The sequence below is a fragment of the Nostocoides vanveenii genome, assembly GCF_039531165.1.
Lineage (GTDB): Bacteria > Actinomycetota > Actinomycetes > Actinomycetales > Dermatophilaceae > Nostocoides_A > Nostocoides_A vanveenii.
On record NZ_BAAAPN010000057.1, the window covers coordinates 1 to 224,883 of the forward strand.

A 224,883-nucleotide genomic window follows, 5' to 3' on the forward strand; every position below is an offset into this window, starting at 1 on the left:
CAGACGTCGCTGCGACGTCATACACGCCATGCTCCGCAACCGCCAGCCCTACCAGCCCCGCACCGCCGCTGCCGCTTGACACCGAACATAGGGACACCCCCCGCCATACAGCAATCCGGCGACGCCGGTCGGGGCGAGCTTGGTGGCGAGCAGGCCGATGCCGAGCGTGCCGACGATGCCGACGACGAGGTGGACGCCGACGACGTCCAGGGAATCGTCATACCCGAACCGGTATTTCAGGCCGACCGCCCAGCAACAGATCGCCCCGGCGACCGCGCCCATGAGCATGGCTCCGATGGGCGAGAGCGAGCCGCACGAGGGCGTGATCGCGACCAACCCACCGACGAGGCCAGACGCTGCACCGAAGGAGGTCAGCACGCCGTCGCGGAGGCGCTCGACGATGAGCCAGCCGGCGACGCCCGTCGCGCCGGCCAAGCAGGGTGGTAGCGAAGACGATCACGGCCGTATGCCCCGCAGCGAGCGCCGAGCCGGCATTGAAGCCGAACCACCCGAACCACAGCAGGCCGGCGCCGAGCATGACATAGGGCAAATTGTGCGGACGCATCGGATCCTTGCCGAATCCGACGCGTTGCCCCAGCACGACGACTAACGCCAAACCCGATGCGCCGGAACAAATCTCGACCGCTGTGCCGCCGGCGAAGTCGAGGACGCCGATGCGGTTGGCGAGCCAGCCTCCGACGTGCCCGTCATGCGAGATGTCGAAGACCCAGTGGGCGACGGGCGCGTCGACGAGCACTGTCCACGCCCCGACATAGATCAGCCACGAGGTGAACTTTGCGCGGTCCGCGATGGCGCCGGAGATCAGCGCACCGGTGATCACACAGAAGAGGCCCTGGAAGACCGCGAACAGGGTGGTCGGATAGGTGTGGCCTTGGTCGGCCGCCTCGGTCAGTAGGCGGCTCAGGCCGGCGTACTGCGTCGGGTTGCCGATCAGGCCCTGTCCGGTGTCGTCGTCGAGGGCGAGCGAGTAGCCGAAGAGGGTCCAGATCACGAGGATGACGACGTGCGCAGCCAGGCGGTGTCGCCGGAGTCGATGGTCGGCGACGCGGCGAGCGGCATGGCGTGGGCAATGAGCGCGGTCACGAAGGCGGAGCGTATGCCGCCCGCCCCCTTCTGCGGCAGCCCTGTCTCATCCCGAGTGGCTGGGGATCACAGGGACGCGGCCAGGCGGGTGCCCTGGTCGATGGCCCGCTTGGCGTCGAGCTCGGCCGCGACATCGGCACCGCCGATCAGGTGGGTGGAGACGCCCGCATCGAGCAGAGCGTCCAGCAGCGTGCGCTCGGACTCCTGCCCGGTGCAGAGCACGACATTGTCGACGTCGATCACGTGCTCGGTCTCGCCGATCCGGAAATGCAGACCCGCGTCGTCGACGCGGTCGTAGGTCACGCCGCCGACGAAGCGGACGCCACGGTTCTTCAGCTCCGTACGGTGGATCCAGCCCGTCGTCTTGCCCAGACCGGCGCCGAGCTTGCTGTCCTTGCGCTGCATCAGCGTCACCTCGCGGGGCGGAGTCTCCCGCACGGGTTCGGCCAGTCCGCCGGGGGTTCGGTGCTCAGGGTCGATGCCCCAGACCCGCAGGAAGTCTTCGACGTCGGTGGGGTCGGCGCCGCTGTCGGTGAGGAACTCGGCGACGTCGAAGCCGATGCCGCCTGCGCCGAGGACAGCCACGCGTTGTCCCACGGGCGCCTTGTCCCGCAGCACGTCCAGGTAGCCCAAGACCTTGGGATGATCGAGTCCGTCGATCTCGGGGATCCGGGGCGTCACACCGGTGGCCAGGATCACCTCGTCGTATGCCGCGTCCACCAGCTCAGCCACGCCGACCCGGGTGCCGATGCGCACGTCGACGCCGTGCCGGTCGAGCTCGTGCGCGAAGTAGCGCATGGTCTCGTCGAACTCCTGCTTGCCGGGGATCTCGCGAGCGACAGTGAGTTGTCCGCCGATCCGGTCGGCGGCCTCGTAGAGCGTGACGGCGTGTCCGCGGCTGGCTGCCGTGCTGGCGGCGGCGAGGCCGGCCGGGCCGGAGCCGACGACGGCGATCGGCTTGGGCGTCGTCGTCGGCGCGATCACTAGGTCGGTCTCGTGGCAGGCGCGTGGGTTGACCAGGCAGGAGGTCAGCTTCATCGCGAAGGTGTGGTCGAGGCAGGCCTGGTTGCAGCCGATGCAGGTGTTGATCGCCTCGGGGGTTCCGGCGGCTGCCTTGGCGACGAAATCGGCGTCGGCGAGGAAGGGCCGCGCCATCGAGACGAGATCGGCATACCCTTGGGCGAGAAGGGATTCGGCCTTCTCGGGGGTGTTGATGCGGTTGCTGGTGACGAGCGGGATCGAGACCGAGCCCATCAGCTTCTTGGTCACCCAGGCATACGCGCCCCGGGGCACCATGGTCGCGATGGTGGGGATGCGGGCCTCGTGCCAGCCGATGCCGGTATTGAGGATCGTCGCGCCGGCGTCCTGGATCGCGCGGGCGAGTTCGACGACCTCGTCGAAGGTCGATCCCTCGGGCACCAGATCGAGCATCGAGAGCCGGTAGATGATGATGAAATCGGTGCCGACGGCCTCGCGGACGCGTCGGACGATCTCGACCGGAAAGCGCATCCGGTTGGCGTAGCTGCCGCCCCACCGGTCGGTGCGCTTGTTGGTCTGACGGGCGATGAACTCGTTGATCAGGTAACCCTCGGACCCCATGATCTCCACGCCGTCGTAGCCCGCGTCCTTTGCCAGCCGCGCGCAACGGACGTAGTCCTCGATGGTCCGCTCGACGTCCTCGTCGGAGAGCTCGCGGGGCGGGAAGGGGCTGATCGGCGCCTGTATCGGGCTCGGGGCCACAAGGTCGGGGTGATAGGCATAACGTCCGAAATGGAGGATCTGCATCGCGATCCGGCCGCCGGCCTCGTGGACGGCATCGGTGATCAGCCGGTGCTGCGCGGCCTGTTCGTCGTCGACCAGCAGCGCGCCGCCGGGGTAGGGCCGGGCCTCGTCATTGGGGGCGATGCCTCCGGTCACGATCAGGCCCACGCCGCCGCGCGCGCGGTCGGCATAGAAGGCCGCCATCCGCTCGAAGCCGTTCGGGGCCTCCTCGAGGCCGACGTGCATCGAACCCATGATCACCCGGTTGGGCAAGGTGGTGAAGCCGAGATCGAGCGGGGCGAGCAGGTGCGGGTACGCGGTGCTCATGCACCCTCCAATAGTAAACGAATTGATTAGGTATGCCGTTGACTGTACGCAGCGTCGTGCTCGCCGGTCCAGAGGCGTCAGGGGTGACGTCGATGACGTCGAGCACGGCCTTAGCTCAGGCGCTCGATGATCATCGCCATGCCCTGGCCGCCCCCGACGCACATTGTCTCTAGCCCGATCTGCTTGTCGTGGAAGGCGAGCGAATTGACCAGGGTCGAGGTGATCCGCGCTCCGGTCATCCCGAAGGGGTGACCGACGGCGATCGCGCCGCCGTTGACATTGAGCTTCTCCATCGGGATGCCGAGTTCGCGGGCGGAGCCGATCACTTGGACGGCGAAGGCCTCGTTGATCTCGGCGAGGTCGATATCGCCGATCGTCATCCCCGCCTGAGCCAGCACCCGGCGGGTGGCCTCGATCGGTCCGAGACCCATGATCTCGGGGGAGAGGCCCGAGACCGCCGTGGCGACGACGCGCGCCAACGGCGTCACCCCCAGTTCCTTGGCGCGCGAGTCGGACATGACGATCACGGCGGCGGCGCCGTCGTTGAGCGGGCAGGCGTTGCCGGCGGTGATCGTGCCGTCGGGCCGGAAGACGGGCTGCAGTTGCGCAACCTTCTCGAGGGTCACGCCGGGGCGGGGTCCGTCGTCGGCGCTGACGACGGTGCCGTCGGGGAGAGTGACCGGGACGATGTCGGTGGCCCAGAAGCCGTTGGCGATCGCCTCCTCGGCGAGATTCTGGCTGCGCACCCCGAACTCGTCCTGCTCCTGGCGGGTGATGCCGGTGAGCTGGGCGACATTCTCGGCCGTCTGCCCCATGGCGATGTAGACGTCCGGAAGGTCACCGGTTTGCCGGGGATCGGTCCATTCGGGGGCTCCGCCCTGGGCGCGCTTGCGGGTGCGATCGATCGCGGCGGCGAAGTGCGGGTTCTGGGCGGCGGCGTTGAGGTCAGCGCCGCCAGCAGCGAACCGGCTGACGGTCTCGACGCCCGCCGAGATGAAGGCCTGGCCTTCGCCGGCCTTGATCGCGTGGAAGGCCATGCGGGTCGTCTGCAGGCTGGAGGAGCAATAGCGGTTGACGGTGACGCCGGGGAGGGTGTCGTAGCCCGCGAGCGCCGCGACGACGCGGGCCATATTGAAGCCGCCCTCACCGGCCGGGTTGCCGGTTCCGAGCATCAGGTCGTCGAGGGTCGCGGGGTCGAGCGCCGGCACCTTCGCGAGGGCGGCTTGGACCATCTGCACGGTCAGGTCGTCCGGCCGCATGCCGACCAGGGATCCCTTCATGGCGCGCCCGATCGGGGAGCGGGCGACGGCGACGATGACGGCTTCGGGCATGGCAAATACTCCTTCGGACGGGCCTGGCCCTAACCCTCGCACGCCCGGCCCCACGGCATACGGCCCCCCACCTGTGAGGTGGGCGACGTCGAAGACAGCAATCCGGTGCGTCAGGATGGGGAGCGTGACGGAACGGCCGAGCGGCCCACTGGCGGGCCTGCGCGTGGTGGAACTTGCGGGGATCGGTCCGGGCCCCCACGCGTGCATGGTGCTTGCGGACCTGGGCGCCGACGTCGTGCGCATCGAACGCCGAGGTGGAGCCCCGGACGCCTTCGGTGACCGGCCCGACATCCTGCTCCGCGGCCGACGCTCGATTTCGGCAGACTTGAAGGACCCCGACGACATCGCCATGGTCGGGGCGCTGATGGCCGTGGCAGACGTGGTGGTCGAGGGCTTTCGCCCGGGCGTGACCGAGCGTCTCGGCCTCGGACCGGACGCCGCGCTCGCCGCGAACCCGCGATTGGTGTATGCCCGCATCACCGGCTGGGGACAGGACGGCCCCCGTGCGCTGTCGGCTGGGCACGACCTCAACTACATCGCGCTGACCGGGGCCTTGGCCGCCATCGCGCGACCGGGCCAGCCGTCCACGGTGCCGCTGAATCTCGTGGGCGACTTCGGCGGCGGCTCGCTCTATTGCGTCGTCGGCATCCTGGCGGCCCTGTGGGAGCGCGAACGCTCCGGGGCCGGACAGGTCATCGACGCGGCCATGGTCGACGGCGCCTCCTCCCTGATGCAGATGGTCTGGTCGATGCGCGGCATCGGGATGTGGACCGATCGGCCCGCCGTGAATCTCCTGGACGGTGGGGCGCCCTTCTACGACGTCTACGTATGCCGTGGCGGTGGTCAGCTCGCGGTCGCCGCGCTCGAGCCGGCGTTCTACGCGCTCCTGCTCGACGGCCTGGCGCTCGACCCGAAAAGCCTTCCGGCACAGTATGACCCGGACGGCTGGCCGGCCATCCGCGCGGCACTCACCGAACGGATAGCCAGCCGCACTCGCGACGAATGGGCCTCGGTGTTCGCATTCACGGATGCCTGCGTCACGCCCGTGCTCTCCCTCGCCGAAGCCGCCCAGGATGCCCACTTGGCCGCGCGCGGCACTCTGGTCGACGTCGACGGGACGGTCCAGGCGGCCGCGGCGCCGCGGTTCTCGCGTACCCCGGCACGCGCCCCGCAGCCCCCTGGCCGCGCCGACAGCCACCGGGCCGACGTGCTTCGTGACTGGCTGGCTGCACCAGGCAACTGACCGGGCCCGCTTTGGCGACCTGCCCGCTCAGGTGAGGTCGAGCGCCAGCGCGAGCTGATCGGCCCAGGCCGTGACGATGCCGCTCCGGCGCCGCGAGTCGTCGGTCAGGACGTCGGCCAGGGCGAGGCCCCGCGCCAGGTCCAGGGTGGCTTGGATCAGGCGTCGGACTTCGGGATCCCGGTCGTCGACGCCGAGCAGCCGGACCGCGCGGGCGTGCGCCTCCTTGCCGAAACGCCGCTCCAAGGGGACCACGACGGCCCGCAGCGCCGGATCTGCGGTCGTCGCGGTCCAGACCTGCAGGGCCGCGCGGAAGAGATCGCCGCCGACCAGCTCGACCAGCTGCGCGACAACAGCGCGGACCCTCTTCATGCCCGATTCCCCGGGATCGGGGAGGGCGTCGACTGCCGCGATGCGTGCTGCGAACATGTGCTCCAGGGCCGCGACGACGAGGTCCTCGCGGGTCGGGAAATGATGCTGAACGGCGCCCCGGCTGATCCCGGCCTCGGCCGCGACCAGCGCGACCGTCGTCGCCTCCCAACCACGGCTCGTCAGAACCGCGACCGTCGTGGTGAGCAGCCGCTGTCGCGTCTGCCGGCTGCGGTCCTGCTTCGGCTCGGTCACGCGGGCTCAGTCCGCCGCCGGCGAGGCGTCGTGGAGGTCGGCCAGGACGACCAGGGTGACGCCTTGCTCGACCTGGTCACCGACCGCGACCCGCAACTGCGTGACGATGCCGGCGGCAGGTGCGCGGACTGGTTGTTCCATCTTCATGGCCTCGAGCCACATCAGCGGATCTCCGGCTCCGACGCGGTCGCCCATCGAAACGGCCACGCGCACAACGGATCCGGGCATCGGCGCGGTGAGCGCCCCGGCCGGAGCCTGACTGCTCGGGTCGACGAAGCGCGGCACGCGGCGCAGGGTAATCGAGCCGTCCGGGCCGTCGATCGCCACTCGCGCGTCATCGCCCTCACCGAACCGGGCGACGCGCCAGGTGCGTTGGACGCCGTCGACATCCAATCTCACCGCATCGGGGCCGTCATCGATCAGCAGCAACCCATCGATACCCGCGGGGAGAGCGCCGAGTTCGAGGCCGTCGCGGCCGAAGCGATAATGCACATCGATCGACCTTTCGCCCACGGGATACGTGCGGGTGCGATAGCCGACAGGCACATTCCGGAAGCCGCTGCGCGCCTGACCGACCCGCCCGTATGCCGCGTCGGCCACCGCGGCGATCACCGCGCCGAGCGCGGGGTCGAGGCCCTGGCCGAGGAGGAGCTGATCGGGCGGATTGTCTTGATAGAAGGCGGTATCGGCGCGGCCGGCGAGGAAGTCGGCGTGGGTGAGGCTGGCCACGAGCAGGTCGCGGTTGGTGGTGACCCCGTGGACACGCGCCGTCCGCAAGACGCCCGCCAGCGCGCGCGCCGCGTCCCCGCGGCGCGGTGCGACGGCGATCACCTTGGCCAGCATGGCGTCGTACTGCGTGCCGATCACGCTGCCCGACTCGACCCCGGCGTCGAGGCGGATGCCGTTGTCGAGCAGTCCGAAGCTCGCCCCCACACCGGGCACCTCGAATCTCCCCAATCGGCCGGCCTGGGGTTGCCACGCGGCCGACGGGTCCTCGGCATAAAGGCGGTGGACGCGCTCCCGGGACGTGCCGGCGTTCCCAGCCCAAACCTTCCGGCAATGGTGGGCGCAGCGCGAGGAGCGGAAGCCATGAGCGAGTCGCTGCCCGACGCCGGTGCGCGGGCCACGATCCTTGGCCGGCTCCGCGAGGCGTTGCCGGCCGCTCCCGCGCCCGTTCCCGCGACCGGGACGTATCGACAGACGGCCCAATGGGATTCGCAGCAGCGCGCTGAGTTGCTTGTGGATCGATTGCTCGACGACAAGGCCGAGGTCGTCAGGTGCGGCCCGAGCCAGCACGAGATGGGCGTGGCGGTGATGACGGTCCTCCACCGGCACGGCGCCGGCCGGGTCGTCGCGCCGCCCGCGGTCGTCGACGCGCTGCTGGCCTTCGCCGATGTCGACGTCGTCCCGGACTCGCCCGGCCTGACTGCCCGCGACCTCGATGCGGTCGATGCCGTCGTCACCGGATGTGCGCTGGCCATCGCCGACACCGGTGTCATCGTCCTGGACGGCGACCGGTGGTGCGGCCGGCGCGCGATCACGCTCGTGCCGGACCTCCACGTGTGCGTCGTGCGACTCGACCACGTCGTCGGCCTGGTGCCCGAGGCGATCGCCCGGCTGGATCCGACCCGGCCGCAGACCTGGATCGCCGGCCCCAGCGCGACGAGCGACATCGAGCTCGACCGGGTCGAGGGCGTGCACGGCCCGCGAACTCTGGTCGTCGTGCTGGCCGGCTGAGGCGGCCCGCCAGCCTCCCAGCGGCCCCCATGCGCCAGCCGTCAGCGCGCCATCAGGCCGCTGCCGAGGACTTCGGTGATCGCGTGCACGAGGGCTTCGGTCTTTCGGGCGGACATCACGGTCCCGGTATAGAGGCCGTCGAGGGCGAGGATGACCCCGCCGTGCACCGCCGCCCAGGCGGTCAGGGCATAGGGCTCGCTCGGGCCGGGCGCGATGATCCCGGCTTCTTGACAGCGGACGACCGCCCGCTCGATGACCGCGTATGCCGTTCGGGTCGCCTCCACGATCGACGCATCCTGGCGCATCTCGGGGCGATTCATCAGCCGGAACAACTCGTGGTGGTTGAGCGCGAATCGCGCGTACGCCATGCCGGTGCGCCGGAACTGCTCGAGCGCGTCCAGTCCCTTGGTCGATGCGGCCCGCTCCAGCGCCACGGTCAACTTCTCGAAGCCCAGCACTGCCATGGCCTCGATGAGCGCCGCCTTGTCGGCGAAGTGATGATAGGGCGCCGCATGACTCACCCCCGCGCGCCTTGCGACCTCGCGCATGGTGACCGCGTCCGGCCCGCCCCCTTTCAACAGACCTAGTCCCGCGTCCAGCAGGGCACGACGGAGGTCGCCGTGGTGATACGGGCTGTCGGCTGCTGGCATACGGCAATCCTAGGGGCGCGCCCGGCGGTCGAGCTATAACTTGACGCTGTCAGGATTGGTGATCTAACTTGTCACTGTCTAGATTGGTTGCATACGCAGGGGATTGAAGAGCGATGGACACCAACGACTTCGACGTCATCGTTATCGGCTCGGGCATCGGCGGTCTCACCGCTGCCTCACTGCTGGCCCAACTCGCGGGCAAGCGCGTCCTGGTGCTGGAGCGGCATTTCCGGCTCGGTGGTTTCACGCATGAGTTCCAGCGCCGGGGCTATCGCTGGGACGTCGGTCTGCACTATGTCGGCGGCATGGGCCGGGGCATGCGGGAGCGCGCCCTTATTGGACATGGTCACCGGCGGCCGGGTCGACTGGTCATCGATGCCCGCCAACTTCGACCACTTCCACTACCCCGGCTTCGACTTCGCCGTGCCCAACGACCCGGCGCAGTATCGGCAGCGCCTGGGCGAGCGCTTCCCCTCCGAACGCGACGCCATCGCGACCTACTTCCGGGATGTCCGTGGAGCCGCCGATTGGTACGGCCTCGAGACATGGAGTTGGTCGGCGCGCGCAGGGGTCCGCGCGAGCCTGGCCGCCGGTCGCCCGCGCGCTCGGCGACTGGCCCTGATGACCACCGGCGACTATCTGAACACCCACTTCCGCGACCCCAAGTTGCGCGCGCTGCTCGCCTCGCAGTGGGGTGACTACGGACTGCCGCCCGCACACAGCGCCTTCGGCAGCCACGCCCTGATCGTCCACCACTACCGGCACGGGGCGTGGTTCCCGGTCGGCGGCTCCGAAGCACTCGCCGAAGCCGCCCGCGAGGAGATCGAGGCCCACGGCGGCTCCTGCCGGATCAACCACGAGGTCACCGAGGTTGTCATCGAGAACGGTCGTGCGGTCGGTGTGCGGGCGCACGTCAAGGTGGGTCGCGGCGGTCGCGACGAGGTCTTCCGAGCGCCACTGGTGGTCTCCGATGCGGGGGCGCAAACGACATACGCCTCGCTTCTGCCGGATGGTGTCGCTGACAGCATGCGAGCGGCGGCCGCCGCGTCCGAGTCCTCGATGACGGCCCTGACGCCTTACCAGGGACTCACCGGCGATCCGGCCAGGTTGGGTTTCCAGGGGGAGAACCACTGACTCTTCACCACCTGGGACCACCAGGAGATCGCCGATCGTTGGGCCGAGGCGCTCGACGGGCGGCGGCTCGGGGCCTATCTGTCGTTCCCGTCGATGAAGGATCCGACGGCCACGCGGCATACGGCCGAAATCATCACCTTCGCGCGCGCCGACGGGTTCGCGCCGTGGGCCGGCACCGAATGGATGCGCCGTGGCGAGACGTATGCCGAGATGAAGGCCCGCGTGGCGGCCGGCCTGCTCGACGTGGTCGAGCAGCGCTGGCCGGGTTTCGGCGCCCTCGTCGACGTCCAGGAGGTCTCGACGCCGTTGACCGTGGAGAGCTTCACCGGGCACCGCGCGCGCGGGATCTACGGGTTGGCATCGACACCGGATCGGCTGCGGCGCAGGCTCACTCCGGCAAAGACGCCCGTCCCGGGGCTGCTGCTCGCCGGTGCCGACGCCTGCGCGCTCGGCGTCATGGGCGCCGTCATGGGTGGCGTCTTCGCGGCCGGTGCCGCCTTGGGGCCGGCCGGCTTCCCGCGCATCATGGGGGCCGCCTCCAAACGGGCGAGCCAGGCCCAGTCGACCCGATAGGCGCGACAAACCCCTCGTTCGCACGGGAAGACTTCTCGTGCGAACGAGGGGTTTGTCGCATAGGCCGGGAAAGCTGTCCGGCCCGATGCCACCCCGAGGCATCGGGCGGTGTCTTAGACGAAGACGGAGAGCGCCAGCACGCTGAGCAGCCCGACCACCGAGATGACGGTCTCCATGACCGACCACGACTTGATGGTCTCCCCGACGGTTAGGCCGAAATACTCCTTGACCAGCCAGAAGCCGGCGTCGTTGACGTGGCTGAAGAACAGCGAGCCGGCGCCGATGGCCAGGACGAGCAGGGCCAGCATCGGCTTGTCGAGGGTCGTGGTGAACTCCGAGACGATGCCGGCGGCAGTGATCGTCGCGACCGTGGCCGACCCAGTGGCCAGGCGGATGCCGACGGCGACCAGCCAGCCGAGCAGGAGGGGCGAGAGGCCGGAGCCCTGGGCGAGGTCACCGATCACCCGGCCCACACCGGCATCGACGAGCATCTGTTTGAAACCACCGCCTGCGGCCACGATGAGCAGGATCCCGGCGATGGGCGGCAGCGAGGCGCCGATGGTCTTCTCGATCGCCTCCTTGCTCCGGCCGATGCCGAACCCGAGGAACCACATCGAGACGAGCACTGCGAGCAGCAGTGCAACGGCCGGGGTGCCGAGGAACTCCAGGAAGGTGCGCAGACCATTGCCGTCCTCGAGGGTGATCTCGGCGACGGCGCGGGCCAGCATGAGCAGGACGGGCAAGGTGATGGAGATGACGGCGGGGCCGAAGCCGGGGCGCTTGGTGATGGGCTGGCCGGGCTCGGAGTCGACCGGACCACTTCCGCCGACCGCCAGAGCAGAGGCGTGCTTGGGAACCCACTGATCGACGAAGCGCGCGAGCAGCGGACCCGCGATGACCAGCGTCGGGACGGCGACGACGAGACCGAAGATCAAAACCGTCCCCATGTCGGCGCCGAGGGCGTCGATGGCGACGAGCGGACCGGGGTGGGGCGGGACGAAGCCGTGCAGGATGGAAAGGCCGGCCAGCGCGGGGATGCCCACCTTCATCAGGGACATGTCGAGCTTGCGGGCCACCAAGATGACGACGGGCACCAGCAGCACCACGCCGACTTCGAAGAAGAGCGGGATGCCGAGGATGAAGGCGATTCCGGCCATTACCCAGGGCAGGCGTGCCTCGCTCACCCCGTTGATGAGTTTGTCGACGATGGATTCCGAGCCGCCCGAATCCTGCAGCAGCTTGCCGATCATCGCGCCGAGGGCGACGAGCAGGCCCACCGATCCGGTGGTCTTGCCGAAGCCGGTCGTGAAGCTGGTGACGATGTCGGCCGGAGCAACAGCAGCCACGCCGCCCATCACCGCGGCACCGATGATCAGGGCAAGGAAGGGATGCCATTTCGCCCAGCTGATCAGCAGCACGACGGCGGCGATGCCGGCCAGGGCGGCGGCGATGAGTTGGCCGTCGCCGGCCGAGGTCAGCGAGGGGGCGTCCTCGGCGGCGAAGCGGCCGAGCGCGGTCAAGGTCGTGGTCATTTGGCCTCTCCGATCCGGGGGGTGGTCAGGATGACGGCGGGTGCGCCGAGATGGGTGGCTACCGCCGCGACGATGTCGTCGACGGGCAGGTCGAAGTCGATGGTGACGCCGCTCTCGTCGGCCTCCAGCGGCTCCAGGGTGGCGAACTGGCTGTCCACCAGCGCGACCGGCATGAAGTGCCCGGGCCGGCCGGCAACGCGACGCGCGACGACCTCGCGATCGCCGTGGAGGTGGACGAACTCCACCTCGTCGTTCCCCTCGCGGAGCAGGTCGCGATAGTTGCGCTTGAGCGCGGAACAGGCGAGCACCGCGCCGGTCTCGTGATGACCGCGCAGCCACTGCGCGAGCGCGGACAACCACGGCGCACGGTCCTGGTCGTCCAAGGGGATGCCGGCGGACATCTTGGCGATATTGGCCTCCGGGTGGAAGTCGTCCGCGTCCGCGTAAGGGACCTTCAGACGCTGGGCGAGGGCGGCGCCGACCGTCGTCTTGCCGCAGCCCGAGACGCCCATGACCACGACGAGCGCCGCGGGTCCGGGGCTTGCTGGGGGTGAGTTCGTCATTGAGTGCTCCATGTGCAACGGATGCCTCTTCGCATCCGATTGAGAGGATTCGCGTAAAACAACCTACGAATCAAATCGCTTGGCCAAATAAGTATGCTTTATGAGACGCGAAGGCTGGAGTGATCGGCGAAGTGAGGGAGGATGACCGTATGACCGCTGTCCTACCCCCACCCCTTACCCCCGGTGCCGAACGCCCCGAGGGTGAGCCGGCCGACTTGCACTCGGCTGTCGTCAACCGCCTGGGTGAGGACATCGTCAGCGGTCGATTGGAGTCCGGCGCCGTCCTGTCCTCGGAGCAGTTGGAGACGCGCTACGGCGCCTCCCGATCGGTCATGCGCGAGGCCATCCGCGTCCTGGAGCAACTCGGGATGGCCGCGAGCCGGCGCCGCGTGGGCGTCACTATCGCCTCGCGCGAGATGTGGAAGGTCTTCGACCCGCTGGTCATCCGATGGCGGCTCGGCTCGGCCGAACGGGACAACCAACTGCGCTCGCTCTCGGAGTTGCGCCGGGGGTTCGAGCCGGTCGCCGCGGAACTGGCCGCTCAGCGCGCGACGCCCGACCAGTGCGCGACCCTGACGGGGGCGGTCATGGAGATGGTGCGTCACGGCAAGGCCGGCGACCTGCGCGCCTATCTCGCCGCCGACGTCGTCTTCCATTCGACCTTGATGAAGGCGTCCGGCAACGAGATGATCGCCGCTCTCGACGGTGTGGTCGCCGAGGTGCTCACCGGCCGCACCGAACACGACCTGATGCCCGCGCAGCCGCGAACCGAGGCGATCCGCCTCCATGCGGATGTGGCAACGGCCGTGGTCTCAGGCGATCCTGAGGCTGCCCGCGCCGCCATGGAGGCGATCATCGCCGAGGCCGCCCACGCGATCGCCCTGCAACTCGACCTCCTGCCGTCGACGCCCACGAGCACTTCTTCGTAGAAGACACGATTCCTGGCGGGGGATTCCGAAGCAAAGTGCGCCAACGGCATACGTAATCCGTCGTGGAATAGCCAATGCGTGTCCGAATGCGCAACAATGGGTGCCACCCACTAACAGGCACGTGCCCCGCCGGAGGACGGCCGGGCAAGGAGGCAGCACCATCATGACCGCGTCCACCACCTGGCCCCAGCCCGACCCGGCCACCCGCCGCTGGCTGCCCGAGACCTCGACCCCGCTCGACCAGGCGCGGGTGGCGAGCCTGCTCGCCGCGGAATGGGAGCGCTTCACCGCCTCCACGGCCGCATCGGGCGCCCACAACGAGCAGGCAAGCAAGTCGCTCCCGCTCGGCGTTACCTCCTCCTTCCAACACTGGGACCCCTACCCCATCTCGATCGCCTCCGCCCGCGGCGCGTGGCTGACCGATGTCGACGGCCGCCGCCTGCTCGATCTGTCGATGGGCTTCGGTGCAATGCTCGTCGGTCACCTCAACCCGGTCGTGATCGAGGAGGTCCAGAAGGCCCTGACCGACGTCGGCACCTTGTTCGTGACGCCCTCGCCCACCGCGACCGAGGTTGCCGAGCGCTTCCAGCGCCGCTTTGGGCTGGACATGCTGCGCTTCACCAACTCCGGCACCGAGTCCTTGATGTATGCCGTTCGCGCCGCCCGCGCGTTCACCGGCCGCAAGGCGATCATCAAGATCGAGGGCGGCTACCACGGCGGGTATGACGCGCTGCAGGTCTCGGTCAAGCCGGGCCTGGACGAGATCGGCCCGGCGGACGCCCCGACGCCGCAGGTGCCCTTCGACGTCGAGGCCGGAACGGTCTATGTCGTCCCCTACAACGACCTGGACCGGCTGACCGCGATCCTCGACGCCTATGGCAGCGAGATCGCCGCGATGGTGCTCGAGCCGGTGCTGGAGAACATCGCCATCGTCGTCCCGGACGAGGGCTACCTCGCCGGCGTCCGCGCGGCCTGTGACGCCCACGGCGTCGTCCTGATCTTCGACGAGGTCAAGACCGGCCTGACCGCCGGGTATGCCGGCGCCAGCCAGCGCCTGGGCATCAAGCCCGACCTGGTCACCCTGGCCAAGAGCATCGGCGGTGGCTTCCCGCTGGCCGCGTTCGGCGGGCGCAAGGAGGTCATGGAGGTCGTCGTCGACGGCCGGATGGCGCACTTCGGCACCTACAACGGCAACCCGCTGGTGATGGCGGCCGCCAAGGCCGTTGACGAGATCTGCACCCACGAGGCCCTCGACGCCGCGGAGAAGATCAACATCGGCACCCTCGATGCGGTGGACGAGATCATCGCGGAGTTCAAGCTGCCGGCCCACACCGTGGCGTTGGGGGTCAAGGGCTGCATCACCTGGTCACCGACTCCGGTGCGCAACTATCGCGACTACAAGGCCACCGACTTCCAGGTCGCCGAGCTGTCCTGGCTCTGGGGTGTCAACCGCGGCATCCTAACCCCGCCCGGACTGGACGAGCAGTGGCTGGTCTCGCTCGCGCACACCCAGGCCGAGATGGACGTGCTCGTCAGCGACTTCCGCGCGCTGGCCGAGGCCCTGCGCGCCTGACCCGTCGCGTGTACACTCCAACCCCGTCGCCCGGACCCGCTCGACGGGGGAGAGGCATGGGAGCGAGCGGTAGCATCCGGAGCCCTGAGTGGGGCCCCTGATCAACGCGGCACGCCCCGGAGCGAGAGCCTGCTCACGGTCCTGATCGCCTTCGGTGCCAACCCGTTGATTGCCGGCGCCAAAACCGTCGTAGCCGCGATGACCGGCTCGGCGTCGATGCTCGCCGAGGCAGCGCACTCCTGGGTCGACACCGGCAACGAGATTTTCCTGCTCATCGGCACCCGGCGCGCGGCCAAGCCGCCGGACCCCGGACACCCCCTCGGGTATGGCGGGTCGGCTATATCTGGTCGATGTTCGCCGCCTTCGGCCTCTTCGCGGTTGGGGCGGCCGTCTCGGTCTGGCATGGCATCGCCACGCTGCGGTCGCCCGGGACGGAGGAAGCGGCATACGGCTGGGCGTATGCCGTTCTCGCGCTTTCCGCTGTCCTGGAAGGGATTTTGTTCACAGGCGCTGCATCAAGCGCGCACGGGTGCGGGGAAGCGGCGGGTGCACCCGCTGCGTTATGTCCGGCTGACGTCGGATTCGATGCTGCGCGCGGTCTTCGCCGAGGACCTGTCCGCGCTCATCGGGATCGTGCTCGCGGGTCTCGGCATCGGCCTGCACCATCTGACCGGCAACCCGAGATGGGATGCGATCGGCTCGATCGCCGTCGGCGTCCTCCTCGGCGTCGTCGCGGTCTTCCTGATCGGGCGCAATATGGACTTCCTCACCGGCGAGGCCGCGACGCCGCTCAGCCGCAACCGCGCCCTGGAGGCGTTGCTATCGCGCCCCGTCATCGAGCGGGGCAGCTTCCTCCACCTCGAATGGGTGGGTGCCAATATCGTCTTCATGGTCGCCAGCGTCGACCTCGTCGGCAATGACCCGGAGGACGTCGTCGCCGAGAATCTGCAGGCGGTGGAGGACGCCCTCAACGCGCGCCCGGAGATCGCCCAGGCCGTGCTGAGCCTGACCCGGCCCGGCGACGCGACCGACCTGCGACCCGGCCCGCTCCCGGCCTGGTATCTCGACTAGGCGGCACGCCGATGAGACCACGGGCTACAGACTCGCTAATCTCGACTCGCCCCCACCCCCCGAAGGAAGCGCTCCCGCTATGCCGATGATCGACGTCTACGCCACCGCCGGAACCTTTGCCGACACCATCTCGCTGGCGGCCGATGTGGCGGCCGCGGTGATGGATGTCGAGCAGGTGCCCAATATTCCGATGTTCCGCAAGAACACGGCGGCGTTCGTCCACGAGTTGCCGGCGGGCTCGATCGCCAATGTCGACGGCGACAGCAACTACGTCCGCGTGCAGGTGCTCACCAACGCCGGCGCCCTTGACCGGGACAAGCAGGTCGCCGTGGGCGAGCGGCTCACCGCGATCATCGCGGCTGCAGCCGGTGCCGACAGCCTGGCCCAGCGCACCTGGGTGCTGCTCACCGAAGCGCCCGAGGGCGGCTGGGGACTGTGGGGGCACGCTCATACGAACGCGGAGCTCGTCACGGCGGCGCGCGCCGAGATCGCCCGCCAGAGCGGTGCCTGACCCATGCCCAAGCCGTATGCCGTGACCCGCACCACCGAGATCGCCGCACCGTGTGCGGCGATCCTGGCTCTCCTGACCGACTTCCACCAGTGGCGCACGTGGTCGCCCTGGGAGGATCTCGACCCGGCGATGCAGCGCAGCTACAGCGGCTCCGCGAGCGGGGTGGGCGCGGCCTACGCTTGGGAGGGCAACAAGAAGGCGGGCAAGGGGACGATGGCGATCACCGGCGTCACCGACGACCGGGTCGATGTGGCGCTGCACTTCGACAAGCCCTTCCCGGCGGACAATCGCATCGTCTTCACGCTCGCGCCGACCGGGCCGGAGCGCACGCGGGTCACCTGGTCGATGTACGGCGAGATGGGCCTGATGATGCGGATCTTCGCGCTGGTCAAGTCCATGGACTCCCTTGTCGGGCCGGACTTCGAGAAGGGGCTGGCCCGGCTCAAGTCCGCGGCCGAGGCCTGACTCACAGCACGGCGGTCATCCCGCCGTCGACAAAGATCGTCTGGCCGTTGACGAAGTCCGAGGCCGGGCTGGCCAGCCACAACAGGGTGCCCGTGAGGTCCTCGACCCGGCCCCAGCGGCCGGCCGGCGTTCGTGCCTGAACCCACGACGTGAAGTCCTCGTCCGCCACCAGCGCCGAGGTCAGTTCGGTCGCGAAATACCCGGGTGCGATGGCGTTGACGCAGATGCCGGCGGTTGCCAGGTCGGCGCACATGCCCTTGACGAGCATGCGCACGGCACCCTTGCTGGCGCTGTAGGGAGCGATGCCGGGGCGGGCGAGCTCGGACTGGACCGAGGCGATGACGATGACCTTGCCGCGGCCCCGCTCGATCATGCCGCGGGCCGCTTCACGGGTGACCAGGAAGACGCTGCGCACATTGGTCGTCATCACCGCGTCGAAATCCGCGGTCGCGAAATCGGTCAGCGGGGCGCGGCGTTGCATACCGGCGTTGTTGACGAGAATGTCGATCCGCCCGACCCGAGCCAGGCCGTCACGCACCTGGTCCTCGTCGGTGACGTCGAAGGCGGCGATGCGCACCGGCCCCGGCCCGGCATCGGCCAACTCCTCGCGCGTGCGTTCCAGCGCCTGCGCGGTGCGCGCGTTGAGGATGACGTCGGCGCCGGCCTCGACGAGGGCCCGGGCCAGCGCCTTGCCGATGCCCTTGCTCGAGCCGGTGACCAGGGCGCGCGCGCCGGTGATGTCGAAGGGGGAGGTGGCCATGGCGGTCATCGTCCCACCCGGCGGACCGTCGGGGGCGGGGAAGGGGAAAGCGGTGGCAGTCCGAGGCCCGGCCGCCGTAGCGTGAGCAGGTGGCATCGACGCGGGCACTGCTGTGGAAGGACCAGCGCTTTGTCGCCCTGCTGACCGCTCGCACCCTGTCGATGCTGGCGCTCGCGTTTGCGCCGGTCGCGCTTGCCTTCGGCGTGCTCGACCTGCCCGGCGCTACGGCGACCACCCTGTCGGTCGTTTTGGCGGCGGAGTCGATCGCCCTCGTGCTCTTCACGCTGATCGGCGGGGTGATCGCCGACCGCTATCCCCGCGACCGCGTTCTCCAGGGCGCCGAGTGGACCAATGCGCTCCTGCACGTCGCCCTCGGTGTGATGTTCCTGACCGGGCACGCTCCCCTCTGGGGCTTGGTCACCATGACCTTCCTCGCCGGCACCGCCGGGGCCCTCGTCTGGCCGGCCATCACCGGCATCATTCCGCAGGTGGTGCCAGCCCACTCGCTGCAGGACGGCAATGCCCTGATCGGCCTGGGCGGAAACGTCGCCCGCGTCGCGGGGCTGGTCAGCGGCGGCATCGTCGTCGTGGCAATCGGTGGCGGATGGGCCCTGGTCGGCGCGGGCGCGGCCTTCGCGCTGGCCGGCGCGTTCATCACCCGCCTGCACCTGCCCCCGGTGATTGCCGATCAGCCTGCCGCAGCCTCGGTCCTGACCGAACTGCGCGAGGGCTGGGTCGAGTTCCGCTCGCGGACGTGGCTGTGGGTGTGCGTCCTGCAGTTCTCGGCCTTCGTCATGGTCTGGCAGGCCGGGCATCTCGTCCTGGGACCGGTCGTTGCCAAGCAGGCGCTCGGCGGGGCCGGAGCCTGGTCGACGATCCTGACCGTCGAGTCCTTCGGGCTGATCCTCGGTGGCCTGGTGGCGATGCGCTGGCGCCCGAGGTTCCCGATCCGGATGGTGGTGCTGCTCAGCTTCCTCGGGGCGCCTCCGTATCTCTTGCTGGGCTTGCACGCGCCACTGGCGGCGATCGCCATTGGGAGCTTCGGCCTGGGGTTCGCGTTCGAACTGCTGACCATCCTGTGGCAGACGACCATGCAGACCGAGATCCCGCCGGAGGCCCTCTCGCGGGTCAGTTCCTACGACGCGCTCGGCTCGCTCGCGCTCGGCCCGTTAGGCATCATCCTCGCAGGCCCGGCGGCAGACGCCTTCGGCGCGCATCATGTGCTGATCGTCTGCGCCGCCGTCATGGTGGCCACGAGTGCCGTGGCCTTGTCCGTGCCCGGGATCCGCAACCTGCGTGCCCGGCCGTATGCCGCCGACGCCCCGCTCGCACCTGACTCACCGGCCGATGTGGGTCCGGCCGTCAGCCTGCCGTACTGATAACCGGGTCGGGCACCCGGTCGAGAAGGTGCAGGATCGTGCGGTAATGCTCGACGACCGAGCCGCCGAGGTCGTGCACAGCCGCGCGCGCCTCGGCCACCTCGTCGGCGCTCCAGTCGCTGAAGGTCAGGAAGAGCGCGGCGATCTGGTCGGCCGTCAACCGGATCGACCAGGGCCACTCCCACGAGTCGTGCGCGGCGAAGTGGCCGGTGGCGACGAGTTCACGCATGGTCGGCCGGATGCCGCGGACATCCGCGTCGGTGTTGAGGTGCGCGGCTCGCCGGGAGGCGATCTCGTGCAGCCGGCGGCGAAAGGGTGTGGCCACCGAGGCGTCCCCGAAGGTGGTGCGCCACACCGCAAGCCGGCCACGCGGCCGCAGGGCGCGATGCAACTGCGGCAAGGTCGTGGTCAGGTCGACCCAATGCATCGCGGTCGCGGCGAGCACGGCGTCGAAGGCGCAGGCAGGCAGGTCCAGGTCCTCGATGCGGCCCGCGACCACATTGGCCTGCGGGACGCGCTCGGCGAGCAGGCCGGCAAGGCGGGGGCCGGGCTCGACCGCGGTGACGCGGCAGCCGGCGCCGACAAGGGTCGCGGTCGCCTCGCCCGTGCCCGCGCCGATCTCGAGCACCGCCTTGTCCTTGCCGATCACCTCGAACTTCCGCAGCGTCTCGAAGACGATCGCCGGATAGTCGGGGCGAGCCCCGGCATACGCCGCAGCCATCGCTTCGAAATGGCTGGGATTTCCCCCATGACTGGTGTGCTCACCCTGCCCCGTCATGGAGTTCAGCCTACGAACCAGTGGTAGGCCCGCGTGGTTAGGTTGTCCTGACCCCCGGCTCCGCCCCGCGCGCACGCGCTCGACGGCGCCGTCGACCGAGAAGTGGAGAGACGCCCATGGCGAGCACGACGACCGAGGCAAGCGGGCGGCATACGGCTGACTCCCACGACCGGATCCGCGTGGTCGGCGCCCGCGAGAACAATCTCAAGAACGTCAGCTTGGAGTTGCCCAAGCGGCGCCTGAGCGTCTTCACCGGGGTGTCCGGGTCAGGCAAGAGCTCGCTCGTCTTCGCCACCATCGCCGCAGAGTCTCAGCGGATGATCAACGAGACCTATTCGACCTTTGTCCAGGGGTTCATGCCCACGCTCGCGCGGCCGGACGTCGACCTGCTCGAAGGCCTGACGACGGCGATCATCGTCGACCAGGAGCGGATGGGCGCCAACATCCGATCGACGGTCGGCACGGTCACCGATGTCAATGCCATGTTGCGGATCCTGTTCTCCCGCTTGGGCATCCCGCACATCGGTAGCTCGAAGGCCTTCAGCTTCAATGTTGCGTCGATCTCGGGGGCGGGCGCGGTCACGATGACCAAGGGCGGGATGGAGGTCAAGGAGCGCCGCGAGTTCATCATCCAGGGCGGCATGTGCGCGCGGTGCGAGGGCGTGGGCAAGGTTTCCGATTTCGACCTCACCGCCCTCTACGATGCGTCGCAGTCACTGCGCGAGGGCGCGCTGACGATCCCGGGCTATTCGATGGACGGATGGTACGGCCGGATCTATCTGGGCAGCGGCTTCTTCGACCCGGACAAGCCGATTGCCAAATTCACCAAGCGCGAGCTCGCCGACCTGCTCTACAAAGAGCCGACCAAGATCAAGGTCGACGGCATCAATATCACCTACGAAGGCCTGATCCCGAAGATCCAGAAGTCCATGCTGTCCAAGGACCGGGAGGCGATGCAGCCGCACATCCGGGCCTTCGTCGACCGGGCGGTCGTCTTCCAGACCTGCCCGGACTGCGAGGGTACCCGCCTCAACGAGCAGGCGCGCTCATCGAGGATCAAGGGCATCAATATCGCCGATGCCTGCGCGATGCAGATCAGTGACCTTGCCGTATGGGTGCGCGACCTCGCCGACCCGTCCGTCGCCCCGCTGCTTGCTGGCCTGCAGGAGACCCTGGATTCCTTTGTCGAGATCGGTCTCGGCTATCTGTCCTTGGACCGGTCGTCGGGGACCTTGTCGGGCGGCGAGGCGCAGCGGATCAAGATGATCCGCCATCTGGGCTCGGCACTGACCGATGTCACCTATGTCTTCGACGAGCCGACGATCGGGCTACATCCGCACGACATCCAGCGGATGAACAACCTGCTGATCCAGCTGCGGGACAAGGGAAACACCGTTCTGGTCGTCGAGCACAAGCCGGAGGCGATCGCCATCGCCGATCATGTCGTCGACATCGGACCGGGAGCCGGCACGGGCGGCGGGGAGATCGTTTACCAGGGCGATGTTGCCGGGCTGCGGGCCAGTGACACCTTGACCGGACGGCACCTCGACGACCGGGCCCGTCTCAAGCCCGCGGTTCGTTCGCGAACGAGCGCACTCGAGGTGCGCGGCGCCACCGAGAACAATCTGCGCGGTGTCGACGTCGACATTCCCTTGGGCGTCCTCGTCGTGCTGACCGGTGTCGCCGGGTCGGGCAAGAGCTCGCTGATCAATGGATCGGTGGCCGGCCGGGACGAGGTCGTCGTCGTCGACCAGGGGGCGATCAAGGGGTCCCGACGAAGCAACCCGGCGACCTATACCGGGCTGTTAGAGCCGATCCGCAAGGCCTTCGCCAAGGCCAATGGGGTCAAACCGGCGCTCTTCAGCGCCAACTCCGAGGGCGCCTGCCCGACCTGCAATGGGGCCGGTGTCATCTACACCGACCTGGTGATGATGGCGGGGGTAGCGACGGTGTGCGAGGAGTGCGAGGGCAAGCGGTTCGCGCCCTTCGTGCTCGACTACACCTTCGGCGGCAAGAACATTGCCGAGGTGCTCGACCTGCCGGTGGCCGAGGCGGTCGACTTCTTCGCGAAAGGTGAGGCGAAAACACTTGCGGCACAAAAGATTCTCGAGCGCATGGCCGACGTGGGCCTGGGCTATGTGCGGCTCGGCCAACCGCTGACCACGCTCTCCGGCGGGGAACGCCAGCGGCTCAAGCTCGCCGCCCAGATGGCCGACAAGGGCGACGTCTATGTCCTCGACGAGCCGACGACCGGGTTGCATCTCGCCGACGTCCAGAACCTCCTAGGCATGCTCGACCGGCTGGTCGACTCGGGCAAGTCGGTGATCGTCATCGAGCATCACCAGGCCGTGATGGCGCATGCGGACTGGATCATCGACCTCGGCCCCGGGGCTGGTCACGACGGTGGGCGTGTCGTCTTCGAGGGCACCCCGGCCGACCTGGTCGCCGACGCCACCACCCTGACCGGCCAGCACCTCGCCGCCTATGTGGGCGGCCCCCGTACCTAAACCCTGCTAGAGCAGTGGTTAGGTGACCTCCAGCAGGGTCTACCTTGCTCGACGTCACTAACCTGTGCTGAGTCGGCGAACGCGGCCTCCTCAGCCGGGATTCGTGGCCGTGACGAGGAAGACGGAGTAGGTGCGGGGCGCGCCGTCGACCTCCTTGGTGACGTGCGTCGCGGTGTCGAACGCGATGTCAGCGAAGCCGGCCCGGGTCAGGGCATGGGCAAGAGCGTGCCGGTCGAAGCCGTCGTGCCCGTGGAAGTCGCCGTGCGCCTGGTGGAAGGAGCCGCCCGGATCCTCATCGAGATCGGCCAACGCGAGCCGGCCACCGGGGACCAGGAGCCCGCGTAGGCGCCGCAGGGCGGTGTCCATATCGGGCACGTGATGCAGGGCCAGCATGCTCCAGACCACGTCGAACTCACCCGGGTCCTCCGGATCGCTCGTCGGGTCGAAGAGGGTTGCGCGCATGCTCGCCTCCCGGCCTGATTCCCGTATGCGGCGGCTCGCCACCTCGACCATGCCCGATGCCGCGTCGGTCACCAAGATGGTGGCGACGTCGTCGGCCAACTGCCGACTCAGCAGGCCCGTCCCGCCGCCGAACTCCAGCACCCGCTCTCGGCCGGTCAGGGTCAGGTTTCGACGGATGGCCGCCGCAACCTCAACCGCGTTGCGGACCTTCTCCGGGTCGTCGTCCCACGTCTCTGCGCGATCACTGAAATCCACCTCCCGAGTATGACCGGTCCCACATATTGCGGCTGGTTGGGTGGATTCGCTGGGTTGACGTGCGGAATGTCACTGTGGCGCAGGGATTTATGCGCACACTGGCCTGGTTGCACGAAGCAGCGTTGTGACGATTCGGCGCCACGCGTCGCGGACCACGATCGCGCGGTCAGCGGCAACCGACAGCCACGTAGCCTGATCACAGTCCACGACGGAGCCCAGATATGACTGCCCATCCCGCACCGACGTTTGCCGAACGCCTCAGCAATGCGTCCGAGGCCGATGCGCTTCGGGACGGCACCTTGGCCTGGATCGGGCCGCTTCTGCCCGGCGACCGGGAGATGCTCGCCGAGGGCTACCTCGAGTTGTCCGAGGAGTCGAAGCGCCGCCGGTTCCTGACGGCGATCCCCGAGCTCACCCCGGCCCTGCTCGACCGACTAGTCGACCAGGTGGACGGCATCGACCATGTCGCTCTGGTCGTCTTCGTCGAGGTGGGCGCCGCTCTGCACCCCGTCGCCATCGGACGGATCGTGCGCTATTCGGAAATGCCGGACACGGCGGACATCGCCTTCACGGTCAAGGATGCCTGGCAAGGCAAGGGGATCGCCACGCTGCTCGCGCGCCGCCTGTGCGAGAACGCACCCGAGGGGATCACGCACCTGCTGACGGAGGTGGCGGTCGACAACACGGCGTCGCTGGCGATCCTCGGAAAGCTGGGCGTGATGCAGGTCCACAGTGCGGGGGACGGGGTTCTCGACGTCGAAGTCGCGCTCAGCGGCGAGCACCTGCGACTGACCCCACCCCCAGAAGGTCAGCGACTCCATCCCTTGCTCGCCCAGTACGCCCAGCAAATCCTGCACATGCGCGACCTCGTCTGTGAGGAATTGCTGCGCCTGACCCCGCTGCAGTGGCTCGCGGAGACCGCGAGCGTGGATTCCGTCGACGCCGGAGACACCTGACTCCAAACCTCGCTCGCCGAAGGGCCTAGGCCGTCAGGACCTTGCGCATCATCAACCGTGGAAGCTTTGAGGCGATCGCGCCGGTCGTGCCGATGACCTCGAAGCCGGCCCGGGCGAACATCGCCCGGGTCCGACAAATGCCATGGTCGTGTCCATCCGGCCCGGCGGATCGACGGGGTAGGCCTCCACGGCCGGAGCGCCTTGGGAGCGCGCCCAGGCAACCGCTCCGTCGATGAGGTGGGTCACGACGCCTTGCCGGCGGAAGCCGCCGCGCACGACGAGGCAGATGATGCTCCATACGGGAAGATCATCGGCCGGGCGGATCAACGTGGACGCGGCCAGTCGCGGAATGTGTTCTCGGGGGCCGATATTGCACCAGCCGACGGGCGCATCGTCCCGGTAGGTGACAACCCCGGGTGGGATGTCCCGCCCGCACAGAGCTCGCATGGCCGCCGCTCGGCCGCCAGCGCCGCCGAGTTCGGCGATCTCCCGCGCACCGAGGCGATGGGAGAGACACCAGCAGTGCGTCGCGCGGCGATTGGGATTGATGACATCGGCGAAGTCGTCGAAGCGATCACGGGTCACCGGATGCGTGGCCCATGCCGTGTCAGGGGCATTGCCCGGGGATGTCGCCATCCACCAACGCTAGGACACCACGAGGCTCAGAAGGCGCCGGGGCCACCGGTGATGCCGAGGACCGTGCCGGAGATGTAACTGGCCTCGGCTGAGGCGAGGAAGACGAAGGCGGCGGCGACTTCGACCGGTTGACCGGCACGCCCCAGCGGCGTGTCGACGCCGAAGCCGTCGACCTTCTCCGGCCCGAAGGTGGACGGGATCAAGGGTGTCCAAATTGGCCCGGGCGCGACGGCATTGACCCGAAGTCGGGCGGGCCGAGATCGCCCCGAGGTTGACGACGAGGTTGTTCAGCGCGGCCTTGATCGCGGCATAGTCCAGGAGCGCCTCGGAGGGTTCGTAGGCCTGGATCGAGGTCGTCACAAGGATCAGCCGCCGTCCTCAAGTTCTCCGGCCAACGCCTGGGCGAGCCAGAAGGGCGAGAAGACATTGGTGGCAAAGGTGCGCTCGATCCGTTCCGGCGGGAATTCCTCCAAGGATCCGTGGGACATCTTGGAGTCCGGCATTGCAGACGAGGACGTCGACCCGGCCCAGTTCCGCCACCGCAACGAGCCGCTGGGTGACCTCCGCGTCGTCTTCTCCTGCGGAAGATGGGCGATGGCGATATCGGCACCCTGCGCGGCATACGTGACGGCGATTGCGCGGCCGATGCCGGAGTCGGCCCCGGTGTTCAGTGCGCACTCTGGCCAGTCGTTCGCGACTTTCCAGGTGCGCTCGCCGTGATCCGGCTGCGGGGTCAACTCCGAGACCGTGCCCGGCCATTTCTGTTGTTGCGCAGGGGTTTTGGCTAACCGCGTTTTGGCTCGGGGGGAACTTTCGCCGTCTGCTGCGCCTCACTCATCCGACGACGACTTCTGCTCCTTGGTGCGACCTTCCTTGCGGCGCTCCTTGTTGACGGTGCGCGCCGCGATCTCCTCGGCTCGGTCCGCGTCCCGGCCTTGGTCGAGTTCGGACTCCTTGACGTGCTCGTACTGACGTTCGTCCTTTGCGCTCCATGCCTTGGGCATCGCGTCCTCCTTGCCCTCGTCCCCGGCCCAGTGCCGAGGCCGCCGAATGGTGCGGGCGCTTTCGACGCTATCCGCGATCGGTCGACGTCGGGGGATGGCCGGTCACCCAAAGCCGGGGTCAGTGCAGCTTGGCCAGCCGGGCGCGCAGGGCTGTCGTCCGGTGCGCGTTGCCGTGCAGGGCCAGATAGCGCTCGCCGAAGCGAGCCAACAGATCGTCATCGAGGCGCCGCACGGCGCCCGGCGGATAGCGGTAGCCCATCGCCCCCGTGATCGCCGCGCTGTCGATGTCACGCAACACCGCGCTCAGCTCATCGAGCGAGCCGATTCCCAGCTCCAACAACAGGCCGGCCATCCACTCGTAATGATCGGTGCGCGACCAGCCGGCGCTGGCATACCGGCCGGCGAGGAAGGTCGCCAGCTCCTGGGGGCTGATGCGCGGATCCGCCTCGTCCGAGGCCACCACCTTGTCGCTCAGCCCGGCCTGGAGCCTGTCGCGGATCGTGGTGAACTCGCGGTCGGCCAGTTCGAGCAAACCGGCGGCGAGCGTGAAGCGGCGATCCAGGTCAGGCACCTGCTCTGGCGGCACCGTGCCCTTATAACGGATGTCGTGCTCGAACTCCGCCCACGCGTGCTGCAGGACCGTGCGCAGCTGGATCGAGGCACACCGCAAAGGCACGTATGCCGCGTCCTCACCTCGGTCGAGCGAGACCAGCAGGTGCCGGCTTGCGTATCCGAACCGCCCCTCGCTCGCCGTTTCGCGGCCCATGTCACGATCGTCGAGGATGGCGAACTGCTCGGCGAGGAGCGCCGCGACCGCGTCGATATCGCTCTGGACATAGGTGATGACGCGCACCCCGACCTGGTCGGTAATGCCGACGAGCGGGTCCCCGTCCGGCTGGACCTCGAGGAAACGCAGGGCTTTTCCCGCGAAGGACGCCACCGCCTTGGCGCGTCCCTCGACGGTGAGGTAGTTGATGCCGGCCTCGTCGATGATCTCGCGCACCATCGTCATGAAGGCGTCGCTCGCCACCATCAGTTGCGGATGCAGCAGCTGGTAGGCCGCGACGGCGCGGTCAAGTTCGGTGGCCATGGCGTCCACATTGTCGCAGGACTCGCCCGGCGGCCGTGCGGGACTGGGAGGATGGGCATTGTGATCTGGGGGTTCGCCGCCGCGCTGGCCGGCATGCTCCTCTACGGTGTCGCCTCGGTAAGCCAGGCGTATGCCGCGTCTCGGGCGAGTGGGTCCGCGGTGCTTCGCCACCCGGCATACGTGCTCGGGATGGCGGGTGACGGGCTGGCGTGGGTGTGCTCGATCGCGGCGCTGGCCACGCTGCCGCTCTTCGTCGTCCAATCGCTGCTCGCCGGATCGGTCGCGGTGACCGTGCTCCTGGCGCTCGCGGTGCTCCACGTGCCCGTCACGCGACACGATCTCATCGGTGTTGCAGCAGTCGTCTCGGGACTGACCCTCGTCTCCGCCGCGGCGGGTGGCGAGTCCGCGGCGGCGGCGCCCGGCTGGTTCGGCGCCGCGATGATCGGCGCGGTGGTCGCCATGATCGTGCTGGGTGCTGTGCTCTATGTCCGCGGGACGTCGCTTGCCCTGGCGAGCGTCGGTGGTCTCGCGTTCTCGGGCTCCGCGCTGGGGGCGAGAGGCGCGCACCTGGGGCAGGGGACGCTGACGTCGGCTGTATCGAATCCCTTGACCTGGGCGGTGATCGCGTTCGGCATCCTCGGTGCCGTGACCTATGCCCGATCGCTCGAGCGTGGCCCGGTCGCGGCCGCGACCGCGGCCATGTGGGTCGTCGAGGTCGTGGTTCCGGGGGCGCTGGGGGTCGCGCTTCTCGGCGACTCGGTGCGGCCCGGCTGGGCGCCGGCCGCGGTCGCCGGGATCGCGCTGGCGGTCCTCGGCTGCCTGCGGCTGTCCAGGAGCGCCGCCCAGCCCACCCGCCTAGCTCGCGTGCCATGGTGGTTTGCCAGGAGGCAGTGATGACGAAGGCGACTGCGCAGGTCCGGCGCATCTACGACGAGCCCGAGGCCGACGACGGTCAACGGGTCCTCCTTGACCGGCTGTGGCCGCGGGGGGTGAGCAAAGCGCGAGCCCAACTCCCTGCGTGGTGCAAGCAAGTCGCGCCGTCGACCGGGCTGCGCCGGTGGTACGACCACGATCCGGCGAAGTTCGATGAGTTCGCCACCCGTTACCGAGAGGAGCTCAAGGTTGACGACCACGCGGCGGCATACGCGCAACTCGAGGCTATGGCGGCCGTCGGTGCCCTCACCCTGTTAACCGCCGCCAAGCGTGACGACATCAGCGAAGCGGCCGTCCTGGCTCATCTCCTGCGTCACCGGGAGGCCGAGTGGCCCTCATCCTCGCGGGGCTAGGGATTTTGCACCAAGCGCAGCAGGGTGCCGTCGAGGTCGATCAGGTAGCCGATCCGCAGGCCGGAGTCCTCGACCATAGGTGGGTGCAAGCGCGGCCAACCGCGCCGCGTCTCGGGGATGCCGGCCGTGAGGCAGGCGGCATAGAAGTGGTCGACATCGTCCAGGCGCAAGCAGCAGCTGAACGAACTGCTCGCCGGGTCGAGATCCGCATACCGAAAGAACTCCAGTGTCAGCTCGCCGTGGTTGAGGATCAGCCAACTCTCGTCGCGGTAGGCCGTGACGAACCCGAGCGCCGCGTAGAACCCGATGGTCGCGTCGAAGTCGCGGGCGGGCAGGTTGGGGGTCGCCTGATCGGTCATAGCGTCACCCTAGGAGACCTCAGCGTGGGAAGAGCGCCAGGCCGACGCCGGCGAGCACGCCACCGGTGACGGCATCGATGGCCCGGCGGCCGCGCTGATAGGCGGCCGCCACCCGTCCCGTCGAGGCCGTCCAGGCCACGGCGACCAGCCAGGTGAGCGCCATGAACAGCAACGCGAGGACCACCTCGGCGCGGGCGGCGGTGCTTAGGCCGGCGGGCAGAAGTGACGCGAAGAGCGCGCCAAAGAAGGCGACGGCCTTGGGGTTGGCGAGGTCCGTGGCCAGCCCCAGCCGCCACGCCGAGCCGAGACTGCCCACGGAAATCGCGGCCACCTCGCCACTGGGCCCGGACTCGCCGGTCCGGGCCCGCCAGGCGTGCAAGAGGATCCGCGCGATACGCCAGGAGGAATGCCGCCCCGACAGCGCGAATCACCGCATAGACATGGACGTAACGCGTCAGCAGCGCACCAAGGCCGGCCATCGCCAGCATCGCCCAGCAGGCGATCCCGGAGATCACGCCCCCGGCCACGGCCATTCCTTGTGCGCGTCCGCGCGCAGCGGATACCCGCAGGAGGGTGATGAAGTCGGGACCGGGCGCGACGACGGCGATGAGCCACACCCCGAGGAGCGGTGCGATCTGCGCGAAAGGCATTGGAGCACCTAACTTTTCGTGATGTCAGCGGGAGGGGGTGGCGAGCAGGACGTGGATGTCGACGGGTTCGTCGGCGGTGATATAGGCGTGCGGCACATCCGCGGCGAACGAGAGGAGGTCGCCGGCTGCGAGGTCGTATGCCGCGTCCTCCAGCTCCGCTCGCACCGCACCAAAGGCGATGAAGAGTTGCTCGATCGTCCCGGATGCGTGCGGAACGCCGCTGAAGGACGTATGCCGTGGGATGCGCAGCCGCCACGACTCCAGGGCGTGCGTGCCACGAACGCGCACCAGCAACTCGCACTGAATGTCACCGTCGATGGCGGTCGCGAGCACGTGCACGGTGTCCGGCGCCTCGGGTGAGAGCAGGTCGGTCAGCGACAGGGCCAGCGCGAGCGCAATCGCTTCGAGGGTGTCGATCGTCGGGTTGCCGGTGCCGGACTCCAGACCCGAGAGGGTTGCCTTGGACAGACCCGCCCGGCGGGCGAGCTCCGCCGCGCTCAGGCCGCGTTGCTCGCGCCGCAGACGGATCTGGCGACCGGCGCGGGTGGAGGTGCGCTCGGGCATACGTTCAATAGTGACCAGGCATTCAATAATCAAACAATCCGTGTCACGCGATGAGGGGGGCGAGCGTGTCACCGAGCAGCGCCACCCGACCCTCGATGTGCCCGTTGGCCGGCAGGTTGACGGTCACACCATCGACGCCGGCAGCAAGGATGCGCTCATAGGTCGCGCGGACGTCGTCGGGAGCCCCGAGGATCAGGGACGCCCGACGCGACGCAAGCTCGGGGATGCGGGCGACGGCGTCGTCGGCCTCCTGGGCGGCCTGCGCGGCGCTCGGGGCGATGCACGCGCTGGTCTGATAGGTGACGGTGATCTCGCGACGGTCGCGACCCAGGCGCGCGCAGTGCTCATCGAGTGCGGCGAGCTTGCGCGGAATGTCGTCGATCGCGCAGATCAGATTGGACTCATCGGCATACTGCGCGGCCATGCGTAGCGTCTTCTTCTCGCCCGCACCGCCGATCATGATCGGGATCGGGGCCACCGGGGCGGGGGAGTTGATCGCCTCCCGCGCGGTGTACCACTTGCCCGCCAGTGTCGGCCGCTCGCCGCGGAGCATGCCGGTGACGATCTGCAGGGCCTCTTCCAGACGCTCGAAACGATCGGTGAAGGTGCCGAATTCGAAACCGAGAGAGTCATGTTCGAGCTCATACCAGCCCGCACCGATGCCCAGCTGCGCGCGACCCTTGGAGACGACATCGAGTGCGGTGACGGTTTTGGCCAGCAGCGTGGGGTTGCGGTAGGTGTTCCCGGTGACGAGTGCGGACAGCCGCACGCGGCTGGTGTGCTGCGCCAGCGCGGCGAGCAGTGTGTAGCACTCGAGCATCGCATTCTCGGGTGCGCCCAACATGGGCAGTTGGTAGAAGTGGTCCATGACCAGGACAGTGTCGAAGCCGCTGGACTCGGCCTCGACGGCCTGCCGGACGATTGCGTCGAAGAGGTCGTCGCTGCCGACGCCGGGATAGGTGAAGTTCGGGATCTGGTAGCCGAGGCGCGTCATGGCTCAACGCTAGCGGCACGATCTCTGGCTACCTGATCACCATGGCGTCGGCGCGGGCGAGCGTCGCCTCGAAGAGGTCCCGCGGATCGCCGGGGATCGGGCCGATCTGCTCGAAGACCTCGCGCGAGATTGCCGCGATGAGCAGCTCGTTAGTATCGGACAGGAGCAAGCAATGGCACGACACATCGTTCTCGGCGCCGGCGGCATCGGCCGCAGCGTGGCGCATGCCCTCATTTCTGCGGGTGAAGACGCCGTACTCGTCTCGCGTTCCGACCGCGACCTCGGACCGGACGGGGCCACCGCAGTCGCCCTGGACGTCACGGATGAGACCAGGCTGGCGGACCTGGCCACCGGAGCGCGCACGATCGTCAACGCCCTCAACCCGAGCGCCTATACCCACTGGGAGCGGGACTGGCCGCCGATGGCCAAGGCCGTTCTCGCCGCGGCGGAACGCAGCGGTGCCGGACTGATCACGGTCTCCAACCTCTACGGCTACGGCCTGGTGGACGGGCCGATAACCGAGCGGACGGCCTTGCGCCCCAACGGCGTCAAGGGTCACGTGCGCGTCGAGATGTGGGAGCAGGCGCTCGCGGCTCACGCGGCCGGCCGGGCACGGGTGAGCGAGGTCCGCGCCTCCGACTACATCGGACCGGCCACGCTCGGGACCAGCTTGGTGTCCGGCATGCTGATCAAGCCGATTCTGAAGGGCCGCAGCCCGTGGCTGCCGATGGGGCGCGTCGATGCTCCCCACTCCTGGACGTATGACGGTGATGTCGCCGCGCTGGTGCGTGCCCTTGCGCTCTCGGACGGTGACGCGGACTGGGGCCGGGCCTGGCACGTGCCCACCGATGCGCCTGCGACCTTCGCTCAGTTGGGCGAGGAGGTCGCGACGATCACCGGTGCCAAGGCCCGTCCGGTGCACGTGATGCCGCGCTCGATGGTCACCATCGGCGGCCTGGTCGTGCCGCTGCTGGCCGAACTGCGCGAGACCCGCCACCAGTTCGAGCGGCCCTTCGTGCTCGACTCGAGTGACGCGCAGGCGCGATTCGAGCTGGCGCCGACCCCGCGGCATACGGCCGTTGAGGAGACGGTGGCAGCTCTGCGTGCCGCCGGGATCAAGGGCTGAACTCAGGTTCGGGGCGGTCCGCAACGCGGATCGCCCCGAACGTCGGTCGTCGGCCGAGACCGGCCGAGAGTCGGTCAGCCGAAGAGCGACAGCTTGTCGGCGTTCTTGGCAAGCAAGTAGTAGACGGTCACGCGGTCCTTGCGGCCCGCGCCTTTCATGGCCGCGCCGACAGGTAGCGGCCCGGGCGGGAAAGTTGTAGCCCGCGCTCAACCGATGTCGCGGCGGGCGTAGCCGGCCAGTCCGGCAACCACCAGCACGAGCGCGAGAGCACCCTCGATCAGGACGGGCGGCCAGGACATCGACTCGGCGGGCACCTGCGGCAGGACGGCCAGCGGCGTGGCGTCAAGAATGCGCTGGGGGAAGCCGAGCACCGCGCCGATCCAGCTGACGATGAGGGTCCACCCGACGACGAGCCATGGCAGCAGGTGCAGCTTCGGCACCCACCCGAAGGCCGCCGCGAAGATCCCGACCCCGAGCCACACCGCCGGAGACAACACCAACGCGGCGCCTATGGTGCGGGTCAGCACTCCCCAGTCGCCGTCGCGCAGCGCTGCCGGCAGTGCCAACAGCGCCCCGACGAGCGCGAGCAGCAGCGTCGGCATGATGAGCGCAAGCGCGAGATGACCTGCGGCATAACGGATTCGGGAGGTTGCTGTCGCGAGCATCACCTCGTCGCGGTGGGCGGCCTCCTCGCGGCGCAGGCGCTCGGCGAGTTGGAGGGCGAAGATGGCGATGACGCCGGCAAGGATGCCGAGCATGGCGACATAGAAGGCGTCGGTGAGATCCTGCGCGCCTGCCCCCATCCGGCGGAACCGCTCCACGAGACTGGGCTCGTCGGCGATCGCGTCGAAGACACCCGACATCGAGCCCATCGCGAGCGCGAAGACCGCAAGGCCGGCCGTCCAGGCCCAGACGCTGCCACGCGCCAGCCGCCGCGCCAGCCCGCCGGCCGAGCTCAGGCCGGCCGGGGCGTGCGCGGGCCCGGGGCGGGCGGCCCGCATGCCCGCGCCGTAGTCGCGGCGCGCCTCCATCGCGAAGGCTCCGCCGACGAGAGCCGCTGCCAGCGCGACCAGCAACGGCAGCACCCACCAGCGATTGCCGGCATACGGCCGCGCGAGGGGAGCCCACTCCAGCGGCGAGAGCCACCGCAGCGTGCGCACCGGGCTGTCCGCGGAGGCGGCATCCGCGAGCGCGCGCAGCAGGTAGGCCGCACCCACCACCGCGAGCCCGATCTCACGGGCCGTGCGGGCCGACGCCGTCACCTGGGCAGCACATGCGCCCACACCGGCAAACGCGATGGGTGTCAGGGCGAGCCCGCCGCCCATGACGAGCGCGCCGCCGACGGGCGTCCCGACCACGACCATCGAGATCGCCACGAGGATCCCGAGCAGCAGGGATGCCGACCCAGCCACGGCGAGTGCCCCGGCAAGCATGGCGTGCCGCCCAATCGACCCGGCGCGCAGCAACTCGGTCCGCCCGAACTCCTCCTCGGCGCGGGTGGCCCGGATGACTCCGAGAACGCCCATGATCGCCGCCATCATCGCGGTGAAACCGCCGACGCGGAACATGGTGAATCCGCCGACGGTGAGCAAGTCGAAGGGTGGACCGAGCATCGCCCGCATCGTCGGGTTCGCTGCCAGCGCGGCCGCAACCTCGCGTCCCGCGGCGTCGTCGCTGATGGTCGAGCGATAGGCCGAGGCGGTCGCGGGGATGAAGGACCACAGGATCAGCACCCACGTCACCCAGAACCACCGGTCGGCACGCAGGATGCGCCGGATCGCCAAGCCGGTGCCGCTCAACTGGCTCGACCACCCGCTGCTCGCGATCCGATCCGCGACGACGCTTGTCATCCCGCAGCCTCGTCGTAGTGCCGCAGGAAGAGGTCCTCCAGCGTCGGCGGCGGCGACGTCAGTGACCGTATGCCGTGCCCCGCCAACCGCCCCAGCACCGCTCCCAGCGCGCTCGCGTCGACCTGCGCCGTGAGCCGGTGGCCGTTGAGCACGACGTCGTGGACTCCCGGCAGCTGCGCGAGATCCATTGGCGCAGAGTCAAGGTCGGCAACCACCTGGGTTCGTGTCAGGTGGCGCATCTCGGCCAGCGTCCCGCTCTCGACGACGCGCCCGGCCCGGATGATGCTCACCTGGTCACACAGGGCTTCGACCTCGCTGAGGATGTGACTCGAGAGCAGCACGGTCCGTCCACGTGCATGCTCGTCGCGGATGAGCTGGGTGAAGACCCGCTCCATCAACGGGTCCAGCCCCGACGTGGGCTCGTCGAGCAGCAGCAACTCCACGTCACTGGCCAGAGCTGCCACCAAGGCGACCTTCTGCCGGTTGCCCTTGGAATAGCTGCGCCCCTTCTTGGTCGGGTCGAGGTCGAAGCGCTCCAGCAGCTCGGCGCGCCGCGCCGGATCCAGGCCCCCACGCGCTCGCCCGAGCAGGTCGATGATCTCGCCGCCCGTCAGATTCGGCCATAGCGTGACATCGCCCGGCACATAGGCCAGCCGCCGGTGCAGCGCCGGGGCATCCGCCCACGGATCGCCACCGAGCAACCGCACCGCGCCGGCGTCGGCTCGCAGCAGGCCCAGCAGCACCCGGATCGTCGTCGACTTCCCCGCGCCGTTCGGTCCGAGGAAGCCGTGGACCTCGGCGGACCGCACCCGCAGGTCCAGCCCGTCCAGCGCCCGAGTCGGGCCGAACGTCTTGACCAGTGACTCGATCTCGATGACATCACTCACGCCCTCCATCATGCGCTCGTCGCTCCCGGTCACCGCGTGCGACCATCCGGAATCCCGCGATAGAGTCGAGACACAGACAGGGGAGCGCCACCCAGGGCGCTGAGAGTGCGCGCCAGCGCAGACCCTCGGACCTGATCCGGTTCGCACCGGCGTAGGGAGTCGAGATCTCCCCGGCTCGCGCCGGGCCCTCCATATATGTGGAGGACATTCACCATGCGTAAGCACACCAGCGTGCTCGCCGTCGCGGCCCTCGTCGCGCTCGCGGGCTGCACCACCAAGAGTTCCAGCGTCACCGCCGCGACATCCGCTGCGACCCTCGCGTCCGACGGTGCCAGCACGTCGGCGGAGTTGACACGTTCGGACACCCTCACCGTGGTCACGCACGACTCCTTCGCCCTCTCCGACGAGGTCAAGAAGCAGTTCGAGTCGGACACCGGCATCCAGGTCACCTATGTCGCCCCGGGCGACGCTGGAACAGTGACCAACCAGATCATCTTGACCAAGGACGCCCCACTGGGCGATGTCGTCTTCGGCATCGACAACACCTTTGCCGGTCGCGTGATCAAGGCCGGTGTCCTCAGCCCGTATGTCGCGCCCGGCCTCCCCACGACCACCGCCGACCTCGGGCCGCGCGACGATCTGCTCACCCCGATCGACTATGGCGACGTCTGCGTCAACGCAGACAAGAAGTGGTTCGCGGACAAGGGCATTGCGCTGCCGAAGACCCTCGACGACCTGGCCGCGCCGGCATACAAGGATCAACTGGTCGTCGAGAACCCGGCCTCCTCATCGCCCGGGCTCGCCTTCCTCGCTGCGACCGTGGGTGCCAAGGGCGACCCGGGCTATCTCGACTACTGGTCCGCGCTGACGGCCAATGGCGTCAAGGTCGCCAAGGGCTGGACCGAGGCCTACACCGGCGACTTCTCCGGCTCCAGCGGCAAGGGCCCACGCCCGCTGGTGGTGTCCTACTCCACCTCGCCGGCCTTCGAAGTGCCCAAGGGCGGCAAGGAGTCCGCGACTGTCGCGTTGCTCGACACCTGCTTTCGCCAGGTCGAATACGCGGGTGTGATCAAGGGCGCGCAGAACGAGGTGGGCGCGCAGAAGTTCATCGACTATCTGCTCACCAAGACCGTGCAGGCCGAGATCCCCGGCCAGATGTATATGTATCCCGTCGACTCATCGGTCGAGTTGCCCGCCGACTGGGTCAAGTTCGCGCCGCTCGCGCCGAAGCCGATCGCTGTCGATCCGACGACCATCGCGGATAAGCGCGAGCAGTGGATCAAGGACTGGACGGCGAAGGTCCTCGGCTGACGCCAGTGAGCGCGACATCGGTCGAAAGGGACTCGGGGCCAACGGCTTTCGCCGGTCGCATCCGGCCGGCGCCGGCCGCTCTCTGGGGGATGGCCGCGCTGGTCCCGCTCGCCTTCCTGCTCGCCTTCTTCGCCTGGCCGGTCTGGACGCTGATCGGACGCGGCTTCGTGTCCAATGACGGCGGCATCGCGATGGATGCCGTCGGTTCGGTCCTCGGCTCGGCCCGCACGCTGCGGATCGTCCGCACAACCTTGACCCTCGCGGTCCTCGGGACGACCGCGTCGGTGCTGCTCGGCATACCCGGTGCCTATGTCCTTTACGTATGCCGTTTCCCCGGCCGCGCGCTCGCGCGCGCCCTCGTGACCGTCCCCTTCGTGCTGCCGACCGTGGTCGTCGGGGTGGCCTTCCTCGCGGTCCTGGGGCTGCACGGGCCGCTGGGCTTCCTCGGGTTGAGCCAGTCGCTGACCGCGATCGTGCTGGCGCTCGTCTTCTTCAACTATGCGATCGTCGTGCGGACCGTCGGCGGGTTGTGGTCACGATTGGACCCGCGGGCCACCCAGGCGGCCCGGGCGCTCGGTGCGAGTCCGCGGCGGGCCTTCTTGACCGTGACCCTGCCCGCGCTGGCACCGGCAATCGCCTCGGCAGCCATACTCGTATTCCTGTTCTGCGCCTCGGCCTTCGGGGTCGTGATGGTGATGGGCGGTGTGCGCTACGGCACGATCGAGACCGAAATCTGGTATCAGACAACGCAATTGCTCGACCTGCCCGCTGCCTCCGCATTGTCCGTGGTGCAACTCGTCGTGGTCGCCGCGTCCCTGCTCGCGGCGTCCGCCGCCCAGGGGCGCAGCGAGCGCGCCCTGCGGTTGCGCGGCGACGCGAGTGGGGAGCATGCGTGGTCCTGGCGGCGCGACTGGGGACCGACGGTGGTGACGGGCCTGGTCGTTCTCGGCCTGCTCGCCTTGCCGATGATCACCCTGGTGATCCGCTCGCTGCGCGATGCCACCGGTTGGACGCTCGATCACTATCGGGCGCTCGGCACCACGGTCGGTCGCGCGCTGCCGGTGCCCGTCTGGACGGCGATCCGCAACTCCCTGATCGTTGCTCTCGAAGCCACCGTGCTCGCTCTCGTGCTCGGGACTCTCGTCTCGCTCGTCGTCAGCCGCCGGCCCCGAGCAGCGCTGGGGCGCCGGGCATTACGCCTGCTCGACTCGGTCTTCATGCTGCCGCTCGGGGTGTCTGCGGTGACCGTCGGCTTCGGCTTCCTCATCACGCTGAACCGACCGCCGCTGGACTTGCGCAGCTCGATCGTCCTGATTCCGATCGCCCAGGCCGTCGTTGCGCTGCCGCTGGTGGTGCGCTCGATCCTGCCCGTGTTGCGCGCGATCGATCCGCGCCAGCGGGAGGTTGCCGCGACCCTGGGGGCCTCGCCCGCGCGGGTGTTGTGGAGCGTGGACGGGCCCTTTCTCCTGCGAGGCATGGGCATCGGCGCGGGCTTCGCCATGGCGACGTCGTTGGGGGAGTTCGGGGCCACGAGCTTCCTCGCGCGCCTGGACCGGCCCACGCTCCCAGTCGTGATCTTCAAGCTCGTCGGCCGGCCGGGTGAGGCGAACTTCGGTGCGGCGCTAGCGGCTTCGGTCGTGCTCGCGGTCCTGACCGCCGTCGTGATGCTGGTTGCCGAGTTCGTCCGTCCGCCCGCTGCGGGGCAGCTATGAGGCCCGGGGCCGGCGAGGTTCCCGCGGCGACGGACGGCCCGGGCGCCGGCGGGCAGGACGGCGACGGCCTAGATGGCGAAGGCGCGGCGGAGCGCGGGTCCGGGCCGGGGCTCACGGTGCGGGGACTGACCGTCCGTTTCGGTGCAACCGTGGCCGTCGACGCGGTGGATCTCGACCTACTGCCCGGCGGCATCCTGGCGCTACTCGGGGCCTCCGGCTCGGGGAAGTCCTCACTGCTGCGTGGCATCGCCGGCCTTGAGCCGCTCGCGGCCGGCCGGGTCCGATGGGACGGCGTCGACGTCACGGCGGTCCCGGTCCACAAGCGCGGCTTTGGGGTGATGTTCCAGGACGGGCAGCTCTTTCCGCACCGTGACGTCGGCGGCAATGTCGCCTACGGCTTGCCTGCCTTGGGGGGCCGCGGGCGCGCGCGCCGGGTCGCCGAACTGCTCGACCTGGTCGGGCTCGCCGGCTTCGAGCGCCGTGCGATCACGTCACTGTCCGGCGGGCAGGCCCAACGGGTCGCGCTGGCCCGCGCCCTCGCCCCGCAACCCCGCCTGCTGCTGCTCGATGAGCCCCTGTCCGCGCTGGACCGGGCCTTACGTGAGCACCTTGTCGGCGTCCTGCGCTCCACCTTGCGGGCCACCGGGACGACCGCGATCTATGTCACGCACGATCAGGACGAAGCTTTCGCGGTCGCCGATCGGATCGCTATGCTCCGCGACGGGGCGATCGTCCAACTCGACTCCCCAGAGCGCCTCTGGCACGCCCCTGCCGACGCCGGCGTCGCCGCCTTCCTCGGTTATGCGCCGCTGCTCGGCGAGCAGGATGCCGCCGCTCTCGGCTGGCCCGACCCGATCCCACCCGAGCACGTCCTGGCCGTCGCCCCGGGCGGCCTGATCGCGCGGCCCGCGGACCAGGGCGACGACTCCGCTGATGCCGGCCCAGCAGGCGCGATCCTGGCCATCGGTGAGCAGATCGATCACCGGGGCTATGTCACGGTCGAGGTCGAGCTCCCGTCGCGGACGCGGGCCGAGGCGCAGGCGAGCCACCGGGTGGCGGGGGAGACGGCATACGTGCGCTTGGTCGCCGGCCGCTGCGTCGCGGTTCCCCGGGTGGCGCAGCCTCGATAGGGTCGGGACATGATCAATGCCGTTCACGTGCTCGTCTACAGCGACGACGCCCCGGCCACGCGGACCTTTTTCAAGGATGTCCTCGGCCTGTCCTTCGTCAGCGACGGCGGGTCGGGCGAGCCCGGCGACTGGCTGATTTTCGCCACCGGGCCGAGCGAGGTGGGCGTGCACCCCACTCAGGGGGAGTTCGACGGCGAGACCTTCACCGCGCCGCGGCACCACCAACTGAGCCTGATGACGACCGACATCGAGGCGACGGCCACCCAGGTGCGCGCCAAGGGTGGTCACATCCTCACCGGCCCGTCCGACATGGGCTTCGGGATCGGCATGGAGATCGAGGTGCCGGGCACCGACGCGATCCTCATCTACCAGCCGAAACACGCCACGGCCTACGACAAGTAGTCGCCTCAGGCCGCGCGTTGCCGCGCGCCGATTGCCGTATGTCCGCGCGGCGCGCCGGGTCGTAAGGTCACCACCCGGGCCGTGCGCTTCTCGGCGTCGTGGTCGAGCAGGAAGGGCACGACCGCGAGTGCGGTCATCAGGGCAATCCCGATGACGGTCAGGGCAGCGATGGCGATGTCGGTGAAGGTCATGACATCGAGCCTGCCCGCGCGAGCCGCTCCGGTACATCGGACCCAGGTATGGATCAGGGATGAAGATCCTGCCCCTGCGGCTGACCCCCCTCACCCAAACGTCTACCCCGTCGAGAGGGCACCCAAACACGATCGAGAGTGCAATCTCGCCGGGTCGAGTGGGCAGGGGGCACCGGTCACGGACCCGGCGTCAGGCCGCCGACGGTGCGCGGGTCGAAGCCGAAGGGCAACTCAAGCCGGTGGCGCCCCATCAACTCCGCGTCGGTGAGGATCGACGCGGTCGCACCGTCGGCGACGATCCGGCCGTCGGCGAGAATGACCGCGCGTTCGCACAGCCGCAGGGCATAGGGCAGGTCGTGGGTGACCATCAAGATGGTCACGTCCAGGCTGTCGAGGATCTCCGCGAGTTCGCGTCGCGAGGCCGGGTCGAGGTTCGACGACGGCTCGTCGAGGACCAGGATCTCCGGCTCCATCGCCAGCACCGTTGCCACCGCGACCCGGCGCCGCTGGCCGAAGGAGAGATGGTGCGGCGGGCGCGCGGCGAAGTCGAGCATGCCCACCGCCCGCAGCGCCGACTCCACCCGCGCCTCGATCACGTCCGGCGCCAGGCCGAGGTTCGCCGGGCCGAAGGCGACATCGTCACGCACCGAGGGCATGAAGAGCTGGTCGTCGGGGTCCTGGAAGACCACGCCGACCCGTCGCCGGATCTCCAGCAGGTTCTCCTTGCGCACCGGCAGCCCCGAGACCGAGACGCTGCCCGCACCCGCGGCCAGGATGCCGTTCAGGTGCAGCACGAGGGTGGTCTTACCGGCGCCATTAGGTCCGAGAAGCGCGACCCGCTCGCCGGGGTGGACGTGCAGGTCGACGCCGAAGAGGGCTTGATGTCCGTCCGGATAGGCATAAGCGACTCCGCGAAGGTCGAGCACGGGCACGCTCATCCGCCCACTCCCAACCACGCGGCGCCGGCGCAGAGCGCGGCGGCACCGGGCAGCGCCAGGGCGCGCGCCCACTCGGCGCGGGTCGCGGTGAGGTCGGTGGGGAAGGGCAGACGGCCGGCATACCCGCGCGAAAGCATGGCGAGATGGACGCGCTCGCCGCGTTCGTACGACCGGATGAAGAGGGCGCCGAGGGTCGCGGCGAGGACCGGCCACGCGCGCACCGAGCGCGCCCGGAAGCCACGTGACTCGCGCGCGATCCGCATGCGAGTCAGTTCGCCGCCGACGACCTCCAGGTAGCGGAACATGAACGCTGCGATCTGCACTAATTGCCTTGGCAGGCGGGCCCTTTCCAGCGCCCGCACGAGGTCGCGCGGCTCGGTCGTCGCACCCAGCAACACCGACGCACCCACGCCGATCGTGCCCTTGGCCAGCAAGCCCCACGCCGCCCATAACCCCGGCTCCGAGAGCGACACGGGCCCCACGGCGATGAGCGGCCCGGTCGAGACCACCGGCATCAACACGGCAAAGACGACGAACGGGATCTCGATGAGCAGCCGCTTGCCGAGGTAGCGCGCGGGGACGCGCGAGGCGCGGGCGAGAACGAGGAGGAGAACGGCATACGTCACGAAGGCCCAGACCGCGGTGCGTGGCGTCGCGACGACGATGAGGACGAAGGCCACCAGTGCCGCCAATTTGGTGTGCGCCGGGAGGCGATGGACGACCGAGTGCCCGTGGAAATGGACGGTATGGCCGTGGCCAGCGCCCACCTCAGGCGCCCGGGTCGGGGGTCGATGCCCGGCCGCGGCGACGCAAGGCGGCCATCAGGCCGAAGGCCAGCGCGGCGACGAGCAGCACACCGATGACGCCCGCGAGCCCGCCGGAGAGCCGGGCGTTGTGGACGCCGCTGACGCCGTATTCGGCCAACGGCGAACCGGTGCTCCCGTGCTGCTGCGCCTGACCGGCGATCCCGTTCTGCTCGGCGACATACTCCAGCCCGTCGGGACGGGACGAGGCGTAGTAGCTCGCGACCCCGGCCAGGACGAGACTGACCGCAAGTCCCCACAGGATCAGCGTGCGGGTGCTCAGCCGCTTCACGTCAGTGCCCCGTCACGGATGACGAGCTTCGGTGTGGCGAGCGCGGGCCCGGCGCCGTGCACGAGATCCGGCCGGGTCGCGACGATGCTGCCGACCGCGAGGTAGGTGATGGCCGCCTCACCGAGTCCGATGAGCGTATGCCAGCCGGCCATCGCGATCGCGAGCGTCCGCAGGGGGATCGGCGCGGTCCCGCCGATGGCATAGAGGGCGGTGAAGGCGAGGGCGGTGACCGGCACCGAGAGGGCGGCGCCGAGAGCGGCCGCGACGGGGATGCTCGCCAGGCGCTTGGGCAGCGCGGCCCGCGCCGCGACGAAGACGGCATACCCGACCCAGACGCCGACAATGCCCATCAGGGTGACATTCGTGCCGAGGGCGGTCAGCCCGCCGTCGGCGAAGGCCAGGGCCTGCACCAGCAGGACGACGGCCAGGCACAAGGTCGCCGTGAACGGGCCGACGAGGACCGCGGCCAGCGCGCCGCCGAGGAGATGGCCAGAGGTGCCGGCGCCGACGGGAAAGTTGAGCATCTGGGCCGCGAAGACGAAGACGGCGACCAGGCCGGCCAGCGGCGCAGTGCGGTCGTCGAGCTCGCGGCGGGCACCGCGCAGGCATACGGCGACCCCCGCCGCCGCGAGCGACGCCGTGCCGATGGATGTCGGCGCGTCCAGAAACCCATCTGGCACGTGCACGCGGCGCCTCCTCCTCTGCTCGGACCTCTAACGCTACTGCAAATGATTCGCAATAGCCCGTGCGTCGGTTTCCTATCCGCTGGCCGCTTTCTTCGCGGCGAGCCGCAGCCCAGCAGCACGGGCGGGCGCGGCGTACGCCTCGGCGAGGGAGTCAATGGTCTCGTGGGCGTTCAGGCCGCTCGGGTTGGGGACGACCCACAGGTCGGCCCCGGCGAGCGGTTCCGGCTGCTGGCCGGCGCGTGCGGTGCGCACCCCGAACGCCTGCCGGTAGGCGGTGATGCCCGCGATCGCGACTACCCTCGGTGCCACGGCGCCCACGGTCGCGAGCAGTTGCTCGCCGCCCGCGAGGAGTTCGGCCGTGGTGAGTTCGTCGGCTCGGGCGGTGGCGCGTCGCACGAGATTCGTGATGCCGATGCCGCGGGCCACGAGATAGGCCCGGTCGGCGTCGGTCATCCCCGCCGCGGGGTCGATCTGGCGATCGATGATCCCCGCGCGCAGGAGGGCCGGATAGAAGCGGTTGCCCGGGTGGGCGAAGTGCGTCTGGGTAGCAGCGGTCCACAAGCCCGGGTTGATGCCGACGAAGAGCAGGCGGCAGTCCGGGCCGAGCAGGTCAGGGACTTCGGCGTCCCGGAAGGCCTCCAACTCGGCGCGGGTGAAGCGGGGCACGAGGGCTACTCAAGCACTCCTGCCTTGCCTGCCGAGGGTTGGTCAGGGACTGGGATGGCGCCGGCATCGGCACGCCTGCCACCCGACGATGCGACGTGCGTCGTTACCTCGATGTGACACGGGCGCCCTCGGGTCGCTACCGTTGACGGACCCCCTGAAAGGCCCCTTCCTTCTCATGCTTCGCTCTTCCCATGTGCCCGCGCACCGTGCGACCTGCGGCGTTCGCCGCGCCGCCGATGCCCGCACTCTGACCGGCGCCACCGCGCTCGCCGTCTGGGCTACCGCCGCCGCATACGCCCTGACCCCGGGCGCGCTGCCCACGGCCGCGGCTCAATCCGCGACCTTCGCGGCGAGTCAGCTCGCGACCCCGGCCCCGGCCGGCGTGGCTACCCGCGCGGAAGCCCCGCGGGCCTCCCGCGCCGACGCCCGCGCCGCCTTGACCGCAGTGTCCGCGCCGCGGACCGAGGGCCCGACCGTCGCGGCATACGGCACGCTCGGCCTGAAGGCCGTCGCCAAGCCGAAGCCGAAGGTCGTGGCCAGCCCCGCGACCGGCGCGTCGACGGCAACCGCAGCGACCGGCTCGGCGCCCGCGGCGAGCACCCCCTCCGGTGGCAGCACGAGTTCGTATGCCGCCGCTGGCGCCGCCCTGGGCCTCGCGCCCTCCGCAGCGGCGGTCTACTCCGCGATTCGCTCGACCTTCGGGATCACCAATATCGGCGGCTACCGGGCGGGTGACTGGGGCGACCACGGCACCGGCCACGCGGTTGATGTGATGATCACCAGTGCCGCGCAGGGCAACGCCGTGGCCTCCTATGCCATCGCCAACATGGGCCGCCTGAACATCAAATACATCATCTGGCAGCAGCGGATCTGGATGGGCTCGGGCTGGCGGTTGATGGAGGACCGCGGCAGCATCACGCAGAACCACTTCGACCACGTGCACATCTCGGTCAACTGATCCTATGACGGTCGGCGCCCCCGAGTCCGCAGCGACGGCGGCCAAGCCTGCCTCGCCGGCAGTCAAGGCGACGCTCGTTGCGATCCCGCCCGAAGCGAGTGCCGGCGAGGCTTTCCGGATCAGTCTGGAGTCGTGCCTCGAGCACCTGGCCGCGAACGAACCGCTCTTCCTGCGCGGCCGGCACGCCGACAACCTCCACCAGACGCGCGTGTCTTGGCGCCGGGCTCGGGCAGCCTTCTCGCTCTTCCGGGCACTCGTGCGCACCGACGAGGCCGGGTTGGACACCAAGGTGCGGATGCGCGAGATCGTCCTGCCCCTCGGCCCGGCGCGTGATGCCGACGTCCTGCTGGCGCGCGCGGTGGCTGAGGAGTGGCCGGCCCGGGAGCAACGCGCCCTGCGCGGCCGGCGCCGGCGGACGTATGCCGTGGCCGCCCCCCTGCTTCGCTCCCCGCAGTGGCTGGAGATCAAGAACGACCTGATGGCTTGGCTGGCCGCGCCCGACTGGCTCGACGGTGCCGCCGGCCTGCGAGACGCCCCAGCCCGAGAGGTCACCGACGCAGCTCTCGAGCGCCGCTATGCGCGCGTCGTGGCCGCGGGCGAGACCTTGCTGACGATGCCGGCGCACGATCTGCACCATGTGCGCATCGAGGGCAAGAAGTTCCGTTACGGCTGCGAGTTCTTCGCCGACCTGTATGCCGATTCCCCTGGCACCCCGCCCGCCGAGTATGCCGCGGCGATGGGCGCGATGCAGGACGCCTTCGGCGCCGCCAACGACTATGCCACCGCCGCGCACATGCTTGCGGCGCAAGGGATTTCGCTGCAACACCTCGGCCCCCACCCCGGTCGTGCCGACGTCCTGGCCGCGTGGCAGAACGTCCTATCCCTCACGCCCTTCTGGCGCTGACGCGACCCCTGTCCCTAAACCCTGCTAGCAGGGTTTAGGGACAGGGGGGCAGGCCACCTCAGGCCGGCGCAACGGGTCCGCCGCTGCCGGTGCGGGTCGATGGCGACGCCCCCACCGCATCCAGGTCGGGGCGGGCCGGCCGTCGCTCACCGAGCCGAGGCGTCGCCAGTTCACGCAGCAGGTTGTCGGTCACCGCGGCCGCGAACGCGGTGCTGGCCGCGGTGATGCCGTATCGCGCATACGCGCCCCGCAGGGCGGGGCACCACAGCATGCTCCCGACCGCGACCACTCCCGCGCCGCTCGGCGTCGAGTAGTAGGTCATATCGCTGAAGGTCGTCCCGATGCCCTCTCCCGTCACCGGCGAATGTCCGACCACCTGCAAGGTCGGGGGCGTCCCGGCGATGGGATACGCGCGGTCCACTTCCGTCCCGCACAGTCCCGGGACCGACAGGCCCGCCCGCGCGCCGAGACCGGCGAAGCCGAAGAACCCCGGATCTCGCACCACGAAAGGCCCTTGCACCGGAAACGCCTCGTAAAGCATCCCGACGAGCGCATTCTCCGGGTCTGGCACCGGCCCATCGCGCCACTTCACGGTCGCTTCCGCCGTGTCGCCGAGCGGATCCGCACTCCCGTCCTTGAAGCACACGACCGTCCGTCCGGCATCCTCGAAGCGCACCCGCCAATACATCGCATTCGCGCCGAGGAAGCCGACATTCGTCCCCGTATCACGCGCGCTCGTCACCGCCGCCCGCATCCCCCGGCTCCAGTACTCGTCGTGCCCCAGCGAGACCACTCCGGCCGCTCCGGCCAGCGCCGGCGTCCCCGCATCGAGATCGCCGGAGGTCAGGTAGGCGAGGTCCAAGCCCAGCCGCTCGGCGGCCTGGATCGGCCCGATCTCATACAGCAGCAGTGTCCGCGCGCCGCTGGTGTCGCCGGGCCGATCGAAGCTCACCTTCCGGGCACGGTTCTCGAAATGCCTTGTCGCACCGTCAGAATAGAGCGAGTACCCGCCGAACGTGTTGTATGCCTGATACGTCGCTGTCGCATTCACCACAACCAGCCGGCCGGTCACGTCGGCCGACCGAATCGTCAGCGGCACATAGTGGCTTTGACCGCCAGAGGTCACGGTCAGCAGGTAGGTCCCCGGCGGCCAGCCGGTCGTGTCCAAAACCGTCGTGGGCTCCCACGTATACCGCGCCCGATGGTCGGCGTCGATAACCGGCGGCCGTTGTGGCCTACCGGGCAGGCTCCCACTGCGCCATACCGTCCGCCCGCCCTGCCCGCCGTAGTGACCGAGTCGGTGCGCCTTCACAACGACGTCACCGAGCCGGCTGTCGACATAGACCGCCACCGCGTCACCGGCGCGGGCGCTGGCATGGCTGGCATACGCGCTCAACATCCCGGTGGGAGCGATCACCCGCGGGCTCAAGTGCCACTCGCGGTCACCGGGGCGACTGTTCTCCTCGGCGACCCACGTGCGCGCCGGGGTCGCCGGGCCGCGCGACGTCCCGCGGGAGGACGGCGTCGAAATCCCCCCAGAGGCCGTATGCCGTGGCTCCCCTCCCGCATCCGTGCAGGCACCCAGCGTGAGCAGTGATGCCGTCGTCCCGAGCACATCGCGCCGGCGTGGTGACGGACCCGACGCACGCGCTCGGCTCATGAAGGCAAAGGCTACGCGTAGCCTCCCGGCGTGGGCTTACGTCAGAGCATCCGCGGGCGTGTCGTGGTGGTCGTCCTCACGGCCTTCGCCGCCATCGGGCTGATCGCCGTCGCCGTGCTGGCGACCATCGTCAGCCATGTGCTGCGGACGCAGGCCCAGTCGACGACGTCGGCCACCGCGGGCTGGATCGCCGAGGAGTTGACGACGACCGACCCCAAGACGGTGGTTGCGGAGCACGTGCTGCCACCGGGCTCGGAACGCGTGATCCAGATCCTCGACGCGGACGGCCGATTGGTGGCCGCAACCCCGCCCGGACTCGCCCCGCTGACGACGGCCAGAGGACGCGAGCACCAGACGGTGATGACGACCTTGGACGGCATCCCCGACTTCGATTCGGACAACTTTGCCCTGGCGGTGACGGGCGCGCCGGATCGCAACGGCGCCATGCTCACCGTCGCTGTCGCATCGCCCGCCAGCCTGGAGGAAGGCCCAACCGCTGCTCTGGTGGCGGGCTTCGTCCTGACCGGGATTGGTCTGTTGATGAGCGTGTGGCTCGGCGTGCTGTATGCCGTCGACGCTGCCCTGCGCCCGGTGGAGGCCATGCGCGCGGAGGTGCAATCGATCTCGGATATCGGCTCCTCGCGATCGGTCGCGATTCCGGACGGTGAGGACGAATTCACCCGGCTCGCAACGACACTCAACGACCTCCTGGATCGCCTGCGAACTTCCGACGCTGCGCGCCGGGCGTTCGTCGCCGACGCCGGGCATGAACTGCGCAGCCCCTTAGCTGCTGCCCGCGTCACCGTGGAGCACCTGGCTATTGCCCACTACGACAAGAGCGAGTGCGAGCAGTCCCTGGCCAAATTGGGGCTGGCCATCGACCGGCTCTCCGCCGTCGTCGACGACCTCTTCGTCCTGGCCCGCCTCGGCGACCCGGGAGCACGGTCGGTGTCGGTGCCTGTGGATCTTGACGATGTCACTCTCAACGCCGTCCGGGCGCTACCGGGGCAGACGCCCGTCAGCCTCGAACTCGCGCCGGCGCGCGTGCTCGGCGACGCCGGGTTGCTCGACCGCGTGGTGCGCAATCTGCTGGACAACGCCCTTCGCCACGCCGACTCCGCGATGCGCGTCCGTGTGGAGAACACCGGCGAAAGCGCCGTTCTGACCGTCGACAATGACGGCGCACCGGTCCCGGAACACTTGCGCGAGATGGTCTTTCAGCGGTTCGTCCGGCTCGACGAGGCGCGCGATCGAGACCGGGGCGGATCCGGCCTCGGCCTCGCCGTTGTCGCCGACACGGTCGCGAGATACGGAGGGCGCGTCCATACGAACGTCGCCGATGACGGCTGGTGCCGGTTCGTCGTCGACCTGCCGCTCGCCGCGAGCGACTAGCCCGGCGGCGCGTCGGCGACCAGCCGATAGCCCATGCCTCGGACGGTCTCCACCGTCCGCACGCCGAAGGGCACGTCGACCTTCTTGCGCAGATAACCGACATAGACCTCGACGACATTGTCAGCCCCCGGATAGTCCGAATCCCACACGGCGTCAAGCAGATCGGACTTGCTGAACACCCGTTCCGGCTGTCGGATGAGCGTGTGGAGCAGCGCGAACTCGCGTGGTGTCAACTCGATCATCTGATCGCCTCGCGCAACCCGCTTGGTCATCGGGTCCAGAGTGAGTGTCCCGCACGCGAGGGTGACCTGTCGGGGCACGCCCGAGCGGCGCAGAACGGCGTGCAGCCGCGCCGCGAGGACCACGACGCTGAAGGGCTTGGTGACATAATCGTCCGCCCCGAGTTCGAAGGCGTCGCTCTGATCGAACTCGCCGTCCTTGGCGCTGAACATCACGACGGCCGTCGTCGGATCGCTGGCCCGGATACGTTTGAGCACGTCATAGCCATTGCGGCCGGGCAACATGATGTCGAGCAGCACAACGTCGTAGCCGCCGTACTCGGCCATCGCGAGTCCGGTCAGCCCGTCATGGGCGACATCGACGACCCAGCCCTCGCCACGCAGGATGGCGGCGAGTTCCGTCGCGAGATCGCGCTCGTCGTCGACGATCAGCAGCCGCATAGGTCCTCTCAGCGCTCTCTCAGGGGTCGCGTCATACCGTCGGGGTGTTCGCTAACGGTGAAGGGTTGGCATGTTCGACACCATCATGGGCCTCCCGGTCCACATTCTCGTGATCCACGCTGTCGTGGTGCTCGGGCCGATCGCTGCCCTGCTCGCCTTGGCGTATGCCGTGCGGCCCGCGTGGCGTGACCGCCTTCGGCTGCCGCTGATCCTCGGTGCCGTTGCCACCGGGCTGAGCGGCTTCGTCGCCGGTGAGAGTGGCGAGCAACTCGAACACCGATTGCAGGCCGCCGGAGGCAATGACGCGGCAGCCATGGCGTTGCTCCACGAGCACACCGAGGCCGGCGACCTCGCCAAAGTCCTCTGTTTGGTCTTCATGGTGGTCGTTCTCGGCGTCGTCTACTTCTTGCTCCCGGCAACCAAACCGGCTCGGAGCAAGGCCCTGGGCATGCTCGGGGCGGCTGCCATGATCCTGGTCAGCTGTGCCGCGATCGTGTCGATCGCCATCACCGGCCACACCGGCGCCAAGTCGGCGTGGGCGGATCAGGTCGTCGCCACCCAGGGCGCTACGACCACCGGCGGCGGCGACTGACGACGCCGGGGTGATCGGCAAACCCCTCCCCCCCGCTGCCGATCACCTGAGGCTGTTCCAGTCGTCGCCGCCGGTACTCTCGGAGCATGTCCACCGAGAGTTCAGGCGGCCGGTTGCCGACCGCTCCCGTCGTTGCAGCCGGCTTGGCCGGCGGCTATGTCGTCGCCAGTTCCACCGGCATCCGCCCGCTGGGCGGCCTGGTGCTTGGCGCCGCCGGACTGCTCGCCGGCCGCACGTGGCTGATGCGTCATGGGCCGACGACCGCCGGTCTGCTCGGCGGGGTCTACCTGCTGGCCTTCGGCGCATCACACCCGCTCGCCAAGCAAATCGGTGCGTGGCCGGCTGTGGCTGTCGTCTCTGCGGTCTCGGCCGCCGCGGCCTATTTCGGATCCGATCGCTCGGCTCGCTGACCCCCGAGCGAGAGCGACACAGCCACTAGTCGCTCCCCGAAGGCTGCTGCGGCGCAATCGAATCGACTCGGTGTTAGCACTCATGCGATTGAGTCGAAGGCCAACGACGCATAGCCGACCACCCGCTCCCGACCACCGGCTGCATCGCCGGAGTTGCACTGATCCAGCAGGCGCGGGCGGAGTCGGTGCGCTCGCGCCGACACGAGCAGGCCGTTGACGGGTGCGGCACCACACGCCTGGACGTGGCGGATGTCGGGCTGCAGGGCGAGGAGGTGGCGCGCCGTCGCCTCGTCGAGACGGCGCGCCACGGCATACGGATGGTAATGCGAAAGGTTCGAACTGACCACGACCACCGTCTCTGGACCGCCCCAGAGCGCGTCGACCACCTCGGCGACCACGGCCGGCGCGGCGCGACCGACCGCAAGTGGGATGAGCTCGAACTCGCGCAGCACCCGTTGTAGGAAGGGCAGTTGCACCTCTAGCGAATGCTCTGCGACGTGGGCAGCGGGACTGATGTGGACCTGCGGCAGAGCGGTGAGGATCTCATCGCTCAGCCGCGCGACCGGCACCTGGCCGAGCGGAGTTGCGAACAAATCTGCGCCCGGCACGGCAAGGCCATCGATCGCCACGCGGTGGGTCGGGCCCAGCAGCACGACGCGGGTGATGATGTCGCGGGCGGGGAGCAGGGCGGCATACGCGAGGGCAGCCATCGCGCCGGAGTCAGCGTAGGAGCCGTGCGGTGCGATGAGTGCCTTCACGGGCGCGACCGGGGCCGTCGGGTCGGCAGCCGTGGCGAGCAACCGATCGACCGTCTCTGCCAATGTGGTGGCGTCGCGAGGGTAGAGGTGACCGGCGACGGCGGCCGGCCGCACGCGCGCCATACCCTCAGTCTCGCCCGTGCCGGGAGCGGGATCAGGCTGGGTCGAGGGTGATGTCGACCTGCATCTCGCCGGCCAGTTGCTCCAGCGCAGCGCGGACTACCGCCGGGTCGCTCCCGATGGGCGCGTGGGCGAGCACCGTTGTCTCGAAGAGCACGCCGCCGGCCATCGGCGCGTCCCGCGTCTGTGTGGTGAGCGAGTCGACGCTGAGGTCATGGGCCGCCAGCACGCCGGAGACGTCGCGGACGATGCCGGGGCGGTCGTTGCCGAGGATCTCCAGGCGCACCGACTGCCCGGTGGTCGCGTCCGGGGCGCCGCGGCCGGTATGCACGCTGACATCGAGCAGGCCCGCCAGCGGCGCGAGCGCGGTGCGCAGCGCCTCGACTTTGTCCTCGGGAACAGTGACGACGACGATGCCCGCAAACTTCCCGGCCAGCTCGGCAAGTTGGCTGCGCTCCCAGTTCCCGCCGCCGTCCGCGACGGTGTCTGCGAGCGCCTTGACGAGCCCGGCGCGGTCGTCGCCGATGACGGTCAGTACGAGAGTCTCCACCCTGGCATGGTAGCTAGCGGCGGGTCGCATCGGCTTGCCCGGCTCTATCCTGCGCGTATGCCTACCCCGACCCGCTGGACGACCGACACCAGCCCAGGCCACTCCCGGTGGTATGTCGAGCGCTTCCGCGCGCTGGCCGCCGAGGGCGCCGATCTGGTGGGTGAGGCGCGGCTGGTCGACGCGATGGTTTCGCGGGGAGCCCGGATCCTCGACGCAGGGTGCGGGCCGGGGCGGCATACGGCCTATCTGCACGCGGTCGGCCACGACGTGCTCGGGGTCGATGCCGACCCCGAGTTGATCGCGGCCGCGCGCGAGGACCATCCCGACGCGCGTTTCGAGGTGGCCGACTTAAGCGAACTGGACCTGGTCGGCGAGGGCCCGTTCGATGCCATCCTGGTCGCGGGGAATGTCATGGTCTTCCTGGCACCTGGGACCGAAGCGCTTGTGCTGCAGCGATTCGCGGCGCATCTGGCGCCGGAGGGTTTCGTGGTCACGGGGTTTCACACCGACCGGGAGTTGACGCTTGCCGCCTTCGACGCCGCGATCGAGGTGAGCGGACTGCGCATCGAGCATCGCTTCGCGACGTGGGACCTGCGGGCCTGGCAGCCCGCGGCGGACTTCGTGGTGACCGTCCTGCGTCATACCTAGGGGGGTATAGGATCGCAGCGTTAGGTTGACGAGGTCCGAGGAGAGACACCCATGTGCCGTGCGGTGCGATGCAAGACCTGTGGCAAGACGACGTGGGCCGGGTGCGGGCAGCACGTGGCTTCGGTCAAGGCCGGTGTCCCGGCCGGGCAGTGGTGCCCCGGCCACGAGAGCCGGGCCACGACGGGGGATGCGAACCGGGCCACAACGGGTCAGGACGCGGGCGGTGGCTTCCTCAGCCGCCTCTTCGGTCGAAGCTGACCCCCAGCCGCGTCGAGAGGGCACGATCCGTCCGGTCGGCCCTTCAGCCCGGAGAAGGTCATGGTCGCGACGAACTGCTTCTGCGCGATCAGGAAGAAGATGATCAGCGGCAAGGTGGCCACGACATTGCCGGCCTTCAGCATCGACCACTGCGTCCGGTGCTGGCCCTGGAAGTTGGCCAGGCCGAGTTGGATCGTGTAGTTCGCCGGGCTGTTGTTGACGATCAGCGGCCAGATCAGGTCGTTCCACGACCCGAGCAGGGTGAAGATGGCCAGGGGTCGCGAGAGCCGGCTTGGCCAGCGGGAGGATGACTCGCCAGAAGACGGCGAACTGCGAGCACCCGTCGAGCACGGCGGCCTCTTCGAGTTCCCGCGGCAAGGAGAGGAAGAACTGTCGCATGAGGAAGACGCCGAAGGCCGACGTCAGCGAGGGGAGCATCATCGCGGCGAGCGTGTCGACCAGGTGCAGCTTGCTGAACATGATGTAGGTGGGGATCATCAGCAGTTGGGTCGGGATCATGATCGTGGTGAAAACGAGGATGAAGCCGACATTGCGACCGGCGAACTTCAGCCGCGCGAAGCCGTAGCCCGCGAGCGAACACAGGGACCATATGGGACGCGATGGCCGTCCCGGAGACGATGACGGTGTTCATGATCCAGCGCAGGACGTCGGACTCGGTGAAGAGCGCCTGGAAGCCGGAGAGAGTCGGGTGCTTCGGCCAGAAGGTTGGCGGGAAGGCGCGGATCTCTGCATCCGTCCTCAACGCGGCAAAGAGCATTTGCACCAACGGCATCAAGAAGGCGATCGGCATCGGCGCGAGAATCAAGTGGGCCGGATCGAAGGGCAACCAACCCATCCGACGGCCGGGCTTCCGGCCGTCGGACGCAGCGTCCGCCCGGGCCGTTGGTCGCCCGGGCCCTGGCGGTCGCCGGTGTGGCGCGCTCCGTGCTCACTGGCTGTCGGCCAGTTCTTGATCCGCGGCCTGGTTGGCCGCGTCGAGGCCTTCCTTCGGGGTTGCCTGGCCCTGGAGGATGTTGCTCACTTGCTCGCCGAACACCTTCGACAAGCCGGCGTAACCCTTGAGCGTCGGGCGGGGCTTCTTGGCATTCTCGAGGTTGTCGGCGAAGTGCGCGAAACCGGGCAAGGCCTTGTCGGTGTCGATGAAGACCGGTGAGTCCTTCTCGGACGAGCGCAGCGGGAGATTCCCCAGAGGGATATTCCACTTCTCGTCCTGGGCCGCGGACGTCAGCCACTCGGTGAACTCAGAGGACCAGTAGGCCCGGTTCGCATCGCCTAACGAGGTGACGATCCGCTTGGCCATGCGCGAGCAGCGCGAAGTCGGCGGGCGGGCAGTTGTCGCCGGCTTCGGAGCAGCCCACCCGGGCTTGTCCGGGTGGGCATGGCGACGGGCGGAGTCGTATTCCGCCCACGTGAAAGCCCCTGGGACATAGACAAATTCAGCCGCGGGTCGGCGCGCAGCCCCTTGGTCACGAAGACCTCGCGATAGAGATCGAGCAGATGCCCCCAAGACGCAGTCGTCCCAGATGGGCAGGTGCGCTTCGCCGTCGTAGTCGGGCTTGAAGCCGTGCACGCCACACTCGGTCGCGACCCAGTCGGGGGCCCAGTCGACGCCGCTGGCGGAAAATGCGCATCCAGAAGTCGCCCGGCTCGGCCAGTTGCTGCACGAGTGGTCGAAGCTCCTCTGCTGCGCCTGGCCGACGTCGGTGTAGATCGTCGCGCCCGTGTGCGGCTGCAGTTGCCGCCAGAACGGATCGATCGCCCGCACCAGCACGCCGTCCGGCGCCGACGGGCGTTCGGAGTAGAAACGGAATTGGCGGCCGGCCGCAGCCAGTCCGGCTCACGCCAGTCGATGCCGTCCACGACCGGGCCCGCAGCGCCCGGCAGCGGATAGCGCGGGGCGTCCGGGGCTTGGTCGATGCCTGGCCGTGCGGTCACCGTCGGCGTCGCCGCCGAGCTGGGCGCGCTCGTCGTCGTGGTGGGTCGCGCCGTCGCGCTCAGGACGTATGCCGTTCGCTCACTCCCGTGCACGCGGCCAGCCATAAGGCGCAGACACCGGCGATGACGGTCAGGCCACGAGGCAGTTGCATGCTGCGCAGTCTGCGCCGAAGTTGCGTATCATCCGGGCGAATCGCGCAATCACCTTGCGCGACAGCGCAACTCGGTTGTGCGCTCAGTGAGGTTACTTCGGCGGGAGGGAGCGGGCATACGTGACGCCATGATCGACCCAACGGCGCAGGATCGCTTCATCCGCCAATGCCTCCTCGGTCACGCGCAACCACCCGCCCATCGGCCGGCCGCGCATCTCCATCCGCGAGATGACCACATCGTCGACGATGTCGTCGGCCTTCGCGGGGTCGCTGCGAACCATCAATCCGCCATGACCGGCCGCAGCAACCGCCATATGGCCGCCGATCAGAAACGCCAGGCCACCGAACATCTTCTTCTCGGTCAGCCCACTCTCGTCCTGCACCAGTTCGCGAATGCGGTCGGCCAACTCCTCGTCATACGCCATGCGGGAAGTATGCCGCGCACCAAGCCCGCTACCTCGATGCCTCCGCCTGCGGGTCACCCTCCGGCTCACCCTGCGCCTCGCCACCCGTTTTCGCCGGCTCGCCCACCGACTTCGGGGGTCGGGCAGACCGCTCCGGGGGCGGTTCGAAGGTGGCGTCGATACGTTCATACTGCTTGGTCCGCATCATGCGCGCCTGGGCGGCGTATTGCCTCTTGTCGGCGTCGGTGAGCGAGACATTGTCGGTGAACGGAGTCAGCAACGCGCGGGGATAGAGGCGCTTCGCGGACACCGCATTGATCTCGGCACAAACGATGAGGATGACGGCCGCGAGATAGATGAAGGCGAGCAGGCCGAGGACGAAGCCGACCACACCATTGCTGGCGGACGCATCGCGCACGACCCGGCCGACATAGACCACGCCGAAGGTCTGCAGGACCTGCAGCAGCACAGCGGCGACCACCGAGCCGACGATCAAATGGCGCCGCTCGGCCACGCCGACGCCGATGCGATAGGTCAGATACATCACGCCGGCGTTGAGCAGGATCGTCGCGAGCATGACCAGCCACTTGGTGGCGCTGCCGAAGTCGTAGGACGCGGCGATCGTCGCGATGGTCGTTGACGCGGTGACGACGAGCAACCCGAGCGGCACGATCAGCAGACTCCGGCCGCGGGTCAGGATCGGGTTGGGGCGGGAGTTGCGCGGCACCGACCAGATCGTGTTCATCGCATACTGCAGGGCATTGCCGACGCCGAGCGCGCCATAGATCGACACCGCGCTACCGATCACGACACCCGCCGGTCCGCCCGAGAGCGACCGGGGGTCGCCGAGCTGGTCGCCGATGACGGGGACCTGGCGCAGCGCCGACTCGATGATCTCCTGCTGTAGCCCGGGGTCGTTGACCAGCACCACGGACAAGATTGTGGAGATCAGGATCAGCAGCGGGAAGAGCGAGATGAAGCCGTAGTACGTCAGCAGGGCTGCGAGATAGCCGCCGGAGTCGTCGAAGAATTTCCAGGCCACGGCGATCGGGAAGCCCAGGACCGGATGCCGGCGCTGGAACCCGTCCACCCGGTCCACGACACTCACGTGCCCGATCATCCCGTATGCCGTGCCCGCCGTGCCCGCCGTGCCCCGCCGTGGCGCCCGCCACGCCCCCGCCGACGAGGCGGGCTCAGCAGAGGGTGGGCGGGGCGCGGCATACGACAAGCGCGCCACCGCGGGGAGTCCCACGGTGACGCGCTCGTCGGTCCTGCGGCGTCAGCGGCTGAGCGCCCGAAGGAAAGCGGTGCCGGCGGGGGTGCCGACGCCGGTGACATCGTCATAGCCCGGGCGGGTGTAGATCGTGCCGGTTTGGTTGAAGGTGCGCAGGCTCGTGCGCAATCCGTCCGCGGCATCGAAGCCGTTGATGTAGTCGACGCGGACGACGGCGGTGTCGACGGTCCGGCCGTGGTTGACATCGCGCACGGCGCTCGAGCCGGCCATCGCGTAGATCGCGGGGTTGAGGAATCCCAGCTTGGCGCCGCCGCTGAGCGAGATGGCGTCGGCGGTCACGCCGGCCATGAGGGGCGAGGAGAGCGACGTGCCGCCAATGCGGTACTGCGAGTAGCGCAGCGACCCGTCGGGGAAGGTCTGCGTCATTCCCATGAGGAAGCCGGTCTGCGGATCACCGTCGAGGGCGATGTCCGGGACCGCGCGCATGGCCTTCGCGGTGCCGAAGTAGTGGGCGATCGTGTCCGGGACGACGCCCTTCTGGTAGGCCGGCTGAGTGAACAGGCGGCTGGTGCCACCGCCGGCGCCGTAGACCCACGCGGGCGGCATCGGATCCCACTTGCCGTCCGTTAGGACGGATTTGCCCGTGCCCCAGCCTTGTTCGAACCCATAACCATTGGTCTTGTTGACCCCCAGGGACGTCCCGCCGACGGCCGTGAACAAGGGGTCGTTGGCCGGGGCGTCGGCCTGCCGGCGCGCGGTGTTGGCGATCTCGTCGCCGTTGTCACCGGAGGAGACGAGCAGCGAAATGCCCTGGGCTGCCGCCTGCAGGGCGGTCTGGTGGGTCATATCGGCGACCGCTGAGCCATCGCTCTCGGTCTCGCCCCAGGAGTTGCTGACCATGTCGGCGAGTTCGCCGTTGACCACCTTGTCGATGGCGGCGTCGAGGTCGGCGTCCATGCAGCTGCGTCCGCCGACGTAGACGACATTGGCGTCGGGTGCGAGGGCGTGGGCGGACTCGACATCCAGGGTCTCCTCGCCGTACCACCCGGCACCGCCGCATTCGTCGATGTGGTGGTAGCTCTTGGGCAAGACCTGGGTCAGCTGCCCCGGCCGCCACAGATGCCCCGGATCGTTCTTGCGGGCATACGCCTGTGCATCAGCCTTGATATAGGGGGCGGCGAAGGCATCGGTGATGGCGATCCGTGCCCCCTTGCCACTGCCCGCGCCAGTCCCTACCCCGTATGCGCCGCGCAGTTGCGCCGGCTTGTAACCGCACGGGGCGTAGGGCCGCTTGGTGCCCTGCCAGTTGATCACGGAGGTGGCCGTCTTCTCGCCGAAGTACGTGGAGCAGGGGCCCGAGTTGCGGAAGACGGGCTCCGGCGGCGGCAGCTGGCCGGGCGGCACCGGGTCGCCGCTGCCGCGGGCCTGGGTGCGCTCGACTCCCGCGTTCATCGGGTGCGCCATGGCGGAGGTGTCGAGGCCGCCGATGCCCGCGACCACAGCAGCGAGGTCGGCGGGCACGGACAGTGCCGTGGTTGGCGCGGTGACGGCCTGGCCGTTGCGGCGAAAAGTCCCGAGGCGGGTGCCGAAGGCCTTCTCGATGTCCGAAGTGCGCGCGCTAGCCCGGATGTAGCGGTTGTTGGAGGGGACCTCGTCGATCGAAAACCCGTTGGCCCGCAACCAGTTCGACACCTGGGCAGCCTGCTCAGACGTCGGCGCGAAGCGTTGGCGCCACTGCGCGGCGGTGACGAAATGGCGGTAGCTGGCCGATCCGGGGTTCGAGACCGACGCGGCAAGGGACTCGGCACCGGCGGGATCGCGCAGCGCGAGCACGACGTACACGTCCATCCGCGCGGATGCGACCGGCGCCCGGGTGGTCCTGAGGCTCGCGGTCCACGACGGCGCCGCCGTGACGACCTTGTGAGCGTTGGACGCGCTAGCCATTGCGGGTGCCGCGAGGGCCAGAACTGAGGCCGCGGAGGCGATGACGGCGAGTTGACTGCGTTTCGAAACCACCATGTCCGGGATTGCCTTTCGGGCCGAAAGATTGCCGCCGGATCCGGCGGCTCAACGCAGTTTTGCGCGCCGCCAGGGCGCATCCCCATGACATTTGTCATGAACGCGAGCCGAGTCTCTGGTGGTGGCGTTCGGGTCCGGACCGGGTCGATGCCCATACCGGCTGCGCCACTGCCTCGGCGACGCTTACCGTATGCCGATCCACCGCGACCGCGCCGTCACCCGCTTGGCATTCGGGCTGGCCGCCCTCGTCGGGCTCCTGCACTTCGGGTTTAGCGCCCATTGGGGACTGGGCGGAGACTGCTGAGCACGCTGGGAGGACGGCTGGTGACTCAGTTCGAGGGCCACCGCTGGCTGTTGATTCCGGTGGCCATCGTCAAGGCCGGCTTTGCTGCTCTGCCTCTCGCGCACTGGCGCATCGGGCGGCTCGGCGTCTGGGGGCGTCGCGTGTGCTGGCTGGGTGCCTCGGCGATGATTCTCTAGGGCGGGGTCAACACGGTCGTGGGGAATCTCGTCCTGGGCGGGCCATCCGACCGGACGGCGGCTACGACCGCGCAGGCATGATCGGCCACGCCTGGCTATGGGATCCGCTGTGCCTCATCTGGGGCCTGGCCCTCGCCCTCGGCGTCACTGGCATGCGCCCGTCCAGCTCCTGGGGCACGATGCCGACGCGGACGGTTACAGCTCGGTCAGGTGCTCCTCGCTGGCGCCAGGAACAGCGATAAGAGGCACCGACCGGTCAATGGTGACGAAGCGCCCCCCTCGGTGCACGGCCAGGGCGAGCAGATAGGTCTCGGTCACCTGCCGATGCCCCAACAGCACTGATGGGGTGACAACGTTAGGGTCGACCAGGCTCAGGCCGCACGCCCAGAACTGATGATCCGTGTCCGCGATCGATGCGGAAAGGAGCGCGATTGCTTCGGTCACTGTGACAGTCCCCGGGTAGGCCGGCTGGCTCAGGATGCGCACGACGCCGTTCTGGGTGATTGACCACGAGGCCCAACCGCTGGACAACCCGTCGCGAGCCCACTCGTGAACGCGGGCGTGATCGACGTGGTCGGGCTCCAGATCCTTGGCCCAAGGGCCGGGGTTTCGAGCGTGCCGGGGTGTCTGTCCGCGCTCTGGGGGGTCACGGTCCGGGCGCTGTCGGAGTTCTTGGGTTGAAGTTCGAGGTTGTGGCAAGGCGCTTGAAGAGGTCTCGTTCGGCTGGTGTCAGCCTGGCGGGCACGAGGATGTGAGTGTGGGCGTGCAGGTTACCGAAGGGTCCGTTCGGGTTGGGGATGCCATGGGCGGGCACGGTGAGGACTCGGCCGGAGCACGTTCCGGGGGGCACGTCGATGCTCACCGGCCCTGCCGGTGTGTCGAGGGTGATGGTGGCGCCGAGTGCGGCTTCCCATGGGGAGAGCGTCAGTTGGACGTGGAGGTCGCGGCCATCAAGCCGGTAGCCCTCGGGCGGCACGAGCCGGACGCGCAGGACGACGGGCAGTGGCTATGGATTTCATATAGCGCATCTGGCACCATGAGTCAAGAGTCAACGACAAGAACCGTGGGCCGCCAAGAGGGACCCGGTGCGCGCTCCTCTACCTGGCGCTCCACCTCACGGCGCTGCTTCACAGTCAGGGCGGCCAGGACGACCGTGGGCAGGGCGAACGGATCACCATGTGCGCCGTGCCCGTCCTCCGGCTCATCGAGCGGACTCGCCGCGTCCAGCAGCGCGGACGTGGACACCGAACGGACGGTGGCATCGCGGCGCAGCCGCACCTGTCCCCGACGAACGTGTCGACCTCCCACACCTCGCCCTCGAACCAGAACCTCGAGCCCGTCTCGAGGGTCGGGACGCCGCTCAGCATCGCTTCTCCTTCACCGGCACGGAGACCACCGAGCGGCTCGACAAGGGCCGAGTCAGGTCTGTCGTCCACGCCTTCCGCCAAAGCAGCGCCAAGACCGAAGCCCTCACGTCCAGTGGATCGAACCCCGACACCCGACCCTCGATCTGTCCCAACGTCATTCCCGAACGCCCGGCCGCGGACACGACGGTGACGCACTCCTCGTCCAGAAACATCGATCGGCGGCCCTGGGCCAGGAACCGGAGGTTCGCCATCACGACCGCGTCCCCGCCATGGAACACCTCATAGCGCCAGCCCTGCTTCGGCACAGCCTGCCGTCCACTCAAGAACCGCGGCCACCACCGGCTCCTGACACATGCGGGCAGGTTTGGCATCCACCACGACGACCGAGCCGTCCGCACAGGCCAAGAGATAGTCCGGAGCGTGCCGGCGCTGCACACCCTCGTCGAGGCCACTGAGCCAGAATGGCTGACTGGGACTGGCGATCCCCGTCACCGCAACGTCGAAGTCGGGCAGCAGGACCCGGTCCGGCTCCAGCAGGCTCTCGTAGCCCACGAGCGTCCCCGTCCACAACCACCCCGGGTAGTTGCCCTGGCGAGGGTGCCAAGAGAACTCGCGAACCGGCGATCCGGCCGCGACCGCCATACCTCGACATCGGCGAGGGGCGTCACGACCTCCTCGCCAGATGCAGTGCACTACCGCAGTTCGGTCGATCCGCGCGCCGTCGGCGGCCCCATGCGTCCAGCATGAACCTCATGGACAACTTGCTGGCAAACCGACACGCACCCGGCAAGCTATTGGCAATCCGACAAGATGCGCGTCAACCTACAGGGCTCGTCGGAGAAAGTTTGGTGTAGCGGGAACACTCCACCGGGAAGAGGAGTTGAGTCAGGTAGACGCAAGTTTACGGACCCGGGGTTGCGCAAGAGGCATACGGGGTCGTAGCTTGAGTGCAAGCAACTCAACTTCATCCCCAACCAAGGAGCACCCCACATGGCCCGTGCAGTCGGTATCGACCTCGGCACCACCAACTCGGCCGTCGCTGTCCTCGAAGGCGGCGAGCCCACTATCATCGCGAACGCCGAAGGCGGTCGCACCACCCCCTCGGTCGTCGCGTTCTCCAAGAACGGCGAGGTCCTCGTCGGTGAGGTCGCCAAGCGACAGGCCGTCACCAACGCCGACCGGACGCTGCGTTCGGTCAAGCGCCACATGGGCACCGACTGGAAGACCGCCGACATCGACGGCAAGGCCTACACCGCCCAGGAGATCAGCGCTCGCATCCTCCAGAAGCTCAAGCGTGACGCGGAGGCCTACCTCGGCGAGCCGGTGACCGACGCCGTCATCACCGTCCCCGCCTACTTCGACGACCACGAGCGCCAGGCCACCAAGGAGGCCGGCGAGATCGCGGGCCTCAACGTCCTGCGGATCGTCAACGAGCCGACCGCGGCCGCGCTGGCCTACGGCCTCGACAAGGGCAAGGAGGACGAGCTCATCCTCGTCTTCGACCTCGGCGGTGGCACCTTCGACGTCTCCCTCCTCGAGGTGGGCAAGGACCCGGAGGACGGCTTCGCCACCATTCAGGTCAAGGCGACCAGTGGCGATAACCGCCTCGGCGGCGACGATTGGGACGACCGGATCGTCCAGCACCTGCTGACCACGGTCAAGAACACCACCGGTGTCGACCTGTCCAAGGACAAGATCGCCATGCAGCGTCTTCGGGATGCTGCCGAGCAGGCCAAGAAGGAGCTGTCGTCCGCGACGAGCACCAACATCAGCCTGCAGTACCTCTCGATGTCCGAGAACGGCCCCATTCACCTCGACGAGACCCTCACGCGGGCGCAGTTCGAGCAGATGACCAAGGACCTGCTCGACCGCACCAAGCAGCCCTTCCACAACGTCATCAAGGACGCCGGCATCAAGCTCGAGGACATCGACCACGTCGTCCTCGTCGGTGGCTCCACCCGTATGCCGGCGGTGTCGGCCCTCGTGAAGGAACTCACCGGCAAGGAGCCCAACAAGGGTGTCAACCCCGATGAGGTCGTCGCCCTCGGCGCCAGCCTCCAGGCCGGTGTCCTCAAGGGGGAGCGCAAGGACGTCCTCCTCATCGACGTCACCCCGCTCAGCCTGGGCATCGAGACCAAGGGTGGCCTGTTCACCAAGCTCATCGAGCGCAACACCGCCATTCCGACCAAGCGGTCCGAGGTCTTCTCCACCGCCGAGGACAACCAGCCCTCCGTGCTGATCCAGGTCTTCCAGGGCGAGCGCGAGATGGCGCAGCTGAACAAGAACCTCGGCACCTTCGAGCTGTCCGGCATCGCGCCGGCCCCGCGGGGCGTGCCGCAGATCGAGGTCACCTTCGACATCGACGCCAATGGCATCGTCCACGTCACGGCCAAGGACCGCGGCACTGGCAAGGAGCAGAAGATCACCATCTCCGGTGGCTCCGCTCTGTCCAAGGACGAGATCGACCGCATGGTCAAGGACGCCGAGGCACACGCCGCCGAGGACGCCCAGCGCCGCGAGGAGACCGAGGCCCGCAACACCGCCGAGCAGCTGGTCTACTCCACCGAGAAGTTCCTCGCCGACTCCGGCGACAAGCTGACCGCCGAGATGCGCCAGCCGGTCGACGAGGCCCTGGCCGACCTCAAGGAGGCCATCAAGCCGGAGAGCAACACCTCCGTCGAGGACCTCAACGCCAAGGTCACCAAGCTCAACGAGGAGTCCCAGAAGATGGGCGCGGCCCTGTATGCCGCGACCTCCGCCGCGGACTCCGCGGAGACTCCCGGTGCCGACTCCAGTGCGTCCAGCGACAACGCCTCGGGTGCGAGCGATGACGATGTCGTCGACGCCGAGGTCGTCGAGGACGACGAGGAGAAGAAGTGACCGAGTTCCCCAACACCCCGGCGAGCGACCCCGCGTCGAGCGCTGAGGATGCGGTGAACGCCTCGGCCCACAGTGGCGGCGACGCAGTCGCCAGCGCTGGGGACGCCGTCAACGACGGCAGCGCCCCCGCGGGCCCGGCTTCGGCCGGGCCCGCGGGCGGGGACACGGCATACGACGATGCGGCGGTCGACCCGGCCGTCGCCGTCGCGCCAGAAGCCCCGGATGCCGTCCACCCGGACACCCTCCTCGCTGCGGAGCGGCTGCACGACCTGCAGCGGCTCAATGCCGAATACGTCAACTACAAGAAGCGCGTCGATCGGGACCGCCCGCTCATTCAGGAGCGCGCGATCGCCGATGTCCTCGAAGCCATGCTTCCCGTCATGGATGACATCCAGGGCGCGCGCGATCACGGTGACCTGACCGGCGGGCCGTTCGCAGCGATCGCCGACAAGCTGGAAGGGACGCTAGGCCGCTTTGGCTTCGAGCGCTTCGGCGCCGTGGGCGAGGCCTTCGACCCCGAGTTCCACGAGGCGCTGATGCACCTGCCCGGTGCCGAGCTTCCGGCTGGTGCGACAACGACGACCATCGTCCAGGTCCTCCAGCCGGGCTATCGTGCCGGAAACCGGGTCATCCGGCCGGCCCGCGTGGCCGTCTCAGACCCCAGCTGAGGGATCGATAGCGCTCACGTGAAACCACAGTTCAGGAGAGGAGGACGCCAGGATGGCTAGTCAGGATTGGTTCGAGAAAGACTTCTACGCGGTCCTCGGCGTCCCCAGCGATGCCGACGCGGCGGCCATCAAGAAGGCCTATCGCAAACTCGCGCGACAACACCACCCGGACAAGAACGCCGGGGACGCGGCCGCCGAGCGCAAGTTCAAGGACATCACCGAGGCCCACTCGGTGCTGTCTGACCCCAAACAGCGTCAGGAGTATGACGCGATCCGCCAGATGGCGCGTGGTGGGGCCCGCTTCACCGCGGGCGGGCCGGGCGGCGCCACGGGAGGCGCCGGCTTCGAGGATGTCTTCTCCTCGATGTTCGGCGGTGGGCAGGGCGGCAATGTTCGCTTCAACACCGGCGGTGGTGCCCAACCCGATCTCGAGGACATCCTCGGCGGGCTCTTCGGCCAAGGCGGCTTCGGCGGCCAGGGCGGATACCCTGGCGGTCAAGGTGGATTCCCTGGCGGCGCAGGCGGTTTCGGCCGGTATGGCGCCCCTCACGGACCGCAGCCGGGTCACGACATCGAGGCCCGCACGACGCTCAGCTTCCGTGAGGCCGTCACCGGATCGACCGTCACTTTGTCGGGACTGGACGGGCAGCGGATCACCACCCGCATCCCCGCCGGCGTCAAGGACGGGCAGAAGATCAAGCTGCGCGGCAAGGGCGGCGAAGGCGATCCAGGCGCCGCCCGCGGTGACCTGATCCTGACGGTGACGGTCGAGAAGCACCCGGTCTTCGGGCGCGAGGGCGACAACCTCACGCTCGATCTGCCGGTGACCTTCGCCGAGGCAGCCCTCGGTGCGACGGTGGCGGTGCCGACGCTGGACGGCAAGCCGGTCAAAGTCCGCGTGGCCCCCGGCACGCCGTCGGGCCGGGTGTTGCGCATCAAGGGGCGTGGGGTGGCGACCAAGTCGCGCACTGGCGACCTGCTTGCGAAGGTGCAGGTCGTTGTGCCACAACGCCTTTCCGATGAGGCGAAGGCCGCGGTCGAGGCGCTGCGTGAGCAGGAGGCCGGCGTCGACCCGCGCGCTGAGATCTTCGCTGAGGCCGAAAGGGCCTGACCCACATGGCCTTTCACGCATTCGGTCCCGACGACGACGCCCCGGTCTTCGTCATCTCGGTCGCGGCGCAACTTGCCGGTATGCACGCGCAGACCCTTCGTCAGTACGACCGGCTCGGGCTCGTCACGCCCTCGCGCACCCAGGGCGGAGGCCGCCGCTATTCGGCGCGTGATGTCGTCCGCCTGCGCGAGGTGCAGCGGCTGACGCAGGACGAAGGGATCTCGCTGGCGGGCATCCTGCGCATCATGACTCTGGAGAATCAGGTCGATGCGCTGCAGGCCCGCGTTGCCGAGTTGACGCACGCCCTACGCGAGGCCGAGATCGCCAGTGGGCGAAGGGTTTTCGCGGTTGGACCGACCGGGGACGCAATGGCGATTCGCCCCGGGGAGCGGCCGCGGCATACGCGCTCACAGGCGCTGGTGCTCTGGGACGCACTCAGCCGCTGAACGACGCGCGGAGACCCCGAGAAGAGCCGCCGGCATCTAGCAGAAATGCGAAAGACGGCGGCTCTTTCGTTGCCGGGCCACTGCTCGTCAGGTGAGGGTCAGCAACTGGGCGATGACGATCTTGGTCACCATCGCCACCGGATAGACGAGTGCGTAGCCGAGGGCGACACGCTCATCGTGGTTGGTGGCCGAGTTCGCGAAGGCCAGGACGGCCGGCTGGGTCTGGGAGGCGGCGGCATACCCGGCGATGCGTTGGCCCGATGCCCGCAGCACCCATTTGGCGATGCCGATCAAGGCAATCGCGTGCACGGCCGTGACGAGAACACCGGCTGCAATTAGTTTGAGCCCCAAGGGGCTTTGGATCGCGTCGACGAATGCGGTGCCGGCGCGGCCGCCGGCATACGCCAAGAAGAGCAGGATGCCGAGCTGGTTGAGGACCTCGATCGACTGGTGCGGCAGGCTCCAGACGACCGGGCCGGTCCGCTGCAGCCGGCCGAGGATCAGGCCGACGATGAGCGGCCCCGCAGCATGGCCGAGTTCGAGGGTGCCCAGGCCGGGGATGAGGATCGGGAGTTGGCCGAGCAGGAGCCCGAGCGCGACGCCGACGGCCAGGCCGAGCGGGTTGATGTCGGAGCTGCCGTGCTCGCTGTCGCCGAGATAGCGGGCCACATCGGCCATCCGCTCCTTCGGCGCGGCGACGCGGATGCGGTCACCGGCCTGCAGGATGAATCCGTCGGTGGCGAGGAAGTCGTGATCGGCGCGACGCACGCGGGTGGCGCGGGCGTCATACTTGCGCCACAGCTCGAGGTCGGCGATCGTGCGGCCGTAGAACTGCTTCTGCGAGAGCACCATTCGCCGGAAGTCGACGTCGCTGCGCTCCTCGTCCAAACGAATCTGGGAAAGCCGGCCGAGTTGCTTGACGACATGGTCGATCGCGCGCTGCGGCCCGATGACGAGCACCCGGTCGCCGGTCTTGAGCAGGGTGTCGCCGCGCGAGACATGGATGTCGTTGTCCCCGACCTGATGGCGCGAGAAGAGGACGCGCCCGTATGGCGTGTAGGTCAGTTCGCGGACGGTCAAGACGTTGTCGCGGGTCACCTTGATCGTGGCATTGCGGATCGGGTCCGGTGCCGCCTCGTCGATGCCGCCCTCGGGTGGTGCGCTGCGGAGGGCGTATGCCGCGGCCGCCAGCATGATGATCACCCCGCCTGCGTAGGTCAGCCCGTAGGCGACCGTGGGATCGGGGGCCCCGCCGACGCGCTCGACCGCGGCGGCGAGCGCGGGAGTGTTGGTGTTGGCGCCGGCATACAGGCCCGCGATGGATCCGGGGGTCAGGCCGAGGAGGGCGCCGAGCCCCCAGCACAGCCCACCCACCGCGGCCAGCGTGGAGGCGACGAGCGCAACCGGCTTCGCGCCGGTCCGAAGCGACGAGAAGAAGGATGGGCCCGCCATCACGCCGACGCCATAGGCGAAGAGCGCCAGCCCCACATTGCCGATCATCGCCGGCAGGGCCAACTCGGGATCGATGGCGGACGCACCGAGGGCGACGAAGAGCACCGCGGCCGGCCCGATCGAGATGCCCTTCACCCGGATATTGCCGAGGGCGGTGCCGAGGGCGAGGAGAACGAAAAGGAGCAGGACGGGCTGCTCGACGAGGTATGACACCACGTCGCACCAGTTTAGTCGGCGGGGCCGGCGCGACCGAATCTCGTCCGGGCGAACGAGGGTCGGCAGCAGCCTTGCTTGCACGGTGGGCCCGCCCGCCTATGCCCATTTACGCACGACGGGTGGAGGTGAATGCTGACCGCTGTTGGAGAGTGGGGTGTCCAGTGGGTCGCAGGAATTGGTCGCCGCGTTTCACGGCGCGAGTGTGGTGCCTCAGGGGTCATCGCGCTGGTGCTTGTTGGGGGGGTGACTCTTTCTTCGCCCAGGACGGAGGCAGTGGTTAGTCAGGCGACGGTGCCCGGCGCGGCAGCCGCAGTTGCCGCGCCGGGGATTGGGATCGGCCCGGCGGCGATGCACCCGGGCGGGAAGGTCACGGTCACCGGGCAGGGGTGGCTCCCGAATGCGACGGTTGCGATCAGGCTTGGGACTGGCTCCGTCGCAGCTCGGGTGGACGGGACCGGCCGGTTCACGGTCCGGGTCCTGGTGCCCTGGGCGATGGTGCCGGGGATGGTGACGGTGCGTGCGAGTCAGGGCGGAAGGGCCGCGAACGGTCGGTTGCGGGTGGGCGTGGATTGGCGGATGGCGGGCTTCAGCAAGGCCCGGAACTTCGTCAACCTGTATGAGAAGCAAGTCACCAAAGGCACCGTCGCCAATCTGAAGGTCGGTGGCAGGTTCGCGGTGGGTGGGGAGGACCCGGACAATGCCTTCGCCTGGTTGGCGACGTTGGCCGGGCGTGGGTATGCCTGCACGCTTACCGGCAATATCGCCGCCTTCGACCTCGCCTCGCGACGGGTCTTGTGGGAGTACCACGAGGACAACCCGAGCGAGATCCAATACTGCAGCGGCGACGGCGGACCCTACCTTGATGCCTCATCTGGCACTATGTGGGTCGGGCTCCAGCGTTTCATGTTGGAGACCGGCGCGTATGTGTGGGGCTCCCGCGGCGACCTGACCTTCCCCTACGCCGGCAAGCTGTTGGTTGGCGGCACACACTGGGTACGCAGCCTCCCTGGCGCATTCGACCCCAAGGCGGGCGAATTCGCCTGGGTGGCATACGACGCCGGTGTCTTCGAACTGACCCTGACGTCCGCTGGGGTTCTCTACAGCGTCGGGGGGCCAACCCTGTACGCCACAGACCCGACAACCGGACGCCAGTTGCGGACGCGCAATTATGCTGGCGTCAAGGCGTTGTCGACGAACGGGAAGGACTTGATCGGGCTGTTCGCGAAGGACGACCCGAACGGTGGAGTCGAGTTGACCCGGGTCAACCCGGAAAATGGTGACCGGCCCTGGTCGATCGATGTCACCACCGGCATCTGGTCGCAAGTGACGGTGGACGCCGACCGGGCCTACCTGGTCCGGTCCGTCAAGACTCTTCGCGACCGGTACCTGGTCGCGGTCGACCTCAACGGCCACGAGAAATGGTCCACGCCGCTGCCGCGACCCGGATGGTTGGACGAGGTCCGCATCACGCAAGCCAATGGCATCCTCTGTGTCCCGATCGCCGGCGCCCTGACCACCTACGACGCCGCCACCGGACAGCAACTCTCCAGCACCCCGATCACCGACCCCGCCGGTCGCAAGATCATCCCCGGCACTGCAATCGTCGACGACGGGCACGTCCACGTCACTTCCACAACCGGCATCTACGACTTGACACTGTGACCCGTTGCCGGCGCCGGAGACCCGTCCAGCCACCGGACCCGGAGCCCGAGCACCGAGGAAACATGTCGGCGCCGCCACGCGGACGATGACGAAGCTGTGACTTCGACCGCCGCGCCGCCCCAACGCAATACCGCGACACCGTGGCCTCGTTGCCGCCGGTCACGGGCTGAGAGGAGGGGAGCGTTGCTGGGTGCGCGCCCGGATCGCGGCATTGGCGGGGACCTCGATGGCGTGGTGGAGCAGTGCGGAGATGCCGAGGGCCAGCGCCAGCACGCCGAGCAGCAGTGCCAGCCCTGGCCCGACTCGCCAGCCGGGATGGGAGATCACGGTGTGCTCGATCGTGCGCATCACCAGAATGTGGACCAGATAGAAGGCGAACGACCACTCCCCGAGCCGGACCAAAGTGGGCCGCGAGAACCACCGAGCGAAGGCGTCGCCCGTGCCCCGTAATTCTGCTGCTCGCCGAGGGCGCCGATGAGCGCGACGAAACCGGGGAGGGTGGCCAGGGCAACGGCATACGGGCGGCTGGCGTGGCAGGCGATCACCCACCCGACGGCGAGCAACAGCAGCGCCACGGAGGAGCGCATGCGCGGCCAGGCGCGCCCCTGCACCAGGCGACGCCGGCCACAAACTCCGGCAGGCGCATCAAGGGGACCCGGCTGAGGTCGAGGGTGGCGGTATCGATGGCGAGCGCGGCAGCGAGCGCGCCCAGCGCGGCCCCGACAAGGTGTGCCCACGCACCGCGAGCCCGCAGGCGGCCGGCCAGCAGCGCGAGGGCGGGGAAGAGGGCATAGAAGAAGGCCTCGCAGCCCGGCGACCAACTCACGGGGTCGCCGGCCTGCGACCACGTGGGCACCCACGAGCTGAGCAGGACGGCGTTGGCGATCGTCGCCGGCCAGCCGCCGGTCGCCGGTCTTGGACCGAGGCTGGGTGCGATGGTGAAACCGAGGAGAAGGGCCGCGGCGGCCGTCACCAGGTGGAGCGGGACGACGCGCGCGACCCGTCGCCACCAGAAGGCTGCCGCGCTCGCCGACGGCGGGGTGGACCAGAGCAGGACGAAGCCGGACAGGACGAAGAAGAAGATCACCCCGACGTGCCCGACCCGCCCGACGGTCAGCAGCGACCGCTGTGGCTCACCACTGAGGTAGGCCGCGAGGCCGGCGTGGTGGACGAGAACCACCAGGGCAGCGAGCCAGCGGGCACCCGTGAGGGCCGGGAGGTTGCGAACGTCCCGGTCCGTTGCCCCATTTGTCGCGTTCAGCGGGCTGCGGGCTCGTCGCGGTAGACGACCGTCACCGTGGGATAGCCGAGATTGTGGCCCAGTGCGGTGAGGAAGTCGCGGCCGTTGTCGCGGGCCGTCTGTTCCAGGCCCGATTCGGCGGCCGCCTGCTGAAGGGCCTGCACGGCCGCCTGGTCCAGTGCCTCGCGCTGCTCCAGGGGAGTGCCCGCGAAGAAGTCGTTGACGCGGGTGCCGATGCCGCGGTTCTGGGCGACGACCTTGGAGCGGGATTCGTCGATGTTCGGGGTGGTCAAGGTGGGCGGGGGCACGGTCAGGGTGAGGGCGCCGGCGGCCTTGTCCGCCTTAATGTCGCTCTCGGTCAGCCCGTGCAGGTCGATGAGGGCGTCGATCGAGCCCTGATAGATGGCCACTCCGCTGTTGGCGTCGAAGATGTCGGGGATGACCTTGTTGACGCCGTGCTCGTCCATGCCGAAGTAGACGGGCACCGAATAGGAGCCGGTCGCCGCCCGCAGCTCGGCGGTCTTGCGGATCTCCAGCAAGGTGGTGTCGCCGGGCTTCGGCGTCGACTCGCCGAAGAGCGCGTCGCGCAAGGTGGCGAGCGGGCCGGCGAAAAGGATCGCCATCGCGAGCACAGCGGCTGCGACGACAGCAAGCGGCACCCACGCCCGCTCACGCGCGCTGGCACTCGGCATACGTGCTTCTCCCTCTGGCCCCGTTGCCTAACTTCTGCTGCGGCCGTGTCGCGAAAGTCATTGTGGACGGGGTCCCCACGAAGTATCGGAGCTGGGTCCCACGCTCTGCGTGGGCCGAAGGAGCGGAGAACTTCGAGGGGTGTCCTAGCAAAGGTTAGGTGTCCTCGAGCACGGTAGACCCTGCTGGAGGACACCTAACCTGTGTCAGCAGGGTTTAGGTCAAGGGGCGGCGCACAGTCACGACATCGCCCGCGTGGATCGGGCCCGCCAGGACGACGCGTGCGTTGAGCCCGCGCAGGCGCAGCGGGCGGCCGACCTTGCCGTTGACGAAGCGCATCGCCTCCGCGCCGAAGCGCGCGACGAACTTCTTGCAGCCCGCATGCGGTTGCTCGGTCACCTCGATCACCGCGCCCGGGGCGTCGGGGTCACCGAAGAGCAGGCGCGTCCCCGCCGGGAGGTTGTCGTGCGAGAGGTCGAGGTCGAGATAGAGCTGGTCGCCGGCGAGCGGCTCCAGGGCCGGGTCGCCAGCCAGGAAGGCCACCATCGGGTGGCTCATGACGTTGAGCTGCATGTCGGGGTGCGGACCGCCATCGGGCGACCGCGACGAGCCGCGATCAGCCCAGTTGTCACCTTCCATCCCGCATGCCGGGTCCAGCCTCCCGACGTCGAGCACCTCACGCTCGCCCACGGCCGGGCGCCTGACGATGAGTTTGAGTGTCCCCGAATCCTTCGGCGCGGCATGGAGTTCCGGCAGAAACGCGGCCAACTCCTCCGGCGTGCGGTGGTGCGCGGCGGAAGGAAGGGGCAGAGCGGTCATGACGGAATTGTGGATCACCCGGCTCGCCGTGCGTCGACCCATTTCGGCGGGTGGTCCGTCATACGATCCTGACCATGACGGAGCACCTGCTGGTCTTCCCCGAGCGCGACGACGCCGACGAGGTCGCGCAGGAGCTACGCGACGAGGGCTTCACCGAGATCCGCGTGATCCGGCAGCCACTCGCGGGCGAGGACGACCCCGAGGCCGACGAGTGGGCCGTCTATGTGCGCGAAGCCAATGTGGCCGACGAGACGGGTCCCGTGGCGGATGGGCTGCGCGATCGCTTCGAGGCCACGGTCGCCGACCGCGGCGGGTGGTACGACCCCGAGCCGGAGTCGCGCTATTAAGAAGACGTAGTCCACCCCGACGGCCGCTGATCCTCCCGCTCTCGTCGTCGTCGACACCACCGTCTTGTTGGCCGCCACGGATGGGAGTCGTGCCCACCACCGGGCCGCGACCACCTTCCTGCGGCACGACGAGCGGCGGCTGGCTGTAACTCCTCAGATCGTTCGCTAGTACCTCGCAGTTGCCACCCGCCCGGTCCAGGTGAACGGTCTGGGGTTGGGTCCCGCCGACGCGGTTGCGAACGTCGAGGAGATCCAGATGATCTCCACGATGCTCGGCGAGGGCCCCGCGACCACCACCCGACTCCGCGACCTCCTTCTCGACATCCCGGCCGTAGGGAAGCAGGTGCACGACGCCAATGTCGTCGCCTGTGCCCTTGCTCACGGTGCCTACGCGATCATGACAGCCAATGTCCGCGACCTCGTGCGCTACGCGTCTCTGATCGTGATCGAGGATCTGGCCCCCCCAAGCGGACCAGCCAATAGCTCAGTGCGCCCAGACGGACTGAACACGTAGAGACCTGGGGCGGACGTATATTCGCGAGCATGACGGATGCTCCCAAGCCAGCCATCGTCGTCGTCTCCGCGCAGCATGCCGATCAGCTTGTCGATGAGTTCGGCCGGTATGCCCGCGATTACGAGATTGCCAAGACGCGATCGGTCGACGAGGCCATCTCGGTGACCATGTCGTTAACGCGCCGCGGCGTGCAGGTGGCGATGTTCGTCTCCGATTCGCGGCTGCCCGACAACCTCGCGCCGACGGCCCTGCACATGCTGCGCTCGCTGGTCCCCACCAGCCGGCGCGTGCTGGTGGCGCCCTGGGAGTACTTCCGTGAGGACTCCGTGGCCTTCCGGCCGGCGCTGGCCAAAGGCAAGTTCGACGCCTTCCTGCTGATGCCGCGTGGGCTGCGGGACGAGGAGTTCCACCTCGCGATCGTCGAACTGCTCAACGAGTGGGGCGCGAGTATCGCGGCGCCACTGGTGGATTCGGTGCAGATCGTCTCGCCCGACAGCCGCGGACTGGTGCTTGCGATCCGTGACTACCTCTTCCGGATCGGGGCTCCGAGCCGGGTCTATCCGCCGGACAGTGAGGTCGGCCGCGCGGTCGTCGAGGCGTATGACGGTGAGCCCAGCTGGCCGCTGGTCCGCGTCTTCAGCAAGGACGAGATCGTGGCGCCGACCTCGGTTCGTGATGTGGCCATGTCCATCTACGGGCGGCCGGACGAGATCGACGTCGAAACGGTCGTCGATGTGGTTGTGGTGGGTGCCGGACCCGCCGGTCTCGCCACAGCGGTGTATGCCTCGAGCGAAGGCCTCGGAACGATCGCAATCGAGTCGGAAGCCATCGGTGGTCAGGCCGGGACCTCCTCGATGATCCGCAACTACCTCGGCTTCCCGCAAGGCATCTCCGGTACCAAGCTCGCCCAACGGGCGCGGTCCCAGGCGCTGCGCTTTGGCACCCGCTTCTTCACCGGTTGGCCGGTCACAGGCGTCAAGACCGGCGTGGACGGGGAGCCGCATGTGGTGTGCACTGAGGGTGCCGACGTGCGCGCCCGCGCGATCGTGATCGCGTGCGGCGTCGACTATCGCAAGCTCAACATTCCGTCTGTCGATGAGTATGTCGGCCGCGGCGTGAATTATGGCGCGGCGATGACGGCGGCCCGGGAGATGGAGGATTACGACGTCCTCGTCGTCGGGGGCGGCAACTCGGCGGGGCAGGCCGCAGTGCATCTCGCGCGCTTCGCGCGGACCGTGACGATCGTCGTTCGCCGGCCGGATCTGAGCGCGACCATGTCGCAGTATCTGATCGACGAGATCTCGTTCAACCCGCGAATCACGGTGCGCGGCAACGCCTGTGTCGTCGACGGCGGCGGCACCGACACGCTGGAATGGGTGGAACTGGAGTCGACTTTGGACGGGTCGCGTGAGCGGGTCGATGTGCGCGGGCTCTTCCTCCTCCTCGGTGCCGAACCGCGGTGCGAATGGATGCCGCCGGACGTCATGCGCGACGAGAAGGGCTTTGTGCTCACCGGCCGGGATGTGCCCATGGAGCACTGGATCGACGGCTGTCCGCCGGCGAGCCTGGCGACGAGCGTGCCTGGCATCTTCGCCGTGGGCGATGTGCGCGCCGGCTCGATGAAGCGGGTCGCCAGTGCGGCCGGGGAAGGCGCGAGCGTGGTGGCGCTCGTGCATACCTGGCTCGAGCCAACGCACTGACGTTCCGACGCACCCGGCGGCGAGCGGCCACATGTCACCCGGGGTGCCTGAGGGGGCGGCGGCCACTTCCATCCGCACTCGGTCGCTGGCGCGGCTGGCAGGGACCACCACGTGGCACCCCGCGTTGCGGTCACCTCAGTCGAACCGGTCGCGGTGAAGCGGCCGGGGCGCTCAGTCGCAACCGGTCGCGGTGAAGCGGCACAGGCCTTTGCCGAGGGTGGCCAGGAGTTCCTGATCGCCGGTCGTCCAGGCGATGGCGTTGTCCGGCGTGGCCTTGGCCTCGCTGGTGGACCACACCATAAGCAGGGCGTTGCCGATCCGCCGGACCCCCAAGGTGCCCTCTGCCCACGTAGAGCGCGCCGGTCTGGTCGGTCAAGGTCTGGACGATCAGGAGGTCGTCGCCGTCGGAGGTCACCGCATACGTGCTCATGAGGTCCGGCGGACCGGCGACGGCGGTCCCCGAGGCCAGGTTGGCGGCCTCGCCCCAGGCGCGCATGGCGTCGTAGGCCGTGCTGTCGTCCGCATGCAGGGTCAGCCACCGAATCTGCTGCGCGGCAGGGTCTTTGACGACGGCAACGTGCTGGTCGGCCGGGGTGATCGACGATCCGGTCAGGCCCAATGGTGCCCGCGCCGCGGAGGCCGAAGCGGGCTCGGTGACGGTCCGTTCGCCGCCGCTCACCACATCCGGCGCGAGAGTCACCGCGCCGATCGATGTCATCCAGGTGACGCCGGTCGCGGCGGTGAAGTTGTCGTCGGTGTTGGGCGTCCGATCCTCCAGCGGCGGACCCAGCCGATCAGATCGGGCCGGTTGAGTTCGACGTAGCCGGTAGTGCCGGGGCACGCCGCGGCATACCGTTGTCCGTCGGGTATGCCGTTCCGGTCGCCAGATCTTGGCACCCTGCGGGAGGATCGCGTCATTGCCCAGCAGGGCACCGGGATTGCTGCGGCTCTCCGTGGACAGCGTCCCGGGTGGCAGGACGAGCGCCGTGGCGATGCCCTGCTCGCCGGATGGGCCGGGCAAGCGCAGCGCAAGGCAGTCGGTGTCGGTAATGAACGCCGTTCCCGAGATCACGTCGGGCCCCGCTAGCAGGGCCGTGCCGCCAGCAGGCAGCGCGAGGATGTGCGGGTAGTTGCCGATCAGGTCCGCATCCCCCGGTGCCGGGCTGAAGCGCGTGGTGCTTGCCGGGTCGGATGGGGCGCTCGACGCCAACGGATTCCAGATCGCGGCGCCCGCGCTCACACCGGCCGTCGCCAGAGGAGACCCCCTGCGGTCGCAAGATGGCGCCGAAGGGCCGCGACTAGTGTGCCCGGTCGAGACTGAGTTCGTCGGGCACGCGCTGCTCGGGCAGCAGCCGCGTCAACTCACGCCCGCGCGCCAGCCGGCGCCAGCGGCTCACGGCATACCGATGGGCGGTGGTGCGGATCCAGGCGTCGCGGGACGCGACATCGGTCAACGCCGCTCGGCGATCCCAGAAGCGGACGAACGCCTCCTGAAGCGCGTCCTGCGCCTCGGCCCGGTCGCCAAGGATCAGCGTGAGCTGACCGACCAGCCGCGGGTATGCCGTGGCATACCACCGGTCGAACTCCGCGGGGTTCATCTCGACCTCCTCGTGAACGCATTGTCGTGATAGAGACGCACGGGGGCAGGCAGATGGTTGTCGTTGACTTGAGCCCAGGCAATCTAGGTAGTCAGCAAGCGCGCCACGTCGGCGCCCGAGAGGTCGGTGCCAGCGCGCCAGCCGGCGCCGGCCCACAGGCGGGTCCATTCGGCATCGCCGTCCCTGGTTGCGGCGGCCCCGCAGCGGCCGGGTGAGTTGGTGCACTGCGGGATAGCCGATCGGCGCGACTGCATCGAGTTGTGCCGTAAGGAATTGCGCAACCCTCGGGCGACGCGTCCCGTGAAGGGCCGGGTGGCCAGGGTCTCGGTGAACCGGCCGTCGACAAGTGCGGCACGGTGCGTGGCGCTCGTGCCGGCCTCCGGGGAGCGCAGGAAGGCCGTGCCGCATTGCGCCGCGAGGGCGCCCAGATCGAGCACGCGACGGACATCCGCGGCCGACGTGAGCCCGCCCGCCGCGATCAGCGGCAGCGCGATGGTCGCGCGAACAGCCGCGAGCAACTCGTCGAGTGGGCGGGTGTCGGGTTCGGTGGCCGCTGAGTGCGTCCCCCGATGACCGCCGGACTTCGGGCCTTGCACGACGAGCGCGTCGACGCCGAGGGCGTCGGCGGCCAGCGCGTCCTCGAGTGACGTCACGGTCGCCAGCACGACGATCCCGGCAGCCCGCAAGCTCGCGATCTCGCCCACACAATGGCAGGCCGAAGGTGAACGAGACCACCGGGATCGCGAGGTCGGCGAGCAGGTCGACCTTGGCGGCGCGGTGATCGTCGTCGTCCGAATCGCTCAGGCCCAGATCGACGCCGAGGCGAGCGGCCCCCGGGGCGAGCCGATCGGCATATCTGCTCATCGCGTCCATGTCGACCGGATCACGTTTCAGTGCAAAGAGATTCACCCCGAAGTGCGTGGCGCCCGCATGCAGACTGCGGCTGGCTTCCTGGCCAGCGCGTCCGGAGTCGTGTTCCCGGCAGCGAGGAAGCCGAGCGCGCCGGCGCCGGACACTGCGGACACGAGTTCGGGGGCCGAGGGGCCGCCGGCCATGGGGGCGAGGGCAATGGGGCCGGGGAGCCAATCGGGCAGATCGGGCATACCCGTCAGTTTGGCCCGGGTGGGGTCAGAAAGGTGCATCGGGCCCCCGGCGTCGTAGGGATGGCGGCGTCGAGCGTGGCCAACGGGAGCCCGAGTGCTTCCGCGAGGGCGACGTAGCTCGCGTCATACGACGTCAACCTGTGTCGCAACTCCCAGGCGCGAAATGCCAAGGGAGCGTAAGGCCACACGTCGAGGTCGAGGGCGAGCAGGTCGCGATGGGCGCCCTCCGCTTGTCGGCCACTGATCGAGCCCGACCGCTCCAATCGCCGAATGGCATTCGCGCACTCGGGCAACACGTGGTGGGGCGAGTGCAGGACCGAGCCGAGACACAGATCCTCCGCCCACTCAGGCCCTGCCCCGACCGCCGTGACCATCGAGACCAGAACCGCGGCGTCGACGACGAACTCGCTACCTCCGGTCAGCATGGATGGAGTCCAGGATCTCCTCGACGGTCAGTTCGACCGGTTCTTCGGCCTTGCGCGCGCGGACCCGCTCCAACCACAGGGCCGGATCGGGGCGACTCGCGAGCCGGACGAGTTCACCCCGGAGGTATTCCTGCATCGATCGCCCATCCCGGGCGGCGCGGGAGGCCAACTCGCGCACGGCCTCGTCGGGGACGTTGCGGATGGTGATCGATTTCGGCATAGCCGGATCCTAACGGCAATGCATGCATTATGCAGGCGCACGCGGCGCCTGGGGCCGGTGAGTCCCGAGCCGTGAAAGTTGAGCGGAATACACTCAACGTTGGTCGCGTTGTTTCTGGTAAGACAGAACCAAACCCCTGCTCAAGATTCAAGGAGTCATACACCTTTATGGAACTTAAGCCGACGACCAAGGTTGCCGAGATCCTCGCCGTGGCGCAGCGCTCGGCGCAGGCGGCCGGCAACCCCGAGATCACCCCTGCCCACCTCGCGCTCGCGATCACCGAGGTGCCGGAAACGACCGTGCCCGCCCTTCTCGCAGCCGGAGGCACCAGCCCCGAGGCCGTCGCCGCGGCGGCGCGCGCCGAGCTTGGCAAACTCCCGCGCGTCAGCGGCTCGACGAGCGGACCCGGCTTCGGCCAGGCAGTCCTGCCCGTCCTCACCCAAGCCAACACCTTGATGCAAGCCTGGGGCGACACCTATCTATCCACCGACGCCCTCGTCCTCGCGCTGGCCGAGAAGGGCGCGCTCAAAGGTGTCGACGCCAAGGCGATCGAGGCCCAGATCGAGCATCTGCGTGCCGGCCGCAAGGTCACCAGCGAGAACCCGGATGCGACCAGCGAGGCGCTCGACAAATACTCCACGGACCTGACCCAGGCGGCTCGCGACGGCAAGCTCGACCCGGTGATCGGCCGCGACACCGAGATCCGCCGGGTCGTGCAGGTGCTCTCGCGCCGCACCAAGAACAATCCCGTCCTCATCGGCGAGCCCGGCGTCGGCAAGACCGCCGTCGTCGAGGGACTCGCCCAACGCATCGTCGACGGGGACGTCCCGGAGTCGTTGCGGGACAAGCGACTTCTCTCCCTCGACCTCGGCGCGATGGTGGCCGGCGCGAAATATCGGGGCGAGTTCGAGGAGCGGCTCAAGGCCGTCCTGGAGGAGATCAAGGCCAGCGACGGACAGATCATCACCTTCATCGACGAGTTGCACACGGTCGTCGGAGCCGGGGCGACCGGCGAGGGCGCGATGGACGCCGGCAATATGCTCAAGCCGCTCCTCGCGCGCGGCGAGTTGCGCCTCGTCGGCGCGACCACCCTCGATGAGTATCGCAAGCACATCGAGAAGGACCCCGCGTTGGAGCGCCGTTTCCAGCAGGTTTTCGTCGGTGAGCCGAGCGTGGAGGACACCATCGCGATCCTGCGCGGCCTGAAGGAACGCTACGAGGCCCACCACAAGGTTGAGATCGAGGACACTGCCCTCGTGGCCGCCGCCTCGCTGTCGGACCGCTACATCACCGGCCGGCAGTTGCCCGACAAGGCCATCGACCTCGTCGACGAGGCGGCCTCACGGCTGCGCATGGAGATCGACTCCAGCCCGGTCGAGATCGACCAACTGCGTCGCTCGGTTGACCGGATGAAGATGGAGGAGCTGCACCTCGCCCGCGAGAAAGACGACGCCAGCAAAGAACGCCTGGCCAAGCTGCGCGCAGAGCTGGCCGACAGCACCGAGGAGCTCAATGCGCTCACCGCCCGGTGGGAGGCGGAGAAGTCGGGGCTGAATCGCGTCGGCGACCTCAAGGTCCAGCTCGACGATCTGCGCACCCAGGCCGAACGCCTCCAGCGCGAGGGCAAATATGAGGACGCCTCGCGGCTGATGTATGGCGAGATCCCTGCGCTGGAAAAGGAGCTCGCCAAGGCGAATGAGGACGAAATCGCCCGTGGCACAACCGATCTGATGGTCAAGGAACGCGTGGGACCGGACGACATCGCCGAGGTCATCTCGGCCTGGACGGGCATCCCGGCCGGTCGTTTGCTCCAGGGCGAGACCGAGAAGCTGCTTTCGATGGAGTCGATCATCGGTTCGCGTCTGATCGGCCAACAGGCCGCGGTCGAGGCCGTGGCCGATGCGGTACGCCGCTCCCGGGCCGGCCTGGCCGACCCCGACCGGCCGACCGGATCCTTCCTCTTCCTCGGCCCCACCGGCGTCGGCAAGACCGAACTCGCCAAGTCGCTCGCGGACTTCCTGTTCGACGACGAGCGGGCCATGGTCCGCATCGACATGTCCGAGTACTCCGAGCGGCACGCGGTCGCCCGCCTGATCGGGGCGCCCCCCGGCTATGTCGGCTACGAAGAGGGTGGCCAGCTCACCGAAGCCGTACGCCGGCGCCCCTACAGCGTCGTGCTCCTCGACGAGATCGAGAAGGCCCACCCGGAGACCTTCGACATCCTTCTGCAGGTCCTCGACGACGGGCGCCTGACCGATGGCCAGGGCCGTACGGTCGACTTCCGCAATGTCATCCTGGTGCTGACCTCCAACCTCGGCTCGCACTACCTCATCGACCCGACGCTGAGCGAGGAGCAGAAGCGCGAGGCCGTCATGTCCACGGTGCGCGCGTCCTTCAAGCCGGAGTTCCTCAACCGGCTCGACGAGGTGGTCATCTTCGACGCCCTCACTCAGGCGGAGCTGACGCATATTGTTGACCTGCAGGTGCGCCAACTCGCGACGCGTCTGCACGACCGCCGGATCACCCTCGACGTGACCGACGCGGCGAAGGCCTGGCTGGCGCAGGCGGGCTACGACCCGGCCTACGGCGCCCGGCCGCTGCGCCGCCTGGTGCAGAAGGAGATCGGCGACCGGCTCGCCCGGGCTGTCCTGGCCGGCACCGTCCGCGACGGCGAGAAGGTCACCGTCGACACTGCGAGCGACGCCGACGGGTTGACGCTGCGGGCCTGAGCCACACGGCATACGGCAATGAACGAGGGGCACCGGTGATCCGGTGCCCCTCGAACAGCGTCGGCGCGCAACGCACCTTGCCGTATGCCGGTGACTCACCAACTCCCGCCGCCGCCACCTCCGCCGCCCCCGCCGGACGACCCGCCGCCGCTCGACCCGCTGGCGGCCGAGCTGCTCACCGACGCGCTCACCAGCGAGGAACCGAAATCACTGGTGGAGTAGGTCGAGTAGAAACCGTCGTTGCGGTTGTCGTCGTACCAGCCGGGTGAGGCGGGGATTCGGCCGGCGGCGGCGAGTTCGGCGCAGACCCGCTGCCACCGGTCGGCGACGCCGAACATGATCGCCCAAGGGAGGTAGTTGCTGAAAATGTCCTCACCCTCCTCGAATCGCAACTGACCCGCTTCGGCCGTCCCGAGGTAGCGGCGGAAGCCGATCATCTGGTCGGTGAGGGCGCGGCCGACCGGCGTCCGATAACCGCGGGTCCAACGATCGGCAGCGTGCAGGAGCAGCAGAGCGACCAGGGCGGCCGGAACCAGCCACAGCCAGCCGGCCGGCCCCAGGGGCAGGATGGCGCGCACGAGGACAAAGCCGGCGGCCGCGATCAGGAGGAGCGCGAGCCAGATCGGCCGGCTGGAGGTGCCGGCATACCACCCCTGGGTCTTGGCTTCGCGATCGAGCACCTTCGTCAGCGCTTGGTCGGCCTTGCTGAAGCGCTGGCTGTCGGCGGCGTTGGTGGCATCGAGGATCAGCGGCTGCTTGGTGTAGCCGAAGGTCGCGTCGACGAAGGCCCGCTGGTAACCCGGCCGGGCACGTTCGAGATCGTGGACCAGGGCCGAGCGCACGAGGGTCGCGTGCTTGCGCTTGCGCTTCGAGCCGGACTGGTCCGGGTCGGCGCGGATGCCGATAACGCCTTGCGTCGCGAGTTCCACGAGCACCGCGGCGGTGCGGCGTTCAGCCGCATCCCGATCGAGCAGCGTGCCACCGAGGGCCGGCGGGACATCCGGCGGGTTGAACTGCACGGGAATGCTGCCCTCAGGGATGGTGTCCTTGACCCACGGTGTGCCCGGGGGAGCCAAGACGCCGGGCGGGGTCGCAGCATACCGGCGGTCGCGGCGACCGAACCGGGCCGCAGCGGCGGCGAGCAGGCCGGCGACGAGCGCGGCCGCCCCTGCGCCGATCGTCACCGGCGTGATATGGGCGTTGGTCAGCAGGCTGCCCTTGGGCAGGATGGTGGGGGTTGCGTGGGCGATCGAGCCGGCGGGGTAGAGCGCGGAGATCGTCACGCCCTCCCCGTCGGTCAGACCGTGGGCATCGAAGGTGGTGAGCGTCTTCGTCCTGGTCGCATCACATCGGGTGGTCGCTCCGGTCATGCCCTGATAACAGACGGCCTTCGTCGCGGTCGCCGGTGCCTTGACCTCGATGTGCAGCTTGGCGATCGCGGCCTGCCAGTCGTTTCCCGTTGCGTTCCAATAGAACTCGGGCTTGCCGCCAGTGGTGCGCAGCGCCCCGGTGAGGCGATAGGTCAGGTGATAGTGCGCCCGGCGACTGGTGATCTCCTTGTCCGCGTCACCGACCTTCGCCTCGATCCAGCTCTTGCGGAAACCCGACCAGTGCACACTCTTGTCGAGCTTCGCCGAGGCGTCCGGCGAGGTCACCGTCAGGTCCGTGATGCCGTATTCGACATCCTCTTCGGAGCTCGAGGAGAACGGCTGCCGGGTGATGAGCGTGCGATAGATCCCGTGCCGATCGGGAGTGGCGAAGGCGTAGTCGATGTCCTCGGCGACATCGATGGTCCCGTCCTTGTCGATGGTGTAGGTGATCCGGTAGTCCTTGATGACATCGCCCGAATCGGCGTATGCCGCACCGCCGGCCGCGGCCCCCATGAGCACTATGGACAACCAGCCGAGCAGCACAAGCGTGAATCGGCGCATCAGGTCCTCCCTCAGTCCGCTCCGTTAGGAGATCAGCGTAGGGAGCGAATCATTCCGCGTCCCGCGAATGACGAACGACAGCCATCCCACCTGGTCCAGAAGCAGCTCAGCGCCGCATCGACGGCCAGGTGTCGCGCATTTCGAGGACGTGCGTTGGCCTCGCTACCCGTGCCAGGCTCATGTCAAGTCGAAAGCCGGATGGAGAGGATGAGGCGTGCCCGGATGCTCGACCTGCGGCTTCGAACTGACCCGGGGTCTCGCGTTGTGTCCGCGCTGTGGCTCGCTGGCCCCGTCCGCCGACGCGGCACCGCCCTCATCGTCGCCTACACGTCGGTTGCAGGCCGGAGTGGCAGCGCTGCTCACCATCGCCACCGGGCTGGTGGTCTGGCTGGCCGTGCGGGGCCCGGATGATCGACCGACCGCTCTGGCAACAACATCGGCGACGACGGCGCGCGGTGTGAGTAGTGCGTCGACGAGTCAGACCGTGCGGACGAGCGCCTCGACGACGTCCACAACCTCCATGACCTCAAGCACGACGACCGACGAACCGACGCCCGCGCCGCTGCGTCCCGATGCCGATCCCGAACTGAAGATTCGGACCTTCAAGAGTTTCGACTTCACCGTCGATTGCCCCGCAGTCGGCGATGAGGGCTCTTGGGATCTGGGAGATCTGGGGCAGTGGGACAACTGGTTTGTCGTCAGGGCGGCCGACTATCTCGCCCTGGTCGACCGAAGCACCCAATCGACGCAGTGGTGCTCGACCATGGCCCTCGGTGGGACGACGGCCGCGCCCATCGTCACATCCGATAGCCCGGTGGGCCGGCCCGACTACACGCCCGCCCTTGACGACAACACTCTTGCTGCGGCGTGGCCGGGCAACGCCGAGCCGGACATTGCGATTCACGCCGGGCGACTCTGGGTCGTTCAGCCGATCGAGATCGTCCGCCCGGACATCCAGTCCCAGCAGCGCCAGTCGTATTCCGTTCTCCTCGGTCTCGACGACACCGGTAAGGTCAGTTGGTTGCGTCAGCTCGATCAGCCCCCGGGCATCACCGGGGCCGGGATCCAGATCGATCGGGACGCGACGACCGGGGAATTGCTCGTGGTTCAGACCTGGAGTGACGACGACGGGGTCGGCCACCTGCGTCTGGGGTCACTCGATGCGTCCACGGGCCTGGTCGCGAAGTGGCGCTCACCGGGCGTCGACTGGGACCTTGATGACCGGGTCTTCATCGGTGGCACCATCGTCCACCGGACCCGCAGCGAGGAAGCGACCGGAACGGCATACGGGATGGCGGTCCGGCGCGTAGCCAACTGGACGCGCCTGGCCGCGATCGGGCCGTGGGATCGGGACCGCCGGTTCCGGGCCATAATGGATCGGCTCGTCATCCAGGGCCCGACGATCGACTACGGGTCGCCGACCAACAAGGTGCTCTCCTACTCCTATGCCGATGGATCCGGTCGGACGATCACGGCACCTTTCCCGATCGACCTCGACCGATGCGTCGGCAATGGTGCGTCGAAGCCGGTGTGCACCGGGACCACGGGAGATGAGAAGGACGCGATCGCGGTCCTGGACGTTGCGCAAGCCAAGGTCGACTGGTGGTGGAAGACCGGGTCTCCGGACCCGAAGACGAAGGTGCCTCGTGCGGTACCACGAGATCTGGCGGCGTGGGGCGATTACATCTACGGCAGCAATGCCGAGGGTGTGCGCTATGTCATGGACGTGGCAACCGGGGCCGATGTGGGCCTCGAAACCGACATCCGAGAGGTGACAAATGCCTATGGGGAGATCAGCATCTTCGGCAACCGGGTCAGCTGGGACATGCCACTTCCCTGAGGAGCGCTTCGCCGGAGGGTGACGCGGGTTACCCAATGTTCAGCGACGACGCCATGGCGCCCGCCGGTGCGGTGCGTTAGCGTGCCAAGCGGGCTGAGGCTGCTCGCCCGGATCACCGACGACAGCGAGGCTGCTGTGAGCGACGTGCCTGACACCCCCGAAGCCCCTTCGCGCGACTTTCGCCGGCTCGGCCCGCGCGCTGCCCCCACCCATCCGCTGGCACTTGTCCCGGCCGTGGGGCCCGAGCGCACGGTCGACGCCTTCGTGCGCGAATATCTGGAGGAGTTGAACTTCAGCCAGGGCGCGCCGCTGGCCCGGTCGACGGTCAACCACCAATATCTGGCGCTGGCCCGCACCGTGCGCAGCTATCTGATGGCCGACTGGCTCGAAACGGCGGCGCGCCGGCGTGAGCAGCCGACCAAGATGGTCGGTTATCTGTCGGCCGAGTACCTGCTCGGCCGGCAGCTGGACAATGCACTCCTCAACAGCGACCTCGCCGAGATCGTCGAGCAGGCAATGGCGGCGCTGGGGTTGGATCTGAACGAGTTGCGGGCCCAAGAGGTCGAACCGGGCCTCGGCAATGGCGGCCTCGGCCGCTTGGCGGCGTGCTTCGTCGACTCGCTGGCCACCATGGACGTCAGCTGCATCGGCTTCGGCATTCGCTATGAATACGGCATCTTCACCCAGGTCTTCACACCGGACGGGCGGCAGGTCGAGGCGCCCGACAACTGGCTCGCTCTCGGCGCGCCGTGGGAATTCCCCAACCCCGATCGCGCCGTGCGGGTCAGTTTCGGCGGCCATACCGAGACGTATGCCGATGACTCCGGTCGCGAGCGACGCCGCTGGGTCCCCGGCTGGAGCGTGCGGGGAATTCCCTACAACTACATGGTGCCGGGCTACCGCAATGGCGTCGCCAACACCTTGCGGTTGTGGAGCGCGGAGGCGACCAGCGCTTTCGATCTGGAGACTTTCAACTCCGGGGACTATGTCGATGCGGTCCGCGCACAGACCTTCGCCCAGAACATCTCGAAGGTTCTCTATCCCGAGGATTCGACGCCGCAGGGGCGCGAGTTGCGCTTGCAGCAGCAGTACTTCTTCGTCGCCTGTTCGATCAACGACTATCTCCACGGGACGCTGTCCAAGGACTTCGACCTGACGCGCCTACCCGAGCAGATCATCTTCCAGCTCAACGACACTCACCCGGTCATCGCCATCCCGGAGCTGATGCGGATCCTGCTCGACGAGCACGGCATGAACTGGGATCAGGCGTGGGCGATCACCTCCCGCTGCTTTGCCTACACCTGCCACACGCTGTTGCCGGAGGCCCTCGAGGTGTGGCCGGCAGACCTCGTCGGGCGGTTGCTGCCGCGGCACCTGGAGATCATCTACGGCATCAACGACCAATTCCTCGACCTGGTCCGAGCCACCTATCCGGGTGACGAGCTGCGGGTCCGTGCGATGTCGATCGTCGCTGAGGCCCCCTTCAAGGGCATCCGCATGGCGCACCTCGCCGCGGTCGCCGCGACGAAGGTCAACGGCGTCGCCGAACTGCACTCGACCTTGCTGCGCGAGAAGGTGCTCGTCGACTTCGCCCGCCTGTGGCCGGAGAAGTTCACCAATGTCACCAATGGCGTCACGCCACGCCGCTTCGTGCGGATGGCGAACCGGCCGCTCGCCGACCTGATCACCTCGACCATCGGCGACGGCTGGGTGCGCGACCTGGAGAAGTTGCGCGAGTTGGAGCCGTATGCCGACGACGCGGCTTTCCGAGAAGCGTTCCGCGCCGCGAAACGCGCCAACAAGGAGAGGCTCGCCGGCATTGCCCTGCGCACCGGAGATCTCGTGCTGCCGACCGACCATCTCTTCGATGTGATGGTCAAGCGGCTGCACGAGTACAAGCGTCAACTGCTCAAACTCCTGCACATCGTCACGACCTACGAGTCGATCATCTCCGGCGAAGTGACACCCGAGCAGGTCACGCCACGCGTCGTCATCTTCGGTGCCAAGGCGGCTCCGGGCTATCGAATGGCCAAGGAAATCATCCACCTGATCAACAGGGTCGCCGCCGTCGTCAACGCCGACGAGCGGGTCTGCGGGCGCCTGCAGGTGGTCTTCCCGGCCAACTACAACGTCACGCTCGCCGAGCGCATCATCCCTGCCGCCGATCTGTCGGAGCAGATTTCGTTGGCCGGCAAGGAGGCATCGGGCACGGGCAATATGAAGCTCGCCCTCAATGGCGCGTTGACGATCGGGACCGACGACGGGGCGAATGTCGAGATCCGAAGGCTCGTCGGGGATGAGAACTTCTTCCTCTTCGGTCTGACCGAGCCGGAGGTCGCGGACTTGCAGCGGCAGGGCTACAGCCCGGGGTCCTACTTCGAGTCCAATCCCACCCTGCGCCGAGCGATCGGCCTGATCGCGAGCGGGCACTTCACCGACGGTGACCGTTCGGTGGTCGGCCCGATCGTCGGCGACCTGCTCGCCAACGATCGCTACCTCGTGCTGGCCGACTTCCAGTCGTACCTGGACGCGCAGGCGCGGGTGGATGCGGCATACGGCGATCAGGACGCTTGGTCGCGCTCGGCGATCCTCAACGTCGCCCGGTGCGGCTTCTTCTCCTCCGACCGCGCAATGCGCGACTACATCGACCGGATTTGGGGCGCCGAGGTCCGCCGCTGACCCACTCAGCGCTTGCTGGTGACGTTCGAACAGGGTAGGCCGTAGTGGAGGCGCCCTAACCTCTGCTAGCAGGGTTTAGGTCACCTCGAGCACGTTCGAACCTGCTGTACGTGACCTAACCTCTGCTAGCAGGGTTTAGGTCGCGGGCAGCACGGTGGACCCTGCTGGAGGTCACCCAACCTGCGCTAAGTCGGCGTCAGGCAGACAGTCGTGCCAGCATCTGCTCGAACGGGACGAGGCTGTCCGTCCCCGGCTCCTGATCCCGCTTGCTTGCCTGTGGGCGGGAGATGAGCGCCGCCGCCAACTCTCGGGCGGGGCGCTCGACGCGCCCAGCGAGCGCGGCGGAACCAGGCCCGCCGAAGTCGGCGGTCGCGGCATACACCGCGGTGCTCACAGGTGCCGCTGCCAGGTGGCTGAACAGCGGCCGCAGGGCGTGCTCCAACGTCAGCGAGTGTCGCTCGGTGCCGCCCGTCGCAGCCAGCACAATCGGCTTGTCGCGCAAGGCATCCGGCTCCAGGACGTCGATGAAGGACTTGAAGAGCGCCTTGTCGATGACCTGCTGGGGCGAGCCGACGGTCAGCGGGGTCTCGCGCGTGAAGCTCTCCAGCGAAGGGCCGTGTCCGTAGACCGGGGCATTGTCGAAATACGGCCGGAACTCCCGGACGGCGTCCTGGCTGTTGGGGCATGAAGACCTGCCCGCCGAGCCCGACGATCGCTTGATCGGCGCGGCCGTGACCATAGTGCTCATAGCGCTCCCGGTAGAGCAGCACCATCTGCCGGGTGTGCGACGCCGGCCAGAAGACGTGGTTGGCGAAGAAGCCGTCGCCGTAGTAGGCGGCCTGCTCCGCGATCTCCGGGCTGCGAATCGAGCCGTGCCAGACAAATGGCGGTATGCCGTCCAACGGCCGTGGCGTGGCCGTGAACCCCTGCCAACCACGGATAGACCGGGCCGGTGTTGCCGCGCCCGAGCATGAGGTCCCTCCGCCCATCGGTTAGGAGCTGGAGCGTGCCATAGTCCTCGGCGATCCGCACGGGGTCGGTCGTCGTGATCAGCGTGGTCGACGTCGAGAGCAGGATCCGCGAGGTCTGCGCGGCGACATAGGCCATCGTCGTCGGGGCGGAGGCGACGAAGGGCGGGTTGTGGTGCTGGCCGAAGGCAACGACGTCGAGGCCGGCTTCGTCGGCCTTCTTGGCGATCTCGACGTGCGCCTTGATTCGCTCGTGCTCGGTCGACGTGCGGCCGGTCGTCGGGTCCATGGTCACATCGCCGACCGTGAAGATTCCGAAGTGCCTCTCTGCCTCGTGTTTAGTTGAGAGTTCAACTAAAATGTTCGCAGGGGTATCCCACGTCTTGAGAGACTGGGCGCGTGACCATGACGCGGGTCCGGGCCGAGGGGGCGCTCGGCCGCGGACGTGACTCGGTGCGCCAGCAGTGGCGCGACGCCCGCGACCGTTTCGTCGCCTCCGACCCCGGGCTGACCAGGCTCCGTCACGGCACGCGGGCGGTGGTCGCGACCTCGACCACGGTCGTCTTGCAGGCGATCTTGTCCACGGCGGCCGGCGCGCCTCGCCCCGCCGCGCTCATGCACGTGATGATCGGCGGGATCGTCGCCCTGAACCTCGCGACCACCTTGAAGGACACCCGCCGGCGCGCGATCGTCACGACCGCCTCTGCCGCGGCAGGCGGTGCCGTGGTGGGTGCGGCGAGCTCGGTGCTGGCCGATCCGTGGCGTCCGGTGGCGCTGACCGTCTTCGTGGCGGTGACCTTCCTGGCCGTCTGGGTGCGCCGCTTCGGGCCCCGCTGGTTCACTGCCGGCTTTGTCATGTGGCAGGCGCATTTCTTCGGGCTCTTCCTCCACCCGCCGGCGAGCGCCCTGCCCGGCATCCTGCTCGCGGCCGTGATCTCGACGGCCTGGGTCGGCCTGCTTCTCGTCACGATCCTCGCGCGCGACCCGGAGGCCACCCTGCAGCGCACGGTGACGGCGCTCCGGGCCCAGGCGCGCTCGGTCCTCAGCGCCTGCCTCGACGTCCTGGCCGACCCCGCGAGCGAGTCCGCCCGGCGCGCGCTCCGGGCCCACCTGATCAAGACCAGTGAGGTGGCGCTGCTCTTCGACGGCCAGCTCGCCGATGCCCGGGCCCTGCCCGAGGGCGTCTCACCGCTGCGTCTGCGGCAGTGGATCATCGACCTCGAGATCGGCGTCGACGAGGTCGCCGGCGCCGTAGTGGAACTCGCTGATCGCCCGCGAGACGATGCGGCGTCCGCGGTCGGGGGCACGCGGCATACGGAAATGGCGATGCGGCGGGCGTTGACCGAACTCGGCTGGTCCCGCTTCGACGAGGCGCGGATGGCGCTCGCCGTGCTGCGCCAGGACGCCCATTGGGGGGAGCACGCGGCGCGGCGGTTCGTCCTCGGTGGCGATCTGCTGCTGACCTCGGTCGAGGACTGGAACTCGGGCACGGTGCTCGAGCAAGCGCGCGCCGAGAATCAGCCGGGATATCAGCCGGTCGTGCAAGTCTCCGGTGACGCGCTGCCGGGCAGCGCGGCGCTGGCCGGCAAGGCCGTGGCGCTGGACGCCGAGCACTGGTGGTCGCCGGGCCGGATGGCCTTCACGACGCGCCAGGCCATCCAGGCGGCGACGGCGGCGGCTCTCGCCCTGCTGCTCGGTGATCTGATCTCGCCGGGACGCTCCTATTGGGCGGCCATCGCGGCCTTCGTCACCTTCACCGGCGCGTCGACGACCTCCGAGACCACGCGCAAGGCGATCGATCGCACCGTGGGCACCCTGGTCGGCCTGGTCGTCTCGATCGGCTTGGCCCACGTCACCGGTGGGCAGCATGTGGTGGCCGGCGCGCTCATGCTGCTGGGGATCTTCCTCGCGTTCTATGTCCAGGCCCTCTCGACCACGTGGATGATCTGCCTGATCACCATCGTGCTGGGGCAGCTTTATGAGTTGCTCCGGGACTACACCGAGCACCTGCTGTGGATCCGGCTGGCCGAGACGGCCGCCGGTGCTGCCGCCGGCATCTTCGTGACGTATGCCGTGCTGCCCGTCGCCTCGGGCGACACCTTGGTGCTGGCTCGCCGGCAACTGCTCACGACGCTGGCCGACCTCCTCGAGCGCGTTGGCGGGGCGGTCCGAGTGCCGCCGTCCTTCACCGACCGCGCGACGATCTATCGCGAGGTCGTCGCCCTCGACGAAGCAGCCCGGCAACTCGCGAGCGCCCACGACTCGCTGATCCGGCCGCGCGTTTTCGACGCCGACCACGCCGGCCGGCGCCACCGCGTCGCGGTGCTGGTGGTCTGTGCGTCAGCCGCCAGGTCGCTGGTGCAGGCGGCCCTCGCACTCCCCGCCGACCCGTCCCCCGTGGCCGAGGACGTATGCCGTGCCCTCGCCGCCGAAGCCCGTCGCCTCGCCGACGTCCCCGACTTGAAAGACCAGCGGCCGACGCGCGCGGACGCCCCTGGTATCGCTGGTGAGATCGCCGAGATCCTCAGCGGCACAACGGATCTGCCCGTCGTCTTCACGCGGCGCTGCCGCCGGTTGGCGGACGCACTCGGCCTGCTCTCGCCGCGCGCCCGGTGATGCCGGCGCGTGGTGAGGCCGCTCACCCGCAGACACCCTCCCTGAAGTAGGTGGCGTGATTACCCCACCTTCTGCACGGTAGGGCGCTTGCCCGGTCGGTCAGCGGGGGAGCGCGGCCGCATCCATGGCCAGCTGCAGCGACGGACGATTGGCGTACTGCGCGCGGATGCCGCGGATCTCGGCGATGAACTCGTCAGCGAGCCCGGCGCGGGCATACAACTGAAGCATCGTCGCCAAGCGTTCGGCGATCTCCGGATACGTCCGCGTATCTGGGTAGCGCAGGTCGTCGGCCAGCCTGGGGCGGTGGAGGTCGGCAGCATCCTTGGGGTGTGTCGCTTCGAGCGCTGTTGACAGTTGCGACCATTGGGCACCCGCGCCGAACTCGAGGGCTACCGCTCGCGCCTCTTCGAGATCACCGGCCGCCAAGGCCCAGTCGATGAGCACATCGCCCGATGACCTGCTCGCTCGGTCACGGGCCCATGATGTCGCCCAATTCTTTTGGGCCGCAGCGGTTCCGGTCTCACTGCCTACCCGCAGGAGGTGGGCGAGGCTGGTGGTGGACGGGTCCTTGACAAGTAGGGTCCGGGCAAACGCCAGGGCATCATCGACCCGGCCGGCCGCGAGATAGTGGTCCGAGACCGCATCCGGGCTCAGCCAATGACCGCGAAGCTGGGCCCGCGCCGAATACCGCTCTGCCCTCACCGCTTCATCGACAAGCGCCAGGGCGTCGTCCGTTCGGCCTGCCGCGTCGAGGCGCTCGAGGATCTCGTCATACGCGGGGTGCTCCCTGCTGCGGAGGATCGCGATCGCCCCATCCACATCACCGTCGTGATCGGCGAGCTCGACTTGGAGCTGGTGGAGCATGCGGCGATCCCACTCCCGCGCGCCGGAGAGCCGAACGGCATATGCGTCGATCCCCGCGCGGTAGGCCGCCATGGCGCGCTCATCGAAGAGGTCGGCATAGGAGGCGAGGTCGGTGCGAGGCCACCCGGGGCTCGAGGTGCGAAAGGACGTGAGCCACTTCGCGAGCCGCAGGACGTTGGGCGCACCCTCGCGGCACGCGCGGACATGCAGATCGGCGGCCCGCTGGCAACAGGCGCCCATCAGGCCCGCGTCGTCGTAGACGTTCATGACCACTTTGCGCAGCCGGACGGCGGCTTCCTGCAACGGCTCCCGCGTGGCATCGGCCCGGCCGGCAGCCAGGTGTCCTTCGAGCTCGTCGAGCAGCGCGGCGGCGGCAGCGGCATAGGCGGTGCTCTGTCGCCGATCGAGCCGGCGCGGCAGTGTCAGCGTCGCCTTGACGCTCGCCGTCAACGTCGCGGCCAGATCGGCGTCGGTGCCGACCGACGCTGCCGCGCGCACGAGCAACGCCCGCCGGATGCCCGCGTCCGTCGCGAACTCCCGCAGCAGCCCGCGAAGGGCATCCGCGTCGAGTCCGTTGAGGAAACCGGCCAGGAGGTCCTCATCGCTCGCCGTCCCGCCGGGGCCGGGTCGAGCGCCGCGGCCAGCTCGTCGCCGGGTGGGGGCTGCCTGCCCGCCCGCGGCCCGTGGTGTCATGCCGGCTCGAGATCCGGCAGGCGATTCCATGCCAGGATCGCCGGCAGTTCCTTCTCCCAGCCGAGGATGCTGACGGCGCCGGCTTCCAAGGGGAGTTGCGCGGCAAAGCGCAACTCTTGGCGCAGGTAGACGGCCGTGAGGATGCGCAACGCATGACCGTGGCCGACGAGCGCGACATCCCCTGTTCGCAGCGCGCCGTCGATGTGCGCCAGCACGCGGGAGGCGCGGGCGGCGACTTCCTCGAGGGTTTCGCCCGGGGTGGCACCCGGGGTGACGCCGTCGCCGAAGACCGTCCAGGTGGCACCTCGTTGGGCGCGGATCTCCGCGGTGGTCAGCCCCTCGGCCGCGCCGTAGTCCCACTCCAGGAGGTCGGGCTCGATCTCGGGCGTCAGCCCGGCGAGCTCGGCGGTGCGCCGAGCTCGCTGCAAGGGGGAGGTGAGCACCAGCGCGAACTCCCGGCCGCGCAACAGGGTGCCGACGGCGCGCGCGCCGGCGATGCCGCGCTCGGTGAGCGGCAGATCGGTCAGCCCCGTATGCCGTCCGGTCCGCGACCACTCCGTCTCGCCATGGCGCAGCAGCACGAGTTGATGGCGGGGCTCGGCAACGGGGCTCATGGCCAGCCAGCCTAGATGTCGTTGACGGTGGTGGCCGGTATCGTCCTGCCCATGCGCCGTCGCTCCCTCCTGGCTGCCCTGATCAGCCTGCCCATCGCGCTCTCGGCCTGCACGGGGGAGAGCAAGCCGCAGGATCCGACGGCAGCCCTCGCCAAGGCCAAGGCGACCTTCGACACCGCCAAGGCGGTGACCATCGACCTGGCCTCGAGCATCGACATCCCCTCGGGCCACAACGGTGTCAAAGGCGCCAAAGGCACCGGCATCATCGACGCCACCACCCCCAAGTTCAAGGGCCAGGTCACCGCGGTGGTCAACGGCACGCCCGCCACCGTCGACATGGTTAGCATCGGCGCGAAGTCCTGGATGTCGCTCTTCACGCCCAAGCTCGCGCCCGTCGACCTGGCGGACCTGGGCGCGCCGACCCCGAGCTCCTTCTTCGACCCAGCGACCGGCCTCAGTCAGATGCTCGCCAAAGCCACCGATACACGGGCCACGGGCGAACAGCGCTACGGCAAGGAAGTCCTGCAGACCTATGCCGCCCAGCTCCCAGGCTCCCTCATCAAGGCGCTGCTGCGCCTGGGCAAGGACGGCACGACCTTCGACGCCGTCTTCGGGATCGAACCCGCGTCCGGGCAGTTGCGGCAGGCCAAGGTCACCGGCAACTTCTACGAGGGGATCAGCTCGACCTATTCGGTCGTCCTGACCGACTACGGCAAGAGCATTGACATCCCCCGGCCCTGACCCCCCGCTGCCCGCGGTGCCCGGCCCGCACCGGGCCCGCACGCTGCTCACCTTTGCCTCGATCGCCGTGGCGTTGGCCGCTGCCGACACCTATGTCGTGGTGCTCGCGCTGACCGACATGATGCAAGGCGTCGGGCTCGGCATCGAGAACCTCCAACGTGCGGCGCCCATCATCAGCGGCTTCCTCCTGGGTTATGTCGCGGTCCTGCCGTTGATCGGCCGGCTCGCCGACCTCATCGATCGCCAACGCGTGCTGCTCGGTTGCCTGGCGATCTTCGTCGTGGGCTCGGGCATCACGGCCCTCGCCTCGGAGCTGTCGGTCCTCGTCACCGGCCGGGTCATCCAGGGAGTCGGCGGCGGCGGCCTGGTGCCGGCGACCCTGTCCATCGTCGCCGCCCTCTGGCCCGAGGATCGCCGAGGTCTGCCGCTCGGGGTGGTCGGGGCCGTTCAAGAGCTGGGCTCGGTCCTCGGGCCGGTCCTCGGCGCCCTCGTCCTGGCGGTCGCCGACTGGCGGATGATCTTCTGGCTCAACGCGATCGGGGGGATCGTGCTGGCGCTGCTGATCCGGGCAATCGGCCCGGCGACGGGGGCGTCGGCCACGCGTGGCGCAATAGGGCACGTCCTGATCTGGGCGGCCGGGCTCGCAGTGACCGGCCTCGCGCTCTGGGCCCCCGAACGGCTGACCAATTCGGTCAGCTTGGGGATTCCGTTTGTCCCCTTCGGTGACGCGACGGCGCACCTGGCCACTCCGATCGGCGTGGTGGGGCTGGTGCTGGTGGCCGGCGCGCTGGCGATGACACTGCATACGGCCTGGCCGGTGGTGCGGCGGGCGGACCCAGCGGGCGCGGCGCTGCTCGGGGGCGCGCTCGGCTGCGTTGTGCTGACGTTCGCCGCCTCCGACCCCGAGAAGGAGGTCGTCGGCCCGCTCGGCTTCGCGCTCCTTCCCCTGGGCGTGGCCAGCGCGATCGGCTATGCCGTGCTCCACCGCCGATCGGCAGCGCCGGTGATCCCGCGCGGCCTGGTGCGCGGGCGCACGGTCTGGGCCCTTGTGGTCTCACTCTTTGTCGGAGTCGCCCTGGTCGCCGTGATCGTTGATGTCCCTCTGCTCGCGCGCCTGGTGCACACCGACTCCGCCGGCGCGCAACCGGTCGCCACCGAGGGGGCGCTGATCCTCGTGCGCTTCCTGATCGCGGTCCCGGTCGGGGCGCTCCTGGGTGGATGGGCGTTGCGCTGGCTCGGCGACGGTCTGGTCGCGGCCGTCGGCCTCGGGCTGGCGGCCGTCGGCATCGGCCTACTGACGACCTACGGCCGCGGGTCGTTCGCCGGCCCCTTGCCGTATGCCGTGCTCGCGCTTGCCGGTCTCGGCCTCGGTCTCGCCCTGGCCCCGGTCAACAACGCCGCGCTTGCCGAGGCGCCGCAATCGGCCCATGGCACGGCCAGCGCGCTCGTCGTCGTCGCGCGCATGGTCGGCATGGTCGTGGGGATCGCCCTGCTCACCGCGCTGGGCCTGCACCACTACTACCAGGTGGTTGCCGAACTGCCCGATCCGTCGGATCGCAAGGCCCTGGTCGACGCCGCAATCTCGCAGGTGCACTTCGTCTTCCGCGGGGCGGCGGTGGCCGCCGCGCTCGGCGCGCTCAGCGCCGTCGCGCTGGGACTGAAGCGGCGCGGGCAAGTGAGCGGGCAGCATACGTTCGGGTTGTAGGGCGCTTAGCTGGTGGGCGAACTGCTGACCGGAGTGTCCGGGTCGCCGGTCATTCCCGGCTCGGGCGCGAGCGACTTGTCGAATCCGAGCCACCCGTCGTCCCAGACGAGGGAGACATAAGGCCCCGACCAGTCGATGCGGGGGCGCTTGGCGAGGTGGGCGGCGAGCCAGGTGTCCTGGGCCATCAGCTCCGGCGCGCAGGCCATCTCGGTGATGGCGAGATCACCGGCGACCAGGTGCGAGTCGGCGGCACTCGCCGGCCCGGACAGGGTGTTGCAGCCGGCCTGCACGATGATCGCGTCCGGCCTGATCTGCATCGTGAGCACACTGCCCTTGACCAGCGGCGTGGGGGACTGGGCGGTGTTGACGGCGGTATAGCTACCGACGATTTGGCTGAGGTTCTTCACGGGAACAGTGCCGTTCTTCGCGTCACCGCCATCTGCGCAGGCCGTGAGCAGCGCAATGGTGGCGAGGGCGGCTGCGCGAGCGAACATGGGCCTTGGACGTGGCGTCGATCGGCTGCGGTTCCGTCTACCGTTGCGTGATGCCGACTCACCCCCTGTGGCAGCCGTATGCCGTGCCCACCGACGCCGAGATCGCCGCCGCCCGCGTGCAGCCCGCTCCTGCCGAGCGGGTCGAGGTGGTCGCGCCGGACCCCGGCCGGGCTGCGGCCTTTGAACGGGTGCGGGAGCAAATCGGCGCGGCCTTGGGGGCGCGGGCGCTCGCGATCACCCACGTCGGCTCGACATCGGTGCCCGGGCTGGCCGCCAAGCCCGTGATCGATGTCGACCTGATCGTCGCGGACGCGCGCGATGAGGCCGCCTATCTGCCCGCGCTGGAAAGCGCCGGCTTCGTGCTGCGCATCCGCGAGCCGGAGTGGCACGAGCACCGACTGGTCCGCGGCGCCGAACCGGTAGCGAATGTGCACATCTGGAGCCCGGACTGCCTGGAGCCGGCGCGGCACCGGATGTTCCGCGACTGGCTGCGGGCGGACGACGACGACCGCCGCGCCTATGGGGAGCTGAAACTCGCTCTTGCGCACCAAGGTTTCGAGGACGTCATGCACTACAACAACGCCAAGTCGGCGCTGATCTACGACATCTACGAGCGCGCCTTCGCCGCCGACCCCGCCCACCCGCACGACCCACAGCCTCGCTGACCCCGGCCACTCGACGGGTCTGAACCGGCCTTTCGACGGGTCTGAACCGGCCTTTCGACGGGTCTGAACCGGCCTTTCGACGGGTCTGAACCGGCCTTTCGACGGGTCTGAACCGGCCTTTCGACGGGTCTGAACCGGCCTTTCGACGGGTCTGAACCGGCCTTTCGACGTCAGGGACGTCAGGGAGTCGCGTAGGCGATGAGCTGGGCGACGACCTCGGCGGTGGCTTCGTAGCCGAGCATGTGGCCCTTGCCGGGGAACTCGATCAGCGCCGACCCGGGGATGCCCTCGTGCAGCGCATAGGCGTAGGGCGGCGGGGTCAGCCGGTCCTTCGACCCGACCATGATCGTGGTCGGCACCGTGGCCAGCGCGGCGAGCGACGCGCGCTCGTCCATCCCCTCCAGGGCCGTGAAATAGGAGCCCATGTCCTTGATCTTGGTGCCCGCGATCGCCTTGCGCACGAGCGCGACATCGCGGGGGTCGGCGTCGTCGCCGAAGTTCAGGTGGCGCTGATGCCGTTTGGTCACAAAGACCCCTGCGGGGATCCGCGGACCGCGGGCCGCGACGTGCATGACGCCCATCTCGATCTTGCCCACCCATCCGGGGCGCGAGACGTCGGCGGCTGCGGTCCCGAGCAGAAGCACACCCGCGACGCGGGCGATCACGTCGGCGGGGTGCAGGCCCGCATACGCCATGACGGTCATGCCGCCCATCGAGTGCCCGCACAAGACCAGCCGGCCCCGGCCGCCGCATTCGTCGATGACCGCCGCGAGGTCCTCACCGAGCAGCCGGATCGACGGTGCGACGCTGCCGGGCACCGACTCGCCATGACCGCGCTGGTCGTAGGCAACCACCCGGATCGGCAATCGCTCCTGCAGACCGCGGATCACCCGGCTCCACAGCGTGCGGTTGAGTGTCCACCCGTGCGCGAGCACGACCACCGGGAGGGCCGGATCGACCCGGCCCACCGGGTCATACGTCTCGCCGACGATGCGTGCGCCACCCGGCCGGGGGATCTCGAAGCGCTCGCCGCTGAGCCGCTCAGGCATCGGCCAACTCCACGGTGACCGGAGCGTGGTCGGACGCACCCTTGCCCTTGCGCTCCTCGCGGTCGATGACCGCGCCGGTCACCCGCGCAGCCACGTCGGGCGAGCCGAGGACGAAGTCGATGCGCATGCCACGGCCCTTCTGGAAGCGCAACTGCTGGTAATCCCAGTAGGTGTAGACCTTCGGCCCCGGCAGCAGCGGGCGCACCAGGTCGAGATACCCGGCATCGAGGATCGCCGCGAAGGCGGCCCGCTCGCGGGGCGAGACGTGGGACTTGTCGATGTAGAACTCCATCGACCAGACATCCTCATCGCGGGGGGCGATATTCCAGTCGCCCATCAGCACGCTCGGCCCGTCCGCGAGCCAGCCCTGGGCGGCGTCGCGCAACCGGCCGAGCCAGTCGATCTTGTAGTCCATATGGGGGTCAAGGATGTTGCGGCCGTTGGGGACGTAGAGGCTGTTGACCCTGATGCCACCGCAGGTCGCCCCCAGGTGCCGCGCCTCGGCGCTCGTCGCCTCACCCCACAGCGGCGCGTCCGCGAAGCCGGCGACCACATCGGTAAGCCCGACGCGCGACGCAATCGCGACACCATTCCACTGGTTGTAGCCGTGGTGCGCGACTTCGTAGCCCAGTTCCTCGAAGCGGAAGAAGGGGAACTGATCCTCGCGGGTCTTGGTCTCCTGGATCGCGAGCACATCGACGTCGGAGCGCTCCAGCCAGGGGATCACGCGCTCGATGCGGCTCCGGATGGAGTTGACATTCCATGTCGCGATCCGCATCCGGCCACGGTAACCGAGTCCGCGCCCGGGCCGGCGGGCCACCCCCGCACAACGCGACTGGAGGCGACGGCGGGGCGGTTGCGAACGGCATACGGGATCGGGGTAGAGGTGCTGCCTGCTGATCTGGGCGTGCGCGCGGACATGGCGCGCGTCGCCGACCGGGTGGCCGACGCCGAAAGGCCGGTCGAGGTGCTCGTCAACAACGCCGGCTTCGGACTGGGACGCGGCTTCCTCGACACCGAGACCGCCGACGAGGAGGCTCTTGGATGTGCTGTGCCGGGCGGTTCTCGTCTTGACCCACGCCGCGGCCAAGGCCATGCGGGAGCGCGGGCACGGGCGCATCATCAATGTCTCCTCGGTGGCCGTCTTTATCGCGGGCAGCAGCTATTCGGCCGCGAAATCCTATGTGACGGTGCTCACAGAATTGGTCGCCGGCCGGCTGGCCGGGACGGGTGTGACCGCGACCCCGGTGTGTCCCGGATTCGTCCACACCGAGTTCCACCAGCGGGCCGGGCTGGCCATGACAGGGATGCCCGAATTCGTCTGGCTCCCGGTTCAAAAGGTGGTCAGGGAGGCCCTCGCCGATGCGGGCCGCGGGCGGGTCGTCTCGATCCCAGGGCGCGGCTACCGGCCGTTGTCGGCCTGCTGCGCGTCGCACCGCGCTCGCTCACCCGCAACCCGCGGATCATCGACCGGCACCGAAAAGGCAAGTAACATCGATCGGCACCAGGACCTGTCCCCCATCTCACCTGGAGCACACCCCATGTCTTTTCCCTCTTCGTCGCCGCGCCGTGCCCTCGCGCTGGTCGCCTCCGGAGCCACCTGTGTCGGCCTGCTCGCCGCCGGCCTCCCGAGCGCCTCGGCCGCCCCCGAGCCGGCGCCTCAGGCCGCCTCTACCGCCGCCACGGGGAAGTTCCTCAAGCTCTGGTCGGCCGAGTGGATGGCCGGCCAGAAGTCCTTCACCACCGCCCAGGCCCAGGATCTCGCCCGCCGGATGAGCGTCATCGTCGCGATGCGCGGCAAGTTCACCAAGGACATCGCGGCGATGAAGGCAGCCAATCCGAGCCTGAAGGTCCTCGCCTACCGCAATGCCACCTTCGGCGGCAAGGGCTATGCCGACAGCCTCTACGCCAAGAACAAGTCCGGTCAGAAGATCTACGCCCGCAAGTGGCCCACGACCTTCCTGATGAATCTCTCCAGCCCGGCCTGGGCGGCCGAGGTCGGCAAGAGCTGCGTCGAGTTGATCACTGTCAGCAAGTACGACGGCTGCTTCCTCGACGTCCTCGGCTCCGGCCCGCTGATGGGCAACTACCTGTCCTCGATGCCGGTCACCAATGGCAAGCAGTGGACGCACCCGCAGTGGATCGGCTGGGCCGACGACATCACTGTCGCCGCCAAGAAGGCCACCGGCGGCAAGACCGTCATGGGCAATGGCCTGGGCAACGGCCGGCGGTACTTCTCGACGACGATGTCCTCCAAGGGCCTGGTCGCCGGCAATGACGGCATGGAGCCGGAGCTCTTCGTCCGCGAGGCCCACTCCCCGGTCGGCGCCTACTACAGCGAGACCAACTGGAAGCAGGACGTCGACATGATGATCGACGTCCAGAACAAGGGCAGCCGCGTCCTGTCGATGACGAAGCTGTGGACGAATGCGTCCGAGACCCAGAAGAACGCCTGGCACAAATACGCGCTGGCGACCTTCTTGATGGGCTCGAACGGCAACTCCTACTTCTGCTTCCTGCGCGACAAGAACGCCGGCGCCTCGTGGGGCGCGCACCCCTTCAACCAGATCGACATCGGCACCCCGACGGGGTCCTACGCCAAGATCGGGACCGGGATGTATGCCCGCAACTTCACCAAGGGCAAGGTCGTCGTCAACGTCGGCAAGTCGTCCTCCGGCCTGCGGCTGACTCAGGGCGCCCGCACCCTGGACGGCGCCCGCGTCTCGGGGTCGGTCACCGTGGCTGCCCACTCGGCTGAGATCTTCCAGTACTGATCCGCCCGCCCCATACGCTTGCCGTATGACTGCCTTCTCGCCGGACCGGGAGCGCCTCCTCGCGCTCATCAAGGACAAAGCCATCGTTCACGGTCGTGTGACGCTCTCCTCGGGTCGGGAGGCCGACTATTACGTCGACCTGCGCCGGATCACCCTTGACGGGGAGGCCGCGCCGTTGGTCGGGCGCGTCATGCGCGAACTCGTGGCCGACCTGGACTTCGACGCCGTGGGGGGCCTGACCCTGGGCGCCGACCCGGTTGCGACCTCGATGCTCCACGCCGCGGCCGCGGCGGGCGAGCGGCTGGATGCCTTCGTCGTCCGCAAGGCCGGCAAGGCGCATGGCCTGCAGCAGCGAGTGGAGGGGCCGTCGATCGCCGGTCGCCGGGTGCTGATCGTCGAGGACACCTCGACCACGGGCGCCTCGCCGCTCGATGCGGCTGATGCGGCGCGCGACCTCGGTGCCGAGGTCGTCGCGGTCGCGACGATTGCCGACCGTGCGACGGGGGCGGCGGAGAAGTTCGCAGCCGCCGGCCTGGCCTACCGCCACGCCTTCTCGCTCACTGACCTCGGGCTGGCCTGAGATGACGATGGATGCGGGAGCCAAGGCGCGGGTCCGCGAGGTGCTTCTCGCCCGGGCGCGCGAGGAGGTGGCCGCGGCGCAGGAAAGCGTCGTGGCCGAGCAGGCCGCGGGCAAACTCGACCAGGACTCCTCGTTCTCGGTCGACGAGCAGTCCCAGACCGACGAGGCCGGTGGCCTCGCGGCGCTCTTCGAGGAGACGGTGGCGAGGCAACAGACCGCGCTCGCCGAGCTCGAGACGCTCGACTTCGGCCCCCGCGAGCGCGTGTCCCCGGGGGCGATCATCGGCCTCGACGGCGACCGCTATGGCGTCGGAGTGGTCGCCGGGGCCCTCGATTGCGACGGTGTCACCTACGAAGGCATGTCGATCGACAGCCCGCTGTATGCCGTGCTGGCCGGCCACCGCGCCGGCGACACGGTCGCTTTCCGGGGCCGCGACCACCGCATCGATTTCGTGGCCTGAGATAGCCGCCCACTGCGCGCGTGGAGTCGCACGCAGTGGGTATACCTTCGGCGGGCGGGTTCGCACGGCATACGGAAGGGGGGGTGTGGGGGACTTCGACGGTCTCGTCGCGGAGGCCGATACCGCTGATGTGTCGGGTTAGGATTTCGGGTGGCTCGACGGGCGAGCGACCGAGGAGCGCCCGCCCTGGGGTGACAGCCGCCAACTCGCGGACCGGTTCGCGCACGTGGGATCCGCACTCGACGTCGACACCGGCGCCGGCGAGGTGCTCGCCGAGATGCCGGTCCTTCCCCCACGGATGTGCGCCATCGAGGGGTGGACGGTCAACCGGTTGCTCGCGCGCACACGACTTGAGGCGCGGCGTCGAGGTGCTGCCGGTGATCGGCGGTCAGTTCCCGTTTGCGTCAGGGTCATTCGAACTCGTCTGCGGCCGACATCCGGTGCGTCCGAACGGGGCGGACATCAGCCGGGTGCTCATCGACGGGGGCACCTACTTCGCCCAGCATGTGGGGCCGCGGTCGGCGAGTGAGCTCGACGAGTTCTTCCTCGGGCCGGTCCCCGACATCCGCCGCAGCCGCGACCCGCGCCTGGGGGCCGCCGAGGCGGAGTATCACGGACTCGAGATCGTCAACCTGCAGACCGCGCGCTGCCGAATGGAGTTCTTCGACGTCGGCGCCGTCGTCTGGATCTTGCGACGCTGCGTCTGGTGGGTGCCGGACTTCTCGGTCGAGCGCTACCACGATGCGCTCGCGCGCATGCACGCGGTGATCGAGCGCGACGGTGTCTTCGTCGCGCACTCGACGCGGCACCTGATCGAGGCGCGGCGGCCGGCGCACTGAGCCCTGTGGTCCGGCCTCCGGACCGGCATTCGCGGGTCTGCCGCGCCCCGGCCGGTTAAGCTTCCAGTCGGCGACCGGACCATCCCGGCGCCCCGCCCGGCCACGGTCGGCTGACGAAGGAGTGCCCGTGCTCATTGCGATCCTTGTGATCCTCGGTCTGATCGTGCTCGTCGCGCTCTGGGCCGTCGGGGTCTACAACGGCCTGATCAAGCTGCGCAATCTGGTGCAGGAGGCCTGGCGCCAGATTGACGTCGAACTCAAGCGCCGCCATGACTTGATCGGCAATCTCGTCGAGACCGTGAAGGGGTACGCAGCGCACGAACGCGGCACCCTCGAGGACGTCATGAAGGCGCGCGGCGCCGCCATGGCCGGCGGACAGACACCGGCGCAGCAGGCACAGAGCGAGGGCATGCTCAGCGCCGCTCTCGGGCGCCTGATCGCGGTGGCCGAGGCCTACCCCGACCTGAAGGCCAACCAGAACTTCATGGCCCTGCAGAACGAACTGACCTCGACCGAGGACCGTATCGCCTCCGCCCGGCGTTACTACAACGCCAATGTCCGCGAGCTGAACACCAAGGTCGAGACCGTCCCGAGCAACTTCGTCGCCGGCATGTTCAACATCAAGCGCGAGGAGTACTTCGAGGTCGAAGGCGCCGAGCGTGACCCGGTCAAGGTCGACTTCGGGCAGAGCAACTACAACATCCCGCCGCCGGCCGGCTACAACTCCCCGCAGGACACCGCTCCCGCGCAGATCCCGACCACGCCGCCCCCGGGTCAGCTTCCGCCGAGTCAGTAGCCCGCCCAGCGCCCGCGGGCCCACCCGCAGTCTTTGCGAACTGCCTACCGCCAACAACGTGGGGTGATCACCCCAGGTGCTGCCCGGTAGGCCGTCGCATGAGCGGGTGGATTCAGTCCTGAAGCAGGGTCGTCAGGATGCGCGTCAGACTCGCTCGGTCGGCCGCGCTGAGCCGTCCGAAGAAGGCCTCCGCGCCCGCGCGCCGGCTTTCGGCCACGGCGCCGGCGGCGTGCTGGCCGGCCTCGGTCACGCTAAGCAGCACGGCGCGCCGATCGCTGGGGTCGGCCGATCGCGTGACCAGGCCGCGCTCCTGCAACGCATCGGCCACTTCGGTCGCCGAGCGCGGCGCGATCCGCAGCCGCTCGGCGAGTTCGGATAGTCGCAGTGGCCCCGACTCGGCGACGATCATCAGCGCCCGTCCTTGGTGGGGCGCGAGGTCCAACTCTTCCGGCTGCGCCGTCCACGTATGCCGCATGCTCCGCAGCGCCCGTCCCAGCAGTACGTCGAGGGGTTGGTCGGCGTCGGGCGGCATGGGTGCAGCATACGTGAAGTTGCGAGGCAACCACATCGTGAGGTAACCTCTCTAACTAGTGAGGGAACCTCACGAACGATACAGACAACGGAAGGAGTAGCTCATGGCTGACACCCTGCACTCCGGTGGGGGCTCGCGGGGCCCCCAGAAGGTCGACCCGCGCGATCGAGCCCAGTTGGCGCTTTCGCCCGTCGAGCTCCCGCGCGTGCTGGCGCTCTTCGCGCCGCACCGCCTGGCCATCGCCACCGTCATGGCGATCATCGTGGTCTCGTCGGCTCTCGGGCTGGCGCAACCTTTCCTGCTCAAGGCCGTCTTCGACGATGCCCTGCCGCACAACAATATTCGCGTGCTCCTGCTGGCCGTCGGCGGCATGCTCGCGGTCACCATTGCGACCTCGCTCCTGGGCGTGGTGCAAACCTGGATGTCGACGAAGGTCGGCCAGCAGGTCATGCACCGCCTGCGCAGCGACGTCTTCGCCCACCTCCAGCGCCAATCGCTCAGCTTCTTCACGCGCACCCGGGGCGGCGAAGTCCAGTCGCGCATTATCCAGGACATCGGTGGCATGCAGTCGGTGGTCACCTCGACCGCGACGTCGATCGCGGCTAATCTGACGACCGCGGTGGGCACGGCGGTGGCCATGGCCGCGCTGAGCTGGCGGCTGTCCCTGCTCTCCCTGCTCGTTCTCCCGCCGTCGATGTGGCTGACCCGCCGCGTGGCGCTGCTGCGTCGCGAGATCACCGCCGCCCTGCAGGCCCGCCTAGCCGATATGCACGTCCAGGTCGACGAAGGATTGTCGGTCAGCGGCGTGCTCCTGACCAAGACGCTGGGGGCCGGCCGGCTGGCTTCTCGTCGCTTCGAGCGGACGTCCGCCGAACTCGTCGATCTCGAGCTTCGCTCGGCACTTGCCGGCCGCTGGCGGATGGCCACCATGTCCATCGTCTTCGCCGCCATCCCGGCGCTGATCTACCTCGCGGCAGGTTTCCCGGCGACCAGCGGGGGGATGACCATCGGCACGTTGGTGGCCTTCACCAGCCTGCAGGCGGGGATCTTCCGGCCGCTGATGGCCCTGCTCAACGTCGGCGTCTCGTGGATCTCCTCGATGGCCCTCTTCAGCCGGATCTTCGGCTACCTCGACCTGGTGACCGATGTGCCCGCGCCGGTCGCGCCCGTCCCGCTGCCTGCCGGCGAGGTGCGGGGCGACATCCGCTTCGACCATGTCTCCTTCACGTATGCCGAGGGCGCGCCCCCCGCGGTCGACGACGTGACGCTCGACATCCCCGCCGGATCGAGCCTCGCGCTGGTCGGTGACACCGGTTCGGGCAAGTCGACCTTGGCCGGCCTGGTCGCGCGGCTGCGCGACCCGTCGTCGGGATCGGTCTCGATCGACGGCATCGCGCTGACGGCGATCGGCGAGGACGCTCTGGCCGCGATCGTCGGCGTCGTGACGCAGGAGACCTACCTGGTGCACGACACCATTCGGGCCAACCTCCTGCTGGCCGCACCCGACGCGAGCGAGGCGCAGTTGTGGTCCGCTCTCGGGGCGGCCCAGGTTGCCGACCTGATCGGACGACTGCCCGAGGGTCTCGACACCGTCGTCGGCTCCCGTGGACACCGCTTCTCTGGCGGTGAGAAGCAGCGTTTGGCCATCGCCCGCACGATCCTGCGCGATCCCCGGGTGTTGATCCTGGACGAAGCCACGTCCGCTCTCGACAACCGGACCGAGCGCGCCGCTCAGCAGGCCATCGACACCCTGAGCGCCGGCCGGACCACGATCACCATCGCGCACCGCCTCTCGACGATCCGTGATGCCGATCAGATCGCCGTCCTGGCGGGTGGCCGAGTCGTCGAACTCGGCACCCACGAGGCGCTACTCGCCCGTGGCGGGCACTATGCCGCGCTCGTCTCGGCGGGGGAGGCCACGGCATACGCCCAGGCGGCCTGACCGGTACGCGCAAGCGGCCTGATAGATACGAGCAGCCTGACAGGCGACCAGCGCCCGTCCGCGCCGTTCTCCGGGGGGCCGCAAGTACGGCCTGCGCGACGCGACCCGACCGGGGCGCGCCGCGCAGGAGTCATGAGGAGCCGAGCGCTGCGTGCACGCTGCCGCGGATCACGTATGCCAGCGGGCCCAGGCGGCCTGGCGGGTGGTCCCCGAGGCCTCGCCGACCGCCGCCCAGGAGGCGGACTCTGCGAGCAGCCGGGCCGACGTGCCCAGAGCTTCGCCAGCTGCCGCGCTCAGGGCAAGCAGAGCGTTGAAAGCCTCAGGTTCTGCCGTTGCGGCCAGCCGATCGATGGCGGCTTGAGCCGTTGCCAGGTCGCGGGCCACGGCATCCGCTGGGGACTTCGGCACTGGGTACCTCCACCGTTATCGACGCGTCGGGATCTTCGAACCGGCGCGTCCACGTTTGGCCGGGCCAGCGGTACGTGACGCTACCTTCCTTCGGTAAGAATTCGGCCATAGAGAGACTGCCAAAACCCGCGCTGAAGAGCGAACTTCGGACCGGCTCGCGAAGGAATGCGCCAACGACTTCCCGCCGCGTCGCGCCTTCGTTGACAAGTCGGGTCAGCAGGTCGTGACGCTCTCGGGAGCGCAGCCGGGCCGCATCTGCGGGATATTCCACGACATCGAGTCGGTGATTCGTTGCGACACGCTGCCGGGAGGTGATGACCTCCTCGCCGGGAGCCACGAAAACCGTGGCCACCGTTCCCGCCGCGTCCACGAAGGTCAGGTTGTAAGCCTGCGCGACGGGCAGGGTGCGCACGCGCGCCACTGCCTCGGCCACGTCGCCGCATTCCTCGAGCAAGGCGCGCAGGACCAAGGGGATGCCGAAGCCGACGCCCGATCCGGGACGGCCGCCGAAGGTCAGTGAAACGGCGAGACCGTCCTCGTTGATCCCATCGAGCAGGCCCCAGAGGCAATCGCTGGTCCCCATGACGCGCCGGGTGCCCGAGTAGTTCGTCGAGGCGACCACCCCCTCGAAGAGCGCCGGGTCGTAGTCGTAACTGCGCAGAAGCACCGGCTCGGGGTCGGTCAGCGCCACCTGGCTGCACCCGGTGACGAAGGGCGTCGGCCGCCACAGGCTCAGCAGCCGGCCGGCGTCCTCGTGGGTGGTGCCGGTCGCCGCCACGGCCAGTTCGGTCAGGTGCTCCCACGTCGGCAGGAGCGCGGGCAGGTGGCGGCGCAACGCGTCGCGGCACTCGGCATACGTCGGTTGGTCGGAGGCGGGCCGCGCCTGGAACCAGCGTGCGTAGGCCGGCCACGTCGCCCGGGCGAGCGCCTGCCACCTCGGGCCGGGAGTTGCCTCCCGATAGGCGTGCATCGTGAGGGTCAGCTCAGGAATCGGTTTGTGCGAGAGGTGCTTCGCCGGTGCTGAGTGCGTCCGGGCCGCCCGTGGTGTGCCGGGCGGCGAGCCGTATGCCGTGGCCCAGGCCCGCCCGTAGGCGAGCCACGCGCTTGCGTCTGTCGGGTCAGCCGGGAGATGTGGTTGCGTCAAGATGGTCATGACTGTCAAAGTAGACTTGACACTCGATACTGTCAAGTTTGAGTTGACATTGGCGGGCTCGTTGAGGGGTATTGAGACACAGCACATGCACAGGTGGCCGAACTTCTCTAGGCTCGCCGGGACCACGACCGTCCCGATCGAAGGATGTCTGAAGGATGAGCTTGAGCGCGCATGACGACGGCCGGCCCGGAACGTACGAAGGCAGGGCGCTGCCCCGGCCGGACGAGGACGTCTTCGACCAGGGGTTGGCCTTCGACCTCGAGACCATGAACCGCCGTCGGCTCTTGCGCATGGCCGGTCTCGGCGTGTCGGTGGCTGCGCTGGCCGCCTGTGGAGATTCGGGCAGCGGGAGCGCGTCGACCAGCGCCTCAGGCAGGTCCGCGAGCACATCCGCCTCGGCCACGACATCCGCGTCGGTGGCGACGTCGGCCGCCGGTGACGTGACCGAGATCCCGGACGAGACGGCCGGCCCCTATCCGGGTGACGGCTCGAACGGGCCGGACGTGCTGACGCAAGACGGCGTCATCCGGCAGGACATCACGAGCAGCTTCGGCGACTACAGCGGCACCGCGGAGGGTGTGCCAGCCACGATCGAGTTGACGATCACCGATATGGCGAATGGCGACAAAGCCTTCGCTGGGGCCGCCGTCTATGTGTGGCACTGCGACCGCTCCGGGAATTACTCCCTGTATTCGGAGGGGGTCACCGAGCAGAATTATCTGCGCGGGGTCCAGATTGCCGATGAGAGCGGGAAGGTCACTTTCACCTCGATTTTCCCGGCGTGCTACAGCGGTCGCTGGCCGCACATTCATTTCGAGGTCTATCCGGATCAGGCGTCGATCACCGACTCCGCCAATGCCATCGCGACCTCGCAGATCGCCATCTCCAAGGACGCCTGCGACCTCGTCTACGCCACCAGCGGGTATGAGGCATCGGTCACCAATCTCGCCCAGCTGAGCCTCGCCACCGACAACGTCTTCGGCGACGACAGCGGAGTGCATCAACTGGCGACGATGAGTGGTGACGTGACCAAGGGCTTCACCATCGCCCTGGCCGCACCCGTCGACACCGCGACTGCGCCAACTGGCGGTGCCGCCCCGAAGTAGGGCTGGTCAGATCAGACAAATCGACCGGGGCCGACACGCCGAAAATCGAGGTGAATATTCGGCGTGTTCGCCCCGGTCGAGCGCGGTCGAGGTCTGTCGTCAGCGGAAGGCGGGCAGGCCCGTCAGCGACTGGCCGACGACGAGGGTGTGCATCTCAACGGTGCCCTCATAGGTCAGCACCGACTCCAAGTTGTTCATGTGCCGGATGACCGGGAATTCCAAAGAGATCCCGTTGGCGCCCAAGATTGTTCGCGCCGTGCGGCAGATGTCGAGGGCTTCGCGGACGTTGTTGAGCTTGCCCAGGCTGACCTGCTCCGGCCGGAGCGTGTGGGCGTCCTTGCGGCGGCCGAGGTGGTTGGCCAGCAACAGGCCCTTCGCATACTCCAGGTACATCTCGGCGATCTTGGCCTGGGTGAGCTGGAAACCGGCGATGGGTTTGCCAAACTGCTCGCGCTCGCCGGCATACGTGATGGCTGCCTCGAGTGCCGAACGGGCCGCCCCAAGCGCCCCCCAGACGATGCCGTATCGCGCCTCGTTGAGGCACGAGAGCGGGCCCTTCAGGCCGCGGACCTCCGGGAAGACCGCATCTGCGGGGAGGCGGACGTTGTCGAAGACCAATTCGCTGGTCACCGATGCCCGCAGCGACATCTTGTGCTTGATCAGGGGCGCGGAGAAGCCGGGGGTGTCGGTGGGCACCGCAAAGCCACGGATGCCCTCGTCGGTCTGGGCCCACACGACGGCCACATCGGCAGCGGATCCATTGGTGATCCACATCTTCGCGCCGTTGAGGATCCAGTCATCTCCGTCGCGGCGGGCATTGGTGCGCATGCTGCCCGGGTCGGAGCCGTGGTCGGGCTCGGTCAGGCCGAAGCAGCCGATCGCGGTGCCGGCCGCCATGTCCGGCAGCCAGCGCTGCTTCTGCTCCTCGCTGCCCCAGCGCCAGATCCCGAACATCGCCAGCGACCCCTGCACCGACACCAGCGAGCGGATGCCCGAGTCGCTGGCCTCCAGCTCCAGGCACGCGAGGCCGTAGTCGACGGCGGACATGCCGGCGCAGCCATACCCGGTCAGGTGCATGCCGAGAACACCGAGTTCGCCGAGTTCCTTGGTCAGGCCGCGGATGTCGTCGATCTCGCCCCGCTCGAACCAATCGGCGACATAGGGGTCGATGCGGCGCTCGCACATGGTGCGCACCGAGTCGCGCACGATTCGCTCGTCGGCGGTAAAGAGATCGTCGAGCCCGGCGAGGTCGAGGCGGGTCTGCAGGCTGGGAATGGCGCTCACGCGAGGCTCCTGGTCGGTTGATCAAGGGTGGGTCGAGGATCGGACGAGGCGAGCCAATCCTCCACGAGGAGGGTGTGCTCGCCGACGCCGGGTGGCGGCGTCGCATCGTCAAGGGCGTTGCCGGAGAACAGGATCGGGTTGCGCACCTGCTCCGGGTGGTCGTCACCGACCGAGAAGGTCGGCGTGAGGCCGAGGTCGCGGGCCTGGGCGAAGGCCGTGCCGATGTCGTTGACCGGTGCAGCTGCGACGCCGGCTGCCCGCAGCCGCTGCTCCCAGTGGGCGGCCGGCTCGGTGGTGAGCTGGGCCTCCAGGGCGGCCACGAGCGACTCGCGGTTGGCAACGCGGTCGGCGTTGGTGGCGAAGCGCGGATCATCGGCTAGCGCCGGTATGCCGAGTGCCCCCGTCAGGCGCACGAACTGGCCGTCGTTGCCGCACGCCACCGCCAAGGGCAGGTCCGCGCACTGCAAGGGCTCGTAGGGCGCGATGCTCGGGTGCGCATTGCCCATGGCTGCCGGCGCGACGCCGGTGGTGAGGAAGGCGCTCGCCTGGTTGACGAGCGAGCCGAGCAGGCTGGAGACGAGGTTGACCTCGATGTGCTCCCCGGCGCCGCTGACCGCGCGTTGCTGGAGCGCGGCCAGGATGCCGATTGTCGCGTCCTTGCCGGTGAGCACGTCGACGAGGGCGACGCCGACCTTCTGCGGGGCGCCGCCTTGCTCTCCGGTGATGCTCATCAGTCCGCCGAAGGCTTGGGCGACGAAGTCATAACCCGGCAGGGATGCGCCCGCGCCGGAACCGAATCCGGTGATCGAGGCATAGACGATGCCGGGATTTGAGGTGCGGACGGCGGCATAGCCGAGGCCGAATCTCGCCAGCGTGCCGGTCATGAAGTTCTCGACGAGCACGTCGGCGCGGCGGGCGAGCTCGCGGGCCTTGGCGAGGTCGGCGGGATCGTTCAGATCCCAGGCGACGGAGAGCTTGCCGCGGTTGAGCGCCTCGAAATAGGAGCTGGAGTTCTCGGTCCACGGTGGGCCCCAGGCCCGGGTGTCGTCCCCGCGCCCGGGCCGCTCGACCTTGACGACGGTCGCGCCCAGATCGGCGAGATACATCGTCGCCAACGGCCCCGCGAGAACGCGGCTGAAGTCGGCGACGAGGAGACCTGTCAGGGGACGGCGCATTGCGCCACCTTCGGCTCTCGTGGCACGCGCAGACGGCCGTTGACGCGACGGACGATGCGCCAGGCGTTCTTGTCCTGCAACGGAACCGGGAGCGCAGCCTGAGGCGTGCCTTGGTAGGCGACCGGACGCGTAAAGCGGGCCAGCGCAGCGGCGCCGACGGAGGTGGCACGCGGGTCGGTCGTCGCGGGCCACGGCCCGCCGTGCTGCTGCGCCCAGAGCGTGGCCACGCCGGTCGGCCAGGCATCGACGGCGACGCGGCCGACCTTGGGTGCGAGGTGCTTGACCAGATCCGCGACCTCGTCGTCCGCAGACCCGCCGGTCATCACCGACGCCACGAGGGCGCCGGGCAGAGCGGCGATCAGGTCGTCGCGCTGGTGTGCATCGGCATACTCGACGACGAGCACTACGGGGCCGAAACACTCACGCAGGAGCGGGGATTCGCGGTGGATCAGGCTCGCGTCGGCTTCGAGCACCCAGACACTCGGACCGATAGGCGTGGATGCGTCGGAGCGGGCGACGGCAAAGGCGCCATTGGTGAGCAGGTTCTGCACGCCGTGACCGAAGGCTTCGTGGATGCCGACCGTGAGCAGGACGCCGGTCGGTGGGCCGTCGTGCAGTTCCGCGCCGAGGCGCGCGGCAAAGCCGCAGCCAGCGGGCGCCAGGATCAGGCCGGGCTTGGTGCAGAACTGGCCCATGCCCATGGTGAAGGACGCGAGCGCGCCCTGGGCGAGATCGGCCAGCCGGTGCACCGCCGCGGTGGTCAGGACGACGGCATTGACGGTGCCCATCTCGGCATAGACCGGGATCGGGATCGGGCGGGTGGCGGCGAGCCGGTGCAGTGCCAGGCCGCCGGCTTCGGAGCCGGTGAAGGCGACGGCGGCGATCTCAGGCGCGAGGACGAGCTGCTCCCCGGCGGCGAGGCCGGTGACCGCGCTGAGGAGACCTTCGGGCGCGCCGATGTCAGCGAGGGCGTCGTGGGCGATGTCCATCAAGGCGGCATGCGTGCGCGGGTGGGCTGGGTGTCCTTTGACCACGACCGGAGACCCGGCGGCGATGGCGGAGCCAGTGTCATTGCCGAGCGTCCCGAAGCCGAAGGGGAAGTTGCTCGCCCCGAAGACGGCGACCGGTCCGACGGATGCCTGGATGCGCCGCAGGTCGGGGGTCGTCGCCGTGGCGTGGTCGATGGTCGCGCCGAGCCACGAGCCCTCGATGCAGACGTCGGCATAGAAGCGCAGCTGGTTGGCGCAACGGAGGACCTCACCGTCGAGGCGGGGCAGGCCGAGGCCGGTCTCCTCGTGCGCGAGGGCAGCGAGCGAATCGGCATGGGCGACAACGGCATCCGCGATCGCACACAACCAGGCGGCGCGCTCGGCAGGGGTGGCGGCGACCACCGCGGGAGCGGCGGCGGCCGCGGCGGCGACCACGCGGCATACGTCCTGGGGGGTGGACTCACCCACGACGGACGGGGCGTCGACGACGGTGGTCATATCAGAGACCCTTCCACGATGCGGTGAGAACTTCCAGACCGTCGCGCAGCAGGTCGTCGGGCATGACGAGCGGCGGGAGGAGGCGGATGACATTGCCATAGGTGCCGCACTGGAGGGTGACGACGCCCTGGCGGTGGCACGCGGCCATGACGGCCGCGGCGGCCGCGGGGGCTGGCTCTTTGGTGCCAGGGACGACGAACTCGACGGCGAGCATCGCGCCGCGTCCGCGGACCTCGCCGACCCACCCATTGCCGTATGCCGCTTCCTCCAGAACGGGCCGCGCAATCGCCTCGATCTGGCGGGCGCGGGCGACGAGGTCGAGCTCCTCGATGGTCTCGAAGACGCCGAGGGCGGCCGCGCAGGCGACCGGGTTGCCGGCGAAGGTGCCGCCGAGGCCGCCCGCAGGGACGGCGTCCATGATCTCGGCGCGGCCGGTGACACCGGCGAGCGGCAGCCCACCGGCGAGACCCTTCGCGGTGACGATGAGGTCGGGGACGAGGCCATCGTGTTCGGAGGCGAACATCGCTCCGGTGCGGGCGATTCCGGTTTGGACCTCGTCCGCAATCAGGACGATGCCGTGCTCGCGGGCCAGGCTCGCGACGCCTTGGAGATAGGCCGCGGGCGGGATGATGAAGCCGCCCTCGCCCTGGATGGGCTCGATGACGATGGCGGCCGTGTTGTGGGCGCCGATCTGCTTGACGACGAGGTCCTCGAGCGCGTTGAGCGCCTCCATCGCGCAGTGGTCGGGGCCGGTCGGCCAGCGGAAGGGATAGGCGAGCGGCGCGCGGTAGATCTCCGGCGCGAAGGGGCCGAAACCATCCTTGTAGGGGACATTCTTGGCGGTCATCGTCATGGTCAGCAGGGTGCGGCCGTGGTAGGCGTGGCCGAAGGTGACCACCGCCGGGCGATGGGTGGCGACCCGGGCGATCTTGACGGCGTTCTCCACGGCCTCGGCGCCGGTGGAGAACAGCGCGGACTTCTTGGCGTGCGCGCCGGGGGTGTTGGTGTTGAGCCACTCGCCGACCTGGACATAGCCGTCGTATTCGGTGACGAGGAAGCACGTGTGCGTCAGGCGGGCGACCTGCTCGCGGACCCGGCGGACGACCGCCGGCGCACTGGAGCCGACCGTCGTGACGGCGATGCCGGAGGCGAAGTCGATCAGGTGATTGCCGTCGACGTCGACGAGGATGCCGCCGCCCGCGCGCTCGATGAAGACCGGAAGGGTCGTGCCGAGGCCGGTGGACAGGACGCCTTGGCGGTGCTGGTGGCGGGCGAGCGACTGCGGCCCGGGGATCGCCGTGCGCAGGATGCGCACCTGCTCCGGCCGGTCGGTCTCCACGTATGCCGCGGTCTCCAGTTGCGCCGTCATGGCCCCTCCTTGGGTCAGCTCCCCGGGTCCAGAAATGGCCCGGTCGTTCCCGCCACGGTAGGCCGGGCGTGCCGAGGAGGCAGTGGACGAAATGGTGCGGCTTCGAGGTCCAGTGAGACATTTCGTCCAGCCTCCGCGAGGACCAGAGACAGCGCGGCATATCCTCACAAATGAAGGTAAGCTTCATTCATACCCTCACTTAGATAAATAAGTGAGGTTATGCTGGCGGCGTGACCTTCAGTTCATCGTCGGCTAGCCCGCATACATCGTCGGTGGATACCAATGTCTGGCCCGCCGTGACTTACGAAGATGTGCCCTGGGATGTGCACCCTGTCACCGGTATGACGCGACGTGATCGGGTGATGATCGGGTGTCCATACCGGGCAAGCGTTCCGGCGATGATCGCCGACTTGGACGTAGTGCTCCCTGGACGGGTCAGCGCCGCGGCCGAGGAATCGGCCACCGCCATGCGCGAGTTCGACACCCGCCAGGGCAGCGAGATCGCGCCTTTCGCAGCGATCCTCCTGCGCAGCGAGTCGGCGTCGAGCTCCCAGATCGAGCAGTTGTCCGCGTCCGCGCGAAAGATCGCCGAAGCCGAGCTGACGGGCGCGTCGACGGGTCATGCAGGCGCCATCGTCGGCAATGTGCGCGCGATGACTGCCGCCTTGGCCCTCGCCGACAATGTGGATGCCGGGGCGATCCTGGCCATGCACGACGCGCTGATGCACCAGACCGCGCCGGAGATTGCGGGTCGGTGGCGTACGGACCAAGTGTGGATCGGCGGTCGGGCGGTGTTCGGGATGGGCAGCTCACACGATGCCGACTTTGTCCCTCCCATCGCACACCGAGTGCCCGAGTTGATCGCGGACCTGGTGTCGTTCAGCGTCCGCGCGGACGTGCCGGGCGTGGCTCAGGCCGCGATCTCCCACGCCCAGTTCGAGACCATCCATCCTTTCCCTGACGGCAACGGACGCACGGGACGTGCCTTTCTGCACGCGATGCTGCGCGCGCGAGGGATCGCGCGTCAGGTGTCGGTCCCGATCAGCTCGGGCCTTTTGGCTGATACGCAGGGGTACTTCGACGCGGTAACCGCCTACCGGGACGGTGATATTTCGCCGATCGTCTCGTGCGTATCCCGGGCCGCTTTGATCGGTGTCGACAACGGAACGCGGTTGATAGCCGACTTGGATGACGTCCGCCAGCGCTGGCGGGATCAGCTGACTGGGCTGAGGTCCGACTCCGCCGCGCGGCGACTGGCCGAGGGGCTGTTCCTGCATCCGGTGATCTCGGCGCCCGTCGCCCGCGAGATCCTGGGCATCGGCAAGAACGAACATCGCTACATCGACGTGCTTCTGGATCGGGGGATCCTGAGGCAGGACCAGGGCCACAAGGCGCGCAACCTGACCTGGCGGGCTCAGGACGTGCTTGATGCCCTGGATGCGTATGCCCGTCGCACTGGTCGCCGCTCCTGAGCCCGTGCCGGGCGGCTCGCCACGTGTTACTGGACAGCAAGCCCCCGGGCCCACGATGCTGGCGGCTCGCCAGGTTCCATGGACGACGGGAGGCGGTCTTGGGTATCACCATCGAGCAACTGGCCGGGGACGGCCGACTGGGGCTGCGGATCGTCGGCGGGCTGACCGGGCGGCGTCGCGATATCACGTGGGCGCACACCAGCGAGTTGCTCGACCCGACGGCGTGGCTGGACGGCGGCGAGTTGCTGATGACTCTGGGCATCAACCTGCCCGACGACGCGGTCGGACAGCGGGCGTATGTCGAGCGGCTGGCCCGGCTGGGCGCGTCCGGTCTCGCGTTCGACACCGGGATGATCCACCCGGAGGTGCCCGAAGCATTGGCCCAGGCGGGGGATGAGTTCGGGCTGCCGGTGCTCGCCATCCCGGCCGCGACGCCCTTCCTGGCGATCTCACGCGCGGTCATCTCCGCGATCACCGCGGACCAAGTGGCGTTGGTCGCGCAGATCTCGCGCAATCAGGAGCGGCTTGCGAGTGCGGCCATGGTCAAGGGTGCGGCAGGAGTCGTCGACACGCTCGCGCGGGCCTTGTCCGCAACGGTCGTCACGCTCGACGGCTCCGGTGCGGCTGTGGACTCGGCGGGCGCTGGCGCCGGCCGGCTGGCGAAGCGGGCCGCGGCGTTGCTGGACTCTCGCCGGGGCAAGGGTGTGCCGGCCCGGCAGCAGACGATCAGCCATGTCGACGACGACGGGTATTTCACCGTGCAAGTGCTGGGCAAGCCCAAGCAGGCCGGCGGCTATCTGGTGGTCGGTGGACGTCGTCAGTTGGATTCGAACCAGCGGCTGCTGGTGAGCTATTCGGCGACCTTGCTCTCGATCCTGCTCGACCGTCCGGCGCACCTCCATGAGGCGGAAATGCGCCTGCGGCGCATGCTCTTTCGGTCACTCCTGCGCCCCGGTGCGGATGTCGATCTCGGCCTATTGCGGTATGTCGGATTCGCTGCCGACCGGGAGGTGGCCGTGGTCGCTGTCGGGGACGCCGGACCGCCGCGGGCGGCCGAGGCAGCGGTTGACGCGGCTCTGGCCGCGCGAGGCACACCGGCGCTTGTGATGGCGAACTCGAAGGGCCTCGCGGTATTGGTGGGGGCGGCCGAACGGGGCGAGGTCGCGGAGATGACGCTCGCTGCCCTGCGGGCGAGCCTCGGTCGGCTGCCCTCGGCCGGGGTAGGCCGTGGTGTCGAGCTCGGGCTCGCGTTGGACAGCTATCGGCAGGCGATCGCCGCCGCGCGCGTGGCGCTCGGGCAGCCGGGGCAGATCATTGACTTCGCGGAGTTGAGCATCTTCGACGTGCTGCTCGGCACGCAGTCACGCGACACATTGGCCGCGATCGCCGGCTCGGTGCTCCGCCCGCTGGACCCACTCACGAGCGGCCTGTCCGCCGACCTGCTGCGTACGACATCGGAGTTCCTTGCGCACGGTGGACATTGGGAAGCTACGGCGAATGCGCTTGGTGTGCACCGGCATACGTTGCGCAACCGGATAGACCGGATCTCCGGCATCCTCGGCCGCGACCTCACCATCGCGAGCGAACGCGCCGAGGTCTGGCTTGCCCTCAAGGCCCGCGAACTCCTCCACCTCACCTCAACCGAGGCCGCCGGCGAGCCGGATCGTTGACAGCTTCCCCGCCCGATGCCGGAACCCCCTTGTTCGCACCGGAAGACGTCCTGTGCGAACAAGGGCCTGGTGGCATCGGGCGAGAAGGCTGCGACTGGTGTGGCGACGCCTCGAGCCGGGGGTCAGAGGGCCTTGGAGTTCAGCAGGGTAGGCATGATCACCGGGGCTTCGGTCAGGGGTGAGCTCACATACTGCGAGCGGATGCCGCTGACGATCTGCTCGCAGCGCGGAGTCAGCGACTTGGGGTCGTCGGTCTGCATCCGCGAGCGGCCCATCACGATGCCGAGGTCCGCGCCCTTGAACAAGTAATCCCCGGGGCCATAGATCCGCATGAAGAAGAACTCGTTCTCGTCCTGCAGGCCGTGCCAATCCAGGGCGGGTCGGCGGTATTCGAAGGACCCGTCGGGCTGGATCGCCCAGGTGCCGGTGCGGGGTGCGGCAAGGATCGAGGAGACCTCGTCCTCCGGCTGCTTCATGATCAGCTGGCTCCATTGGTCGATCGCCGCCAACTCGGTCCAGCGCTCGTTGATCTCGTCGGTGTCGATGGTGTAGTCGACGTCCATGTATTCGAGCAGGTGGAAGAGATAGAGCGGCAGGTCGGCATAGGCCCCGGCGGTGACCATGGTGATCGGTGAGGCCCCCGAGATGCGCGGGTTGAGTTCGCCGAGATAAACCTCGTCAGTGTCTAGATCGATGAGGGTGTCGACCTCGAAGAAGCCGGTGTAGCCCTCCAGCGCGAGCCGGTCGCCGAGCTTGCGCACGAGCTGCGTCGCGGCTGTGCGCTGCTTCTGGGTCATGGTCTCGGGGAAGACGTCATTGCCGCACCAGCCACCCTTGTAGGGCGTCATCGACTCATACCCGGTAAGGTCGACCATGAACGGGCCGACGATCGTCCCGTGCCGCGTGATGCACCCCTCGACCGCGAAGGCGGTGTTGCGGATGCGCTTCATGATCTTCGCCTCCTGCCCGGCGAGATCCTCCGTGTACTTGTCCCAATCCTGTTGGCTCGCAACGAAAAACGTGGTCTTCCCCGAATCGCCGTAGGGCAGCTGGATCACCAGATCACTGCCCAGGCCGGCCTCGCCGGCGAGGGCCAGCAACTCGTCATACGAGTCAGCTGAGGCGAGGATATTGGGGACGCTCGGCGCGCCCGCCTCATTGCCGAGGCGGGTGGTCTCGAGCTTGGAGTCGAGCCGTTTGCGCAGGGCGACGGGCGGGAGGGTGAGGGTGTAGCCAAGCTCGCGGCAGATCTCCTCGGTCTCCTCGTCGATGAAGACCGCCATCACCCGCGGCTTGCCGCCGCGCGCTTTCAGGCGCGCCTGCAGCTCGGGGTTGCGCAGCAGCCAGTTGGTGATCTGCTCGGAGGAGGTGAAGGTGCCGTCATACGGCTGGGATGGGGTGATGATGCGCGGGTGCTGGCCGTCCCACGGGTCGTAGTAGGTGAGGTAGTTGAAGTTGCGGACCCACCGGTCCAGCCCGAGCAGATTGAAGGGCGTCGGCCCGACGAAATAGATCGGCTCGTCATTGGTCCGGTAGAACGACCGGATCTCGGAGATATTGCGCAGGGGGTGGGTGGTCATCTCTTCTCCTTGATGGCTGCCGGGTGGGCGGCGAGGGCGGATCGGGTCAGGGCGCTGGCGAGGGTTTCGAAGAGCCCCAGTGTGTCGAAAAATCGGGCGCCGTCCTGGGCGGTCGGCCACGAGGACAGCTTGACGCCGGTGATCGCGGCGCGCTGGTTGACATAGATCATCTGGCCGTGCACACCGAGCGCGAGGAAGGTCGTCCGGTCCGGGAAGGGCACCCAGATCTGATTGCGGTAGTGACCGCCCGGCATGCCGGTCGGCGAGCTTGTGGCGGCGAAGGCCGAGCGCAGATCCTCGGTGCCGAGCAGCGTGTCGGTGGTCAGCCAGCTCGGGCCGACCTTGCGGCCGGATGGCGAAATACCGCTGTGCCGCAACATTTCTCCCAACCTTGCGACGTCCCGAAGGGTGGCGCACATGCCACCGTCCGCGATGGCCGTGCCCGCCTGGTCGATGCTCACGTATGCCGTGTGCTCACCCCCCATGGGTGCCCAGACGTAGTCGTGGATCAGGTCCGCGAGCGGGCGGCCGGTCGCCTCCTCGCACACCCACCCGAGCGCGTCGGTCTCGCTGGAGCGGTAGTGGAAGGTGCCGCCGTGCTCGCGCTCGCGGGGCAAGGTGAGCAGGAAGTCGTGCAGGGTGTCCGGGATGTCGGCCCGCGGGCTGCGCCACTGGGTCGCGTGCTCCATCAGGTAGACGTCCGCGTCGGGGTCGTGGTAGGTCTCGTTGAACCGCACACCCGAGCGCATGTCGAGCAGATGCCGCACGGTCGCGCCCGCGAATCCGCTCTCTCCTAACGCAGGAACGATCTCCTGCACGCGGGTGTCGAAGCCGAACCAGCCCGCGTCGACGAGCGTCGTCGCGACGACGCCGACCACGGTCTTGGTGACCGACATCAGCAGGTGCCGGGTGTCGGGGAGCATGGAATCGGCATACGTCTCGGCGCGGATGCGGCCGTGGTGCAGGATGACGAAACCATCGGTGTAGGTGTCCGCGAGGACGTCCGCACCGGTCGTATGACCGGTGATCCGCCCGGTGGCGTCGTAGCGCGGGGTGGCGAGCCGGAGAAGATTCGGATCGGGTTCTGCGGCAAGGGGTTCCGGATGCGGCGATGCCTGGATCACCTGCATCCGCAGCACCTCGTCGAGGTGGAGGAAGGTCCAGCGGTTGTGCGGCGCGTCGGCCCAGTTGTCGAGGGTGACGCCCCGGCCGATGGCATCCGTGGAGAGCGGGTGGGGCGTCACCCCCGACACGCTCATCGGGCTTCGGCGTCGACCGCGAGCTCGGGTCGGGCCTTGGTGCGATACGGCTTGGTGAGGGCGAATACCAGCAGCAGGGCAGCCCACGAGATGAGGCCGAGGGTGATCTGGGAGCGGGTGTCTTCGCGGATCGCCATGGAGACAAGGATCGCGGCCATCGCGATGATCGTGGCGATCGTCAGATAGGGGAAGGCCCACATCTTGAACTTCAGCTGGCGGCCGGCGGCGTCATGGCGCTTGCGCAGGACGTATTGCGAGGCGGCGATGAGGATGTAGGCAAAGAGTATGACGGCGCCGGAAGAGTTGATCAGGAAACTGAAGACCTTGTCGGGTGAGAGGTAGGCGGCGATGACGCAGAGGAAGCCGACGACCGTGGACATCAAGATCGCATAGGTGGGGACGCCGCGCTTGTTGACGATCATGACCTGCGGCGGGGCTTCGCGACGACGAGCGAGGGTGAAGAGCATCCGGCTTGCGGTGTAGAGGCCGGAGTTGAGGCAGGACAGGACCGACGTGAGGACGACGGCGTTCATCAGGTCGGCCGCGTGGGGGACGCCGAGTTTCTCGAAGGCGCTGACATACGGCGAGGCGCCAAGCTCGGTGGAGTTCCACGGGAGGATGACGGCGAGCAGGAAGACCGAGCCGACGAAGAACAGGGAGATCCGCCAGACAACCGAGCGGGTGGCCTTGGTGACGGCGCGCTCCGGGTCGTCGGACTCCGCGCCGGCGATGGTGGCAATCTCGGCGCCCACCATCGAGAAGACCGCGGTGACCATGCCGGCGAAGATGATCGACTTGCCATTGGGGAAGAAGCCGCCGTGCGCGGTCAGATTGCTGAAGTCGAAGCTGGCGCCCGGCCACATGCCGATGACGAAGAGGCTCACACAGACCAGGAAGATCAAGATGGTCGCGACCTTGATGCCGGCGAACCAGTACTCAAACTCGCCAAAAGCCTTGACAGAGTATAGATTTGTCGCGGTCATGAGGACCATGAGGATCAGCGACATCATCCATAACGGGGCGTCGATCCAGTACTGGAGAATCTTGGCGCCGGCCACGGCTTCGAAGCCGACGATGATGACCCAGAAGTACCAGTAGAGCCAGGCCACGGAGAAGCCGGCCCATGGGCCGAGCGCCTCGCGGGCATACTCGCTGAACGAGCCGGTGGTCGGCCGGGCGACGGACATCTCGCCGAGCATCTGCATGACCATGATGATCAGCACGCCACAGAGGGCGTAGGTGAGGAAGGCGCCCGGGCCGGTCTCGTTGATGACCACCCCCGACCCGACGAACAGGCCCGCACCGATGACGCCGCCGATGGCGATCATGGTCAAATGCCGTTGCCGTAGGCCCTTGTGCAGGCCCTCACTCGATGTTGCTTCGGTGGTTGTTACCGCCATCGGAATGCCCCTTCCCTTCCCACTTCGTTGTGGAATGTCGATGAGTGGAAGGGTGCCAGCGGGGATGGCGGCCGTGGATGGCCGATATGTCGAAATTCGAAGGGTTTGGCAGGACGTTCCGTCCTGCGCTGCGCGCGGCCCGAGACAACCAGACTCCCCAGTCCGTATGCCGAATCCTCACCCGTGTGTTGCGGCACCTCCCACGGTAGCCGAGCCCGCCACCGGTCTGGCCGTCGGGGTCCGGGACGGCCATTCTGTGCGGCTCAGGCGCCGAAAGGCCAGCCGGCGTGCATGCCGGGGGAATCGGCATACGCCGGTTCGATGTAGTGCTCGGTGGCGAAGAAGGCGCGGAAGATCTCCTCGGGCATACCGAGGAAGCCTTCGATGTCGGTCTTCTGGCTGCGATGGGCTTCCATCGCCGCGCGGCGGTGCGGCAGGAAGTCGGCGACGTCGACCTGCCAGGTGATCTCGGCCTCGGGAGTGCCGAGCGGGTTGCCGTCGTCCATCGGGGCGTCCGGGTTGAACGCGTCGCTGTCGCTGAGCCCGGCGGCCTTGGCGCCTTCATACAGCCGGCGAATGATGTCGCGGTTCATCGTCGACTCGAGCACCCGCGGGCGCCGCGCCGCGAGCCGGGCCCCCTCGTGCAGGACGTGGTGGACCTTGACGTGATCGGGGTGGCCGTAGCCGCCGTGCCAGTCGTAGCCGACGACGATGTCCGCGTCCTCGGCGTCGAGAATTGCGGCCAGTCGCAGGCCAGCGTCGCGAGTGTCGGCCTGATGGAAGCACCCGGCGTGGGTGTTTTGCTCCCAGCCGGTCATGCCCGAGTCGGAGTAGCCGAGCCACTCGACGCGGGCGACCCCGAGAGCCGCCGCCGAGCGCTCCGCCTCGATGCGGCGACGGTCGATCAGTGTCTCGCCGGGCGCCAGGTCGTCGGGGACTTCCCCGTGTTCGCCGTTGGTCGCGAAGACCGCAACGACGCGGCTGCCCTCGGCCGCGGCACGGGCCATGGCCCCCGATGTCTGCGAGGCCTCGTCGTCCGGATGAGCGTGGAAGAACACAATGGTCGGCACGGGCCGCAAGAGTAGTGGCTCGTAGTCTGAGAGGCGTGAGCGAGCCGTCCGTCCTGACCGAGCACAGCTACTACCACCCCCAGCCGGGCACCGCCTGGGAGGCCGTCGGCGCCGCTGCCGAGTTGCTGGGTGCGCAAGCCCCACTCGTCACGCTCGCCAACTGGCAGGAGGATCCGCACCACTCTTGGGCCTTCCAGCACATGCGCGAGCTGATGCCGAGCCAGGTCATCGAGGGCACCGACGAGCCGCGCCCGCTGCCGGAAGCGCTCGGTGAGGTGGGCGGCATACGGCTCGAAACGCCCTGGGCCACAACGGTAGACGCGCTCATCGACGCGACCGAGACCGACGGGTTTCTCGTCCTGCACAAGGGGGCGATCGTCGATGAGCGGTATGCCGGCGGGATGACGCGGCGTCGACGTCACCTGATCATGTCCTGCACCAAGTCCGTCGTGTCCGCGGTCGCGGGCAGCCTCACCGGCGCTGGACTGCTCGATCCGGATGCCCCCGTCGAGACCTATGTCCCCGAACTCGCCACGAGCGGGTACGCCGGCGCGACCGTGCGCACCGTCCTCGACATGCGTTCCGGGGTGAAGTTCAGCGAGGCCTATCTCGACCCCGACGCCGAGGTCCGTGTCATGGAACGGTCGATGGGCTGGGCGCCGCGCAACCACGGCGACCCGCTGGGCATGTACCCCTACATCCTGACCATGACGCGCGACCGCGCCCACAACGGCACCTTCGACTATCGCTCGATCGAGACCGACGTCCTCGGGTGGATCGTCGAGCGCGCCGCCGGGCGACGCATGTCGGAGTTGATCGGCGAGCGGATCTGGCGGCCGATGGGCGCCTTCCACGACGCCGAGATCACCGCCGACCCGCTCGGCTGTGCAGTCCACGACGGCGGTATGTCCGCGACCCTGCGCGATCTCGGCCGCTTCGGGCTGATGCTGCTCGACCACGGCCGGGTGGGCGAGCGCGAGGTGCTGCCGGCGGGGTGGGTGACGGATGCGGCATACCCGCCGGACGACGTGCGCGCGGCGTTCGCTGCGTCGGTCAACGAGCCCTACCTGCCCGGCGGGTGGTATCGCAGCCAATTCTGGTTCGTGCCAGGGGATTCCGGGCCGATCCTGCTGTGTCTGGGCATCCACGGGCAGATGATCTTTGTCGAGTTTGCGACCGGGCTGGTGGGCGTGAAGCTCTCCTCCTGGCCGACCCCGCAGAACGCCGACAAGCTGGTCGCGACCATCAACGCCTTCCGCGCGATCGGGCGGTCGCTGGCGGGCTGACCGGTTCGCCCGGCGCGAGGAGTCCACCGGTGGGCGCGAACGTCCCTGGCTGGCAGCCGCCGAACGACTTCGCGATCCCGCCGGGGGCCTATCGCGCCGTCGATCAGGCGGTCGGGAGCGTGCTCTACCAGACCTGGACCCAGGAGATTGCCCGCGCTCTTGACCGGGCCGGCGCGAGCCTGCTGATCCCGCTAGCGAGTGTGGTGCAGATGGCTGCGTGCATCGGCCTCGCGCTCGCGGACTCGCTCCCGGCGACCTATGCGCTGGTCATCGCCCTGCAACTCGGCTTTGCCGTCGCCAACCCGACCTGGACCTGGGTGCTCGCTCGGGCCGTGGGCGACGACCGGATCGGCCAACTCGTCTCTGCCCAGCAGGCCCTGATGGCCGCCGCATCCCCGGTCGGCGCGGCAATCGGGGGCGTGCTGGTGCAAGCGCATGGCGATGCTCTCGTCTTTCTCCTGGACGCCTTGACGTACATCGTGATCGCGGCCGTGGCGTTGGGCATCCGTCCTCCTGAGCGCGGTCCGAACGCCTTGCCACCCAGGGCGCGGGCCGAGAGCGAGCGCGGCCGACTTCGGGTTCTGGCAGGCCGCGACCGGCGCCGGGGCCCTGGCCGGTGCGCTGGCCGCGGGCGCGCTCGCGACCGATCGGCAGCGGATCCACGCGATCCTCATCGCCCTGACCACGATCGCCGCGGGGCTCGTGGGAATCGGGTTGGCGCCCACGCTGACCTGGGTCTTCGTCCTCGGCGCCGTCCTGGGCCTGGCGAATGCGGTGAGCAATGCCGGCTTGTTCGCGGTCTTCGTGGGATCGCAGCCGAAGCCCGGGGCCGGGCGCTCGCCCTACTGGGCGGCCTGGCTCGGGCCACGTCGCTGCTCGCCCTCGTGCTCGGTGGCCTCGCCGGTGCCACGCTCGGCTCGCGCCTGAGCTTCGTGGTCCCGGGCGGGGCGGGACTGGTGGTTGCCGCGTGGGCGTGGCGCGGCATACGGCAGGCACTGCGTGCCGAGCGAAAGTTGCCGACGAAGCTGAACCCACCCGACGACGGGGCTGCACCGGCCTAGCCCACGCAGAGCGTGGGACCCAGACGAAGCTGAACCGGCCTGTCGACGGGGCTGTACCGGCCTTTCGACGGGCCTGAACCGGCCTGTCGACGGGGCTGAACCGGCCTTTCGACGAAGGAGGGGCGGGGCTGGCGGTGCGGTGAGGCGCTCAGGCGGCGTCGAGGGCGCGGCGCGCCTCGCGCCGGTGCTTCAGGAACTCCAGCACCATCGGGATGACGGAGACGGCCACGATCAGCAGGATCACGGCTTCGAGGTGGTCCTTGAGCGACGGGAAGGCTGAGCCGAGGAAATAGCCGGCCAGCGTCACGCCGGTTGCCCAGAGCACGGCGCCCACGCCGCTCCAGACGAAGAAGTGGCGTCGTTCCATCTTGCCGACACCGGCGACGACGGTGATGAAGGTGCGCACGATCGGGACGAAGCGCCCGAGCACGAGCGCCTTGGCGCCATACCGATCGAAGAAGTCGTGGGTCTTGTCGAAGTTGGCCTTGTTGATGAAGCGGCCCTGACGCTCATAGAGCGGCGTGCCGACGGCCCGCCCGATCTCGTAGCCGACGACATTGCCCAGGAAGGCCGCGATCGAGAGGATCAGGCAAGCGCTCACGATGTTGAAGTGCAGCGTCTTATTGGCGATGAACAGGCCGACGGCAAAGAGCAGTGAGTCGCCCGGCAGGATCGGGAAGAGCAGCCCGCATTCAACGAAGACGATCGCCGTGCTCACCCAGAAGAACTGGTTGCCGAATCGCTCGAGCAGCCAGGCGGGGTCCATCCAGTTCGGGCCTAGGGTGGGCATCATCACCCGTCAAGGGTAGTTGGGCGAGCCTGGGAACTTCCTGTATGCCTGCTTGCGCGGCCGTATGACTGTCCGCTCCCGTCCGCGCGACCCACCCTCGCGTATTCGGTTGCGTGAGCGCTTGCGCCGGGCCCATTCCCGGGGTTGAGTGGGGTGCCGGGCCGCGTCCGCGGCCGGACCAGCATTGCGACAAGGGGTAGGCAGTGACACGAAGCACACACATTCGCCGGGGCGCGGGAGTTCTGGCTTTCGCCATGGGGGCGAGCCTGTTCGCCGCCGCGGGGCCAGGTCAGGCCGCGCCGACGACCCGCGAGAGCGCGGTCGCGCCGGCCGCATCGGCGGCCCAAGGCGACCAGGTCCAGGCGCCGATTCCGGCCCTGAACTGGCAGCGCTGCCCGGATCTGCCCAAGACCTATCAGTGCGCGACGGCGAAGGCGCCCCTTGACTACGACAACCCCAGCGGACCGACGGTCCTGCTCGACCTGCTCAAGGTTGCCGCCACCAAGCCCAGCCAGAAGATCGGCACCCTCTTCGTCAACCCCGGCGGGCCAGGCGGCAGTTCGCGCGGCTTCGCAACGATGGCGGGCGACATTCTCGGCACGACGGTCAAGACGCGTTACGACGTGATCGGCATCGACCCCCGGGGCGTCGGACCCCACACCGAGATGGTCTGCCGCACCGACGCGCCCGTGCCGCCCTACTCACCGCTGTCCTTCCCCGACAGCATCGCGGCCTCCAAGGTCGTATGGCGCCAGGCCGAGTGGGCGCGGGCCGCCTGCATGAAGAACCCCGCCGCCATTGTGCGGCATATGTCGACGGCCGACACGGCCCGCGACATGGACCTGATCCGGCAGGCCGTGGGTGACCAGAAGCTCTACTACTACGGCGTCTCCTATGGCACCTACCTCGGCGCCACCTATGCCTCGATGTACCCAGGCCGGGTCGGGCGCTTCGTCGTCGACGGCGTTCTCGACCCGGTCGCGTGGGCCACCGGCGACTCGCTACCCGCCACGCAACCGTTCTCGACCCGCCTGCGCAGCGCCAAGGGCGCTGCCGAGGCGATGGTCTCGGGCATGCGCGAGTGCGACCGGCTCGGCAAGAGGTCGTGTGCCTTCGCCGGTGGCGCGTATGCCAAGTGGCTCAAGCTCGTCGACCTGGCCAAGGCGGGCAAGCTCACCGCCAATGGGGAGGTCATCCCCTACCCGAACCTCATCGGCGGCGTGCTCGGTTTCCTCTACGGCCACACCTACTCTGGCCTGGACGTCATCTTGCAACAGCTGTGGGCTGAGAATGTCGCCAAGTCCGGCCGTGTCGCCTCGGATGCCGCATCCCGGCTCGCCCAGTCGGCCACCGCCATCGCGGATGCTCCCTACCAGGCCCCGCAAGCCCGTACCTCCACGGTGCGTGACGCCTTCAGCGGGGTCGCCTGCTCCGACACCCGCAACCCGGAGAACCGTGCGGACTGGTGGCGCGCCGGCGTCGCCCAGGACAAGCAGTACCCGTGGTTCGGTTCGCTCTGGACATGGGCCAGTGCCACCTGCGCCAAGTGGCCCATCGTGACCAAGTCCGACAGCTACTTCGGACCCTTCGGCGGCCCGACGGCCAACCCGATCCTCGTCGTGGGCAACACCTACGACCCGGCGACGCCGATCCATGGCGCGCGCAAGGTCGCCAGCCTGTTCGAGAAGTCCCGTCTCCTGACGTATGACGGCTGGGGTCACGGCGCGCTCGGCAACTCGTGCGTGACGGCGGCCTTCGACCGCTACTACGCGACCGGCGCCCTCCCGGCCGTCGGTGCGACGTGCACGATGGACGCACCGCTGTTCAGCGCCAGCTGACCTAGCCGCACGCCCGCGTGGCCCCGACCGGTTGCCGCCGGCCGGGGCCACGCGGTTGTCCGCGCTCGGCACGGGCTGGTCAGGCTCGCCGCCCGGCCAGTTAGCATTTCGTTCGCCCCGTGGTCGCCCTCTCCAGGAGCCGTCATGCCCCGCACCACTGTGCGTTCCCTCCGCCCGTTTGCCGTGTGCGCCGGCGCCGCGCTCGCGCTCGCCGGGTGCGGTGCCGCTCAGGGCCCGGCCGGCTCGGCGTCGACCTCCGCGACCACGAGCGCCGCCACCTCGAGTGCCACGTCGTCGTCGGCGACCACGTCGTCGGCCTCCGCGATCCCCGCGGCGTGCATGAAGGGCACCGTCGCGACCCACACGGACGGCAAGCTGACCATCGGGACCGACACCCCGGCATACGGGCCGTGGTTCTCCGACAACGACCCGGCCAACGGCCGCGGCTACGAATCCGCCGTCGCCTACGCGATCGCCGACAAGCTCGGCTTCGCGCCCGGCGATGTGAAGTGGGTGACCGTGCCCTTCAACAAGGCCGTGCTGCCCGGCGCCAAGGATTTTGACTTCGACGTCAACCAGGTCTCGATCACCGATGCGCGCAAGAAGGCCGTCGACTTCTCCTCGGGCTACTACGACGTCGTGCAGACGGTGATCACCTACAAGGGCAGCCCGATCGACGGCAAGACGATGATCGCGGACCTCAAGGGCGCCAAGCTCGGGGCCCAGGTCGGCACCACGTCGCTGCTGGCGATCACCGATCAGATCGGCGCCGAATCGGCCGTCTACCAGAGCAACGACAAGGCGGTCCTGGCGCTGAAGGCCCACCAAATCGACGGCATCGTCGCCGACCTGCCGACGGCCTTCTTCATGACTGCCGTCCAGCTGGACGACGGCGTCATCGTCGGGCAATTGCCGTTGACCGGCAGCACGCCGGAGCAGTTCGGCGCGGTGCTCGACAAGGGGTCCGCGTTGACACCGTGTGTCACCGCGGCAGTCGACGCCCTGCGTGCCGACGGCGAACTCGACACACTGGTGACCACCTGGCTCTCCAGCCAGGGCGCTCCCGAGCTGAAGTAGTCCGTGGCGCCCGCCTCGCCGCCGGTTGACGGCTGGGTCCCATCAACGCTCCAACGTGAGCGAGATGCCTTCCGCGCCAAGGCCACTCGGCGAGCGGTCATCACGGCGGGCCTTGCGTCGCTGGCGGTCTTCGCGGTGATCGCGCTGGCCGTGACCTCCTCCCCGGGGTGGCCGGCCTTCCGCGAGACCTTCTTCAACTGGGACAAGGCGCTCTCGTCCTTCCCGGCGGTGCTGCGGGGCTTGTGGATGAACATCCGGGTGATGCTCGTCAGTGCCGTGTGCATCGCCATCATCGGGTTGACGCTCGCGGTCCTGCGCACCTTGCGCGGCGCGGTCTTCTTTCCGCTGCGGGCGTTGGCCACGGCATACGTCGATCTCTTCCGCGGCTTGCCGCTGCTGTTGCTCCTGCTCGTCCTCGGTCTCGGTATGCCCGCGTTGCGGCTCTCGGGGCTGCCGACGAGCGCGCTCTTCTGGGGCGGGGTGGCGATCACGCTGTCCTACTCGGCCTATGTGGCGGAGGTCTTCCGAGCCGGCATCGAGTCGGTGCATCCCTCGCAGTGGGCGGCTGCGCGGTCGCTCGGGCTGACCTATCGCCAGACCCTGCGCCGAGTCGTGCTGCCGCAGGCGATCCGCAGCGTGGTACCGGCCCTGATGAACGACGTGGTCTCGCTGCACAAGGACTCCGGCCTGGTGTCGATGGTCGGGGTCACGGACGCGATCCTCGCCGCCCAGATCGAGACGTCCTCCGACTACAACTTCACGCCGTATGTCGTGGCGGGAGTCCTCTTCCTCATCCTCACCATCCCGATGGCGCGTTTCACGGACTGGCTCGCGCGACGCCAGGGGCAGCGGGGGGTGTTGCTGTGAGCGACCCGGTGCTGCGTCTGGAAAATGTACGAAAGTCATTCGGGGACAACGTCGTTCTGCGGGATGTCTCGCTCGATGTGGCGGCCGGTGAGTGCGTCGTGCTCATCGGGGCATCCGGGTCGGGGAAGTCCACCCTGCTGCGATGCGTCAATCTGCTGGAGCGGGTCGACGACGGCGTGGTGCGGCTCGACGGCGAGGACATCACCGATCCCCGAGTCGACGCCGACCGGGTGCGAGCGCGCATCGGGATCGTCTTCCAGGCCTACAACCTCTTCCCGCATCTGAGCGTGCTCGACAATGTCACGCTGGCGCCGATCCTGGTCCACAAGGTCGCGGCTGAGCAGGCCCGGAGCGAGGCGCTGGCGATGCTGGACCGGGTGGGGCTCGCGGCCAAGGCGGCCGCGCGGCCGGACTCGCTCTCCGGCGGCCAGCAGCAGCGAGTGGCGATCGCCCGGGCCCTGGTCAACCGGCCGCGGCTGATGTTGCTGGACGAGGTGACCTCGGCGCTCGACCCCGAGTTGGTCGGGGAGGTGCTCGACCTGCTGCGCGAACTCAAGGACGACGGCCTGACGATGATCCTCAACACCCATGAGATGGGTTTTGCCCGCCAGGTTGCCGATGTCGTGTGCTTCCTCGACGGCGGGGTGATCCTCGAGCAGGGCCGGCCCGAGCAAGTCCTCGGTGCCCCGGCCCACGAGCGCACCCAGCGCTTCCTCTCGCGTCTGACCCACTGAGTCCGCCCGACGCCCGACGCGGTCCGCCGTATTCACCGGGTCCCTTCACGGTGGCCGACGGTCTTGGTCGGGCGGCGCCCCGTCGAGCGGCTCCGGGCCTCGGGCTCCCAGTGCTGGGGGGAAATGGGCCATTGACGTGTCAGAGCACACTCCAGGCCCGTCGAATGCGCGTGCAGGCGCCCGAAGGCGGTCCCCTGGTGCCCAGGCAGGATAACGAGTCGACCTGTCTGCAAGATAACTACGTGTTACCTATATCCAAAGAGTGTGTTATGTTCGGGGCGGCCGAACGACCGTATCCACCGAAGGAGTGCCCGATGACCACCGTCCTGACCAACCCGTCCTCGGGCATGTGCACTGAGGTGGAGTTGCGCCGCCGCTTGACCGAGGCCCTGCTCAGCGACATCGTCGAGCGGGTGGCCGCGAATCCGCAGACGTGGGCGCCCCTCGTCGGTGACGGGCGCAGTCATACGTGGGCTCGTGTGCCGGTGCGCGAGGACGTGCACGTGTGGGTCGCCACCTGGCCGACTTTCCAAGGCACGCTCTTGCACAGCCACGACTACGCCACCTCGGCCTTCCGGACTGTGCGCGGCGTGCTGACCGAGGTCCGTCCCGACGAGCGCGGCCGGCTGTTGCCGCGCAAATTCGGACCCGGCCTGACCTCGGTCATCGGCCCCGGCGAGATTCACGACCTGCGCAATGAGTTGGTCGATCCCGCGGTGACGATCCATGCCTACAGCGAGCGGCTGACGTCGATCACCTACTACGACTGGGACGCGGGTGCGATCACCGAGTCCGGCCGGATCCACGCCAGCAACTGCGCCGGCGCCCACAACTGGCCGGGCGCCTGACCCCACCACCCCACCGGGGCCTGAGAGTCCGGCCACCCCGAGAATGGCAACGTTCTGCGCCCGTTGCCATTCTCGGATCAGCCGGTGTTGCGCAGGCCGGCCGCCACCCCGTTGACGGCCAGCAGCAGGGCCCGCTGCAGATCCGGGTCGGTATCGCCGGCCCGAATGCGCGCCAGCATCGACAACTGCAGGTAGCTGATCGGGTCGAGATAGCGGTCGCGCACCTCGAGCGTGCGCTTGAGGGTCGGCTGCGCCTCCAGCAGCTCCGACTCGCCGGTGATCTCCAGGACCGCGGCGACGGTGCGCGCATATTCGGCCTTGATCAGGTCGAAGATCGGGTGCAGCGCCGGGTCGACCAGCGCCTCCACATAGTTCTCCGCGATGTCCAGCCGCGTCTTCTTGCACATCATCTCGACATTGGAGATGAAGGTCCGGAAGAAGTGCCATCGCTCATACATCGCGCGCAGCAGATCGCCCTGCCCGGCATCGAGCGCCGAGCGCAGGCCGGTCCCCACGCCGTACCACCCGGGGATGATCTGCCGGGACTGGGTCCAGCCGAAGACCCACGGGATCGCGCGCAACCCGGCCAGCCCCAGCCCGCTGTCCGGCCGCTTCGAGGGTCGCGACCCGATCTTCAACGCGCCCAACTGCTCGACCGGCGTGGACTGGGCGAAGTAGGTCGGCAGCCTCGGGTCATCGACCAAGCCGCGGTAGGCCGCGAACGCTGCGTCGCTGATCCGGGTCATCGTGGCGTCGTACTCGAGAAGCTCTGCCTCGCCGGTGCGGGCTTTCGTATGCAGCGCGCTCGCCTCCAGCACGGCGGCGATGGTCAGCTCGAGGTTCTCGCGGGCCAGGGCCGGCAGGAGGTACTTGTCGGAGATGACCTCGCCCTGCTCGGTGACCTTGATCGCCCCGGACAGCGTGCCGAAGGGCTGGGCCAGGATGGCCTCGTGTGTCGGCCCGCCGCCTCGGCCGACACTGCCGCCGCGGCCGTGAAAGAGACGCAGCTGGATGTTGTGTCGGGCCGCGGTGTCGCGCAGCACGCGCTGGGCCCGGTGGATCTCCCACTGGCTCGTGGTGATGCCCGCGTCCTTGTTGGAGTCGGAATAGCCGAGCATCACCTCCTGCACCCCGCCGCGCGCTTCGACAATCTGCCGGTATGCCGGCGCACTCAGGAGTTCATCGAGAATCGTTCCGGCGGAGCGCAATTCCTCCACGGTCTCCAGGAGGGGCACGAAGCCGATGTCTGCACGTGCCAAGCGGCCGGCGTCGGTGGCGAGATCCACCAGCCCGGCCTCGCGGGCGATCACCGCGGCGGCGAGCAGGTCGTCGGCACCCTGGGTCATCGAGACGATGTAACTCTCGATGACCTCCTGACCGAACCACTCCTTCGCGGTGCGGATTGCCCGGAAGGTGTCGAAGGTACGCGTGCCGTCTGCATCCAGCGGCGGCGGCGTGGGCGTCAACGGGCGTCGGCCGGCGAGTTCGCCGGAAAGCCACGCTAGGCGCTCCGGGCGGGAGCGGGCGGCATACTCGCCAGGGACACCGGAGGCCCGGTCTGCCAGCTGCGCAAGCACGTGATGGTGGGCGTCGCTGTGTTCGCGCACATCCATGGTCGCCACCTGCAGGCCGAAGGCGCTCGCCGTTCTGATCAGCCGGGCGAGGGCCCCGCGGGCGATGAGTTCGCCCTTGTTCGCCAGCAGCGACTCCTTGATGAGCATCAGGTCCTCGAGGAGTTCTTCGCGACCGAGATAGTCGTGACCCGGCCGGTGCGGGCGGCGCGCGGCGATCCGCTCGCGCGTGTTGTTCAGCCGCTGGCGCACACAACTGAGCTTGAGCCGGTAGGGCTCTTCGACGTTGAGTCGCCGGATCCGGTCCTCGATTTCCAGGGTCGCCAGGTCGCGTTCGAGGCTGGCCGCCAACGCCGGCGTGACGCCGACGAGCTTTGTCGACATCGACACCTCGTCGACGCACTCGGAGACCATGGCGATCAGGCCCCGGATGCCGACAGCGTGCTGCATCACGAGGATCTCGATGGTCGTCTCCGGCGAGACATTCGGGTTGCCGTCCCGGTCGCCACCGATCCAGTTGCCGAAGACGAGCGGCCGCGCCGTCGCCGGCAGGTAGGCACCCCGCCGCTCGGCCTCCTCGGCCAGGTCCGCGAGCAGTTTCGGGACCGTCTCCTCAAGCAGGCCGTCGACGAAGAACAACATATTGCGAGCCTCGTCGGCGACGGTGGGCTGATCGACGCGAAGATCGTCGCTCTGCCACATCGACTCGATGATCTCAGCGAGGCGCCGATCGCGCTGCCGCTCGGTGCGTGCGCTCGGCTTCGCACGGTAGGCGATCAGGGCTTCCGCGATCTCGCGCAGCTTCAGCAGTGCCGTCCGGCGGCTGGCCTCGGTCGGGTGGGCCGTGTAGACCGGACGCACCGAGAGCCGGCTCAACGAGGTGGTCAGGGCCGGCGCGCCACGTTCGGCCACGACGGCGTCCATCGCGGCCACCAGCCAATCGGCATCCTCGGGCCGCTCCGCGAGGTGGGCGGCGCGGTCGACCTGTTCGGCGATATTGGCCAGGTGGAAGTAGGTCGCGAACGCCCGCACCATATTCATGGCGGTGGGCAGATCCACCGCGGCCAGGCGGGTGGCCAGTTCCCGGGCCGCCGAGTCCTCGCCGGTCTGGGCTCGCTTGGTCAGCACCCGCACGGCCTCGACGGCGTCGAGGAGATCCTGACTCTCCTGGCGCACCAAGGTCTGCCCGAGCAGATCCCCTAGTCGCCGGATATCGCGTCGCAGCGCAGCGTCGCCCGGGGGCCCCGAGCGTGAGTCGTCGCCGCTGGGTCCGTTCGGCACGCGGTCCATACGGGCAGGGTATGGAACCGCTTTCACTGACGGCAAGCGCGTGTCGCGACGTGGGCGGTCCGTGACGTGACGAGGTCCCCGATCCAGCTGTTGTGCAGGCACCCTTCTCGCTCATCCGGCGCGGGCGCTGAGCGCGGCTCCAGCGCCGAGTCGGCCCGGAGCCGCTCGACGAGAGGGGGCGGGCGGGTTCGGGCGTTTGCGTCAGGTCCCGGTCGCAAGGGGGGACCAGGGGGCGGGGTCCTCGGGCCGGCGCACCTGCGGCAGCGCCAGGAAGATGGTCCCCACGCCGCGTCCCACCAGCCGGTCGCGCCGGCGCCGCTGATCGCCGAGGGTGCCGGCATGGTGCCGCTCGGCAAAGGCCACCGCGCCGGTGCTTACCCGCAGCTTCTCGACCTGCCGCGCCACATCCTCCCGGTGGGCGCCCAGGACAGTGACGTCCAGGACGGTGATCGCGATGTCGGACGGGTCGCGTCCGACGGGGCCACAGGCCGTATGCAGTCGCGCCAGTCGGTCGCTTAAGGTGCGTTGGTCGCTGGGCAGGTTGACGGCGTCGGCGAGCCGGGCGGCAATGCGCAGGGTGCGAGATCCGTTGCCGCCCATAACGATCGGACACGGCCCACGGGGCGCGGATAGCCTGTGGTCTCGGGCAGGCCGGCGTGGACCCCGGCATACGGCTTGGTCCCGGTAGCCCAGAGCGCACGCATCGTCTCGATGCTGCGTTCGACCTCGTCGAGTCGCTCTCGCGGCGACGGGAAGGGGATCCCGTGTGCCGCATGCTCCCGCTCTCACCACCCCGCCCGGATCCCGGCGAAGGCGCGTCCGGCCGAGAGGGCATCGAGGGTGGCTAGGGTTTTGGCGAGCACGCCGGGTCGGCGGAAGGTCACAGGGGAGACGAGCGTGCCGAGCCGCAACCTGGTCGACAGGCCGGCGAGCAGGCCGAGCGCGACCTAGGGCTCGGGATCGGCTCCCAGGCGCGGTCGACCTGAGGAATCTGGATCAGGTGGTCCATCAGCGCGATTCCGGCGAAACCGGCCTCATCCGCGGCGAGCGCCATCGAGCGCAGCCAGCCGGCGGGATCTGCGCCCCACGCCAATCGGGAAATGTTGAGGACGTCGTCGACGCCCGCTCCCGGTGGTCGTGGCCACGGTTTGTCCAGTGGCCTGCGTGCGGAGGCAGGCGTAGCGGCCACCGCGCCTGCTCACGTCCGATGCGTCCCCGGATGAGACGTCCGGGCCTCGACGAACGAGGCGTCCGGGGCGACGGGCGTGGGGGCGACTGTCAGGACCTCGGCCCAACCTTCCCCCGGACAGGACGGCGGCGAGTGCGCGCGATCGCTGCACTTGATGACCTAGCGCCCGTGCCGGGACAGGTCGGTCGCGCAGGGCGTTCCGGGCGTCAAACCGCCGCCTGTGAGGTGAAATGCACTGCCACGCAAGGCAAACCAGCACGTTGGCCGGCGTCGAGATGGGCCGCGCGGCGGGCATCATCCAGGCCGAGCGTGTCGATCACCGTCGTCAATCCCCGCCGTAGGCGCGCGGCCACGATGAGGTCGAGTGCGGCGAAGGCGTCGGCCGAAGCGTCGAGATCGGCCGATCCCGTGCCGACGACGGCGCGCAGGGCGTCCGAGGCGACGATCTCGGACGCGCGATAGTGCGCGGCGGCCCAGGTCGACTTGCCTGACCCGGCCGCGCCGACGAGCACGATCAGCGCGGGGTCCGGCTGCCTGGGCACAGGCGCCAGTCTGCTCACCGCATGCCTAGGGCCTGGTCACGCGCGTGACATAGGTTCGGCAGATGCCGCACGTCCCGATCCCGGAGTCCTTCCGTGCGACGATCGCCGGCCGGGCGCCGGAGCCGGAGGTGTCGGGCGCGGACTGGTTGCGTCGGCTGCCGGCACTCATCGAGGCCTCGCTCGGCCGGTGGGATCTCGTACCCGACGGTGAGGTCCAGCATGGCGAGTGTGCGCTCGTCGTCCCGGTCCGGTTGCGCGGCAACGACTTCCGTGCGCAGACACCCGATGGATCGGCCATTCTGAAACTGACCTGGCCGCATGGGGAGGCGCGTCTGGAGCATCTCGCGCTTCGTGACTGGAGCGGCCGAGGAGCTGTGCGGCTGCTGGCGGCGGAGCCCACGGCATACGTCCTGTTGTTGGAGCGGCTCGCGCCGCGGGCCCTGACGGAGGTCTCGATCCTGGAGGCCTGTGAGGTGATCGGGACGCTCGTCAACACGCTCGACCGGCCGGCCGGCCCGCAGTACGAGCGGCTGTCGGCCAAGGGCGCGCGCTGGCGCGAGGTGCTCGCCCAGGGCACGCCGCTCGTTCCGCGCCGGCTGACCGAGCAGGCGTCGGCGACGCTGGGCCATTTGCTGGACGGCGAGGTCGAGGGCCGCCTCGTCCACGAAGACCTGCACGACGCCAACGTCCTGGCCCCGCTCGACCCGGCCCGCGGGCAGTGGCTGGCCATCGACCCCAAGCCGGTTTCCGGTGAATGGCCGTATGCCGTGGCCCCCATCGTCTGGAACCGCGCCGAGGCGACGGCCGCTGCCCACAACCCGAGGATGCATGTGCGCCTGCGTGCCGACATCGTCGCCGACGCGGCCGGTCTCGACCCCGACCGGGTGGCCGCGTGGACCCTGGTGCGGCTGGTCATCAACGCGGTCTGGGCGGCGTCCTTCGCGCCGCAATCGAACGCCTTCCGGGCGCGGATGATCATGCTCGCCAAGGCCTTCACCGGCTGACCTCGTCGCCATCTCAGAAGCCGACCGAAAGAACGGCATCCGGGCGCCGCCGATGAGACGCGGGCACCCGGCCGTGCGGCGCTCATGGGAGGATCGAAGTGGAGTAAAAGTCATCACAGGCATCACGCACAAAGGAGCAAGCCCGTGCCCATCGCAACTCCCGAGGTCTACGCCGACATGCTCGAGCGAGCCAAGGCCGGCTCGTTCGCCTACCCGGCGATCAACATCACCTCTAGCCAGACCGTCACGGCGGCCATTCGCGGTTTCGCGGAGGCCGGCAGCGACGGCATCATCCAGGTCTCGACCGGTGGCGCCGAGTACGCCTCCGGCTCGACGATCAAGAACATGGTCACTGGCTCGCTCGCTCTCGCGGCGTATGCCGAAGAGGTCGCGAAGAACTACCCCGTCAACATCGCGTTGCACACCGACCACTGCCCCAAGGACAAGCTCGACGGCTTCGTGCGCCCGCTCATTGCGGCCAGCACCGAGCGCGTCAAGGCCGGCGGGCTGCCGATCTTCCAGTCGCACATGTGGGACGGCTCGGCCGTGCCGCTGGCCGAGAACCTGCAGATCGCCGAGGAACTGCTCGCCCTGACCAAGGCCGCGAACATCATCCTCGAGGTCGAGATCGGCGTCGTCGGTGGCGAGGAGGACGGTGTCGCCAACGAGATCAACGAGCAGCTCTACACCACCCCCGAGGACGCTTTGAAGACGGTCGAGGCGCTCGGCCTCGGCGAGAACGGCGCCTACATGGCCGCCCTGACGTTCGGCAATGTGCACGGCGTCTACAAGCCCGGCAATGTCAAGCTGCGCCCGGAGATCCTGCGCCAGTGCCAGGACGCGATCGTCGCCGCCAAGGGCCTCGAAGCCGGCTCCAAGCCGCTCGCGCTCGTCTTCCACGGTGGCTCGGGCTCGCTGCCCGAGGAGATCTCGGCCGCGGTCGACTACGGCGTGGTGAAGATGAATGTCGACACCGACACCCAGTACGCTTTCACCCGCCCGGTCGCCGCCTGGATGTTCCAGCACTACGACGGCGTGCTGAAGGTCGACGGCGAGGTCGGCAACAAGAAGCAGTACGACCCGCGCGCTTGGGGCAAGGACGCCGAGGCCGGTATGGCCGCCCGCGTCGTCGAGGCCTGCCAGAACCTCCGCTCGGCCGGGACTCACGCCTAAGTCCCGGACACCCCTACCGGATGGGTGGGAGGGGCCAGCTTTCCCGCCCGACGCCGGAAACCCCTCGTGCGCATGGGAAGTTTTCCCGCGCGAACGAGGGGTTTCCCCTGCGCATTCCCTACCGTGAGAGAGTCCCCGTATGACCGATCTGCTTGGGACTCCCGAGACTCGCCTGCCCGTCGATCCGGCCGACGCCGCCCTGAAATACCGGGTCGCGCCGATCGACGCCGCCAAGGCGTGCCCGGCCTCCTCGCTCGCGTGGGCGCTGCTCGCCGAGGAGGCGCTCGCCCGGGGGGAGGCGGTCACGGCATACGCCTATGCCCGCACGGGCTACCATCGCGGACTGGACGCACTGCGCCGGGCGGGGTGGCGCGGCCAGGGGCCGATCCCGTGGTCCCACGAGCCCAACCGCGGCTTCCTGCGCGCGCTGGCCGCCCTTGCCTATGCCGCTGCAGCCATCGGCGAGGAGGACGAGCGGGTGCGGTGCACGGAGTTCTTGCGCGCGTCGTCGGCGGAGGCCGCCCGCGATCTGGGGCTCTGACGGTGGCGCTGACGCCGGCTGAGCTCCTGGCGGCCCTGCACCGGCAGGTGCGCACGGGCGTCGGGGAGGGCGACCCCGAGGCCGTCCGTGAGCGCGTCGGGCTGATCTGGCGGACCTGGTCGACCAACCCCGCCGACCAGTGGGCGATGGTCGAGAGCCCCGACGGGCTCGGCGACGCACCCGACGTCACGATCGCCGGGGAGCGCGATCACTTCGCCGGCCTCGGCATCCCGCTGGAGTGGAAGACCTATTCGTATGACGTGCCGGCCGACATCGGTGGTCGACTGGTGGCTGCCGGATTCGAGTCGGGCGACGACGAGGCGCTGATGCTCGGCGAACTCGCCGATCTCGTCGATCGGGTCCCGATCCCGGAGGGCGTCAGCATCCGTGAGGTGCGCACGCTCGGCGATCTGCGCCGGATCGACGACCTCGGCGCGCTGGTCTGGGGCGCTGAGGGGCACGGTCCGCGGGCGCCCGTCGAGGGCGCCGACAGCGACCCGATTGAGCGCCGCGACCCGCACGAGTATGCCGTACTCGCCGAGGAGTCCCCGGAGGGGCCGGTGCTGTGCGCGGCCCGCGTAAACCTCACTCCCGGAACGGATTTCGCCGGCCTCTGGGGCGGCAACACGCATCCGCAGTGGCGTGGCCTGGGGCTCTATCGCGCGGTCCTCGCCAGGCGCGCGCACTGGGCGCTGGAACGCGGTGCGCGCTATGCGCGCGTCGATGCGTCGCCCAACTCCGAGCCGATCCTGGCTCGCCTCGGGCTCTATCGGGTCGCGACGACCACGCCCTACCACCACGGCTGACGCCGGGGGCGTGGGCAGCGGCGGGGGTGGCGCGGGTGGTGCCGCCCCGGCCACGGGTGCTACCAGGCGGCGGCTGGGACGTCGGTGCGCGCGAAGTCGCGCCCGACAAAGAGCAGCGGTTGCCCGGAATCCATGGCGAGGGCGTAGGCGAAGCAGTCGCCGAAATTGAGGCCGGCCGGGTGGCCCGAGCCCTGGCCATAGCGCACGTGGGCCTGCACCGCCAGATCGCCCATCCGTGGAGTCACCGAGCGGATCGAGATCTGGAGTGCCGTGCAGAGTCGATCGACATCGGCCAACCTCGGGGTCCCGAAGCGGCGCTGGAGAACAACCGATGCCTCGACGTAGTTCGCCACGGACAGCCAGCGTCTATTGGCCGTGCTGACGGCACGTGTCAAACGCACGCTCTCTGGCTCATCGAGCAGAATCGACACCAGCGCGGACGTCTCGATGATCATGAGAGCGGCAGTCCCGCCTCGTCATACATTGCGTCAAGGTCGTGCCTGACGGCTGCCCGGTCATCGTCGGTGACCGTGCGCGTGAACTCCGCGACGACTGCGCGCGCATCGTCGAACCGGCGCTGAGCAGGGTCGCCGAGGTCGCGGCTGTCGGGATCGTCGAGGGCGTCGAGATAGCGGGTGAGGGCCGCTTCAAGCACGCTGACCTGAGTACGCCCGGTGCGTTCCGCCGCCTCTCGGGCAAGGGCGCACACCCGGTCGTTCTTGATATTCAGTGCCACCGTCGATGCACCTCCTTACACCACGCTACACCTGCAGGCCGGTCAAGCATGGGTAAGCGGGCGCGGCGACCGGGCAGGCATACGGCTAGCCTGTGCTGCGGTTCATCCGACGAAGGGGAGGCGACATGCCGGCGATCGTGCTGGTCGGCGCCCAATGGGGCGACGAGGGAAAGGGCAAGGCCACCGACCTGATGGGGTCGGCGGTCGACTATGTCGTGAAATTCAACGGCGGCAACAACGCCGGGCACACCATCGTCATCGACGGCGAGAAATATGCCCTGCACCTGCTGCCCAGCGGCATCCTGACGCCGACGTGCACGCCGGTGATCGGCAACGGCGTGGTCATCGACCTCGAAGTGCTCTTCCACGAGATCGACGGGCTGGAGGCCCGCGGGGTCTCGACGGCGAAGCTGCTCGTCAGCGCGAATGCCCACATCATCGCGCCCTACAACCGCACGCTCGACAAGGTCACCGAGCGATTCTTGGGGGCCCGCAAGATCGGCACGACCGGCCGCGGCATCGGTCCCACCTATGCAGACAAGATGTCCCGCAACGGGATTCGCGTGCAGGACCTCTTCGACCGGCACATCCTGGAGCAAAAGGTCGAGGCCGCCCTGGGCTTCAAGAACCAAGTGCTCACCAAGATCTACAACCGGCGCGCGATCAGCGCCGACGAGGTCGTCGCCGATCTCTTGTCGTATGCCGATCGGCTGGCCCCGATGGTCGCCGACACCTCGCTCGTGCTCGAGCGGGCGCTGGACGTCGGAGCGAATGTGCTCCTGGAGGCGGGGCAGGCGACGCTGCTCGATGTCGACCACGGCACCTACCCCTATGTCACCTCCTCCTCGGCGACCGCGGGTGGCGCCTGCACCGGGTCGGGCATCCCGCCGACGCGGGTGAGCCGCGTGATCGCGATCCTCAAGGCGTACACGACGCGTGTCGGGGAGGGGCCCTTCCCGACCGAACTCTTCGACGACTCCGGCGAGTTCCTGCGCAAGACCGGCTTCGAATACGGCACCACCACCGGCCGGCCGCGGCGTTGTGGCTGGCTGGACACGGTGATTGGGCGCTATGCCAACCGGATCAATGGCGTCACCGACTTCGTGGTCACCAAGCTCGACGTCCTCACCGGGCTGGAGCAGGTGCCGATTTGCGTGGCCTATGACGTGGACGGGGTCCGGCACGACGAGATGCCGGTCAATCAGACCGACTTCCACCACGCCACGCCCATCTACGAGGTCATGGACGGCTGGTGGGAGGACATCACGACCTGCCGGAGCTTCGATGACCTGCCGGCCAATGCGCAGGCCTACGTCCTGCGCGTTGAGGAGCTGATCGGCGCGCGCGTCTCGGCCATCGGTGTCGGCCCGGGCCGCGACGAGATCATCGAGCGCTTCCCACTCCTGGACTAAGCAGGGGTCGCGTGCGCGCGGCTCCGGCGCGCGAGGAGTATGCCCGTATGACAGTTCTTCGTGTGCCGTCGGCCGCACGCGCGACGCGTGTGCACACCGTTGGTGTCGTTGGTGCCGTCGCCCTCGTGGCCGCAGCCACGTCGGTCGGCCCCGCTACCCCGGTGCTCGCGAAGTCGACCGTCGTGACGATCAGCAGCGATGGCCGGTACGTCCTCGCCCACGATGACTGGGCCGACAAGCTGGTTCGAATCGATCGAAGCACCGGCGCCAAGGTGGTTGTCGGGGCCCTCGACGTCCGCGGCTCCTCCATGATCGGGGATGGGAAAGCAGTGTTCTGGGGTGACCGTGCGGGAGCCATCTATCGGCAGATCGGGACGGCAGCCCCGCAGCAGCTCATCGGAGGTCCCGTTGCTGATTGGTATTACCTCTCCCGCGGGCCAATCGTGACGGCACGGTGGTCGGTGTGCTCGGTTCCAATGGTGGCCTGGCGCAGGTGGCGCCGAGCGTCCTCTATCCGGCCACTGGCAAGGTCGTACGCCTCCTGCAGAGCTACTCAGCTAGCCGGCCGGTCGTGAGCGCGGATGGTCGCTACGCGGCCTATATCGACTTCCATCTCGCCGGATGCCTGCGGTGCGGTGACATCACCGTCAAGAATCTTGGCACGGGTGCTACGGAACTGGTCAGTGTCAGCGCCGCGGGTGCGCCCTCGCGCACCGGGCGCAATGGGTTGGCCGCAATCAGCGCGGACGGTCGACATGTGGCGTTCGTCTCGAACGGCACGGACCTGGTCGCGGGTGCAACAACCGTGCGGTGGCGCGTCTATGTGCGCGACCTGGATTCGAAACGAACGCAGCTGGTGAGCTCGGACGCAACCGACCCGTCACTCTTTCGACGGACTGGCAATCTCGGCTGATGGCAACCGGATTGCCTTTGGCAAGCTCGCGCCAACCGTCGTAGGCGGCGCCGCGCAATCGCTGCCACAGGTCTTTCTCGCCGGCCGGGTCACCAAACAGGTCCTCAAGATCTCTTCCGCGTTACCGCAGCACCCAATGAGCGGGCTTCGGGACTGGCGCTGAGCGACGACGGCCGACGGCTGCCCTGAGCACATTCGCCACGAACTTGATCGCCGGCAAACCAGCAACGGGACCTTCATTCCAACCCTGACTCCGTGACCGCGGGCCCGCAGGCCGCTGACGACCGCTGTGGCTCCCGCCCCCGGCAGGAACAGGAGCCGCAGCGACGATCGTCATGCTAGGGGTTGCTGGAGTTCGACGACCCAGCCGGCGTCGCCGTCATGCGGGGTCTGCAGGTAGACCTCGCGGCAGGGCCCGACGGGCGTCAGGCCGCGGGCCTCGACCTCGCGGGCGAGGTCCTGCCACGCGTCGGAGATGCCGTCGATCTCGACTCCCGCGTAGGTGGCGACGAGGGCGTGCTCGACCGAGGCGAGGGTGGCGGCCACCAGGCCGGGCGGCGTGTCCTCGAGGGCCAGCTGTGCCGCGGCGGCGACGGTCATGGCCCCGCTGTCGTCGCCGTAGTGGCCGATGTCGGGGCCACGGCGTTGCGCGCCGGAGCTGGCAACCAGTTGGGCCACCCGGCCAAAGAGCGGGCTGACCACCTCGCCGACACTCTGGCCTTCGGTCAGAGTGACGCTGAGTTGGGCCACCTGCAGCGCTGGCAGGCTGGTGAGGCGAGTTTCGTTGTGGGACATGGTGTTCTCCTTTTCGATTGATCGGAGTCTCGCCTCGACCTGATGCAGCCGGAGCCGGTCGCCCGCGATCTGAGCGGCCAACTCGTCGCGGCGGGTGGTCAGCAGATGATGCAACTGCCGGTCATTGAGCCGGCCGTCCAGGACCTGGCCAACCTGCTCCAACGTGAAGCCCAGGTCCTTCAGCGCGACCAGGCGGTTGACCCGGCCGAGCTGGTCGGCGCGATAGAACCGATAGCCGGTGAACTCGTCCACCCGTGTCGGCACGAGCAGGCCGAGCCGGTCGTAGTGGCGCAGCATCCGCACCGACACCCCGGCCCGTCTGGCGAAATCTCCGATGCTCAACATGGCGATCTCCACGCAATCGTCTGACACCGTGTCATGGTCAAGCCCTATCCGCCGAGGTCCGCCGTGCGCGCCCACGCGGCCTCCACGGCGGCGCGGGCCTCGTCGCCGTCGAGGCCGAGCGTGCGGACGGTCGCGACATACGCCGTCGCGGCGGCCTCCAACCGGGACCGGGTCACCTGCTGCGGCGAGAGATGCACGGGGGCAACCGTTGTGCCGCCGCCTCGTCGCGTGCTCACCAGGCCGGCCTGCTCCAGTTCTTGATAGGTACGCGCGACGGTGCCGTTGGCGATCCCGAGATCCTTCGCCAGTTGGCGGACGGGTGGGAGCCGCTCGCCGGTGCCGAGTTGCCCGGTCTCGATGAGCGTGGCGAGCTGGCGGCGAAGCTGCTCATATGGTGGAGTCGGATCGGTGAGGTCGACGGTGATGTCGGTGCTCATGACCGGGCCCGGGGTGCCGCGTTTTCGCGGGCCGCAGCTTCTGGCGCACGGGCGGGCAGAAGGACGGTTGCGGTCAGGACCATGGCGATGACCAGGCTGATCAGTGCGATGAGGAGAGCGGCTCCGGCAAAGGGGTCACCGCCGGTGACGCAGCCATTGCCGTGCAGCGCCGAGCTCATCACGATCGCGATCGGGCCCGCGGTCCCCCATGCCGTCGCGCCGATTGCGCTCACGACGCGGCGCATGGCGTCGCGCCGCAAATGCGTGTCGTATGCCGCGTGGCTTGAGTCCGGGTTCGCCCGGTCCCGGATGGCGCGTGCCGCCACGATGCCGAAGCCGATGGTAGCCAGCATGATGAGGGCAGCCGGTAGGGCGTAGTAGGTGCCCGGCCAGGGGCCGTTGGTCGCGGTGAGCACCGTGGAACCGATGCCGGACAGATCCTGCACGCACGTCGCGGTGAGGGCGCGGCCGGCGCGTCCCTGGTCATCGGGAGAGGCTGTCGCCATGCCGATGCCGAGAAGCGTTGCCAGAGTGGCGATTCCGGTAGCCGTGACCCAGAGTCGGGCTCGCGGCACCAGGGTGGCGAACGAGCGGCTGGTGAGGCTGGCCGTCCGGCGCTGGGCGCTGCTCGGCCGGATCGTCCACTCGCCGACCATGATGGCCAGGAGCACCGAGCAACCGGCGATCGCTGGTGCCGCAAGGGCGAGCCGGCCCAGGCCCACGTCTTGTTGAGCCAACGCAGCCACCGCGAGGCAGGCCCCGAGCAGCACGCCGACCCAGCGCCAGAGCGTCGTCCAGCGTTCGACGGCCCGCAGGTCGGCGCCGGCAGCGCCCGTACGCAGGTCGCGATTCCGGACGAGTCGGACGATGCCGACGATGAGCACCACGAGCAGTGTCACGGCCAGCAGTGGCACGAAAAGAAGCACGTGCATGTCGAGATCCTTACTTGTGTTGAAGTATTGATACAAGCAAGCATGGACCGAGGACAATCTTGTGTCAAGTGGGCAATACAAAACTTCTCGAGGCTCGGGGGTTTACGGTGTGTTTGACTACCCGAGTGCCAACCTTCGCCGTCGGGGATCCGGTCGAGTGCCGCTATCGCAAGTTCGACGGTCGTCGGCACCACGGTGCCACCGTGCGCTACTTGGGCGAGGACGAGCACGGGGTCTGGATGGGGGAGCACGCCGGCAATGCCTGGTCCGGTGGACCCCGCGCGTTCGTGACCGACGCGGCCGACGTGCTGGTTGTGCCGAAGAATCGGGCATTCGTCGCGATGTTCTACCGGCCGCATCCCGCGCGCGACCTGTCGATCTATGCCGACATCACGACTGTCCCCGAGTGGTCGCAGGCGGGGTGGAGCGCGGTCGATCTTGACCTCGACGTGTGCCGGCGGATCACCGGAGAGGTGTTTGTCGATGACGAGGACGAATTCGCCGAGCATCGGCTCCTCTATGGCTACCCCGACGAGATCGTGGCTCTGGCGGAGGAGGAATGTTCGCGTGTTGCCGCCGAGATGCGTTGCGAGAAAAGAGTCTTCGCGCCCAACGTTGCCGAGTTCTGGTTGCGCACCCTGGAAGCGCTGCGCTCGTGAGCGAGAGCGTGGGACCCAGCTCCACTACGTCGCGGGGACCCGTCCGTACGTGGTTTCGTCACGGACCTAGGTGCGCAACACGGTCATCCGGTGGGCCGCACGAGTGAGAACGACATAGAGCACGCGGACTCCACCGGGCGCCTCGTCAGTGATGGCGTCGGGGTCCACGACGACTGTCGCGTCATACTCCAGGCCCTTGGTGGACAGCGGATCGATGACGATGACCCGCCCGTCGTGCGCGCCATCGAGCGGGGCCAGGCGATCGGCATACCGGCTCGGTGTGATGACGGCGATCGACCCGCCGACGGTTGCGGCGAGATCGTCGACGGCAGCTCGGGTGTCCGCGAGGGTGTCCAGGCCCAACTCGCGCACCTCGGGCTGAATGCCCGTCCCCCGCACGGCATTCGGAATGTCGGCGTCCGGAACGAGGGGGAGGATCGTGTCCCGCGCGTAGTCGAAGATCTCGCGGGCGTTGCGGTAGTTCGTGTCCATATGGAAATGCCGGCGCGGCTGCCGGCCGAAGGCGTCGTCGCGCGCGCGGAGCGCCTCGACCCGGTCGTTCCAGGAGGCCTGCGCGGCGTCGCCGACCACGGTCCACGACGCATACTCCCCGCGCCGGCCAATCATCCGCCACTGCATGGGGGATAGGTCTTGAGCCTCGTCGACCAGGATGTGCGCATACTCTTCGGGCAGCCCGATACGGTTGCGCAACAACGCATCTCGCGGATCGCTGGCGCGTTCCATGGCTGCCCGTCCGATGCTGGCCGGTCCGCCGAGGGTGCGGAACTCCCGATTGGAGACGTCGTCGAGATCATCGATCTCGTAGAAGCCGCGTTCCTCGTCGCCGTTGTCGGTGACGGGCCCGAGCCGCGCCGCGAGCTCGTCGATCAAGGCGATATCGGCCACCGTCCACGACCCCACGTCGAGGGCGTCACGCATCGACAGCGCAATGCCGGCAAGCTCACCGTCCGTGAAGACGCCTCGCCCGTGCCGGTATGAGGTATCCGTGTCCCCGAGCCACAGCAACACCTCGCGCGGGTCCACCTGGGGCCACCACGCCTCCATGAAGTCGTCGACAGCCAGCGACTCCCCGAAGGCCTCGAGGAAGTCGGCTCGCTCCCCCTGCCGATGGGTCGCCCAAGCCGCGTCCGCGAGCATCCCGCGGGCGGCCGCAGCCCCGGCGTTGCGCCGGTGACCGCGTAGGACCCGTGCGCGGATGCCGTCAAGTGTGTTGGGGGGCAAGGTGATTGCCTGGCCACCGACAAAGGCGCGGAAGCTTTCCGGCGCGTCCGGAATCCGCCCGCCGGCAACTCGGTCGAGCAGTTGCCGGACCCGCAGGCTGCCCTTGAGCGCGGCGACCTCCGGTCGATCGACGCGCCCCGCGCTCAACACCTCGATGACATCGCCGAGTGATCGCAGCGTGACCGAATCCTCACCGAGCGACGGCAACACGCGCTCGATATAGGCCGTGTAGGCCGATGAGGGGCCGATGACGAGAACGCCGCCCGCTTCGTACTTCCGGCGCTCCGAATAGAGCAGGTATGCCGCGCGGTGCAGCGCGACGACCGTCTTGCCGGTGCCGGGACCTCCGGTGATCTCCGTAACCCCCCGGCCCGGTGCGCGAATGGCTTCGTCCTGATGGCGCTGGATGGTCGCGACGATGTCGCGCATCTGAGCCCCGCGCGAGCGAGTAAGGGCGGCCATCAGGGCCCCGTCGCCGGTGATCTCCAGATCCGCCGGGGCCGCCGGCGCCATCAGGTCGTCCTCGACACCGATGACGGTCGCAGCGGAACTGCGCAGCACGCGTCGCCGAATCACCCCGTGCGGTTGGACCGGGGTCGCCCGATAGAAGGCCGAAGCCGCTGGAGCGCGCCAGTCGATGACCAACGGCTCATAGTCCTCATCACGCACCCCGAGCCGGCCGATATAGCGGACCTCACGCTCGGGATCGAGCCACCACTCGTCGGGCAGGTCGGGCGCCGGTGCCTCGCGAAGACCACCGAGGTCGACTAGGTCGAGGCGGCCGAAGACCAGGCCCTCGTATTGGCGATCCAGTGCCGCTTGGCGCCGTGCCGCGTTGAACACCAGGGCATCCCGCTCGAAGAGACCGGTGATCTCCTCGTCGCGCACATCGCCGGTGCGATCGGTGCGGCCGCGGGCAAGACCGTCGACGGCAACCAGATTGGCGCGCTCGCTGGCCTTGGCCAACTCGGCGTAGACGCGGTCGACGTGGGCCTGCTCGGCCGCAATCTCTCGCGTCAGGACGTCGGAAACCGGGGTGGGAGGCGGGGACGTAGTCACTACGGCTTCTTCATATCGACATCGGGGGAACCACCGATCTTACGGCCCGCAGGACCGGTGCTTCGAACGAGGCGTCACGTCAGACCAAGCCTTGGCGAACGGCCTCGACGCCCGCCTGGAAGCGCGTTGTCGCCCCGAGCGAGTCCATGATGTGACGGATGCGACGCTCGACGGTGCGCTGGGAGATGTTCAGGCGCCGGGTGATCGTCGAGTCGGTCGCCCCGCCGGCGAGGAGGCCGACAATGATCGCGTCGCGAGAGGCGATGGTCTCGGGCTGGGGGCTGTCCTCCTCGGCGAGGAGCGGCATACCGGCCGACCAGAGGGTCTCCGCCAACCGGACGAGAGCAGCGACAAAGGGCTTGCTCCGCAGCACCATCGCGCCGGCGCCGCTGGCGTCGATATTGCTGAACTCGACAACAGCGGCGGTGTCGTCGACGATCACGGCGGAGAAGTGGATCGGCCCAGTGAAGCGGACCTCTTCGCCGCCGATGACCCGCTCACGCAATGCCTCGAGCGTGCCGTCGAGGTCGAGGATCGACGGGTCGTAGATCGCCCTGATCCGGACGACCTCGCCATGGGCGTTGCGAAAGAACTCCCGGTGGCTGTTGAAGGGGTCGAGGAGCATCTGCTGGGTGCGGCGGGAATCGGCGCGGATACAGAGAATCTCGCGACTGGCGGCCGCTGTGATCGTGGACGTGGCGGACGCGATGTCGGCGAGCGTATGCAGCTCGCGGCTCCCGGAATCGGGCACAGGGGTCGCCCGCGCGGCCGAGTACATCTGGTGCATGCTGCTGGCGTTGGCGCGCCACCCGCGGGCGCGCCGCTCGGTGTCCGCTGCCCAGGCAGGAACGGCAATGTCCGGCTCGGGAACATCCCAGGAGCCGTCGTCGCCCACCACGACCATGCCGCGCGAGCGCAGGATAAGCACGGCGCCGTCGACGAGTTCGGCGTCCAAGCCGCTGGCGATCAGTGAATCCCGATCTGCGACAGGGTCGTTCAGCAGAGCGAGGTAGACGACGCTGAGTTCGCCCTCCGAGATCAACTGGGGAAAGTGCAGGCGCTCCCGGTGCGCGGGCCGGACTTCGGTCACGCTTCCCAGCGTGCCAGTCTGGCGGGTTTCCGTCAATGACGGCCAGACGACAGGGCTGGGCTTTACTCGCGAGTAGAAGTTTGTAAAACTTTCATCGGTTGATCCCGTGTCAACCCGCGTGCAGAGCGCCGGCTTCCCCAAGTCAGGCGCCACACGCCCGGCGCGGTGTTCCCGGGGGAACACCCCCCTGCTCCCCGGGAACACCGCGCCGCCTTTATTTTCTCTGGGTTCTTCTCCTCACCGCCTCGACGGGTCTGCTCGTTCCTCGCAGCCCCGCCTCGCCGATCGTCGACGAACCGGTCGCGGGTGGCTGGGTGAGCGGGGAGTGTCACCGCTCCTCACCGCCTCGGCGGGTCTGCTCGTTCCTCGCAGCCCCGCCTCGCCGATCGTCGACGAACCGGTCGTCGGTGGCGGGGTGAGCGGGGAGTGTCACCGCTCCTCATGCGCTCGTGGGGTCTGCTCGTTCCTCGCAGCCCCGCCTCGCCGATCGTCGACGAACCGGTCGCGGGTGGCTGGGTGCGCCTGGCGCTCACCGCTCCTCATGCGCTCGTGGGGTGCGCTCGTTCCTCGCAGCCCCGCCTCGCCGATCGTCGACGAATCGTTCGTCGGTGGCTGCCCGAGCTGGCGGCGGACACGCGGCGGGGGCGGGCAGGGAAGAATGGGCGCGTGAAGGTTCTCGTCATCGGGTCCGGCGCCCGCGAACACGCCCTGGTGAAGTCCATCGCGGCCGATCCGATGGTCGATGCGGTCATCGCGGCCCCCGGCAACCCGGGCATCGCCCAGATTGCGCACTGCGAGCCCGTCGACGGCGGCGTCACCAATGGCGCGGCGGTCGTCGAGATCGCCCGGCGACACGCCGTCGACCTCGTCGTCATCGGCCCAGAGGCCCCGCTCGTCGAGGGGGTCGCCGACGACCTGCGTGACGCAGGCATACCGACATTCGGTCCCTCCGCACGCGCGGCACAACTCGAGGGATCCAAGGCCTTCGCGAAGCGGATCATGGCCGAAGCCGGGGTCCCTACCGCGCTCGCGCACGTCTGCACCACGCGGGCGGAGGTCGAGGAGGCCCTGGACGCCCTCGGCTTCCCCTACGTCGTCAAGGACGACGGCCTCGCCGCAGGCAAGGGGGTCGTCGTCACCGACGACCGCGAGGCCGCGCTCGCCCATGCCGACGCCTGCCTGGCCCGGCCCGATGGCCGGATCGTCATCGAGGAGTATCTCGACGGGCCGGAAGTCTCGCTCTTCTGCATCAGCGACGGCCGCACCGTCATCCCGCTTGCTCCGGCCCAAGATTTCAAACGTGTCGCCGACGACGATCAAGGCCCCAACACCGGCGGTATGGGCGCGTACTCACCCCTGCCATGGGCCCCACCCGGGCTGGTCGAGGACGTTGTCGAACGGATCGCCAAGCCGACCATCGACCAGATGCGCAATCTCGACATGCCCTTCGTCGGGGTCCTCTACGTCGGCCTGGCCTTGACCAGCCGCGGCCCGCGGGTGGTCGAGTTCAACGTCCGCTTCGGCGACCCCGAGACCCAGGTCGTTCTCGACCGGCTCGTCACCTCGCTCGCCGAGCTCCTCCTCGCCGCCGCCACCGGCGAACTCGATCACGCCGAGGCCCTGTACTGGCGGCACGAGCCGAGTGTCACCGTGGTCCTGGCCGCCCCCGGTTACCCCGACGCGCCCGAACTCGGCGGTGAGCTGACGGGGCTGGACGACGCGGAATCGGACACGGCATACGTGCTCCACGCCGGGACGACCCGGGACGCCGACGGTGTCCTGCGCGCCAGTGGCGGACGCGTCCTCAGCGTCGTCGGGAGCGGCGCCGACCTGGCCGAGGCGCGCGCTGCGGCATACGCATCGATGGGGCGAATCGGGTTGGCGGGCGGGCATTTTCGCCGTGATATCGCGGCCAGGGCCGAGCGCGACGCGATCCTCATCCCGGCTGACCACGCCCGAAAGGATTCACCACGATGACACCCGCGCTCGATCTGCCCGGCTACCGGCACCTGTATTCGGGCAAGGTGCGCGACCTCTATGTGCCGCTGAACGCAGCCGGCGAGGACGACCCCGACCGGTTGCTTCTCGCGGCCAGCGACCGCATCTCGGCCTATGACGCGATCCTCGACCCGGCGATCCCCGACAAGGGCGAGATCCTCAACCGTCTCTCACTCTGGTGGTTCGACCAACTCGCGGACTTGCTGCCCAATCACGTGCTGACGACCGACGTCCCGGATGCCGTCGCCGGGCGCGCCATTCTCGTCCGGCGACTGGACATGGTGCCGGTCGAGTGCGTCGCGCGCGCCTACCTCACCGGTGGTGGCCTAGGCGAGTACGCCGCGACCGGAGCGGTCAGTGGGCTTCCGCTGCCGGCCGGCCTCGTGGACGGCTCGCGGCTGCCGGAGCCGATCTTCACGCCATCGTCGAAGGCGCCCGCCGGAGAGCACGACGAACCCATCACGTATGCCGATGTCGTCGCCCTCGTCGGTCCCGGCCGGGCCGCCGAACTGCGTGAGCTGACCGTGGAGATCCTCCGGCGCGGCAACGCCATCGCCGCGGAGCGCGGCATCCTGCTCGCGGACACCAAGGTCGAGTTCGGCCTTGACGCCGGCGGCGCGCTCGTGCTCGCCGATGAGGTCTTGACCCCCGACTCCTCGCGCTTCTGGCCGGCCGACGAGTGGGTGCCGGGTCGCGCGCAGGCGAGTTTCGACAAGCAGTTTGTGCGCGATTGGCTCACCTCACCGGCCAGCGGGTGGTCCAAGTCCTCCGGGGATGCTCCGCCGCCATTGCCCGCCGAGGTCGTCGAGCAGACCCGCGCCCGCTATGTCGAGGCCTATGAGCGGCTCACGGGCGCGCGCTTCGTGCCGCTCGCGTCGGCCCGATAGGGGCTGCGGCCTGGCCGCTGGCCCCCTGATCGGCGGTTCACGGCGAGGACAGCACGGACGCCGCGGCTTTGCGCATGGGGATGGTGTCGATTCCGTATACGCGGCGGGCCTGAAGACCCTACTCTGCGGTAACCGCCAGTTCACAGGCGAGACCGAAGGAGAGAGTCAATGCGTCGTGCCCCCCAGTCCAGGTCCCTCGCCCGCCGCCCGCTGGGCGTGCTCGCCGGATCGTCCGCCCTTGCCCTGTTTGCCGTCACCGCCGCCCCGGCGGGTGCTGCCGGATCGTCGTATGTAGCGCTCGGCGACAGCTACTCCTCGGGCGTCGGCACCCGCACCTACATCAACGACGGGCACGTCCTGCGCCCGCTCGGTTTACGCCTACCCGAGCCTGATCGCCAGCGCAAAGGGCTACGCGCTCAACTTCCGCGCGTGCTCCGGGGCGACCGTGGCCGACGTCACGAACACGCAACTGTCCGCGCTGACGACGAGCACGGCATATGTCACGATGTCGGTGGGCGGTAATGACGCCGGCTTCGCGGGCGTGCTGACCACGTGTGCGCAGCCGTCATGGATGAGCAACTGCATGGGCGCGATCGACAAGGCGCAGGCCTATATCAACAACACCCTGCCGACCTCCCTGTCCACGCTCTATGCCTCGATCCGAGCGCGCTCGCCGCAGGCCAAGGTGACGATCGTTGGCTACCCGCGCATCTTCAACGGCGAGGACTGCAACGCCTTCACCTGGTTCTCGCCGACCGAGGAGGCGCGCCTGAACCAGACGGCCGACCTGCTCAACGCCAAGCTAGCGGCCGTGGCTGCAGCCAACGGCTTCAGTTTTGCCAATCCGTCGAATGTCTTTGTGGGACATGCGGTTTGCGATTCCGCGGAGTGGATCAACGGCCTGTCGAGCCCCATCTCGGAGTCCTATCACCCGAAGGTCGTCGGTCACTCCTCGGGCTACTTCCCCGTCGTCAGCCCGTCGGTGACCGGCTCGGTCCTGCGGGTCACGCCCGCTATCCGCGAGCGGGCCGCCGCTTCGGCTGCTCGCCTGGCCGCGCAGCAGCGTGCGTATGCCGCCGCCGATCGCACGATCGTCCCGGAACGTTTCGTGGCTCCCGACCTGACCACCCCCGCGGCGCGCGCAGCCGCCGCGCGCGCCGGGGTCGACCTGTCCTCGAGGGCCTCGATCGACGCGGCCGATGCGCGTTACGCAGCGGCGCAGGCACGGCCCTACCGGGGCTGACGCCGCGCGCTGGTTGGCGGGCCGTCTCCGGTGCGAGTCGCCGGACGACGGCCCGGCATGAGCGACGATGGACGTATGCCGCCGCGTCGCCGTATCCCTGTCGACTCCGGACGCGCGGCGCTGGCCGCGTGGGCCGAAGCGACCGACCCTGCACGCCGGCCCGACCTCGTCGGTACAGGTGAGCTGGGCGCCATGGGGGGCGGTTCGGTAGGCCCGGGCGGCGCGGTTGGTCGCGAGGCGCTGGCGACCGCCGTGCGCTTTACGCTCGAGGAACTGGCGACCCGGCATCCCGGTCGAAGCGTCGAGGTGCGCGTACCTCCCTTCGGTGCGGTGCAGTGCCTTGAGGGGCCGGTCCATCGGCGTGGCACACCGCCCAACACCGTCGAGACCGACGCCGACACCTGGCTCCGTCTCGCGACGGGTCGCCTGACCTGGGAGGATGCCGAGGATCGAGGGGGACTGCGCTGGAGCGGTATACGCGCGCGCATGGCCGACCTGTTGCCCCTGTGGACGCCCTGACCCGCTCGACGGGGATTTGGTGTGCTCTGACACGTCAATAGGCCCATTCCCCGACGCGCTGAGGCCTGACGGCCCGGAGCCGATCGACGGGCGTGGGAGCGGGGCCGGGTGGACAGGGCCGGGGTGGCCAGGTGTCCCACGACCTCAGGGGCGTGCGTAGAGCGCCCGGGCGGGACAGAAGCGGATCGCGACGTCCGCGTCCGTGGTCGCGGGTTCCGGATCGGTGACGATGGGATACCCCCATTCGTCGAGCGCGATCGATGCCGGCAACAGTTGGGCGCACAGCCCATGGCCGGTGCAGGCGATGCGATCCACGGCGATCCGCGTCCGGCCGGCAGGGACGGCCCGGGTGACGGGCTGGGTCTTCTCAGGCATTGACGAGACTCCTTGTGGTCCGGGCTGGCGGGCAGGTGCCGCGTGCATGCTGATCGAGATGGCCCGCGAGGACCCGGGCGGCCGATGCGGCGAATCGGGCAATGCCGTCGGGGTAGCGGCAGGCGCCGCGATCCGGGAGCAGGGCGACGCGGGCAGCCAGTCGACCAGCGGCGTCGACGGCGCGGCCGGATCGAGCCCCGGCGAGGTCGTGCCAGTCCGCCGCCAGCGCCGGCAAGCCGAACATGCACGGGCCGCACTGACCGGCCGACTCACCCGCGGCATACGTCAACATGTGGTCGACGAAGGCGACGGGACACTCGGCGGGGTCGAGGGCCCACACGACGCCGGAGCCGATCGAGCCGCCGTAGGACGCGAGATCGGTGCTGCTCCAGAGCAGCCGGGCGGCCTCCGGTGCCGTGATCAGCACACCGGCGAGCCCGCCGACCCACACGAGTTCGGCGTCGAGAAGGCCACCAGCCGCACCGAAGAGATCGTCCAGCCGCGCCCCGGCGGCCGTCTCGATCACATGCGGCGCGGCGACGGCACCGGTGAGGGTGACCAGGCGCGGCCCGGGTTCGAGCGCGGTGCCCTGCCGGCGGAACCAGCCCGGGCCGTGCTCGGCGATCTGGGCGATGCGCCATACCGTCTCGGCGTTGAGCACCACCGTCGGCGGGATGCGTCGGCCCCGCGCATCGCGCCCACCGGCGACAAAGGGAGCGCGCTTGGTCATCGGGCGTGCGAGGCCACCGTTGGCGAGCGAGATGAGTGCGCTCTCCTCCGAGGAGACATACCTGGCCGGCACCTCCAGAACGTCGACTCCGGCTGCGGCCAAGAGTGCAGCTGCGCGTGAACCCCGATGCGCCGCAACGCGAATCGGATGGTCGCCGGCGACCAGGCGCGCGCCCCGGAGCAGACCGTCGAGCTGGTTCTCGACCACCCAGGCATCCTTGGTCGCGCCGATCTCGCCGTCGCAGGCATTGACGATCAGCGTTGCTCCGTGTTCAGCGGCCGCCCGCACCTTGATCGCCGTGCGGAACGCCGCACCGCCGCGGCCGGTCAGGCCGGCCTGGTCGAGCAAATCGATGAGAGTCATGACCACTCCCCGGCGAGGGCGACGCGGCGACGGTCACGATCGGCATACGTCGTCGTGGTCCGCCACGCGAGGGCGGCTGCGCCGGCCGCGCCGCACGCGATGGTGATGCCGCTCAGGATGGGTTGGGCGGACGTGCCCAGGGCGATGCCGTGGGCGAGAGCGAGTGGCCACATGGCGTAGGACAGCCAATGGATCGACCGCCAGGCGCGCTCGGGGATTCGGTGGCGCAGCAGCGAGGTCACCATGACCGCGGCCAGGATGTCGACCGCGAGAGTGCCGAGGCCGACCCACACGCGGGCATACGCCGAGGTGAAAGGGATCAGGAAAGAGACCCAGTCGATCGAGACGTAGGTCTCGGCGATCGCGGTGGTGATGTGCCCGATGAGGAAGGTCACCATCCCGAGGGAGAGCCAGCGATGCATCGCCATGACGATCGTGGCGCGCTCGCCGGTCGGCAGGCGCCGGCCGGAGGTGACGACGCCGAGGACCAGGACGGTGGTCAGCAGCACGATGCTCGCGATGCCGGTCGCGCGCGAGAGGTACCAGAGCAGCTCGTTCACGCCCTCGCCTCCAGCGTCCAGCCCGGGGTGGTCACGACCGCGCCGTCGAGGGTGTCCAGGCGAGCCGGTATGCCGTTCTTCGCCAGCCAGGCGGGCGCCTCGCCGTCGAGGATGATCGCCGCGGTCGATGCCGCGTTGGCCTCCAGTGCGCTCACGGCCGCGCAGGTGACTTGAGCCCACCGGGTCTGCGCGCTGCGTCCGGTGCGCGGGTCGAGGATGTGATGACGATCCGGCTGCGCGGCGTCGGCCGTCGCCCAGGTGCGCTTCTGGGTCGAGGAGGTGGCGAAGGCCTGACCGGTGCCGCTGACGACCTGGAGGATCCGGCCGTCGGCCGACTCGACGCCGATGTCCCATCCGCCAACGGGCAGCTCGCCGCTGCTGGCGATGTCCCCGCCGAGATTGACGAGGAAGCCGCCGGGCAGCGCGGCAGCGAGGAGATCCGCGATGCGATCGGCGGCCGCCGCCTTGGCGCTGGCCCCGAGGTCGATCAGGGTGCCCTGCGGGGCCACAACTCGTCGAGATAGCGGATCGAACTGGATCGCCCGCCACCCCGGAATCGAACCCGGGTGATCAGGTAGGTCGGGTCGTAGGGCTGGTGGTGCGTGGATGACCAGGTCCGCTGAGCGGGTCGGGCGCGCACGCCGGGCGCGGACGACGTCGAGGTCGACGTCATAGCCGGCCTGCACCAGGGCCGCACCGATCGTGGCGTCGACCAGGCCACCGGTCAACCGAGCGGCGTGCAGGCCCCGGTCCAGGTAGTGCGCGAAGGTGGCCGAGACATAGGCCCAGGCGGGGCCGTTCTGTGCGCGGCGGGCGAGGGCGCTGACCTCCGAGTCGGGCCGGAACCGCGAGACGGCGGCGTCGAGTTCGGCGAGATGCTCCCGAGCGATCGCCAGGGCAGGGCCGAGGGTCTCGGGCCGGGTCGTCAAGACGCGGTTGCTCGTGCCGATGGCTGCGAAACTCGCCGACCTGGGCGCAGCGGGCGCGGGTGCGTCCGGGTGGTGCGTGGGGAGCGGCACTGCGGTCGGTGCCGCGAGGGTCGAGAGGGTCATGGCTCGGCGCTCACGAACCGGCAGTGGTGGTCTGTGCGTTGCCAGTGGACGACTGGACCGACGTCGTGCTGCCGAAGTCCGAGGAGGACGTCGAGCGCGACGAGGTGGTATCGGCCGAGGAGTTCGAGCCGGACGTCGTCACTGCCACGGTGCTCGCCGAGGTCGAGCCGGCATCGGCGAGATGCACAGTGATGGCTCCGCTCGCCAATGCGGCGGCAACAACACCGGCGACAGTGAAGCGGCGGGCCTTGTCGAGGGCAGGAATGCGGGTCATGGTGGCGGACTCCTTGCTGGTGCCGGATCGGCCTTTGCTGATCCGTTCTGACCACCACGGTCGCGCCGCGTGCTGTGCGCCCGCTGTGCGCCGGCAAGCGAGGGCGTTTGGAGTTGCTGGAAGTTCGCCGAGGGGCGCCCGAAGCTATTCGCCCGGGTAACGAACCCCGGTGAGAGCTCGCACCCGGTCCAGGGTGCGCATGATCGCGAGCGTGGTGTCCATGGGCAGCACGGGGGACTCGGTCAAGCCGGCCACCAGGCAGCGAGCCACCTCGGCGGCTTCGTAGCGCAAGCCGAAATGCGCGCTGCCCAGGTCGTATGCCCAGGTCCCGAGTGGCTCGCCGGCCGTGGACAGCAACCGAACCGTATTGGGGTGGTAGAAGTCGCCGTCGATCTCGATGCGTGCCTGGTCGCCGGCGATGATGGCGGTGGTCGGCGTTTTGGCGGCCATCGTCGCGTTCAGCACGGCCTGCGCGCCGCTGCGGGAGGTCGCGACAATGCTGGTGGTCGCGTCGACACCCTGCGGCGTAAGCGTGCCGGCCGCGACGAGATCGGCTGGCTCGCCGAGCACCATCTCAGCGAAGGAGACCAGGTAGATCCCCAGATCGAGCAGGGCGCCGCCGGCCAACGCCGGGTCGGCCAGGCGTTGCGGCCCGCCCGGCCACAGCAGTTGCCCGTGATCGGCGAAGACGGTGTGGACCCGGCCCAGATGTCCATCGCCGACCAGTTGCCGCACGACGTCGTAGTGCGGCAGGAAGCGCGACCACATCGCTTCCATGCAGAAGAGCCCGTGCTCGCGGGCGGTGCCGATGACGTCCGCTGCCTCGGCGGCATTTCGGGTGAAGGCCTTCTCGACCAGGATCGGCTTGCCGGCCTGCAGGGCAAGGAGCGCGTGTTCGCGATGCTCCGAGTGCGGCGACGCGACGTAGACGACGTCGACGTTCGCGGCGACCAGCTCGGCATACGAGCCGTATGCCGTGGCCACCTCATGCTCGGCAGCAAAGGCGCGCGCCCGGTCGAGGTCGCGGCTGCCCACCGCCGCGACGGTGGATGAGGTGCCGGTGCGAACGGCATACGCGAAGGCGCTGGCGATCATTCCCGAGCCGAGGATCCCCCACCGGATCGGTGGCGCGGTCATCGGGTCGGGCACGCGGCTGACGGGCAAGGACACGAGGTGCTCCCGAGGATCGAGGTCGGTGCCGACCGGCGCCGGGATGTCGATCCCCGGCGCCGGCGGGCGAGGGACTACTTGTGACCGTGCTGGATGGCGGCCTGCCGCTTGGCGTTCTGCAGGATCGTGTCGGCCGACCTGGCCGTCCCGGTCTCGCGAGTAGCCAGGAAGCCGTTGGCCGCCGTGTGCGCCGGGGCGGTGCGCACGGTGAGCCAGTTCTTGAAGAAGGTGTCGAGATCGCGGCCGGAGACCCGCTTGGCCAGCGAGGTGAACTCGGCGATCGAGCCGTTCTTGCCCTTCTTGCTGCTGGTCCACGCCTGGAGGATCTTGGTCATCGTGGCGTCACCCACGAGATTGCGCAGCGCGGCCAAGGTCATGCCGCCGCGCATGTAGACCGCCCAGGAGAACTCGTTGTGCGCGCCGGGATTGGAGATCGGGAGCTTCCAGAAGTCTGGGTCGCCGGCGAGGCCGGTGTAGTACTGCTCGAGCAATTGGTTGGTCGTGCCTTCGCCGTGTTTGTCCGACCACAGGAACTCGGCATAGGTCGCGAAGCCCTCGTTGAGCCAGATGTCGCGCCAGTTGTAGACGCTCACCGAGTCGCCGAACCACTGGTGGGCGTTCTCGTGGACGATCACGTAAATATTGCTGCCGTTGCCCCAGAAGTCGGGGGTATAGACGGGGCGTTGCTGGGTCTCCAAAGCGAAGCCGAAGCTTTGGTTGGCGATGACCCCGCCGACCTGCTTGAACGCATAGGGACCGAACTGCGCGGCCTCCCAGTTGATGACCTCCGGAGTGCGCAACACGTCGGTCTTGGCACGCGTGACCGCCGCGTCATTGCGCGTGGTCGTGATCGCGGAGGTGAAGGGCCGCGCATTCTGGGTGCCGGTGAGCACGTCGAACTGGCCGACGGCCATATAGACGAGGTAGGTGGCCGTGGGCTGCGGCGACTTCCAGGTCCAGGTGTCCGTGGTGGTGCCACTCGTCTTGCCCACGAAGTCGCCGGCGCCGATGGCCTCTAGGCCCTTGGGGACGGTGAACTTCATGTCGAAGGTCGCCTTGTCGCGCGGGTGGTCATTGCTCGGGAACCACCAGGCGGCAATCTCGGGCTCGCCGAGGGCGATCGCCTCGCTGCCACTGCCGATCCAGGGGTTGATGCCGCCGTAGCTGATCTTGCTGGGGATGCCGGTGTAGGTGACCTTGACGACGATGGTCGCGCCGTTCTTAATCGGCAGCGAGGGCTTGACGACAAGCTCGTGCGGGTCGGGCTTGGCGAACTCAGCGGGCTTGCCGTTGACGGTGACGGTCTTGGCGGTGAGCATCAGGTCCAGGTTGAAGGAGCTGAGATCCTGGGTGGCCTTGGCCGTGATGATCGCCGTGCCGGTGATTCGCCCGGTTGTTGGGACATAGTCGACGAACAGGTTGTAATTGCTCACGTCGTACCCCCCATTGCCGTATGCCGGGTAGTACGGGTCACCGATGCCGCCGGCACCGGGGCCGGGGGCCGCGAATGCCAGTGGCGCGGCGAGCGCGGTAGCCGCCGCTGCGGCGATGCCCGTCGTAGCGGCGCGACGGGCGCGTCGGCGTCGAGTGCTCGTGGTCATTGAGAACTTCCTCCCTGGTCGTCATTGAGACAACGGCAACACTAAGCTGTCGCACTGACAACCGCCCATGGACGGCGGCCGCATGGCCGGCTGCCGACGAAAGGCCGCCGAGGATGAGCATCCGCTTTCGCCAGTACGGCGAGCCGCGTCCCCTCGCCTTCATCGCGACGGGGGCCGTGCTCGGCATCGTCGTGGGGGTGCTCATCTACCTGCTCAACCCCGACAACGGCGATTACAGTGCGCGGACCGCGTTCGGCTATCTGGCCGTGTTCTGCGGGCTGCTCGGGGGTCTGCTCGGCGGGGTCGTTGCCTCGGTGTTGTCCTACCGGCGCTAGGACACCCCACGAAGTTTGCCCACGCAGATCGTCGGCGAAGGGGTGCCAGGGGCGAGAGCCGGGATGCGGCATACCGGGCGGTCCGAGGTGGCGGTCGGCAACGGCATACGGGCGTGGCGTACGTGACGTGCCCATCGCCGGGGGTTGTCGGTGCCAGAGCCTTAGATTAGGCACGCGACATCTCCCAGCACCGTCGATCGGAGCAGTAATGACACAGGACGCGTCCGGCGGGCGCTCGGACGGCGAGGGCCGTTGGAGCGCACGCGAGCATGCGCACGACGGCGAGGTCGTCGGTGTGGAACGGGTGGCGACGTGGGCCGAGGAGACACGGCGCTATCGCCGCAGCCCCGGCGGCTGGTGGTGGCTGGCACTATTGCTCGTCCCCGCGATCCTGGCGGCGCTCGGCTCGGCGATAGGGGGCGAATCGGGCGGCGCCAAGGCGGCCGGGAGCACAAGTTCGGTGACCTCGACCGCGTCGACGTCGGGCACGACATCGTCTTCGACCTCGAACTCGCCGTCGTCCACATCGTCCGACACCGCCACTTCGGGCGGCAGCGCCGCGGGTGATGTCTCTAGCGGCGTCTTTTCCATCTCCCGCTCCGGCGACGAGGTGACCGTCGCCGCCGATGTGCCCGACGAGGCGGGGCGGACTGCCCTGTTGGAGGCCGTCAAGGCTGCGGTCGGGGGAGCGAAGATCGTCGACCACGTCAACGTCGTGCCGGGCGCGAAGGCCGCATCCACGGCCGCCGTCTCCAGCGCCCTGGGCTCCTTGACCAACGCGGGGGACTTCGGCCTGGCCTGGGATCTGAAGTCCCTCACCGCGGTCGGCAATGTGGACTCGGAGGACGCCAAGAAGTCGATCGGCGCGGCGCTCGGAGCGGCCTGGCCGGATGTCCGCGTCCAGAACGACGTCGTCGTCGGCACTGATGCCGCCGCCGTTTGTTCTAACCTCGGCGGCCAGATCACGGTCGCGTTGGCGAGCACCAAGATCACCTTCCAGCGCGGGTCGACGGATGTGAAGTCGACGTCGACCGGCGTGATCAAGAAGGTCGCGAGCCTGCTCGCAGCCTGCAAAGACGCCAAGGTCACGGTGACGGGATACACGGACTCTTCCGGCAGCAAGGCCGAGAACCTGGCACTGAGCAAGGGACGCGCGACGTCGGTCGGCAAGATCTTGACGTCGAACGGTGTCTCGTCCGACCGCATCACGATCAAGGGTCTCGCGGACGCCGACCCCGTTGCGAATGACAATGCGCCCGGTGGCCGCGTGGCCAACCGCCGCGTCGAGATCACGGTGAACTGAGGAGCCATGGAATTCGTCACTGCTTGGCTGTGGTACTTGCTGGCCTTCGCCCTCGGGGCCTTGGTCGCGTGGCTGGTCGCCCGGGCGACCATCGAGGCCACGAATGGAAATGAAGCGTTCGCGGATGTTCCGGAGACGCGCGCGATCGGAGGCCGGGAATGAAGTGGTGGCTGTTTGTCCTGGCGTTCCTGCTGGGCGCGTTGATCACCTGGATCTATATGGTGCGCCGCACGACGCGCGAGGTGCGCATCGTGCAGGAGCGGCCGATCCTGGCGAAGGCTGACGACGGTAGCGACGCGAGTGCGGGTCTCGCTGGCGCCGGAGCGGTCGCGGCCGGAGCGGTGGCCTCCGGCGCCGCGGCGGCCGGTGCCGCGACCGCATCCGCGGATGCCGACACCGCGGTGGACCTGGAGCCGGCCGTTTCGGCGGCTGTGCCGGCCGCGGATGTCGATGTCGACGAGGTGACCCTCGTCCGGCACCATGCCGACCTCGACACGACCGTGCCCCGCACCGACGCGGCCGTTGATCTGAATGCCGATGGTGGCCTGGACCTCGACGGCGGTGACGGTCTGGACCTGGATGCTGGGCTGGATCTGGATGCTGGGCTGGACCTGGATGCGCCCGCCGTCGCTCCGGCGGTCACCGACCCCGGTTCCGTAGTTGACGCGCCGGAGATTCCGGCTCCAGCGGCCGATGTGCCGGGCGGGATCGATCTGGCCGGTGGCCTAGATCTCGACAGCGATGGCGGGCTGGATCTGGACGGCGATGACGCGCTGGATCTGGACGCTCCTGCCGTGGACATGCCTGAAGCCGTCATGGATGTTCCCGAGGTTTCGGCGCCGGTCGTGGACGCGGATGTGTCGGGTGGCATTGATCTGGATGCCGATGGTGGTCTGGATTTGGATGCGCCGTCGGTGGACGTGCCTGAGGCCGTCGTGGAGGTTCCCGGCGTTTTGGAGCCGTCGGTCGATGTGGCGGCTGCGGCTGTCGATGTGCCAGGGCCGGACGTCTCGGGTGGCATTGATCTGGATGCCGATGGTGGTCTGGATCTGGACGCGTCCGATCTGGCGGCCCCCGCCGCGGCTGGCGTGGGTTTGGCGGGCGGCGCTGCTATCGACGCATCAGCGGACGGCGAGGAAGCGGCCGAGGAGGTCGCCACCTTCGGGGAGCCGGATGCGGCGGAAGCTCAGCTGTCGGACGAGGTCGACGTGCCCGCACCGACCACGCCGGACGTTGACGTCCCGGAGGTCGACCCGGACCTGAGCATGGAGGACGCCGAGGATCTGTCTGCAGGCCTGTCAGAGCCCGAGCCCAGGGGCGATTTCGGGGGAGTCGATGAGCTGGATACGGCTCACGAGCCCTCGGACGCGATTGACCTCGACGCTGACGGTGCGCTTGACCTCGACGCTGACGGTGCGCTTGACCTCGACGCCGACGGTGCGATCGATCTCGACACCGCGTCCCACGTGGACGTGGGCCCTGCGGACGTGCCGACCGTGGATGTTCCGTCCGTCGATGAACCCAGCGGCGATGTCGAGCCAGCGGCCGACGAGTCACCGGCTTTTGCCGAGTCTGCCGCGGCCGTAGTGGATCTCCCCGCCGATGTCGACGTACCGGAGGTCGACGCCGATCTGAGCGTGGAGGACGCCGAGGATCTGGAGGCTGTGCTTCCCGATGCCGAGCCCAGCCAACCCGTTTCGGCCGGGGGGTCACAGGCGGCCCTGCTCGACCTCGACACCCCTGAAATCGTCGACGTGGCTCCCGAGCCGGAGTCGCCCCTCCTCGACCTCGACGAGGCCGGTGCCGCACTCGAGGCCGGTGGCGCTACGGCTGCGGCCGCCGGTCTGGGCGGCCTGGCTGCCTTGCGCGCCAAGCGCGCGGCAGAGGAAGCCGATAAGGCCGAGGCCGACGCTCTCGAGCGCTCGGCCGAGGCACCCGACGCGCAGGTCCCCGACGAGGTCGCCTTCGGCCACGACTCCATGGCCGGGCCGGACATCGAGTCCACGGTCGCGGAGTCGATCGACGCAAGTCCCGTCGAGTTGCCCGTTGTTCCCGATGCGGATGAAACTCAACGGCCCGAAGCCGACGCCGTGACGGCAGAGGTCCGTGACCCGGAAGCCGAGGCCGCCGAGCAACTGCCTCCCGACGACCTGCCGGCCGACCTCCCGGAGGCCGAGCCGGAAGCCGAGGCTGAGCAACTGCTTCCGGACGTCCTGCCGGCCGAGCCGGAAGCTGAGACTGTCGAGCAACTGCTTGTCGACGAACCGACCGCCGAGCCCGTCGACGTTGACGAGGCCGACGTTGAGCTCGAGACGGAGTCCGACGCCGAGGTCGTCGGGGAGCCTGAGACTGAGGTCGCGACCGCCGAGCCGGAGCTGATGGTGGAGCCGGAGCCGGAGCCCGAGGTCGACGCGGTTCTTGACGCCGAGCCCGAGGCCGCAGCGGTTGCCGAGCCGGAGCCCGAGTCTGCGATGGTTGCCGAGCCGGAACCCGTGCCCGACGTCGTTGCGGAGGCCGAGACGGTCGCCGAGGCCGAGCCAGTGTTCAAGGACTACGGCGCAGGGTCGGCCCTGCCTGCCGAAGACGGGTCCGGGCCGGAAGGCTGGGCGGTCAAGGGCAACAAAGGATCGATGCTCTTCCACACGCCCGCGTCGGCGTCCTACGAGGTCACCAAGGCCGAGGTCTGGTTCATCGACGAGGCGACCGCGATCGCTGCGGGCTTCGCGCCCTGGGACGCCAAGCTGCGGGCCAAGGCCGAGGCCAAGGCTGCCCGAGCGGCGGCCAAGGCCGAGGCGAAGGCTGCGCGTGCTGCAGCTGCCGCTGCGACCGGCCGGTCTACTGATCGGCAGGGTGCCGCGCAGAGCGCAGTTCCGACGCTCGACTCAGCCATGACGAGCGCGGTGGCCGATAGTGCGGAGGCAAACGACGCCGACGTGACGCCGGCAGCGGGCTTCCTCGCGGCCCCCGCCCAGGCGGTCGCTTCCGAGCAGCCAGCGGTCGACCCACTCATCATCGAGGAGCCCGCGGCGTCCCCGACGGTTGAGCTCGAGTCAACCCAGGCGCCCCAGTTCACCCCGACCTCCTACGGCGCTGGGTCGGCGCTGCCGGCCGGCGACGGATCCGGCCCAGCCGGCTGGGAGGTCAAGGGCAACGCGGACTCGATGCTCTTCCATACGCCCGCCTCGCCCTACTACGGCCGGACGAAGGCCGAGGTGTGGTTCGCCGACGAGGCCACCGCGAGCGCTGCGGGATTTGCCCGATGGGATGCCAGGGCCCAGCGGGTCGAGGTGCCCACGCTGCTCGACATCCCGGACGGTCCATACGGTCCGGGCTCCGCCGCGGCGGGGCCCCGCGGCAAGGGACCGGAGGGCTGGGAGGTCAAGGGCAACGCCGACTCGATGCTCTTCCACACGCCCGACAGCCCCTGGTACAAGCGCACTCGCGCGGAAGTCTGGTTCGTCGACCAGGCGCGTGCCGAGGCCGCCGGGTTCACGCACTGGGACGCCACCGAGCGCGGCGACTGAGCCGCCCTCGTAACGGTCACGGGCCGGGCCTGAACAAACAAAGCTCGGGCCCGGCCCTCGCGCCTCCCCGCACCATCTTCGGCTGAGACGTCCGGTTCCACCTACGGCGGAGGTGAGGTTCCGAGGCGGTCACACGGGCATACGGCTATGGGATGATGGGGCGCGTGCCAGGTGGAGACGGGCGACTGACCCATGACCTGATGCCGGACGAGCGTGGGCCTCAGGACGCGTGCGGTGTCTTCGGAATCTGGGCTCCCGGTGAGGAGGTCGCCAAGCTCACCTACTTCGGGCTTTACGCGCTGCAGCACCGGGGCCAGGAGTCTGCCGGCATCGCCACGTCTGACGGGCGCCGCCTGCTCGTCTACAAGGACATGGGCCTGGTCTCGCAGGTGTTCGACGAGCGCTCGCTGGCCAGCCTCAAGGGCCACATCGCCGTGGGGCACTGCCGCTACTCGACGACCGGCGGCTCCACCTGGGAGAACGCGCAGCCCACACTGGGCGGCCATGCCGGCTTCACCGTCGCCCTTGCGCACAACGGCAACCTCATCAACTCGGCGCAACTGCGCGAGCACGTGATGGAGCGGGGTACCCAGGGCTTCGATGTGCACGCCGGAGAGCTGCGCCGCGGTAACACCACCGACACCGCGCTCGTGACGGCGCTCCTGGTCGACGACCCGTCCACGACCATCGAGGAACGCGCCCTCGAAGTCCTGCCGATGCTGCGCGGCGCCTTTAGCTTCGTCTTCATGAACGAACATGCCCTGTATGCCGCACGCGACCCGCAGGGCATCCGTCCCCTCGTCCTGGGGCGAGTAGAGCGCGGATGGGTGGTCGCCTCCGAGACGGCCGCCCTCGACATCGTCGGCGCGTCCTTCATCCGCGAGGTCGAGCCGGGTGAGTTCATCGCCATCGACGAGAACGGCCTGCGCAGCAAGCGGTTTGCCGAGCCGGAGCCCAAGGGCTGCGTCTTCGAGTACGTCTATCTCGCCCGCCCGGACACCTCGATCAACGGCCGGGTCGTGCACGAGGCCCGGGTGGAGATGGGCCGCACCTTGGCCCGCGAACACCCCGTCGACGCCGACCTGGTCATTCCGACGCCCGAGTCCGGGACCCCCGCGGCCATCGGCTACGCGCAGGAGTCGGGCATCCCCTATGGGCAGGGCCTGGTCAAGAACGCCTATGTGGGGCGCACCTTCATCTCGCCGAACCAGACCATTCGCCAACTCGGCATCCGCCTCAAGCTCAACCCGCTCCGTGAGGTCATCAAGGGCAAGCGGCTCGTCGTCGTGGACGACTCCATCGTCCGCGGTAACACTCAACGGGCACTCGTCCGGATGCTGCGTGAAGCCGGCGCGGCCGAAGTGCACGTCCGCATCTCATCGCCGCCCGTGCGTTGGCCCTGCTTTTACGGGATCGACTTCGCCACTCGCGCCGAACTGATCGCCACCGGCATCGAGGTCGAGGACGTCTGCCGCTCGGTCGGCGCCGACACGCTCGGCTATATCAGCGAGGACGGCATGATCGCCGCCACCAACCGGCGGCGCGATCAACTGTGCACGGCCTGCTTCACTGGCCGCTATCCGGTGGAACTCCCCGCCGAGGACCAACTCGGCAAGGGGCTGCTGGAGATGCAACTCCCGCTCGACGTCCGCTGATCCGCTCGTCAGGCTGACGTCACTTCGGCAGCATCAGCCCAAGGTCACCGCCGATCACGGCTGGCTCGCCTGCGTCTGGCACGACGAAGGTGATCGCCAGCCCATCCCGGGTCCGCGTCCGGTCGCTACCGAGCGCCTGCTGATAGACGTCATTGGTGTCTCCCTCGCCGCTGGGTGCCCAGCCGGAGTCGGCCGTCACCGTCGCGACGAGCTGGGCCACCCGACGATCCCGCCCTGCACGGGAATGACGGTGATCGGTGTGCCGGGGCCGACCCCGGTGACTCCGGTGTCCATCAGCGCGATATCCACGGTGTAGTCACCGCCGATCCGCGCGCGCTGGATGCGCTGACGCCATTCGTAGGGTGCGACGCCCAACTTGGTCCCCCGTGGGATCGTCCCCCTCTCCAGATACCGGACGACCGTGCCGACGAAGGCCCGCGCGGCCCGCTCCTGGGCCCGCGTGGGCACCGAGGGCGTGGCGGTTGGTGTCGGCAGCTGATCGAGATAGGGGATCTCGGTCATGCTGGCCAGCCGCCACGTGCTCTTCCCGGTATCCTGCACGAGCAGCATCAGATCCTTCTCCGGCCCCCCGGCGCCTTTGGCTCCGCTGCGGTAGCTCAGCAAGACGAGCGCGGCATTGCGTCCCCGGGACTTGGGGAGAGTAAAGATCGGGCCGCGGCCGCTGATCGTGTGCTCTCCCTCTTCGCGATAGCCCTTCGTGCGATAGAAGACCGACTTGAATCGCGCCGCCTCGCGCAACTCGCCGGTGAAGACACGGTCGAGGGCACCGATTCGGTAGGGCGGCGCGGCCGACTCCTTCATCGCCGCCGGACCGTTGCGAGCGAAGAACGCCAGGTATGCCGCGAGGTCGTCCCGCGTCATCGCGGGCGGCAGGCTCGCGACCGGCTCGGACGTCGCCGCCGGGGTCGATGCTGTCGGAGCGTGCACAGCAGACGTCTCTGATCGGGTCGGCGGGACGGGCGTGCCGCCCGCCTCGCATCCGGTGACGGCCACGGCCAGGACCGCAAGAGCCGCCGGCATCAGTCGCCGTCCGGCCCGTCTCGGGTGGCGCCGGGAGCGACGCGTCGCACGGGGATGGGTGGGAGGGGTGGAGACGCTGGTGAGGATCGGCATACGGCCACCCTCTTGGTGAAGCCGCGACCGCGCATCCGCAAAATCAGTCGCCTGTGGATAAGTCCGCAAGTCGTATGCGCGGCAAGGCGGTGGGTATCGTCGCGCCTGTGAACCTCGAAAAGGTGGTCTTCGGGTTTTTCGTCGTGCTCGCTGCGACGCTGAACTTCGGGTTTTTTCTCGGCGACCTGACGGACGCCCGCGTCCACAATGTCTACGAGCTGTATGCCGCGGTGATCGTCAACATCATCGCCGTCGTGCTCAAGTTCGGCGACCGAACCCAAATCGGCGCGCTGCACCTGGCGACCAGCTTGGTCGCGGCGATCCAACTGATCGCGGCGACGGTTGTCTGGATCTGGGCGGAGGAGGGATCGACCGGCCTGACGCCCGAACACATGAGCAGCGTCGTCTCCCTCTCCGGCGGCGCCCTGCTGGCGAATATCGTCTCGATCATGCTGCTGGTCACCGAGACCGCCGCCTACCAGCGGCGCTGACCGGCGGCATACGGACTCGGCAGCACACCGTGGGCAACCCGCTGCTCTTCGCCCGGCCCTTCCTGCGCCGCCGAACGGTGCTGCGCCGGTTGCCCATTGACATCCCCACGGAAGTGCCGGCGACGACGGCGATCTTCCTGGTACTCCGGCGGATGCGGGCACCGCTCATCGCGCTTATCGTCGTCTTCACCATCGCGGTCTTCGGCCTGGCGGCGACGCCAGGTGTCGACGGCGCGGGCAATCCGCGGCGGATGAGCGTCTTCGAGTCGTTCTATGTCATGAGCTACACCGCCACGACGATCGGCTTCGGCGAGATCCCCAACGCCTTCACCACCCAGCAGCGACTGTGGGTGACGGCCACGATCTATGCCACGGTCATCGCGTGGGCCTACGCCATCGGCACCCTGCTGGCGTTGGCGCAGGACGAGTCCTTCCGCGATGCCGTTGCGGGACAACGCTTTGCGCGTCGGGTGCGCAATATCCACGAGGGCTTCCACATCATCGCCGGCTACGGGCAGGCGGGGCGGGTCGTCGGTCGCGGACTGGACTGGTTCGGGCGGCGCTTCGTGGTCATCGACCGCTCGGGTGTGCGCGTCGACCAACTCGGCACCGACCAGCTGTCCGTCGACATCCCCGGGATCGAGGGGGATGCCGCGAATCCTGCGGTGCTCGGGATCGCCGGGCTGGGGCACAAGCACTGTCAGGGCGTGCTGGCGTTGACCGATGACGACCAGATCAATCTCGGCGTGGTGCAGGCGGTGCACCTGCTGGCGCCGGAGGTTCCGGTCATCGCCCGTTGCGCCGACCGCGAGACTGCGACGCACATGGAGGCCTTCGGGGCCGAGGCCGTCATCAACGCGTATGACCGTTTTGGCTCCTATCTCGTGCTTGCGCTCCAGCGGCCGGCCGTCTATCAACTGGTGACGTGGCTGATGAGCCCTGGCGGCACCGGGCTGCCCGAGCGCGGTGCCGCGATCGCCTCTGGCACGTGGGTGGTCTGCGCGCAGGGGCAGTTCCGCGACGAGATCGCGCGCGACCTGCGGGCGGCGTCCTATGAGGTGGTGCTGGCCGATCCCGGGGATGGGGCGCCGGACGTGCGCGCCGCGGTCGGTTTTGTCGGTGGGATGTCGACCGACACCGCCAACCTCGCACTGGCGGCGCAGGTGCGCACGACTGCCCCGGACGTCTTCATCTGCCTTCGTCAGGCCGCAACGACCGCAGCGCCGCTCTATGCCGCGTTCGCCCCGGACTCTCACTTTGTCCCGACGGATCTTGTTGCGCGAGAGGCATTCGCGCGAATCGTGACACCGCATACATGGGCGTTCCTGGAGTATGCCGCGCGGCAGGACGACGCCTGGGCTGCCGACCTGCTGGGCCGGCTCGTGGACCGGTGCGGGTCGGGCTCGCCGGACCCGGTGATCCTGGTGATCGACGCACAGTCCGCCCCCGCCGTCATTCGGTGGATAGAGCACGGGGGAGCCGTGACGATCGGTGATCTGTTGCGTCATCCCGACAACCGCGACGAGCCATCAGGCAACGCGGTGCTAGCCCTGAACCGGGGTGGCAAGATCGCCTTCGACCCCGACCCGGAGACGGTGGCGGAAGCCGGGGACCGGCTGCTGCTGGTCTCTCGGGCCCGGGCATTCAGTGCGCTGCGCGAGGTGCTCTTCCACGACGCCGCGGTCGAGTATGTCGTGACCGGCCGCCGCGTCCCGGCGACCTGGATCTGGCGTCGACTGACCCGCGGTCGCGCCTGATCATCGGCACGTGCGGACGGCAGAGTCCGGCCGTCGGTGCCGACCTCAGGGGAGTTCGAGGGCGAGCTCGTCGACCTCGGCGTGGCGACCCGGCGCATAGTCGCGGCCCTGGCCGACCACCACAAACCCGCCCTTTGCAGGATCCGCAGGAAGCCATAGTTGTCCGCAGCGACTCGGGCCAGGACCGGCCGCGTCGTTCGCGCCAGCACCAGCGCGAGGGCTCGCGCAGCATGGCCTTGGCCCCAGTGAGCCTGCGAGATCCACTAGGTGACTTCGGGTGCACCCTCTTCGGAGGGGAAGGTCGCAATCGTCCCGACGAATTCACCGCCACCACTGAGAACAGCCCAGTTGTGCACGTCCGTATTGGCAAGCAGGCGTGCCATGTGGGCGTCGAAAGCCTCTCGGTCGTCGGGATTCTCGGCCGTTAAGGCGGCCATCGAGACGGCCTCGGGTTCACGCATCATCGCGATGACCCTCTCGAGATTGGCCTGCTCGAGGGGGCGTAGCTCCGTGGTCGCGTTCACACGTTTATGATATACGTGTGTCTATCAATCCAGAACGCGACCTGGCGCGGCTGATGATGCCGACCTGGCGCTCCCTGATGGACATCGAGCCCAAGCGCTGTCACGAATATCGGCTCTCCCATTGGGAATACATCATCCTTAGCGACGTCGAGGAGCACCCCGGCACCTCGCAGCGCGACGTCGCTCAGCGCATTGTCCGCAGCGCAAGTCGCATCGCCGATGACGTGGAGTCGCTACAGGCGCGGGGCCTGGTGACTCGAACACCCGCCGCGCACGACCGCAGGGTGAACTGCCTGCAACTGACCAAGGCCGGTCGCAATCTCACTCAGCGGATCAGACGCGCGATCCGTGCCGATGAGCGTGAGTTGCTCAGTGAGCTCAGCCCTACCGAACAGAACCGACTCCGCGCGCTGCTCACCAAGGCGATTCCCACGCAGCTGCTGTAGGCGCTCGCCCCGAATAGGCGGCTCGAGGCCGTGTTAGGAAACCACGTACGACGGGGTCTCGCGAAGCATTGGAGCTTGGTCCACGCTCTGCGTGGACCGAAGGAGCGAGGGTCCCACGCTCTGCGTGGGCAAACTTCGGGGCGCGTCCTAGAGGAGGATCGGGTAGGTGATGGCGGCAGGTCGGGACTTCTCCCGTTGGTGGGCCAGGGCCAGAAGCAGTCCTTCGGCGCCACGGCGGGCGATCAGTTGCACGCCGATCGGCCAGCCCTCGCGCGAGAGCCCCGCGGGGATCGAGATCGCCGGATGACCGGTGACATTCGCCAGAGCGGTGTTGGCGACATACGGCACGGTGGCCAGTTGGGCGCGCACCGTGTCGAGCCCGTCCAGCAGGCCGATCGGGGCAGGGAGAAGCGGCAGCGTCGGTAACACCACCACGTCCGCGTCGCTCAAGAAGCGGCGATCCACCGTGGCGGCGATCCGCTCGGCGCGCCGCAACGCCGCGGTGACGACCGGCCCGCGCGCCCACCCGGAGAGCCGGATCGTCTGACGGGTGCGTGGCTCGAGGCGTTGGGGATGCTCGACCTGGGTGCCTTCGATCCGCATACCGGCATAGAAGCGCGGCATGAAGGCGTCAGTGAAGGCCGGCCACCGCGCCGTCGTGCGCTGCACCCGGTGGCCCAAACCGGCGAGCCGGCGCGCGATCTCCTCGCTGGCGGCCGCGACCTGCGGGTCGGCGCGGACGCCCGGCGTCACCGACCGCGTCGTCCAGGCGATCCGCCGCGGGCCCGGGTCACCCGCGGCGGTGAGCGCGAACGGCTCCTGCGGATTCGGCAACTACCTACGATCCGCCGGGAGAGAGCCGGCGATGGCGTCCAGGAGCACGGCGTGATCGGCGGCCGTCCGCGTCAACCCGCCCAACGTGACCAGGCCGAGCCAGTGATCGGTCAGCGGCGCCGGACTGACCCGGCCACGGCTGGTCTTGAGTCCGACCAGCCGGTGCACGCGGCCGGGACGCGGATCGATCCGCCACCGTCCGCCCCCAGCCCGATGGGCGCGACCCCGGCGGCGAGCGCCACCGCGGTGCCGCCGGACGACCCACCGGGCGAGCGGCTGATGTCCCACGGGTTGCGCGTCACCCCGAACGCCACCGACTCGGTGAACGGGAATTGGCCGAACTCCGGCATCGTCGTTGTCCCGATCACCACCGCCCCCGCCGCCCGCAGCCGGCGGACCATCTCGCTGTCCGCCTGCGCCGGAGTGGTGTTGCCGCGCCCGCCGAGCGTCGTGACGAGGCCCGCGACGTCGAACTCGGTCTTGCGACAGCGGAACTCCGGCGAGCGGGCCGTCGTGCCCGGGACCGCCGGCGTCGATGGCGCGCGCCTCGGTCAACGCCTCCTGCCGTCGAATCGCGACGAAACAGTTGTATGCCGCCTGCGCCGCCTCCGCTCGCTCCAGCGCCGCTGCGACGACCTCTTCAGCCGACAAGGTCCTGGCGCGCACGGCGGCGGCGGTCTCGACGGCGGACATCTGCGCGAGCGGGGTCATGCCCGCGAGCGTAGGCCGCAGCCTCGCCCACCGGATCGGGACCATGTCCCGGGTGGGCCCTGGGATCAGTGCGTGCGGTCTGGCCGCGCGGGCACGTGGGTGCCCGGCGAGGGGCGCGCACGTGACCCGATCCTGCTGGACACACTGTCCGGGCCCGACGGGGAGACCGCGATACTGGGCCGGTGAGCGAACAGATCACTTATGCCTCCGCCGGCGTCGACGTCGAGGCGGGTGACAAGGCCGTCGAGTTGATGAAGGCGGCCGTCGCGCGAGCCACCCGTCCGGAGGTGGTCGGGGGGCTCGGCGGCTTCGCCGGGATGTTCGACGCCTCGGCGATCGCCCGGATGACGCGGCCGATCCTCGCGACGTCCACCGACGGGGTCGGCACCAAGGTCGCCATCGCCCAGGCTCTCGATCGCCACGACACCATCGGCTTCGACCTCGTCGGCATGGTGGTCGACGACATCGTCGTCTGCGGGGCCGAACCGCTCTTCATGACCGACTACATCGCCTGCGGACGCGTGGTGCCCGAGCGGATCGCCGCGATCGTCGGCGGCATCGCCCGGGCGTGCGAGCAGGCGCGCGTGGCCTTGGTCGGCGGCGAGACGGCCGAGCACCCGGGACTTTTGGGCGTCGACGATTATGACGTGGCCGGCGCCGCCACCGGCGTGGTGGAGTATGCCGATGTCCTCGGCCCCGATCGCGTGGCGGCCGGTGACGTCGTCCTCGGGCTCGCCTCCTCGGGCCTGCACTCCAACGGCTATTCGCTGGTCCGGCGGGTGATCGGCGCCGCCGGCTGGCAAATGGACCGGGACGTGCCCGAGTTCGGGCGCACACTCGGGGAGGAGTTGCTCACCCCCACCCGGGTGTATGCCGCCGACCTCCTCGACCTGATCTGTGACCCCGCCGTAGTGGCGGGGGGCGGGGTCCACGGGCTTTCGCATGTCACCGGTGGCGGGCTGGTGGCGAACCTGGCCCGCGTCTTGCCGGCCGGGCTGCACGCGCGGCTGGACCGGACCACCTGGACGCCGCCCGCGGTGTTCACGACCATCGGCGCCCTGGGCTCGGTGCCGCAGCTCGATCTCGAGCGCACGCTCAATATGGGCGTCGGGTTCGTCGCCCTGGTGCCCGAGCCCGCCGTCGACGCAGCGGTCACGCTGCTGGAGGCCCGCGGCATACGGACCTGGGCAATGGGACGCGTCACCCACGAGGCCGACGCAGCAGTCGACGCCGCCGTCGAGGTCGTCCGGGGCGCCAAGGGTGTGCACGGCGGATCGGTCCAACTGGTCGGCACCTACGCCTGAGCGGCTACCGCGCGGTAGGTGTGACGAAACGGGCGCTAGAGCGCCCGCCCTGACTCACCTATCGGCGGGTAGCCCCAGTCGCGGCGTGGCCCACAGCGCCGGCGCGTCGGTGGCCACCCAGAAGCGCCCGCCGGCCACGCCCGCGGCGGTGGGGGCACCGCCAGGGCCGGGCTCGACCGTCCACGCCAGCTGAGCGGCGCTGATCGGATCGGCGCTGTGCACAATGCGCCCGACCGGGGATCCCGCTGCGGTGCCAGAGGCCGTCGAGCCAGCGGCCGTGGACGACCCCAATGACGCCGATGACGCCGCCGAGGTTGGTCCGGAAGGCCCGGACACTGGCGGCGTCGGCGCAGCACCCGCCTGGCCCGCCGTCCCCACACCCGCCGTCTCGGTGCCCGACGACGTCCCGGCGCCCCCTGTCCCGAGGCCCGAGGCGATCGCCAGCCATGGTCGATCGTCCACCAGCCCAGCGCCGACGATCCGCTCCTGGTCGCCGAGCGCCACATCCGAGGCCGCGATGGTGCTCGCCGCCCGGCCGTCCCAGCGCCACAGGGCCAGCCGGTCGCCGATCCGCCCGGCCAGCAGACACGCCCCGTCGCCACACCCACCCGCCTCGACCGACGCCTGACCTGTCGCTGATCCGGTGGGCAGGTCGTAACGCCGCCACGCGCTCTGGATGACCGATCCGGTCGTCGTCCAGATGCTCGGCACCACCTGCACGCTCCCATCGCCGAGAAGCGTCGTCGAGCCCAGCAGCAGCACCGACGATCCCATCGGGATGACCGCGGTGGCGGCGACCAGTCCGCTCGCCTTGGTGCTGGCCAGGGCCGTGCGCGCGGAGTTGGCGCGGACCCATGTCCTGCCCTGCGCGCGCCACGTCGCGATGTCCAGGCCGGTGCCCTCGGACTTCCACCCACCGACGACCACGGGTTGCCCGGCGCCGTAGCCCACGCCGCTCAGGCCCCCCATGTCGTAGCCGCCGAAGGTCCAGAACTCCTGTTTCTCCTCCGCCACGGCACCGCCGGACGCACCGATATTGCCGCGCCAGATCGTCCACCGGACATTGCCGTGCGCGCCTCCGCGCTGGCCCGCGACGCCGATCACCTGCGTCCCGTTCGCGGCCAGCGCCAGCCACGACCCTTCCTTGCCGTATGCCGTGCTCGCCGTCACCCTGACCGCCCGACTTGCGCTGCCCTCGCCGCCGGACCCGGCTGCCGGGTCGACGAGGGTCAGCCCCGCGCGCGGAGTGGTGGACACGGCATACGTCCCGAGGAGCAGGCCGGCGTCGGTCGCCGCCATCGCGGTGACCGGGCCGGGCAGGCTAACCGGCACGCGCGTCAGGCTGCTGGGAGAGGCCGGCTGTGCTGTAGGGGGGACGCTTGAACTCGCGCTACTGGTGGCGGTGACAGAGTCGCCGGTGCAGGCGCCTAGGGCGAGCAACGTGGCGCCGGCGATCACGGATGTGGCCGCTTCCCGCATCCGCCCCCATTGGGGTGCTCCATCGCGCTGCATCCACTCGATTGTCCCACCCCGGCGGATTGTCGCCTGCCAAGTACCTGTGAATCGTGGGCACGTGTCAAGTCTCGACACGAGGCGCGCATCCGCGCAGGGGGCAGGTCAGCCCGCGTCGATGACGATCTGCGGGCCGAAGAGGGCCATGGCGTCGAGCGCGCGTTGGTGGTTCTCCACGCTCGATCCGGCGCACCCGGGCGCGTCGATCACGACCGTCGCCCCCGCATCGGCCGCGGGGAGGGCGGTGGCGAGCACACAACAGTCCGTCGAGACGCCGGCCAGCCGCAGCCGGGGCTGGTCGCCCACGACGGCCCGCAGATCCGCGTGCCATTTGCCGAAGGTCGGCAGCGTTACGACCCGTCCGTCGCGACCCGCGGCGGAGGCGACGTCACCGAGCTCGCGCACCACGGCATACAGCGGGTTCTCGTCGGGCACAACCGCGAACGGCCACTCGCGGTAGTAGGGCTCCCAGGAGCCCCCCATGTGCGGGTCCGCCACAAACCGCGTGATCACCACCCGATTGCCGTATGCCGCGGCCAACCGCACGATGCGCCCCACCGCACCCGCCCACATCGGGGAGCCCCATGCGCTCGCCGGGTCGGCGAAGATCCGCTGCGGGTCGATGATGACGAGCCATTCGCCCGGCTCGGGCGACGGGACCGGCGCGCTCACCGGTTCACCGGCGCGTAGCTGGCGTGGCCGCGTGCCAGCTCCTGACCCCGCACCTTGGCCCGCCGCGCGACATAGGTCACCAGGAGCGAACCGACGAGCGCGAGCAGGACGCCGAGGTTGGCATACGCCCAGTTGCCCTCCCAGTAGCCGTCGGTCGCATTCCAGGTGCCGAGGCCGAGGGGCTCGAGGAGATAGCCCTGCCAGTTGTTCCACGAGGCGTCGGCGGCGAACGGGTTGACGACCAAGCCCCACCCGATCACCGAGAAGATCGCCATCGTGGCGATGGAGATCCAGTCCCAGGCGCCATAGATGCCGCGGGGATCGAAGAGCGCGTCGTCGTCATAGTCGCGGCGGCGCAGGGCGATGTCGGCGATCATGATGCCCGCCCAGGCGGCCAGCGGCACCCCGAGAGTGATCAGGAAGCTCTGGAAGGGGTTGATGAAGTTCTGGGCGACAAAGACGACATAGAACGTGCCCATTGTGAGGATCACCCCGTCGACGAGGGCCGCGGCCGGCCGCGGGATGCGCACGCCGAGGCTGAGCAGGGTCAGGCCGGAGGAGTAGATGCCGAGCACCGCGCCGGAGACCAGCGAGAGGATCGCGACGATGAGGAAGGGCACGAGCACCCAGGTCGGCAGCAGCGTGGCGAGCGTGCCGATCGGGTCGCCGCCGATGGCGCTCGCGACCTTCTCGTCCGAGCCGGCGAGCGCCAGGCCGTAGCAAACCAGAAGCGAGGGGGCCAGTGCGCCGCCGATGGTGTTCCAGGCGACGATGGCCCCACCCGCGGCGTCCCGTCGCTGATAGCGCGACCAGTCCGCGGCGATATTGATCCAGCCGAGGCCGAACCCGGTCATCACCATGACCAGCGCACCGATCGTCTGCTGGAAGCTGCCGGACGGGATCGCCGAGACCGTCGCCCAGTCGATGTCCTTGACCGTCATCGCGACGTAGAGAAGCGTGATCGCCCCGGTGATCCACGTCAGATAGGACTGCATCTTCATGATGATGTGGTAGCCCGCGACCGACGCCATGACGATCATCGCGGCGACCACGATGGCGGCGATGACCTTGGTGGCCGTGCCGCCGCCCCACCCGAGCCGGTCGAAGATCGTCGCCGTCGCCAACACGGCCATGATCGACAAGAAGGTCTCCCAGCCGATGGAGACCAGCCACGAGATGACGCCGGGCACCTTCTGTCCGGTCACCCCGAAGGCGGCCCGCGACAAGATCATCGTCGGCGCCGATCCCCGCTTGCCGGCAATCGCGATGATCCCGCAGAGCAGGAAGGAGACGATCACGCCGAGCAGGGTGACGACCACGCCTTGCCAGAAGGAAATGCCGAAGCCGAGCACGAACGCGGCATACGAGATCCCGAAGACCGAGATATTCGCCGCGAACCACGGCCAGAAGAGATCCTTCGGTGACGCGGTGCGCTCGGACTCACCGATGATCTCGATGCCGGTCGTCTCGACACCGAGCGAGCGCACGCGCTCAGTGGCCCCCCGGTTCGTGGCAGCAGTCATGATCAGAGCGTGCCAGATCACGGCCGCACTCACGCCCCACCGGGGCTGCCTGCATTCGTGTCGCCCGTATGCCGTGGCATCCGGGCCGCGCGTGCATCACCGCACGCGCGGCACAAGGGTGTTAACGCCGTCCGGTCACCCAGCGACCGTAGTCGTCGTCATCATCATCGTCCGTGTCATCCACGAACTCCGGCTCGCGGGTCTGTGTGGCCCCGTGGAGCTCTCGTTCAAGCGCGCTGAAGTCGGTGCTCGGGGAGTAGTACTTCAAGTCGCGAGCAACCTTGGCTTGCTTGGCTTTGGCCCGGCCGCGCCCCATGGCGTGACCCCCTCATGCGTCTGCCGGGGCGGCATCGCTGACCCGGCTGAACGTGCTGATCAGCCGACCTTCGCGGAGCGGTCCCGGGAATGTGTGTGTTCGTGGGAGTAACGCTATAGCAATTCACGATGTTCCTCTCCCAGGTGACGGACCGCGGGTCGGCGAAAGGACGGTTGCCCGTTCGCGCGTGCGGGCGGCTCAGAGAGGAAGCGGGATGGGCGTGATCCCTTCGTTACCGCGCGCGAGACAACCCCGCGCCGGGCTCGGACGTCGGTTGGGTAGTAAGGCCAACCGGCCGAGCCGAGTGATCAGTGGGGATTGAGATGACCAAGGGACGAGGCGTCAGCGCCGCGGCCGTGCTGCTGGCGGCCACGATCGGGATGACCGCGTGCTCGCCGAGCGGTGACCTCGCCCGCGCGACGACGTCCGCGGTGACCACGCCGGGGGCATCGAGCACTTCGCCGAACACGACGAGCACACCGAGCCCGAGCACCACGCTGCCGGCCACGGCGAGCACGTCGACCACACCGACGCCGACCGCTACGCCGAAGCCGTCGACCACGAGCCCGTCGCCCACGTCGATGACGCCGACGCCCTCGCCGACGTCGCCGAAGCCCAAGCCGACGAGCACGCCGACCACCCCGCCGCCACTGGACGACACTTCGCTGATGAAGCCCGGCGACAAGGGGCCGGCCGTGCAGCGGATGCAGCAACGGCTCAGCGACCTGGGCTATTGGCTCGGCACGCCCGACGGCACCTATGGCTACAACACGTCCCAGGCCGTCATGGCCCTTCAGAAGACCGCTGGCCTCGACCGCGACGGGGTCTACGGGCCAGCCACCCGTGCGGCACTCGACCGCGGTGTCCAGCCGAAGCTCGTGGTCAGCGGCAACGCCGTGCAAATCAACCTGGCCAGCCAGGTGCTGACGGTCGTCGAGAACTCTCGGATCGTGGCCATCCTCAACACCAGCACCGGCAGCGGCGAGAAGTACATCAGCCGCGGCCACCCCGCCGTCGCCATCACCCCCAAGGGCACCTTCAGCGTCATCCTGCAGATCGATCAGATGGAGCACGGCCCGCTCGGCGACCTGTGGCGGCCGAAATACTTCACCGGCGGTATCGCGGTCCACGGCTCATCCAGCGTGCCGGGCTACCCGGCCTCGCACGGCTGCGCCCGGGTCTCGAACCCGGCCATGGACATGATCTGGGCCCGCGGCCTGATGCCGATGGGCCGCACCGTCGTCGTGTTCTAGGACACCCCCCCGAAGTTTTCCGCTCCTTCGTCGGACGAGTGTCCTTTTGGCGTCGCTCCTCGTCGGCTCGGCGGGCCCGCTCGTGCCTCGCGTCCCCGTCTCGCCGGTCGTCGCGACACCGTCGTAGGTGGCCTCGTTCGCGTTCGTCTCGCCTCGGCTCACTTCGTCGGTTCGGCGGGGGAGGGAACGAAACCGGCCACCTAGGTGCTCTATGTCGGTGACGGGACGTCACGCCATGCGGGCGCGGGTAAAGGGAGGTGGGCATGGCGCGAGCGCAGGACTTCGAGGGCTTCGTGCAGAGCCGGTATGCCGCGCTCGCCCGCACCGCCGTCCTGCTCGCCGGCACGCGCGCAGACGGCGAGGACCTGCTGCAAGAAGCCCTGATCCGCACCTATCTCGCCTGGCCCAAGGTCCGTGAGTCCGCCGCCGCCGACGCCTATGTGCGCACCACCATGGTCCGGCTGCTCCTGCGCGACCGGAAGCGCCGCTGGTCCGGGGAGATCCCGCATGGGGAACTCCCCGAGGCGGCCGTGACCAGCGATTTGGTCACCGCGCCCGCGATCCGCGCCGCCCTGCAGTCGCTGCCCACCGACCAGCGCGCCGCCATCGTGCTGCGCTTCTATGCCGAGCAGACCGAGGCCCAGATCGCCGACACGCTCGGCTGTGCCCCCGGCACCGTGAAGTCCCGCGTCTCCCGTGGCCTGGACGCCTTGCGCAGGAGCGGGCTGCTGCTGGACGACCCCCAACCCGCCACTCCAGGGAGGACGCCATGAGCACCGTTCGTGAGTTGCTCGAGCAGGCCGTCGAGGACGACGAGTTCGTGCCTCCCGGCCCGAGCCTGTATGCCGTGGCCGCCCGCCGCCGTCGCCGCGCGCTGGGTGCCCGCATCGCCGGTGGTGGGGCCGTCGCCACGCTCGTCGCCGGCGGGGTAGGGCTGGCCGGCGCGGGGATGATGCCCTTCTTCGGGGGCTCGACCACGATGGCCGCGGCAAGCGGTTCCGGCTCCACCGGCTCGATGCCCGAGCTGCCGGCCTGCGTGCAAGCCCAGTTGCGCACCATGAATACGAATGTCAAGCGTTACGGCCAGTCCGCGGTGGTCGTGGACATCCCGTCGACAAAGGTGCCGCTCGTCGACGGGATCAGCGCGGGCACGGGGTGGGATGGTGTGCGGACCGTGCAGGTCCTGCGGCCGAATCCAGGGATGACCCCGCCGACGACCTTCAAGCTGTGGGATGGCGTGACCCCGGATACCGACCTGGCGCCGGGCCGGCACCTGGTGACGGTCTTCCTCGACGCCAGCCCCAAGGTCCCGGGCGGCACCTATGGCGAGCCGGTGTGGGGCTTCAACGTGACCAACTTCCCCGTCTCAGGGGACAGTGTGGTGGTGACCTGCGCAAATGGCACCCAGGTCGCCCTCAAGCTCGACCTCGCAGCCACGACCTGGCTCGCCCCCGACGCCCCGATCGATCCGCCGCCCACCGTCCCCGCCGGCGGGTCGACGCCCTGGTTGCCAGGCGCGTCACCCGCCTGAGCTACGGAACGACCTGGGCCGTGGCCCCCGAAATGTGCGCGAGGACGATCCCCATCTCGACCACTTCCTGCCACCACGTCGGATGCGGGGACCAGATCAGCCAGGGTGCGGCGACCGCTGCACCAAAGAGTCCCTAGGCGATGTGATCGGTGCCTGGAGTGGACCGTGGCTCGTACGCCAATCCGTCGAACCCCAGGTGTCGAACTCGGCAGCCCAGGCCCGGGTCACGTCGTACTCGGGCATGGTGCTGATTTCACGGGTCAGGGCAGGAAGCCGCGCAACGTCGCCGTGAACTCCGGGCCCGCCGTGTTCCAGTCGTATGCCGTTCGCGCCGCCGCGTGGCCCGCCGCGCGATACGCGCGGGCCCGGTCGGGATCGTCACGGAGGAGCAGGATCGCCTCGGCGGCAGCCGCGGCGTCACCGAAGGGCACGACCACGCCGGCGCCCGCCGATTCCACGAGCTCGACGGCGACGGGCAAGGGCGTGGTGATCACCGGGACCCCGTGCGCCATGTACTCGATGATCTTGGTCGGCCGCGAATGCCGGTAGTTGGGCAGGTCCTGCAGCAGCGAGAGCCCCGCCAGGGCGCCGGGCAACGACGCCAGGGCCTGATCGCTCGGGACGAAACCGTGCCAGACCAGCTCACCGGCGTCGTTCGCCGCCGTCAGCACGTCGGTGGCGGCGGCATCCTTTGAGCCGCCGATGATCTCCAGCCGGCACGCCCCGTCGGTGCGCTCGCGCAGGATCCGCCCCACAGCGGCCATCTCGGCGGCCCCGCGGGCCATGGTCACGGTGCCGAGGTAGACCACCCGGTCGCGCCCGGGCTCGGGCACCGACTCGGGCACTCGAACCGTGTTGGGCACCACCGGATGCCGTCTGCGGAAGCGCTCTTGGTAGGCGTATTCGGCGAGCAGGAGCCGGTGCTGTCGCTCGGCGAGGCGCTCGGCGCCGCGCCACACCCGGCCGGCCGCCCAGCGGGCCGGCTTGGGCAGCCACTCCTTGACGATGAGGGCGGCCGACGGGTCCTCGTGGACGTCCCAGACCAGATTGGGCAGCCGCAGGCCGGCGAGGGCCGCGACGAGTTCGGGGTCGTGGACGAGCACCAGATCGTGCTCCTGGCCTTCCCGCTTGACCAAGGCCCGCGCCGCCCGCGCGGCGGCGGCCCGGTCGCGCCCGACCGCGCGGGGGAGGTCAAGCGTCCGCATGCCCGCGAGGATCGGAGCGGGGCGTTCGTAGCCGCGGAAGGGCGCGGCATACGTGACCTGCCAGCCGTCGGCGAGGAGCACCGGGATCTGGCGATGCCGGATCCGGGAGTCCTCGGGATCGTGGACGACCGTCACCACGAGGACGCTCGGCATCGTGGTCACGCGTCCTTGGGGGCCGGCGGGATGGTGGGGCTCGGGGCGGACGGCGGGGTCTTGGGCTTGGCCGGTGGCTTCTTCTTCGGCAAGGTGGCCTCGTAGGCCGCGACGACCTCCTCGGCCGGGCCGTCGGCGAGCAGGACGCCCTTTTCCATCCAGAGCGCGCGGTTGCACAGGTCGCGGACCGTGGCGTTCGAGTGCGAGACCAGGAAGACGGTCGACGCCTGTTCGCGGATCTCGGCGACCCGCGCGGCGCTGCGCTCCTTGAAGTCGGCGTCGCCCGTGGCCAGGGCCTCGTCGATCATCAAGATGTCCGGGGCGGCGGCTGTGGAGATGGCGAAGCGGAGGCGGGCCGCCTGCCCCGAGGAATAGGTCTGCATCGGCCGGTGCACGGCTTCGCCGATGCCCGAGAACTCCACGATGTCCTCGAAGCGGGCGCGCACTTGCGCGCGGCTGAGCCCGAGGGCCTGCCCACCGACATAGATGTTGCGTTCGCCGGTGAGTTTGCTCATCAAGACGGCGTTGACGCCGAGGAGGGAGGGCTCGCCGCTGATCCAGATCTGTCCCTTGGTCGGGGGGATCAGGCCGGCAATGGCGCGCAATAGGGTCGATTTGCCGGAGCCATTGCGGCCGATGATGCCGATCGACTCGCCGTGATAGGCCACGAAGGAGACGTCCTTGACCGCCTCCACGGTCTGCATGGTGGCCAGGTCGCGGCCGCGCCGGAAGAGCCCACGAAAGAGCGACTCGTCGTCCTCCTCGACGCTTGCGACCGCCTTCTTCGCGCCCTGCACGCGATAGGTGACGTCGACGCCGCTGACGATCACCGACGGCCGACGCTCGCTGGCCGCCGCGCTCGCGGAGTCGGTGCCGGGGGGCTCAGGCGCGGCCATACTTCGCCTCGTCCCGCCAAAAGAGCCATAGGCCGGCGACCAGGAGCCCGACGGCCCACAGGCCGGCAGCCGCCCAGAACGGCCACACGATCGGGAACTCCGTCATCAGGCTCTGCCGCACGAGAGTGATGGGCAGGGCGAACGGCTGCAGGTTGAGGACGTCGCGGACGGTCTCATGGTGGCGCGCGTAGTGGTCGATGCTGAAGAAGACCCCGGAGAGATAGCGCAGCAACCGGATGGCGACCGGGATGAGATTGCCGATGTCACGGGAGATGTTGAGCAGGCGGGCGCCCATCAGGACCAGGCCGGCCATCATGGCGATCTGCAGGGCGAAAGCGACCGGCAGGAGCAGCCACTTCAGCCCCACCGGCTCGTGGGTGACGAGCATCAGCACGATGAGAACGGCCATCGCCGGGAGCGTGCGGATCGCCTCGGACAGCGTCACGGATAAGGGGAGCAGGGCGCGCGGGAAGCGCAGGGCCCGGACCAGCCCGAGATTGCCGACGATCGCTTTGGTGCCCTTGGTGATCGCGGCCGAGCTGAAGCCGAAGACGACCACGCCGATGGACAGGAAGCCGATGAAGTTCTGCACGCCGCGCTTGGTGTCCAGCAGCAGGCCAAAGATCAGGAAATAGCTGACCACCAACAGCAGCGGGTTGAGCAGCGTCCAGATGACGCCGAGGCGGTCCTCGGAGTTCTTCTCTGCGGCGTCGGCGCTGGCCAGGGTCCACAGAAAGGAGCGGCGACGCCACAGGTTACGGACATAGGTGCCGAACGGCGGCCGACCGCCCAGCGCTTCGAGGCCGTGGGCCTTGGCCAGGGCGGCGGCCTGTTCGGCGCTCAGGGCCGGCGGGAGGGGAGTCCCGCCGGGCGCCGACGTCACAGCCGGCTGACCTTCTCGCCCTCGGCAGCGACGCCGCGGGTGTCGAAGAAGCGGTTCGCCGTCGCCGCGAGCGCATCGACGTCATACTCGCGGTGATTCTGGATGAGGATCACCAGGTCGGCTGCAGCGACGGCACCGGCGAGGTCCTCGACGCGCTGCGCGCGATCGCCCAGGGCGCGCCAGTCGGTCACGTGCGGGTCGTGGTACTGCACCACGGCACCCTTATCGGCCATCTGCTTGGCGAGTGGCACTGCGGGCGACTCCCGCTGATCGGCGATATTGGGCTTATAGGTCACGCCGAGCAGTAGCACGGTCGACCCGCGCAGCGGCTTCGCGTCCTCGTTGAGGATGTTCTGCGCCCGCTGCACGACGTATGCCGGCATGGTCGCGTTGATCTCCTGCGCCAGCTCCACGAAGCGGAAGGGATAGCCGAGGCGGGCCCGGACGTTGTGGGAGAGGTAGTTGGGGTCGATCGGGATGCAGTGCCCGCCGACGCCCGGGCCGGGGTAGAACGCCTGAAAGCCGAAGGGCTTGGTCTTGGCCGCGTCGATGACATCCCACAGATCGATGCCGAGGTCGTGGCAGAAGCGCGCCATCTCGTTGACGAGGGCGATGTTGATGTGCCGGTAGGTGTTCTCGAGAAGCTTGGCGGTCTCGGCCTCGCGGGTGCCCTTGGCGCGCACGACGGTGTCGACGAACTGGCCGTAGAACGCCGCGGCCGCGTCGCCGCAGGCCGGGGTCTGGCCACCGACGACCTTGGGGGTGTTCTTGGCGCCGAACTTCTCGTTGCCCGGGTCGATCCGCTCGGGGGAGAAGGCGAGGTGGAAGTCGGTGCCGGCGACCAGGCCGGTCTCCTCCAGGATCGGGCGCACGACCTCGTCGGTGGTGCCGGGATAGGTCGTCGACTCGAGGATGACGAGCATCCCCTTCTGGAGGTTGTCGCGGATCGTCGTGACGGCCGAGACGACCGGGCCCAGGTCCGGGCCGCCGTCCTCGGACAGGGGCGTCGGCACGCAGATAACGATGGTCTTGGCGTCGCGAAGCCGGCTGGCGTCAGCGGTGGCCTCGAAGCCGGCCGCGGTCATCTCGGCGATGTCGGCGTCGGAGAGGTCATCGACATGGGAGCGGCCGGCGTTCAGGCCGTCGACCACGCGCTGGCCGATGTCGAAGCCAAGAACCTTCAGGCCGACCCGGGAGGCCTCCTGCGCCAGTGGCAGGCCGACATAGCCCAAACCGACGATCGCGACGTCAACGGACATACGTAAGTGCTCCTCGAGGCTGAAACGGCCGGTCGTCGGGTGTGATTGGGGGAGTCGTCAGCAACAACGCATGCGGCCCTGAGAGCCCGCACAAACCCGCAACATACTAGCTCAGCTCCCCAGCGCGGCATTGCCGCCGTGACATGATCGGGCCACCATGTCGACGCCCGACTTTCCGCTGCCCGACACCATCGCCGGCGTGCCTGGTGACTCCGGCCGGCCCGCGCCCCGCACGCGGGTGTTGTTGATGTCCAGCAATGGCGCTGGCATGGGGCACCTGACCCGCCTGCTGGCCTATGCGCAGCACCTGCCCCCGCACATCGAGCCCTATGTGCTCTCGTTGTCGCAGGCGGTGCCCGTGGTCGCGGGATTTGGCTATCGCTACGAATACTTGCCCTCCGCGGGTGCGCTCGGGATGACGTCGGCCCTATGGCAGCCGCTCTTCGCCGAACGCCTAGCCGAGGCCGTCGGACGGATCGCGCCCGCGCTGGTGGTCTTCGACGGCACGCATCCCTATCGCGGGATCGATCAGGCCCGGGCCGCACACCCGGACGTGCGGTGGGTGTGGTCGCGTCGCGGGATGTGGAAGACCGGCCGCAACAGCGATCAACTGGCCAAGTCGGCGTGGTTCGACGAGGTGATCGAGCCCGGGGACCTGGCCGCCGAAGCGGACCGGGGGGCGTCGGCGAGCGCGCCCGCCTTCCGTGTGGGCCCGGTGACCCTGGTCGACGGGGCCGAACTGGTCACGCGGGCGGAGGCTCGGGCGGCGCTCGGGCTGCCTGCCGACGGCCGGATCGGTTTGGTGTCGCTCGGCGCCGGGAATATCAACGACACCACCGGCGAGGTCGGTGGGGCGTCCGCGGCGCTGCGGGCCAACGACTGCGCGGTGGCGGTGACCGACGTCGCGATCGCGGAGAGCGCGCATACGGCCGATGTGCATCTGGTGCGGGCCTATCCGCTCGCGCGGTTTTACCGCGCTTTCGATGTGGTGATCTCGGCGGCCGGCTACAACTCCTTCCACGAGTTGTTGCGGCTGGGCGTGCCGGCCCTCTTTGTGCCCAACACCGAGACCTCGCTCGACGATCAGGTCGCGAGAGCGACGTATGCCGGGGAGCGCGGCTGGGCGCGCACGCTCGCGTCGGCCGCCGGTCCCGACGCATCCGAGGCGGTGCGCCTGATGCTGGCCCACGGTGCGGACATGGCGGGCTCGGCCGCCGCATCCGACCCGGGCAATGGGGCTCCCGCCGCAGCGGCGCGGTTGATGGCCGTGCTGTCCGAGGCGAGTCGCCCGCCCGATTTGGGCCCCTCGGACGCGATCGACGACGTCGTGGCCGGCGCGGGTGTCGACCCGGGCGAAGGGCGGGCGTGATGCGCGGGCGGACGAGCGACGGCAAACCCCGCTGGTTGGTCCGTGCGGCGCAGACCGTGCGGTCCTCCCCCCGGCTCAGTTCTGTGGGCAATCGCGCTGTCGACGGGGTCCAGGGCAACCGGACGCTGGTCGATGTCGCGACTCGGCTGTTCGCTTTCGCCGGCGGGGTGCCCGTGATCTTCCTCAAGGGTGGGCGCGGCGTCGAGGGGGTCGAGCACTCCGAGCGGTTGCCCGTCGTGCTCATCGATGCCGTGGCAACACCGGCCGAGGCGATTCCGGGCCTGCTGGCCGACGTCGCCGACCTGCAGGAGGCCACGCGAGGATTCCGGCCATTGCTGCTGCTGGACGTTCCGGCGTTCCGCGAGGCGCGGGCATACGGCTATCCGATGGAACTGCTTGTGCCCCAAGCAGATTGGGCCTTCGACTCGGACTGGGAGGACTACTACGCCGGGCGGCTGGCGATGATCGCCACGCGCTACCGGACGTGGGCCACTGTCCGGGTGATCGACGGCCAGATCGAGCCGCTCGGCCGCCGCCTCCTGACGGGCCTGGCCACCTATCGCCCGTGGGACGCCGCCTTCCTCTGACGCGCGCCCTGGTCCACATGAGCTCGGTGGGTCAGGGCACCGGAAACCGCACACCCGTATGCCGCCCGTAGAGTGACGCGCGTGACCACCCCCCGGCCGCGCATCTGGCGAACCGACGACTGGGCGCTCGACGACCTGGTGGCCGCCAAAGCGTCGACCCGCGTGTCCGTCGTCATCCCCGCCCGCGACGAGCAGGACAGCGTCGCGGCCGTGGTGACCGGGATCGCCGGCGCCTGGTGCGGCCCTGGTGGCCTCGTCGACGAGATCGTCGTCATCGACAGCGACTCGCTCGACGCGACCGCCGAGCGCGCGCGAGCCGCAGGCGCAAAAGTCTTCTCGGCCAAGGATATTCGGCCCGAGTCTGGCCCGGCCGAGGGCAAGGGCGAGGCACTGTGGAAGGCCGCGCAGGTCGCGCGGGGTGACCTGCTGGTCTTCGTGGATGCCGACCTGGTCGAGTGGGGAGCGCACTTCGTTCCGGGCCTGGTGGGGCCACTGCTGACCGACCCGGGCGTGCATCTGGTCAAGGCTGTCTATGACCGCCCGATGCTCGGTGCCGACGGGCACGAGGCGGAGCCGGGGGGCCGGGTCACCGAGCTTGTCGCCCGCCCGCTGCTCGCCTTGCACTGGCCCGATCTCGCGCACATCGTGCAACCCCTCGCCGGGGAATGGGCGATCCGGCGGCGCACCTTCGCCGGGCTATCGGTGCCGATGGGATACGGCGTGGAGATCGCCGCTCTCATTGATGTCGCCGAAGGCTTCGGGGCGCACTCGATCGCGCAGGTCGACCTGGGCCGGCGCACCCACCGCAACCGGCGGCACGACACGCTCGGCCCCATGGCGCTGCAGGTGCTGGCGGCTGCGGAGGTGCGGCTCGGCAGCCGCGAGGTGGCGCGGGAGCCGGCGCGGGTGGAGTTGCGGCAGTTCGACCTGGTGGCCGGCGGATTCGTGCCGCGTTCGCGCTTCCCGGTGGTGGGTGAGCGGCCGCCGATCGAGCCCGGCGCTGCCTCCCGGGCGCCGTCGGTTTTGGCCGGCTCGGAGCAGCCCCGCGACGTGCCGCGCTCCGGCGTCGCCGCGCTCGTTCGCGCGGACGCGGGCAAGGACGCAACCCTCGCCCCCGTCAACCGTGTGGCTTCCGCCGCACGATCTGAGGGCGCCGGGACGCGGCTGCGGTTGGGGCGGCATACGTATGACGCGGACGCACGGCTAGTGATGGCGATCGTCAACCGGACGCCGGATTCGTTCTACGACAAGGGATTGACGTGGGCGACGGACGCGGCCAAAGACCGGGTCGTGCAGGTCGTCGAGCAGGGCGCAGACATCGTGGACATCGGCGGGATCAAGGCTGCACCGGGGCACGAGATCGACGCGACCGAGGAGAAGCGGCGGGTCGTGGACTTCGTCGCCTGGGTGCGCGGGGAGTTCCCCGATCTGGTGATCAGTGTCGACACCTGGCGCTCGGAGGTCGCGCGCGCCGTGTGTGCGGTTGGCGCGGACCTGATCAACGACGCCTGGGGTGGCTACGACCCCCTGCTGCCTGAGGTGGCCGCCGAGTTCGGGTCGGCGCTCGTCTGCACGCACACCGGCGGGGTCACTCCGCGCACCCGGCCGTTCCGGATCGAGTATGACGACGTGGTCGCCGACATCGTCGAATCCCTTCTCACGCAGGCAAATCGGGCCGTGACCATGGGCGTCGACGTGGAGCGGATCATCATCGATCCGGCGCACGACTTCGGCAAGAACACCTGGCATTCCCTGGCCGCGACCCGGCAGCTGGACCGGTTGGTCGCCACGGGGTGGCCGGTGCTCGTCTCGCTGTCCAACAAGGACTTCGTGGGGGAAACCCTGAACAAGCCCGTCGGCGAGCGGCTGATCGGCACCCTTGCGACCACGGCGATCTCGGGCTGGCTCGGCGCGCAGATCTATCGCGTGCACGAGGTGCCCGAGACGCGCCAGGTGCTCAACATGGTGAGCACCATTGCGGGGCAACGGCTTCCGTCGATCACGACCAGGGGCCTGCAATGAGTTCGGCGGCCGACGGCGGGGCCGGAGCGAAGGCCACCGGGCCGGTTGCGGACGCCCAAGGGGTTGGCCCCGCTCGGCCGGATGACCGGACTCGGCCGGTTGTGCCATGCGCGGTCGTGGCGCTGGTCGTCCCGTCCTCGCCAATGCAGTTGCCGGACTATGTCGGGCTCCAGGACCCCTTCGGTGCGATCCGGGAGCGGTGCGTGCGCGCACTCGCCGAAGTACTTCACGAGCGGCACGCCGACCGGGTCGCCATCGTCACCACCGCCGACCCCGCCGCCGGTCACACCCGTGAGCCGCTCGGCGTCCGCATCGGTCGCGAGCTGCTGGCCCGCGCGGGCTGGACGGGCGACGTCACGCCCGTCGCGGTGCCGATCGACGCGGATGGGGCGGCGATCGCGGAGGTCGTGCGCGGCATACGGGGATGGGGCGACGGCATCCTCCTGCTGGTCGTCGCCGACGGGAGCGCCAAACGCACCGAGAAGGCGCCCGGGCACTTCGACGACCGGGCAGCCGCCGTTGATGCCGACGTGCTGCGGGCGCTCGCGGAAGGCGATACGGCGGCCCTCGCCGAGCTGGATCCGAGGCTGTGCCAAGAGCTTTGGCTCACCGGCCGGGCGGCATTTGCCGTCCTCGCGGGCGTGTTCAGTGATGTCCCAGCGGATTCGAGCCTGCTTTGGTCGGGCGACCCGTATGGCGTGCAATACGTCCTGGCCCGCTGGCAGGCTTCCACTCCCGCACCGGATGACGGACAGGCTTCTGCCCGATAGCGTTTGAGGTGACAGACCCGTCACCAGGGAAGGGGATCCCGCAGTGCAGTTGTCGCCCACCTCCGAAGCCATCGTCGCCGCCACGGCCGGCGTCGTCGCCGAACACGCCGAGGACATCACTCGAGCGTTCTATCCCGATATGTTCGCCGCGCACCCCGAGTTGATGCGCGTCTTCAACAAGGCCAATCAGGCCATCGGTGAGCAACCCAAGGCGCTCGCCGCGTCCGTCGTGGCGTATGCCGTGAATCTCATCGACCCGCTAGCCCCGGACTTCACCCCCGTGCTGAATCGCATTGCGCACAAGCACGTTTCGCTCGGCATCTCGGCGCAGGAATACACCATCGTCGGCCGCCACCTGATGAAGGCGGTCGGGACCGTGCTCGGCGATGCCGTCACCCCTGAGGTTGCTGCCGCGTGGGACGAGGTCTATTGGCTGTTCGGGTGCGCCTTGATTGCGGAGGAGGCCAAGCTCTATGCGCTCGGTGGGACCGACCCGGCAAACCCGTGGCGCAAGTATCGCGTCGTCGAGCGTGAGGAGGAGAGCGACGAGATCTTCTCGCTGCTCCTCGCGCCGGTCTCGGGAGACTCGCCCACGCACCGGACCGGGCAGTATGTCGCGCTCGGCGTCGACCTGCCCGGCGGCGAGCGCCAGCCGCGGCAATACACGATCTCCTCGGGTCCGCGCGGCGACACCCTCCGCGTGACGGTCAAGCGCGTCCGCGGGGTGGACGGTGCGCCGGATGGACAGGTGTCGAACTGGTTGGGGGACAACGCCAAACCGGGCACCGTTTTGGATGTGTCGCAGCCGTGCGGCGATGTCGTGCTGGAGGACACCGACGACCCGGTTGTGCTCGTGAGCGCGGGCATCGGGATCACTCCGGTGGCCGCCATCTTGGAGGATCTGTCGCGTCGCCAGCCGGACCGGACGGTGCGGCTCTTCCACGCCGACCATTCGCACGACACGCACACCCTCTATCCGGCGCTGCGCCGCCAGGTGTTGGCGATGGGCGATGCGCGGGCGCAGAACTGGTACGAAGTCGGCGCCGACGATGCCCCGACCCTGCACCCCGCCAAGGCGGGCTTGATGGACTTGTCGAGCGTGGACATCCCGGACAACCCGGTGGTGTTCATGTGCGGCCCGCTGCCGTTTATGAACGCGGCGCGGAAGGCGCTCCTTGCCAAGGGCGTTGCTCCCGAGCGGATCCACTACGAGGTCTTCGGGCCGGACCTGTGGGCGCAGAACCCGGACAACGCCACCGACTGAGCGGCCCCCCGGCAGATTCGAGTGGTGGCGACACGCCGTGCGCACTCGTGCGCCGTCGGCGGGTCGCCGACTCTCGACGTGCCTGCCCCGGCCGCGGGGCGTCAGCCGGTCGGGTTGGGGAGACCGGACACCGAAGTGGCTCCCGAGGTCGGCCCGGCGGGCGGCCGGGACAGGTCGACCTGGGCTGCCGGCGCGGCATACGGAACTTCGACGCAGTCGCCGACCGGGCCGCTCGCGATGCCGACGCGCATCGCCCAGGTGCCATCGGCCGGCCACATCGACTCCAGCACCAGGGTCTGACCCGACCCGACCGCGTCCTTGGGGACGCTGATCGACTGCCCACCTGTCGAACTCGACGTTGCGGACATCAACACGCGCCCGGGGGAGGATCCCGAGGGACGTGGGGCATCGGCATACCGGCCATCGGCGCACTCCTTGCCCTGCGGCGGGAAGGTGACATCGGCCGGGATGCCGGCATCGGCCAGGGCACGCTCCAACGCATCTGCACCCTCGAGCCGGCTCACCGTGACCGTTACCTCGCCGTCGGGTCCTGTTGTCACGGCGAAGGCCGGCGTCGACCCGAGAGGGCTGAGCAGATAGCCGCCGGCGACGGCGACCGCCGCCGCGGCTGCCGCGGCAACCCGCGCTGCGGGGTGGCGCCACACCGGCCGGCCTGGCGGCGGGGACGCTGCCGCGGACCGGTCGCCGGCCAGGGCATCGGGTGCCTCGATGAGTCCGCGCAACTCACGCAGCAGGGCCTGCTCGAACGTGTCGAGGGGGGCGTCGTCACGGATGGTCGTGGTCATGCGGTCACCTCCAGGAGTTGGGCCAGCACGGGCGCCGTGCCGGGCGTCAGTTTGCGGCGTGCGCGGTGCAACCGCACGCGCGCGGTGACGGGTTTGATGTTCAGGACCGCGGCGACGTCCGCCAGGGTGAGCCCGTCGAGGGCGATGAGTTCGACGACGGCGCGCTCGGCGTCCGGCATGCGTGCCATCGCGGCATACAGCTCGCGCGCGGCGCGCTCGGCGTCCAGACGCTCCTCGACCCGGGCGAGGGAGTCCGCATCGAGCAGGGCTCGCCCGCTGACGCGCCCGACCAGTCGCAGATCGCGGATCGCCCGCCGCTGGTGGTCGATGACCGTATGCCGTGCGATCCCGTAGGTCCATGCCAGCACCGACCCGCGCTCGGGGCGATACTGGCCGGCCTGGGCGAGTACCTCCACGAAGACGTCCGCCGTCAGATCGGCTGCCACATGGGGATCGCCGACCCGGCGGGCGACGAAGCGCTCGATCTCGCGCACATGGGCGCGGTAGAACGTCTCGAACGCCTCCGGATCGGTCCCGAGCGTGCTCAGGTCCCCGGGTTGCTCTCGTCTCATGCCCCTCCTACGCAACGGGTCGGCCGGGTGTTACGCGATTGGGTCCAGTCTTCCCGAGCTGCTGGCTTCGCGCCGCTGCTGACGAGGCGCCCTCGCCTCGCCCCTCCGTACGACTAGCGGGATAGCGGAAGTGATATCGTCGCTATCATCCAGGGGAAGGTGGGACACACGGCGCAGTTGCTTGTCCGCGACCTCGATGACGCCGTTAAACGGCGCCTTCAGGAGCGCGCGCGCGATCACGGAGTCTCCATGGAGGCAGAAGCGCGGGCGATTATCACGCGAGCGGTGGGCAGGGAGGGGTCGCGCTTCGAGCGCCTTCGCTCGGCAGTCGAGGCTTGTGGTGGTGTCGAACTCGATATCCCGGCCCGATCCGACCTGCAGCGCTTGATCGACTTGGAGTGAGCAGGTGGTTCTGGTCCTGGACACCAATGTCATCTCGGAGTTGATCCGCCTGGCACCGAACATCGCCGTCCAGGAGTGGATGCGCAGGAATGGTGAGGTGACCGCCTTGACGACGATTACTCGTGCCGAGCTTCGCTTTGGGGTGGGTCGGATGCCCCGTGGGGCGCGTCGGCAACAGGTGGCAGCCGCGGTGGATGCGGTGCTGGCCGAGTTCGAGGTCGACACCCTGCCCTTTGATCGCAGAGCCGCGGATCGGTACGGCGAGCTGGCAGCCCACCAGGAACGGTCTGGAGCGCCAAAACCCATGGCCGACACCATGATTGCGGCAATCTGCTTGGCCAACGGATGCGGCCTGGTTACCCGCAATACTGCCGATTTCGATGACGCCGGGCTCGTCGCGCTGATCAACCCGTTCGGCGAGTAGCGCGCAGTCAGCCGCGGCGCCGCTCGAAGGGTTTTTGCGACCCAGGCGGCATACGCGGGTGAGGCGGCGGTGACGGTCACGACGACGATTTCGCTTTTCACGGCTCGCACTGTGCCTGCTTACCAGCGGGTAGGTGAGTCAAAGCGGGCGCAATACCGCCCACTCTGACGCACCTACTGCTCGGTAGCCGGGCCAGCGCGCCGCCTGCGCGGGTCCTCGACCTCGCCGCGCGCCAGATGCATCAACGGTGGCGGAGAGCTCCGGCGAGCGCGGGGATGGTGAGCGCTTCCGTGGATGAGGTCCGCGTCGGCGAGGTCGTTCTCGCGTGGGAGCAATAGCCGGTTTACAGCAACAATCGTTCAGTCGACGGATGGCCGCTCCACCAGCACGCACTCAGCCCACTCTCGTTCGGCTCGTCTGGCTTCGCACCGGCTGGCGGGCCGGCACGAAAAAACCCCCTGAAAACGACAAAACCGCAGGTCAGAAGCGTCTGGCCCGCGGTTTTGTCGTGGTGGCTAGGGACGGGGTCGAACCGTCGACCTTCCGATTTTCAGTCGGATGCTCGTACCAACTGAGCTACCTAGCCGAAGGCGTTTGCTGCTTGGGCAAACACAATGCCGGATCGCTCCGGCCCGCAGAACTATACCGTATGCCGTTCGCCCGCCTGCTCCTGCGGCTCGCCGTCGGCAACCACCGGGGACGGATGAGGTGGATTGGCGGCCGCCCACTCGACATACGCCTCCTCGGCCACGGGGAGCGTCGGGAAGAGCATGTCCTCACCGATCAGGTCGACGACACCTGCGCGGCGCAGCGGCTCGTAGAGATCCTGCTTCAGCCGCACCAGGCCCAGGTGCACGCCCTGGGCGCGCAGATCGGCATACAGCTCCTTGAGGCCGTCGCAGGCGGTGACATCGACCTCGGTGTTGGCCTCGACATTGAGCAGGAACCACCGCGGCGGGGCGTCGGGATAGCCCGCGAACTCCTTGTCGACCACCCGTTGAGCGCGTCGCTGGAGGTCCCCGGCATTGGCGAAGAAGAGCGGCGCCTCATAGCGATAGATGATCAGCCCGGGCAGCGTCTCCGCATCCGGGTAGTCGGCCGTGTCGTGCATGCCGGCCAGGCCGGGCACCCGCCCGAGGACGGCGTCGTGGGGGCGGGCCAAGCGCTGGGCCATCTCCAGCAGCGAGATCGCGATGGCGACGCCGACGCCGGCGAGCAGGCCGAGCCAGATCGTCCCGACGAGGGTGACGCCGGCGAGGAAGACCTCGCGCTTGCGAAACTGCCACATGCGGCGGGCCTCGCCGACCTTGACGAGTTTGGTGGCGGCGTAGACGACGACCGCGCCGAGGGCGGCCTGCGGCAACTGCTGCATGAGTGGTCCCGCGATGAAGAGGATCAACACCACGCAGACAGCGGCGACCAGCGAGTAGACCTGGCTGCGTGCCCGGCTGGCCAGTGCCAAGGCGGTGCGTGAGCCCGAGGACGAGACGGGGAAGCCGCCGACCAGGCCCGACATCAGGTGCACGCCGCCGAGGGCGACGAGTTCGACCTGTGGGTCCACCGCTCGTTCGCTGGGGCGTTCGCCGGGGACTTCGGGCGAGGGGAAGGCGCGGGCAGCGAGCATATTGTCGCTGTAGGCCAGGACGGCGACGCCGAGCGCGGGGAGCATCAACGCCTGCAGCTCGCCGAGGCTGACCGCCGGCAACTGGGGGACGGGCAGGCCGCGCGGGATGTGCCCGACGACGGTCACGCCCCGGTCGCCGAGGTGCATGGTGACCGAGGTCACGGTGGCCGCGATGACGGCGATCAGCGCCGCCGGCCAACTGGGCCGCACCCAGTGGATCAGGAAGATGAAGGCGAGGGTGGCCAAGCCGACATACACGGTGGTCAGGTGGGCGTCCTGGGCCTGGGTGATGAACGAGCGGACTTGCTCGACGATGCTCGCGTTGCCGCTGACATGGGTGCCGGAGAGCTTGCCGAGCTGCCCGACGACCATCAGCACGGCGGCACCGGCGAGATAGCCGATCAGCAGCGGTTGGGAGAGCAGATCGGCCATCACACCGAGCCGCAGCGCCCGGGCGACGAAGCACCAGCCGGCGACGAGCAGCGTCAGGGCCGCGGTCAGCGCCAGAACCCGGGACGGGTCGGTGCTCACCTGGGCGACGGCGGTTCCGGCCAGCAGAGCGATTGTCGACTCGGGCCCGACCGAGAGCACGCGCGAGCTGCCCATCGCGGCATACACGACCAGTGAGACGAGCGCGGTGTAGAGCCCGATCACCGGCGGCACGCCGACGATCGCGGCGTACGCCATGACCTGCGGGATCAGGTAGGCCGCGACGGCCAGCCCCGCGATGACGTCCGGTCGCAGCCACGAGCGGTGGTAGTGCTTGGTCAGGTAGTGCAGGCCCGGGGTGGCCTTCTGCAGGGCAACGAGAGCCCAGTGCGTGCGGGTGGGATTGAGGTCGTAGTCGATCGCGTGGTGGCGCGGCAGGCCTTCCTCGGTGGCGGGCAGGGGAGCGGATGACTCGGCCGCGATGCGCCCATAGGGCACGACGCGGCCGGCGCCCAGCGCGCGGGCGATACGCGGGGAGCGGCCGGCGCCTTCGGGCGTGGACGCGTCGCGCAGGCGGCGGGACGCGCGCTTGCCGCTGTGGTCGCTCATCCGCGGACAGACCTCTCGGTATTCACCGGTCGTTCACCAGTTGTTCACCTGGGATTGTACGAAGGTGCCCGATGTGCCGTCGACGCGCGGGGCGGAAACGGGAACGGGCGGCGTCTGCGATGTGCAGACGCCGCCCGTTCCACCGGCGACCCCGACGGGGCTCGAACCCGCGACCTCCGCCGTGACAGGGCGGCGCGCTAACCAACTGCGCTACGGGGCCTTGGATAAAGCAAGGCACGCGTATCCCCAACGGGATTCGAACCCGTGCTGCCGCCGTGAAAGGGCGGAGTCCTGGGCCGCTAGACGATGGGGACCCGGTCTTCGTCGGATCCCCGGTTCGCCAGGCGAGACCGGCACGAATCCGTCGAGGACGTCGAGAAGCATAAAGGTCCGCAGCGCCGAACACAAAACTCATTGACCGGTGGGCCCGTTTGCGGTGGGCGGCTCAGGTCAGCTGGCTGGTCAGGAAGGCGATTGCGTGATCCCACTGGGGCTCGATCGCGGCGCCGAGGAAGACGTGCTCGGCACCGGGGACGACGACCAGCTCGCACGTCGCGCCGGCGGCATCGGCCGCCTGTTTGAGACGGACGGCCTGATCAAGTGGGGCCATTGTGTCGCGGTCGCCGTGCATGACCAGCAGCGGCGGCGAGTCGGGGCGCAGGTAGGTGACGGGGGAGCAGCGGCGGGCGAGCTCGGCGCGGTGGTCCGGGTCGGCATCCGGCCAGAGCAAGGCCTGCAGGTCGGGGAGCACCGTCAGGTCGGACGCGCCATACCAATAGACGATGGCCCGGACGTCGGTGCGCTCGCCGGCGACGCCGGCCTCGCCCAGCAGCCACGGGTCCCGTATGCCCGCGCTCCCGGCCAGTCCGGCGAGTGTCACCAGGTGCGCACCGGCCGAGTCGCCCCAGACGCCGATGCGGTCGGTGTCGAGGCGAAGTTGGGTCGCGTAGTGGCGCAGGTAGCGGACGGCGGCCGTCAGGTCGTGGACGGGTGCTGGGAGCGCGGCCTCGGCCGTGAGGCGGTAGTCCGGCGTGGCGACGGCCAGCCCGGCGCCGAGCAGGCGCTCAAACATCCGCTGCTGGCCCCACTGCAAGGGGGTGTGGCGTCTATCGCCGGTGGCCCACCCGCCGCCGTGGACCCACAGGACGACCGGGGCGTGGGCCACGCCGAGGGGCACATGGACGTCCATGACCAGCGGCCGGTAGCCGTCGATCAGGGCATAGCTGAGGCCGCTCCAGCTCTGCGCGCCGTCGACGGGCCGCTGGGTCATCGGTGGGAAGTGGGTGATCGGCGGCCACGGCCCGTCCTCCACAGGTGGCCGGAGGTCTCGCAGGTCCATGAGGATCACGCACCTCGGGCCCAGGCGCTGAGGCGGTCGACGTCCCAGGTGGTGATGATCCGGTCGGGGTCGAGGCCGAGGCGCTCGGCGCGTTCGCAGCCATACGCCTTCATGTCCAGCTGACCGGGGGCGTGGGCGTCGGAGTCGATCGAGAACAAGCAGCCGATCTCGGCGGCCATGCGGATCAACTCGTCCGGGGGATCGCAGCGCTCGGGACGGGAGTTGATCTCTACGGCGGTGTGGTGTTCGGCGCAGGCCTCGAAGACCGCCCGCGCGTCGAAGTCGCTCTGCGGGCGGGTGCCCCGGCTGCCCGTGACCAGCCGGCCGGTGCAGTGTCCGAGCACGTTCACGCGCGGATTACTCACGGCCGTGACCATGCGTTTGGTCATCGGCAGGCGGTTCATCTTCAGCTTCGAGTGCACGCTGGCGACGACCAGGTCGAGCTTGTCGAGCATGCGCGGGGTCTGATCGAGCGAGCCGTCGTCGAGGATGTCGACCTCGATGCCCTTGAGAAGGCTGAATACTCCGCCGAGCGAGTCGGTGATCGCGTCGACGATAGCGATCTGCTTGGTCAGGCGCTCGACCGAGAGGCCGTTGGCCACGCGCAGCTGGGGGGAGTGATCGGTCAGGACCAGCCAGTCGTGCCCGGTCTCGACCGCACTGAGCACCATCTCCTCGATCGGGCTACCGCCGTCCGACCAGTTCGAGTGGCTGTGGCAATCGCCGGCGAGCGCGGCATACACGCCCTCGCCACCCTCGACCAGCGGCCCGCCCGCGCTCTCCTGCAGGCTGGCGAGGTAGGTGGGCAGGGCCCCGTCCAGCGCCTCGGTGATCACGCCGGCGGTCGCCTTGCCGATCCCGGGCAGATCGGCGACGGTCCCGGCCGTATGCCGTGCCGCCAGCTCCCCCTTCGGCAGTGCCGCGATCGTGGCGGCCGCCTTGCGGAAGGCCTCGACGCGGTAGCTGCCGGCGCGGGTCCGTTCGAGAAGGAAGCCGATCCGGCGCAGGGCGTCGGCCGGCGCGATCGGGGCGGTCAGCGGAGTCACGAGGGCGACCATCGGTCCGTGCCTTAAGCGAACTGGCGCTTGGTGATCGCGTCCCAGACCCGGTCCCCACCGAGACGGCGGGCATGCACCAGCGCGCGGGCTGCGGCCGTGACGAGATAGCGCGAACGCGGGTGCTCGGCCTCGACCGCCTTGAGGATCACGCGGGCGACGGCTTCCGGGCCGGTCGAGAGCAGGCAGCTGTCATACGCGCCGGAGTTGACCTCACGGACCTTGGCGACCAGATCGGCATACGGGGAATCCTGTTGTCCTGCAGTCGGTTGCGAGGCGTTGATGGTCTCCTCGAAACTGGTGCGGATCGGGCCGGGCTCAATCAGCACGACGTCGATCCCGAAGTCGCGGACCTCCGCGCGCAGGGCGTCGGTCAGGCCTTCGACCGCGTACTTGGTCGCGTGGTAGTAGCCGCCGATCGGGAAGGCGATGCGCCCGCCCATCGAGCCGATGTTGACGATCAAGCCGTCGCCGGCGGCCCGCATGCCGGGCAGCACGAGCTGGGTCAGACGGGCCAGGCCGAAGACATTGGTCTCGAACATCCGGCGCACGGCGTCCAGGTCGGCCTCTTCGACCGGGGCGTACTCGCCATACCCGGCGTTGTTGATCACCGTCCCGACGCGCCCGTGCTCGGCGACGATTGCCGCGACAGCCACCTGCATCGACTCCTCGCTGGTGACATCGAGGGCGAGGGTGCGTGCGCCGGCCGCCGCGAGCTCGACCAGGGTCTCGGGGCGGCGAGCCGTGGCATACACGGTGTAGCCGGCCTTGAGCAGCAGGTCGGCGCTTGCGCGTCCGATGCCGGTCGAGCAGCCGGTGATGAGGATCGGGTTGCGGGTCACCCGCCCAGTCTCACCCATCCATCCCGGTGCACGCTCAGCGCGGCCACGCAGGTCAGCCAAGGACGGCGACGGGAATCAGCCGGTTTGTTCGGGTGCCGTCGCCGAGCTGACCCCATCGATTGTCGCCCCAGCATTTGGCCGGCCCCGCGCTCAGGACCACGGAGCTCTGCCCGCCACCGGCGCTGATTCGAGCGATACCCGCAGTGAGCGTCTTGACCGCCACCGGTCGGTAGCGATCCGTTGTGGTGCCATCGCCCAGGCAGCCCGCACCGTTCTCGCCCCAGCACCGTGCTGCCCCCGAGGCGAGCGCAGCGCAGGCGTGTGCGGCCCCAGTGGTAATCGACGAGACGCCCGACCCGAGCCCGAGCACCGGCTTCGGCGTGACGTGCTGGCTGAGCGCCGAGCCGTCACCGAGTTCGCCACTTTGGCCCACGCCCCAGCACTGCGCGCCTCCGGCTGCCGAGACGGCACACGTGACGGTCACCGACGGCGCCACGGAGCGAGTCCCCGATCCGAAGCCGACAACGGCTTTGGGTGCCGTGCGCATGGACGTTGTGCCATCACCGAGCTGGCCCTTGTCATTTGTGCCCCAGCAGCTGAGTTTGCCGGCTCCCGAGATTGCGCACGTGCTGTTCGACGATGTCGCGATGGCCGTCACGCCGGTCAGCCCTTGGCCGTGGTGGGCACGCGGGTGGATTGGGTGGAGCCGGTGCCGAGCTGACCCCAGAAGTTCCACCCCCAGCACCGGGCGATGCCGGTCGTCAGCACCGCGCAGGTGTGTTGGTAGCCAGCGGTGACCGACTTGGCCTTGCCGCCGAGTCCCGCGACCAGCACGGGAGCGTATCTGGTGCTGGTTGTGCCGTTGCCGAGCTGACCTGAGGTATACGAGCCCCAGCAATAGACGGCACCGCTGGTCGTGACGGCACACGCGTGGCTATCGCCGGCCGCGATGGTGCCGACCCCGCTTGAGAGACCGGCCACCGTCACCGGCTGCGACCGGTCCGCGCCCGCCCCGTCGCCGAGCTGCCCCATGAAGCCCTGTCCCCAGGACTTCGCCGACCCGCCGGTCGTGACGGCGCAGGTGAAGGCTCCGCCGCCGTCGATCAGTTTGTAAGACGTGGCCAACTCGGCGGGCGCGGTGTGGGCGGCCGCTGCGACCGAGAGGGACACGCCGAGTGTCAGAGTCACGACAGAAGCTTGCGCATGTGCCCCCACCTGTCCTTTGTGGCCACCCCACCGTGACCCACCCTCCGAGGACTTTATGACGGCGAGCGCCGCGGCGGAAGATCAGGGTTCGGTTCTCGGCGACCGGAATGCGGTGCGGGGACAGCGTCCGCCCGTCAGCGACCAGACCGGGCGCGAGGCGAGACGCTCGGTAGTCGTGACGATTGCTGTGCGGTCAGGTCAACAGCAACTCGCGCAGGGCGGTCAGCAGGCGGTCGATGTCGTTCTCATCGGTGTAGGGCGCCAGGCCGATCCGCAGCCCACCAGCGTCACCGAGGCCGAGGTGGCGCGAGCACTCCAGGGCATAGAAGTTGCCGGCGGGCGCATTGATCCAGCGTGCGGCGAGTTCGCCGCGCACGTCCTGGCTGTCCCAGCCGGCAACGGTCAGCAGCAGGGTGGGGGTGCGGTGCGTCGCGTTCGAATACACCTGCACCCCAGGCAGATCGCGGACGGTCGGCTCGAGCCGGTCGCGCAACATCCGCTCGTGTTTGTCCAACTCCGCGTAGGCCGCGACCAGCCGGTCGCGCCGGCTCCCCGCGCTCACACCGCTCAAACCGGCGAGGAAGTCGATGGCCGCGGTCGTGCCAGCCATGAGTTCGTAGGGCAGCGTGCCCAACTCGAAGCGCTCGGGGACGGCGTCGGTCGCCGGGAGCAGCTTGTCCGGCCGCAATGTCGTCAAGAGGGCCGGGTCCGCGGCGACGACGCCGCAATGGGGACCGAGGAATTTGTAGGGCGAGCAGGCCCAGAAGTCGGCGCCGCTGGCAATCCGGTCGACCGTGTGGTGCGCGGTGTAATGAACCCCGTCCACATAGACCAAGGCGTCAGTGCGCTCGTGGACCAGGCGGGTGATCGCGGCGATGTCGGGCATTGTGCCGATCAGATTGGATGCGGCGGTCACGGCAACCAGCCGCGTCCGGTCGGACAGGTGCGCGGCGATATCGTCCGGCACCAGTTCGCCGGTCGTGGGGTCGAAGTCGGCGAAGCGCGGCAGCGCGCCGACGGCTTCGGCGGCCTGCACCCACGGACGGACGTTGGCGTCGTGATCGAGGCGCGTGACGACGACCTCATCGCCTGGCGCCCAGGTCTTGGCCAGCATCCGCGCGACGTCGTAGGTCAGGTCGGTCATGCTCCGGCCGAAAACCACGCCCTGCGGGTCGGTGCCGAGCAAGTCGCCCAACGCCGAACGGCATTGCGTCACAGCGTCTTCCGCGCGACGCTCGGCGCGCGTGACGATGCCGCGATTGGCGACTGCCGAGCCGAGCATCCGCGCGACCGCCTCGCCGACCACCCGTGGCGACTGCGTCCCGCCCGGCCCGTCGAAGTGCGCCGCGCCCTCCTCCAGGGCCGGGAAGTGCGATCGGACGGCGGCCACGTCATACGTCATGGGCGCGAGCCTACGACCGCCGCCAACTCCACGACTGACGTATGCCGCGTGCCTCCGCCGACCTGCCCGACCTGGTCGAGTCCCTGGCGGCGCAACAACCGATAGATGGGCTAGTGCGAGCGCACGCAGACACCGGTTTGTCACCCGTGCACGCGTCCGAAGGGGTGCGGGCGGGGCGATCCGGTGTAGCGGTGAGAAAACCCGGTAGCCGCGGACGCGATCCGGCCGAGAGGTCTGGCGCTCGGCACCTCCGGAGTCGGGCCGTGTGGGGGGAGGCGCTGTCCGATGGCCCTCGGGACGGCCCGTCCGGCCGCGACGCTCACCAAGACGTATGCTGTGGCCGCCCCTCGGCGACGCTCACCAAGACGTATGCAGTGGCCGCCCTCGGCGACGCTCACCAAGAACCTATGCAGTGGCCGCCCCTCGGCGACGCTCACCAAGACGTATGCAGTGGCCGCCCCTCCGCGAAGCCCGCCATCGACTGCACCCCGACCACCGCCTGCTCGGCGAACGCGGGGACGGTGGCCACGCCGGCATACGTGAAGCTGGAGCGGACGCCCGCGGTAATGGAGTCGATCAGGTCCTCCACGGACGGGCGGGCCGGGTCGATGTACATGCGGGCGTGACTGATGCCCTCCTCGTAGATCGCCTTGCGCGCGCGGTCGAAGGAGGTCTCGGCGGCGGTGCGGTTGGCGACCGCTCGGCTGGACGCCATGCCGAAAGACTCCTTGTAGGTGCGGCCCTTCTCGTCGGTGAAGAGATCACCGGGCGATTCCATGGTGCCGGCGAACCACGACCCGATCATCACATTCGACGCTCCGGCAGCCAGCGCCAGAGCCACATCGCGAGGGTGACGCACGCCGCCGTCGGCCCAGACGTGTTTGCCGACTTCTCTTGCGGCGGAGGCGCATTCGAGGACGGCGGAGAACTGCGGCCGCCCGACAGCGGTCATCATCCGGGTCGTGCACATCGCGCCGGGACCGACGCCGACCTTGACGATGTCGGCGCCCGCGGCGATCAGGTCACGGGTGCCGTTGGCGGTCACGACATTGCCGGCGGCGATGGGCACACCGAGGTCGAGGGCGCGCACCGCGGCGAGGGCGTCGAGCATCTTCTGTTGGTGCCCGTGCGCCGTATCCATGACGAGCACGTTGACCCCGGCCTCGACCAAGGCCCGTGCCTTGCCGGTGATGTCGCCGTTGATGCCCACGGCCGCGGCGATCCGCAACCGGTCATCGGCGTCGACGTTCGGCCGATAGATCGTCGCCCGCAACGCGCCCTGCCGGGTGAGCAGACCGACGAGAGTGCCATCGGGTCGCACCACCGGGGCCAGCCGGTGGCGGACCCGGGCGAGCGCGTCGAAGGCGTCGGTCGGACTGACCCCGTCCGGCAACGTCGACAGCGACTTCGACATCACGCTGCCCACCTGCGCGAATCGATCCACTCGCGCCAGATCGGCCTCGGTGACCAGGCCCACTGGGCGGTTGTCGACGGCGACGATCGCGGCGCCGTGAGCGCGCTTGGTGAGCAGGACGAGGGCCTCACCGATCGTCTGCTCCGGCGTCAGGATGATCGGGCTGTCATAGACCAGGTGACGCGATTTGACCCAGGTGACGACATCGGCGACAACGGGGATCGGGATGTCCTGCGGGATAACGACCAACCCGCCCCTGCGGGCGACGGTCTCGGCCATCCGGCGGCCGGCGATTGCCGTCATATTGGCGACGACGAGCGGGATCGTCGTCCCGGTGCCGTCCATGCTGGCGAGGTCGACGTCGAAGCGGCTCGCGACAGCGGAGTGACTCGGGACGAGGAAGACATCGTCATACGTCAGGTCGTATGCCGGTGACGGGCCGGGGAGGAAACGCATGGTTCGCATCCTCCCAGGACGTGCGCCCTTGCCGGGGTTTCAGGGAGTGACGTTGAGGCCTGCCAGCACCCGGCCGGCCAGGTCGAGATCACCGGTGAGGCTGAGCAGGGCGGTGTCCGGGAGATCGTCGGGCGTCCGCCGCCCGGCGCCGAGGATGGTCAGTGCCTCCCGGTTGAGCGAGATGACGGCATCCGCGTCGTCGATCCCCTCGGGATCGTCCGGCACATCCGCCTCTGCCGGGTCCAGTTGCCGCCCGCGGCCATCGGCGCTGACGACATAGTCACTGCGCCGCCCATCGAGCACGACACCGATCCGGGTCCCCGCCGGGGCCGCCGCCCGCTTGGCCAGCACGAACGGCCAGGCCGCCGAGAAGATGCCCTCGACGATCTCGGCCGGCGCGCCCGTGAGCCCGCCGGGATGGTCGGTCGCGCGGCGGATGTCCTGTTCGTGCACCCACGTGTCGAGCACCCGGTTGCGCAGCAACGTCCGGTTGTCCCAGGCCACTGCCCCGGGCGTGCGCTCGGGCTTGCCCCCTGGGTCGTCCGGGAGGCGCTCGGCGAGGTCGGCGGCGCGTCGCGCGACCATCTCGCGGTACTCAGCGAGCACCTCGGCGGGCTGCCGGCCGCGTCGCTCGGTGACGCCGGCCTCGGTCCACCAGGCCGCCGGGCCCCGGCCCTCGATCGGCTGGACGTTGGCGGGTTGCTCGCCGGTTGCCAGCTCGCGCTCCAGGGCCGCGAGGTGCGCCAGCACGTCCAGCACGCTCCACCCCGGGCAGTCCGTCGGCCGCTCGAAGTCCGCGGGGGACAGCGACGCGACCAGCTGCTGAAGGCTGGCGGTCGCCGTGACCCAGGCATCGGCATACGTCCGCAACTCGCTCACAACTCGCAGCGTAGGGGCGCACCGACCGGCGCGGCGAGCGGGCCTACGGATTCACCCGGAACCGGCACGGACCGAGGCCCGCCCGGGAATCCCACGGGCGGGCCGGGAGTTCGACGGATGCCGGACGTGCGCCAGAGCGGCGTGCCCGTGCGGACATCGGGAAGGATGAGTCGTGTGAGCTTCATGGAGCCCTCGCCGGCCGATCAGGCGCGCCGGGCCGGTCTGCGGCGGATGCGGATCGTCGCGACCTCGCTGCTGGGGCTGGCCTTCGTCGTCTTCGTGGTCACGAACGGGCACGCGAGCGGCTGGCTCGGCTACGTTCATACGGCCTCGGAGGCGGCGATGGTCGGCGCGCTCGCCGACTGGTTTGCCGTCACCGCCCTGTTCAAGCACCCGCTGGGCCTGCCGATCCCGCATACGGCGCTGGTCAAGAAGCGCAAGGACGAGCTGGGACGCAGCCTCGAGGAGTTCGTCGGCGACAACTTCCTCACCGAGGAGATCGCTCGCGAACGGCTCGCCGCGGCCCAGGTGGGCCTGCGGCTCGGGCGCTGGCTGGAGGATCCGGCGCACCGTCAGCGCGCCCTGACCGAAGGCGCGCGCATTGCGACGGCGGCGCTCGGGCGGATGCGCGATGACGATGTGCGCGACTTCGTCGTGGGCGTGCTCATGCCCCGGCTGACGCAAGAGCCGGTCAGTCCGATCGCCGGGACCTTCCTCAAGGGGATCATCGAGGACCGCGCGCACCACGGGCTGGTCGATCTCGGCCTGACCGAGATCCACGACTGGCTCGCCGCCAATCCCACCGTCTTCGCCACGCTGATGAACGAACGGGCGCCCTGGTGGACCCCGCCGTGGGTCGACGAGCGGGTCATCAACTGGACCTACCAGCAGGCGCTCGCCTGGGTCCGCGACATGCGCGCCGACCCGGAGCACCGGGCCCGCTCGGCGCTCGACACGCTTCTGATCAAGCTCGCCGACGACCTCCACGACGACCCCGACGTGCAGGCACGCGCCGAGGCGCTGAAGGAGCGCGTCCTGTCGCACCCGCAGGTCGGGGAGACCGTTTTGTCGCTGTGGGCGTCGGTCCGCACGTCGCTGCTGGCCGCCCTCGCCGACCGGCAGAGCTCGCTGTCGGCGCGCGGCGACGCCTGGCTGCAGGAGATCGGGTCGATGCTGCGCACCGACACCGAAACCCGCGAGCGTCTCGAAGGTCACCTCGGCGATGTCGTGGCCTTCTTCGTGACCACGTATGGGGATGAGCTCGCCACGGTCATCTCGCACACCGTCGACCGGTGGGATGCCGACGAGGCGTCCCAGCGGATCGAACTCTTCGTCGGACGGGACCTGCAGTTCATCCGGATCAACGGCACCATTGTCGGCGCCCTCGCCGGCGTGGTGATCCACGCGATCTCGCAGCTGCTCTGACCCCATTCCCTAAACCCTGCCCTAACACAGGTTAGGGGTCCTCCAGCACGGTAGACCCTGCTGGAGGACCCCTAACCTGTGTTACCAGGGCTTTAGGGACACGGCGCGGGGGGCGAGGCGAACGGCATACGCCAATGGGCGTCAGCCCGGGGTGCGGCCCCAGGCGACGGCAACCTGTGCGGCGTCGGCGTTTGTCGCGCTCGCGGAGCGGCCGTCGATCGCCTCGAGGAAGCTGTTGCGGCAGTAGATCTCGGGGTGACTGGTCCAGCGGTTGCGCCAGTCGGTGCTCGTGCAGTCCCAGGCGACGTCCTTGCCGCCCATGACGCCATAGGAGCCTTCGACGACGCGGTAGAACTGCACGACGCCCCATTCGTTGGCCTTGGGGTTGAGGATGCGCGCCAGGCGGGACGGGGGCGCGGTGCGCTGGTTGTTCTTGACCGACATCGTGTAGCAGGCGAGATTCTTGTTGTTGCAGCGCCCGCCCATGACCGAGACGGTCTTGACGAGATAGGGATAGGTCAGCACCGCGGCCCGGGTGTTGACCGTGGTGCCATAGACGCGCCCGAAGGCGAAACTCTTGGTGACCACGCGATTGGCGTCGGCGTCCATCTTGTTGTTGGGATAGTTGAACATCCCCCACGCGCGGGTGAAGCCCTTGCTGTTGAGGATCGGCACGGTGGCGCCGCTCTCGGTAAAGCGCTGGGCATCGGTCGTCATCTTGGTCATGTCGGCGTAGTTCATGCCCTGGGAGACCGCGGTGAATCCGTAGGACTCGCGCATCCGGGTCAGGTCCGTCCAGGTCGGCTGCAGCACCTGTTGCTGGTAGCACGTGCGGATGGTCGGGTCGGTCCGGTTGAGGATGACGCCGCCTTGGGCCTTCAGGCCCCGGCTCTGGAGGTCCTGAAGGTTCTGCTCCAGGGTGCGGGCGCCGGCGGGAACGATGGCGCAGTCGCCGCCCGCGGCGACCGACCAGTTGCTGCGGCCGAAGGCGATGGTGATAAACGCATTGGTGGGCGGGGGCGTCGTGTCCTTTTGAAGGGTGAAGGTCGAGGTCGTCGGGGCGCTCTTGGGGTTGTCGGAGGTGACAACGAAGGCTGCCGCCCGGTAGCGGCCCGGATCCAGATTGCTGCCGGTGATCGTGTAGGAGCCAGCGATCTGGCTGTTGGGCGACAAGGTTGCTGCCAGGCTCTTGTAGGACGTGACGAAGGTCCCGTCGACATTGCTCAAGTAGGCCGTGCAGAGGTCACTGGCGTTGAGCTTGCACAGCGCGACGCGCACTTCACGGACCGAGGCCTCGGCGCTGTAGCCACCGCGAACGATGACCGACGTGCCCGTGACGGTGCTGCCGTCGGTGGGAGCGAGGATGGTGGCCTTGGCCCCTGCGGCCGCGAGGGCAGGGACGGTGGTCGCGGCGACGGCGGCCAACCCGGTGGTCAGGACCGCTGCAGTGCGCATGGTGGTTTTCATCGGGCTCGTACCTCACTCGTCGGGCGGACCGGGCCGTCAGGCTCGGGGCACTCTCGCTGGTTTTTGTTGAGCCGCAGCTGGTGCTGCGCGCGCTGGCGCTGCTGTGCGGCGTCGGCCAGCAAATGTCGGTGGCCCGGCCAGGGTACTCGGATCGGTGCCCCGTCGGGAAACGCGCGGGTCGAGAAGTGGGGGACTGAGCAGCGCGGACGGGGCCGGTGAGCAGCGCGGACGGGGGCCGACGGCGGGGGTGCGGCAACGGCATACGTGCTCGGGAATGATGATCGCCGGTGGATGCGTTACAGTTTTTCGCGCGTCGGGCCGCGGCAGCCCCGGGTCCCAACTAATAGCCGCTACGAGCGGCCACGCGCCGTGAGGCGCTCCCGGCCCGACGTGCGAATCTCCCCCGTTTCGCCCGCTGTGCCTTACGTCTGCTAGCAGCGTTTAGGGCTCCTCCAGCACGGCAGAACCTGCTTGACGTCACCTCAGTGCTGCTAGCAGACGTTAGCGACGGGGGACACCGCAGACGGGAGCCCTCAGGACAGGGTGCCGGCTCGCCAGGCGGCGGCCGCGCGTTCGAGGTCGGCGGCCGTGGTCAGCATCGACGCGGCCTGCTCTGTCTCGGCCCGCCCGCGGTCGGGATCCACGGCATCGGTGTCATGGGCCAGTTGGGCGCGCCCGGCGGAGACGACTCGGCAGAACGCACCCGCACGCTCGAGGGCAACGGCGAGATCGCCCGCGTACACCCCGGTCAAAATGGTGTCCACCAGCGCGCGCAGCTCGTCCGGTCCCGGGGGTTCGGCTACACCGGCCACGACATGGTTGAACTCGGCAACGCGCATCCCCGCGGCATACTCGCGCGCCGCCGTGACGGGGGAGCGACGTACCCACTCGCGCAGCGCATAGAGCCGCCACAGCGCCCCGGGCAGGCTGCGCGCGGGGCGGGCGGACCAGAGGCTTGCGATGGTGTCCAAACCCAACTCGTCGACGATCGCGACGAGTCGTTCGGTGACCACCGGGTCGTGGGCTGCGCGTCCGACGCCGACGACGGCCGCGGCGCTCTGGTGGGCGACCTCGGTCACCTCGGCGGGCCCGGGTGCCGTGCCGCCATACGCCTCCATCGCGCGCAGCCCAAAATGAGCCGGGCGCCGTGGCCGGTCACGGCCGGGTGGGGTGGTCACGGGGTCTAGTGTCGCTCACCGGACTGGCCACCTGGCGACTTTGCCGCCGGCCCCTCAGTCGTCGAAGAGTTCGCTCAGGAACGAGCGACGCTTGCGATAGCCGTAGTGCGCCTTGGAGTGCTTCGCGTAAGGCGCCTGCCCGTATGCCTGCGCCGCCGGCCGGCCATAGGCCTTCGAGTAAGTTGCGTGAGGCGCCTGCGGGTAGCCCTGCGCGGCCGGCTGACCGTATGCCTGCGCCTGGCCACCGTAAGCCGGCGCGGCCGGCTGGTCGTATGCCTGCGGGGCACCGCCCGGGTAGGTCGCTCCTCGGTCCTGGGGTGCAGCCTGGCCGGGCTGGGCCGGGTTGTGCCAGGCCGTCTCCGCGGCCACCAACGCCTCGAGCTCGCCACGATCGAGGAAGAGCCCGCCGCAGCCCGTGCATTGGTCGACGAGCACGCGGTTGCGCTCGTAGGAACGCATCGACGCGCCGCACTTTGGGCAGGTGAGGTCGGTGGTCATGACCGCTCAACGCGATGTCCTGGGTCGGGGGTTCCCGGTCGAAGCCCGGCAGTGTGCCGCACCCGGCAGTCCGCGCACAGGTCTGCGGTATAGCGGGCGGCCGGAGCGGACCGCCGGTGGGAGGGACGGCCTGGCCGACCCGCTACCCTTGCCCGCTGGGGCCTCTAGCTCAACGGCAGAGCTGCGGACTTTTAATCCGTAGGTTGCGGGTTCGAATCCCGCGGGGCCCACGGACGGATTTCGCTCGCCGCGAGAGCGTGCCGGGCGCGACGGCTGGCCGGCGCAAACCGGCTGGGCGAGCGCGCGCGCCTAGGGTGGATCGGGTGACCGTTCACCTGACTGCCCTGGCCCGCTCGGCGCGCGCCCCGGAGGTCCTTGCCCGGTTCTGGGGCGAGATGCTGGGTCGCGAGGTCATGGCCGAGCCCGTGGGCCTGCTCCTGCCCGGCTTCGAGACCCAGGTCGGGCTCCGTTTCGTCGCGGACCCGGCGCCCAGGGCAGCGGTCGACCGCGCGCATCTGCACCTGACCAGCACCACGCCGGACGACCAGCAGCAGATCGTGGCGCGCGCCCGGGACCTCGGGGCGACGCCGCTCGATGTCGGTCAGCGCGCCGAGGAGGGCCACATCGTGCTCGCTGACCCGGAGGGCAATGCGTTCTGCATCATCGAGGCCGGCAACGCCGTCCTTGCGGGGACCGGCCTCCTCGGCGAACTCGCCTGCGATGGGACCCGCGACGTCGGCCGGTTCTGGGCGGCGGCCCTGACCTGGCCGTTGGTATGGGATCAGGACGAGGAGACCGCGATCCAGGCCCCGGCTGGGGGCACCAAGATCGCCTGGGGTGGTCCTCCGGTCGCGCCGCTGGCCACCTCGCCCCGGGAGCGCTTCGAGTTGGCGGTGGGGGCTGACGAGGCGGATGGGGAGATCGCACGGCTGCTCGCGCTCGGGACCACCCGGCATACGGATCGGGCGGACGGCACGGCCTTCATGACCGATCCGGACGGCAACGAATTTCTGGTGGCGCGCTCGGTGACCTGAACCGGGCGAGATCGCCGGCGGGGCGTCAGCGCCGGCGCTCGACGTGCCCGTCGTCCAGGTGGTACTCGACGTCGGCCTGGTCCGCGCACCACGAATCGTGTGTCGACATGAGCACGGCAGCGCCCGCCTCGGCTTCGGCGCGCAGCAAGCCCACGATGATCTCGCGCGTCGTCGCATCGAGGTCACTCGTCGGCTCGTCGGCCAACAGGATGCTCGGCCGCGCGGCGAGCCCGCGCGCGACCGCCACCCGCTGCTGCTGGCCGCCCGACAACTCCTCCACGAGGTGCGTCCCGGAGTCGTCGAGCCCGACGAGGGTCAAGGCGGCATCCGCGCGCGCATGGGCTTCCTTGGCCGGTATGCCCAGCATCAGCAGCGGGACCAGGAGATTCTCGCGGGCGGTCAGCGGCGTCACCAGGGCATTTCCCTGCGGCACGAGGACAACCCCCGCCCGCGCTGCCGCCTCCCGGTCGGGCAGAAGGCGACCGGAATAGGTCACGCTGCCGCCGGTCGGTTCGAGCGCGCGCCCGAGAATCCACAACAACGTCGACTTCCCCGCACCCGATGGCCCGGTCAGCGCCGCGAAGGTTCCGGGCTCGACGTCCAGGTCGACCGCGTCGAGCACCAGCCGCTCGCCCAGTCGCATCGTGATCGCGCGTCCGGCCACTGCCATGGGGGTCCGCGCGCCCGCCAGGGTGCCGGCGGGGTCGGTGCGCATTCGCGCACGCTAGCGCTTCTTGACGTATGCCGTGACCCCCACCCGCGCCCTGCGCCCACCCTCCGGGCCGACGTGTGCACACCCCGGAGACGCGGCGATGACGCCTGCCCGGGGGCCCGCGTCATCCACGGCTACGGGTTGTCGGCACGGCGCGATACGTTGCGCGTCAAGGATGGCGACGACCAGGGATGGAGGGCCGACGATGCTCGCGGCACTGCGCTATCGCTGGGTCCAGGCGCTCGTCCTCATCCTGCTCGCGGGCCTCGTCACGGCCTGCTCGGTCATGGCCCCGCTCTACAACCGCGCCGTCGACCAGGCGATGGTGGCGGCGACCTTGGAGAAATCGACAGGCTCTGAGCGCGGCCTGCGCCTGTCATCGGGCAGCTCCTCCCAACCCGACCTGGCGCTGTCGTCGACGGCGCTCGATGACCTCGTCCCGGATACGATCCGAGAATATTTCGAGCCGCCGATCGCGGGATCGTCCGTCACGGTCAGACGGATGCCCTTGCTCGGGGAGCCCGAGGGGCGGCTGGTCTATCGGGCGGGCATGTGCGACCACGTGCGCTTCGTGAGCGGGCGCTGCCCGGCGCGGGCTCGAGAGATAGCCATCTCGGCCGCGCAGGCGAAGGCCTACAAGCAGGGCGTGGGTGCGTCGGTCGCGCTCGGCGAGTTCGACGGGTCGGTCAGCCGGCCGGAGGCCAGCCCTCGCGCGCGGATGCGGATCACGGGCATCTATGAGCAGGCTCCAGCGCCCTACTGGTTCGGCGAGGTGCTGACCGGTCGGTCGGATCAGCTGCTCGGCTTCGACGCCATGCTCACTCCCGAGGCGACGTTGACCGAGCCGGCCGACGGTCCGGAGGCCGACCTTCAGCTGCCCTGGACAGAGGTGCATCACAGCGCTGACCTGGCCCTGCGCTCAGATCGCGTCGGTGCCGACCAGATCGCTGCTCTGGGTCGGAGCGTCGACGACCTCGTGAAGTTCCCGATGGGAGTCGATCGGGCCGGCACCCTGGCAGCCGCCACCGTCACGGCCGGGAGCGAACTCCCTTCCATTGCCCGCGAAGTCGCGACCGGCGCGGACCAGGCCGGACTGACGATCCCGCTTCTGATGGCCCAGCTGGGTCTGCTGCTCGGTTGCGTGCTCTGGCTCGTCCTCGTAGCCGCAGCCGACCAGCGCCGCGGAGAGGTTGCGCTCGCGCGCCTGCGCGGTCGCGGTGCCCGCGGCGGCCGCCGGCTCCTGCTGATCGAGACCCTGCCGCCCGTCGTCGTCGGCGCGCCCCTCGGTGCGGCCTTGGCCCTGGGCCTGTGCAGCCTCGCCCGGCACCGGGTTCTCACCGGTCCACCGCCCTTGGAGATCCCCCAGTCGGCCTGGGTTGGGCTGGGTATCGCGGTGGCGGCGATGGTCGCCCTGGCCGTGCTCGCCGCCGCGCGCGTCTGCCGTGAGCCAGTCTCGTCACTGGTTCGCAGCGTGCCGCCGCGCCGGACCTCGGCCGGTCTCGGTGTGTTGGAAGCCGCGCTCGTCGCCGCGGCCGGCGCGGCCTTCCTGGCGTTGGTCACTGGATCAGTGGGAGGCCCGGTGGGTCAGGTCGCACCCACATTGCTCGCCGTGGCGGTCGCCGTCGTCCTGGCGCGCGTGCTCCCGGCCGGCTTCACCGTGATCGGCCGGGCCCTGCTGCGATCCGGCCGGGCGGCGTCCGGCGCGGCGCTCCTGGCGGCCGGGCGGCGGGGCAGCACGCGCTGGCTGATCCCCGTGGTGACGGTCGCGATGTGCTTGGTGGTCGTCAGTGCCGACGCCCTGGCCGTCGGCGCCCGCAATCGGCTCGGCCGAGCAGAGGTGGAAGTCGGCGCCCCGACTGTCCTGCACCTCGACACCGAGGATCTGGCAACGGTCGTCGCGGCGGTTCGCACGGCCGACCCGGCAGGCGCTCATGTGACACCGGTTGCCATCATCGACCCGGTCAACGCCGACCAGGGAGCGACGATCGGCGTCGTCCCCGACGCCTTCCGGCGCCTGGCCCTGTGGCCTGGAGCGGACCCCGGCGGGTGGGCCTGGGACCGTCTGACCGCGCCCGAAACTCCCCCGCTGAGACTGACCGGCACGCGGATCACCTACCGCCTGACCGCCCCCGAGTTCACCTCGGCCACCCCCGATCTGCTCAAGGTGCCGGACGCACTGGAGGTGGCCATCAACGTCGTCGGCGCAGACGGCCGGCTGCAAGCCATCCCGATCGGCGCATTGCCGCGACGCGGGGCGGATGCACCACGGAGCGCCACGATCCCGTGCCAGGACACGTGCCGGATCGCCGGGCTCGGGGTCTTGGCGCCCCAAGGCTCCACCCCGGTCACCGGTGAGGTGTCCTTGACCGAGGTCCACGTCGACGGGCGCGGCATCGATATGGGCGACTCACGATCCTGGACACCGACGACGGTGGATGGCACCGACCTCGCAGGCGAAGCCCGCTCGGGTGGGTTGACGCTCCGTTTCTCGAATGGCGGCGTCGATCAGGCCTTCTTGCCGCATGCCTCGATGCCCGCCGTCGTCCCGACCCTGACCACGCCGGCCGACCGGCCCAGCGCCGCCGGCGCCACCTATGCCGGAAGCTACCTCGATGGCGAAACCATGATGCAGGTCGCTCGCGGCGACGTGCCGTTCGTGCCGGGCGGACCCGACAAGGCGAGTGTGGTCAACCTCGACAATCTGCTGGCACAAGGCTGGCGTGGCCGCGGAGCAGCCACGGTCTTGGTATATGCCGATTCCATCGACCCAGCGATCCTGGCACCCGTCACGGCCCGGCTCGCCGATGCCGGCGTGCACGTCACCGAGACCCGGCACCCGGGGCCGGTCGCGCAGGCATACGGGCGGAGCGCGGCGGCCTGGAGTCTCGGCCTGGCGTTCGCGGTGGGCGGGTTCGCCGTGCTGGTCGCAGCGGTCGGCGTCATCGTGCTTGCCGTCACCTCGTGGCGGGCCCGCACCCGCGACTATGCGGGTCTGCGCCTGGCCGGCACCCGCCCGCGCAGCCTCGCCGTCCTGGCGCAACTGGAGACGCTGCCCGTGATCCTGGTCTCGGCCGGCGCCGGCGCGGCCGCCGGGCTCTGGGCCGCTCCGCCGGCGGTCGCGATGATGCCCATGTTCACCTCGCCGCCGCCGACCTACCTGATCGACCTGCACACGGCCTGGCTGCCCGCTCTGGCCGCCGCGGCCGCCGGCCTGGCCGTTCTTCTCCTCGTCGGTGCGCTGGCCGGACGGCCGGTCGCTACGCGGTCGGATGTGTCGCGATTGCGGGACTCGGCATGACCGTCCCGCTGGCCGTCACGACCGTCGGCCTGGTTCACATCTATCGTTCGGAGGGCCACGACGTCGCCGCACTATCCGGCGTGGACCTGCGCGTCGCGGCGGGCGAGGTGCTCGGCTTGCTCGGCCCGTCGGGTTCGGGCAAGTCGACTCTGCTCGCCCTGGTGGGCGGCTTGTTGCGTCCGAGCGCCGGGAAGATCTTCATCGGCGATCAGGAGATCACGACCTTGGATGCGAGCGATCTTGACCGCTTCCAGGCCTCCCGGATCTCGTTGATGCTGCAGGGCGCGCGCCGCAACCTCGTGCCCTATCTGACCGTCCGGGGCAATATCGATTTCGCGCGTCGGCAGGCGCTGAGCCTCGGCAGCGAGTTGCTCCCCGTCGATGGAGTGCTCGACTTGGTCGGCGGGGCTGGCTTCGCCGACGCCCGGCTCGACCGGCTCTCATTCGGGCAACTTCAGGTGGCCGCGCTCGCTGTCGCGCTGGCACCGGCGCCCGGCGTCCTCCTGGCCGACGAGCCGACCAGTGCCCTCGATCATGAAGCGCGTGAGCGGATCCTCGATGCCTTGATGCGCGTCAACCGCGAGCAGGGCACCACGGTCGTTGTCGTCACCCACGATCCCGAGGTGGCGGCTCGTCTGCCGCGAACCGTCACCATCCGCGATGGCCGGATCGGCGGCGAAGGCCGCAGCGGCCGGGAGTATGCCGTGGTCACTGCCGACGGCTTCGTCCCGCTGCCGGTCGACGTCCGCGCCGAGGTTCCGCCGGGCACGCTGCTGCGGATCGAGCGCGTGAACGGCGGGTATGTCTTCCGGCCCGAGATCCTTGGCCACGAAACGGGCGACAGCGTCACCGACCGAACGCGGGGCCCATGAAACCCGCGTCCGCACCTCGCGCTGTGGAGGCGTTAGCTGGCGGGGTCCGTGTCGGCCTGGGCGCTGGGCGTGACCGACGCCCGAGTGATGCCCAGGGCCTCGTCGATCGCCGTGTCGTCGAGGGGGCCACCACCCGCGGAGACCGCGGCACTGAGCCCCTTCAACCACCCCGACTCGGCCGTCCTGGCCTCGTCAACCCCACCCGCGTCGGAAGAGTCGGTCGTCATGGAGAAGAAGACTAGGGAAAGCAGTCTGCGATCCGCGCGAAAACGTTCAGGTGTTCTGCATTCCAAGACAGTCGTCCGGGATGCGGACACACGCAGCCCTTCCGTTGGGCCTCGCCGGCGGACGATCCACCTGAGGCCTTGAACCGCGCCCCTAGGATTGAGCAGACCAGTTCTCCTGCTCGTTACCCCTCGTTGGAGCGCCCGACCGTGGCATTTCGCCTGACGCCGCAGAACGACACGTTCTACGACCTCTTTACCGCCAGCGCGGAGTTGCTGGTTGGCGGCTCGCGCGCGCTCACGGCCCTGCTCGCCAGCACTCCGCAAGATCGTGGCGACGTCGTGGCTACCATGCGCGAGCTCGAACTCCAGGCGGACGAAGCCACCCACGCCATCCTGCACCGGGTCAACGGCTCCTTCATCACGCCCTTCGACCGCGCCGACATCCACGCCCTGGCCGATGCGCTCGACGACTGCATGGATTTCATGGAGGCGGCGGTCGACCTCATCGACATCTATCAACTCGAGGCCTTGCCCAAGGGCGTTGCCCGCCAGGTCGATCTCCTGGGCCGGATGGCCGATCTGACGGCCGCCGCGATGCCCAGCCTCCGCGAGTTGAGCAGTCTCGGCGACTACCTCATCGAGATCAATCGGCTCGAGAACGAAGGCGATCGCAACCACCGTCGGCTGCTGGCCAAGGTGATGGACGAGAACGCCGACAATGTCATCCGCGTTCTGAAGGTCAAGGGCGTCATCGACGAGCTCAAGCGGGCCATCGATGGCTTCGAGCGCGTCGCCCATGTCGTCGAGAGCATGGCGTTGAAGGGCGCCTGACGGCGGTGGATTGGCTCCCGGTCGCCTCCGTCGTTCTTTTGGCTCTTGGTTTCGCGTACACCAACGGATTCCACGACACCGCGAACGCCATCGCCACGTCCGTCTCGACTCGGGCCCTGACCCCGCGGGTTGCGGTCGCCTTGGCCGCGTGTGCCAACCTTCTCGGCGCATTCTTCGGCGCCCGGGTAGCGCAGACGGTCGGCAATGACATCATCGCCGCTCCCACCGGTGCCGTGGGGCTCTCGGTCTGTGCTTCCGCGCTGCTGGGAGCCATCGGCTGGAATCTGCTGACCTGGGCGCGGGGCCTGCCGTCCTCCTCGAGTCACGCCCTGATCGGTGGCCTCGGCGGTGCCGCGCTCGCCGCCGGCGTGCAGGTGCGCTGGGCCGAGATCGTGGACAAGGTCGTCATCCCCATGCTGGTCTCGCCGATCGTCGGCCTGGTCGGCGGCTATCTGGTGATGGCGGCGATCTTGTGGATCTTCCGCAACCGGGAGCCCGTGCGTATCGCTCGTGGGTTCCGGCTGGCGCAGACGGTCTCGGCCTCGGCCGTCGCCTTCGGCCACGGGATGCAGGACGCCGCCAAGACCGCGGGCATGGTCATGCTCGCCCTGACCGTCGGCGGTCGCCTTCCGGCCGCCGACGGACCGCTGCCGGTCTGGGTGATCCTCACCTCCGCCTTGGCGATGTCGGTGGGGACGTATGCCGGTGGCTGGCGGATCATGCGCACGCTCGGCCGCCGCATCATCGACCTCGATCCGCCGCACGGCTTCGCCGCCGAGGCGACAGCCGCAGCCATCCTGTATGCCGCGACCGCCCTGCGGGCGCCGATCTCCACCACCCAGGCGATCACCTCGGCCATCCTCGGGTCGGGCGCGACCCGCAGATTCCGGGCGGTTCGATGGGGAGTGGTGTGGGATATCGGGATTGCCTGGGTGCTCACCTTCCCCGGCGCCGGCCTGCTCGCCGCCGCCTGCTCGGCTCTGTTGGGTGCACTGATCCGTTAGTCGGTGCTGCGCCGCCGTTCGCGCGTCCCCCACACCAGCAGCGCGCCGGATCGCAAGACTGCGGCGATTCCAGTCTTTCCCTCGCTGTTCAACTCGCGTTCACCCGGCCAGGACCGGGCCGCCACCAAGGCTTCCTACCGTCGGCAGCGTGATCGGGAACCCCCGGTCACGAGAAACGAACTGGCATCACGCGAGAGGTTCACCCCCGTGCAGATCACCACCCGAAGCCGCGTCGCGGCCGTCGCCATCGCCGGCACGCTGGCCCTGGCCGGCTGCGGTTCCGACAACAACACCACGTCGGAGACGACCAGCGGCGGCGCCACCACCGCCTCCAGCGGCGCGACGAGCGCCGGCAGCGAGACCACCGGGGCGAGCACCGACTGCCCCAGTGGCACCCTGAACGCCGAAGGCTCCTCGGCCCAGAAAAACGCATTCGAAGAGGTCGTCGCCGCCTACAACGAGAAGTGCGCCGACGTCACCATCAACTACAACCCCAGCGGGTCGGGCACCGGCATCAAGCAGTTCAACGCCGGCCAGGTCGACTTCGCCGGCTCCGACTCGGCCCTCAAGACCGAGGAGAAGGACGGCGTCATCGAGGTCGACGCGGCCAAGAAGCGCTGCAACTCCGACGCCTGGAACCTGCCCATGGTCGTCGGCCCGATCTCCGTGGCCTACAACCTGCCCGGCGTCGACACGCTGGTCTTGACCCCCGAGGTCATCTCGGGCATCTTCCAGGGCGAGATCACCAAGTGGAGCGATGAGAAGATTGCGGCCCTGAACAAGGACGCCAAGCTCCCCGACACCGAGATCAAGCCCTTCTTCCGCTCGGACGAGTCCGGCACCACCGACAACTTCACCAAGTACCTCAAGGCCGCCGGTGGCGACTCGTGGAAGGCCGACCCGGGCAAGGTCTGGACCGGCAAGGGTGAAGGCAAGGAGAAGTCCTCGGGCGTCTCCGACGCGGTCAAGACCACCGAAGGTGGCGTCACCTACGTCGAGTGGTCCTACGCCAAGGACAACGGCTTGGCCATGGCCCAGATCGACAACGGCTCGGGCCCGGTCGAGCTGACCGCCGAGGCAGTCGGCAAGTTCATCGCGGCGGCCAAGGCCGACGGCACCGGCAACGACCTGCGCCTGAAGCTCGACTACGCGACCAAGGAGGCCGGCGCCTACCCGATCGGCCTGGTCACCTACGAGATCGTCTGCTCCAAGAACGCCGATGCGTCCAAGCAGGCCATGATCAAGTCCTTCCTGAGCTTCTTCGCTACCCCCGAGACGCAGTCCTCGCTCGAGGAGCTCGGCTACGCCCCGCTTCCCGCGGACGTGCAGACCAAGGTCGCGGCCGCCGTCGAGGCGCTGTCCTGACCTCGTGACGCCCGAGTGGCCGGTGCGACTGCAGGAGGTCGCGCCGGCCACCGGGCCGAACGGCATACGTCCATCCCGTCCAACGGAACGGATCGAAAAGGATGCAGAGCATCACCGGCGTCTCCATCGCCGACGAGTTGCCCGCTGACGGCGAGCCGCCGGTCGTCGGCGACGGCGCAGGCGCCGGGCGGCTGGGCGACCGGCTCTTCGGCGGCGCGGCTGTCGGGTCCGGCTTGATCGTCGTCGCCCTCGTCACCCTGATCGGGGTCTTCCTGCTCTCGCAGGCCCTCCCCGCCCTCGCCAAGAACGAAGCGAACTTCTTCACCTCCACCGAGTGGGCCGTCTCCGGCGACCATCCGCGTTTCGGCATTGCCCGCCTGCTCTGGGTGACCGTGCTCTCCTCGCTCATGGCGTTGAGCATCGCTGTGCCCCTCGGCGTGGCCGTCGCCCTCTTCCTCACGCAGTATGCGCCGCGCTGGCTGGCGCGCCCGGCGGCCGCCACCGTCGATTTGCTTGCCGCGGTCCCGTCGATCGTCTTCGGCCTGTGGGGCCTGCGCGTGCTCGGTCCGATGACCTCCGGCCTGCAGGACTTCCTGCGCAACAACCTCGGCTTCATCCCGATCTTCTCCACCACCTCGGTGGGCTCGGTCACGACCGTCTTCCTGGCGGGTCTGGTGCTCTCGATCATGATCCTGCCGATCGTCACGGCGCTCTCGCGCGAAGTCTTCGCGCAGACCCCGGGCACCCACAAGGAGGGCGCGCTGGCCCTCGGGGCGACCAAGTGGGAGATGATCCGCACCGCGGTCCTGCCCTTCGGTAAGCCCGGCGTGATCTCGGCGTCCATGCTCGGCCTGGGCCGCGCGCTTGGCGAGACAGTCGCGGTCATGATGCTCATCTCCTCGCTGCCCGGTGGCGCCGACTGGTCCTGGTCGCTGTTCGGCGGCGGCGAGACCTTCGCCTCCAAGATCGCCCTGGGCGCCGGTGAGTTCGACAGCCCGCAGAAGACGGGCGCCTATATCGCGGCCGGTCTGGTGCTCTTCATCCTGACCTTCGTCGTCAACGCGATCGCGCGCGTCGTGATCGAGCGCAGGAAGGCGTTCACCGAATGACCACCGTCACCGATGCCGCCACGCTCTCCGACGCGCGCCCGCTCGACCTGAGCGGCAAGTCGGGCAGCCGAGCGGCCAAGAACTCCATCGCCACCGTGGTGATGTCGCTGTCCTTCGCGATCGCCGTCGCCCCGCTCGCGTGGATCCTGTGGACTGTCGCCGTCAAGGGTGGACACCTTCTCCTCAACGCGAGTTGGTGGACCAACTCCCAGCAGGGCATCACCGCCCGCCGGGTGGGCGGCGGCGCCACGCACGCCATCCAGGGCACCCTCTTGCAGGGTGCCGTCACCGCCGCGATCTCGGTCCCGATCGGGGTCCTGACCGCTGTTTACCTCGTCGAATACGGCCGCGGCAAGCTCGCCCGGGTGGTCAGCTTCATGGTGGACATCCTCACCGGTGTGCCGTCCATCGTCGCCGGTCTGTTCATCTACTCCGTCTTCATGACGACCTTTGGTATGCAGCGAGCCGCGATCTTCGTCTGCCTCGCGCTCACGCTGCTGATGATCCCCACGATCGTCCGCTCGACCGAGGAGATGCTCAAGCTCGTCCCGAACGAGCTGCGTGAGGCCTCCTATGCTCTTGGGGTCCCGAAGTGGAAGACGATCTTCTCGATCGTCCTGCCCACGGCCTTCTCCGGCATCGTCACCGGCATCCTGCTCGGCCTGGCTCGCATCATGGGTGAGACAGCCCCCCTGCTGATCCTCGGGCCCTACACCAAGGCCATCGCCTCGGATCTGTTCAGCGGGAACATGGCGACCTTGCCGACGATGATCAACCAGGACCGCGACCAGGCGCTTCAGCCGGCGGTCGACCGGATCTGGGCCGCCTCGCTGACCCTGATCGTCCTCATCCTGATCCTCAACCTGCTCGGCCGCTTCATCAGCAGCCGCAGCAAGGTCTAGACACCCCCGGCAGCAGCCCGACCCACCGGAAAGAGACCACCACCGTGGCCAAGCGAATCGATGTCACCGACCTCAACATCTTCTACGGCAACTTCAAGGCCGTCGAAGGCGTGTCGATGTCCATCCCGCCCCGCGCCGTCACCGCCTTCATCGGGCCCTCCGGCTGCGGCAAGTCGACCGTGCTGCGCACGCTGAACCGGATGCACGAGGTCATCCCCGGCGGTCGCGTCGAAGGCAAGGTGCTTCTGGACGGCCAGGACTTGTATGCCGGTGACGTCGACCCGGTGGCCGTCCGGCGCTCCGTGGGCATGGTGTTCCAACGCCCGAACCCGTTCCCCACGATGACCATCCGCGACAACGTCGCTGCCGGTCTGAAGCTCAACGGGGTCAAGGACAAAAAGCGGCTGAACGAGGTCGTGGAGAAGTCGTTGCGCGGCGCGAACCTCTGGAACGAGGTCAAGGATCGGCTGGACAAGCCCGGTGCCGGTCTCTCCGGTGGTCAGCAGCAGCGGCTGTGCATTGCCCGCGCGATCGCCGTCGAGCCTCAGGTGCTGCTCATGGACGAGCCGTGCTCGGCCCTCGACCCGATCTCCACCCTCGCCATCGAGGACCTGATCAACGAGTTGAAGCAGAAGTTCACGATCGTCATCGTCACCCACAACATGCAGCAGGCGGCGCGCGTCTCCGACCAGACCGCCTTCTTCAACCTGGCAGCGACGGGCAAGCCGGGCAAGCTCATCGAACTCGACTCGACGAGCCAGATCTTCAACAACCCGAGCGTCAAGGCCACCGAGGACTACATCTCCGGCCGCTTCGGCTGATCGAGCCGGGCCGCCGGAAGCCGCGGTATCGCCCATGCCCAAGGCGTGAGCGGCTCCGCGGTTCGTCGTGAACCGACCGCTCAGGGCAGGTGGCTCTCCGCGGCCACGATCCGCGCGTCCGGGCCCGCGCCGGCGACATGGCAGACGATGATCTCGCCCTTCTCCATGCCGTGCTCGGCCGCCTGCTCCAGCAGCTGCTTGACCTCGGGATCCGCCGGACGCTCGGCCAGATCGCGCAGGATCGCGGGCAGCAGCGGCCGGTGCGTGCAGATGGCGACCGGTTCAGCCTTGTCGAAGGCCTTCTCGATCACCCGGATCGCCTTCTGCGGCTTCTTCTCGAAGGACTCCTCCGAGAGCGACGCCTTCAGCGACAGCGCGGTGCGGGAAGCGCGGCCATACGGCGCGAGGGTCTGCTGACAGCGGGTCGAGGACGAGCTGATCAACGACATCGGTCCGTATGCCGCGAGCAGCGGCGCGAGCGCTCCGGCGCGCGCTTGCCCGCGCGGGTCAAGCGGCCGGAGCCAATCCTGCCGGCTCCAGCGGGACCGGGGCAGGGCGATGGCGTGCCGGACGATGATCAACGGCCAGGTGGCGAGTTCGCTGCGCCGGTGCATGCCGACGAGGGCGAGCAGTTGGTCCTGGTCGCGGGAGTAGTCCAGGCGCTTGTGGGCGTCATTGGGACTGAGCCAGACAACCTCGTCGATCTCGTTGGCCAGCCGTCCGGTGCCGCCGGTGACGACGGCCGCCCAGTAGCGCACCTGCTTGGTCGCGAAGGAGCCGTCCCGGTCGAAGATCTGATAGGCCGCCTCCGGCAGGGGCCGGCCCAGGCGCACACGCAGCGCGGTCTCCTCGAAGGTCTCGCGCGCCGCGGCGGCCGCCCATTCCTCGCCCGGGTCGAGCTTGCCCTTGGCCCAGGACCAGTCGTCGTAGCGGGGTCGGTGGACCAGAGCAACCTGCAACTCACCGTCGGTGATGCGCCACGGCAAGGTGCCGGCGGCCGGGACGGCCTTCAGTGGCGGCATGCCCACTCGCTGCACGCGTCGGCGGTCATCGGCGGGCCTTGCGCCGCTTCTTGGCGTAGTACTCGATCAGATAGGCCTGCAGGTCGTCGGCCGGGGTGCCGTCCGGCTTGCGGTGGCGGCGAACCCAGCGACCGTCGGGACCGAGTGCCCAGTGCGCGATCGTGTCCGACATCCCGCGCTCGAAGAGGGCGCGGACCTCCTGGGTGTGGGCCGGGCTGAGCTCGACCAAGGCTTCGACTCGACGATCGAGGTTGCGGTGCATCAGATCCGCGCTCCCGATGTAGACGACCGGGTTGCCGCCGGCGCCGAAGGTGAAGACGCGCGAGTGCTCGAGGAAGCGACCGAGCACCGAGTGCACCCGGATGTTCTCGGACAGGCCGGGCACACCCGGGCGGATCGCGCAGATGCCACGCACCCAGACATCGACTTTGACGCCGGCCAGCGACGCCCGGTAGAGCGCGTCGATCAGCTGTTCGTCGACGATCGAGTTGACCTTCAGACCGATGCTGCCGCCGGCGCCGGAGCGGGCGTGTTCGATCTCGGCGTCGATGCGAGCGAGCAGACCCGTGCGGACCGTGCGAGGAGCGACGAGGAGCCGCTTGAACCGGCTGCGCGGCGCCAGGCCGGAGAGCTGGTTGAACAGCCGGGTCATGTCCTGGCCGACGACCGGGTCGCAGGTCAGCAGGCCCAGGTCCTCATACAGGCGGGCCGTCTTGGGGTTGTAGTTGCCGGTGCCGATGTGGCAGTAGCGGCGCAGCCCCTCGGCCTCCTGCCGGATGACCAGCGAGAGCTTGCAGTGGGTCTTCAGACCGACGATGCCGTAGACGACATGCACGCCGGCGTGCTCGAGCTTGCGGGCCCAGGAGATGTTGTTCTCTTCATCGAACCGGGCCTTGATCTCGACGACGGCGAGCACCTGCTTGCCGGCCTCGGCGGCGTCGATCAGGGCGTCGATGATCGGGCTGTCGCCACTGGTGCGATAGAGCGTCTGCTTGATGGCCAGCACGTGGGGGTCGGCCGCCGCCTGCCCGATGAAGGCCTGCACGGAGGTGGAGAAGCTGTCATACGGGTGGTGGAGCAGGACGTCTTGCTTGCGGATGCTGGCGAAGAGGTCGCGGGCCTTGGCCGATTCAGTCGGTGCGAGATCGGCGTTGGTGCGCGGGACAAAGCGCTCGTAGTGCAGGTCGGAGCGGTCGATGTCGGCGACGAAGTTGAGGGCGCGCAGGTCGAGTGGCTCGGGGAGTTTGTAGACCTCGCTGCTGTGCACGCCGAGCTCACGGACCAGCAGGTCGAGGACGTGATCGTCCATCTCGTCATCGACTTCGAGCCGCACGGGCGGTCCGAACCGGCGCCGGGTGAGTTCGCGCTCCAGGGCCTTCAGGAGATTCTCGGCGTCGTCCTCCTCGACCTCCAGGTCCTCATTGCGGGTGACCCGGAAGGTGAAGCTCGCGACGACCTCCATGCCCGAGAACAATTGTTCCAGGTGGGCCGCGATCAGGTCCTCGATCGGGACGAAGCGGGTCGCGAAAAGTTCGTCGACGGTCGGCTCGTCGGCCACCTCGAGCTTGACCAGGCGGGGCAACATCTCGGGCACCTTGACCCGGGCGAAGTGCTCCTTGCCGGTCTTGGGGTTGACGAGCACGACGGCCAGGTTGAGTGAGAGACCGGAGATATAGGGGAAGGGGTGCGCCGGGTCGACCGCCAGCGGCGTCAGCACCGGGAAGATCTGGTCGAGGAAGTAGTCGCCGAGCGCATCCTGCTCGGCGCTGCTGAGTTGGTCCCACCGCACGATCGTGATGCCCTCGTCGGCGAGCGCCGGGCGCACCTCGTCGTGGAAGATCCGCGCCTGGGCGCCGAGCAGTTCGGCGCTGACATTGGAGATCTTCTCCAACACCTCGCGCGGCTCTAGCCCTGAGGCCGAGCGTACGGCGATGCCGGTGGCGATCCGGCGCTTGAGGCCGGCGACGCGCACCATGAAGAACTCGTCGAGATTCGAGGTGAAGATCGCCAGGAAGCGCGCGCGCTCGAGCAGCGGCACATCGGGGTCGGCGGCCAGGTGCAGGACGCGCTCGTTGAACTGCAGCCAGGAGATCTCCCGGTCCAGGAAGCGGTCGTCGATCAGGCCGTCGGCGGCCGGCGCGGCCATCACGCCTTCGCGAATGAAGCGACCGTTGGCGGCTCGCAGCGGCACCCGGGAGGCACCGGTGGCGGCGATCGAGGTGTCTCCGTTGGGGTCGAACTCACTGACGTCGGTGGCGAGGGGACCGACATCCGTGGTGGGGATTTCGGCGGTGGTCATAGCACCCATCTTGTCAGGTGCGCTCTACCGTGCCCACAGCGTAGGAGGCGTGCCTTTCCAGATCGGTGAAGCCGGCTTTGCGATAGGTCGCCAGGGCCGGGAGGTTGTCGCTCTCGACATAGAGCACGACGGCCGGCAGTCCGCGTGCGGCGAGATGTCGCAGCCCGGCTCGGGTCAGCGGACCGGCCAGCCCGCGCCCGTGGACCTCGGGCGCCAGCCCGACGACATAGACCTCACCCGCCGGGGCGCGCCCTCCCGCGGGCAGGGCGACGATCTCCGCCGGGTCGATCTTGATCCAGTGGAAGCCGACCAGATCTCCGGTTGCCTTGGCGCGCAACAGGATCAGACCTTTGGGGTCGAACCAGGGCTGCTCGGTGAGGCGGTCGAGGTCGGCACGGGTGACGCGGCCCTGCTCGGGATGCGCCGCGAAGGCCGCGGCGTTGACGCGCAACCAGTCCGCCTCGTCGCCGGACCGGAAATGGTCGAAAACGAAGCCGTCCGGGAGCGCATCCGGCGCGCTCGCGTCGGCGGGCGTCAACTCGCGAAGCAGCTTGAGCAGCAAGCGCTTTCGGGGCAGGCCCGAGCGCTCCGCGAGGGCTCGGGCGGCGGGGAGGTCCCCGTGCGCCCATACGGCTCGGGCGCCGTGTTCGGCGGCGGCCGCGAGCAGTCCGCCGCCGCGTGCCGCCCCGCGGGCGTCGGGGTGGACGACCAACTCGGCCGCGCCGTCCGCCGCCACCTGCCCGTATGCCGCGAGCCCACCCGAGGCGCCGCGGTCGAGCAGGTGGGTGGCGGCGTTCGGCTGGTCGAGGCGCAGCAGGTAGGCCTCCGAGAGCGGTGGGACGCCGTCGTGGCGGGCCGCTGCGGCGGCGAGGGCGCGCACATCCGCCGCTTGCGCCTGGGTCAAGGTGGTGACCGGCGTCGGGATCATGCCAGCGCGGACTCGGCGTTCGGCGAGGGTTCGGTGACGAAGCGGTAGCCGACATTGCGCACCGTGCCGATGAGCAACTCGTAGTCGCCGCCGAGCTTGGCCCGCAGCCGTCGGACGTGGACGTCGACGGTGCGAGTGCCGCCGAAGTAGTCGTACCCCCAGACCTCCTGCAGCAACTGGGCGCGGGTGAAGACCCGTCCGGGGTGCTGGGCGAGGTATTTCAGCAGCTCGAACTCCTTGTAGGTCAGATCGAGCGTCCGCTCGCCGATACGCGCGGCGTAGCAGGCCTCGTCGATGGTCAAGGCGCCCGCCGTGATCGGCAGGTCCTCGTCGGGGTCGTCGGCGACCAAGCGGCCGGCGGCCAGACGCAGGCGCGCCTCGACCTCGGCCGGGCCGGCGGTGTCGAGCAGGACATCGTCCACGCCCCACTCCGCGGTCAGGCCCGCCAGCCCGCCCTCGGTGAGGATGACGATGACCGGGACCGAGGTCCCCGTGGTGCGCAGAATGCGGCACAAGGAGCGGCCGTGGGCCAGTTCGCGGCGCGCATCGACGAGGACGGCGTCGGCGTTGGGGGCATTGACCAGGGCGGTCGCCTCGGCCGGGAGAATGCGGACATTGTGGCTGAGGAGCGCCAGCGCAGGCAGGACTTCGGCGCTCGGAGCGAGCGCGTTGGTCAACAGCAAAAGCCTGGCCATAACAGGCAGGATAGGCCGTGATGGCCGATCCTCCTGCCCTTGCCCGAGTCCCGGACCCCTCCGCGCGACTCTCCCCGCCAACCCCGCCTCGGGGTGAATCCGCTGGTCAGGGGGTCTTGATTCGTTACTGGGCGGGGGCGCGCGCCGCCGCGGGCGTCGCCGAGGAATGGGTCGCGCCCGGGACGATCGGTGAGCTGGTGGCGGGGGCGGGGGAACGGCATACGGCACTCGCGGCGGTGTTGCCCGTCTGCGCGATCCTCCTCGACGGCCTCCCGGTCCGTTCCGATGTGGCCGTCCCGGCGGGCGCGGTCGTGGAGGTGCTGCCGCCCTTCGCCGGCGGCTGAGCGCGCTCTGCTGCCCGGCGGCGGTGCCGCGAGCGTGCAAGGGAGTGGCAGTATTTGCGCGTGTCGCATGCCGCGGTCGCCCAGGGCGCCAGTTTCCGCTCCACGCTGGCCGGTTCGGCGACGATCCTCGGGGCCATGCTGCTGGTGCTGTGCGAGGCGGCGGGTGAGACCTATGTCGTGCTGGCCGTCGTGCTCGCGGCGCTTCTGCTCGCCTGGGGCTGGCCGCACGTCACCGGGACGCTGAGTCCGCTGACGACGCGCGTTGCGATCCTGGCGACCGCTGCTGCGTCGGTGCTCGCGGTGCGCTACAACTCGGGCGGAGCGCCGTTGCGGCACTTCCCCGTGGTGCTCGCGATCGGTGTGATCATCGCGTTCTTCGGGCAGTTGTTGCGCGGTGACGGGCGACAACGGGTCAGCGAGGGGCTGATCGGTGATCTCGCGGCGGTTGCCCTGGTCGTCTCGGGGATGGCGTTGACCGCCCTGCCGGTGGTCCGCGCCGTGGACCTGCCGATCGCCTTGGCCATGGCCGGTGTGGCCCTCGGCGTGGCCGGCGACGACCTGGCCGAGCGCTTCCCGGGAGCAGCCCTGCTGATCAACACGGCGCTCGGGGCGCTGGCCGGCCTCGGTGCTGATCGGCTGTTCGCCGCGGCCGCGCCGCTGTGGGCCGCGGCCATCGTCGGTGCACTCGCCTCGCTCGTCGCGACCGCGACGCGGATGGCGGTGCGCGATCTGCCCGGTGGTCGCCGAGCCGGTATGGCCGCCGTCACCGCCTCCG

At 69.2% G+C, this 224,883-nt stretch carries 222 protein-coding genes, 4 tRNA genes, 9 pseudogenes and 1 riboswitch (1 of these 236 only partly in view); of the genes and pseudogenes, 103 read left to right on the forward strand and 132 right to left on the reverse strand.

Features of this window, described 5'->3' with window-relative positions; genetic code table 11:
* Window positions 1-48: 48 nt before the first annotated feature.
* From ABD209_RS12840 to ABD209_RS12855, 4 genes and pseudogenes are all read right to left on the reverse strand, one after another.
* Window positions 49-378, reverse strand: a complete 330-nt coding sequence (locus tag ABD209_RS12840) for a hypothetical protein (protein ID WP_344066994.1) — start codon at window positions 376-378, stop codon at window positions 49-51.
* Window positions 379-493: 115 nt separating this feature from the next.
* Window positions 494-1,012: pseudogene (locus ABD209_RS12845) on the reverse strand (ammonium transporter); the annotation flags it as partial.
* A 158-nt stretch (window positions 1,013-1,170) separates the two neighbouring features.
* The gene (locus tag ABD209_RS12850) at window positions 1,171-3,192 is read right to left on the reverse strand and encodes an NADPH-dependent 2,4-dienoyl-CoA reductase (RefSeq protein WP_344066998.1); all 2,022 of its coding nucleotides are present in this window, start codon (window positions 3,190-3,192) and stop codon (window positions 1,171-1,173) included.
* Between the two features lie 110 nt (window positions 3,193-3,302).
* Window positions 3,303-4,523: an acetyl-CoA C-acetyltransferase gene (locus ABD209_RS12855; protein WP_344067001.1), complete on the reverse strand. Its 1,221-nt coding sequence runs from the start codon at window positions 4,521-4,523 to the stop codon at window positions 3,303-3,305.
* A gap of 115 nt (window positions 4,524-4,638) precedes the next feature.
* Between ABD209_RS12855 and ABD209_RS12860 the strand changes: the two genes are divergently transcribed.
* Entirely contained in the window at window positions 4,639-5,766 is a 1,128-nt protein-coding gene (locus ABD209_RS12860; protein WP_425564672.1) for a CaiB/BaiF CoA transferase family protein, read from the forward strand.
* A 27-nt stretch (window positions 5,767-5,793) separates the two neighbouring features.
* Here the strand turns inward: ABD209_RS12860 and ABD209_RS12865 are convergent, their stop codons facing one another.
* Together ABD209_RS12865 and ABD209_RS12870 are read right to left on the reverse strand one after the other, a co-directional pair.
* Window positions 5,794-6,387 carry a TetR/AcrR family transcriptional regulator gene (locus ABD209_RS12865; RefSeq protein WP_344067007.1) on the reverse strand — a complete coding sequence of 198 codons (594 nt, stop codon included), beginning with the start codon at window positions 6,385-6,387 and terminating at the stop codon, window positions 5,794-5,796.
* Window positions 6,388-6,393: 6 nt separating this feature from the next.
* Complete coding sequence (locus tag ABD209_RS12870) at window positions 6,394-7,596, reverse strand: biotin/lipoyl-containing protein (protein ID WP_344067010.1); 1,203 nt, start codon at window positions 7,594-7,596, stop codon at window positions 6,394-6,396.
* On the opposite strand from ABD209_RS12870, the gene ABD209_RS12875 reads away from it, so the two are divergent.
* On the forward strand, window positions 7,477-8,124 hold the full coding sequence (locus ABD209_RS12875; RefSeq protein ID WP_344067013.1) for a LutC/YkgG family protein: 648 nt from the start codon (window positions 7,477-7,479) through the stop codon (window positions 8,122-8,124). The genes ABD209_RS12870 and ABD209_RS12875 overlap by 120 nt on opposite strands.
* A 41-nt stretch (window positions 8,125-8,165) precedes the next feature.
* On the opposite strand, the gene ABD209_RS12880 is transcribed toward ABD209_RS12875, so the two are convergent.
* On the reverse strand, window positions 8,166-8,774 hold the full coding sequence (locus ABD209_RS12880; protein WP_344067016.1) for a TetR/AcrR family transcriptional regulator: 609 nt from the start codon (window positions 8,772-8,774) through the stop codon (window positions 8,166-8,168).
* 113 nt (window positions 8,775-8,887) lie between these two features.
* Between ABD209_RS12880 and ABD209_RS12885 the strand changes: the two are divergent.
* From ABD209_RS12885 to ABD209_RS12895, 3 genes and pseudogenes are all read left to right on the forward strand, one after another.
* Window positions 8,888-9,034: pseudogene (locus ABD209_RS12885) on the forward strand (FAD-dependent oxidoreductase); the annotation flags it as partial.
* Window positions 9,035-9,149: 115 nt separating this feature from the next.
* Window positions 9,150-9,908 (forward strand): phytoene desaturase family protein, encoded by a 759-nt coding sequence (locus ABD209_RS12890; protein ID WP_344067508.1) that lies wholly within the window; start codon window positions 9,150-9,152, stop codon window positions 9,906-9,908.
* Between the two features lie 93 nt (window positions 9,909-10,001).
* Window positions 10,002-10,481, forward strand: coding sequence for a phytoene desaturase family protein (locus ABD209_RS12895; RefSeq protein WP_344067018.1), 480 nt, complete (start codon window positions 10,002-10,004; stop codon window positions 10,479-10,481).
* Window positions 10,482-10,594: 113 nt separating this feature from the next.
* On the opposite strand, the gene ABD209_RS12900 is transcribed toward ABD209_RS12895, so the two are convergent.
* Entirely contained in the window at window positions 10,595-12,013 is a 1,419-nt protein-coding gene (locus ABD209_RS12900) for a GntT/GntP/DsdX family permease (protein WP_344067021.1), read from the reverse strand.
* Entirely contained in the window at window positions 12,010-12,576 is a 567-nt protein-coding gene (locus tag ABD209_RS12905; protein ID WP_344067023.1) for a gluconokinase, read from the reverse strand. Before ABD209_RS12905 ends, ABD209_RS12900 begins: the two co-directional genes overlap by 4 nt.
* Window positions 12,577-12,725: 149 nt before the next feature.
* Between ABD209_RS12905 and ABD209_RS12910 the strand changes: the two genes are divergently transcribed.
* The 6 genes and pseudogenes from ABD209_RS12910 (at window position 12,726) to ABD209_RS12935 (ending at window position 17,125) form a co-directional block, all read left to right on the forward strand.
* Entirely contained in the window at window positions 12,726-13,505 is a 780-nt protein-coding gene (locus ABD209_RS12910) for a FadR/GntR family transcriptional regulator (RefSeq protein ID WP_344067026.1), read from the forward strand.
* Window positions 13,506-13,668: 163 nt separating this feature from the next.
* Window positions 13,669-15,078 carry an aspartate aminotransferase family protein gene (locus ABD209_RS12915; protein WP_344067028.1) on the forward strand — a complete coding sequence of 470 codons (1,410 nt, stop codon included), beginning with the start codon at window positions 13,669-13,671 and terminating at the stop codon, window positions 15,076-15,078.
* Between the two features lie 144 nt (window positions 15,079-15,222).
* Window positions 15,223-15,396: pseudogene (locus tag ABD209_RS12920) on the forward strand (cation efflux transmembrane domain-containing protein); the annotation flags it as partial.
* 141 nt (window positions 15,397-15,537) lie between these two features.
* Complete coding sequence (locus tag ABD209_RS12925; protein WP_344067030.1) at window positions 15,538-16,149, forward strand: cation efflux transmembrane domain-containing protein; 612 nt, start codon at window positions 15,538-15,540, stop codon at window positions 16,147-16,149.
* Window positions 16,150-16,228: 79 nt separating this feature from the next.
* Window positions 16,229-16,660 (forward strand): hypothetical protein, encoded by a 432-nt coding sequence (locus ABD209_RS12930; RefSeq protein ID WP_344067033.1) that lies wholly within the window; start codon window positions 16,229-16,231, stop codon window positions 16,658-16,660.
* A gap of 3 nt (window positions 16,661-16,663) precedes the next feature.
* Window positions 16,664-17,125 carry an SRPBCC family protein gene (locus ABD209_RS12935; RefSeq protein WP_344067036.1) on the forward strand — a complete coding sequence of 154 codons (462 nt, stop codon included), beginning with the start codon at window positions 16,664-16,666 and terminating at the stop codon, window positions 17,123-17,125.
* Window position 17,126: 1 nt separating this feature from the next.
* On the opposite strand, the gene ABD209_RS12940 is transcribed toward ABD209_RS12935, so the two are convergent.
* On the reverse strand, window positions 17,127-17,885 hold the full coding sequence (locus tag ABD209_RS12940; protein WP_425564673.1) for an SDR family oxidoreductase: 759 nt from the start codon (window positions 17,883-17,885) through the stop codon (window positions 17,127-17,129).
* Window positions 17,886-17,974: 89 nt separating this feature from the next.
* Between ABD209_RS12940 and ABD209_RS12945 the strand changes: the two genes are divergently transcribed.
* Window positions 17,975-19,264: an MFS transporter gene (locus ABD209_RS12945; protein WP_344067042.1), complete on the forward strand. Its 1,290-nt coding sequence runs from the start codon at window positions 17,975-17,977 to the stop codon at window positions 19,262-19,264.
* Here the strand turns inward: ABD209_RS12945 and ABD209_RS12950 are convergent.
* Window positions 19,248-20,042 carry a class I SAM-dependent methyltransferase gene (locus ABD209_RS12950; protein WP_344067045.1) on the reverse strand — a complete coding sequence of 265 codons (795 nt, stop codon included), beginning with the start codon at window positions 20,040-20,042 and terminating at the stop codon, window positions 19,248-19,250. The genes ABD209_RS12945 and ABD209_RS12950 overlap by 17 nt on opposite strands.
* Before the next feature lie 116 nt (window positions 20,043-20,158).
* Here ABD209_RS12950 and ABD209_RS12955 point away from each other — a divergent pair, with 116 nt between their 5' ends.
* Window positions 20,159-22,549, forward strand: a complete 2,391-nt coding sequence (locus ABD209_RS12955; RefSeq protein ID WP_344067048.1) for an ATP-binding cassette domain-containing protein — start codon at window positions 20,159-20,161, stop codon at window positions 22,547-22,549.
* A gap of 90 nt (window positions 22,550-22,639) precedes the next feature.
* Here the strand turns inward: ABD209_RS12955 and ABD209_RS12960 are convergent, their stop codons facing one another.
* Complete coding sequence (locus tag ABD209_RS12960) at window positions 22,640-23,266, reverse strand: class I SAM-dependent methyltransferase (RefSeq protein WP_344067051.1); 627 nt, start codon at window positions 23,264-23,266, stop codon at window positions 22,640-22,642.
* Window positions 23,267-23,487: 221 nt separating this feature from the next.
* Here ABD209_RS12960 and ABD209_RS12965 point away from each other — a divergent pair, with 221 nt between their 5' ends.
* Entirely contained in the window at window positions 23,488-24,222 is a 735-nt protein-coding gene (locus tag ABD209_RS12965; protein WP_344067054.1) for a GNAT family N-acetyltransferase, read from the forward strand.
* A gap of 51 nt (window positions 24,223-24,273) precedes the next feature.
* Here ABD209_RS12965 and ABD209_RS12970 read toward each other — a convergent pair whose 3' ends face one another.
* The 5 genes from ABD209_RS12970 to ABD209_RS12990 all read right to left on the reverse strand — a co-directional run bounded on the left by ABD209_RS12970 (window position 24,274) and on the right by ABD209_RS12990 (window position 26,952).
* A complete protein-coding gene (locus ABD209_RS12970) occupies window positions 24,274-24,858 on the reverse strand; it encodes a GNAT family N-acetyltransferase (protein ID WP_344067057.1) in 585 nt (194 codons plus the stop codon).
* Window positions 24,859-24,884: 26 nt separating this feature from the next.
* Window positions 24,885-25,061: an SDR family oxidoreductase gene (locus ABD209_RS12975; protein WP_425564674.1), complete on the reverse strand. Its 177-nt coding sequence runs from the start codon at window positions 25,059-25,061 to the stop codon at window positions 24,885-24,887.
* 162 nt (window positions 25,062-25,223) lie between these two features.
* Window positions 25,224-25,595 carry a Rossmann-fold NAD(P)-binding domain-containing protein gene (locus ABD209_RS12980; RefSeq protein ID WP_344067060.1) on the reverse strand — a complete coding sequence of 124 codons (372 nt, stop codon included), beginning with the start codon at window positions 25,593-25,595 and terminating at the stop codon, window positions 25,224-25,226.
* A gap of 93 nt (window positions 25,596-25,688) precedes the next feature.
* On the reverse strand, window positions 25,689-25,862 hold the full coding sequence (locus ABD209_RS12985; RefSeq protein ID WP_344067063.1) for a hypothetical protein: 174 nt from the start codon (window positions 25,860-25,862) through the stop codon (window positions 25,689-25,691).
* Window positions 25,863-25,980: 118 nt separating this feature from the next.
* A complete protein-coding gene (locus tag ABD209_RS12990; RefSeq protein WP_324385463.1) occupies window positions 25,981-26,952 on the reverse strand; it encodes a GTP pyrophosphokinase in 972 nt (323 codons plus the stop codon).
* 60 nt (window positions 26,953-27,012) lie between these two features.
* Between ABD209_RS12990 and ABD209_RS12995 the strand changes: the two genes are divergently transcribed.
* Together ABD209_RS12995 and ABD209_RS13000 are read left to right on the forward strand one after the other, a co-directional pair.
* Entirely contained in the window at window positions 27,013-27,846 is an 834-nt protein-coding gene (locus ABD209_RS12995; protein ID WP_344067067.1) for a hypothetical protein, read from the forward strand.
* Complete coding sequence (locus ABD209_RS13000) at window positions 27,846-28,238, forward strand: DUF488 domain-containing protein (protein WP_344067070.1); 393 nt, start codon at window positions 27,846-27,848, stop codon at window positions 28,236-28,238. The genes ABD209_RS12995 and ABD209_RS13000 overlap by 1 nt, the downstream gene beginning before the upstream one ends.
* On the opposite strand, the gene ABD209_RS13005 is transcribed toward ABD209_RS13000, so the two are convergent.
* The 6 genes and pseudogenes from ABD209_RS13005 to ABD209_RS13025 form a co-directional block, all read right to left on the reverse strand.
* Window positions 28,235-28,597: a bleomycin resistance protein gene (locus ABD209_RS13005; protein WP_344067073.1), complete on the reverse strand. Its 363-nt coding sequence runs from the start codon at window positions 28,595-28,597 to the stop codon at window positions 28,235-28,237. The two genes, ABD209_RS13000 and ABD209_RS13005, sit on opposite strands and share 4 nt — an antisense overlap.
* Before the next feature lie 19 nt (window positions 28,598-28,616).
* Window positions 28,617-28,928, reverse strand: a complete 312-nt coding sequence (locus ABD209_RS13010; RefSeq protein ID WP_344067076.1) for a LysE family transporter — start codon at window positions 28,926-28,928, stop codon at window positions 28,617-28,619.
* Window positions 28,929-29,007: 79 nt separating this feature from the next.
* A pseudogene (locus ABD209_RS19850) lies at window positions 29,008-29,247 on the reverse strand (LysE family transporter); the annotation flags it as partial.
* Window positions 29,248-29,271: 24 nt separating this feature from the next.
* Window positions 29,272-29,811: a helix-turn-helix domain-containing protein gene (locus ABD209_RS13015; RefSeq protein ID WP_344067080.1), complete on the reverse strand. Its 540-nt coding sequence runs from the start codon at window positions 29,809-29,811 to the stop codon at window positions 29,272-29,274.
* A 43-nt stretch (window positions 29,812-29,854) separates the two neighbouring features.
* Window positions 29,855-30,805, reverse strand: coding sequence for an LLM class F420-dependent oxidoreductase (locus ABD209_RS13020; RefSeq protein WP_324385470.1), 951 nt, complete (start codon window positions 30,803-30,805; stop codon window positions 29,855-29,857).
* Between the two features lie 28 nt (window positions 30,806-30,833).
* Window positions 30,834-30,974 carry a hypothetical protein gene (locus tag ABD209_RS13025; protein ID WP_344067083.1) on the reverse strand — a complete coding sequence of 47 codons (141 nt, stop codon included), beginning with the start codon at window positions 30,972-30,974 and terminating at the stop codon, window positions 30,834-30,836.
* 3 nt (window positions 30,975-30,977) lie between these two features.
* On the opposite strand from ABD209_RS13025, the gene ABD209_RS13030 reads away from it, so the two are divergent.
* Window positions 30,978-31,931: an NAD-dependent epimerase/dehydratase family protein gene (locus tag ABD209_RS13030; RefSeq protein ID WP_344067085.1), complete on the forward strand. Its 954-nt coding sequence runs from the start codon at window positions 30,978-30,980 to the stop codon at window positions 31,929-31,931.
* 206 nt (window positions 31,932-32,137) lie between these two features.
* Here the strand turns inward: ABD209_RS13030 and ABD209_RS13035 are convergent, their stop codons facing one another.
* Together ABD209_RS13035 and ABD209_RS13040 are read right to left on the reverse strand one after the other, a co-directional pair.
* A complete protein-coding gene (locus ABD209_RS13035; RefSeq protein WP_344067088.1) occupies window positions 32,138-33,781 on the reverse strand; it encodes an ABC transporter permease in 1,644 nt (547 codons plus the stop codon).
* Complete coding sequence (locus ABD209_RS13040) at window positions 33,778-34,677, reverse strand: ABC transporter ATP-binding protein (protein WP_425564682.1); 900 nt, start codon at window positions 34,675-34,677, stop codon at window positions 33,778-33,780. Before ABD209_RS13040 ends, ABD209_RS13035 begins: the two co-directional genes overlap by 4 nt.
* Before the next feature lie 59 nt (window positions 34,678-34,736).
* Window positions 34,737-34,843, forward strand: a riboswitch (TPP riboswitch).
* A 38-nt stretch (window positions 34,844-34,881) separates the two neighbouring features.
* On the opposite strand from ABD209_RS13040, the gene ABD209_RS13045 reads away from it, so the two are divergent.
* The 4 genes from ABD209_RS13045 to ABD209_RS13060 are packed head-to-tail and all read left to right on the forward strand — an operon-like array spanning window position 34,882 to window position 39,223.
* Window positions 34,882-35,979, forward strand: a complete 1,098-nt coding sequence (locus tag ABD209_RS13045; protein ID WP_344067094.1) for a thiamine ABC transporter substrate-binding protein — start codon at window positions 34,882-34,884, stop codon at window positions 35,977-35,979.
* Window positions 35,980-35,984: 5 nt separating this feature from the next.
* Window positions 35,985-37,691 carry an ABC transporter permease gene (locus ABD209_RS13050; RefSeq protein WP_425564675.1) on the forward strand — a complete coding sequence of 569 codons (1,707 nt, stop codon included), beginning with the start codon at window positions 35,985-35,987 and terminating at the stop codon, window positions 37,689-37,691.
* Window positions 37,688-38,821 carry an ABC transporter ATP-binding protein gene (locus ABD209_RS13055; protein ID WP_344067097.1) on the forward strand — a complete coding sequence of 378 codons (1,134 nt, stop codon included), beginning with the start codon at window positions 37,688-37,690 and terminating at the stop codon, window positions 38,819-38,821. Before ABD209_RS13050 ends, ABD209_RS13055 begins: the two co-directional genes overlap by 4 nt.
* Before the next feature lie 9 nt (window positions 38,822-38,830).
* Entirely contained in the window at window positions 38,831-39,223 is a 393-nt protein-coding gene (locus tag ABD209_RS13060; protein ID WP_344067100.1) for a VOC family protein, read from the forward strand.
* Window positions 39,224-39,228: 5 nt separating this feature from the next.
* On the opposite strand, the gene ABD209_RS13065 is transcribed toward ABD209_RS13060, so the two are convergent.
* From ABD209_RS13065 to ABD209_RS13090, 6 genes are all read right to left on the reverse strand, one after another.
* Complete coding sequence (locus ABD209_RS13065) at window positions 39,229-39,414, reverse strand: hypothetical protein (protein WP_344067103.1); 186 nt, start codon at window positions 39,412-39,414, stop codon at window positions 39,229-39,231.
* Between the two features lie 176 nt (window positions 39,415-39,590).
* Entirely contained in the window at window positions 39,591-40,352 is a 762-nt protein-coding gene (locus ABD209_RS13070; RefSeq protein WP_344067106.1) for an energy-coupling factor ABC transporter ATP-binding protein, read from the reverse strand.
* On the reverse strand, window positions 40,349-41,119 hold the full coding sequence (cbiQ, locus tag ABD209_RS13075) for a cobalt ECF transporter T component CbiQ (RefSeq protein ID WP_344067109.1): 771 nt from the start codon (window positions 41,117-41,119) through the stop codon (window positions 40,349-40,351). Before cbiQ ends, ABD209_RS13070 begins: the two co-directional genes overlap by 4 nt.
* 1 nt (window position 41,120) lies before the next feature.
* Complete coding sequence (locus ABD209_RS13080) at window positions 41,121-41,447, reverse strand: PDGLE domain-containing protein (RefSeq protein ID WP_344067112.1); 327 nt, start codon at window positions 41,445-41,447, stop codon at window positions 41,121-41,123.
* Window positions 41,444-42,133, reverse strand: coding sequence for an energy-coupling factor ABC transporter permease (locus ABD209_RS13085; RefSeq protein WP_344067115.1), 690 nt, complete (start codon window positions 42,131-42,133; stop codon window positions 41,444-41,446). The genes ABD209_RS13080 and ABD209_RS13085 overlap by 4 nt, the downstream gene beginning before the upstream one ends.
* A 72-nt stretch (window positions 42,134-42,205) precedes the next feature.
* Window positions 42,206-42,799: a mismatch-specific DNA-glycosylase gene (locus ABD209_RS13090; protein ID WP_344067118.1), complete on the reverse strand. Its 594-nt coding sequence runs from the start codon at window positions 42,797-42,799 to the stop codon at window positions 42,206-42,208.
* Window positions 42,800-42,974: 175 nt separating this feature from the next.
* Here ABD209_RS13090 and ABD209_RS13095 point away from each other — a divergent pair, with 175 nt between their 5' ends.
* Both ABD209_RS13095 and ABD209_RS13100 read left to right on the forward strand, forming a co-directional pair.
* The gene (locus ABD209_RS13095; RefSeq protein WP_344067121.1) at window positions 42,975-43,757 is read left to right on the forward strand and encodes a VldE C-terminal domain-containing protein; all 783 of its coding nucleotides are present in this window, start codon (window positions 42,975-42,977) and stop codon (window positions 43,755-43,757) included.
* Between the two features lie 4 nt (window positions 43,758-43,761).
* Complete coding sequence (locus tag ABD209_RS13100; protein ID WP_344067124.1) at window positions 43,762-44,661, forward strand: CHAD domain-containing protein; 900 nt, start codon at window positions 43,762-43,764, stop codon at window positions 44,659-44,661.
* A 58-nt stretch (window positions 44,662-44,719) separates the two neighbouring features.
* On the opposite strand, the gene ABD209_RS13105 is transcribed toward ABD209_RS13100, so the two are convergent.
* Window positions 44,720-46,321, reverse strand: coding sequence for a N,N-dimethylformamidase beta subunit family domain-containing protein (locus ABD209_RS13105; RefSeq protein ID WP_344067127.1), 1,602 nt, complete (start codon window positions 46,319-46,321; stop codon window positions 44,720-44,722).
* 30 nt (window positions 46,322-46,351) lie between these two features.
* On the opposite strand from ABD209_RS13105, the gene ABD209_RS13110 reads away from it, so the two are divergent.
* Window positions 46,352-47,713 carry a HAMP domain-containing sensor histidine kinase gene (locus ABD209_RS13110; protein ID WP_344067130.1) on the forward strand — a complete coding sequence of 454 codons (1,362 nt, stop codon included), beginning with the start codon at window positions 46,352-46,354 and terminating at the stop codon, window positions 47,711-47,713.
* On the opposite strand, the gene ABD209_RS13115 is transcribed toward ABD209_RS13110, so the two are convergent.
* Window positions 47,710-48,393: a response regulator transcription factor gene (locus ABD209_RS13115; RefSeq protein WP_324387280.1), complete on the reverse strand. Its 684-nt coding sequence runs from the start codon at window positions 48,391-48,393 to the stop codon at window positions 47,710-47,712. The two genes, ABD209_RS13110 and ABD209_RS13115, sit on opposite strands and share 4 nt — an antisense overlap.
* 70 nt (window positions 48,394-48,463) lie before the next feature.
* Here ABD209_RS13115 and ABD209_RS13120 point away from each other — a divergent pair, with 70 nt between their 5' ends.
* On the forward strand, window positions 48,464-48,985 hold the full coding sequence (locus tag ABD209_RS13120; protein WP_324387279.1) for a DUF2231 domain-containing protein: 522 nt from the start codon (window positions 48,464-48,466) through the stop codon (window positions 48,983-48,985).
* 86 nt (window positions 48,986-49,071) lie between these two features.
* Complete coding sequence (locus ABD209_RS13125) at window positions 49,072-49,395, forward strand: hypothetical protein (protein ID WP_344067134.1); 324 nt, start codon at window positions 49,072-49,074, stop codon at window positions 49,393-49,395.
* 80 nt (window positions 49,396-49,475) lie between these two features.
* Here the strand turns inward: ABD209_RS13125 and amrB are convergent, their stop codons facing one another.
* Window positions 49,476-50,276, reverse strand: coding sequence for an AmmeMemoRadiSam system protein B (gene amrB / locus ABD209_RS13130; protein ID WP_344067137.1), 801 nt, complete (start codon window positions 50,274-50,276; stop codon window positions 49,476-49,478).
* 31 nt (window positions 50,277-50,307) lie between these two features.
* Window positions 50,308-50,823, reverse strand: coding sequence for a glycine cleavage system transcriptional repressor (locus ABD209_RS13135; RefSeq protein ID WP_344067139.1), 516 nt, complete (start codon window positions 50,821-50,823; stop codon window positions 50,308-50,310).
* Between the two features lie 57 nt (window positions 50,824-50,880).
* Here ABD209_RS13135 and ABD209_RS13140 point away from each other — a divergent pair, with 57 nt between their 5' ends.
* Window positions 50,881-51,471 (forward strand): class I SAM-dependent methyltransferase, encoded by a 591-nt coding sequence (locus tag ABD209_RS13140; RefSeq protein WP_344067142.1) that lies wholly within the window; start codon window positions 50,881-50,883, stop codon window positions 51,469-51,471.
* 51 nt (window positions 51,472-51,522) lie between these two features.
* Entirely contained in the window at window positions 51,523-51,729 is a 207-nt protein-coding gene (locus ABD209_RS13145; protein WP_344067146.1) for a hypothetical protein, read from the forward strand.
* On the opposite strand, the gene ABD209_RS13150 is transcribed toward ABD209_RS13145, so the two are convergent.
* From ABD209_RS13150 to ABD209_RS13175, 6 genes and pseudogenes are all read right to left on the reverse strand, one after another.
* Window positions 51,681-51,872 (reverse strand): hypothetical protein, encoded by a 192-nt coding sequence (locus tag ABD209_RS13150; protein WP_344067509.1) that lies wholly within the window; start codon window positions 51,870-51,872, stop codon window positions 51,681-51,683. The two genes, ABD209_RS13145 and ABD209_RS13150, sit on opposite strands and share 49 nt — an antisense overlap.
* 193 nt (window positions 51,873-52,065) lie before the next feature.
* Window positions 52,066-52,341, reverse strand: a pseudogene (locus ABD209_RS13155) (ABC transporter permease subunit); the annotation flags it as partial.
* Between the two features lie 337 nt (window positions 52,342-52,678).
* Window positions 52,679-53,515 (reverse strand): type 2 periplasmic-binding domain-containing protein, encoded by an 837-nt coding sequence (locus ABD209_RS13160; RefSeq protein ID WP_344067150.1) that lies wholly within the window; start codon window positions 53,513-53,515, stop codon window positions 52,679-52,681.
* A 414-nt stretch (window positions 53,516-53,929) separates the two neighbouring features.
* Entirely contained in the window at window positions 53,930-54,262 is a 333-nt protein-coding gene (locus ABD209_RS13165; protein ID WP_290721207.1) for a TfoX/Sxy family protein, read from the reverse strand.
* A 28-nt stretch (window positions 54,263-54,290) separates the two neighbouring features.
* Entirely contained in the window at window positions 54,291-55,493 is a 1,203-nt protein-coding gene (locus ABD209_RS13170) for a YihY/virulence factor BrkB family protein (RefSeq protein ID WP_344067156.1), read from the reverse strand.
* A 27-nt stretch (window positions 55,494-55,520) separates the two neighbouring features.
* Window positions 55,521-57,494, reverse strand: coding sequence for a S53 family peptidase (locus ABD209_RS13175; RefSeq protein ID WP_344067159.1), 1,974 nt, complete (start codon window positions 57,492-57,494; stop codon window positions 55,521-55,523).
* 324 nt (window positions 57,495-57,818) lie between these two features.
* Here ABD209_RS13175 and ABD209_RS13180 point away from each other — a divergent pair, with 324 nt between their 5' ends.
* Window positions 57,819-57,974 carry a hypothetical protein gene (locus tag ABD209_RS13180; RefSeq protein ID WP_344067162.1) on the forward strand — a complete coding sequence of 52 codons (156 nt, stop codon included), beginning with the start codon at window positions 57,819-57,821 and terminating at the stop codon, window positions 57,972-57,974.
* A 195-nt stretch (window positions 57,975-58,169) separates the two neighbouring features.
* Here the strand turns inward: ABD209_RS13180 and ABD209_RS13185 are convergent, their stop codons facing one another.
* The 5 genes from ABD209_RS13185 to ABD209_RS13205 all read right to left on the reverse strand — a co-directional run bounded on the left by ABD209_RS13185 (window position 58,170) and on the right by ABD209_RS13205 (window position 59,983).
* Entirely contained in the window at window positions 58,170-58,460 is a 291-nt protein-coding gene (locus tag ABD209_RS13185) for a PIN domain-containing protein (protein ID WP_344067165.1), read from the reverse strand.
* Window positions 58,461-58,620: 160 nt separating this feature from the next.
* On the reverse strand, window positions 58,621-58,977 hold the full coding sequence (locus ABD209_RS13190) for a DnaJ C-terminal domain-containing protein (RefSeq protein ID WP_344067494.1): 357 nt from the start codon (window positions 58,975-58,977) through the stop codon (window positions 58,621-58,623).
* A gap of 38 nt (window positions 58,978-59,015) precedes the next feature.
* Window positions 59,016-59,219 carry a hypothetical protein gene (locus ABD209_RS13195; RefSeq protein WP_344067168.1) on the reverse strand — a complete coding sequence of 68 codons (204 nt, stop codon included), beginning with the start codon at window positions 59,217-59,219 and terminating at the stop codon, window positions 59,016-59,018.
* A gap of 115 nt (window positions 59,220-59,334) precedes the next feature.
* Window positions 59,335-59,646, reverse strand: a complete 312-nt coding sequence (locus ABD209_RS13200; protein WP_344067172.1) for a hypothetical protein — start codon at window positions 59,644-59,646, stop codon at window positions 59,335-59,337.
* Window positions 59,621-59,983, reverse strand: a complete 363-nt coding sequence (locus ABD209_RS13205) for a hypothetical protein (protein ID WP_344067175.1) — start codon at window positions 59,981-59,983, stop codon at window positions 59,621-59,623. Before ABD209_RS13205 ends, ABD209_RS13200 begins: the two co-directional genes overlap by 26 nt.
* Before the next feature lie 348 nt (window positions 59,984-60,331).
* On the opposite strand from ABD209_RS13205, the gene dnaK reads away from it, so the two are divergent.
* From dnaK to ABD209_RS13225, 4 genes are read left to right on the forward strand one after another with little or no spacing between them, the layout of a single operon-like run.
* The gene (gene dnaK / locus ABD209_RS13210) at window positions 60,332-62,221 is read left to right on the forward strand and encodes a molecular chaperone DnaK (RefSeq protein WP_344067178.1); all 1,890 of its coding nucleotides are present in this window, start codon (window positions 60,332-60,334) and stop codon (window positions 62,219-62,221) included.
* On the forward strand, window positions 62,218-62,889 hold the full coding sequence (locus ABD209_RS13215; RefSeq protein ID WP_344067181.1) for a nucleotide exchange factor GrpE: 672 nt from the start codon (window positions 62,218-62,220) through the stop codon (window positions 62,887-62,889). The genes dnaK and ABD209_RS13215 overlap by 4 nt, the downstream gene beginning before the upstream one ends.
* A gap of 52 nt (window positions 62,890-62,941) precedes the next feature.
* Entirely contained in the window at window positions 62,942-64,000 is a 1,059-nt protein-coding gene (locus ABD209_RS13220) for a DnaJ C-terminal domain-containing protein (protein WP_344067184.1), read from the forward strand.
* A 5-nt stretch (window positions 64,001-64,005) separates the two neighbouring features.
* A complete protein-coding gene (locus ABD209_RS13225; RefSeq protein ID WP_344067187.1) occupies window positions 64,006-64,446 on the forward strand; it encodes a heat shock protein transcriptional repressor HspR in 441 nt (146 codons plus the stop codon).
* 87 nt (window positions 64,447-64,533) lie between these two features.
* Here the strand turns inward: ABD209_RS13225 and ABD209_RS13230 are convergent, their stop codons facing one another.
* A complete protein-coding gene (locus tag ABD209_RS13230) occupies window positions 64,534-66,114 on the reverse strand; it encodes an aspartate:alanine exchanger family transporter (RefSeq protein WP_344067190.1) in 1,581 nt (526 codons plus the stop codon).
* 273 nt (window positions 66,115-66,387) lie between these two features.
* Between ABD209_RS13230 and ABD209_RS13235 the strand changes: the two genes are divergently transcribed.
* Window positions 66,388-67,776 carry an outer membrane protein assembly factor BamB family protein gene (locus ABD209_RS13235; protein ID WP_344067193.1) on the forward strand — a complete coding sequence of 463 codons (1,389 nt, stop codon included), beginning with the start codon at window positions 66,388-66,390 and terminating at the stop codon, window positions 67,774-67,776.
* A gap of 159 nt (window positions 67,777-67,935) precedes the next feature.
* Here ABD209_RS13235 and ABD209_RS13240 read toward each other — a convergent pair whose 3' ends face one another.
* The 4 genes from ABD209_RS13240 to ABD209_RS13255 all read right to left on the reverse strand — a co-directional run bounded on the left by ABD209_RS13240 (window position 67,936) and on the right by ABD209_RS13255 (window position 70,525).
* Window positions 67,936-68,124 (reverse strand): hypothetical protein, encoded by a 189-nt coding sequence (locus ABD209_RS13240; protein WP_344067196.1) that lies wholly within the window; start codon window positions 68,122-68,124, stop codon window positions 67,936-67,938.
* Between the two features lie 193 nt (window positions 68,125-68,317).
* Entirely contained in the window at window positions 68,318-69,151 is an 834-nt protein-coding gene (locus tag ABD209_RS13245) for an acyltransferase family protein (protein ID WP_344067495.1), read from the reverse strand.
* The gene (locus tag ABD209_RS13250) at window positions 69,034-69,708 is read right to left on the reverse strand and encodes a DUF4230 domain-containing protein (protein ID WP_344067199.1); all 675 of its coding nucleotides are present in this window, start codon (window positions 69,706-69,708) and stop codon (window positions 69,034-69,036) included. Before ABD209_RS13250 ends, ABD209_RS13245 begins: the two co-directional genes overlap by 118 nt.
* A 214-nt stretch (window positions 69,709-69,922) precedes the next feature.
* On the reverse strand, window positions 69,923-70,525 hold the full coding sequence (locus tag ABD209_RS13255; protein ID WP_344067201.1) for a hypothetical protein: 603 nt from the start codon (window positions 70,523-70,525) through the stop codon (window positions 69,923-69,925).
* 74 nt (window positions 70,526-70,599) lie between these two features.
* Here ABD209_RS13255 and ABD209_RS13260 point away from each other — a divergent pair, with 74 nt between their 5' ends.
* The 3 genes from ABD209_RS13260 to ABD209_RS13270 all read left to right on the forward strand — a co-directional run bounded on the left by ABD209_RS13260 (window position 70,600) and on the right by ABD209_RS13270 (window position 73,086).
* The gene (locus ABD209_RS13260) at window positions 70,600-70,872 is read left to right on the forward strand and encodes a hypothetical protein (RefSeq protein ID WP_344067203.1); all 273 of its coding nucleotides are present in this window, start codon (window positions 70,600-70,602) and stop codon (window positions 70,870-70,872) included.
* Window positions 70,873-71,128: 256 nt separating this feature from the next.
* A complete protein-coding gene (locus ABD209_RS13265; protein ID WP_344067205.1) occupies window positions 71,129-71,386 on the forward strand; it encodes a PIN domain-containing protein in 258 nt (85 codons plus the stop codon).
* Between the two features lie 29 nt (window positions 71,387-71,415).
* The gene (locus tag ABD209_RS13270) at window positions 71,416-73,086 is read left to right on the forward strand and encodes an NAD(P)/FAD-dependent oxidoreductase (RefSeq protein ID WP_344067207.1); all 1,671 of its coding nucleotides are present in this window, start codon (window positions 71,416-71,418) and stop codon (window positions 73,084-73,086) included.
* 130 nt (window positions 73,087-73,216) lie between these two features.
* Here ABD209_RS13270 and ABD209_RS13275 read toward each other — a convergent pair whose 3' ends face one another.
* From ABD209_RS13275 to ABD209_RS13300, 6 genes are all read right to left on the reverse strand, one after another.
* Window positions 73,217-74,326: a hypothetical protein gene (locus tag ABD209_RS13275; protein ID WP_344067210.1), complete on the reverse strand. Its 1,110-nt coding sequence runs from the start codon at window positions 74,324-74,326 to the stop codon at window positions 73,217-73,219.
* Between the two features lie 58 nt (window positions 74,327-74,384).
* Entirely contained in the window at window positions 74,385-74,684 is a 300-nt protein-coding gene (locus tag ABD209_RS13280) for a sigma factor (protein WP_344067213.1), read from the reverse strand.
* Between the two features lie 83 nt (window positions 74,685-74,767).
* On the reverse strand, window positions 74,768-75,388 hold the full coding sequence (locus ABD209_RS13285) for an NAD(P)H-dependent flavin oxidoreductase (protein WP_344067215.1): 621 nt from the start codon (window positions 75,386-75,388) through the stop codon (window positions 74,768-74,770).
* A 201-nt stretch (window positions 75,389-75,589) separates the two neighbouring features.
* Window positions 75,590-75,787 carry a nitronate monooxygenase gene (locus ABD209_RS13290; protein ID WP_344067218.1) on the reverse strand — a complete coding sequence of 66 codons (198 nt, stop codon included), beginning with the start codon at window positions 75,785-75,787 and terminating at the stop codon, window positions 75,590-75,592.
* A gap of 5 nt (window positions 75,788-75,792) precedes the next feature.
* Entirely contained in the window at window positions 75,793-76,212 is a 420-nt protein-coding gene (locus ABD209_RS13295; protein ID WP_344067222.1) for a type II toxin-antitoxin system VapC family toxin, read from the reverse strand.
* A complete protein-coding gene (locus ABD209_RS13300; RefSeq protein ID WP_324386976.1) occupies window positions 76,196-76,432 on the reverse strand; it encodes a FitA-like ribbon-helix-helix domain-containing protein in 237 nt (78 codons plus the stop codon). Before ABD209_RS13300 ends, ABD209_RS13295 begins: the two co-directional genes overlap by 17 nt.
* Window positions 76,433-76,599: 167 nt before the next feature.
* Between ABD209_RS13300 and clpB the strand changes: the two genes are divergently transcribed.
* Complete coding sequence (clpB, locus tag ABD209_RS13305) at window positions 76,600-79,161, forward strand: ATP-dependent chaperone ClpB (RefSeq protein WP_344067225.1); 2,562 nt, start codon at window positions 76,600-76,602, stop codon at window positions 79,159-79,161.
* Window positions 79,162-79,256: 95 nt separating this feature from the next.
* Here clpB and ABD209_RS13310 read toward each other — a convergent pair whose 3' ends face one another.
* Window positions 79,257-81,092, reverse strand: a complete 1,836-nt coding sequence (locus ABD209_RS13310) for a DUF2207 domain-containing protein (RefSeq protein ID WP_344067228.1) — start codon at window positions 81,090-81,092, stop codon at window positions 79,257-79,259.
* 346 nt (window positions 81,093-81,438) lie between these two features.
* Here ABD209_RS13310 and ABD209_RS13315 point away from each other — a divergent pair, with 346 nt between their 5' ends.
* Window positions 81,439-82,932 (forward strand): hypothetical protein, encoded by a 1,494-nt coding sequence (locus ABD209_RS13315; protein ID WP_344067231.1) that lies wholly within the window; start codon window positions 81,439-81,441, stop codon window positions 82,930-82,932.
* A gap of 216 nt (window positions 82,933-83,148) precedes the next feature.
* On the forward strand, window positions 83,149-85,611 hold the full coding sequence (locus tag ABD209_RS13320) for a glycogen/starch/alpha-glucan phosphorylase (protein ID WP_425564683.1): 2,463 nt from the start codon (window positions 83,149-83,151) through the stop codon (window positions 85,609-85,611).
* 196 nt (window positions 85,612-85,807) lie between these two features.
* Here the strand turns inward: ABD209_RS13320 and ABD209_RS13330 are convergent.
* Window positions 85,808-86,868, reverse strand: a pseudogene (locus ABD209_RS13330) (LLM class flavin-dependent oxidoreductase).
* 116 nt (window positions 86,869-86,984) lie between these two features.
* Here ABD209_RS13330 and ABD209_RS13335 point away from each other — a divergent pair.
* On the forward strand, window positions 86,985-89,195 hold the full coding sequence (locus ABD209_RS13335; RefSeq protein WP_344067498.1) for an FUSC family protein: 2,211 nt from the start codon (window positions 86,985-86,987) through the stop codon (window positions 89,193-89,195).
* 99 nt (window positions 89,196-89,294) lie between these two features.
* Here ABD209_RS13335 and ABD209_RS13340 read toward each other — a convergent pair whose 3' ends face one another.
* On the reverse strand, window positions 89,295-90,752 hold the full coding sequence (locus tag ABD209_RS13340; RefSeq protein WP_344067234.1) for a hypothetical protein: 1,458 nt from the start codon (window positions 90,750-90,752) through the stop codon (window positions 89,295-89,297).
* The gene (locus ABD209_RS13345) at window positions 90,749-91,366 is read right to left on the reverse strand and encodes a histidine phosphatase family protein (protein WP_344067237.1); all 618 of its coding nucleotides are present in this window, start codon (window positions 91,364-91,366) and stop codon (window positions 90,749-90,751) included. Before ABD209_RS13345 ends, ABD209_RS13340 begins: the two co-directional genes overlap by 4 nt.
* A gap of 51 nt (window positions 91,367-91,417) precedes the next feature.
* Between ABD209_RS13345 and ABD209_RS13350 the strand changes: the two genes are divergently transcribed.
* On the forward strand, window positions 91,418-92,107 hold the full coding sequence (locus ABD209_RS13350; protein WP_344067240.1) for an LppX_LprAFG lipoprotein: 690 nt from the start codon (window positions 91,418-91,420) through the stop codon (window positions 92,105-92,107).
* Window positions 92,108-92,123: 16 nt separating this feature from the next.
* Entirely contained in the window at window positions 92,124-93,812 is a 1,689-nt protein-coding gene (locus ABD209_RS13355; RefSeq protein WP_344067242.1) for an MFS transporter, read from the forward strand.
* Window positions 93,813-93,817: 5 nt separating this feature from the next.
* Here ABD209_RS13355 and ABD209_RS13360 read toward each other — a convergent pair whose 3' ends face one another.
* Window positions 93,818-94,306, reverse strand: coding sequence for an META domain-containing protein (locus ABD209_RS13360; RefSeq protein ID WP_344067244.1), 489 nt, complete (start codon window positions 94,304-94,306; stop codon window positions 93,818-93,820).
* Between the two features lie 50 nt (window positions 94,307-94,356).
* Here ABD209_RS13360 and ABD209_RS13365 point away from each other — a divergent pair, with 50 nt between their 5' ends.
* The gene (locus tag ABD209_RS13365; RefSeq protein ID WP_344067246.1) at window positions 94,357-94,971 is read left to right on the forward strand and encodes a GrpB family protein; all 615 of its coding nucleotides are present in this window, start codon (window positions 94,357-94,359) and stop codon (window positions 94,969-94,971) included.
* A 179-nt stretch (window positions 94,972-95,150) separates the two neighbouring features.
* Here ABD209_RS13365 and ABD209_RS13370 read toward each other — a convergent pair whose 3' ends face one another.
* The gene (locus ABD209_RS13370) at window positions 95,151-96,020 is read right to left on the reverse strand and encodes an alpha/beta fold hydrolase (RefSeq protein ID WP_324387776.1); all 870 of its coding nucleotides are present in this window, start codon (window positions 96,018-96,020) and stop codon (window positions 95,151-95,153) included.
* Complete coding sequence (locus ABD209_RS13375; RefSeq protein WP_344067499.1) at window positions 96,013-96,798, reverse strand: exodeoxyribonuclease III; 786 nt, start codon at window positions 96,796-96,798, stop codon at window positions 96,013-96,015. Before ABD209_RS13375 ends, ABD209_RS13370 begins: the two co-directional genes overlap by 8 nt.
* A gap of 292 nt (window positions 96,799-97,090) precedes the next feature.
* On the opposite strand from ABD209_RS13375, the gene ABD209_RS13380 reads away from it, so the two are divergent.
* The 5 genes from ABD209_RS13380 (at window position 97,091) to ABD209_RS13400 (ending at window position 101,469) form a co-directional block, all read left to right on the forward strand.
* Complete coding sequence (locus ABD209_RS13380; protein ID WP_344067249.1) at window positions 97,091-98,794, forward strand: SDR family NAD(P)-dependent oxidoreductase; 1,704 nt, start codon at window positions 97,091-97,093, stop codon at window positions 98,792-98,794.
* A 25-nt stretch (window positions 98,795-98,819) separates the two neighbouring features.
* Window positions 98,820-99,374: an orotate phosphoribosyltransferase gene (gene pyrE / locus ABD209_RS13385; protein WP_324387773.1), complete on the forward strand. Its 555-nt coding sequence runs from the start codon at window positions 98,820-98,822 to the stop codon at window positions 99,372-99,374.
* 1 nt (window position 99,375) lies between these two features.
* Window positions 99,376-99,834 carry a hypothetical protein gene (locus tag ABD209_RS13390; RefSeq protein ID WP_344067252.1) on the forward strand — a complete coding sequence of 153 codons (459 nt, stop codon included), beginning with the start codon at window positions 99,376-99,378 and terminating at the stop codon, window positions 99,832-99,834.
* Window positions 99,835-100,211: 377 nt separating this feature from the next.
* Window positions 100,212-100,673 (forward strand): hypothetical protein, encoded by a 462-nt coding sequence (locus ABD209_RS13395; protein WP_344067255.1) that lies wholly within the window; start codon window positions 100,212-100,214, stop codon window positions 100,671-100,673.
* A 127-nt stretch (window positions 100,674-100,800) separates the two neighbouring features.
* Entirely contained in the window at window positions 100,801-101,469 is a 669-nt protein-coding gene (locus ABD209_RS13400) for a LemA family protein (protein ID WP_324387770.1), read from the forward strand.
* 112 nt (window positions 101,470-101,581) lie between these two features.
* Here the strand turns inward: ABD209_RS13400 and ABD209_RS13405 are convergent, their stop codons facing one another.
* Window positions 101,582-102,001, reverse strand: a complete 420-nt coding sequence (locus ABD209_RS13405; protein WP_344067258.1) for a MarR family winged helix-turn-helix transcriptional regulator — start codon at window positions 101,999-102,001, stop codon at window positions 101,582-101,584.
* Between the two features lie 103 nt (window positions 102,002-102,104).
* On the opposite strand from ABD209_RS13405, the gene ABD209_RS13410 reads away from it, so the two are divergent.
* Window positions 102,105-103,943 (forward strand): ABC transporter ATP-binding protein, encoded by a 1,839-nt coding sequence (locus tag ABD209_RS13410; protein ID WP_344067260.1) that lies wholly within the window; start codon window positions 102,105-102,107, stop codon window positions 103,941-103,943.
* A 319-nt stretch (window positions 103,944-104,262) separates the two neighbouring features.
* On the opposite strand, the gene ABD209_RS13415 is transcribed toward ABD209_RS13410, so the two are convergent.
* Window positions 104,263-105,504 carry a C45 family autoproteolytic acyltransferase/hydrolase gene (locus ABD209_RS13415; protein ID WP_344067263.1) on the reverse strand — a complete coding sequence of 414 codons (1,242 nt, stop codon included), beginning with the start codon at window positions 105,502-105,504 and terminating at the stop codon, window positions 104,263-104,265.
* Between the two features lie 155 nt (window positions 105,505-105,659).
* Here ABD209_RS13415 and ABD209_RS13420 point away from each other — a divergent pair, with 155 nt between their 5' ends.
* Window positions 105,660-106,610 (forward strand): intradiol ring-cleavage dioxygenase, encoded by a 951-nt coding sequence (locus ABD209_RS13420; protein ID WP_344067265.1) that lies wholly within the window; start codon window positions 105,660-105,662, stop codon window positions 106,608-106,610.
* Between the two features lie 99 nt (window positions 106,611-106,709).
* Here the strand turns inward: ABD209_RS13420 and ABD209_RS13425 are convergent, their stop codons facing one another.
* From ABD209_RS13425 to gabT, 4 genes are read right to left on the reverse strand one after another with little or no spacing between them, the layout of a single operon-like run.
* Window positions 106,710-107,894, reverse strand: coding sequence for an acyl-CoA dehydrogenase family protein (locus tag ABD209_RS13425; protein WP_344067268.1), 1,185 nt, complete (start codon window positions 107,892-107,894; stop codon window positions 106,710-106,712).
* Window positions 107,891-109,069 carry a CaiB/BaiF CoA transferase family protein gene (locus tag ABD209_RS13430; protein ID WP_324387328.1) on the reverse strand — a complete coding sequence of 393 codons (1,179 nt, stop codon included), beginning with the start codon at window positions 109,067-109,069 and terminating at the stop codon, window positions 107,891-107,893. Before ABD209_RS13430 ends, ABD209_RS13425 begins: the two co-directional genes overlap by 4 nt.
* Window positions 109,054-110,556 carry an aldehyde dehydrogenase family protein gene (locus ABD209_RS13435; protein ID WP_344067272.1) on the reverse strand — a complete coding sequence of 501 codons (1,503 nt, stop codon included), beginning with the start codon at window positions 110,554-110,556 and terminating at the stop codon, window positions 109,054-109,056. The genes ABD209_RS13430 and ABD209_RS13435 overlap by 16 nt, the downstream gene beginning before the upstream one ends.
* Window position 110,557: 1 nt before the next feature.
* A complete protein-coding gene (gene gabT, locus ABD209_RS13440; protein WP_344067275.1) occupies window positions 110,558-111,925 on the reverse strand; it encodes a 4-aminobutyrate--2-oxoglutarate transaminase in 1,368 nt (455 codons plus the stop codon).
* 398 nt (window positions 111,926-112,323) lie between these two features.
* Between gabT and ABD209_RS13445 the strand changes: the two genes are divergently transcribed.
* Entirely contained in the window at window positions 112,324-113,397 is a 1,074-nt protein-coding gene (locus ABD209_RS13445; protein ID WP_344067277.1) for a Fic family protein, read from the forward strand.
* A gap of 98 nt (window positions 113,398-113,495) precedes the next feature.
* Window positions 113,496-115,067, forward strand: coding sequence for a PucR family transcriptional regulator (locus ABD209_RS13450; RefSeq protein ID WP_344067279.1), 1,572 nt, complete (start codon window positions 113,496-113,498; stop codon window positions 115,065-115,067).
* Between the two features lie 122 nt (window positions 115,068-115,189).
* Here the strand turns inward: ABD209_RS13450 and ABD209_RS13455 are convergent, their stop codons facing one another.
* The 4 genes from ABD209_RS13455 to ABD209_RS13470 form a co-directional block, all read right to left on the reverse strand.
* Complete coding sequence (locus ABD209_RS13455; protein WP_344067281.1) at window positions 115,190-116,647, reverse strand: biotin carboxylase; 1,458 nt, start codon at window positions 116,645-116,647, stop codon at window positions 115,190-115,192.
* Window positions 116,644-117,891 (reverse strand): serine hydrolase domain-containing protein, encoded by a 1,248-nt coding sequence (locus ABD209_RS13460; RefSeq protein ID WP_344067283.1) that lies wholly within the window; start codon window positions 117,889-117,891, stop codon window positions 116,644-116,646. Before ABD209_RS13460 ends, ABD209_RS13455 begins: the two co-directional genes overlap by 4 nt.
* A gap of 11 nt (window positions 117,892-117,902) precedes the next feature.
* Window positions 117,903-119,306, reverse strand: a complete 1,404-nt coding sequence (locus ABD209_RS13465) for an amino acid permease (RefSeq protein ID WP_344067285.1) — start codon at window positions 119,304-119,306, stop codon at window positions 117,903-117,905.
* Window positions 119,307-119,569: 263 nt separating this feature from the next.
* Entirely contained in the window at window positions 119,570-120,376 is an 807-nt protein-coding gene (locus ABD209_RS13470; protein WP_344067287.1) for a PIG-L family deacetylase, read from the reverse strand.
* 35 nt (window positions 120,377-120,411) lie between these two features.
* On the opposite strand from ABD209_RS13470, the gene ABD209_RS13475 reads away from it, so the two are divergent.
* Both ABD209_RS13475 and ABD209_RS13480 read left to right on the forward strand, forming a co-directional pair.
* Window positions 120,412-121,662 carry a serine hydrolase domain-containing protein gene (locus ABD209_RS13475; protein ID WP_344067289.1) on the forward strand — a complete coding sequence of 417 codons (1,251 nt, stop codon included), beginning with the start codon at window positions 120,412-120,414 and terminating at the stop codon, window positions 121,660-121,662.
* 29 nt (window positions 121,663-121,691) lie between these two features.
* Window positions 121,692-122,723: an MFS transporter gene (locus tag ABD209_RS13480; protein WP_344067291.1), complete on the forward strand. Its 1,032-nt coding sequence runs from the start codon at window positions 121,692-121,694 to the stop codon at window positions 122,721-122,723.
* A 148-nt stretch (window positions 122,724-122,871) separates the two neighbouring features.
* Here the strand turns inward: ABD209_RS13480 and ABD209_RS13485 are convergent, their stop codons facing one another.
* A complete protein-coding gene (locus ABD209_RS13485) occupies window positions 122,872-123,513 on the reverse strand; it encodes a DedA family protein (RefSeq protein WP_344067500.1) in 642 nt (213 codons plus the stop codon).
* 203 nt (window positions 123,514-123,716) lie between these two features.
* Between ABD209_RS13485 and ABD209_RS13490 the strand changes: the two genes are divergently transcribed.
* From ABD209_RS13490 to ABD209_RS13510, 5 genes are all read left to right on the forward strand, one after another.
* On the forward strand, window positions 123,717-125,351 hold the full coding sequence (locus tag ABD209_RS13490; protein ID WP_344067293.1) for an alpha/beta hydrolase: 1,635 nt from the start codon (window positions 123,717-123,719) through the stop codon (window positions 125,349-125,351).
* Between the two features lie 144 nt (window positions 125,352-125,495).
* Window positions 125,496-126,428 carry an ABC transporter substrate-binding protein gene (locus ABD209_RS13495; protein ID WP_344067295.1) on the forward strand — a complete coding sequence of 311 codons (933 nt, stop codon included), beginning with the start codon at window positions 125,496-125,498 and terminating at the stop codon, window positions 126,426-126,428.
* Between the two features lie 3 nt (window positions 126,429-126,431).
* Window positions 126,432-127,295 carry an amino acid ABC transporter permease gene (locus ABD209_RS13500; RefSeq protein ID WP_344067297.1) on the forward strand — a complete coding sequence of 288 codons (864 nt, stop codon included), beginning with the start codon at window positions 126,432-126,434 and terminating at the stop codon, window positions 127,293-127,295.
* An 8-nt stretch (window positions 127,296-127,303) separates the two neighbouring features.
* Window positions 127,304-128,029 (forward strand): amino acid ABC transporter ATP-binding protein, encoded by a 726-nt coding sequence (locus ABD209_RS13505; RefSeq protein ID WP_324385646.1) that lies wholly within the window; start codon window positions 127,304-127,306, stop codon window positions 128,027-128,029.
* 314 nt (window positions 128,030-128,343) lie between these two features.
* A complete protein-coding gene (locus tag ABD209_RS13510; protein ID WP_324385647.1) occupies window positions 128,344-128,877 on the forward strand; it encodes a cupin domain-containing protein in 534 nt (177 codons plus the stop codon).
* Window positions 128,878-128,954: 77 nt separating this feature from the next.
* Here ABD209_RS13510 and ppc read toward each other — a convergent pair whose 3' ends face one another.
* From ppc to ABD209_RS13530, 4 genes are all read right to left on the reverse strand, one after another.
* Entirely contained in the window at window positions 128,955-131,738 is a 2,784-nt protein-coding gene (gene ppc, locus ABD209_RS13515; protein WP_344067299.1) for a phosphoenolpyruvate carboxylase, read from the reverse strand.
* Between the two features lie 201 nt (window positions 131,739-131,939).
* Window positions 131,940-132,530: an LLM class flavin-dependent oxidoreductase gene (locus tag ABD209_RS13520; protein ID WP_486348461.1), complete on the reverse strand. Its 591-nt coding sequence runs from the start codon at window positions 132,528-132,530 to the stop codon at window positions 131,940-131,942.
* Window positions 132,524-132,622, reverse strand: coding sequence for a hypothetical protein (locus ABD209_RS13525; protein WP_486348462.1), 99 nt, complete (start codon window positions 132,620-132,622; stop codon window positions 132,524-132,526). Before ABD209_RS13525 ends, ABD209_RS13520 begins: the two co-directional genes overlap by 7 nt.
* 511 nt (window positions 132,623-133,133) lie before the next feature.
* Window positions 133,134-133,469, reverse strand: coding sequence for an AAA family ATPase (locus ABD209_RS13530; RefSeq protein WP_344067305.1), 336 nt, complete (start codon window positions 133,467-133,469; stop codon window positions 133,134-133,136).
* Between the two features lie 62 nt (window positions 133,470-133,531).
* Here ABD209_RS13530 and ABD209_RS13535 point away from each other — a divergent pair, with 62 nt between their 5' ends.
* The 4 genes from ABD209_RS13535 to ABD209_RS13550 all read left to right on the forward strand — a co-directional run bounded on the left by ABD209_RS13535 (window position 133,532) and on the right by ABD209_RS13550 (window position 136,993).
* On the forward strand, window positions 133,532-134,473 hold the full coding sequence (locus ABD209_RS13535; protein WP_344067307.1) for an aminoglycoside phosphotransferase family protein: 942 nt from the start codon (window positions 133,532-133,534) through the stop codon (window positions 134,471-134,473).
* 144 nt (window positions 134,474-134,617) lie between these two features.
* Window positions 134,618-135,646 carry a class II fructose-bisphosphate aldolase gene (gene fbaA / locus ABD209_RS13540; RefSeq protein WP_344067309.1) on the forward strand — a complete coding sequence of 343 codons (1,029 nt, stop codon included), beginning with the start codon at window positions 134,618-134,620 and terminating at the stop codon, window positions 135,644-135,646.
* Window positions 135,647-135,785: 139 nt separating this feature from the next.
* The gene (locus ABD209_RS13545; protein ID WP_344067311.1) at window positions 135,786-136,187 is read left to right on the forward strand and encodes a DUF3151 domain-containing protein; all 402 of its coding nucleotides are present in this window, start codon (window positions 135,786-135,788) and stop codon (window positions 136,185-136,187) included.
* 2 nt (window positions 136,188-136,189) lie between these two features.
* A complete protein-coding gene (locus ABD209_RS13550; protein ID WP_344067313.1) occupies window positions 136,190-136,993 on the forward strand; it encodes a GNAT family N-acetyltransferase in 804 nt (267 codons plus the stop codon).
* A gap of 59 nt (window positions 136,994-137,052) precedes the next feature.
* Here the strand turns inward: ABD209_RS13550 and ABD209_RS13555 are convergent, their stop codons facing one another.
* Both ABD209_RS13555 and ABD209_RS13560 read right to left on the reverse strand, forming a co-directional pair.
* Window positions 137,053-137,448, reverse strand: a complete 396-nt coding sequence (locus ABD209_RS13555; RefSeq protein ID WP_344067315.1) for a type II toxin-antitoxin system VapC family toxin — start codon at window positions 137,446-137,448, stop codon at window positions 137,053-137,055.
* Window positions 137,445-137,729 carry a type II toxin-antitoxin system VapB family antitoxin gene (locus ABD209_RS13560; protein ID WP_324385654.1) on the reverse strand — a complete coding sequence of 95 codons (285 nt, stop codon included), beginning with the start codon at window positions 137,727-137,729 and terminating at the stop codon, window positions 137,445-137,447. The genes ABD209_RS13555 and ABD209_RS13560 overlap by 4 nt, the downstream gene beginning before the upstream one ends.
* 125 nt (window positions 137,730-137,854) lie before the next feature.
* On the opposite strand from ABD209_RS13560, the gene ABD209_RS13565 reads away from it, so the two are divergent.
* Window positions 137,855-139,141 carry an adenylosuccinate synthase gene (locus tag ABD209_RS13565; protein ID WP_344067317.1) on the forward strand — a complete coding sequence of 429 codons (1,287 nt, stop codon included), beginning with the start codon at window positions 137,855-137,857 and terminating at the stop codon, window positions 139,139-139,141.
* 463 nt (window positions 139,142-139,604) lie between these two features.
* Window positions 139,605-140,054 (forward strand): TolB family protein, encoded by a 450-nt coding sequence (locus ABD209_RS13570; protein WP_344067319.1) that lies wholly within the window; start codon window positions 139,605-139,607, stop codon window positions 140,052-140,054.
* A gap of 333 nt (window positions 140,055-140,387) precedes the next feature.
* Here ABD209_RS13570 and ABD209_RS13575 read toward each other — a convergent pair whose 3' ends face one another.
* The 3 genes from ABD209_RS13575 to ABD209_RS13585 are packed head-to-tail and all read right to left on the reverse strand — an operon-like array spanning window position 140,388 to window position 142,563.
* Complete coding sequence (locus ABD209_RS13575) at window positions 140,388-141,221, reverse strand: MerR family transcriptional regulator (RefSeq protein WP_344067321.1); 834 nt, start codon at window positions 141,219-141,221, stop codon at window positions 140,388-140,390.
* Window positions 141,222-141,238: 17 nt separating this feature from the next.
* A complete protein-coding gene (locus ABD209_RS13580; protein WP_324385658.1) occupies window positions 141,239-141,631 on the reverse strand; it encodes a GntR family transcriptional regulator in 393 nt (130 codons plus the stop codon).
* Complete coding sequence (locus ABD209_RS13585; RefSeq protein WP_344067323.1) at window positions 141,628-142,563, reverse strand: hypothetical protein; 936 nt, start codon at window positions 142,561-142,563, stop codon at window positions 141,628-141,630. The genes ABD209_RS13580 and ABD209_RS13585 overlap by 4 nt, the downstream gene beginning before the upstream one ends.
* Window positions 142,564-142,688: 125 nt before the next feature.
* On the opposite strand from ABD209_RS13585, the gene ABD209_RS13590 reads away from it, so the two are divergent.
* Complete coding sequence (locus ABD209_RS13590) at window positions 142,689-143,222, forward strand: DUF402 domain-containing protein (protein ID WP_344067325.1); 534 nt, start codon at window positions 142,689-142,691, stop codon at window positions 143,220-143,222.
* Between the two features lie 66 nt (window positions 143,223-143,288).
* On the opposite strand, the gene ABD209_RS13595 is transcribed toward ABD209_RS13590, so the two are convergent.
* Both ABD209_RS13595 and ABD209_RS13600 read right to left on the reverse strand, forming a co-directional pair.
* Window positions 143,289-145,523 (reverse strand): HelD family protein, encoded by a 2,235-nt coding sequence (locus tag ABD209_RS13595; RefSeq protein ID WP_344067327.1) that lies wholly within the window; start codon window positions 145,521-145,523, stop codon window positions 143,289-143,291.
* Window positions 145,524-145,602: 79 nt separating this feature from the next.
* On the reverse strand, window positions 145,603-146,613 hold the full coding sequence (locus ABD209_RS13600; RefSeq protein WP_344067329.1) for a helix-turn-helix transcriptional regulator: 1,011 nt from the start codon (window positions 146,611-146,613) through the stop codon (window positions 145,603-145,605).
* 666 nt (window positions 146,614-147,279) lie between these two features.
* Here ABD209_RS13600 and purD point away from each other — a divergent pair.
* The 4 genes from purD (at window position 147,280) to ABD209_RS13620 (ending at window position 151,260) form a co-directional block, all read left to right on the forward strand.
* Window positions 147,280-148,590: a phosphoribosylamine--glycine ligase gene (gene purD / locus ABD209_RS13605; RefSeq protein ID WP_344067331.1), complete on the forward strand. Its 1,311-nt coding sequence runs from the start codon at window positions 147,280-147,282 to the stop codon at window positions 148,588-148,590.
* A complete protein-coding gene (locus tag ABD209_RS13610) occupies window positions 148,587-149,498 on the forward strand; it encodes a phosphoribosylaminoimidazolesuccinocarboxamide synthase (protein ID WP_344067333.1) in 912 nt (303 codons plus the stop codon). Before purD ends, ABD209_RS13610 begins: the two co-directional genes overlap by 4 nt.
* A gap of 391 nt (window positions 149,499-149,889) precedes the next feature.
* Entirely contained in the window at window positions 149,890-150,741 is an 852-nt protein-coding gene (locus ABD209_RS13615; RefSeq protein WP_344067501.1) for an SGNH/GDSL hydrolase family protein, read from the forward strand.
* A 75-nt stretch (window positions 150,742-150,816) separates the two neighbouring features.
* Window positions 150,817-151,260, forward strand: coding sequence for a sterol carrier family protein (locus tag ABD209_RS13620; protein WP_344067335.1), 444 nt, complete (start codon window positions 150,817-150,819; stop codon window positions 151,258-151,260).
* Window positions 151,261-151,404: 144 nt separating this feature from the next.
* Here ABD209_RS13620 and ABD209_RS13625 read toward each other — a convergent pair whose 3' ends face one another.
* The 7 genes from ABD209_RS13625 to ABD209_RS13655 all read right to left on the reverse strand — a co-directional run bounded on the left by ABD209_RS13625 (window position 151,405) and on the right by ABD209_RS13655 (window position 157,385).
* Complete coding sequence (locus ABD209_RS13625; RefSeq protein ID WP_344067337.1) at window positions 151,405-151,635, reverse strand: ferredoxin; 231 nt, start codon at window positions 151,633-151,635, stop codon at window positions 151,405-151,407.
* Window positions 151,628-152,728 (reverse strand): NADH-ubiquinone oxidoreductase-F iron-sulfur binding region domain-containing protein, encoded by a 1,101-nt coding sequence (locus ABD209_RS13630; protein ID WP_344067339.1) that lies wholly within the window; start codon window positions 152,726-152,728, stop codon window positions 151,628-151,630. Before ABD209_RS13630 ends, ABD209_RS13625 begins: the two co-directional genes overlap by 8 nt.
* Window positions 152,725-153,288, reverse strand: a complete 564-nt coding sequence (locus ABD209_RS13635; RefSeq protein WP_344067341.1) for a ferric reductase-like transmembrane domain-containing protein — start codon at window positions 153,286-153,288, stop codon at window positions 152,725-152,727. Before ABD209_RS13635 ends, ABD209_RS13630 begins: the two co-directional genes overlap by 4 nt.
* Window positions 153,285-154,340, reverse strand: coding sequence for an FAD:protein FMN transferase (locus ABD209_RS13640; protein ID WP_344067343.1), 1,056 nt, complete (start codon window positions 154,338-154,340; stop codon window positions 153,285-153,287). The genes ABD209_RS13635 and ABD209_RS13640 overlap by 4 nt, the downstream gene beginning before the upstream one ends.
* A gap of 10 nt (window positions 154,341-154,350) precedes the next feature.
* Entirely contained in the window at window positions 154,351-154,614 is a 264-nt protein-coding gene (locus ABD209_RS13645) for a hypothetical protein (protein ID WP_344067345.1), read from the reverse strand.
* A 144-nt stretch (window positions 154,615-154,758) separates the two neighbouring features.
* Window positions 154,759-155,784, reverse strand: a complete 1,026-nt coding sequence (locus tag ABD209_RS13650) for a Gfo/Idh/MocA family protein (RefSeq protein WP_344067347.1) — start codon at window positions 155,782-155,784, stop codon at window positions 154,759-154,761.
* A 74-nt stretch (window positions 155,785-155,858) separates the two neighbouring features.
* A complete protein-coding gene (locus ABD209_RS13655) occupies window positions 155,859-157,385 on the reverse strand; it encodes a M1 family metallopeptidase (RefSeq protein WP_344067349.1) in 1,527 nt (508 codons plus the stop codon).
* Between the two features lie 113 nt (window positions 157,386-157,498).
* Between ABD209_RS13655 and ABD209_RS13660 the strand changes: the two genes are divergently transcribed.
* The 5 genes from ABD209_RS13660 (at window position 157,499) to purF (ending at window position 164,202) form a co-directional block, all read left to right on the forward strand.
* Window positions 157,499-157,720 (forward strand): hypothetical protein, encoded by a 222-nt coding sequence (locus ABD209_RS13660; protein ID WP_344067351.1) that lies wholly within the window; start codon window positions 157,499-157,501, stop codon window positions 157,718-157,720.
* 208 nt (window positions 157,721-157,928) lie between these two features.
* Window positions 157,929-159,023: a channel-forming protein ArfA/OmpATb gene (gene arfA / locus ABD209_RS13665; protein ID WP_344067353.1), complete on the forward strand. Its 1,095-nt coding sequence runs from the start codon at window positions 157,929-157,931 to the stop codon at window positions 159,021-159,023.
* A 6-nt stretch (window positions 159,024-159,029) separates the two neighbouring features.
* The gene (gene arfB, locus ABD209_RS13670; protein ID WP_344067355.1) at window positions 159,030-159,185 is read left to right on the forward strand and encodes a channel accessory protein ArfB; all 156 of its coding nucleotides are present in this window, start codon (window positions 159,030-159,032) and stop codon (window positions 159,183-159,185) included.
* Complete coding sequence (gene arfC / locus ABD209_RS13675; RefSeq protein ID WP_344067357.1) at window positions 159,182-162,547, forward strand: channel accessory protein ArfC; 3,366 nt, start codon at window positions 159,182-159,184, stop codon at window positions 162,545-162,547. The genes arfB and arfC overlap by 4 nt, the downstream gene beginning before the upstream one ends.
* A 155-nt stretch (window positions 162,548-162,702) precedes the next feature.
* Window positions 162,703-164,202: an amidophosphoribosyltransferase gene (gene purF, locus ABD209_RS13680; RefSeq protein WP_425564684.1), complete on the forward strand. Its 1,500-nt coding sequence runs from the start codon at window positions 162,703-162,705 to the stop codon at window positions 164,200-164,202.
* Window positions 164,203-164,221: 19 nt separating this feature from the next.
* On the opposite strand, the gene ABD209_RS13685 is transcribed toward purF, so the two are convergent.
* Both ABD209_RS13685 and ABD209_RS13690 read right to left on the reverse strand, forming a co-directional pair.
* Window positions 164,222-164,422 (reverse strand): hypothetical protein, encoded by a 201-nt coding sequence (locus ABD209_RS13685; RefSeq protein WP_344067361.1) that lies wholly within the window; start codon window positions 164,420-164,422, stop codon window positions 164,222-164,224.
* Window positions 164,398-165,336 (reverse strand): hypothetical protein, encoded by a 939-nt coding sequence (locus ABD209_RS13690; protein WP_344067363.1) that lies wholly within the window; start codon window positions 165,334-165,336, stop codon window positions 164,398-164,400. Before ABD209_RS13690 ends, ABD209_RS13685 begins: the two co-directional genes overlap by 25 nt.
* Before the next feature lie 107 nt (window positions 165,337-165,443).
* Between ABD209_RS13690 and ABD209_RS13695 the strand changes: the two genes are divergently transcribed.
* Together ABD209_RS13695 and ABD209_RS13700 are read left to right on the forward strand one after the other, a co-directional pair.
* The gene (locus ABD209_RS13695) at window positions 165,444-165,827 is read left to right on the forward strand and encodes a DUF6394 family protein (RefSeq protein ID WP_344067364.1); all 384 of its coding nucleotides are present in this window, start codon (window positions 165,444-165,446) and stop codon (window positions 165,825-165,827) included.
* Between the two features lie 29 nt (window positions 165,828-165,856).
* Window positions 165,857-167,584, forward strand: coding sequence for an NAD-binding protein (locus tag ABD209_RS13700; protein ID WP_344067366.1), 1,728 nt, complete (start codon window positions 165,857-165,859; stop codon window positions 167,582-167,584).
* 263 nt (window positions 167,585-167,847) lie between these two features.
* Here ABD209_RS13700 and ABD209_RS13705 read toward each other — a convergent pair whose 3' ends face one another.
* The gene (locus tag ABD209_RS13705) at window positions 167,848-168,108 is read right to left on the reverse strand and encodes a GNAT family N-acetyltransferase (RefSeq protein WP_344067368.1); all 261 of its coding nucleotides are present in this window, start codon (window positions 168,106-168,108) and stop codon (window positions 167,848-167,850) included.
* A gap of 17 nt (window positions 168,109-168,125) precedes the next feature.
* Here ABD209_RS13705 and ABD209_RS13710 point away from each other — a divergent pair, with 17 nt between their 5' ends.
* Entirely contained in the window at window positions 168,126-168,554 is a 429-nt protein-coding gene (locus ABD209_RS13710) for a MarR family winged helix-turn-helix transcriptional regulator (protein WP_344067370.1), read from the forward strand.
* 147 nt (window positions 168,555-168,701) lie between these two features.
* Here the strand turns inward: ABD209_RS13710 and ABD209_RS13715 are convergent, their stop codons facing one another.
* From ABD209_RS13715 to ABD209_RS19855, 3 genes and pseudogenes are all read right to left on the reverse strand, one after another.
* Window positions 168,702-169,388, reverse strand: a complete 687-nt coding sequence (locus ABD209_RS13715; protein ID WP_344067372.1) for an amidase family protein — start codon at window positions 169,386-169,388, stop codon at window positions 168,702-168,704.
* 110 nt (window positions 169,389-169,498) lie between these two features.
* Window positions 169,499-169,858 (reverse strand): annotated as a pseudogene (locus ABD209_RS13720) (amidase family protein); the annotation flags it as partial.
* A gap of 25 nt (window positions 169,859-169,883) precedes the next feature.
* Window positions 169,884-170,144: pseudogene (locus ABD209_RS19855) on the reverse strand (hypothetical protein); the annotation flags it as partial.
* Window positions 170,145-170,281: 137 nt separating this feature from the next.
* Here ABD209_RS19855 and purM point away from each other — a divergent pair.
* The gene (purM, locus tag ABD209_RS13725) at window positions 170,282-171,403 is read left to right on the forward strand and encodes a phosphoribosylformylglycinamidine cyclo-ligase (protein WP_344067374.1); all 1,122 of its coding nucleotides are present in this window, start codon (window positions 170,282-170,284) and stop codon (window positions 171,401-171,403) included.
* A 54-nt stretch (window positions 171,404-171,457) separates the two neighbouring features.
* Here purM and ABD209_RS13730 read toward each other — a convergent pair whose 3' ends face one another.
* The 5 genes from ABD209_RS13730 to ABD209_RS13750 form a co-directional block, all read right to left on the reverse strand.
* The gene (locus ABD209_RS13730; RefSeq protein WP_344067376.1) at window positions 171,458-172,735 is read right to left on the reverse strand and encodes a hypothetical protein; all 1,278 of its coding nucleotides are present in this window, start codon (window positions 172,733-172,735) and stop codon (window positions 171,458-171,460) included.
* A 285-nt stretch (window positions 172,736-173,020) separates the two neighbouring features.
* The gene (locus ABD209_RS13735) at window positions 173,021-173,587 is read right to left on the reverse strand and encodes a cysteine hydrolase family protein (RefSeq protein WP_324387825.1); all 567 of its coding nucleotides are present in this window, start codon (window positions 173,585-173,587) and stop codon (window positions 173,021-173,023) included.
* Complete coding sequence (locus ABD209_RS13740; RefSeq protein WP_344067379.1) at window positions 173,584-175,110, reverse strand: purine-cytosine permease family protein; 1,527 nt, start codon at window positions 175,108-175,110, stop codon at window positions 173,584-173,586. Before ABD209_RS13740 ends, ABD209_RS13735 begins: the two co-directional genes overlap by 4 nt.
* Window positions 175,111-175,231: 121 nt before the next feature.
* A complete protein-coding gene (locus ABD209_RS13745) occupies window positions 175,232-175,426 on the reverse strand; it encodes a DUF3073 domain-containing protein (RefSeq protein ID WP_324387827.1) in 195 nt (64 codons plus the stop codon).
* A 232-nt stretch (window positions 175,427-175,658) separates the two neighbouring features.
* On the reverse strand, window positions 175,659-176,087 hold the full coding sequence (locus ABD209_RS13750; protein WP_344067381.1) for a hypothetical protein: 429 nt from the start codon (window positions 176,085-176,087) through the stop codon (window positions 175,659-175,661).
* Window positions 176,088-176,094: 7 nt separating this feature from the next.
* Here ABD209_RS13750 and ABD209_RS13755 point away from each other — a divergent pair, with 7 nt between their 5' ends.
* The 3 genes from ABD209_RS13755 (at window position 176,095) to ABD209_RS13765 (ending at window position 178,210) form a co-directional block, all read left to right on the forward strand.
* Entirely contained in the window at window positions 176,095-176,679 is a 585-nt protein-coding gene (locus ABD209_RS13755; protein WP_344067383.1) for a L,D-transpeptidase family protein, read from the forward strand.
* A 263-nt stretch (window positions 176,680-176,942) separates the two neighbouring features.
* Window positions 176,943-177,452 (forward strand): SigE family RNA polymerase sigma factor, encoded by a 510-nt coding sequence (locus ABD209_RS13760; RefSeq protein WP_344067385.1) that lies wholly within the window; start codon window positions 176,943-176,945, stop codon window positions 177,450-177,452.
* Window positions 177,449-178,210 (forward strand): hypothetical protein, encoded by a 762-nt coding sequence (locus ABD209_RS13765; RefSeq protein WP_344067386.1) that lies wholly within the window; start codon window positions 177,449-177,451, stop codon window positions 178,208-178,210. The genes ABD209_RS13760 and ABD209_RS13765 overlap by 4 nt, the downstream gene beginning before the upstream one ends.
* A 260-nt stretch (window positions 178,211-178,470) precedes the next feature.
* Here the strand turns inward: ABD209_RS13765 and ABD209_RS13770 are convergent, their stop codons facing one another.
* The 4 genes from ABD209_RS13770 to ABD209_RS13785 are packed head-to-tail and all read right to left on the reverse strand — an operon-like array spanning window position 178,471 to window position 182,606.
* Window positions 178,471-179,568, reverse strand: coding sequence for a glycosyltransferase (locus ABD209_RS13770; RefSeq protein ID WP_344067502.1), 1,098 nt, complete (start codon window positions 179,566-179,568; stop codon window positions 178,471-178,473).
* 5 nt (window positions 179,569-179,573) lie between these two features.
* Window positions 179,574-180,464 (reverse strand): ABC transporter ATP-binding protein, encoded by an 891-nt coding sequence (locus ABD209_RS13775; RefSeq protein ID WP_324387448.1) that lies wholly within the window; start codon window positions 180,462-180,464, stop codon window positions 179,574-179,576.
* Window positions 180,451-181,347 (reverse strand): ABC transporter permease, encoded by an 897-nt coding sequence (locus ABD209_RS13780; protein ID WP_344067388.1) that lies wholly within the window; start codon window positions 181,345-181,347, stop codon window positions 180,451-180,453. Before ABD209_RS13780 ends, ABD209_RS13775 begins: the two co-directional genes overlap by 14 nt.
* Window positions 181,344-182,606: a nucleotide sugar dehydrogenase gene (locus ABD209_RS13785; protein WP_344067389.1), complete on the reverse strand. Its 1,263-nt coding sequence runs from the start codon at window positions 182,604-182,606 to the stop codon at window positions 181,344-181,346. The genes ABD209_RS13780 and ABD209_RS13785 overlap by 4 nt, the downstream gene beginning before the upstream one ends.
* A 157-nt stretch (window positions 182,607-182,763) precedes the next feature.
* Here ABD209_RS13785 and ABD209_RS13790 point away from each other — a divergent pair, with 157 nt between their 5' ends.
* The 5 genes from ABD209_RS13790 to ABD209_RS13810 all read left to right on the forward strand — a co-directional run bounded on the left by ABD209_RS13790 (window position 182,764) and on the right by ABD209_RS13810 (window position 188,618).
* Window positions 182,764-183,975, forward strand: a complete 1,212-nt coding sequence (locus ABD209_RS13790) for a glycosyltransferase (RefSeq protein WP_344067390.1) — start codon at window positions 182,764-182,766, stop codon at window positions 183,973-183,975.
* Complete coding sequence (locus ABD209_RS13795; RefSeq protein ID WP_344067391.1) at window positions 183,975-184,562, forward strand: hypothetical protein; 588 nt, start codon at window positions 183,975-183,977, stop codon at window positions 184,560-184,562. Before ABD209_RS13790 ends, ABD209_RS13795 begins: the two co-directional genes overlap by 1 nt.
* Window positions 184,563-184,643: 81 nt before the next feature.
* A complete protein-coding gene (locus ABD209_RS13800; protein WP_344067392.1) occupies window positions 184,644-186,584 on the forward strand; it encodes a glucosyl-3-phosphoglycerate synthase in 1,941 nt (646 codons plus the stop codon).
* A 116-nt stretch (window positions 186,585-186,700) separates the two neighbouring features.
* On the forward strand, window positions 186,701-187,354 hold the full coding sequence (locus ABD209_RS13805; RefSeq protein ID WP_344067393.1) for a class III extradiol ring-cleavage dioxygenase family protein: 654 nt from the start codon (window positions 186,701-186,703) through the stop codon (window positions 187,352-187,354).
* Between the two features lie 43 nt (window positions 187,355-187,397).
* Window positions 187,398-188,618, forward strand: coding sequence for a globin domain-containing protein (locus ABD209_RS13810; RefSeq protein WP_344067394.1), 1,221 nt, complete (start codon window positions 187,398-187,400; stop codon window positions 188,616-188,618).
* A gap of 101 nt (window positions 188,619-188,719) precedes the next feature.
* Here the strand turns inward: ABD209_RS13810 and ABD209_RS13815 are convergent, their stop codons facing one another.
* Both ABD209_RS13815 and ABD209_RS13820 read right to left on the reverse strand, forming a co-directional pair.
* Window positions 188,720-189,424 carry a hypothetical protein gene (locus tag ABD209_RS13815; RefSeq protein ID WP_344067395.1) on the reverse strand — a complete coding sequence of 235 codons (705 nt, stop codon included), beginning with the start codon at window positions 189,422-189,424 and terminating at the stop codon, window positions 188,720-188,722.
* A complete protein-coding gene (locus tag ABD209_RS13820) occupies window positions 189,421-189,996 on the reverse strand; it encodes an RNA polymerase sigma factor (protein WP_344067396.1) in 576 nt (191 codons plus the stop codon). Before ABD209_RS13820 ends, ABD209_RS13815 begins: the two co-directional genes overlap by 4 nt.
* A 159-nt stretch (window positions 189,997-190,155) precedes the next feature.
* On the opposite strand from ABD209_RS13820, the gene ABD209_RS19860 reads away from it, so the two are divergent.
* Both ABD209_RS19860 and ABD209_RS13825 read left to right on the forward strand, forming a co-directional pair.
* The gene (locus ABD209_RS19860) at window positions 190,156-190,398 is read left to right on the forward strand and encodes a FitA-like ribbon-helix-helix domain-containing protein (protein WP_425564678.1); all 243 of its coding nucleotides are present in this window, start codon (window positions 190,156-190,158) and stop codon (window positions 190,396-190,398) included.
* 4 nt (window positions 190,399-190,402) lie between these two features.
* The gene (locus ABD209_RS13825; RefSeq protein ID WP_344067397.1) at window positions 190,403-190,822 is read left to right on the forward strand and encodes a type II toxin-antitoxin system VapC family toxin; all 420 of its coding nucleotides are present in this window, start codon (window positions 190,403-190,405) and stop codon (window positions 190,820-190,822) included.
* Between the two features lie 509 nt (window positions 190,823-191,331).
* On the opposite strand, the gene ABD209_RS13830 is transcribed toward ABD209_RS13825, so the two are convergent.
* The 13 genes and pseudogenes from ABD209_RS13830 to ABD209_RS13885 all read right to left on the reverse strand — a co-directional run bounded on the left by ABD209_RS13830 (window position 191,332) and on the right by ABD209_RS13885 (window position 202,077).
* Window positions 191,332-191,408 (reverse strand) — tRNA-Phe (locus tag ABD209_RS13830).
* Between the two features lie 54 nt (window positions 191,409-191,462).
* On the reverse strand, window positions 191,463-193,484 hold the full coding sequence (locus tag ABD209_RS13835; RefSeq protein WP_344067398.1) for a SulP family inorganic anion transporter: 2,022 nt from the start codon (window positions 193,482-193,484) through the stop codon (window positions 191,463-191,465).
* Between the two features lie 146 nt (window positions 193,485-193,630).
* Window positions 193,631-193,704: transfer RNA gene (locus tag ABD209_RS13840), tRNA-Asp, on the reverse strand.
* A 21-nt stretch (window positions 193,705-193,725) separates the two neighbouring features.
* A tRNA-Glu gene (locus ABD209_RS13845) sits at window positions 193,726-193,798 on the reverse strand.
* 131 nt (window positions 193,799-193,929) lie between these two features.
* Window positions 193,930-194,754 (reverse strand): alpha/beta hydrolase fold domain-containing protein, encoded by an 825-nt coding sequence (locus ABD209_RS13850; RefSeq protein ID WP_344067399.1) that lies wholly within the window; start codon window positions 194,752-194,754, stop codon window positions 193,930-193,932.
* Window positions 194,755-194,828: 74 nt separating this feature from the next.
* Window positions 194,829-195,881: a PHP domain-containing protein gene (locus ABD209_RS13855; protein WP_344067400.1), complete on the reverse strand. Its 1,053-nt coding sequence runs from the start codon at window positions 195,879-195,881 to the stop codon at window positions 194,829-194,831.
* Window positions 195,882-195,892: 11 nt separating this feature from the next.
* The gene (locus ABD209_RS13860; protein ID WP_344067401.1) at window positions 195,893-196,720 is read right to left on the reverse strand and encodes an SDR family NAD(P)-dependent oxidoreductase; all 828 of its coding nucleotides are present in this window, start codon (window positions 196,718-196,720) and stop codon (window positions 195,893-195,895) included.
* Window positions 196,721-196,772: 52 nt separating this feature from the next.
* Window positions 196,773-197,267, reverse strand: a complete 495-nt coding sequence (locus ABD209_RS13865; protein ID WP_425564685.1) for an RCC1 domain-containing protein — start codon at window positions 197,265-197,267, stop codon at window positions 196,773-196,775.
* A gap of 63 nt (window positions 197,268-197,330) precedes the next feature.
* Window positions 197,331-197,378 (reverse strand): annotated as a pseudogene (locus ABD209_RS19865) (hypothetical protein); the annotation flags it as partial.
* A gap of 5 nt (window positions 197,379-197,383) precedes the next feature.
* The gene (locus ABD209_RS13870) at window positions 197,384-197,908 is read right to left on the reverse strand and encodes an RCC1 domain-containing protein (RefSeq protein WP_344067403.1); all 525 of its coding nucleotides are present in this window, start codon (window positions 197,906-197,908) and stop codon (window positions 197,384-197,386) included.
* A gap of 211 nt (window positions 197,909-198,119) precedes the next feature.
* Entirely contained in the window at window positions 198,120-199,328 is a 1,209-nt protein-coding gene (locus tag ABD209_RS13875) for a cysteine desulfurase-like protein (protein WP_344067404.1), read from the reverse strand.
* 433 nt (window positions 199,329-199,761) lie between these two features.
* Complete coding sequence (locus ABD209_RS13880; protein WP_344067405.1) at window positions 199,762-201,198, reverse strand: GuaB1 family IMP dehydrogenase-related protein; 1,437 nt, start codon at window positions 201,196-201,198, stop codon at window positions 199,762-199,764.
* A 39-nt stretch (window positions 201,199-201,237) separates the two neighbouring features.
* Window positions 201,238-202,077 carry a maleylpyruvate isomerase family mycothiol-dependent enzyme gene (locus tag ABD209_RS13885; RefSeq protein WP_344067406.1) on the reverse strand — a complete coding sequence of 280 codons (840 nt, stop codon included), beginning with the start codon at window positions 202,075-202,077 and terminating at the stop codon, window positions 201,238-201,240.
* A 183-nt stretch (window positions 202,078-202,260) separates the two neighbouring features.
* Here ABD209_RS13885 and ABD209_RS13890 point away from each other — a divergent pair, with 183 nt between their 5' ends.
* Window positions 202,261-203,502: a DUF445 domain-containing protein gene (locus ABD209_RS13890; protein ID WP_344067503.1), complete on the forward strand. Its 1,242-nt coding sequence runs from the start codon at window positions 202,261-202,263 to the stop codon at window positions 203,500-203,502.
* A 141-nt stretch (window positions 203,503-203,643) separates the two neighbouring features.
* Here ABD209_RS13890 and ABD209_RS13895 read toward each other — a convergent pair whose 3' ends face one another.
* The 3 genes from ABD209_RS13895 to ABD209_RS13905 all read right to left on the reverse strand — a co-directional run bounded on the left by ABD209_RS13895 (window position 203,644) and on the right by ABD209_RS13905 (window position 206,645).
* Window positions 203,644-204,957 (reverse strand): hypothetical protein, encoded by a 1,314-nt coding sequence (locus tag ABD209_RS13895; protein ID WP_344067407.1) that lies wholly within the window; start codon window positions 204,955-204,957, stop codon window positions 203,644-203,646.
* A 545-nt stretch (window positions 204,958-205,502) separates the two neighbouring features.
* The gene (locus ABD209_RS13900; protein WP_344067504.1) at window positions 205,503-206,087 is read right to left on the reverse strand and encodes a hypothetical protein; all 585 of its coding nucleotides are present in this window, start codon (window positions 206,085-206,087) and stop codon (window positions 205,503-205,505) included.
* 114 nt (window positions 206,088-206,201) lie between these two features.
* Window positions 206,202-206,645, reverse strand: coding sequence for a TFIIB-type zinc ribbon-containing protein (locus tag ABD209_RS13905; protein ID WP_344067408.1), 444 nt, complete (start codon window positions 206,643-206,645; stop codon window positions 206,202-206,204).
* 158 nt (window positions 206,646-206,803) lie between these two features.
* On the opposite strand from ABD209_RS13905, the gene ABD209_RS13910 reads away from it, so the two are divergent.
* A tRNA-Lys gene (locus ABD209_RS13910) sits at window positions 206,804-206,875 on the forward strand.
* Window positions 206,876-206,968: 93 nt separating this feature from the next.
* Complete coding sequence (locus ABD209_RS13915; protein ID WP_344067409.1) at window positions 206,969-207,679, forward strand: VOC family protein; 711 nt, start codon at window positions 206,969-206,971, stop codon at window positions 207,677-207,679.
* 25 nt (window positions 207,680-207,704) lie between these two features.
* Here ABD209_RS13915 and ABD209_RS13920 read toward each other — a convergent pair whose 3' ends face one another.
* Window positions 207,705-208,394, reverse strand: a complete 690-nt coding sequence (locus ABD209_RS13920) for an ABC transporter ATP-binding protein (protein ID WP_344067410.1) — start codon at window positions 208,392-208,394, stop codon at window positions 207,705-207,707.
* 202 nt (window positions 208,395-208,596) lie between these two features.
* Here ABD209_RS13920 and ABD209_RS13925 point away from each other — a divergent pair, with 202 nt between their 5' ends.
* Both ABD209_RS13925 and ABD209_RS13930 read left to right on the forward strand, forming a co-directional pair.
* Window positions 208,597-211,689: an FtsX-like permease family protein gene (locus ABD209_RS13925; protein ID WP_344067411.1), complete on the forward strand. Its 3,093-nt coding sequence runs from the start codon at window positions 208,597-208,599 to the stop codon at window positions 211,687-211,689.
* A complete protein-coding gene (locus tag ABD209_RS13930) occupies window positions 211,686-212,561 on the forward strand; it encodes an ABC transporter ATP-binding protein (protein WP_344067412.1) in 876 nt (291 codons plus the stop codon). Before ABD209_RS13925 ends, ABD209_RS13930 begins: the two co-directional genes overlap by 4 nt.
* Before the next feature lie 32 nt (window positions 212,562-212,593).
* Here ABD209_RS13930 and ABD209_RS13935 read toward each other — a convergent pair whose 3' ends face one another.
* Window positions 212,594-212,788 carry a hypothetical protein gene (locus ABD209_RS13935; RefSeq protein WP_344067413.1) on the reverse strand — a complete coding sequence of 65 codons (195 nt, stop codon included), beginning with the start codon at window positions 212,786-212,788 and terminating at the stop codon, window positions 212,594-212,596.
* Window positions 212,789-212,995: 207 nt separating this feature from the next.
* On the opposite strand from ABD209_RS13935, the gene ABD209_RS13940 reads away from it, so the two are divergent.
* The 6 genes from ABD209_RS13940 (at window position 212,996) to pstB (ending at window position 218,820) form a co-directional block, all read left to right on the forward strand.
* A complete protein-coding gene (locus ABD209_RS13940) occupies window positions 212,996-213,619 on the forward strand; it encodes a DUF47 domain-containing protein (RefSeq protein ID WP_344067414.1) in 624 nt (207 codons plus the stop codon).
* Window positions 213,620-213,624: 5 nt separating this feature from the next.
* Window positions 213,625-214,623: an inorganic phosphate transporter gene (locus tag ABD209_RS13945; RefSeq protein ID WP_344067415.1), complete on the forward strand. Its 999-nt coding sequence runs from the start codon at window positions 213,625-213,627 to the stop codon at window positions 214,621-214,623.
* A gap of 207 nt (window positions 214,624-214,830) precedes the next feature.
* Window positions 214,831-215,988, forward strand: a complete 1,158-nt coding sequence (gene pstS, locus ABD209_RS13950) for a phosphate ABC transporter substrate-binding protein PstS (RefSeq protein WP_344067416.1) — start codon at window positions 214,831-214,833, stop codon at window positions 215,986-215,988.
* A 101-nt stretch (window positions 215,989-216,089) separates the two neighbouring features.
* On the forward strand, window positions 216,090-217,097 hold the full coding sequence (gene pstC / locus ABD209_RS13955) for a phosphate ABC transporter permease subunit PstC (protein WP_344067417.1): 1,008 nt from the start codon (window positions 216,090-216,092) through the stop codon (window positions 217,095-217,097).
* The gene (gene pstA, locus ABD209_RS13960; protein WP_344067418.1) at window positions 217,094-217,999 is read left to right on the forward strand and encodes a phosphate ABC transporter permease PstA; all 906 of its coding nucleotides are present in this window, start codon (window positions 217,094-217,096) and stop codon (window positions 217,997-217,999) included. Before pstC ends, pstA begins: the two co-directional genes overlap by 4 nt.
* A gap of 44 nt (window positions 218,000-218,043) precedes the next feature.
* Window positions 218,044-218,820, forward strand: a complete 777-nt coding sequence (gene pstB, locus ABD209_RS13965) for a phosphate ABC transporter ATP-binding protein PstB (RefSeq protein ID WP_324386753.1) — start codon at window positions 218,044-218,046, stop codon at window positions 218,818-218,820.
* 80 nt (window positions 218,821-218,900) lie between these two features.
* Here pstB and ABD209_RS13970 read toward each other — a convergent pair whose 3' ends face one another.
* The 4 genes from ABD209_RS13970 to ABD209_RS13985 are packed head-to-tail and all read right to left on the reverse strand — an operon-like array spanning window position 218,901 to window position 223,764.
* Window positions 218,901-219,842: an NUDIX hydrolase gene (locus ABD209_RS13970; protein WP_344067419.1), complete on the reverse strand. Its 942-nt coding sequence runs from the start codon at window positions 219,840-219,842 to the stop codon at window positions 218,901-218,903.
* Window positions 219,843-219,867: 25 nt separating this feature from the next.
* Window positions 219,868-222,150, reverse strand: coding sequence for an RNA degradosome polyphosphate kinase (locus ABD209_RS13975; RefSeq protein ID WP_344067420.1), 2,283 nt, complete (start codon window positions 222,148-222,150; stop codon window positions 219,868-219,870).
* 4 nt (window positions 222,151-222,154) lie between these two features.
* The gene (gene mshD, locus ABD209_RS13980) at window positions 222,155-223,069 is read right to left on the reverse strand and encodes a mycothiol synthase (RefSeq protein ID WP_344067421.1); all 915 of its coding nucleotides are present in this window, start codon (window positions 223,067-223,069) and stop codon (window positions 222,155-222,157) included.
* Complete coding sequence (locus ABD209_RS13985; protein ID WP_344067422.1) at window positions 223,066-223,764, reverse strand: winged helix-turn-helix transcriptional regulator; 699 nt, start codon at window positions 223,762-223,764, stop codon at window positions 223,066-223,068. The genes mshD and ABD209_RS13985 overlap by 4 nt, the downstream gene beginning before the upstream one ends.
* A gap of 116 nt (window positions 223,765-223,880) precedes the next feature.
* Between ABD209_RS13985 and ABD209_RS13990 the strand changes: the two genes are divergently transcribed.
* Window positions 223,881-224,108 carry a MoaD/ThiS family protein gene (locus ABD209_RS13990; RefSeq protein WP_344067423.1) on the forward strand — a complete coding sequence of 76 codons (228 nt, stop codon included), beginning with the start codon at window positions 223,881-223,883 and terminating at the stop codon, window positions 224,106-224,108.
* A gap of 60 nt (window positions 224,109-224,168) precedes the next feature.
* Window positions 224,169-224,883, forward strand: partial view of a hypothetical protein gene (locus tag ABD209_RS13995; RefSeq protein WP_344067424.1) — the 5' portion only. It continues 59 nt past the right edge of the window; 715 of the gene's 774 nt are visible here — the first part of the coding sequence; the start codon lies at window positions 224,169-224,171; its stop codon lies off the right edge, out of view.

Excerpts from the sequence above, each read along its gene's own strand:
- ABD209_RS12850 (WP_344066998.1), bottom strand. The coding sequence starts at position 3,192 with ATGAGCACCGCGTACCCGCACCTGCTCGCCCCGCTCGATCTCGGCTTC.
- ABD209_RS12855 (WP_344067001.1), bottom strand. The coding sequence starts at position 4,523 with ATGCCCGAAGCCGTCATCGTCGCCGTCGCCCGCTCCCCGATCGGGCGC.
- ABD209_RS12860 (WP_425564672.1), top strand. The coding sequence starts at position 4,639 with ATGGGGAGCGTGACGGAACGGCCGAGCGGCCCACTGGCGGGCCTGCGC.
- ABD209_RS12875 (WP_344067013.1), top strand. The coding sequence starts at position 7,477 with ATGAGCGAGTCGCTGCCCGACGCCGGTGCGCGGGCCACGATCCTTGGC.
- ABD209_RS12880 (WP_344067016.1), bottom strand. The coding sequence starts at position 8,774 with ATGCCAGCAGCCGACAGCCCGTATCACCACGGCGACCTCCGTCGTGCC.
- ABD209_RS12890 (WP_344067508.1), top strand. The coding sequence starts at position 9,150 with ATGCCCGCCAACTTCGACCACTTCCACTACCCCGGCTTCGACTTCGCC.
- ABD209_RS12895 (WP_344067018.1), top strand. The coding sequence starts at position 10,002 with ATGAAGGATCCGACGGCCACGCGGCATACGGCCGAAATCATCACCTTC.
- ABD209_RS12900 (WP_344067021.1), bottom strand. The coding sequence starts at position 12,013 with ATGACCACGACCTTGACCGCGCTCGGCCGCTTCGCCGCCGAGGACGCC.
- ABD209_RS12905 (WP_344067023.1), bottom strand. The coding sequence starts at position 12,576 with ATGACGAACTCACCCCCAGCAAGCCCCGGACCCGCGGCGCTCGTCGTG.
- ABD209_RS12910 (WP_344067026.1), top strand. The coding sequence starts at position 12,726 with ATGACCGCTGTCCTACCCCCACCCCTTACCCCCGGTGCCGAACGCCCC.
- ABD209_RS12915 (WP_344067028.1), top strand. The coding sequence starts at position 13,669 with ATGACCGCGTCCACCACCTGGCCCCAGCCCGACCCGGCCACCCGCCGC.
- ABD209_RS12925 (WP_344067030.1), top strand. The coding sequence starts at position 15,538 with ATGCCGTTCTCGCGCTTTCCGCTGTCCTGGAAGGGATTTTGTTCACAG.
- ABD209_RS12930 (WP_344067033.1), top strand. The coding sequence starts at position 16,229 with ATGCCGATGATCGACGTCTACGCCACCGCCGGAACCTTTGCCGACACC.
- ABD209_RS12935 (WP_344067036.1), top strand. The coding sequence starts at position 16,664 with ATGCCCAAGCCGTATGCCGTGACCCGCACCACCGAGATCGCCGCACCG.
- ABD209_RS12940 (WP_425564673.1), bottom strand. The coding sequence starts at position 17,885 with ATGGCCACCTCCCCCTTCGACATCACCGGCGCGCGCGCCCTGGTCACC.
- ABD209_RS12950 (WP_344067045.1), bottom strand. The coding sequence starts at position 20,042 with ATGACGGGGCAGGGTGAGCACACCAGTCATGGGGGAAATCCCAGCCAT.
- ABD209_RS12955 (WP_344067048.1), top strand. The coding sequence starts at position 20,159 with ATGGCGAGCACGACGACCGAGGCAAGCGGGCGGCATACGGCTGACTCC.
- ABD209_RS12965 (WP_344067054.1), top strand. The coding sequence starts at position 23,488 with ATGACTGCCCATCCCGCACCGACGTTTGCCGAACGCCTCAGCAATGCG.
- ABD209_RS12970 (WP_344067057.1), bottom strand. The coding sequence starts at position 24,858 with ATGGCGACATCCCCGGGCAATGCCCCTGACACGGCATGGGCCACGCAT.
- ABD209_RS12985 (WP_344067063.1), bottom strand. The coding sequence starts at position 25,862 with ATGCCCAAGGCATGGAGCGCAAAGGACGAACGTCAGTACGAGCACGTC.
- ABD209_RS12990 (WP_324385463.1), bottom strand. The coding sequence starts at position 26,952 with ATGGCCACCGAACTTGACCGCGCCGTCGCGGCCTACCAGCTGCTGCAT.
- ABD209_RS13000 (WP_344067070.1), top strand. The coding sequence starts at position 27,846 with ATGACGAAGGCGACTGCGCAGGTCCGGCGCATCTACGACGAGCCCGAG.
- ABD209_RS13005 (WP_344067073.1), bottom strand. The coding sequence starts at position 28,597 with ATGACCGATCAGGCGACCCCCAACCTGCCCGCCCGCGACTTCGACGCG.
- ABD209_RS13015 (WP_344067080.1), bottom strand. The coding sequence starts at position 29,811 with ATGCCCGAGCGCACCTCCACCCGCGCCGGTCGCCAGATCCGTCTGCGG.
- ABD209_RS13020 (WP_324385470.1), bottom strand. The coding sequence starts at position 30,805 with ATGACGCGCCTCGGCTACCAGATCCCGAACTTCACCTATCCCGGCGTC.
- ABD209_RS13030 (WP_344067085.1), top strand. The coding sequence starts at position 30,978 with ATGGCACGACACATCGTTCTCGGCGCCGGCGGCATCGGCCGCAGCGTG.
- ABD209_RS13035 (WP_344067088.1), bottom strand. The coding sequence starts at position 33,781 with ATGACAAGCGTCGTCGCGGATCGGATCGCGAGCAGCGGGTGGTCGAGC.
- ABD209_RS13040 (WP_425564682.1), bottom strand. The coding sequence starts at position 34,677 with ATGGAGGGCGTGAGTGATGTCATCGAGATCGAGTCACTGGTCAAGACG.
- ABD209_RS13045 (WP_344067094.1), top strand. The coding sequence starts at position 34,882 with ATGCGTAAGCACACCAGCGTGCTCGCCGTCGCGGCCCTCGTCGCGCTC.
- ABD209_RS13055 (WP_344067097.1), top strand. The coding sequence starts at position 37,688 with ATGAGGCCCGGGGCCGGCGAGGTTCCCGCGGCGACGGACGGCCCGGGC.
- ABD209_RS13060 (WP_344067100.1), top strand. The coding sequence starts at position 38,831 with ATGATCAATGCCGTTCACGTGCTCGTCTACAGCGACGACGCCCCGGCC.
- ABD209_RS13065 (WP_344067103.1), bottom strand. The coding sequence starts at position 39,414 with ATGACCTTCACCGACATCGCCATCGCTGCCCTGACCGTCATCGGGATT.
- ABD209_RS13070 (WP_344067106.1), bottom strand. The coding sequence starts at position 40,352 with ATGAGCGTGCCCGTGCTCGACCTTCGCGGAGTCGCTTATGCCTATCCG.
- ABD209_RS13095 (WP_344067121.1), top strand. The coding sequence starts at position 42,975 with ATGCTTCGCTCTTCCCATGTGCCCGCGCACCGTGCGACCTGCGGCGTT.
- ABD209_RS13100 (WP_344067124.1), top strand. The coding sequence starts at position 43,762 with ATGACGGTCGGCGCCCCCGAGTCCGCAGCGACGGCGGCCAAGCCTGCC.
- ABD209_RS13105 (WP_344067127.1), bottom strand. The coding sequence starts at position 46,321 with ATGAGCCGAGCGCGTGCGTCGGGTCCGTCACCACGCCGGCGCGATGTG.
- ABD209_RS13115 (WP_324387280.1), bottom strand. The coding sequence starts at position 48,393 with ATGCGGCTGCTGATCGTCGACGACGAGCGCGATCTCGCGACGGAACTC.
- ABD209_RS13120 (WP_324387279.1), top strand. The coding sequence starts at position 48,464 with ATGTTCGACACCATCATGGGCCTCCCGGTCCACATTCTCGTGATCCAC.
- ABD209_RS13125 (WP_344067134.1), top strand. The coding sequence starts at position 49,072 with ATGTCCACCGAGAGTTCAGGCGGCCGGTTGCCGACCGCTCCCGTCGTT.
- amrB (WP_344067137.1), bottom strand. The coding sequence starts at position 50,276 with ATGGCGCGCGTGCGGCCGGCCGCCGTCGCCGGTCACCTCTACCCTCGC.
- ABD209_RS13140 (WP_344067142.1), top strand. The coding sequence starts at position 50,881 with ATGCCTACCCCGACCCGCTGGACGACCGACACCAGCCCAGGCCACTCC.
- ABD209_RS13145 (WP_344067146.1), top strand. The coding sequence starts at position 51,523 with ATGTGCCGTGCGGTGCGATGCAAGACCTGTGGCAAGACGACGTGGGCC.
- ABD209_RS13150 (WP_344067509.1), bottom strand. The coding sequence starts at position 51,872 with ATGCTGAAGGCCGGCAATGTCGTGGCCACCTTGCCGCTGATCATCTTC.
- ABD209_RS13165 (WP_290721207.1), bottom strand. The coding sequence starts at position 54,262 with ATGGCGTATGACGAGGAGTTGGCCGACCGCATTCGCGAACTGGTGCAG.
- ABD209_RS13175 (WP_344067159.1), bottom strand. The coding sequence starts at position 57,494 with ATGGTGGTTTCGAAACGCAGTCAACTCGCCGTCATCGCCTCCGCGGCC.
- ABD209_RS13205 (WP_344067175.1), bottom strand. The coding sequence starts at position 59,983 with ATGGCGGTCGCGGCCGGATCGCCGGTTCGCGAGTTCTCTTGGCACCCT.
- dnaK (WP_344067178.1), top strand. The coding sequence starts at position 60,332 with ATGGCCCGTGCAGTCGGTATCGACCTCGGCACCACCAACTCGGCCGTC.
- ABD209_RS13220 (WP_344067184.1), top strand. The coding sequence starts at position 62,942 with ATGGCTAGTCAGGATTGGTTCGAGAAAGACTTCTACGCGGTCCTCGGC.
- ABD209_RS13225 (WP_344067187.1), top strand. The coding sequence starts at position 64,006 with ATGGCCTTTCACGCATTCGGTCCCGACGACGACGCCCCGGTCTTCGTC.
- ABD209_RS13240 (WP_344067196.1), bottom strand. The coding sequence starts at position 68,124 with ATGCGCACGATCGAGCACACCGTGATCTCCCATCCCGGCTGGCGAGTC.
- ABD209_RS13250 (WP_344067199.1), bottom strand. The coding sequence starts at position 69,708 with ATGCCGAGTGCCAGCGCGCGTGAGCGGGCGTGGGTGCCGCTTGCTGTC.
- ABD209_RS13255 (WP_344067201.1), bottom strand. The coding sequence starts at position 70,525 with ATGACCGCTCTGCCCCTTCCTTCCGCCGCGCACCACCGCACGCCGGAG.
- ABD209_RS13260 (WP_344067203.1), top strand. The coding sequence starts at position 70,600 with ATGACGGAGCACCTGCTGGTCTTCCCCGAGCGCGACGACGCCGACGAG.
- ABD209_RS13265 (WP_344067205.1), top strand. The coding sequence starts at position 71,129 with ATGATCTCCACGATGCTCGGCGAGGGCCCCGCGACCACCACCCGACTC.
- ABD209_RS13270 (WP_344067207.1), top strand. The coding sequence starts at position 71,416 with ATGACGGATGCTCCCAAGCCAGCCATCGTCGTCGTCTCCGCGCAGCAT.
- ABD209_RS13280 (WP_344067213.1), bottom strand. The coding sequence starts at position 74,684 with ATGAACCCCGCGGAGTTCGACCGGTGGTATGCCACGGCATACCCGCGG.
- ABD209_RS13290 (WP_344067218.1), bottom strand. The coding sequence starts at position 75,787 with ATGCCCGATCTGCCCGATTGGCTCCCCGGCCCCATTGCCCTCGCCCCC.
- ABD209_RS13295 (WP_344067222.1), bottom strand. The coding sequence starts at position 76,212 with ATGCTGACCGGAGGTAGCGAGTTCGTCGTCGACGCCGCGGTTCTGGTC.
- ABD209_RS13300 (WP_324386976.1), bottom strand. The coding sequence starts at position 76,432 with ATGCCGAAATCGATCACCATCCGCAACGTCCCCGACGAGGCCGTGCGC.
- clpB (WP_344067225.1), top strand. The coding sequence starts at position 76,600 with ATGGAACTTAAGCCGACGACCAAGGTTGCCGAGATCCTCGCCGTGGCG.
- ABD209_RS13310 (WP_344067228.1), bottom strand. The coding sequence starts at position 81,092 with ATGCGCCGATTCACGCTTGTGCTGCTCGGCTGGTTGTCCATAGTGCTC.
- ABD209_RS13335 (WP_344067498.1), top strand. The coding sequence starts at position 86,985 with ATGACGCGGGTCCGGGCCGAGGGGGCGCTCGGCCGCGGACGTGACTCG.
- ABD209_RS13340 (WP_344067234.1), bottom strand. The coding sequence starts at position 90,752 with ATGACACCACGGGCCGCGGGCGGGCAGGCAGCCCCCACCCGGCGACGA.
- ABD209_RS13345 (WP_344067237.1), bottom strand. The coding sequence starts at position 91,366 with ATGAGCCCCGTTGCCGAGCCCCGCCATCAACTCGTGCTGCTGCGCCAT.
- ABD209_RS13350 (WP_344067240.1), top strand. The coding sequence starts at position 91,418 with ATGCGCCGTCGCTCCCTCCTGGCTGCCCTGATCAGCCTGCCCATCGCG.
- ABD209_RS13360 (WP_344067244.1), bottom strand. The coding sequence starts at position 94,306 with ATGTTCGCTCGCGCAGCCGCCCTCGCCACCATTGCGCTGCTCACGGCC.
- ABD209_RS13365 (WP_344067246.1), top strand. The coding sequence starts at position 94,357 with ATGCCGACTCACCCCCTGTGGCAGCCGTATGCCGTGCCCACCGACGCC.
- ABD209_RS13370 (WP_324387776.1), bottom strand. The coding sequence starts at position 96,020 with ATGCCTGAGCGGCTCAGCGGCGAGCGCTTCGAGATCCCCCGGCCGGGT.
- ABD209_RS13375 (WP_344067499.1), bottom strand. The coding sequence starts at position 96,798 with ATGCGGATCGCGACATGGAATGTCAACTCCATCCGGAGCCGCATCGAG.
- pyrE (WP_324387773.1), top strand. The coding sequence starts at position 98,820 with ATGACTGCCTTCTCGCCGGACCGGGAGCGCCTCCTCGCGCTCATCAAG.
- ABD209_RS13390 (WP_344067252.1), top strand. The coding sequence starts at position 99,376 with ATGACGATGGATGCGGGAGCCAAGGCGCGGGTCCGCGAGGTGCTTCTC.
- ABD209_RS13405 (WP_344067258.1), bottom strand. The coding sequence starts at position 102,001 with ATGCCGCCCGACGCCGACCAACCCCTCGACGTACTGCTGGGACGGGCG.
- ABD209_RS13410 (WP_344067260.1), top strand. The coding sequence starts at position 102,105 with ATGGCTGACACCCTGCACTCCGGTGGGGGCTCGCGGGGCCCCCAGAAG.
- ABD209_RS13415 (WP_344067263.1), bottom strand. The coding sequence starts at position 105,504 with ATGACCATCTTGACGCAACCACATCTCCCGGCTGACCCGACAGACGCA.
- ABD209_RS13420 (WP_344067265.1), top strand. The coding sequence starts at position 105,660 with ATGAGCTTGAGCGCGCATGACGACGGCCGGCCCGGAACGTACGAAGGC.
- ABD209_RS13430 (WP_324387328.1), bottom strand. The coding sequence starts at position 109,069 with ATGCGCCGTCCCCTGACAGGTCTCCTCGTCGCCGACTTCAGCCGCGTT.
- ABD209_RS13435 (WP_344067272.1), bottom strand. The coding sequence starts at position 110,556 with ATGACCACCGTCGTCGACGCCCCGTCCGTCGTGGGTGAGTCCACCCCC.
- gabT (WP_344067275.1), bottom strand. The coding sequence starts at position 111,925 with ATGACGGCGCAACTGGAGACCGCGGCATACGTGGAGACCGACCGGCCG.
- ABD209_RS13445 (WP_344067277.1), top strand. The coding sequence starts at position 112,324 with ATGATCGCCGACTTGGACGTAGTGCTCCCTGGACGGGTCAGCGCCGCG.
- ABD209_RS13455 (WP_344067281.1), bottom strand. The coding sequence starts at position 116,647 with ATGACCACCCACCCCCTGCGCAATATCTCCGAGATCCGGTCGTTCTAC.
- ABD209_RS13465 (WP_344067285.1), bottom strand. The coding sequence starts at position 119,306 with ATGGCGGTAACAACCACCGAAGCAACATCGAGTGAGGGCCTGCACAAG.
- ABD209_RS13485 (WP_344067500.1), bottom strand. The coding sequence starts at position 123,513 with ATGCCCACCCTAGGCCCGAACTGGATGGACCCCGCCTGGCTGCTCGAG.
- ABD209_RS13495 (WP_344067295.1), top strand. The coding sequence starts at position 125,496 with ATGCCCCGCACCACTGTGCGTTCCCTCCGCCCGTTTGCCGTGTGCGCC.
- ABD209_RS13510 (WP_324385647.1), top strand. The coding sequence starts at position 128,344 with ATGACCACCGTCCTGACCAACCCGTCCTCGGGCATGTGCACTGAGGTG.
- ppc (WP_344067299.1), bottom strand. The coding sequence starts at position 131,738 with ATGGACCGCGTGCCGAACGGACCCAGCGGCGACGACTCACGCTCGGGG.
- ABD209_RS13535 (WP_344067307.1), top strand. The coding sequence starts at position 133,532 with ATGCCGCACGTCCCGATCCCGGAGTCCTTCCGTGCGACGATCGCCGGC.
- ABD209_RS13545 (WP_344067311.1), top strand. The coding sequence starts at position 135,786 with ATGACCGATCTGCTTGGGACTCCCGAGACTCGCCTGCCCGTCGATCCG.
- ABD209_RS13555 (WP_344067315.1), bottom strand. The coding sequence starts at position 137,448 with ATGATCATCGAGACGTCCGCGCTGGTGTCGATTCTGCTCGATGAGCCA.
- ABD209_RS13565 (WP_344067317.1), top strand. The coding sequence starts at position 137,855 with ATGCCGGCGATCGTGCTGGTCGGCGCCCAATGGGGCGACGAGGGAAAG.
- ABD209_RS13580 (WP_324385658.1), bottom strand. The coding sequence starts at position 141,631 with ATGAGCACCGACATCACCGTCGACCTCACCGATCCGACTCCACCATAT.
- ABD209_RS13585 (WP_344067323.1), bottom strand. The coding sequence starts at position 142,563 with ATGCACGTGCTTCTTTTCGTGCCACTGCTGGCCGTGACACTGCTCGTG.
- ABD209_RS13610 (WP_344067333.1), top strand. The coding sequence starts at position 148,587 with ATGACACCCGCGCTCGATCTGCCCGGCTACCGGCACCTGTATTCGGGC.
- ABD209_RS13620 (WP_344067335.1), top strand. The coding sequence starts at position 150,817 with ATGCCGCCGCGTCGCCGTATCCCTGTCGACTCCGGACGCGCGGCGCTG.
- ABD209_RS13625 (WP_344067337.1), bottom strand. The coding sequence starts at position 151,635 with ATGCCTGAGAAGACCCAGCCCGTCACCCGGGCCGTCCCTGCCGGCCGG.
- ABD209_RS13630 (WP_344067339.1), bottom strand. The coding sequence starts at position 152,728 with ATGACTCTCATCGATTTGCTCGACCAGGCCGGCCTGACCGGCCGCGGC.
- ABD209_RS13640 (WP_344067343.1), bottom strand. The coding sequence starts at position 154,340 with ATGACCCTCTCGACCCTCGCGGCACCGACCGCAGTGCCGCTCCCCACG.
- ABD209_RS13645 (WP_344067345.1), bottom strand. The coding sequence starts at position 154,614 with ATGACCCGCATTCCTGCCCTCGACAAGGCCCGCCGCTTCACTGTCGCC.
- ABD209_RS13655 (WP_344067349.1), bottom strand. The coding sequence starts at position 157,385 with ATGACCACGAGCACTCGACGCCGACGCGCCCGTCGCGCCGCTACGACG.
- ABD209_RS13660 (WP_344067351.1), top strand. The coding sequence starts at position 157,499 with ATGAGCATCCGCTTTCGCCAGTACGGCGAGCCGCGTCCCCTCGCCTTC.
- arfA (WP_344067353.1), top strand. The coding sequence starts at position 157,929 with ATGACACAGGACGCGTCCGGCGGGCGCTCGGACGGCGAGGGCCGTTGG.
- arfB (WP_344067355.1), top strand. The coding sequence starts at position 159,030 with ATGGAATTCGTCACTGCTTGGCTGTGGTACTTGCTGGCCTTCGCCCTC.
- arfC (WP_344067357.1), top strand. The coding sequence starts at position 159,182 with ATGAAGTGGTGGCTGTTTGTCCTGGCGTTCCTGCTGGGCGCGTTGATC.
- purF (WP_425564684.1), top strand. The coding sequence starts at position 162,703 with ATGGGGCGCGTGCCAGGTGGAGACGGGCGACTGACCCATGACCTGATG.
- ABD209_RS13690 (WP_344067363.1), bottom strand. The coding sequence starts at position 165,336 with ATGCCGATCCTCACCAGCGTCTCCACCCCTCCCACCCATCCCCGTGCG.
- ABD209_RS13740 (WP_344067379.1), bottom strand. The coding sequence starts at position 175,110 with ATGACTGCTGCCACGAACCGGGGGGCCACTGAGCGCGTGCGCTCGCTC.
- ABD209_RS13745 (WP_324387827.1), bottom strand. The coding sequence starts at position 175,426 with ATGGGGCGCGGCCGGGCCAAAGCCAAGCAAGCCAAGGTTGCTCGCGAC.
- ABD209_RS13755 (WP_344067383.1), top strand. The coding sequence starts at position 176,095 with ATGAAGCCCGGCGACAAGGGGCCGGCCGTGCAGCGGATGCAGCAACGG.
- ABD209_RS13760 (WP_344067385.1), top strand. The coding sequence starts at position 176,943 with ATGGCGCGAGCGCAGGACTTCGAGGGCTTCGTGCAGAGCCGGTATGCC.
- ABD209_RS13765 (WP_344067386.1), top strand. The coding sequence starts at position 177,449 with ATGAGCACCGTTCGTGAGTTGCTCGAGCAGGCCGTCGAGGACGACGAG.
- ABD209_RS13770 (WP_344067502.1), bottom strand. The coding sequence starts at position 179,568 with ATGCCGAGCGTCCTCGTGGTGACGGTCGTCCACGATCCCGAGGACTCC.
- ABD209_RS13775 (WP_324387448.1), bottom strand. The coding sequence starts at position 180,464 with ATGGCCGCGCCTGAGCCCCCCGGCACCGACTCCGCGAGCGCGGCGGCC.
- ABD209_RS13785 (WP_344067389.1), bottom strand. The coding sequence starts at position 182,606 with ATGTCCGTTGACGTCGCGATCGTCGGTTTGGGCTATGTCGGCCTGCCA.
- ABD209_RS13790 (WP_344067390.1), top strand. The coding sequence starts at position 182,764 with ATGTCGACGCCCGACTTTCCGCTGCCCGACACCATCGCCGGCGTGCCT.
- ABD209_RS13795 (WP_344067391.1), top strand. The coding sequence starts at position 183,975 with ATGCGCGGGCGGACGAGCGACGGCAAACCCCGCTGGTTGGTCCGTGCG.
- ABD209_RS13815 (WP_344067395.1), bottom strand. The coding sequence starts at position 189,424 with ATGACCACGACCATCCGTGACGACGCCCCCCTCGACACGTTCGAGCAG.
- ABD209_RS13820 (WP_344067396.1), bottom strand. The coding sequence starts at position 189,996 with ATGAGACGAGAGCAACCCGGGGACCTGAGCACGCTCGGGACCGATCCG.
- ABD209_RS13835 (WP_344067398.1), bottom strand. The coding sequence starts at position 193,484 with ATGAGCGACCACAGCGGCAAGCGCGCGTCCCGCCGCCTGCGCGACGCG.
- ABD209_RS13850 (WP_344067399.1), bottom strand. The coding sequence starts at position 194,754 with ATGACCCAGCGGCCCGTCGACGGCGCGCAGAGCTGGAGCGGCCTCAGC.
- ABD209_RS13855 (WP_344067400.1), bottom strand. The coding sequence starts at position 195,881 with ATGGTCGCCCTCGTGACTCCGCTGACCGCCCCGATCGCGCCGGCCGAC.
- ABD209_RS13865 (WP_425564685.1), bottom strand. The coding sequence starts at position 197,267 with ATGCGCACGGCACCCAAAGCCGTTGTCGGCTTCGGATCGGGGACTCGC.
- ABD209_RS13875 (WP_344067404.1), bottom strand. The coding sequence starts at position 199,328 with ATGACGTATGACGTGGCCGCCGTCCGATCGCACTTCCCGGCCCTGGAG.
- ABD209_RS13880 (WP_344067405.1), bottom strand. The coding sequence starts at position 201,198 with ATGCGTTTCCTCCCCGGCCCGTCACCGGCATACGACCTGACGTATGAC.
- ABD209_RS13890 (WP_344067503.1), top strand. The coding sequence starts at position 202,261 with ATGGAGCCCTCGCCGGCCGATCAGGCGCGCCGGGCCGGTCTGCGGCGG.
- ABD209_RS13895 (WP_344067407.1), bottom strand. The coding sequence starts at position 204,957 with ATGCGCACTGCAGCGGTCCTGACCACCGGGTTGGCCGCCGTCGCCGCG.
- ABD209_RS13900 (WP_344067504.1), bottom strand. The coding sequence starts at position 206,087 with ATGGAGGCGTATGGCGGCACGGCACCCGGGCCCGCCGAGGTGACCGAG.
- ABD209_RS13905 (WP_344067408.1), bottom strand. The coding sequence starts at position 206,645 with ATGACCACCGACCTCACCTGCCCAAAGTGCGGCGCGTCGATGCGTTCC.
- ABD209_RS13920 (WP_344067410.1), bottom strand. The coding sequence starts at position 208,394 with ATGCGCACCGACCCCGCCGGCACCCTGGCGGGCGCGCGGACCCCCATG.
- ABD209_RS13925 (WP_344067411.1), top strand. The coding sequence starts at position 208,597 with ATGCTCGCGGCACTGCGCTATCGCTGGGTCCAGGCGCTCGTCCTCATC.
- ABD209_RS13930 (WP_344067412.1), top strand. The coding sequence starts at position 211,686 with ATGACCGTCCCGCTGGCCGTCACGACCGTCGGCCTGGTTCACATCTAT.
- ABD209_RS13935 (WP_344067413.1), bottom strand. The coding sequence starts at position 212,788 with ATGACGACCGACTCTTCCGACGCGGGTGGGGTTGACGAGGCCAGGACG.
- pstC (WP_344067417.1), top strand. The coding sequence starts at position 216,090 with ATGCAGAGCATCACCGGCGTCTCCATCGCCGACGAGTTGCCCGCTGAC.
- pstA (WP_344067418.1), top strand. The coding sequence starts at position 217,094 with ATGACCACCGTCACCGATGCCGCCACGCTCTCCGACGCGCGCCCGCTC.
- ABD209_RS13970 (WP_344067419.1), bottom strand. The coding sequence starts at position 219,842 with ATGCCGCCACTGAAGGCCGTCCCGGCCGCCGGCACCTTGCCGTGGCGC.
- ABD209_RS13975 (WP_344067420.1), bottom strand. The coding sequence starts at position 222,150 with ATGGGTGCTATGACCACCGCCGAAATCCCCACCACGGATGTCGGTCCC.
- mshD (WP_344067421.1), bottom strand. The coding sequence starts at position 223,069 with ATGATCCCGACGCCGGTCACCACCTTGACCCAGGCGCAAGCGGCGGAT.
- ABD209_RS13985 (WP_344067422.1), bottom strand. The coding sequence starts at position 223,764 with ATGGCCAGGCTTTTGCTGTTGACCAACGCGCTCGCTCCGAGCGCCGAA.